Origin of the sequence: Rhizobium sp. Root1212 (genome assembly GCF_001424985.1) — a bacterium.
Classification (GTDB): Bacteria; Pseudomonadota; Alphaproteobacteria; order Rhizobiales; family Rhizobiaceae; genus Pararhizobium.
In genome coordinates this window covers 168,778-392,185 of sequence record NZ_LMDA01000001.1, presented here as the reverse complement: position 1 = coordinate 392,185, position 223,408 = coordinate 168,778, and the positions used below count along the sequence as shown (strand labels likewise).

Annotated in this window: 220 protein-coding genes, 1 tRNA gene and 6 pseudogenes (1 of these 227 cut by a window edge); 135 read left to right on the top strand and 92 right to left on the bottom strand. The window is 62.8% G+C overall.

The genetic code is table 11. From position 1 onward, the window contains the following. Positions 1–47 precede the first annotated feature (47 nt). Positions 48–2,180 carry a calcium-binding protein gene (locus ASC86_RS01905; protein WP_056315306.1) on the top strand — a complete coding sequence of 711 codons (2,133 nt, stop codon included), beginning with the start codon at positions 48–50 and terminating at the stop codon, positions 2,178–2,180. A 193-nt stretch (positions 2,181–2,373) separates the two neighbouring features. Then, entirely contained in the window at positions 2,374–3,108 is a 735-nt protein-coding gene (locus ASC86_RS01900; protein ID WP_056315304.1) for a LuxR family transcriptional regulator, read from the top strand. A gap of 387 nt (positions 3,109–3,495) precedes the next feature. On the opposite strand, the gene ASC86_RS01895 is transcribed toward ASC86_RS01900, so the two are convergent. After that, positions 3,496–5,064, bottom strand: a complete 1,569-nt coding sequence (locus ASC86_RS01895; RefSeq protein ID WP_056315302.1) for a helicase HerA-like C-terminal domain-containing protein — start codon at positions 5,062–5,064, stop codon at positions 3,496–3,498. Between the two features lie 195 nt (positions 5,065–5,259). Between ASC86_RS01895 and ASC86_RS01890 the strand changes: the two genes are divergently transcribed. After that, positions 5,260–5,445: a hypothetical protein gene (locus tag ASC86_RS01890; protein ID WP_200943763.1), complete on the top strand. Its 186-nt coding sequence runs from the start codon at positions 5,260–5,262 to the stop codon at positions 5,443–5,445. A gap of 240 nt (positions 5,446–5,685) precedes the next feature. Continuing rightward, positions 5,686–6,087 (top strand): annotated as a pseudogene (locus ASC86_RS01885) (hypothetical protein); the annotation flags it as partial. Positions 6,088–6,120: 33 nt separating this feature from the next. Here ASC86_RS01885 and ASC86_RS01880 read toward each other — a convergent pair. Together ASC86_RS01880 and ASC86_RS01875 are read right to left on the bottom strand one after the other, a co-directional pair. Further along, complete coding sequence (locus ASC86_RS01880; protein ID WP_056315295.1) at positions 6,121–7,032, bottom strand: LysR substrate-binding domain-containing protein; 912 nt, start codon at positions 7,030–7,032, stop codon at positions 6,121–6,123. Between the two features lie 176 nt (positions 7,033–7,208). After that, positions 7,209–8,366 (bottom strand): MFS transporter, encoded by a 1,158-nt coding sequence (locus ASC86_RS01875; RefSeq protein WP_056315293.1) that lies wholly within the window; start codon positions 8,364–8,366, stop codon positions 7,209–7,211. Between the two features lie 212 nt (positions 8,367–8,578). Here ASC86_RS01875 and ASC86_RS01870 point away from each other — a divergent pair, with 212 nt between their 5' ends. Next, positions 8,579–10,432: an adenylate/guanylate cyclase domain-containing protein gene (locus tag ASC86_RS01870; RefSeq protein WP_056315292.1), complete on the top strand. Its 1,854-nt coding sequence runs from the start codon at positions 8,579–8,581 to the stop codon at positions 10,430–10,432. Between the two features lie 17 nt (positions 10,433–10,449). On the opposite strand, the gene ASC86_RS01865 is transcribed toward ASC86_RS01870, so the two are convergent. The 5 genes from ASC86_RS01865 to ASC86_RS01845 form a co-directional block, all read right to left on the bottom strand. Then, the gene (locus ASC86_RS01865; protein ID WP_056315290.1) at positions 10,450–12,237 is read right to left on the bottom strand and encodes a diguanylate cyclase; all 1,788 of its coding nucleotides are present in this window, start codon (positions 12,235–12,237) and stop codon (positions 10,450–10,452) included. Positions 12,238–12,256: 19 nt separating this feature from the next. Then, positions 12,257–12,856, bottom strand: coding sequence for a DUF922 domain-containing protein (locus ASC86_RS01860; protein WP_056315288.1), 600 nt, complete (start codon positions 12,854–12,856; stop codon positions 12,257–12,259). 99 nt (positions 12,857–12,955) lie between these two features. Continuing rightward, positions 12,956–13,138, bottom strand: coding sequence for a hypothetical protein (locus ASC86_RS01855; RefSeq protein WP_056315286.1), 183 nt, complete (start codon positions 13,136–13,138; stop codon positions 12,956–12,958). A 149-nt stretch (positions 13,139–13,287) separates the two neighbouring features. Continuing rightward, positions 13,288–14,124 carry an aldo/keto reductase gene (locus tag ASC86_RS01850; protein ID WP_056315284.1) on the bottom strand — a complete coding sequence of 279 codons (837 nt, stop codon included), beginning with the start codon at positions 14,122–14,124 and terminating at the stop codon, positions 13,288–13,290. 87 nt (positions 14,125–14,211) lie between these two features. After that, positions 14,212–15,393 carry an MFS transporter gene (locus ASC86_RS01845; RefSeq protein ID WP_056315282.1) on the bottom strand — a complete coding sequence of 394 codons (1,182 nt, stop codon included), beginning with the start codon at positions 15,391–15,393 and terminating at the stop codon, positions 14,212–14,214. 132 nt (positions 15,394–15,525) lie between these two features. Between ASC86_RS01845 and ASC86_RS01840 the strand changes: the two genes are divergently transcribed. Together ASC86_RS01840 and ASC86_RS01835 are read left to right on the top strand one after the other, a co-directional pair. Continuing rightward, positions 15,526–16,440, top strand: coding sequence for a LysR family transcriptional regulator (locus ASC86_RS01840; protein WP_056315281.1), 915 nt, complete (start codon positions 15,526–15,528; stop codon positions 16,438–16,440). A 298-nt stretch (positions 16,441–16,738) separates the two neighbouring features. Then, on the top strand, positions 16,739–17,464 hold the full coding sequence (locus ASC86_RS01835; RefSeq protein ID WP_244477504.1) for a gamma-glutamylcyclotransferase: 726 nt from the start codon (positions 16,739–16,741) through the stop codon (positions 17,462–17,464). Here the strand turns inward: ASC86_RS01835 and tam are convergent. The 5 genes from tam to ASC86_RS01810 all read right to left on the bottom strand — a co-directional run bounded on the left by tam (position 17,442) and on the right by ASC86_RS01810 (position 21,260). Further along, entirely contained in the window at positions 17,442–18,212 is a 771-nt protein-coding gene (gene tam, locus ASC86_RS01830; protein ID WP_056315279.1) for a trans-aconitate 2-methyltransferase, read from the bottom strand. The two genes, ASC86_RS01835 and tam, sit on opposite strands and share 23 nt — an antisense overlap. A 4-nt stretch (positions 18,213–18,216) precedes the next feature. Further along, positions 18,217–18,885 carry a haloacid dehalogenase type II gene (locus ASC86_RS01825; RefSeq protein WP_056315277.1) on the bottom strand — a complete coding sequence of 223 codons (669 nt, stop codon included), beginning with the start codon at positions 18,883–18,885 and terminating at the stop codon, positions 18,217–18,219. A 108-nt stretch (positions 18,886–18,993) separates the two neighbouring features. Continuing rightward, positions 18,994–19,554 (bottom strand): phosphatase, encoded by a 561-nt coding sequence (locus tag ASC86_RS01820; RefSeq protein WP_056315276.1) that lies wholly within the window; start codon positions 19,552–19,554, stop codon positions 18,994–18,996. 120 nt (positions 19,555–19,674) lie between these two features. Beyond that, the gene (locus ASC86_RS01815) at positions 19,675–20,715 is read right to left on the bottom strand and encodes a zinc-dependent alcohol dehydrogenase family protein (RefSeq protein WP_056315273.1); all 1,041 of its coding nucleotides are present in this window, start codon (positions 20,713–20,715) and stop codon (positions 19,675–19,677) included. Next, positions 20,712–21,260: a GNAT family N-acetyltransferase gene (locus ASC86_RS01810; RefSeq protein WP_244477503.1), complete on the bottom strand. Its 549-nt coding sequence runs from the start codon at positions 21,258–21,260 to the stop codon at positions 20,712–20,714. Before ASC86_RS01810 ends, ASC86_RS01815 begins: the two co-directional genes overlap by 4 nt. A 129-nt stretch (positions 21,261–21,389) precedes the next feature. On the opposite strand from ASC86_RS01810, the gene ASC86_RS01805 reads away from it, so the two are divergent. Beyond that, entirely contained in the window at positions 21,390–22,277 is an 888-nt protein-coding gene (locus tag ASC86_RS01805; protein WP_056315271.1) for a branched-chain amino acid aminotransferase, read from the top strand. A 197-nt stretch (positions 22,278–22,474) separates the two neighbouring features. Here the strand turns inward: ASC86_RS01805 and ASC86_RS01800 are convergent, their stop codons facing one another. Beyond that, positions 22,475–22,975, bottom strand: coding sequence for a hypothetical protein (locus tag ASC86_RS01800; protein WP_056315269.1), 501 nt, complete (start codon positions 22,973–22,975; stop codon positions 22,475–22,477). A gap of 225 nt (positions 22,976–23,200) precedes the next feature. Between ASC86_RS01800 and ASC86_RS25510 the strand changes: the two genes are divergently transcribed. Further along, positions 23,201–23,374 carry a hypothetical protein gene (locus ASC86_RS25510; RefSeq protein ID WP_156386866.1) on the top strand — a complete coding sequence of 58 codons (174 nt, stop codon included), beginning with the start codon at positions 23,201–23,203 and terminating at the stop codon, positions 23,372–23,374. A gap of 6 nt (positions 23,375–23,380) precedes the next feature. On the opposite strand, the gene ASC86_RS01795 is transcribed toward ASC86_RS25510, so the two are convergent. Continuing rightward, positions 23,381–23,695, bottom strand: coding sequence for a hypothetical protein (locus ASC86_RS01795; protein ID WP_056315267.1), 315 nt, complete (start codon positions 23,693–23,695; stop codon positions 23,381–23,383). Between the two features lie 209 nt (positions 23,696–23,904). Here ASC86_RS01795 and ASC86_RS01790 point away from each other — a divergent pair, with 209 nt between their 5' ends. Both ASC86_RS01790 and ASC86_RS01785 read left to right on the top strand, forming a co-directional pair. Then, complete coding sequence (locus ASC86_RS01790; protein WP_056315266.1) at positions 23,905–24,507, top strand: superoxide dismutase; 603 nt, start codon at positions 23,905–23,907, stop codon at positions 24,505–24,507. Positions 24,508–24,618: 111 nt separating this feature from the next. Beyond that, complete coding sequence (locus ASC86_RS01785) at positions 24,619–25,494, top strand: metallophosphoesterase (protein WP_056315264.1); 876 nt, start codon at positions 24,619–24,621, stop codon at positions 25,492–25,494. Here ASC86_RS01785 and ASC86_RS01780 read toward each other — a convergent pair. Then, entirely contained in the window at positions 25,457–26,155 is a 699-nt protein-coding gene (locus ASC86_RS01780) for a YafY family protein (protein WP_056315263.1), read from the bottom strand. The genes ASC86_RS01785 and ASC86_RS01780 overlap by 38 nt on opposite strands. A 135-nt stretch (positions 26,156–26,290) precedes the next feature. Between ASC86_RS01780 and ASC86_RS01775 the strand changes: the two genes are divergently transcribed. The 5 genes from ASC86_RS01775 (at position 26,291) to ASC86_RS01755 (ending at position 29,159) form a co-directional block, all read left to right on the top strand. Beyond that, on the top strand, positions 26,291–26,938 hold the full coding sequence (locus ASC86_RS01775) for a LysE family translocator (RefSeq protein ID WP_056315261.1): 648 nt from the start codon (positions 26,291–26,293) through the stop codon (positions 26,936–26,938). A 153-nt stretch (positions 26,939–27,091) separates the two neighbouring features. Beyond that, positions 27,092–27,532, top strand: coding sequence for a cytochrome c (locus ASC86_RS01770; RefSeq protein ID WP_056315258.1), 441 nt, complete (start codon positions 27,092–27,094; stop codon positions 27,530–27,532). 82 nt (positions 27,533–27,614) lie between these two features. Then, positions 27,615–28,532 carry a cytochrome c gene (locus ASC86_RS01765; protein WP_056315256.1) on the top strand — a complete coding sequence of 306 codons (918 nt, stop codon included), beginning with the start codon at positions 27,615–27,617 and terminating at the stop codon, positions 28,530–28,532. A 37-nt stretch (positions 28,533–28,569) separates the two neighbouring features. After that, positions 28,570–28,824: a type II toxin-antitoxin system HicA family toxin gene (locus tag ASC86_RS01760; protein WP_056315254.1), complete on the top strand. Its 255-nt coding sequence runs from the start codon at positions 28,570–28,572 to the stop codon at positions 28,822–28,824. Further along, positions 28,821–29,159, top strand: coding sequence for a type II toxin-antitoxin system HicB family antitoxin (locus ASC86_RS01755; protein WP_056315251.1), 339 nt, complete (start codon positions 28,821–28,823; stop codon positions 29,157–29,159). The genes ASC86_RS01760 and ASC86_RS01755 overlap by 4 nt, the downstream gene beginning before the upstream one ends. A 4-nt stretch (positions 29,160–29,163) precedes the next feature. Here the strand turns inward: ASC86_RS01755 and ASC86_RS01750 are convergent, their stop codons facing one another. The 5 genes from ASC86_RS01750 to ASC86_RS01735 all read right to left on the bottom strand — a co-directional run bounded on the left by ASC86_RS01750 (position 29,164) and on the right by ASC86_RS01735 (position 33,886). Then, complete coding sequence (locus ASC86_RS01750) at positions 29,164–29,736, bottom strand: type 1 glutamine amidotransferase family protein (protein ID WP_056315249.1); 573 nt, start codon at positions 29,734–29,736, stop codon at positions 29,164–29,166. 100 nt (positions 29,737–29,836) lie between these two features. Next, positions 29,837–30,343, bottom strand: a complete 507-nt coding sequence (locus ASC86_RS01745; protein WP_056315247.1) for a GNAT family N-acetyltransferase — start codon at positions 30,341–30,343, stop codon at positions 29,837–29,839. Positions 30,344–30,559: 216 nt separating this feature from the next. Then, complete coding sequence (locus ASC86_RS25505; protein ID WP_156386865.1) at positions 30,560–30,904, bottom strand: hypothetical protein; 345 nt, start codon at positions 30,902–30,904, stop codon at positions 30,560–30,562. A gap of 113 nt (positions 30,905–31,017) precedes the next feature. Further along, positions 31,018–31,431, bottom strand: coding sequence for a helix-turn-helix domain-containing protein (locus ASC86_RS01740; protein WP_056315245.1), 414 nt, complete (start codon positions 31,429–31,431; stop codon positions 31,018–31,020). A gap of 109 nt (positions 31,432–31,540) precedes the next feature. Next, positions 31,541–33,886, bottom strand: a complete 2,346-nt coding sequence (locus ASC86_RS01735) for a glucose/quinate/shikimate family membrane-bound PQQ-dependent dehydrogenase (RefSeq protein WP_056315243.1) — start codon at positions 33,884–33,886, stop codon at positions 31,541–31,543. A gap of 233 nt (positions 33,887–34,119) precedes the next feature. On the opposite strand from ASC86_RS01735, the gene ASC86_RS01730 reads away from it, so the two are divergent. After that, on the top strand, positions 34,120–34,932 hold the full coding sequence (locus tag ASC86_RS01730; RefSeq protein ID WP_056315242.1) for a class I SAM-dependent methyltransferase: 813 nt from the start codon (positions 34,120–34,122) through the stop codon (positions 34,930–34,932). A gap of 15 nt (positions 34,933–34,947) precedes the next feature. Here ASC86_RS01730 and ASC86_RS01725 read toward each other — a convergent pair whose 3' ends face one another. Next, complete coding sequence (locus tag ASC86_RS01725; protein WP_056315240.1) at positions 34,948–36,450, bottom strand: protein adenylyltransferase SelO; 1,503 nt, start codon at positions 36,448–36,450, stop codon at positions 34,948–34,950. A gap of 179 nt (positions 36,451–36,629) precedes the next feature. On the opposite strand from ASC86_RS01725, the gene ASC86_RS01720 reads away from it, so the two are divergent. Then, positions 36,630–37,121: a hypothetical protein gene (locus ASC86_RS01720; RefSeq protein WP_056315238.1), complete on the top strand. Its 492-nt coding sequence runs from the start codon at positions 36,630–36,632 to the stop codon at positions 37,119–37,121. 12 nt (positions 37,122–37,133) lie between these two features. Here ASC86_RS01720 and ASC86_RS01715 read toward each other — a convergent pair whose 3' ends face one another. Both ASC86_RS01715 and ASC86_RS01710 read right to left on the bottom strand, forming a co-directional pair. Further along, complete coding sequence (locus ASC86_RS01715) at positions 37,134–37,655, bottom strand: DUF1697 domain-containing protein (protein WP_056315236.1); 522 nt, start codon at positions 37,653–37,655, stop codon at positions 37,134–37,136. Positions 37,656–37,737: 82 nt separating this feature from the next. Further along, positions 37,738–39,831, bottom strand: coding sequence for a S9 family peptidase (locus tag ASC86_RS01710; RefSeq protein ID WP_056315233.1), 2,094 nt, complete (start codon positions 39,829–39,831; stop codon positions 37,738–37,740). Between the two features lie 177 nt (positions 39,832–40,008). Between ASC86_RS01710 and ASC86_RS01705 the strand changes: the two genes are divergently transcribed. After that, positions 40,009–40,485: a VOC family protein gene (locus tag ASC86_RS01705; RefSeq protein ID WP_056315230.1), complete on the top strand. Its 477-nt coding sequence runs from the start codon at positions 40,009–40,011 to the stop codon at positions 40,483–40,485. Between the two features lie 310 nt (positions 40,486–40,795). Then, positions 40,796–42,712, top strand: coding sequence for a methyl-accepting chemotaxis protein (locus ASC86_RS01700; protein ID WP_056315228.1), 1,917 nt, complete (start codon positions 40,796–40,798; stop codon positions 42,710–42,712). Positions 42,713–42,855: 143 nt separating this feature from the next. Here the strand turns inward: ASC86_RS01700 and ASC86_RS01695 are convergent, their stop codons facing one another. Continuing rightward, positions 42,856–43,809: a VOC family protein gene (locus tag ASC86_RS01695; protein ID WP_082509833.1), complete on the bottom strand. Its 954-nt coding sequence runs from the start codon at positions 43,807–43,809 to the stop codon at positions 42,856–42,858. 257 nt (positions 43,810–44,066) lie between these two features. On the opposite strand from ASC86_RS01695, the gene ASC86_RS01690 reads away from it, so the two are divergent. Continuing rightward, positions 44,067–44,489, top strand: coding sequence for a universal stress protein (locus tag ASC86_RS01690; RefSeq protein WP_056315226.1), 423 nt, complete (start codon positions 44,067–44,069; stop codon positions 44,487–44,489). A gap of 31 nt (positions 44,490–44,520) precedes the next feature. Here ASC86_RS01690 and ASC86_RS01685 read toward each other — a convergent pair whose 3' ends face one another. Next, complete coding sequence (locus tag ASC86_RS01685; RefSeq protein WP_056315224.1) at positions 44,521–45,891, bottom strand: tetratricopeptide repeat protein; 1,371 nt, start codon at positions 45,889–45,891, stop codon at positions 44,521–44,523. A gap of 228 nt (positions 45,892–46,119) precedes the next feature. Between ASC86_RS01685 and ASC86_RS01680 the strand changes: the two genes are divergently transcribed. From ASC86_RS01680 to mnhG, 8 genes are all read left to right on the top strand, one after another. Further along, positions 46,120–46,779 (top strand): hemolysin III family protein, encoded by a 660-nt coding sequence (locus ASC86_RS01680; protein WP_056315222.1) that lies wholly within the window; start codon positions 46,120–46,122, stop codon positions 46,777–46,779. A 106-nt stretch (positions 46,780–46,885) separates the two neighbouring features. Further along, positions 46,886–49,357, top strand: coding sequence for a monovalent cation/H+ antiporter subunit A (locus ASC86_RS01675; protein WP_056315220.1), 2,472 nt, complete (start codon positions 46,886–46,888; stop codon positions 49,355–49,357). Continuing rightward, entirely contained in the window at positions 49,354–49,776 is a 423-nt protein-coding gene (locus tag ASC86_RS01670) for a Na+/H+ antiporter subunit B (RefSeq protein ID WP_056315218.1), read from the top strand. Before ASC86_RS01675 ends, ASC86_RS01670 begins: the two co-directional genes overlap by 4 nt. Next, positions 49,776–50,153, top strand: a complete 378-nt coding sequence (locus tag ASC86_RS01665) for a Na+/H+ antiporter subunit C (RefSeq protein WP_056315216.1) — start codon at positions 49,776–49,778, stop codon at positions 50,151–50,153. The genes ASC86_RS01670 and ASC86_RS01665 overlap by 1 nt, the downstream gene beginning before the upstream one ends. A 6-nt stretch (positions 50,154–50,159) precedes the next feature. Beyond that, positions 50,160–51,797, top strand: coding sequence for a Na+/H+ antiporter subunit D (locus ASC86_RS01660; RefSeq protein WP_056315214.1), 1,638 nt, complete (start codon positions 50,160–50,162; stop codon positions 51,795–51,797). Next, entirely contained in the window at positions 51,794–52,270 is a 477-nt protein-coding gene (locus ASC86_RS01655) for a Na+/H+ antiporter subunit E (RefSeq protein ID WP_056315213.1), read from the top strand. Before ASC86_RS01660 ends, ASC86_RS01655 begins: the two co-directional genes overlap by 4 nt. Beyond that, positions 52,267–52,653, top strand: a complete 387-nt coding sequence (locus ASC86_RS01650) for a cation:proton antiporter (RefSeq protein WP_056315211.1) — start codon at positions 52,267–52,269, stop codon at positions 52,651–52,653. The genes ASC86_RS01655 and ASC86_RS01650 overlap by 4 nt, the downstream gene beginning before the upstream one ends. Beyond that, the gene (mnhG, locus tag ASC86_RS01645; protein ID WP_056315208.1) at positions 52,653–53,015 is read left to right on the top strand and encodes a monovalent cation/H(+) antiporter subunit G; all 363 of its coding nucleotides are present in this window, start codon (positions 52,653–52,655) and stop codon (positions 53,013–53,015) included. Before ASC86_RS01650 ends, mnhG begins: the two co-directional genes overlap by 1 nt. A gap of 161 nt (positions 53,016–53,176) precedes the next feature. On the opposite strand, the gene ASC86_RS25500 is transcribed toward mnhG, so the two are convergent. Further along, entirely contained in the window at positions 53,177–53,464 is a 288-nt protein-coding gene (locus tag ASC86_RS25500; protein WP_156386864.1) for a hypothetical protein, read from the bottom strand. Here ASC86_RS25500 and ASC86_RS01640 point away from each other — a divergent pair. From ASC86_RS01640 to ASC86_RS01630, 3 genes are all read left to right on the top strand, one after another. Next, positions 53,463–53,894, top strand: a complete 432-nt coding sequence (locus ASC86_RS01640) for a MucR family transcriptional regulator (RefSeq protein WP_056315206.1) — start codon at positions 53,463–53,465, stop codon at positions 53,892–53,894. The two genes, ASC86_RS25500 and ASC86_RS01640, sit on opposite strands and share 2 nt — an antisense overlap. Before the next feature lie 618 nt (positions 53,895–54,512). Then, positions 54,513–54,986: a helix-turn-helix domain-containing protein gene (locus ASC86_RS01635; protein ID WP_244477502.1), complete on the top strand. Its 474-nt coding sequence runs from the start codon at positions 54,513–54,515 to the stop codon at positions 54,984–54,986. Positions 54,987–55,071: 85 nt separating this feature from the next. Beyond that, on the top strand, positions 55,072–55,815 hold the full coding sequence (locus tag ASC86_RS01630; protein WP_244477501.1) for a DUF6456 domain-containing protein: 744 nt from the start codon (positions 55,072–55,074) through the stop codon (positions 55,813–55,815). A gap of 164 nt (positions 55,816–55,979) precedes the next feature. On the opposite strand, the gene ASC86_RS01625 is transcribed toward ASC86_RS01630, so the two are convergent. Together ASC86_RS01625 and ASC86_RS01620 are read right to left on the bottom strand one after the other, a co-directional pair. Continuing rightward, on the bottom strand, positions 55,980–56,429 hold the full coding sequence (locus ASC86_RS01625; protein WP_156386863.1) for a SufE family protein: 450 nt from the start codon (positions 56,427–56,429) through the stop codon (positions 55,980–55,982). A gap of 96 nt (positions 56,430–56,525) precedes the next feature. Next, positions 56,526–56,996: a DUF5330 domain-containing protein gene (locus ASC86_RS01620; protein WP_056318101.1), complete on the bottom strand. Its 471-nt coding sequence runs from the start codon at positions 56,994–56,996 to the stop codon at positions 56,526–56,528. Positions 56,997–57,579: 583 nt separating this feature from the next. Here ASC86_RS01620 and ASC86_RS01615 point away from each other — a divergent pair. From ASC86_RS01615 to ASC86_RS01605, 3 genes are read left to right on the top strand one after another with little or no spacing between them, the layout of a single operon-like run. Next, a complete protein-coding gene (locus ASC86_RS01615) occupies positions 57,580–59,124 on the top strand; it encodes a HAMP domain-containing sensor histidine kinase (RefSeq protein ID WP_082509832.1) in 1,545 nt (514 codons plus the stop codon). Continuing rightward, the gene (locus tag ASC86_RS01610) at positions 59,096–60,097 is read left to right on the top strand and encodes a peptidoglycan-binding domain-containing protein (protein ID WP_056315201.1); all 1,002 of its coding nucleotides are present in this window, start codon (positions 59,096–59,098) and stop codon (positions 60,095–60,097) included. Before ASC86_RS01615 ends, ASC86_RS01610 begins: the two co-directional genes overlap by 29 nt. 52 nt (positions 60,098–60,149) lie before the next feature. After that, positions 60,150–60,497 carry a DUF1491 family protein gene (locus ASC86_RS01605; protein ID WP_056315199.1) on the top strand — a complete coding sequence of 116 codons (348 nt, stop codon included), beginning with the start codon at positions 60,150–60,152 and terminating at the stop codon, positions 60,495–60,497. Here ASC86_RS01605 and ASC86_RS01600 read toward each other — a convergent pair. Next, positions 60,494–61,510, bottom strand: a complete 1,017-nt coding sequence (locus ASC86_RS01600) for a DUF2336 domain-containing protein (RefSeq protein WP_244477500.1) — start codon at positions 61,508–61,510, stop codon at positions 60,494–60,496. The two genes, ASC86_RS01605 and ASC86_RS01600, sit on opposite strands and share 4 nt — an antisense overlap. A gap of 304 nt (positions 61,511–61,814) precedes the next feature. Here ASC86_RS01600 and ASC86_RS01595 point away from each other — a divergent pair, with 304 nt between their 5' ends. After that, a complete protein-coding gene (locus ASC86_RS01595) occupies positions 61,815–63,521 on the top strand; it encodes a tetratricopeptide repeat protein (RefSeq protein WP_056315194.1) in 1,707 nt (568 codons plus the stop codon). A gap of 116 nt (positions 63,522–63,637) precedes the next feature. Here ASC86_RS01595 and ASC86_RS01590 read toward each other — a convergent pair whose 3' ends face one another. Then, positions 63,638–64,330 carry an SH3 domain-containing protein gene (locus tag ASC86_RS01590; protein ID WP_244477537.1) on the bottom strand — a complete coding sequence of 231 codons (693 nt, stop codon included), beginning with the start codon at positions 64,328–64,330 and terminating at the stop codon, positions 63,638–63,640. 307 nt (positions 64,331–64,637) lie between these two features. On the opposite strand from ASC86_RS01590, the gene ASC86_RS01585 reads away from it, so the two are divergent. Beyond that, complete coding sequence (locus ASC86_RS01585; RefSeq protein ID WP_056315190.1) at positions 64,638–64,928, top strand: hypothetical protein; 291 nt, start codon at positions 64,638–64,640, stop codon at positions 64,926–64,928. A 5-nt stretch (positions 64,929–64,933) separates the two neighbouring features. Here the strand turns inward: ASC86_RS01585 and ASC86_RS25495 are convergent, their stop codons facing one another. Beyond that, positions 64,934–65,287 (bottom strand): hypothetical protein, encoded by a 354-nt coding sequence (locus ASC86_RS25495; RefSeq protein WP_156386861.1) that lies wholly within the window; start codon positions 65,285–65,287, stop codon positions 64,934–64,936. 27 nt (positions 65,288–65,314) lie between these two features. On the opposite strand from ASC86_RS25495, the gene ASC86_RS26175 reads away from it, so the two are divergent. Then, complete coding sequence (locus ASC86_RS26175) at positions 65,315–65,491, top strand: hypothetical protein (protein ID WP_200943762.1); 177 nt, start codon at positions 65,315–65,317, stop codon at positions 65,489–65,491. Positions 65,492–65,545: 54 nt separating this feature from the next. On the opposite strand, the gene ASC86_RS01575 is transcribed toward ASC86_RS26175, so the two are convergent. The 3 genes from ASC86_RS01575 to ASC86_RS01565 form a co-directional block, all read right to left on the bottom strand. Continuing rightward, positions 65,546–66,091: a hypothetical protein gene (locus ASC86_RS01575; RefSeq protein WP_056315188.1), complete on the bottom strand. Its 546-nt coding sequence runs from the start codon at positions 66,089–66,091 to the stop codon at positions 65,546–65,548. Next, on the bottom strand, positions 66,084–66,671 hold the full coding sequence (locus ASC86_RS01570) for a DUF1214 domain-containing protein (RefSeq protein ID WP_056315186.1): 588 nt from the start codon (positions 66,669–66,671) through the stop codon (positions 66,084–66,086). The genes ASC86_RS01575 and ASC86_RS01570 overlap by 8 nt, the downstream gene beginning before the upstream one ends. 252 nt (positions 66,672–66,923) lie before the next feature. After that, positions 66,924–69,098, bottom strand: coding sequence for a transglycosylase domain-containing protein (locus ASC86_RS01565; protein ID WP_156386860.1), 2,175 nt, complete (start codon positions 69,096–69,098; stop codon positions 66,924–66,926). Between the two features lie 155 nt (positions 69,099–69,253). Between ASC86_RS01565 and ASC86_RS01560 the strand changes: the two genes are divergently transcribed. Next, the gene (locus tag ASC86_RS01560) at positions 69,254–69,745 is read left to right on the top strand and encodes a YcgN family cysteine cluster protein (protein ID WP_056315184.1); all 492 of its coding nucleotides are present in this window, start codon (positions 69,254–69,256) and stop codon (positions 69,743–69,745) included. Positions 69,746–69,758: 13 nt separating this feature from the next. Here the strand turns inward: ASC86_RS01560 and ASC86_RS24905 are convergent. Next, positions 69,759–70,067 (bottom strand): annotated as a pseudogene (locus ASC86_RS24905) (MmcQ/YjbR family DNA-binding protein); the annotation flags it as partial. A gap of 188 nt (positions 70,068–70,255) precedes the next feature. On the opposite strand from ASC86_RS24905, the gene ASC86_RS01555 reads away from it, so the two are divergent. The 3 genes and pseudogenes from ASC86_RS01555 to ASC86_RS01545 all read left to right on the top strand — a co-directional run bounded on the left by ASC86_RS01555 (position 70,256) and on the right by ASC86_RS01545 (position 72,407). Next, on the top strand, positions 70,256–70,576 hold the full coding sequence (locus tag ASC86_RS01555) for a hypothetical protein (RefSeq protein WP_056315182.1): 321 nt from the start codon (positions 70,256–70,258) through the stop codon (positions 70,574–70,576). Beyond that, a complete protein-coding gene (locus tag ASC86_RS01550; protein ID WP_056315180.1) occupies positions 70,567–70,818 on the top strand; it encodes a hypothetical protein in 252 nt (83 codons plus the stop codon). Before ASC86_RS01555 ends, ASC86_RS01550 begins: the two co-directional genes overlap by 10 nt. A 391-nt stretch (positions 70,819–71,209) precedes the next feature. Then, a pseudogene (locus tag ASC86_RS01545) lies at positions 71,210–72,407 on the top strand (terminase family protein). Positions 72,408–72,449: 42 nt separating this feature from the next. Here ASC86_RS01545 and ASC86_RS26835 read toward each other — a convergent pair. Then, positions 72,450–72,572 carry a hypothetical protein gene (locus ASC86_RS26835; RefSeq protein ID WP_280136962.1) on the bottom strand — a complete coding sequence of 41 codons (123 nt, stop codon included), beginning with the start codon at positions 72,570–72,572 and terminating at the stop codon, positions 72,450–72,452. Positions 72,573–72,666: 94 nt separating this feature from the next. After that, positions 72,667–72,807, bottom strand: coding sequence for a hypothetical protein (locus tag ASC86_RS26170; RefSeq protein ID WP_200943761.1), 141 nt, complete (start codon positions 72,805–72,807; stop codon positions 72,667–72,669). Between the two features lie 201 nt (positions 72,808–73,008). Between ASC86_RS26170 and ASC86_RS01540 the strand changes: the two genes are divergently transcribed. The 28 genes and pseudogenes from ASC86_RS01540 (at position 73,009) to ASC86_RS01400 (ending at position 100,820) form a co-directional block, all read left to right on the top strand. Next, the gene (locus ASC86_RS01540) at positions 73,009–74,145 is read left to right on the top strand and encodes a phage portal protein (protein ID WP_056315178.1); all 1,137 of its coding nucleotides are present in this window, start codon (positions 73,009–73,011) and stop codon (positions 74,143–74,145) included. Between the two features lie 436 nt (positions 74,146–74,581). Beyond that, entirely contained in the window at positions 74,582–74,899 is a 318-nt protein-coding gene (locus tag ASC86_RS01530; RefSeq protein WP_056315174.1) for a DUF6107 family protein, read from the top strand. Positions 74,900–74,954: 55 nt separating this feature from the next. Next, on the top strand, positions 74,955–75,527 hold the full coding sequence (locus tag ASC86_RS01525; protein ID WP_056315173.1) for an HK97 family phage prohead protease: 573 nt from the start codon (positions 74,955–74,957) through the stop codon (positions 75,525–75,527). Further along, positions 75,524–76,786 carry a phage major capsid protein gene (locus ASC86_RS01520; RefSeq protein WP_056315171.1) on the top strand — a complete coding sequence of 421 codons (1,263 nt, stop codon included), beginning with the start codon at positions 75,524–75,526 and terminating at the stop codon, positions 76,784–76,786. Before ASC86_RS01525 ends, ASC86_RS01520 begins: the two co-directional genes overlap by 4 nt. Positions 76,787–76,890: 104 nt before the next feature. Next, the gene (locus ASC86_RS01515) at positions 76,891–77,460 is read left to right on the top strand and encodes a head-tail connector protein (protein ID WP_056315169.1); all 570 of its coding nucleotides are present in this window, start codon (positions 76,891–76,893) and stop codon (positions 77,458–77,460) included. 10 nt (positions 77,461–77,470) lie between these two features. Next, complete coding sequence (locus ASC86_RS01510; RefSeq protein WP_056318091.1) at positions 77,471–77,797, top strand: phage head closure protein; 327 nt, start codon at positions 77,471–77,473, stop codon at positions 77,795–77,797. Beyond that, positions 77,794–78,198 carry a DUF3168 domain-containing protein gene (locus ASC86_RS01505; protein ID WP_056315167.1) on the top strand — a complete coding sequence of 135 codons (405 nt, stop codon included), beginning with the start codon at positions 77,794–77,796 and terminating at the stop codon, positions 78,196–78,198. Before ASC86_RS01510 ends, ASC86_RS01505 begins: the two co-directional genes overlap by 4 nt. Before the next feature lie 31 nt (positions 78,199–78,229). Next, positions 78,230–78,637 carry a phage major tail protein, TP901-1 family gene (locus tag ASC86_RS01500; RefSeq protein ID WP_056315166.1) on the top strand — a complete coding sequence of 136 codons (408 nt, stop codon included), beginning with the start codon at positions 78,230–78,232 and terminating at the stop codon, positions 78,635–78,637. A gap of 12 nt (positions 78,638–78,649) precedes the next feature. Then, a complete protein-coding gene (locus ASC86_RS01495; RefSeq protein ID WP_056315164.1) occupies positions 78,650–78,994 on the top strand; it encodes a gene transfer agent family protein in 345 nt (114 codons plus the stop codon). A 17-nt stretch (positions 78,995–79,011) separates the two neighbouring features. Then, on the top strand, positions 79,012–79,230 hold the full coding sequence (locus tag ASC86_RS01490) for a rcc01693 family protein (protein WP_056318088.1): 219 nt from the start codon (positions 79,012–79,014) through the stop codon (positions 79,228–79,230). Beyond that, complete coding sequence (locus ASC86_RS01485; protein WP_056315161.1) at positions 79,220–79,753, top strand: phage tail tape measure protein; 534 nt, start codon at positions 79,220–79,222, stop codon at positions 79,751–79,753. Before ASC86_RS01490 ends, ASC86_RS01485 begins: the two co-directional genes overlap by 11 nt. A 220-nt stretch (positions 79,754–79,973) precedes the next feature. After that, a complete protein-coding gene (locus ASC86_RS01480) occupies positions 79,974–80,615 on the top strand; it encodes a DUF2460 domain-containing protein (protein WP_056315158.1) in 642 nt (213 codons plus the stop codon). After that, positions 80,612–81,505, top strand: a complete 894-nt coding sequence (locus ASC86_RS01475; RefSeq protein WP_056315156.1) for a DUF2163 domain-containing protein — start codon at positions 80,612–80,614, stop codon at positions 81,503–81,505. The genes ASC86_RS01480 and ASC86_RS01475 overlap by 4 nt, the downstream gene beginning before the upstream one ends. 271 nt (positions 81,506–81,776) lie before the next feature. Then, a pseudogene (locus ASC86_RS26450) lies at positions 81,777–82,199 on the top strand (NlpC/P60 family protein); the annotation flags it as partial. Between the two features lie 5 nt (positions 82,200–82,204). Next, on the top strand, positions 82,205–86,017 hold the full coding sequence (locus ASC86_RS01465) for a glycoside hydrolase/phage tail family protein (protein ID WP_056315155.1): 3,813 nt from the start codon (positions 82,205–82,207) through the stop codon (positions 86,015–86,017). A 12-nt stretch (positions 86,018–86,029) separates the two neighbouring features. Beyond that, positions 86,030–86,236, top strand: a complete 207-nt coding sequence (locus ASC86_RS01460) for a hypothetical protein (protein WP_056315153.1) — start codon at positions 86,030–86,032, stop codon at positions 86,234–86,236. A 130-nt stretch (positions 86,237–86,366) separates the two neighbouring features. After that, positions 86,367–86,618: a hypothetical protein gene (locus tag ASC86_RS01455; protein WP_056315151.1), complete on the top strand. Its 252-nt coding sequence runs from the start codon at positions 86,367–86,369 to the stop codon at positions 86,616–86,618. 102 nt (positions 86,619–86,720) lie between these two features. Next, on the top strand, positions 86,721–87,413 hold the full coding sequence (locus ASC86_RS01450) for a response regulator transcription factor (RefSeq protein WP_056315149.1): 693 nt from the start codon (positions 86,721–86,723) through the stop codon (positions 87,411–87,413). A gap of 268 nt (positions 87,414–87,681) precedes the next feature. After that, entirely contained in the window at positions 87,682–89,070 is a 1,389-nt protein-coding gene (locus tag ASC86_RS01445; protein WP_056318084.1) for a HAMP domain-containing sensor histidine kinase, read from the top strand. Between the two features lie 245 nt (positions 89,071–89,315). Then, a complete protein-coding gene (locus ASC86_RS01440) occupies positions 89,316–89,684 on the top strand; it encodes a hypothetical protein (protein ID WP_244477536.1) in 369 nt (122 codons plus the stop codon). Between the two features lie 91 nt (positions 89,685–89,775). Next, positions 89,776–90,912, top strand: a complete 1,137-nt coding sequence (gene ccmI / locus ASC86_RS01435; RefSeq protein WP_056315144.1) for a c-type cytochrome biogenesis protein CcmI — start codon at positions 89,776–89,778, stop codon at positions 90,910–90,912. After that, the gene (gene ccmE / locus ASC86_RS01430; protein WP_056315143.1) at positions 90,909–91,361 is read left to right on the top strand and encodes a cytochrome c maturation protein CcmE; all 453 of its coding nucleotides are present in this window, start codon (positions 90,909–90,911) and stop codon (positions 91,359–91,361) included. The genes ccmI and ccmE overlap by 4 nt, the downstream gene beginning before the upstream one ends. Beyond that, on the top strand, positions 91,358–93,343 hold the full coding sequence (locus tag ASC86_RS01425) for a heme lyase CcmF/NrfE family subunit (protein WP_056315141.1): 1,986 nt from the start codon (positions 91,358–91,360) through the stop codon (positions 93,341–93,343). Before ccmE ends, ASC86_RS01425 begins: the two co-directional genes overlap by 4 nt. Continuing rightward, entirely contained in the window at positions 93,340–93,804 is a 465-nt protein-coding gene (locus tag ASC86_RS01420) for a cytochrome c-type biogenesis protein (RefSeq protein ID WP_056315139.1), read from the top strand. The genes ASC86_RS01425 and ASC86_RS01420 overlap by 4 nt, the downstream gene beginning before the upstream one ends. Before the next feature lie 219 nt (positions 93,805–94,023). Beyond that, positions 94,024–95,583 (top strand): Do family serine endopeptidase, encoded by a 1,560-nt coding sequence (locus ASC86_RS01415; RefSeq protein WP_056315136.1) that lies wholly within the window; start codon positions 94,024–94,026, stop codon positions 95,581–95,583. A 104-nt stretch (positions 95,584–95,687) separates the two neighbouring features. Further along, positions 95,688–96,383: a response regulator transcription factor gene (locus ASC86_RS01410; protein ID WP_056315134.1), complete on the top strand. Its 696-nt coding sequence runs from the start codon at positions 95,688–95,690 to the stop codon at positions 96,381–96,383. A gap of 3 nt (positions 96,384–96,386) precedes the next feature. Further along, positions 96,387–97,793: an ATP-binding protein gene (locus ASC86_RS01405; protein WP_056315132.1), complete on the top strand. Its 1,407-nt coding sequence runs from the start codon at positions 96,387–96,389 to the stop codon at positions 97,791–97,793. Positions 97,794–97,862: 69 nt separating this feature from the next. Beyond that, positions 97,863–100,820 (top strand): bifunctional [glutamine synthetase] adenylyltransferase/[glutamine synthetase]-adenylyl-L-tyrosine phosphorylase, encoded by a 2,958-nt coding sequence (locus ASC86_RS01400; RefSeq protein ID WP_056315130.1) that lies wholly within the window; start codon positions 97,863–97,865, stop codon positions 100,818–100,820. Positions 100,821–100,923: 103 nt separating this feature from the next. On the opposite strand, the gene ASC86_RS01395 is transcribed toward ASC86_RS01400, so the two are convergent. Both ASC86_RS01395 and pepN read right to left on the bottom strand, forming a co-directional pair. Then, the gene (locus ASC86_RS01395) at positions 100,924–103,257 is read right to left on the bottom strand and encodes an ATP-binding protein (protein ID WP_056315127.1); all 2,334 of its coding nucleotides are present in this window, start codon (positions 103,255–103,257) and stop codon (positions 100,924–100,926) included. Between the two features lie 271 nt (positions 103,258–103,528). After that, positions 103,529–106,177: an aminopeptidase N gene (pepN, locus tag ASC86_RS01390; protein ID WP_056315125.1), complete on the bottom strand. Its 2,649-nt coding sequence runs from the start codon at positions 106,175–106,177 to the stop codon at positions 103,529–103,531. 360 nt (positions 106,178–106,537) lie between these two features. On the opposite strand from pepN, the gene ASC86_RS01385 reads away from it, so the two are divergent. Continuing rightward, positions 106,538–107,476, top strand: coding sequence for a DMT family transporter (locus tag ASC86_RS01385; RefSeq protein ID WP_056315124.1), 939 nt, complete (start codon positions 106,538–106,540; stop codon positions 107,474–107,476). Here the strand turns inward: ASC86_RS01385 and ASC86_RS01380 are convergent, their stop codons facing one another. From ASC86_RS01380 to ASC86_RS01370, 5 genes are all read right to left on the bottom strand, one after another. Beyond that, on the bottom strand, positions 107,477–108,730 hold the full coding sequence (locus tag ASC86_RS01380; RefSeq protein WP_056315122.1) for an MFS transporter: 1,254 nt from the start codon (positions 108,728–108,730) through the stop codon (positions 107,477–107,479). Positions 108,731–108,891: 161 nt separating this feature from the next. After that, positions 108,892–109,038: a hypothetical protein gene (locus ASC86_RS26165; protein WP_200943759.1), complete on the bottom strand. Its 147-nt coding sequence runs from the start codon at positions 109,036–109,038 to the stop codon at positions 108,892–108,894. Positions 109,039–109,100: 62 nt separating this feature from the next. Beyond that, positions 109,101–109,277, bottom strand: a complete 177-nt coding sequence (locus ASC86_RS26160; protein WP_156386859.1) for a hypothetical protein — start codon at positions 109,275–109,277, stop codon at positions 109,101–109,103. Positions 109,278–109,428: 151 nt separating this feature from the next. Next, positions 109,429–110,313: a uracil-DNA glycosylase gene (locus ASC86_RS01375; RefSeq protein ID WP_056315120.1), complete on the bottom strand. Its 885-nt coding sequence runs from the start codon at positions 110,311–110,313 to the stop codon at positions 109,429–109,431. Between the two features lie 65 nt (positions 110,314–110,378). After that, on the bottom strand, positions 110,379–111,677 hold the full coding sequence (locus ASC86_RS01370) for an Hsp70 family protein (protein WP_056315117.1): 1,299 nt from the start codon (positions 111,675–111,677) through the stop codon (positions 110,379–110,381). 353 nt (positions 111,678–112,030) lie between these two features. On the opposite strand from ASC86_RS01370, the gene ASC86_RS01365 reads away from it, so the two are divergent. Then, entirely contained in the window at positions 112,031–113,695 is a 1,665-nt protein-coding gene (locus ASC86_RS01365; RefSeq protein ID WP_056315115.1) for an electron transfer flavoprotein-ubiquinone oxidoreductase, read from the top strand. Positions 113,696–113,753: 58 nt separating this feature from the next. Here ASC86_RS01365 and ASC86_RS01360 read toward each other — a convergent pair whose 3' ends face one another. Continuing rightward, the gene (locus ASC86_RS01360) at positions 113,754–114,389 is read right to left on the bottom strand and encodes a dual specificity protein phosphatase family protein (protein ID WP_056315113.1); all 636 of its coding nucleotides are present in this window, start codon (positions 114,387–114,389) and stop codon (positions 113,754–113,756) included. A 455-nt stretch (positions 114,390–114,844) separates the two neighbouring features. Between ASC86_RS01360 and ASC86_RS01355 the strand changes: the two genes are divergently transcribed. Together ASC86_RS01355 and ASC86_RS01350 are read left to right on the top strand one after the other, a co-directional pair. Beyond that, positions 114,845–115,843: an ABC transporter substrate-binding protein gene (locus tag ASC86_RS01355; protein ID WP_056318081.1), complete on the top strand. Its 999-nt coding sequence runs from the start codon at positions 114,845–114,847 to the stop codon at positions 115,841–115,843. A 110-nt stretch (positions 115,844–115,953) separates the two neighbouring features. Further along, positions 115,954–116,841 (top strand): proline/glycine betaine ABC transporter permease, encoded by an 888-nt coding sequence (locus tag ASC86_RS01350; RefSeq protein WP_056315112.1) that lies wholly within the window; start codon positions 115,954–115,956, stop codon positions 116,839–116,841. An 82-nt stretch (positions 116,842–116,923) separates the two neighbouring features. Here ASC86_RS01350 and ASC86_RS01345 read toward each other — a convergent pair whose 3' ends face one another. Further along, positions 116,924–117,364 carry a DoxX family protein gene (locus ASC86_RS01345; RefSeq protein WP_056315110.1) on the bottom strand — a complete coding sequence of 147 codons (441 nt, stop codon included), beginning with the start codon at positions 117,362–117,364 and terminating at the stop codon, positions 116,924–116,926. Positions 117,365–117,551: 187 nt separating this feature from the next. Continuing rightward, on the bottom strand, positions 117,552–118,565 hold the full coding sequence (locus ASC86_RS01340; RefSeq protein WP_056315108.1) for a zinc-binding alcohol dehydrogenase family protein: 1,014 nt from the start codon (positions 118,563–118,565) through the stop codon (positions 117,552–117,554). A gap of 100 nt (positions 118,566–118,665) precedes the next feature. On the opposite strand from ASC86_RS01340, the pseudogene ASC86_RS01335 reads away from it, so the two are divergent. Further along, positions 118,666–119,014, top strand: a pseudogene (locus tag ASC86_RS01335) (helix-turn-helix domain-containing protein). Between the two features lie 72 nt (positions 119,015–119,086). Then, positions 119,087–119,992 (top strand): diacylglycerol kinase family protein, encoded by a 906-nt coding sequence (locus ASC86_RS01330; protein ID WP_056315106.1) that lies wholly within the window; start codon positions 119,087–119,089, stop codon positions 119,990–119,992. Positions 119,993–119,994: 2 nt separating this feature from the next. On the opposite strand, the gene ASC86_RS01325 is transcribed toward ASC86_RS01330, so the two are convergent. Together ASC86_RS01325 and ASC86_RS01320 are read right to left on the bottom strand one after the other, a co-directional pair. Next, positions 119,995–121,512, bottom strand: coding sequence for a glycosyltransferase family 39 protein (locus ASC86_RS01325; protein ID WP_056315104.1), 1,518 nt, complete (start codon positions 121,510–121,512; stop codon positions 119,995–119,997). 51 nt (positions 121,513–121,563) lie between these two features. Then, on the bottom strand, positions 121,564–122,577 hold the full coding sequence (locus tag ASC86_RS01320) for a glycosyltransferase family 2 protein (RefSeq protein WP_056315102.1): 1,014 nt from the start codon (positions 122,575–122,577) through the stop codon (positions 121,564–121,566). A gap of 93 nt (positions 122,578–122,670) precedes the next feature. On the opposite strand from ASC86_RS01320, the gene ASC86_RS01315 reads away from it, so the two are divergent. Next, complete coding sequence (locus tag ASC86_RS01315; protein WP_056315100.1) at positions 122,671–123,639, top strand: lysylphosphatidylglycerol synthase domain-containing protein; 969 nt, start codon at positions 122,671–122,673, stop codon at positions 123,637–123,639. A gap of 8 nt (positions 123,640–123,647) precedes the next feature. On the opposite strand, the gene ASC86_RS01310 is transcribed toward ASC86_RS01315, so the two are convergent. Beyond that, positions 123,648–125,150 (bottom strand): AMP nucleosidase, encoded by a 1,503-nt coding sequence (locus ASC86_RS01310; protein WP_056315099.1) that lies wholly within the window; start codon positions 125,148–125,150, stop codon positions 123,648–123,650. Between the two features lie 653 nt (positions 125,151–125,803). Between ASC86_RS01310 and ASC86_RS01305 the strand changes: the two genes are divergently transcribed. Next, the gene (locus ASC86_RS01305; protein WP_056315096.1) at positions 125,804–126,850 is read left to right on the top strand and encodes a porin; all 1,047 of its coding nucleotides are present in this window, start codon (positions 125,804–125,806) and stop codon (positions 126,848–126,850) included. Between the two features lie 175 nt (positions 126,851–127,025). Here ASC86_RS01305 and ASC86_RS01300 read toward each other — a convergent pair whose 3' ends face one another. Both ASC86_RS01300 and ASC86_RS01295 read right to left on the bottom strand, forming a co-directional pair. After that, positions 127,026–127,862 (bottom strand): alpha/beta hydrolase, encoded by an 837-nt coding sequence (locus tag ASC86_RS01300; protein ID WP_244477535.1) that lies wholly within the window; start codon positions 127,860–127,862, stop codon positions 127,026–127,028. Between the two features lie 211 nt (positions 127,863–128,073). After that, on the bottom strand, positions 128,074–130,149 hold the full coding sequence (locus ASC86_RS01295; protein WP_056315093.1) for a lytic transglycosylase domain-containing protein: 2,076 nt from the start codon (positions 130,147–130,149) through the stop codon (positions 128,074–128,076). Positions 130,150–130,459: 310 nt separating this feature from the next. Between ASC86_RS01295 and dapA the strand changes: the two genes are divergently transcribed. Both dapA and smpB read left to right on the top strand, forming a co-directional pair. After that, on the top strand, positions 130,460–131,344 hold the full coding sequence (gene dapA, locus ASC86_RS01290) for a 4-hydroxy-tetrahydrodipicolinate synthase (protein ID WP_056315091.1): 885 nt from the start codon (positions 130,460–130,462) through the stop codon (positions 131,342–131,344). After that, entirely contained in the window at positions 131,344–131,820 is a 477-nt protein-coding gene (gene smpB / locus ASC86_RS01285; RefSeq protein ID WP_056315089.1) for an SsrA-binding protein SmpB, read from the top strand. Before dapA ends, smpB begins: the two co-directional genes overlap by 1 nt. Positions 131,821–131,968: 148 nt before the next feature. Here the strand turns inward: smpB and ASC86_RS01280 are convergent, their stop codons facing one another. Continuing rightward, positions 131,969–132,550: an NYN domain-containing protein gene (locus ASC86_RS01280; protein ID WP_056315086.1), complete on the bottom strand. Its 582-nt coding sequence runs from the start codon at positions 132,548–132,550 to the stop codon at positions 131,969–131,971. A gap of 623 nt (positions 132,551–133,173) precedes the next feature. On the opposite strand from ASC86_RS01280, the gene rpoZ reads away from it, so the two are divergent. The 14 genes from rpoZ (at position 133,174) to ASC86_RS01215 (ending at position 149,227) form a co-directional block, all read left to right on the top strand. After that, the gene (gene rpoZ, locus ASC86_RS01275) at positions 133,174–133,581 is read left to right on the top strand and encodes a DNA-directed RNA polymerase subunit omega (protein ID WP_056315084.1); all 408 of its coding nucleotides are present in this window, start codon (positions 133,174–133,176) and stop codon (positions 133,579–133,581) included. A 121-nt stretch (positions 133,582–133,702) separates the two neighbouring features. After that, positions 133,703–135,916 carry a bifunctional (p)ppGpp synthetase/guanosine-3',5'-bis(diphosphate) 3'-pyrophosphohydrolase gene (locus ASC86_RS01270; protein WP_056315082.1) on the top strand — a complete coding sequence of 738 codons (2,214 nt, stop codon included), beginning with the start codon at positions 133,703–133,705 and terminating at the stop codon, positions 135,914–135,916. Positions 135,917–136,092: 176 nt separating this feature from the next. After that, a complete protein-coding gene (locus tag ASC86_RS24895; protein ID WP_082509828.1) occupies positions 136,093–136,245 on the top strand; it encodes a DUF3563 family protein in 153 nt (50 codons plus the stop codon). 170 nt (positions 136,246–136,415) lie between these two features. Further along, a complete protein-coding gene (locus ASC86_RS01265; protein ID WP_056318079.1) occupies positions 136,416–136,979 on the top strand; it encodes a DUF2062 domain-containing protein in 564 nt (187 codons plus the stop codon). Continuing rightward, positions 136,976–137,395 (top strand): holo-ACP synthase, encoded by a 420-nt coding sequence (acpS, locus tag ASC86_RS01260; RefSeq protein WP_056315081.1) that lies wholly within the window; start codon positions 136,976–136,978, stop codon positions 137,393–137,395. The genes ASC86_RS01265 and acpS overlap by 4 nt, the downstream gene beginning before the upstream one ends. 167 nt (positions 137,396–137,562) lie before the next feature. Beyond that, positions 137,563–138,306: a signal peptidase I gene (gene lepB, locus ASC86_RS01255; protein WP_056315079.1), complete on the top strand. Its 744-nt coding sequence runs from the start codon at positions 137,563–137,565 to the stop codon at positions 138,304–138,306. After that, positions 138,303–139,016 (top strand): ribonuclease III, encoded by a 714-nt coding sequence (gene rnc, locus ASC86_RS01250; RefSeq protein WP_056315077.1) that lies wholly within the window; start codon positions 138,303–138,305, stop codon positions 139,014–139,016. The genes lepB and rnc overlap by 4 nt, the downstream gene beginning before the upstream one ends. Before the next feature lie 171 nt (positions 139,017–139,187). After that, entirely contained in the window at positions 139,188–140,108 is a 921-nt protein-coding gene (gene era, locus ASC86_RS01245; RefSeq protein WP_056315075.1) for a GTPase Era, read from the top strand. Between the two features lie 127 nt (positions 140,109–140,235). Next, positions 140,236–141,237, top strand: coding sequence for a glutathione S-transferase family protein (locus ASC86_RS01240; RefSeq protein WP_056315073.1), 1,002 nt, complete (start codon positions 140,236–140,238; stop codon positions 141,235–141,237). A gap of 101 nt (positions 141,238–141,338) precedes the next feature. After that, on the top strand, positions 141,339–142,595 hold the full coding sequence (locus ASC86_RS01235) for a cyclopropane-fatty-acyl-phospholipid synthase family protein (RefSeq protein ID WP_056315071.1): 1,257 nt from the start codon (positions 141,339–141,341) through the stop codon (positions 142,593–142,595). 161 nt (positions 142,596–142,756) lie between these two features. Next, positions 142,757–145,093: a Tex family protein gene (locus ASC86_RS01230; RefSeq protein WP_056315069.1), complete on the top strand. Its 2,337-nt coding sequence runs from the start codon at positions 142,757–142,759 to the stop codon at positions 145,091–145,093. A gap of 131 nt (positions 145,094–145,224) precedes the next feature. Further along, positions 145,225–146,847 (top strand): polysaccharide biosynthesis C-terminal domain-containing protein, encoded by a 1,623-nt coding sequence (locus tag ASC86_RS01225; protein ID WP_056315067.1) that lies wholly within the window; start codon positions 145,225–145,227, stop codon positions 146,845–146,847. Continuing rightward, positions 146,844–148,022, top strand: a complete 1,179-nt coding sequence (locus tag ASC86_RS01220; RefSeq protein WP_056315066.1) for a glycosyltransferase family 4 protein — start codon at positions 146,844–146,846, stop codon at positions 148,020–148,022. The genes ASC86_RS01225 and ASC86_RS01220 overlap by 4 nt, the downstream gene beginning before the upstream one ends. Next, positions 148,019–149,227 (top strand): glycosyltransferase, encoded by a 1,209-nt coding sequence (locus tag ASC86_RS01215; RefSeq protein ID WP_162244965.1) that lies wholly within the window; start codon positions 148,019–148,021, stop codon positions 149,225–149,227. Before ASC86_RS01220 ends, ASC86_RS01215 begins: the two co-directional genes overlap by 4 nt. Before the next feature lie 41 nt (positions 149,228–149,268). Here the strand turns inward: ASC86_RS01215 and ASC86_RS01210 are convergent, their stop codons facing one another. Continuing rightward, complete coding sequence (locus ASC86_RS01210; protein WP_056315063.1) at positions 149,269–149,964, bottom strand: hypothetical protein; 696 nt, start codon at positions 149,962–149,964, stop codon at positions 149,269–149,271. 1 nt (position 149,965) lies between these two features. Then, entirely contained in the window at positions 149,966–151,156 is a 1,191-nt protein-coding gene (locus ASC86_RS01205) for an endo-1,4-beta-xylanase (RefSeq protein ID WP_056315061.1), read from the bottom strand. 186 nt (positions 151,157–151,342) lie between these two features. On the opposite strand from ASC86_RS01205, the gene ASC86_RS01200 reads away from it, so the two are divergent. Next, positions 151,343–151,708 (top strand): hypothetical protein, encoded by a 366-nt coding sequence (locus ASC86_RS01200; RefSeq protein WP_056315059.1) that lies wholly within the window; start codon positions 151,343–151,345, stop codon positions 151,706–151,708. Positions 151,709–151,804: 96 nt separating this feature from the next. On the opposite strand, the gene ASC86_RS01195 is transcribed toward ASC86_RS01200, so the two are convergent. From ASC86_RS01195 to ASC86_RS01185, 3 genes are all read right to left on the bottom strand, one after another. Continuing rightward, a complete protein-coding gene (locus ASC86_RS01195; protein ID WP_056315057.1) occupies positions 151,805–152,257 on the bottom strand; it encodes a BA14K family protein in 453 nt (150 codons plus the stop codon). Between the two features lie 54 nt (positions 152,258–152,311). Then, on the bottom strand, positions 152,312–152,530 hold the full coding sequence (locus ASC86_RS25485; RefSeq protein WP_156386858.1) for a hypothetical protein: 219 nt from the start codon (positions 152,528–152,530) through the stop codon (positions 152,312–152,314). 145 nt (positions 152,531–152,675) lie between these two features. Beyond that, the gene (locus ASC86_RS01185) at positions 152,676–153,140 is read right to left on the bottom strand and encodes a MarR family winged helix-turn-helix transcriptional regulator (protein WP_056315054.1); all 465 of its coding nucleotides are present in this window, start codon (positions 153,138–153,140) and stop codon (positions 152,676–152,678) included. Positions 153,141–153,223: 83 nt separating this feature from the next. Here ASC86_RS01185 and ASC86_RS01180 point away from each other — a divergent pair, with 83 nt between their 5' ends. Together ASC86_RS01180 and ASC86_RS01175 are read left to right on the top strand one after the other, a co-directional pair. Continuing rightward, on the top strand, positions 153,224–153,634 hold the full coding sequence (locus tag ASC86_RS01180) for a DoxX family protein (RefSeq protein ID WP_056315052.1): 411 nt from the start codon (positions 153,224–153,226) through the stop codon (positions 153,632–153,634). A 22-nt stretch (positions 153,635–153,656) separates the two neighbouring features. After that, on the top strand, positions 153,657–154,340 hold the full coding sequence (locus tag ASC86_RS01175; RefSeq protein ID WP_056315050.1) for a glutathione S-transferase family protein: 684 nt from the start codon (positions 153,657–153,659) through the stop codon (positions 154,338–154,340). 129 nt (positions 154,341–154,469) lie between these two features. Here the strand turns inward: ASC86_RS01175 and ASC86_RS01170 are convergent. Both ASC86_RS01170 and ASC86_RS01165 read right to left on the bottom strand, forming a co-directional pair. Then, positions 154,470–154,559: transfer RNA gene (locus tag ASC86_RS01170), tRNA-Ser, on the bottom strand. Positions 154,560–154,878: 319 nt separating this feature from the next. Continuing rightward, positions 154,879–157,101: a caspase family protein gene (locus ASC86_RS01165; protein WP_056315048.1), complete on the bottom strand. Its 2,223-nt coding sequence runs from the start codon at positions 157,099–157,101 to the stop codon at positions 154,879–154,881. A gap of 244 nt (positions 157,102–157,345) precedes the next feature. On the opposite strand from ASC86_RS01165, the gene ASC86_RS01160 reads away from it, so the two are divergent. From ASC86_RS01160 to ASC86_RS01150, 3 genes are all read left to right on the top strand, one after another. Further along, positions 157,346–157,702, top strand: coding sequence for a PilZ domain-containing protein (locus ASC86_RS01160; protein ID WP_056315047.1), 357 nt, complete (start codon positions 157,346–157,348; stop codon positions 157,700–157,702). Between the two features lie 176 nt (positions 157,703–157,878). Next, a complete protein-coding gene (locus ASC86_RS01155) occupies positions 157,879–158,250 on the top strand; it encodes a hypothetical protein (protein ID WP_056318076.1) in 372 nt (123 codons plus the stop codon). A gap of 101 nt (positions 158,251–158,351) precedes the next feature. After that, a complete protein-coding gene (locus tag ASC86_RS01150) occupies positions 158,352–159,464 on the top strand; it encodes a pyridoxal phosphate-dependent aminotransferase (RefSeq protein WP_056315046.1) in 1,113 nt (370 codons plus the stop codon). 112 nt (positions 159,465–159,576) lie between these two features. On the opposite strand, the gene ASC86_RS01145 is transcribed toward ASC86_RS01150, so the two are convergent. Further along, a complete protein-coding gene (locus tag ASC86_RS01145) occupies positions 159,577–159,837 on the bottom strand; it encodes a sel1 repeat family protein (protein WP_056315044.1) in 261 nt (86 codons plus the stop codon). Between the two features lie 498 nt (positions 159,838–160,335). Between ASC86_RS01145 and ASC86_RS01140 the strand changes: the two genes are divergently transcribed. The 3 genes from ASC86_RS01140 (at position 160,336) to ASC86_RS26155 (ending at position 161,488) form a co-directional block, all read left to right on the top strand. Further along, the gene (locus ASC86_RS01140; RefSeq protein WP_056315042.1) at positions 160,336–160,677 is read left to right on the top strand and encodes a DUF2147 domain-containing protein; all 342 of its coding nucleotides are present in this window, start codon (positions 160,336–160,338) and stop codon (positions 160,675–160,677) included. Positions 160,678–161,094: 417 nt separating this feature from the next. After that, positions 161,095–161,277: a hypothetical protein gene (locus ASC86_RS01135; RefSeq protein ID WP_056315040.1), complete on the top strand. Its 183-nt coding sequence runs from the start codon at positions 161,095–161,097 to the stop codon at positions 161,275–161,277. A 37-nt stretch (positions 161,278–161,314) separates the two neighbouring features. Then, the gene (locus ASC86_RS26155) at positions 161,315–161,488 is read left to right on the top strand and encodes a hypothetical protein (RefSeq protein ID WP_200943758.1); all 174 of its coding nucleotides are present in this window, start codon (positions 161,315–161,317) and stop codon (positions 161,486–161,488) included. A gap of 43 nt (positions 161,489–161,531) precedes the next feature. On the opposite strand, the gene ASC86_RS01130 is transcribed toward ASC86_RS26155, so the two are convergent. Continuing rightward, the gene (locus tag ASC86_RS01130) at positions 161,532–162,608 is read right to left on the bottom strand and encodes a glycosyltransferase family 4 protein (RefSeq protein ID WP_056315038.1); all 1,077 of its coding nucleotides are present in this window, start codon (positions 162,606–162,608) and stop codon (positions 161,532–161,534) included. Positions 162,609–163,129: 521 nt separating this feature from the next. Then, the gene (locus ASC86_RS26375; RefSeq protein WP_156386857.1) at positions 163,130–163,339 is read right to left on the bottom strand and encodes a hypothetical protein; all 210 of its coding nucleotides are present in this window, start codon (positions 163,337–163,339) and stop codon (positions 163,130–163,132) included. A gap of 204 nt (positions 163,340–163,543) precedes the next feature. Here ASC86_RS26375 and ASC86_RS26445 point away from each other — a divergent pair, with 204 nt between their 5' ends. From ASC86_RS26445 to ASC86_RS01100, 6 genes are all read left to right on the top strand, one after another. Next, positions 163,544–165,016, top strand: a complete 1,473-nt coding sequence (locus ASC86_RS26445) for a VpsF family polysaccharide biosynthesis protein (protein ID WP_244477499.1) — start codon at positions 163,544–163,546, stop codon at positions 165,014–165,016. Next, positions 164,919–165,605, top strand: coding sequence for a DNA repair protein RecO (gene recO / locus ASC86_RS01120; RefSeq protein ID WP_244477534.1), 687 nt, complete (start codon positions 164,919–164,921; stop codon positions 165,603–165,605). The genes ASC86_RS26445 and recO overlap by 98 nt, the downstream gene beginning before the upstream one ends. Positions 165,606–165,627: 22 nt before the next feature. After that, positions 165,628–166,140, top strand: coding sequence for a PaaI family thioesterase (locus ASC86_RS01115; protein WP_056315031.1), 513 nt, complete (start codon positions 165,628–165,630; stop codon positions 166,138–166,140). Positions 166,141–166,208: 68 nt separating this feature from the next. After that, positions 166,209–169,202: a DUF2339 domain-containing protein gene (locus ASC86_RS01110; protein WP_056315029.1), complete on the top strand. Its 2,994-nt coding sequence runs from the start codon at positions 166,209–166,211 to the stop codon at positions 169,200–169,202. After that, positions 169,199–169,846, top strand: a complete 648-nt coding sequence (locus tag ASC86_RS01105; RefSeq protein ID WP_056315028.1) for an HD domain-containing protein — start codon at positions 169,199–169,201, stop codon at positions 169,844–169,846. Before ASC86_RS01110 ends, ASC86_RS01105 begins: the two co-directional genes overlap by 4 nt. A 73-nt stretch (positions 169,847–169,919) precedes the next feature. Next, a complete protein-coding gene (locus tag ASC86_RS01100) occupies positions 169,920–170,765 on the top strand; it encodes an MOSC domain-containing protein (protein WP_056318073.1) in 846 nt (281 codons plus the stop codon). Here the strand turns inward: ASC86_RS01100 and ASC86_RS01095 are convergent. Beyond that, complete coding sequence (locus ASC86_RS01095) at positions 170,762–171,754, bottom strand: magnesium transporter CorA family protein (RefSeq protein WP_056315026.1); 993 nt, start codon at positions 171,752–171,754, stop codon at positions 170,762–170,764. The two genes, ASC86_RS01100 and ASC86_RS01095, sit on opposite strands and share 4 nt — an antisense overlap. A gap of 290 nt (positions 171,755–172,044) precedes the next feature. On the opposite strand from ASC86_RS01095, the gene ASC86_RS01090 reads away from it, so the two are divergent. The 5 genes from ASC86_RS01090 (at position 172,045) to ASC86_RS01070 (ending at position 177,852) form a co-directional block, all read left to right on the top strand. Continuing rightward, complete coding sequence (locus ASC86_RS01090) at positions 172,045–173,280, top strand: MFS transporter (protein ID WP_056315024.1); 1,236 nt, start codon at positions 172,045–172,047, stop codon at positions 173,278–173,280. Positions 173,281–173,441: 161 nt separating this feature from the next. Next, a complete protein-coding gene (nadA, locus tag ASC86_RS01085; protein WP_056315022.1) occupies positions 173,442–174,518 on the top strand; it encodes a quinolinate synthase NadA in 1,077 nt (358 codons plus the stop codon). Positions 174,519–174,732: 214 nt separating this feature from the next. Further along, the gene (locus ASC86_RS01080) at positions 174,733–176,331 is read left to right on the top strand and encodes an L-aspartate oxidase (protein ID WP_056315020.1); all 1,599 of its coding nucleotides are present in this window, start codon (positions 174,733–174,735) and stop codon (positions 176,329–176,331) included. Positions 176,332–176,370: 39 nt separating this feature from the next. Next, complete coding sequence (gene nadC, locus ASC86_RS01075) at positions 176,371–177,279, top strand: carboxylating nicotinate-nucleotide diphosphorylase (protein WP_056315018.1); 909 nt, start codon at positions 176,371–176,373, stop codon at positions 177,277–177,279. 60 nt (positions 177,280–177,339) lie between these two features. After that, a complete protein-coding gene (locus tag ASC86_RS01070) occupies positions 177,340–177,852 on the top strand; it encodes a superoxide dismutase family protein (RefSeq protein WP_056315016.1) in 513 nt (170 codons plus the stop codon). Positions 177,853–177,857: 5 nt separating this feature from the next. On the opposite strand, the gene ASC86_RS01065 is transcribed toward ASC86_RS01070, so the two are convergent. The 8 genes and pseudogenes from ASC86_RS01065 to ASC86_RS01030 all read right to left on the bottom strand — a co-directional run bounded on the left by ASC86_RS01065 (position 177,858) and on the right by ASC86_RS01030 (position 183,063). Next, positions 177,858–178,823 carry a hypothetical protein gene (locus tag ASC86_RS01065; RefSeq protein WP_056315015.1) on the bottom strand — a complete coding sequence of 322 codons (966 nt, stop codon included), beginning with the start codon at positions 178,821–178,823 and terminating at the stop codon, positions 177,858–177,860. Between the two features lie 193 nt (positions 178,824–179,016). Continuing rightward, positions 179,017–179,517 (bottom strand): annotated as a pseudogene (locus ASC86_RS01060) (tyrosine phosphatase family protein); the annotation flags it as partial. A gap of 1 nt (position 179,518) precedes the next feature. Then, the gene (locus tag ASC86_RS01055; RefSeq protein WP_156386856.1) at positions 179,519–180,127 is read right to left on the bottom strand and encodes an HD family hydrolase; all 609 of its coding nucleotides are present in this window, start codon (positions 180,125–180,127) and stop codon (positions 179,519–179,521) included. Next, positions 180,124–180,957, bottom strand: a complete 834-nt coding sequence (locus tag ASC86_RS01050; RefSeq protein ID WP_056315010.1) for a folate-binding protein YgfZ — start codon at positions 180,955–180,957, stop codon at positions 180,124–180,126. Before ASC86_RS01050 ends, ASC86_RS01055 begins: the two co-directional genes overlap by 4 nt. A gap of 62 nt (positions 180,958–181,019) precedes the next feature. Continuing rightward, positions 181,020–181,721 (bottom strand): hypothetical protein, encoded by a 702-nt coding sequence (locus ASC86_RS01045; RefSeq protein WP_162244974.1) that lies wholly within the window; start codon positions 181,719–181,721, stop codon positions 181,020–181,022. Between the two features lie 69 nt (positions 181,722–181,790). Beyond that, positions 181,791–182,060, bottom strand: coding sequence for a hypothetical protein (locus ASC86_RS01040; protein WP_156386917.1), 270 nt, complete (start codon positions 182,058–182,060; stop codon positions 181,791–181,793). A 128-nt stretch (positions 182,061–182,188) separates the two neighbouring features. Next, a complete protein-coding gene (locus ASC86_RS01035; protein ID WP_056315006.1) occupies positions 182,189–182,653 on the bottom strand; it encodes a TIGR02301 family protein in 465 nt (154 codons plus the stop codon). Further along, positions 182,650–183,063 carry an NUDIX hydrolase gene (locus ASC86_RS01030; protein ID WP_056315005.1) on the bottom strand — a complete coding sequence of 138 codons (414 nt, stop codon included), beginning with the start codon at positions 183,061–183,063 and terminating at the stop codon, positions 182,650–182,652. Before ASC86_RS01030 ends, ASC86_RS01035 begins: the two co-directional genes overlap by 4 nt. A gap of 80 nt (positions 183,064–183,143) precedes the next feature. Between ASC86_RS01030 and ASC86_RS01025 the strand changes: the two genes are divergently transcribed. Then, on the top strand, positions 183,144–183,908 hold the full coding sequence (locus ASC86_RS01025; RefSeq protein WP_056315003.1) for an SOS response-associated peptidase: 765 nt from the start codon (positions 183,144–183,146) through the stop codon (positions 183,906–183,908). Here ASC86_RS01025 and ASC86_RS26150 read toward each other — a convergent pair. Beyond that, on the bottom strand, positions 183,905–184,048 hold the full coding sequence (locus ASC86_RS26150) for a hypothetical protein (RefSeq protein ID WP_200943757.1): 144 nt from the start codon (positions 184,046–184,048) through the stop codon (positions 183,905–183,907). The genes ASC86_RS01025 and ASC86_RS26150 overlap by 4 nt on opposite strands. A 417-nt stretch (positions 184,049–184,465) precedes the next feature. Between ASC86_RS26150 and cysS the strand changes: the two genes are divergently transcribed. From cysS to cimA, 6 genes are all read left to right on the top strand, one after another. Next, the gene (gene cysS, locus ASC86_RS01020) at positions 184,466–185,947 is read left to right on the top strand and encodes a cysteine--tRNA ligase (RefSeq protein WP_056315002.1); all 1,482 of its coding nucleotides are present in this window, start codon (positions 184,466–184,468) and stop codon (positions 185,945–185,947) included. Beyond that, entirely contained in the window at positions 185,929–186,426 is a 498-nt protein-coding gene (locus tag ASC86_RS01015; protein WP_056315000.1) for a GFA family protein, read from the top strand. Before cysS ends, ASC86_RS01015 begins: the two co-directional genes overlap by 19 nt. Beyond that, positions 186,423–186,923, top strand: a complete 501-nt coding sequence (locus tag ASC86_RS01010) for a GFA family protein (protein ID WP_056314998.1) — start codon at positions 186,423–186,425, stop codon at positions 186,921–186,923. Before ASC86_RS01015 ends, ASC86_RS01010 begins: the two co-directional genes overlap by 4 nt. Then, positions 186,920–187,396, top strand: coding sequence for a GFA family protein (locus tag ASC86_RS01005; RefSeq protein ID WP_056314996.1), 477 nt, complete (start codon positions 186,920–186,922; stop codon positions 187,394–187,396). Before ASC86_RS01010 ends, ASC86_RS01005 begins: the two co-directional genes overlap by 4 nt. Continuing rightward, entirely contained in the window at positions 187,393–188,343 is a 951-nt protein-coding gene (gene pip, locus ASC86_RS01000; protein WP_056314994.1) for a prolyl aminopeptidase, read from the top strand. Before ASC86_RS01005 ends, pip begins: the two co-directional genes overlap by 4 nt. Before the next feature lie 162 nt (positions 188,344–188,505). Next, positions 188,506–190,128 (top strand): citramalate synthase, encoded by a 1,623-nt coding sequence (cimA, locus tag ASC86_RS00995; RefSeq protein ID WP_056314992.1) that lies wholly within the window; start codon positions 188,506–188,508, stop codon positions 190,126–190,128. 153 nt (positions 190,129–190,281) lie between these two features. Here cimA and ASC86_RS26440 read toward each other — a convergent pair whose 3' ends face one another. From ASC86_RS26440 to ASC86_RS00980, 3 genes are all read right to left on the bottom strand, one after another. Then, positions 190,282–190,455: a type II toxin-antitoxin system RelE/ParE family toxin gene (locus ASC86_RS26440; protein WP_244477498.1), complete on the bottom strand. Its 174-nt coding sequence runs from the start codon at positions 190,453–190,455 to the stop codon at positions 190,282–190,284. Then, positions 190,452–190,724 (bottom strand): ribbon-helix-helix domain-containing protein, encoded by a 273-nt coding sequence (locus ASC86_RS00985; RefSeq protein WP_056314990.1) that lies wholly within the window; start codon positions 190,722–190,724, stop codon positions 190,452–190,454. Before ASC86_RS00985 ends, ASC86_RS26440 begins: the two co-directional genes overlap by 4 nt. Before the next feature lie 74 nt (positions 190,725–190,798). Further along, entirely contained in the window at positions 190,799–192,784 is a 1,986-nt protein-coding gene (locus ASC86_RS00980) for a bifunctional 2',3'-cyclic-nucleotide 2'-phosphodiesterase/3'-nucleotidase (RefSeq protein WP_056314988.1), read from the bottom strand. Between the two features lie 200 nt (positions 192,785–192,984). Here ASC86_RS00980 and rarD point away from each other — a divergent pair, with 200 nt between their 5' ends. Then, complete coding sequence (gene rarD, locus ASC86_RS00975; protein ID WP_056314985.1) at positions 192,985–193,920, top strand: EamA family transporter RarD; 936 nt, start codon at positions 192,985–192,987, stop codon at positions 193,918–193,920. A 140-nt stretch (positions 193,921–194,060) separates the two neighbouring features. On the opposite strand, the gene ASC86_RS00970 is transcribed toward rarD, so the two are convergent. Further along, on the bottom strand, positions 194,061–194,681 hold the full coding sequence (locus ASC86_RS00970) for a TIGR00730 family Rossman fold protein (RefSeq protein WP_056314984.1): 621 nt from the start codon (positions 194,679–194,681) through the stop codon (positions 194,061–194,063). Positions 194,682–194,938: 257 nt separating this feature from the next. Between ASC86_RS00970 and ASC86_RS00965 the strand changes: the two genes are divergently transcribed. The 4 genes from ASC86_RS00965 to pssA all read left to right on the top strand — a co-directional run bounded on the left by ASC86_RS00965 (position 194,939) and on the right by pssA (position 200,603). Next, entirely contained in the window at positions 194,939–196,813 is a 1,875-nt protein-coding gene (locus tag ASC86_RS00965) for a LysM peptidoglycan-binding domain-containing protein (RefSeq protein WP_056318066.1), read from the top strand. Positions 196,814–196,982: 169 nt separating this feature from the next. Next, positions 196,983–198,869 (top strand): ABC transporter ATP-binding protein/permease, encoded by a 1,887-nt coding sequence (locus ASC86_RS00960; protein WP_056318062.1) that lies wholly within the window; start codon positions 196,983–196,985, stop codon positions 198,867–198,869. A gap of 150 nt (positions 198,870–199,019) precedes the next feature. Continuing rightward, positions 199,020–199,718 (top strand): phosphatidylserine decarboxylase, encoded by a 699-nt coding sequence (locus ASC86_RS00955; protein ID WP_056314981.1) that lies wholly within the window; start codon positions 199,020–199,022, stop codon positions 199,716–199,718. A gap of 24 nt (positions 199,719–199,742) precedes the next feature. Next, a complete protein-coding gene (gene pssA, locus ASC86_RS00950) occupies positions 199,743–200,603 on the top strand; it encodes a CDP-diacylglycerol--serine O-phosphatidyltransferase (protein WP_056314979.1) in 861 nt (286 codons plus the stop codon). Between the two features lie 49 nt (positions 200,604–200,652). Here the strand turns inward: pssA and ASC86_RS00945 are convergent, their stop codons facing one another. The 7 genes from ASC86_RS00945 to ASC86_RS00915 form a co-directional block, all read right to left on the bottom strand. Next, positions 200,653–201,393, bottom strand: coding sequence for an SDR family NAD(P)-dependent oxidoreductase (locus ASC86_RS00945; RefSeq protein ID WP_056314977.1), 741 nt, complete (start codon positions 201,391–201,393; stop codon positions 200,653–200,655). A 159-nt stretch (positions 201,394–201,552) separates the two neighbouring features. Further along, positions 201,553–203,037 carry an amidophosphoribosyltransferase gene (gene purF, locus ASC86_RS00940; protein ID WP_056314975.1) on the bottom strand — a complete coding sequence of 495 codons (1,485 nt, stop codon included), beginning with the start codon at positions 203,035–203,037 and terminating at the stop codon, positions 201,553–201,555. 147 nt (positions 203,038–203,184) lie between these two features. Continuing rightward, positions 203,185–203,814, bottom strand: a complete 630-nt coding sequence (locus ASC86_RS00935) for a CvpA family protein (RefSeq protein WP_056314973.1) — start codon at positions 203,812–203,814, stop codon at positions 203,185–203,187. A 146-nt stretch (positions 203,815–203,960) separates the two neighbouring features. Then, positions 203,961–205,364 carry a DNA repair protein RadA gene (gene radA, locus ASC86_RS00930; protein WP_056314971.1) on the bottom strand — a complete coding sequence of 468 codons (1,404 nt, stop codon included), beginning with the start codon at positions 205,362–205,364 and terminating at the stop codon, positions 203,961–203,963. Then, a complete protein-coding gene (locus tag ASC86_RS00925) occupies positions 205,364–205,732 on the bottom strand; it encodes a type II toxin-antitoxin system RelE/ParE family toxin (RefSeq protein ID WP_244477497.1) in 369 nt (122 codons plus the stop codon). Before ASC86_RS00925 ends, radA begins: the two co-directional genes overlap by 1 nt. Then, positions 205,671–205,934, bottom strand: coding sequence for a type II toxin-antitoxin system ParD family antitoxin (locus ASC86_RS00920; RefSeq protein ID WP_056314968.1), 264 nt, complete (start codon positions 205,932–205,934; stop codon positions 205,671–205,673). The genes ASC86_RS00925 and ASC86_RS00920 overlap by 62 nt, the downstream gene beginning before the upstream one ends. A gap of 154 nt (positions 205,935–206,088) precedes the next feature. After that, entirely contained in the window at positions 206,089–207,591 is a 1,503-nt protein-coding gene (locus ASC86_RS00915) for a replicative DNA helicase (protein WP_056314966.1), read from the bottom strand. Between the two features lie 334 nt (positions 207,592–207,925). Here ASC86_RS00915 and ASC86_RS00910 point away from each other — a divergent pair, with 334 nt between their 5' ends. The 3 genes from ASC86_RS00910 to ASC86_RS00900 all read left to right on the top strand — a co-directional run bounded on the left by ASC86_RS00910 (position 207,926) and on the right by ASC86_RS00900 (position 211,161). Beyond that, positions 207,926–208,372, top strand: coding sequence for a MarR family transcriptional regulator (locus ASC86_RS00910; protein ID WP_056314964.1), 447 nt, complete (start codon positions 207,926–207,928; stop codon positions 208,370–208,372). A gap of 151 nt (positions 208,373–208,523) precedes the next feature. Further along, positions 208,524–210,092: an MFS transporter gene (locus ASC86_RS00905; RefSeq protein ID WP_056318059.1), complete on the top strand. Its 1,569-nt coding sequence runs from the start codon at positions 208,524–208,526 to the stop codon at positions 210,090–210,092. 19 nt (positions 210,093–210,111) lie between these two features. Beyond that, on the top strand, positions 210,112–211,161 hold the full coding sequence (locus ASC86_RS00900; RefSeq protein ID WP_056314962.1) for an HlyD family secretion protein: 1,050 nt from the start codon (positions 210,112–210,114) through the stop codon (positions 211,159–211,161). Between the two features lie 63 nt (positions 211,162–211,224). Here the strand turns inward: ASC86_RS00900 and rplI are convergent, their stop codons facing one another. From rplI to ASC86_RS00875, 5 genes are all read right to left on the bottom strand, one after another. Further along, a complete protein-coding gene (rplI, locus tag ASC86_RS00895) occupies positions 211,225–211,800 on the bottom strand; it encodes a 50S ribosomal protein L9 (RefSeq protein WP_056314960.1) in 576 nt (191 codons plus the stop codon). A 19-nt stretch (positions 211,801–211,819) separates the two neighbouring features. Then, on the bottom strand, positions 211,820–212,791 hold the full coding sequence (locus ASC86_RS00890) for a hypothetical protein (RefSeq protein ID WP_056314958.1): 972 nt from the start codon (positions 212,789–212,791) through the stop codon (positions 211,820–211,822). Between the two features lie 192 nt (positions 212,792–212,983). Beyond that, positions 212,984–213,232 (bottom strand): 30S ribosomal protein S18, encoded by a 249-nt coding sequence (gene rpsR / locus ASC86_RS00885; RefSeq protein ID WP_056314955.1) that lies wholly within the window; start codon positions 213,230–213,232, stop codon positions 212,984–212,986. An 18-nt stretch (positions 213,233–213,250) separates the two neighbouring features. After that, the gene (gene rpsF / locus ASC86_RS00880) at positions 213,251–213,697 is read right to left on the bottom strand and encodes a 30S ribosomal protein S6 (protein WP_056314953.1); all 447 of its coding nucleotides are present in this window, start codon (positions 213,695–213,697) and stop codon (positions 213,251–213,253) included. 289 nt (positions 213,698–213,986) lie between these two features. After that, on the bottom strand, positions 213,987–215,987 hold the full coding sequence (locus tag ASC86_RS00875; RefSeq protein WP_056318056.1) for an EAL domain-containing protein: 2,001 nt from the start codon (positions 215,985–215,987) through the stop codon (positions 213,987–213,989). 273 nt (positions 215,988–216,260) lie between these two features. On the opposite strand from ASC86_RS00875, the gene ASC86_RS00870 reads away from it, so the two are divergent. Continuing rightward, positions 216,261–217,304, top strand: coding sequence for a class I SAM-dependent methyltransferase (locus tag ASC86_RS00870; RefSeq protein WP_056314950.1), 1,044 nt, complete (start codon positions 216,261–216,263; stop codon positions 217,302–217,304). A 63-nt stretch (positions 217,305–217,367) separates the two neighbouring features. Here ASC86_RS00870 and ASC86_RS00865 read toward each other — a convergent pair whose 3' ends face one another. Further along, positions 217,368–218,342, bottom strand: coding sequence for a nucleoside recognition domain-containing protein (locus tag ASC86_RS00865; protein WP_056314948.1), 975 nt, complete (start codon positions 218,340–218,342; stop codon positions 217,368–217,370). 119 nt (positions 218,343–218,461) lie between these two features. Between ASC86_RS00865 and ASC86_RS00860 the strand changes: the two genes are divergently transcribed. Then, complete coding sequence (locus ASC86_RS00860) at positions 218,462–218,914, top strand: Lrp/AsnC family transcriptional regulator (protein WP_056314946.1); 453 nt, start codon at positions 218,462–218,464, stop codon at positions 218,912–218,914. A gap of 39 nt (positions 218,915–218,953) precedes the next feature. Here ASC86_RS00860 and ASC86_RS00855 read toward each other — a convergent pair whose 3' ends face one another. Then, complete coding sequence (locus ASC86_RS00855) at positions 218,954–219,997, bottom strand: aldo/keto reductase (protein ID WP_056314944.1); 1,044 nt, start codon at positions 219,995–219,997, stop codon at positions 218,954–218,956. Between the two features lie 253 nt (positions 219,998–220,250). On the opposite strand from ASC86_RS00855, the gene fabD reads away from it, so the two are divergent. From fabD to fabF, 4 genes are all read left to right on the top strand, one after another. Then, positions 220,251–221,195: an ACP S-malonyltransferase gene (gene fabD / locus ASC86_RS00850; protein ID WP_056314942.1), complete on the top strand. Its 945-nt coding sequence runs from the start codon at positions 220,251–220,253 to the stop codon at positions 221,193–221,195. Between the two features lie 30 nt (positions 221,196–221,225). Continuing rightward, the gene (gene fabG, locus ASC86_RS00845) at positions 221,226–221,963 is read left to right on the top strand and encodes a 3-oxoacyl-[acyl-carrier-protein] reductase (RefSeq protein WP_056314940.1); all 738 of its coding nucleotides are present in this window, start codon (positions 221,226–221,228) and stop codon (positions 221,961–221,963) included. Positions 221,964–222,280: 317 nt separating this feature from the next. Then, complete coding sequence (locus ASC86_RS00840; protein WP_056314938.1) at positions 222,281–222,517, top strand: acyl carrier protein; 237 nt, start codon at positions 222,281–222,283, stop codon at positions 222,515–222,517. A gap of 221 nt (positions 222,518–222,738) precedes the next feature. Next, positions 222,739–223,408 carry the 5' portion of a beta-ketoacyl-ACP synthase II gene (fabF, locus tag ASC86_RS00835; RefSeq protein ID WP_056314935.1) on the top strand. The gene runs 593 nt beyond the window's last position, so the window shows 670 of its 1,263 coding nt (coding positions 1–670); its start codon is at positions 222,739–222,741; its stop codon lies beyond the right edge, outside the window.

The following is a 223,408-nucleotide window of genomic DNA, read 5'->3' as shown; positions in this document are numbered from 1 at the left end:
TAACCCGCCGGACAGGGACCGACGACGCTGGGCTATTGGGGGATAACATGGCTCTTACTCCGCAGAGTGTCAGCTTTACGCTGAATGGCACCACGCCGTTCACGATCAATGGCAACAGTTACACTTGGGATGAGAAATGGATTGGATATCTGTCCCAAGGGTTTAACGATACGACGAAGTCCTACACCGTTACCGCAACGCTTGCGTCGTCGGGTTGGCAGATCGCAACGGTGCGCTTGGGGGGCGATGCCACGACCAAGATCGTGATCAACGATACCACCACGGGCGATGGCGCTTACATCAACTACATGCAGCTTAAGGCAAGCGCGGGCAGCACAGTCACCCTGACGAACAGCAAGGTTTCGCACCTGATCGGTAGCGACTTTGTGGAAACGATTACTCTCGGCAACAAGGGTGCGGAGTCGCTCGATCTCGGCGGCGGCAACGATGTCGTCAAAATCGGTAGTGGCTGGGTCGGTTCGATCATGACAGGCAACGGCAACGACACCGTCAAGGGTGGTGATGGTGATGTCAGTATCATTGGAACCGGCGATGGCAACGACACCGTCAAGGGTGGTGATGGTGATGTCAGTATCATTGGAACCGGCGATGGCAACGACACGATTACGCTCGGGAAAGGCGGTGTAGACGCCATCGCCACAGGCGGAGGAAACGATACCATAAACGGTGGAACCGGTTGGGTGAATGCCATCGACACCCAGGAAGGCGATGACATCGTCAATATCGGCAACGCCGAGTTCAGCGTTGTCCGGGTCAGCAGCGGCAAAAACACTGTCAGTCTCGCCAACGGCGGTGCCAACTCCGTAATCGCCTATGACGGCGACGATACGTTGAAGATCACGGGGACCGGTCATGTCGATACCGCGTCCCTGGGCAGCGGCAAGAATACCATTGATGTCGGCAAGGGCCGCATCGGCTCTCTTGAGGCCTACCAAGGCAATGACACCGTCACGATCGGCGATGGTAGCGTCGATATGCTGCGTCTGAGCGACGGCAACAACAATCTTACGCTGACGGGGAAGGGCTATGTCGATGCGATGGTTACCTATGAGGGCAGCGATACTGTCAAAGTCACCGGCACAGGCCGTCTTGGTGTCTTGAATTTGGGATCGGGGGTCAACACGGTCGCCGTTGGCAATGGCCAGATGGAGTCGCTGACGACCTATGAAGGCAATGATACAGTCACGGTCGGCAACGGCGGCGTCGGCATCGCGCGCCTTGGCGGCGGTATCAATACCTATACCCAAAAGGACGGCTGGCTGGATTCCTACATCGGCCAGGGCGAAAAGGATACCGTAACGATTACCGGCGGGGCGACAGCGGGCAGCATCAATGTCGGGGGCGGAAGCAATATCGTAAAAACGGGTTCCGGCTTCGTCGATACGCTTGTCGCTTATGGCGGCAACGACACCTTTACCATCGGCTCGGGCGGTGCAAGCTCGGTTGTCGCCGGAAGCGGCGTCAATACCATAACCGCGACCGGCTGGGTCGGCGCGATCGTTGCCTTTGATGGCGTCGATACGGTGAAGCTCGGCGCGAAAGGCGCCGGTTCGGTCATCCTCTACGGCGGTAACGACACAGTGTCGGTGAGCATGCTCACCGACACGACGCAGACTGTTCTTATCGATGGCGGCACGGGGACGGATACGATCAGTTTTGCCGCTTTCAACAAGGCCGTGACGCTGTCGCTCGCCTCGACCGCCGCAACCGTGACGAGCGCCGGCAAGTTCATCTTGTCCGGCTTCGAAAACCTCATCGGCGGCTCCGCGGGCGACGCGCTGAACGGCAACAGCGGCGCCAATGCCATCACCGGGCTCGGCGGCGGCGACAAGCTGACGGGCGGCGGCGGCAACGATACCTTCGTCTACAAGGCGGCCTCGGACAGCACCGTCGCAGTCGGAGGCCGCGACACGATCTTCGACTTCACCACCGGCGACAAGATCAACCTTTCCGCCATTGATGCCAGCAGCAAGGTGACGGGAAACCAGGCGTTCACGTTCATCACCACGGGCTTTACCGGCGCCGGCGGTGAACTGCGCGTCGACAAACAGGCCTCCGACACTTTCATCTATGGCGATATCAATGGCGACAAGCTGGCTGATTTCGCCATCCAGCTGGATGACGCCGTCACCCTCAATGCCAGCTTCTTTGTGCTGTAGCCGAACCGGCAACCCGGATCTTTCAAAAAACCCGGCGCTGGTTGCCGGGTTTTCTCTTTTCCCGGATATCTCTTTTGCACGAAGTCCCAATATTTTTGACGGCCACGCGAAAAAAAGCGACACTCGCGACGTTAAAGGGACAGCCTCGATCGCGCGGCCATAGCCGGCCTTTGCATCGGGAGAGGGGAAAGCCATGCCGGAGGCGGAAATCGGGCCGCTGGATATCGTCACCGCGATCGGCGCCATTCTTGCCGCGTCGGTGCCGAAGGAGTGCGTGGCGATCTTCCGCGACATGCTCGACCGCTGCGGCATCGATACCTTTGCTGCCGGAGAGATCGACCTGCGCCACCGCGCCCGCTCCGTCTTCCATGTTCTCGACTGGCCGGAGGACTGGCGCCGGTATTATTTCGGTTCCGGTCTCGTCAATCGCGATCCGCTCCTGAGCGCGCTGGAAAAGCGCACGGGGCCGTTTACCTGGTCCGAGCTTCGCGCCGACCGCACCTTGCCGCGGCTCGGCACCGAGGCGCTGGAGCGGGCTGCGGAGGCCGGCTGGACCGATGGTCTCGTCGTGCCGATCCCGCGCGGCGGCCAGCGGGTCGGCATCGTCAGCATCGTTGCCCGCCGGGGGATGATCAGCCAGATGCAGAAGCTGCTTTTGCCGCCGCTTTGCATCTGCTTTCACGTGCGGCTCAGCGGCATGGTCGCCGGCCACGATCTGCCGGTGCCGCCGGCGGGGCTGACCGGCCGGGAGCTGGATTGCCTGCCGCTCGTCTCCAAGGGATATTCCGATCGCGAGATCGCAGCCGCGCTCAATATCTCCGTCTCGACGGCCCACGAACATGTTGAAAATGCGCGCAAACGCTTCGAGGCCGCCAATCGGGCCGAACTGGTCGCCGCCGCCGTCTCGCTCGGCGTCATCCACTTCTGATCACGGAAAGAAAATGTATGTGTGCAAACGTGTTTGCGCGATTTTGCGGGGACGTGTTCGGCGAAGCCGGGAGTAAAACGTGTTAGCCGGATGCAGAGAATTTGCGGGCTCGTTTCTTTCCGAAAACATACAGAATTTTAGGGGTAACCCCTAAAATAGAGGGTATTTCTCATATCGTCTGGTGTTAACATTCAGTCGGGGTTCGGAGGATGTCGATCTAGCGAAAACAAAAACGCGATCCTCCTCATTTTAAAAGTCTTTTTTAACACCATGAACTATTGCTCCGGACCTCGGTGCTCTTGGGATCGGTATTTCTGTCGGTAACTGACCCGAGGTCCTTCGCTCGCGAACCGGCGCAAGGTTATTGCGCCGGGATACGCGATCTTCCTACCGCTTCAAGCTCCCCAAAATACCGCGCACCAGCGCGCGGCCGAGCGAGTTCGCCATGCTGCGGGCGGCGGATTTCATTGCGGCTTCCACCACCGTTTCGCGTTGCCGGCCGCCGGTGCTCGCCGAGCGGGGGCGGGCGCTGCCGCTTGAGGAGGAGCTGTCGGTGCCGAAGCCGGGCAGGGTCCAGATGCTGCCGCCACCGGAAGAGGATTGATCATCTGCCTCCTCGGCCTTTTTGGCGTCGTTGGTCTGCTGGGTCGCCTGGGCGGCGCGTTTTGCCAGGATTTCATAGGCGGATTCGCGGTCGAAATCCTCGTCATAGAGGCCGGCGACCGGGCTGATCTGCATCACATGGGCGCGTTCGGCTTCCGTCAGCGGGCCGACGCGGCTGGCCGGCGGGCGGATCAGCGTGCGCTCGACCATCGAGGGCGCGCCCTTGCCTTCGAGCGTCGAGACCAGCGCCTCGCCGGTGCCGAGATTGGTGATGACGGTGGCGCAATCGAACTCCGGGTTGGGACGGAAGGTATCGGCCGCCGTCTTCACGGCCTTCTGCTCGCGCGGCGTATAGGCGCGCAGCGCGTGCTGCACGCGGTTGCCGAGCTGGGCGAGCACCGTTTCCGGCACGTCGAGCGGGTTCTGCGTCACGAAATAGACGCCGACCCCCTTGGAGCGGATCAGCCGCACCACCTGCTCGACCCGCTCGATCAGCACTTTGGGTGCATCGTTGAACAGCAGGTGGGCCTCGTCGAAGAAGAAGACCAGCTTCGGCTTGTCGGGATCGCCGACTTCCGGCAGTTCCTCGAACAGTTCCGACAGCAGCCACAAGAGGAAGGTGCCGTAAAGCCGCGGGTTCATCATCAGCTTGTCGGCGGCCAGCACCGAGATCGCGCCGCGGCCGTCATTGGTGGTGCGCATGATGTCGGAGATCTTCAGCGCCGGCTCGCCAAAGAAATTCTCCGCGCCCTGCTGCTCGAGAATGAGCAGCTCGCGCTGGATCGAGCCGACCGAGGCCTTGGAGATGAAGCCGTACTTGTTGGAAAGCTCCGAGGCGTTTTCGCCCATATAGTTCAAAAGCGCCTGCAGGTCCTTCATGTCGAGCAGCGGCAGCCCGCCCTGATCGGCGATCTTGAAGGCGATGTTCAAGACGCCTTCCTGCGCATCGGTGGCATTCATCAGCCGCGAGAGCAGGAGGGGGCCCATTTCCGACATGGTGGTGCGGACACGGTGGCCCTTTTCGCCGTAGATATCCCAGAAGATCACCGGGAATTCCTGGAAGTCATAGGGTTCGAGGCCGATCTGCTGGGCGCGCTTGACGAGGAAATCCTTGGCCTCGCCCATGGCGCCGATGCCGGAAAGATCGCCTTTCACGTCGGCGCAGAACACCGGCACGCCGGCATTGGAAAAACCTTCCGCGAGAATCTGCAGCGTGATGGTCTTGCCGGTGCCGGTGGCACCTGTGACGAGACCGTGGCGATTGCCGAATTTCAGGTCCAGATATTCGGGCTTGTTGTTGGTATCGTCCGGCTTGCGGCTGGTGCCGATATAGAGTTTCCCGTCCTCGAGCATCGCGGCCTGTCTCCATGTTCCGGCGGCTGGCCTGGCTTTGAGGCGCTGCCGCAATCCGTTGTTGCCGTCTAGTTATAGGAGCGCAGCGGGCAGGCGGCAACAGGCGGAATAATCTTGGAAAACTGTCGATAGCCTGTCATCGTGACTTCGAAATCAAACGGGCGAAATAACGCCTCTACGCATATGGAGCTGCCCGTGAACGCGGAAGATAAGCGCGCCAGAAAATCGCTGGATATCCAGCTTTTCGCGAAGCAGATAGGCAGAAAGGCCCACGCCGGCCACGACCCGAACGACCGCCAATATGATCGCGGTATCGCCCAGAAACTGAGACGAATGTCTCCTGAGGAAATCGATTCTCTTCTTCGCGGAGAGGACGAATAGACTTGGTTTTGGTGCTAAAATTCGCTCCGGAGGTCAGAGCCTTGCGATACAAGGCAGGTCAAGGCTGCCGTTAGGCTTGGCATGGCTGTCACATTGTATTTCTTGTCGCATTGTAACTATCAAGCAGCCATGAAACGATGCTGGAAAAGGCTCTGGATGAAGCCCGCAAAGCCGCCGTCCACCGCTTGAGTTTCCCTATCGAATAATTTACGTTAACGTCCACGTCAAAATAACGAGGAGACTTCCATGAACGAACTGATCCAGCGCGTGGCCGACAATGTCGGCATCGATCCGGCAACCGCCGAAAAGGCGATCGGCATGATGCTCGGTTTCCTGCAGCGCGAAGCGGCCGATGGCCCGGTTGCCCGCATGATCGAGGCGATCCCCGGCGCAAGCGAGCTGGTCGCACAGTATAACGGCGAAGGCACGGGCGGCGGTGGCCTGCTCGGCGGCCTGCTGAGCGCGGTCGGTGCCGGCGGCGGCGTCATGGCGCTCGGCCAGCAGTTGATGAGCCAGGGCCTCGGCATGGGCGAAATCACCTCTCTCGCCAGGGAAACCATCGGCTATGCCAAGGAGCATGCCGGCGAGGAAGTCGTCGACGAGGTCGTCAACTCGGTTCCCGGCCTCAGCCAGTTCGTCTGATAAGGCAAAGTCTTGTGGAATGCGCGGCGGCCCTCAGTTCTTAAGGGCCGCCGTTTTTGTTTCTCCGGCGAGCGTATCCGTCAACCAGTCCGCAAAGCGCCGCGCGGCGGGTGAGAGTGCGGAGAAGCTGCGGGCCACCAGCCAATAGCTGCCATAGGGCAGGGTGGTTTCGAAGGGGCGGATCAGCAAGCCGGCGGCGATATCGTCCCTGGCAAACAGCGTATCGACGAGGGCAACGCCCTGGCCCCGCGCCGCCGCCTGCCGCACCAGCCCGCCATCGGCATAGATCAGCCCGCGTTCCGGCCTGAGCGATGCGCCCGCCTTCCGGAACCATTGGTGCCAGAGATCGCGGTTTTCCTCGTGCAGGAAATCATAGGCCATCAGGTCGGCCGGATTTTCGATCGGTTGCCCTGAGGCCAGAAGCGCCGGCGACAGGGCGGGGGTCAGCACCACATCGCAGAGATGCCGGCTTTCCACCCGTGGCCACGATGTGGCGGAGGCGCTGTGGCGAATGGCGAGCGAGGCTTCGTGCCGGCGGAATTCGACAAGGCGGCTGTCGGCATCGATGCTGATGTCGATATCCGGGTTGTCCTTTTGAAAGGCCGGCAGGTTCGGCACCAGCCAGCAGGCGGCAAAGGAGGGTTCGACGCTGATACTCAGCGTCGCCGCCTTCTCCTGATCGCGCAACGCGTCGAGGCGGTCGCCGATCGTATCGAAGGCATCGGTCAGCGCCGAAAGCAACGCCTCGCCGGCCGGCGTCAGCGTCACGCTGCGATGGCCGCGCGTAAAGAGCGGCCGCCCCACCAGCGCTTCCAGTTCGCGCACCTGGCGGCTGACGGCGGCCTGCGAAATGAAAAGTTCGCCTGCCGCCAGCGTGAAACTCTTGACACGGCCGGCGACTTCGAAGGTGCGCAAGGCGGTAAGCGGCAGGCGTCCGCGCTTCATTCCCATAACCTCAAGTCATCTGAAGACGACGATAAGCTCGTTTGAGCCCGGCCGGCAAGCGCATTCTAATGGGCACTTGTTTCATTGGCACGATGAGGTGCAATCATGTGGAAAGAGGTTTTGGAAACGCTTGCCGAAGCCCTCAGGCTTTCGACCTTTCAGCCCGAGACCCGCCCTCAGCCCCGGCGGGAAAAGGCGAAAAGCCCGGTGAAGAGCAAGAGCGCCGCGCCGACGCTGAGCGGCCCCGCCGCCGGCCCGCCGGCGGCCATGATGCTGCCGGTGAGGCCGGAGCCTGCACCGCTCCCGACGGCGTAAGCCAGCGAATAGGCGGCACTTCCCGCCACCAGCATGCCGCCGCGATAGGTCTCGCCGAGCAGCGTGAGCGCGCAGGTATAGAGCGAAAACGCCGCCCCGCCCATCAGGGCATAGTCCATCAGGATCAGCACAGGGTGCTCGATGAAGGGAATGGCGAGGAAGCCGAGGGCGGCGGTGAGCGAGGCGGCGATCGCCACGCCATGGCGCGGCAGCCGGTCGAGTGCAAGCCCGATGAAGGGCTGCGCCAGCGCCGTCGGCAGCGCGAGGACCGTCACGCTCAAGGCGGCGAAGGCCTCGCTATGGCCGGTCTTAACGAAATAGACCGGCATGGCCGAAATCGCAGCGATATCGGCGAAACCGAAGGCGAAGACCATCAGGATGAGCAGCGGCGCCACCTTGAAGAAGCGGAAGAGATCGCGCGTCGAGGACGGCTCCGGCACCGTGCGGGTGGAAAACATCAGCATCGCCGTCGCAAAGGCGACGATCGCCAGATAGATCGCGGTGATGGCGAAACCGAAGCCGCGTTCGCTGCCGAGCAGCGGGATCGCCAGCGGCCCGGCGGCAAAACCGGCGCACATGCCCGCGCCATAAAAGCCGGACACCCGGCCGCGCAGCCTGTCCGGGCAGGCGGCATTCAGCCAGGCTTCGCCGAGCATGAAGATCATGCTGGCGAAATAGCCGAGCAGGAAGCGGGCGATGAACCATGTCGTCAGCGACGAGGTGGCCGCAAAGGTCGCAAGGCAGAGCGAGCAGCCGACAAGGCTTGCGATGATCAGCCGGTTGGCCCGGAACCGGGCCGTCAACGCCCCGAGCGTCAGCGTCGCCGTCCCGAGCCCGATGGCAAAGCCCACGGCATTGAACCCGATCAGCGTCGTGGAAATGCCGCGCGCTTCGAGCGTCAGCGAAATCAGCGGATAGGTGAGCCCCTGCGCGACGGAAAAGGCAGTGACGCCGAGGATGACGGCCGCAATAGCCGACCAGTCCGGCATGGCGATGTCGTGATGGCTTGCAGATTGCATGGGGTTTGTTCTCGCAGAGGTTTGCGTTCTCTTACAGGAGATTTGGCGGGTGCGATATGGAGAGACGGCAAGGATTCTTCGGTGATCGGTCACTCCAGAGGTCCTCTCTCGCTGGACGCAGATCGCAAGCAGTGCTGTGAGGCTTGCGCGTGAAACTCGCGGCAAAATCATGTACTCTGTTTGCTGCGGAATTCATGTTGGGGAGCCGAGACATGGAGCGCAAATTATCTGCAATCCTGGCCGCCGACGTGGTCGGGTACTCAGCGCTCATGGAGAAAGACGAAGCGGGCACCTTTGACCGTCTTCGCGCGCGGCGTACCGAGCTTTTTGAGCCCGAGATCGCCGCTCATCATGGGCGCATCTTCAAACTCATGGGTGACGGCCTTCTCGCGGAATTCGGCAGTGTGGTCGATGCCGTCGAATGTGCCGTCTCCCTCCAGCGTGGAATGGCGGATCGCAATGCTTCCGTTGCCGAGGAAGAAAGGCTCGACGTCCGCATCGGCATCAATCTGGGCGAAGTGATCATCGAGGGTGACGACCGCTATGGCGAGGGCGTGAATATCGCCGCGAGACTGGAGCAACTCGCGCCTCCGGGCGGCATCTGCGTTTCGGGCAAGGTGGCGAAAGAGGTCGACAACAAGCTCGCCTTTGCCTTCGATTCCGCCGGGCGCCAGAAGGTCAAGAATATCGAAGAGCCCATCGATGTTTATCTCGTGCGCATGGATGCCGCACCGCGCCTGAGGCTTTCGCGCAGGCGGGGCCGCAAGTGGTGGGCGATTGGAGCTTCGGCCGCCATCGTCGCCGCAATGGCTGCCGGAATAGCGTTTTACTATCCGCTGAGCGCGACGTCTTCTGCCGTTTCCGGCGCGATGCCCGGTGTCGCCGTGCTTCCGTTCAAGGATCTGAGTGCCGACAAGACCTTGGGATATTTGGGGGAAGGGGTGGCGAACGACGTCATCGCCATCCTCTCGCGTTTTTCCGATATTGCGGTGGTCTCGCGAACATCCTCCTTCGCCTATGGGAACCAGGAAGGCGACGTCCGCCAGATCGGTAAGGAATTGGGTGTCGGCTATGTCGTCGAAGGCAGTGTGCGCAAGGAAGGAGACAAGGTCCGCATCGTTGCGGAACTCATCGATGCCGATACGGGCGACCATGTTTGGGCAGACCGCTTCGACAAGAGCGGGAGCGACCCATGGGCGCTTCAGGACGAACTGACCGGCAAGATTGTCGGCGCGATGACAGGCGAGTGGGGTGCGATACGAAAAGCAGACTATAGCCGGGCGTGGGGACGAGACAGCACCAACCTGGCCGAATATGACTATTATCTGCGCGCCGAAAGCCAACTGAACCTTTTCACGAAAGAAGGTCTCGAGCGTTCGGGGGAAATCTCGCAACAGGGGCTGCAACTGTTTCCCGACTCCCCGCTGTTGACCGTGGAGCTGGGGTGGTCTCATTGGTTGAAGGTCGGCCTGCTTTACAGTTCGGCCCCTGAGACCGATCTTCAGCAAGCCAATCTTCTGGTGGACAAGGTTCTGGCAAACAAGAACCTGAGCCCGCAGGTGGGGCGGTTGGCGCATTGGCTGCGCGCCTGGCTTCTAACGCTTAAGCCGGATCATGACGGCGCCGTTGCGGAAATGAACAAGGCCATCGCGGCGGCACCTTACAATGCCTTCACCCTCACGGATGCCGGAAGTATTTTCCTGCAGGCGGGCCAACCCGAAAAGGCGCTGGAACTGACCGATACGGCAGCCGCCCGCGACCCCGGTCTGGCATGGTTCTTCAACTATGTGAGAGGCTTCATTTTCATCGTGATGGGGCGGAACGAAGACGCCGTGAAGGTGCTGGAGACCACGGAGTTCGCCGACGCGCCATTGCAACTCGCTGTTGCCTATATGCGCCTTGGCCGTGAAGCGGAGGCCAAAGCCGCCGTCGAGAGAATGCTCAAGACCGCGCCGGATGCCACTATTCAATCCTGGCGCCAAGCCTGGCACTTCCGGGACCCCTCCATCCTTGATCAGGCTGCGGCCGATCTTGCGCGTGCCGGCCTTCCGGGCCGTGCGCCATAGCCGAATACAATGATGCTCTAGCCTTCCAGGCGCACCCCCGCGCCAATCCCCGAAGCCGCCACCGTCCTGTTGCGCCCGCCCGCCTTCGCCTCCAGCAAGGCTGCGTCCGCTCGCGTGAGCAGCGTCGGCACCGGCCCGTGCCGCGGGGCTTCCGCGACACCGATCGAGACGCTGACGGTGCCGAGGATGCGGCCGCGGTGGGTGAGGGGGGTGGAGCCGATGCGTTCGCGCAGGCGTTCGGCGAAATCGACCGCGGCCCGCTCGCTGAGGCCGGGAAGAAGCACGGTGAATTCTTCGCCGCCGAAGCGATAGACATTGCCCCGCGTTTCCACCGCATCCACCATGATCTGCGCCACATATTGCATCACGACATCGCCGGCATCGTGGCCGAATTCGTCGTTGAAGCGCTTGAAGTGGTCGATGTCGATCATCAGCAGGCAGAGCGGTTCCCCGCCGGATCGGTTCAGCGCCTCGTCCAGGCTGCGGCGGTTCAGCAGACCGGTCAGCGCGTCGCGCAGCGCAAGGTTTGTCAGACGCTCGCGCAGCTTGAGGTTGGCGAGCGCAAGGCCGATGTTTTCGGCGATCAGTTCCAGATAGAGCCGCGAAGCCTCGATGGCGGGAACATCGCCGGCGCGTTCCTCGAAATAGAGCAGGCCGACGGTATCGCCCTGTGCGGTCAGCGGCACGCAGAGCCCGGTCGCCTCTCCCTCGTCGAGATGCTGGCAGACGACATCGCTCTGGCCGCGATTGCTGACATGCGGCCGGCCGCGGCGTAGCGCCCAGCAGGCGCTCGATTCGAAGGCGGCTGCCGAATGGCGCGGCTCGAGCCAGGTGCCGGCGAGCGACAGCGCCGTGCGGCTGTCGTTGAGCACATAGAGATGGCCGGCGAGATCGGGGAAAATCTGCGGCGCAAAGCGCGAGACGACTTCGGCCAGCTCGGCCTGCGCCTGGCAGGCCTGCAACCGGTGCAGCATCTGCAGGATCAGATCCTTGGTCTGCTGGTCGCGGCGGCGTTCGGCATCCAGCCGGTCGCGCTCCAGCCCATTGTCGCGAAAGATCTGGATCGCCTCGTTCATTTCGCCGATCTCGTCGCGGCGTCTGTCGGTCGGCACTTCCACGGCGTAATCCTGCCGGGCAAGGCGGGTGACGATGCCGGTCATGCGGGTCAGCGGCGTGGCTACACGGCGTTTCAGCACGAAATAGAGCACGCCGAGGAAAAGCGCGGCGGTAAAGCCGAGCATGGTCTTGGCGGCGATGCCGAACCAGTCGCTGCGCGATTTCGCAGCATCGAGCGCCGCGCCGGTGCGGGCCGTCGCCAGCTGGCGAAAGCGGGTCACGGCCTCCAGAAGCGCCGTCTGCTGCCGCTCGTGCGCGGGGCCGAACAGGGTGGATTGCGCGCCCGCCTTGTCGCCGGCCTGATAGGCGGCGACGGCCGGGCTCTCGATCTTGTCGAGCGCCTCGGCATGAGCCTCGATTTCCTCGAGGGCGGCCAGCTCCGCGGGCGAGGCTTCGAGCGCGCGCACGCCGCGGATCGCCGCTTCATGCCGGCGTTCCTCATCCTCGCGGCCGCGAAAAGCGTCCAGATGCCGCTCCTCGCCGCGCATGACGTAAAGCCGCGCCTCGTCCGAGCGCTCCTCGGCGCCAAGCGCCAGTTCCTCGCCAAGATCGTCCAGCGCCAGATGCTCCTCCACGGCGCGGCGTTCCTGCTCTGCGCTGCGGGCGGACAGGATGAAGGCGGTGCCGGACAGAACCGTCAATGCCACGGTGATGCCATAGGCCCAGTTGGTGATCGTGCTGATGCGCATGGTTCGATGCTACCCTGACTTATCGGCCGCCATTGACGAGCGCGAGCACCAACTGGTGAACCGCGCCGCCATCGTTCATTTCCACCCGGTCGAAATCACGGTTTTTCTGTTGCCGCGCATCGGAGATGGGGCCGAGGATTTTCACCATCTGCTCCCGGATCTTGCGGCAGCCGGGATCGTTCTCGACCGTCAGCCCCACCGTCTGCCGCTCGATCTCGTGGACCATGTCGACGATCATCCGGCCATGCACCTTTTCATGGGCGGCGACGCCGTCGGAAAAGCGCTGCCACAGGTTTTTGGTTTCGCCGGTCAGCTTTTGCGAGGGTTTGGGCAGAGCATAGGTGATGATCAGCTTCGGCCGGGCGGAAGCCAGCACGCAGGCCTTGCCGTGCTGCTGGTAGTCGCGCGTCCAGGTCAGCTTGAAATTGGTATAGGCGATGGTGCGCCGGCCTTCGCCGATCTCAGGCCCGCTGGCGCCGATCGAGGCATAAAGCTCCGGCCCCGTCGTGCCGCTGATCGTATAATAGGCTGATTTCTCGACCGGCTGCCAATCGTCGGCAAATGCGGACGTTCCGGCCAGAAGCAGGACAAGAAGGGCCGGCCCGAAGCTTTTCTGCACGCGTTTCCCCGTCGTCGATGGCGATGGGCGGACCCTACTGCATAATGGCCGGCACCGGAATCGGTTTTAGGAGCTTATGCAGCCGTTTTCGCTTGGGGGTCAGTCGTTGGCGAGGGCCGGTGCCTTATCCTTGATGCCGAGGCGCACCTTCTGGCCGGCGGCATAAGAACGCGCGTGTTCTTCGATGCCGAATTCCCGCTCGCCGGCGACCCCGTCGCTCTCGACGACGCGCACCAGCCATTTGCCGTCCGATGCGATGATACTGATGGAATTGGGAGCCATGACTTCCTGCCTGTTATCTTGGGGCGGAAGCTTTTTAAATCTTCACCGACAGTGCCCGTATCAACTCCTGCCGGTGCGGTGATTATACGCCTCTTTGCCCCCCTGTCGATAATCTTTTGTTATGACAGGGGAGCGACAGGCCGTTACGGCTAGGCGGCCTCGTCCCAGACGGGCGCAAGACCTTCCGGATTGACGATGCGGCCATCCGGGCGGGCAAGACCGTGGATCGCCTTCATCTCACCCTCGGCAAGGTTGAAATCGAAGACGTCGAAATTCTCCTGAAGACGGCTCGCCGTCGCGGTTTTGGAGAGCGTCACGACGCCCTGTTGCTGGATCAGCCAGCGCAAAACCACCTGTGCGGCCGTCTTGTTGTGACGGCTGGCGATGTCCTGCAGCAGCGGGTCCTTCGGCACCTTGCCGTTGGCCATTGCATAATAGGCGGTGATCGACATGCCGAGCCGCCGGGCGTCGTCCAGCACCTTCGTCTGGTCGAGATAGGGGTGGTATTCCACCTGGTTGGTGACAAGAGGCGCCTTGGAAAGGCGGGCGGCCTCGTCCATCTGGCGGGTGTTGAAATTGCTGATGCCGATATGGCGCACGAGGCCTGCCTCACGCACGGCGTTCAGCCCTTCCACCTGCTCGGCGAGCGGCACCGGGTTGCCCGGCCAGTGCAGGAGCAGCAGGTCGACGTAATCGGTTTTCAGCTTCTTCAGGCTTTCCTCGACGGAGGCCGCAAAGCTGCCGCGGGCATATTTATCGACCCAGACCTTGGTCGTCAGGAAGATATCGGAACGGGCCACGCCGGATTGCTGAATGGCGGTGCCGACTTCAGCCTCGTTGCCATAGATCTGGGCGGTATCGACATGGCGGAAGCCGAGCCGCAAGGCCTGCGGCACGATGTCGAGCACCTCGTTGCCCGGCATGCGGAAGGTTCCGAAGCCGAGCGCGGGGATATCAGCGCCATTGGCCTTGACGATGGTTTGCATGGGTTTCTCCTTCAAGGGGAGCCCGGCGCGAGGGCCGGGCGGGTTGTCGTCTAAGATGGGGCGAAAGGCTGTCGCGTCAAGCCGGTTTCAGGCCGGCTGGGCAACCGCTTCCGGCTTCCGGTCGAGCGCCTGGCTGATGACGGTCAGCACCAGCGCACCGAGGACAAGCAGGGCGCCGACCCAGGGCGTTGCGGTGAGGCCGAGCGGCGAGGCGACCACCAGGCCGCCGATCCACGCCCCGGCCGCGATGCCGAGGTTGAAGGCGGCGATATTGAGCGCCGAGGCGACATCGACCGCACCGGGGCGATGCTGGCGGGCAAGCTGGACGACATAAAGCTGCAGGCCCGGCACATTGGCGAAGGACAGGAAGCCCAGCGCAGCCAACGTGATCAGCGCCGGAATGGCCGAGATCGCCGTGAACGAGAACAGCACCAGCACGGCGGCCTGCGCGGCAAAGAGCCAGACCAGTGCTTTCACCGGATTGCGGTCGGCAAAGCGTCCGCCGAGAATATTGCCGGCAGCAATCGCCAGCCCATAAAGCACCAGCACGAGGCTGACGGAAGAGGCGGCAAAGCCGGTGACCTCCTGTAGCATCGGCGCAAGGAAGGTAAAGGTGACGAAGGTGCCGCCGTAGCCCAGCGCCGTCATGGCGAAGACGATGAGCAGCCGGCCGCTGCCGAGCACGCGGACCTGATCCATGAGGCTCGCAGGCGCTGCCTTCGACAGCGTCGACGGCAGGAGGGCGGCGATGCCGATGAAGGCGATGGCGCCGAGGCCGGCCACGGCAAAGAAGGTGGCGCGCCAGCCAAAGGTCTGGCCGATGAAGGTGCCGAGCGGAACGCCGGTGACGATGGCGACCGTCAGCCCCATGAACATCATGGCGATGGCCGAGGCACGGCGGTTTTCCGGCACGAGATCGGCCGCGATGGTCGAGCCCACCGAGAAGAACACGCCATGCGCGAAGGCAGACAGCACGCGGGCGACGAGCAGCAGCTCATAGCTCGGAGAAAACGCAGCCATGGTGTTGCCGGCGATGAACAGCGCCATCAGGCCGAGCAGCAGCGGCTTGCGCTCGATCCGGCCGGTCAGCGCCGTCAGGATCGGCGCGCCGAAGGTGACACCGAGCGCATAGATGGAAACGATCAGGCCGGCGACGGGCAGCGTGATCTGGAGATCCTGGGCCACCGTCGGCAACAGCCCGACGATGACGAATTCGGTGGTGCCGATCGCATAGGCCGCGATCGTGAGCGCAAAGAGAGCAAGGGGCATAAAACACCTCTTCGCCCGGTCAAGGCGGGCGGTTCCGGGTTATCGATGCCGGCAATATGGCGAAAGACCACTTGCATGATAATCCGCAGGAATGGATAAATGCCTTTGAATTGAATTCAAAGGATGGGGCCGATGGACAACCGGGCAGGGGAGATGGAAGTGTTCGCCACGGCGGCGGAGCTGCGCAGCTTTTCAGCCGCCGGCCGCAAGCTGAAGCTCTCGCCATCGGCCGTCAGCAAGCTCGTCACCCGCATGGAAGACCGCCTCGGCACCCGGCTTCTGGTGCGCACCACCCGCTCGCTGCAATTGACGCCGGAAGGCGAGATCTATCTGGCGCGGGCACGCCGCATCCTCGCCGATATCGCCGAAACGGAGATCGTGGTCTCCTCCGGCGGGCAGGCGGTGCCGCGCGGTTTGCTGCGCGTCAACGCGCTGGTCGGCTTCGGCGAGCGCTACATCATGCCGCTGATCGGCGATTTCCTGGCGCTCTATCCGCATGTGCAGCTCGACCTGTCGCTAACCGACGGCGTGATCGATCTTGTCGAGGAGCGCACCGATATCGCCATCCGCTCCGGGATTTTGCGCGATTCGAGCCTCAAGGCGCGAAAACTGCTCGAAACCCGCCGCGTGGTGGTGGCCGCGCCGAACTATCTCGCACGGCGCGGCACGCCGCAGACGCCGGATGATCTCGACGCCCACAATTGCCTCGATTTCAACTTCCGCCGCAACCGCGACGGCTGGCCCTTCCTCGATCCCGAGACCGGCCATGTCATGATGCGGCCGATCAGCGGCAAAATGCTGATCAATTCCGGGGTGATGCTGCGCCGGCTCTGTCTGGACGGCATCGGCATCGGCCGCATCGGCTATTTCCATGTCGAACGCGATATCGCCGCGGGCCGGCTGGTGACGTTGCTGGAAGATCACCGTCCGGTGGACGAGGAAGTCATCCACGCAGTCTTCGCCGGCCACGAACACCTCGCCACCCGCATCCGCGCCTTCATCGATTTCCTCGTGGAGCGCATCGGTCGGGGTGTGGAGAAGGAATAGAGAACGAACTGCAGTCTCTCTGTCGTCCCCTCTCCCCGCTTGCGGGGAGAGGGCTAGGGTGAGGGGCGGACTCTCCGTTCCCGATAATGTTGCGCCTTGGCCCCTCATCCGGCCTGCCGGCCACCTTCTCCCCGCTCGCGGGGAGAAGGGATACGCCGCACCTTCCGTCGTTTTTCGTCTCCTGCTGGGGATGGCAGACGAGGTCCGTTACAGCCTTTCGGCTTGACGCCCGCTTTGGCAGCGGCCATCTAAAAGGGGATCGCGGCCTCGCGCCGCAGGAAATGATCCGAGACCTGCCATGCCTGCCAAGCGTATCATGTCACTGACGTCAGAACTCGTGGCCCTCTGCCATCGCGAGGAGCCGGATCGGGGGCTCGACGGCCGTTTCACGCCGCTCACCGACGACGACTACCGCATTCTCGCCGAAAGGCTGGAGGCGGAATCCGACCACGGCCCGCTCTGGGTCTTTGCCTATGGCTCGCTGATCTGGAAGCCGGAATTCGATGCCGTCGAGATGCAGCCCGCGACCGCCTTCGGCTGGCACCGGGCGTTTACGCTGGAGATCAACAGCTGGCGCGGCTCGCGCGAACAGCCGGGCCTGATGATGGCGCTTGCCAAAGGCGGCCGCTGCGACGGCGTCATCTACCGCCTGCCGGACGGCAACCGGCTGGAGCAGATCGAGCGCATGCTGCGCCGCGAGGTGAGCGAAACGGAAGGCGTGCAGGCTGTGCGCTGGCTGCCGGTGCGCACGGCCGAGGGGCCGAAAACGGCGCTCGGCTTCTGGGTCGGCGAAACCGCCCGCAGCATTTCCCATCGCCACCCGCCTTCCGAAGTCGCGCATATCCTGGCGCGCGCCTGTGGCCACATTGGTTCCGGCGCCGAATATCTCTACAACACCGTCTCGCACCTCGAAGAATTCGGCATCCGCGACCGCAACCTATGGCGCCTGCAGGCCCTGGTCGCCGCCGAAATCCGCAAGCTGCACCGGCTGGAGGAGTCTTTCACGACCGCACCGCCACGATAAACAGCCGCGGAAACTTCAGCAGCACTCTCCCATCAGCGAGCGGCGGATAGGCGGTCCTGATGCGCTTCAGGTAGGCCGCCGCATAATCCGCGCGTAACTCGTCCGGCAGCGCATCGAGATAGGGGCGCAGCCCCGTGCCCTTCACCCATTCGACGATCGCCTCGGCATTCGCGAGCCGGTGATAATAGATCGTGTGCCAGACCTCGATTTTAGCGCTCAAGGGCGCAAGCCGGTCGATATAGACGGCCGGAGAGGGCAGGGCGTTCCTGTTACGCGGGTCTTTGGCAAAATGGGCAGCGAAGGACGCCTCTGCTGCAACCTCCCGCATCGCCACATGGCTCGGCTCCATCAGATTGTCCGGCATCTGCACCGCGAGAGCGCCGCCGGAAACCAACCCGCCCATCAGCCGTTCGAGGATATCGAGATGACCGGGCAGCCACTGAAACACGGCATTGGCATAAAACAGCGCCGCCGGCGCCGACGGCTGCCAGTCGGCAAGGTCGCCTTTCTCGAATGTCAGCTGCGGCAGGCGTTTGGCCGCGGCCGCGAGCATGTCGTCGTCGCTGTCGATGCCGACAGGGGCGCGGCTTTCAAAACGCTCGGCGATCAGTTCTGTGGAGTTGCCCGGCCCGCAGCCGAGATCGTAGAGCGCGCCGTCAGGCAGATCCGGCACCTGGGCAAGCAGATCGCGCGCCGGCCGGGTGCGTTCGTCCTCGAATTTCACATATTGCGCCGCCGACCATGCCATCGGTTCAGCCGTCCTGATGCTGTTTCAGGCTTTCGAGCGAGGGCAGGATCACCGCCGGCCCGAAATCCTCGTATTCGTCCGGCATGTCGGCACGGTTGATCCAGACGGTGCGGAAGCCGAATTTCGTCGCCCCCGCGATATCCCAGCGGTTGGAAGACTGGAACGACACGACATGGGGATAGAGCCGGTAGTTGGTGGTGACGATGTCGTAGACGGCGGGCGCGGTCTTGAAGGCGCGCACTTGTTCCACCGAGAAGATATCGTCGATCACCAGATCGAGCCCGGCCTTGGCGACGGCGGATTTCAGCATCGCCTCGGTGCCGTTGGAAAGAATGGCGATGCGCGCGCCATCGGCCTTCAGGCCCTTCAGCACGGAGGGCACTTCCGGGTAGCAATCGAGGTGCCAGTAGGCGTCGAGCAGGGCGGGCTTCAGCGCCGGATCGGCGGAGGGAAAGCGCCGGAAGGCATAATCGAGCGATTGCTTGGTCAGCGTCCAGAAATCGGCATGCGCTCCCATCAGCGTCCTGATCCAGGAATATTCGAGCTGTTTTGCCCGCCACAATTCCGAAAACGCCTGTCCGTCCGGCCCGATCGCCTCGGCATGCCGGCGCACGGCGGCGTGGACGTCGAACAGCGTGCCATAGGCATCGAAGACATAGGCGGCAAACGCCATGGAACCCTCCGGAATGAATGCGGAATCGCGCGATCCGCCAAAGACGTTGGGTCAAGATAGAGCCGCCGACATGGCAAGGCCAGAGGGAAAGGCGGCCGCTGCTAAAACTCAGCCCTTTGCGGGCTTCCACACCTTGGCCGGAAACCGCAAAGCCTGTTTACCAAGCTTGCCCTTCAGCCCGAGCGCGGTATCGCAGAGCCCCACCACATGCCGGTTCGGCTTGGCTTCCGGCCGCAGCGCATGCAGGGCGGCCGCGGCCTCATCCGGCTCCATGTAGCGACCGAGGATGCCAAGCGTCAGGGCCGTCGAGCGGCCGATGCCGCGCAGGCAATGCACAAGCAGATGCGCATCGGCCGGTAGGGTATCGATAAAAGCGAAGGCAGCCTCGATATGGGCAAGTTTCGCGGCATCCGGCTCGTCCGGGTCCATGACGTCGCCGAACTGGAGCTGCAGGTGACGCTCCTCCGGCAGGTCGATCATCGACAGCAGCTTCGTGCCGGTGGCGCGGATCGAGATCAGATGGCTCGGCGCCCAGTCGGCGCGGTTGTGGCGTGCCTCGGTCTGGGAGGCGACGATGATCCTCAGCGGCCAGCCATGCGGATGGGCGGCGTTTGCGGCAAGGACGGGCGCATAGAGCATGTCCGTCTGTTTTTCCGCGGCAAGTGCCATGAGCATTCTCCCTGATTCCTCGCGGCAAATTACCAGCGCCATGCCGGATCGGGGAGGGGGAAAATTGAGGGACGGTGTCGTTGCCTCCCCCTCCTCCCCGTGGGGAGAAGGGGGCCGCCCTCAAAACCGCGTAATCACGCTGATCCCGAGATCGGTCGCCGTATCCATCGTCGTCAGCACAGGGATCGCCTCGTCCAGCGAGACATGCCGGCCGATCAGTTTTTGCGGATTGAGCTTGCCCGATGCGATCATGGCCAGCATCGCTTCGTAGCGCCAGGCCTGCATGCCGTGGCTGCCGTAGATTTCCAGCTCGTGGCCGATCACCTGCGCCATCGGGATCTGCGGCGCGGCATGCTCGCCGAGCATCAGGCCCACCTGCACATGCCGGCCGCGCCGGCGCAGGTTCTTGATCGAGTTGAAGCAGGTGACGGGCGAGCCCAGCGCATCGATCGACACATGGGCGCCGCCACCGGTCAGGTCGCGCACGGCTTCGGCCACATCGCCGGTCGCCGTCGCATCGATGGTCGCGACCGCGCCGATCTCGCGGGCGAAGGAAAGTTTCGTCTCCGAGATATCGACGGCGATCACGTTGGCCCCGAGCGCCGAGGCGATCATGATCGCGGAGAGACCCACCCCGCCGCAGCCATGCACCGCCACCCATTCGCCGCCCTTGACGCGACCCTGGTCGGCAATGGCGCGGAACGAGGTGGCAAACCGGCAGCCAAGGCTCGCGGCCGTGGCGAAATCGATGGTTTCCGGCAGGCTCACGAGGTTCTGATCGGCGTAATCGATCGCCACATATTCGGCAAACGAGCCCCAATGGGTAAAGCCCGGCTGGAATTGGTTGGGGCAGACCTGCGCGTTGCCGGAATGGCACTCGCCGCAGCGGCCGCAGCCGGAAACGAAGGGAACGGTCACCCGGTCGCCGACCTTGTAGCGCATCACGCCCTTGCCGGTGGCGGTGATGATGCCGGCAAGCTCGTGACCGGGCACGTGCGGCAGGTTGATGTCGGGATCATGGCCCATCCAGCCGTGCCAGTCGCTGCGGCAGATACCCGTCGCCTCCACCTTGATGACCACGCCGTCTTCGTTCGGTGTCGGGTCCGGCAGGGTACGGATGTCCGGCGTGCCGCCAAAACTCTCGTAATACATAGCTTTCATCGGTTGGCTCCTGCGTTTGGGTGTTGCCGGCGGGTGCGCCTGGCCATGAGGATTTCGTCGAATTCCTGCCCGTCCTGCAGGAAGCCGCCGGGCACGCGCCCAATCGCGGCAAAGCCGGCCTTTTCATAAAAACCGACGGCGCCGGCATTATCGGCCCGGACGGCAAGCTCCAACTGGCGGATACCGAGGATGGCGGCATGACGGTCCAGCATGTCGAGCAGCGCCTCGGCCAGCCCCGTGCCGCGCCAGATCGCGCGAACATAGACCATGATAACAGTGGCGCGATGGGCCATCTTGCTGGCGCGCTGGCGCATCAGGCCCATGATGGCGACCGGCGTCTCGCCCTCGAAGGCGGCGAAGATGGCGTTGTCGACGAGATGCCGCTGCCAGTCGGCGTCCGAAATCCCCAGCCAGTCCTGCGTGGTGCTGGCAAAAGCGCCGGGGTCGCGCTGCAGCGATTCGAGCCGGATGGCGCGGAAGGCAGGGACATCAGCGGGCGAAAGCATGCGGATGACCGGCATGGTTGGGTGCATATTGTCGTTCATGTGCGCAACCTACCCAAGCCCATCTTGCCGATCCAGATTGGGCGGCATGACTTTTTTTGATAGACCTATTCACCCCAGTTCTCGATTTTCCGGCTATGCCGGGAGAAAGACGAAGCAAAGGAGATCACCATGGCCGTCGATACCAAACCGCGCAGCGCCACCTGGACCTATGTGGACGGAGAGTGGCTTTCCGGCAACCCGCCGCTGATCGGCCCGACCTCGCATGCCATGTGGCTCGGCTCCACCGTGTTCGACGGCGGCCGCTGGTTCGATGGCATCGCGCCCGATCTCGACCTGCACTGCCAGCGCGTCAACCGCTCGGCGCTGGCGCTTGGCCTGAAGCCCACGGTGCCGGCCGAGGATATCGAGGCGCTCGCCTGGGAAGGCGTCAGGAAATTCGACGGCAAGACCGCCATCTACGTCAAGCCGATGTATTGGGGCGAACATGGTTCGCCGGGCAGCGTCGTCACCGTCGATCCCGAATCGACCCGCTTTGCCCTTTGCCTGTTCGAAGCGCCGATGGGCGAGGGGCCGGGCGGCCAGTCGCTGACCATCTCGCCCTTCCGCCGGCCGACGATCGAGTGCATGCCGACGGATGCCAAGGCCGGCTGCCTTTATCCGAACAACGGCCGCATCCTCGCCGAAGCCCGCGCCCGCGGCTTCAGCAACGCGCTGGTGCGCGACATGCTCGGCAACATCGCAGAAACCGGCTCGTCGAATGTCTTCATGGTCAAGGACGGCGTCGTCTTCACGCCGGCGGCAAACCGCACCTTCCTCGCCGGCATCACCCGCTTCCGCGTCATCGGGCTTTTGCGCGAGGCCGGTTTCGAGGTGGTCGAGACGACGTTGACCTCAGCCGATTTCGGGGCCGCCGACGAGATTTTCACCTCGGGTAATTATTCCAAGGTCGTGCCGGTCACGCGCCTCGAAAGCCGCGAACTCCAGCCCGGCCCTGTCGCCGCCAAGGCGCAGGACCTTTATATGGACTGGGCGCATTCGACAGCGTCGGATTTGTAAGGCTGGCGGGGCTGCTTGCGCCCCTTTCGCATATCGCTCCCGAAACGCGCACACTCTCCTTCGTCATCCTCGGCCTCGTGCCGAGGATCTTCCAGCCGCTCTGCATTCGCGGAGGCCTAGCAGATGGTCGGGACAAGCCCGACCATGACGAAGAGCGCGGCGAATTTGGTGCCCCGCATCCATTTTCATCAACGAAATCAGACCGTCGCCCCCGCCGGATGGCGGTGCATCGACCAGGCCTGCCAACAGATGCCGATCAGGAAGACCCCCACCCACAGCGCCGTCGCCGTCTGCACCGGCGGCGAATCCGGCCCGTTGCCGATCGGGCTCGCAGGCGGCAGGCGCGACAGCGTTTCGTTGATCGCCGGCACCATCAGCAGGAAATAAGTGAACGACATCGACAGAACCTGCAGATAGCGGTTCAGCCGCCCGAACCATCCGAGCCTGCCGATGACGAAGGAAAAGGCGATGGCGAGCAGCGTCAGGATGCCGATCGCGTGGCCGGCATTGAAACCGCCGGTGCTCGAAAGCCCGAAGGATGTCACCGCCGACAGGACGATGGTGATGAGATAGATGCGGCCCGCATCGCTCCTCGGCACGATCGCCCCGTATTTCGAAAAACTGTAGATGCCGGCGACCACCGGAATGACGCTGATCGCGGTGTGGATAATGCCGAGCGTCGTCATGGGACTGGCCATGGTCTTTCCCCTCTTGTCACGAACCGGATATCGAGCATGAAACGGCATTTTCGCGCCCGCGTCTTGTACGAAACAGGCAAGAGCAGCGGGGCAGTTCGCACTGGCTTATGAAAATTTTACCTGTTGGGGCAGGGTTCGCAATCGAAATAAAATGCCGTCAGGGCGTAGAAAAACAGGCATCGGACAGGCTGGAGACGGCCGCCGCAAGATAGCTTGGAGTGCCCCATGTCCCACGTTCACAGAGTGCATATCGATGCCCGCACCGGGCGCCCGAAACGGCCGATTACGGCAAGGCCGGTGGAAATCTCCGCGGATGCGGAAATCGCCACCTTTCTCAGGGCTTTCGCCGTTTTCTTCCTGGTGATGGTCGCAGCCATCGCGTTTGCGGTTCTGGGGTGAGTGCGCTCAGTTTTTCAGCATGTCCTCGGTCAGCTCGCTGCCGAGTTCCACGGTCTTGGCCTGCTTGTCGTAGACGCAGATCTGGGTGATCGCTGCCTCCGCACCCTTGGCCTTGCCGCTGACGAGCGCCAGCCCGAAGCGCTCCGAGCCGAAGGGATCGACGACCGCCTTGGCGCTTTCCATCGAAGCGCCCGCAGCCGCAAGGCATTTTTCGCTGACATCCGCCCGCATCGCCTCCCAGGCATCGCCGGAGGATGCCTGCGCAAGACCAGGGGCGAAGGCGAGAGCGGCGAGCAGCAGGCAGCGGGTGCGAACGGTCATGAAAAATCTCCTGGATTGTTTGCCGTGAGCGTGGCGAAAAACGTGGCTATTCTGTGGGATGGCTCGATTTTTGCCGGCAGGGAGAAGAAGTATTTTCCAAAGCTTCCCCGAATTTTGGTGGACGGACAGTTGCCACCTGCGGCACTGGTCCCTATGTTCCCGACGACGGATTTTATTGCGAAATTCCATCGCCAAGAGGAGACACCACCATGGCTTTCGAATTGCCGAACCTTCCCTATGACTACGATGCGCTGGCGCCCTACATGTCGCGCGAAACGCTCGAGTATCACCACGACAAGCACCATCAGGCTTACGTGACCAACGGCAACAAGCTTGCCGAAGAAGCCGGTCTTGCCGACCTGTCGCTAGAGGAAATCGTCAAGAAGTCCTACGGCACCAACCAGCCGCTGTTCAACAATGCCGGCCAGCACTACAACCACATCCACTTCTGGAAGTGGATGAAGAAGGGCGGCGGCGGCACGTCGCTTCCGGGCAAGCTCGATGCGGCCATCAAGTCCGATCTCGGCGGCTACGACAAGTTTCGCGCCGACTTCCTCGCTGCCGGCGCCGGCCAGTTCGGCTCGGGCTGGGCTTGGCTCTCGGTCAAGAACGGCAAGCTCGAAATCTCCAAGACCCCGAACGGCGAAAACCCGCTGGTCCACGGCGCAAGCCCGATCCTCGGCGTCGACGTCTGGGAACACTCCTATTACATCGACTACCGCAACGCCCGTCCGAAGTACCTCGAAGCCTTCGTCGACAGCCTTGTGAACTGGGATTACGTGCTGGAAATGTACGAAGCTGCGACCAAGTAAGGTCAACGCACACGTCTCTGCGAAACCCGGCCGAAAGGCCGGGTTTTTTCATGCCCGCTCAACGGCCGGCGACGTCACGCCCCTGTCATCAAGCCACGCTAACCAGCCATCATGTCCTATCCTGTACCGCTCCTCCGCTTCGGCGTGATCGCCGATCCGCAATATGCCGATCTCGCGCCCGATCCGGCGCTCAACCGGTATTTCCGCGAAAGCCTTGGCCGCCTTGCCGAGGCGATCGAGGTCTTCAACGGCGAGGAACTGGATTTTGTCGTGACGCTCGGCGATATCATCGATCGCGGCTTCGAAAGCTTCGACGATATCCTGCCGCTCTACGAACGCTCGCGCCACCCGGCCTATTTCCTGCTCGGCAACCACGATTTCGCCGTTTCCGCCGGACATCTGCCGGATGTGGCCCGCCGCGTCGGTCTGGAGCGGACTTACTACGATCTGGTCTTCGGCCAGTATCGCCTCGTCTTCCTCGACGGCAGCGATGTCAGCACTTTTTCGGCCCCGCTCGACGATCCGCGCACGGCGCTGGCGAAAGAGCGCCTGTCCGCCCTGAAAGCCGCAGGCGCCGATAACGCCCAGAGCTGGAACGGCTCGCTCGGCGAAGATCAACTTTCATGGCTGACGGCGATCCTGGCGCAAGCCGATGTGAAGGGCGAACAGGTGATCGTCTTCAATCACTACCCCGTCTTCCCGCCGAACCGACATAATATGTGGGACAGCGAGTGTATCCTTGAAGCGCTGTCGACATCCGAAAGCTTTACCGCCTATTTCTGCGGTCACAACCACGATGGCGATTTCGGCCTGTTCCGGGGCCGCCCCTTCATCACCCTCAAGGGCATGGTCGATACGCCCGACGATAACGCCTTCTCGATCGTCTCGATCTTCACCGACCGCATCGAAATCACCGGCTTCGGCCGCGAGGAAAGCCGGGTGATCGCGCTCACTGAAACATTTTCTCCGCTCGTTCCCAGCCGCTGATCCATAGGTCGCGCAGACGGTCGCCTTCTCCGCGAAAATGCTCATTCGAGGGATGGCAGGCCTCCACCCGGTCGGCGCGGAAATTGCGGATCGAGTGGCGCAACTCGCACCAGCCGACGACGACGGCTGCTTCCGAATAATAGATCACCGCCAACGGCAGGATCGTGCGTCTGCTGGGGCGACCTTGGCGGTCGCGGTAGTCTAAGAGCAGCTTGCGCTCGTCACGGATCGCCCGCCGCACCAGTGCGAGATCGAGGCTTTCCGGTGCCGGAGCGACCGTGCCCCAGGCATGCAGCGTGCGGCTGACAAAGGGCGGGCGCAGCGGTGCCGGCACGGCGCCAGCGATCTTGTCGTGGACGCGGATGGCGGCATCGCGAAGCTCCACATCGCCCGAGCGCGCCAGAAGTCCGAGCGCCAGCACGATTGCTTCCGTCTCCTCGATCGTAAACATCAGCGGCGGCAGGTCGAAGCCGGGGCGCAGAATATAGCCGATGCCACGCCCGCCCTCGATCGGCACCCGCATGGCCTGAAGGGCTGCGATATCCCGGTAGATCGAGCGCACCGTCACCTCCAGCCGCTCGGCGATGGTCGCCGCCGTCACCGGTCTTGGCGAAAGCCGCAAAATCTGGATGATCTCGAACAGCCGGGATGCCTTGCGCATGCCGAAAATCTCCTCGTCAGGTAAACCCTCCTGACAGAACCCTGTCAGGAGCCATGTTTTATACCATGCACCCAAGCGGCTGAAAAACAAGGACGAGCGGCCACTCCTTTTAAGTTATGCAAACAGGCTCCTGACATGACATATGCGGAAAATCTCTGGCTGTTCTTCACCCTCCTCTTCGGCATCATCATCGTGCCGGGCATGGACATGGTCTTCGTCATGGCCAATGCGCTGACCGGCGGGCGATCCTCCGGCCTTTCGGCGACGGCGGGCATCATGGCCGGTGGCATTTTCCACACGCTCTATGCCGCGCTCGGGGTAGGGCTGCTGCTGCATCTGGTGCCGGGGCTGTTCAATGGCCTGCTTCTGGCCGGCGCGCTTTACATTGCATGGATCGGCTACACGCTGATGCGCTCCAACATCGCCATCGCCTCGGTCGAGCCGACCGCCCTGACGTCGCGCTGGACGAGCTTTCGCCGCGGCGTGCTGACCAGCGTCATGAACCCGAAAGCCTATCTCTTCATGCTCGCCGTCTATCCGCAATTCCTGAAGCCCGAATTCGGGCCGTTGTTGCCGCAGGTGCTGATCATGGGAGTGATGATCGCGCTGACCCAGCTTGCGGTGTATGGTAGCCTTGCCGTCGCCGCCGGCCGCAGCCGCGACGTCATCACCTCCAGCCCGCGCGCCACCGCCGTCCTCGGCAAGGCCGTGGGCCTTATCCTGATCCTCGTTGCCGGCTGGACGGCCTGGCAGGGGTGGAATACGCCGATCGGGCAGGGATGAAATATGACCGTATTTATAGCCTGACTAAACGCTTCGAAATAAATGGGTTTTCAAAAAAATGTTACTTCCTTCATATCGGTAACATGCAATGATCCGGCCATTCGAAACGCGGCAATGCGTTCCCGCCCTGCCGGTCCAAAAAGGGAGACATGGATGAAGTTGAAAACCATTGCGCTGGCGATCGTCGTCGCGGGGCTGGGGCTGGGGGCGGTAAGCGCCGCGGATAATCCTGCCGGAGCAGCACGCGAAGCGCTGATGAAGAAGATCGGCGGCTCCATGGGCGCGCTCGTCGGCATCGCCAAGGGCGAAAAGCCCTATGACGAGGCCGTGGTGAAGACATCCTTCGCGACGATCAGCGAAAGCATCAAGGCGTTTCCGGACCAGTTCCCGGCGGGTTCCGATGCAGGCACCGAGGCAAGCCCGAAGATTTGGGAAAACATGGACGACTTCAAGGCCAAGGCCGCGAAGCTCGGTGCCGATGCCGATGCGCAGCTTGCGCAGCTGCCGGCCGATCAGGCCGCCGTGGGCGCTGCCGTCGGTATGCTCGGCAAGGATTGCGGCGACTGTCATCAGTCCTATCGCATCAAGAAGTGATACGGTAGCTTTCCTTTGCAGAAGCGCCCGATGCGCCGCCGGTGTATCGGGCGCATCGGCGTGATCGATGGCGAGAGAGCGGATGGCGGCAAGAGCCCGAAAATTCCTGACCAGCGTGGTGCTTCTGGCGGCCGTTGCCGGCACGGCAGGCTGGTTCCTGACACGGCCCGAACCCTGGCCCGCGAGCCACTGGGAAGGTCTGGGCGAACCGGATGTGGCCAATGGCGCGCTGGTGTTTTCCGCCGGCGGCTGCGTCAGCTGTCATGCCAAGCCGGGCGCGGAAGGCGATGCGCAGCTCGTTCTTTCCGGCGGGCTGGCGATCAAGAGCGATTTCGGCACCTTCCATGTCCCGAACATCTCGCCGGACGAGGCTGCCGGTATTGGTAGCTGGTCGCTCGCCGATTTCGGCAATGCCATGACCCGCGGCGTCGGCCCGCACAACGAACATCTCTATCCGTCTTTCCCCTACACATCCTATGCCCGCCTGACGGCAAAGGACGTCAACGACCTTTTCGGCTATCTGAAAACCCTGCCCAAGAGCCCGGACGTCCCCCCCTCGCATGAGCTGCCGTTTCCCTTCAACATGCGCATCGCGCTCGGCGGCTGGAAGCTTCTGTTCTTCACCGCCGCGCCGCGCGTGACGGTCGATACGGCGAACGAAAAGATCGCCCGCGGCCAGTATCTGGTGGAAGGTCCGGGCCATTGCGGCGAATGCCACACGCCGCGCAACGCGCTCGGCGGCTTCGAGCCCGGCCAATGGCTGGCCGGCGCCCCGAACCCGGACGGCGAAGGCCGCATCCCCAACATCACGCCGGGCTCCAAGAACATCGGCAGCTGGAGCGAAGGCGATATCGTCACCTATCTCGAAACCGGCTTCACTCCCGATTTCGATTCGGTCGGCGGCTCGATGGTCGAGGTGCAGAAAAACATGGCCAAGCTCCCCGCCAGCGACCGCGAAGCGATCGCCGCCTATTTGAAGGCGGTGCCGGCTGTACCGTGATGCTTGCAAAAATTGCTAGCATTGGTATCTTCGTGTCATGAACAACAGGCACAGGAAGACTTTGGCCGCCGTCTTCGACGAGCCAGTTTCAGGCACGCTTGCCTGGGCGGATATTGAGAGTCTGCTTGTTGGCGTTGGTTGCGCCATCCTTGAAGGTAATGGGTCGCGGGTACGCTTCGTGTTCGGAACCGAGATCGAGAGCTTCCATCGTCCGCATCCGGCGAAAGAGGCAAAGCGCTATCAGGTGCGGGCGGCACGGGATTTCCTGTTGAGAATTGGGATAAAGCCATGAATGTGATGACCTATAACGGCTATTCCGCCCGGATCGAATATGACGCGGAAGACGAGATTTTCTTCGGTCGTCTGGCCGGCATCAGCGACGGCGTTACCTTCCATGCCGATACGGTCGTCGATCTGAAAAGCGCTTTCCAGGAGGCCGTGGACGACTATATCGAAACCTGCGCCAAACTTGGCAAGGCGCCGCAAAAGCCCTATTCAGGGAAGATGATGTTCCGTGTCGATCCTGAAATCCATGCGCGCGCCGCAAAGGCGGCGGAACTGGCGGGCAAGAGCCTCAACCAGTGGGCGGCGGATGTTCTGGCTGAGGCGAGCGAGAAAGCCGCCTGAGGCGCTATTTCCGCGCCTTATGCTCCGCGCCATAGAGCGCGAGATAGTTAGTGAGGTCTTCCGAGGAAAAGCCGATGGCGCGGTAGATTTCGGCGGTAAAACTCACCGGCGCGGTTTCGGCGGCGGTGATGATGCCCTGGTCGCTGACGGCTTGCGGCTGATCGATATAGAGATCGGAGCCGCGATATTGCGGCACGCGCTCGAGAAGCCCGAGCGAATTGCTGGTATGGGCGACGGTGTCGAGCAGCCCGGCGCGGGCAAAGGCGAGCGTCGCGCCGCAGATCGCCGCGATCGGCCGGCCATGGTCGTTGAAGCGGCGATAGAGGGCGGAAAGATCGGGGGCGGCGTCGGTCTGCCAGATCGTGCCGCCGCTTAGGACCAGTGCATCGAAAGAGGCGGGATCGAGCGTTTCGGCATCCCTGTCGGGGACGACCTTGAGGCCGCCCATCGACATGACGCCGCGTCCGCCCGGCGTTGCGGTTACGACCTCGAAACCGAAATCGCTGCGCGCCGAAGCCATCAGCAGCGCGCACTCCCAATCCGCAAAACCTTCCGTCAGAACGATCGCAAGCTTCATGGCGTCCTCCGTCAGAACAGGACCTTTTCCGAAAATCCGTCCTTTTTCAAGGAGAAAGCGTCAGGCTTGGCGTTCAGCCGAAATGAGCCCTTCCGCCGGCTCACGCCAGCGACAGGAGATAGCGCATTCCGGTTACCGGGCCTGGGGTGAAGTTTTCCGATTCGTAGAAGCGGTGGGCCTGGAAATTGCCGGTCGCTGCGCTGCAGGAGAGGTAGGTGCAGCCGGCGATCCGGGCATGCTCGCGGGCCTTGGCGACGAGGTGGCGGCCGATGCCGGTGCCGCGATGGCCGGGGCGCACGTAAAGCTGGTTCATCTCCATGCCGCGCAGGCCCTGCGGCGCGCGGTAGAGTGGAACGAGAATGACATGGCCGATAAGCTCGCCTTCCGCCTCGGCAACGAGCGCGGTGATCCACGGCATCTTGCCGAACAGGTCACGTTCCAGGTTTTCCGGGGTGATGATGGCGGCATCGCCATGATGGGCGGCAAGTTCGCCGATCATATCGCTGAGGGCCTCGAGATCGCGGGGCTTGGCGGTGCGAATGGTCACGAGCGACGCACGGATCGCAGCCGGCTGCAGCGGTGTCTGTCGATGGGGAAGGTTCAGCATTTCAAGTCTCCTGATGGCTTCTTCCCGCCATCAGGTGCCGTCCAAAACAAAAGCCGCCTGATGGCGGCTTGTTGAACGTGATCAGACAGCCGCACCTATGAGAGCAGCGTAAAATACCAGCGGGCGATGGTTGCGGTCGTGATCATGGCGTGATGGATCGCGCTTTTCCGGGGGAATGTCAACGGGTATTTTTGGAGGGCGCGGTGCATCGCATGATCACGGCTTATCCTTGTCATCATCCCATGGGTGGTAGAACGGCGGCGACTTTTCCGCAGTCGATGCTCCCGGATCAACGTAAAAGGAAGTCTGCCGAATTCTCCCCTTCGACCAGGGAGGGCTGTCGTCTGATGAGACGTCCAGCGTCGGAAAAGCATCGCTGACCCGGTTGATGAGCCATACGAGTCCGGCCGCGCCGGCACCATAAATGGCAAAGGCTCCCCAAATTCCCCAGGCGCCAAAATGGCTTGTAATCCAATCACCCGCGGAAATCACAAGGCCTAACAGGCAGATATATAAAAACAGAACTCCGTAGAGAATTCTTAGAATGATGTGATGGTCCATTCGCTACTACTTGGAAATTTACGTGAAATGATCTCAGCCTATGGAAATGTAGGTGGTGATTTCGCCGGAAGTTTAAAGGTGTAGTTGAGACTTTTCCTTAAAGCCAGCAGCGCTTAATGCTCGCTCTCGCAAAGCCCGTGATCGGCAAGCGCCCGGATCACGTAGCAATCCCCCACCGTATGCTTGCCGTCGCAGGAGACGATGCGCTCCAGTTCTTGCTCCAGTCGCTTCAGTTTGGCGATCTTTTCCTTGACGTCGGCCAGATGCTCGGCGGCGATCCGGTCGGCGTCGCCGCAGGGTTTTTCCGGGTGGCCGCTGAGTTCCAGGAGATCACGGATCGCCTCGATCGACAGGCCGAGATCGCGGCCGTGGCGGATGAAGGCGAGGCGTTCGAGATCACGCCGTTCATAGCGCCGCTGGTTGCCTTCACTGCGCTCGGGCGCGGAAATCAGGCCCATCTGCTCGTAGTAGCGGATGGTCGGAACCTTGACGCCGGTCCTGCGGGAAAGATCGCCGATCGAAAACATGGGGGGTTCTCCAAAAGCTATAGTCTCTGGAGATATAGGTTGCTTCCGTTTTGAAAACCAGTCCCGGACGGAAAAGGCCGGCGCGGACGCCGGCCTCGGTCGCTGGGTTCTACTTTTTCGGCAGCCGATAAGCCATCACATAGTCGCCGGGCTTGGTGCCGACCGAGCCATGGCCGCCGGCGACGATCACCACATACTGGGTGCCGTCTTCGGTGGCGTAGCTCATCGGCGTCGATTGGCCGCCGGCCGGAAGGCGGCCCTTCCAGAGTTCGTGACCGGTCGTCAGGTCGTAGGCGCGGATGTAGTTGTCGACCGCGGCCCCGAGGAAGGCAAGGCCGCCCTTGGTGATCATCGGTCCACCGATGCCGGGTACGCCGACCTTGAAGGGCAAGGGCAGCGGCGTCATGTCGTAGACGGTGCCGTTGCGATGCTTGTAGGCGATCTGCCCGGTCTTCAGGTCGACGCCCGCGACATAGCCCCATGGCGGCGCCTGGCAGGGAATGTTGAGCGGCCCGAGGAAGGGACCCATGTAGACGCCGTAGGGGGCGCCGTCGTTGCGGTTCAGACCCTGCTCCGAACCTTTCTCGTCTTGCCCCTTCGGCGGGATCTGGTCGCGCGGCACCAGTCGCGAGGTGAAGGCGAGGTAGGTCGGCATGCCGAACATCACCTGCCGCTCGGGATCGACGGCGACGGAGCCCCAGTTGAAGACGCCGAAATTGCCGGGATAGATCAGCGAACCCTCAAGCGACGGCGGCGTGTAGCGGCCTTCGTATTTCAGGCTCTTGAACTTGATGCGGCAGGCGAGCTGGTCGAACATCGTCACGCCCCACATATTCTTGTCCGTCAAAGGCGGCGGCGAGAAGGTGAGGTCGGAGATCGGCTGGGTCGGGGAGGAGAAATCCTCCGGGATGGCGCCGGTGGGAGCCGGGATTTCCTTCACAGGAATGATCGGCTCGCCGGTGCGCCGGTCGAGCACGTAGAGATCGCCCTGCTTGGTCGGGCCGACGAGAGCCGGCACCGGCTGGCCGTCCTTGCCGGTGATGTCGAGCAGCACCGGCTGTGCCGGCACGTCCATGTCCCAGAGATCGTGATGCACCGTCTGGCGCACCCAGCGCACCTGGCCGCTCCCGATATCCAGCGCCACGATCGAGGACGAATATTTCTCGACATTTTCGGTGCGGCCCATGCCGAGCTGGTCGGGCACCTGGTTGCCGAGCGGGATGTAGACGAGGTTCAGGCCTTCGTCATAGCTGAAGACCGACCAGCTGTTCGGTGAGTTGGTCGTATAGGTCTGGCCCTCCGGCAGCGGCGTCGTCACGTCGGGATTGCCGCTGTCCCAGTTCCAGACCAGCTGCCCGGTGTTGACGTCGAAGGCGCGGATGACGCCGGATTGTTCCTGCGTCGAATAGTTGTCGTTGACGGCGCCGCCGATGATGATCTTGCCGGCGACGATGACCGGCGGGGAGGTGGAGTAATAATAGCCGGCCGGCTTGTACTTCATGCCGGTTTCCAGATGCAGCGTGCCCTTGTCGGCAAAGCTCTCGCAAACCTGACCGTTTGAGGCATCAAGCGCGATAAGACGCGCATCGGAGGTCGGCAGGTAGACGCGCTCGGCGCAGGCGCTGCCTGCCGTTGCGGTTGCATCTGCATAATAGCTGACGCCGCGGCAGGTCTGGTGCTGACGATCCGGGTTCATGCCGGAATTGGCATCGTATTTCCACTTTTCCTTGCCGGTCGCCGCATCGATGGCGATCGCCCAGTTGTGCGGGGTGCAGACATAAAGCGTGTCGCGGATTTTGAGCGGCGTCACCTGATAGGTGGTCTCGCCGACGTCCTCCGGCTGCTTCACGTCGCCGGTCTGGTATTGCCAGGCGACTTCGAGCGACGACACGTTGTCGGTGTTGATCTGGGCGAGCGGCGAATAGCGCTGGCCATAGGGCGTGCGGCCATATTGGTGCCATTCGTTGTCCGGCACGTTGCCGCCGTAGGTCGGCGTGGCGGCCGCCGTGCCGGTCGGCAGTTCGCCGCCAAGATCGAGCGGGTCCACGGTCATCGAATAGGCGGCGACGCCGATGGACACCACGACGGCGGCGACGAGCGGCAGGGCGCCCGCCTTGTAGATCTCGCCTGTCGGGCTGATGAAGCCGAGCCCGCTGCGGATCGAGGGCAGGAGCAGCCAGAGACCGAGAAGGATGATGATGCCGCCGCGCGGTCCAAGTTGCCACCAGTCGAAGCCGACCTCCCAGACCGCCCAGGCCAGCGTTCCGATGATGACGATGGCATAGACGCCAAGCGCCGCGGCGCTACGCTTGAAAAGCAGAAAGGCCGTCAGCAGGAAGCCGAGGCCGGCGATGAGATAATACCAGCTGCCGCCGAGCACGACGAGCCAGAGCCCACCGGCCCCGATCGCCAGGCCGATAAGGGTGAAGATGAAAGCGGTAACGCCAATGATCATGAAAATCTCCTGCCGCATCTTGGGAGCATGCGCTTGAGGGATGCCGAGGCGACGACGGTGCCCACCATCTGCCTCTGTGGCGAAACTAGGGCGGTATTCCCGATTTTCAACCATGCGAAGAGGGTGCAACACGATTTGCACGGGAGCAAACGAGTGGGCGGCCGTTAAACCGCGCGGGACACGGCATTTCATGCTAAGCTTGCCAGCCATCGCAACAGATGGAGGGTACGGCGATGTTGGAAACGGACAAGGCGTTTTCCGGCTCGATCCCGGAAAAATACGATCGCCACATGGTGCCGATGATTTTCGAACCTTATGCCGCTGATCTTGTACGACGGGTCATGCAGTTTTCGCCCCGCGCCGTCCTGGAAATCGCCGCGGGTACCGGGGTCGTCACCCGCATGCTGGCGCCGAAGCTGCCGCCCGATGCCACCTATTTCGTCACCGATCTCAACCCGGCCATGCTCGACTACGCCCGCGCGCGGCAGCCGGCGGATAGTCGTCTGCGCTGGCAGCAGGCCGATGCCATGACGCTGCCGTTCGAAGATGCGGCCTTCGATGTCGTTTGCTGTCAGTTCGGGGCGATGTTCTTTCCCGACCGCCCGGCCGCCTATCGCGAGACGCGGCGGGTGCTGAAGCCCGGAGGGCATTTTCTCTTCAACGTCTGGGATAGTCTTGAGGAAAATATCTTTGCAGGCGAGGTGACGAAGGCGCTTGCCGGCCTGTTCCCGGACGATCCGCCGCGCTTCATGGCGCGCACGCCGCATGGCTATTCCGACACGAACCTGATCCGCAACGATCTGGAGCGCGCCGGTTTTTCCCGCGTGGAAATCGAGACGAAAGCCGAACAAAGCCGCGCGCCTTCGGCACGGCACGCGGCGATCGCCTATTGCCAGGGCACGCCACTGCGCGGGGAAATCGAAGCGAGAGCCCCGCAGGGGCTGGATACCACGACGGATGTTATCGAAGCGGCGCTGAAGGAAAGCCATGGCGACGGCGAAATCGCTGCGAAAATCCAGGCGCACGTCGTCGTCGCAGTGGCGTGAGAGGAAGCTTCCCTTTTACGTCCCGCAGAAGGTTCGCAGCACCTCTTCACCCGGCTTCGGCGGTTCGGCATAGGGTGCGAACCGCGGCTGATCCTCATAGGGGCGCGAGGTCACCTCGAGCAGCGCCTCGAACAGCGAGAAATCGCCATCCTCGGTGGCCGCCCGGATCGCCGCTTCGATGCGATGGTTGCGCGGGATGAAGGCCGGATTGACCGCGCGCATGGCGTGGGCGCGTTCATCCCGCGAGATGCTCTCGCGGGAAAGCCGGTCGCGCCACTCGCCGAGCCAGGGGAGAATGGCGGCCGGATCGCGGAAGGTGGCGGTGAAATCCGCCTCGGCGGCATCCTCTTCCGCCACCGCCGAAAGCCGGCGGAAGGTGAGGGTGAAATCGGCGTCACCGGCATTCATGCGGGCAAGCAGGTCCTGTACCAGCGTCAGGTCGCCGTCCTCCGCCGTCGAAAGGCCGATCTTCTTGCGCATGCCGTTCAGCCAATGCGCCTGGAAGGTGCGACCGTAATCGGCGAGGATATCGTTTGCCGCTTCGACCGCCTGTTCCGTATCCTCATTCAGGATCGGCAGCATGGCTTCGAAAAGCCGGGCGAGGTTCCATTGGCCGATACCCGGCTGGTTGGAATAGCCGTAACGCCCGCCCTGATCGATCGACGAAAAGACCTTGGCCGGATCGAAAGCATCCATGAAGGCGCAGGGGCCGAAATCGATCGTTTCGCCCGAGATCGTCATGTTGTCCGTGTTCATCACGCCGTGGATGAAACCGACGCCGAGCCAGCGGGCGATCAGCGACGCCTGCCGTTCGCTGACAGCCTTCAACAGCGCCACATAAGGGCGCTCTTCGGCCTTCAGTTCGGGATAGTGCCGGTCGATGACATAGTCGGCCAGCACCCGGAGATTGGCGTGATCGCCACGGGCGGCGAAGAACTGGAACGTGCCGACGCGCACATGGCTTGCGGCAACGCGGGTGAAGACGGCGCCCGGCAGGATATGCTCGCGGTAGACGGGATCGCCGCTCACGATGGCGGCGAGAGCCCGCGTCGCGGGGATGCCGAGCGCGTGCATGGCTTCACTGACGATATACTCGCGCAGCACCGGCCCGAGGGCTGCCCGCCCGTCGCCGCGACGGGAATAGGGGGTCGGGCCTGCGCCCTTCAACTGGATATCGCGACGCGTGCCCTCGCGGTCGATGACTTCGCCGATCAGGATCGCCCGGCCATCGCCGAGCAGCGGCACGAACTGGCCGAACTGATGGCCGGCGTAGGCCATTGCCACAGGTTCGGCACCTTCGGGAATGCTGTTGCCGGAAAAGACCGCGGCGGCATCCCTAAGGACCGCTGCTGTATCGAGCCCGAGGTCGTCGGAAAGTTTGGTGTTGAACTTGATCAGCCAGGGTTCGGAAACCGGTGTCGGATCGACCTTCGAGAAGAACGGATCTGGCAGGCGCGCATAGCTGTTGTCGAATCGGAAAGGCGCCGGTCCCGCCGTGCGTTGCGCTGTTTCGGTCATGACTGCGCCTCCGTGGCCGCTTCTGGCGAAATACTCTCTGCCTTAGATAGGGTTCTTTGCCGGAAGGTGAAAGGTCGCTGGCGAGGATAGCCATTTTTGGGCGAGCCGGCGCGGGGGCTCGCAAGTTGCGGCCTCACGCGATAGCTTCACGCGCATTCCGTTCCAGACCGGGTAAAACCATGATCGCCAAGATACTGTCCTGCACCGCCGCCTTTTGCACGGTCCTGCTGACGTCGAGCCTGCCGTCGCGTGCGGAAACACCGGTGGCGTTCGATTTCAACATCACGCTGTCGCCGAAAGCGGCCAAGGCGCTTGCCGCGACGAAAGAGGGCATCACCTTTTCGGCGTCCTACTACGGCGACCCCAAAAAGGGAGCGGAAAAGCACGCCAACGAGGTCGGCCAGATCGATCTTGGCCAGGAAAGAACCGACCTGCCGGGCAAACCGGGCAAGGTGCATGTCAGCGGTGGCGACTTCGATGCCAAGCGGCTGAAATGGATCGACGGGCCGCTTTATGTGAACGTGAACGTGTTTTCCTCGCGCAAAAGCGGCCCGGACAATATACTGAGCTGCGATTTCATCGATACGGACGTCAAGAATGTCACCGGCCAGCCGACGACGCTCCATTGCTCGCTGATCGAGGAGAATGTCCAGACCGAGGTCAAGCCTTAGGCGTCCGGGCGTTCAGTGCCGTTCCAGCGAAGCGGCGATCTCTGCGAGCTTGGTCACGGTCGTCAGGTTGCGCGATGTCGCATGGCGAATGCAGCGCAGGCTGAGCCGCGAGCGGCCGGAGCCCTTGGGATAGTGGATATAGACCTCGCGGCCCTCGATTTTCGCCTGCTCTCCATCCGGCGCGACGAGGCTGGCGAGCGCATTCTGCGGCGGCTCCTCGGGCAGGAAATTGACCATCAGATAGCTGGGCTTGGCATCCGGGAAGGGATTGTGCGCGACGATCTCTTCAAGCTCGTGGCGATTGCGCACCATGACGCCGGGCGCTTTTCCGAGGATGTGGCCGAGCGCGTCGTTCAGTTCCCGCCCGGCTTCCTCTTCGGAGAGGTCGCTGCGGAAGACGACATTGCCGGTCTGGATATAGGTTCGGACATCTTCGAAGCCGATGTTCTCGCAGAGCGATTTCAGCTCGCTCATCAGGAGCCTGCCCGTGCCGCCGACATTGACGGCACGAAGGAGTGCGATGTGGACACCCATGATCGACCTCGATCCGATATATTCGAATCACTGTGTTATAGGGCGCTTCGCCGTTTCCGCAAAGATGGCCTGTTGCTGGTCCTTACATCTTCCCAGCGACCTTGATGGCGAAGGCGTATTCGAAGGCGATCTCCTCCAGCCGCTGGAAGCGGCCTGAAGCGCCGCCATGGCCGGCATCCATGTTGGTCTTCATCAGGATCGGCTCGGAGCCGGTGGTTTTTTCCCGGACCCGTGCGACCCATTTGGCCGGTTCCCAATAGGTAACGCGCGGATCGGTGAGGCCGCCGAGCGCCAGGATGGCGGGGTAGGGCTTTGCCCCGACATTGTCGTAGGGGCTGTAGGCCGCCATGCGCTCGTAGGCCGATTTGTCCTCGATCGGATTGCCCCATTCCGGCCATTCCGGCGGGGTGAGCGGCAGAGTGTCGTCGAGCATGGTGTTCAGCACGTCGACAAAGGGAACGGCGGCGATGATGCCCTTGAATTTCTCCGGCGCCATGTTGGCGACGGCACCCATCAGCATGCCGCCGGCCGAGCCGCCTTCGGCGACGATGTTTGCGTAAGACGTGAACTTCTGTTGATTCAGATAGTCGGCCGCGGCGATGAAGTCCTTGAAGGTATTGGTCTTCTTCTCCATCTTGCCGTCCTCGTACCACTGGAAGCCCTTGTCCTTGCCCCCACGGATATGGGCGATGGCATAGACGAAGCCGCGGTCGGCGAGCGACAGGCAGTTGGTATTGAAGGAAGCCGGGATCGAGATGCCATAGGCGCCGTAGCCATAGAGCAGGCAAGGCGCCGAACCGTCGAGGGGTGTATCTTTCCGGTAAAGCAGGGTGACCGGAACCTCGGCGCCGTCCCAGGAAGGGGCCATGACGCGGCGGGTGACGTAGTCGTCCGGATTGTGGCCGGAGGGCACGTCCTGCGTCTTCAGAAGCGTGCGCTCGCGGCTCGCCATGTTGTAGTCGAAGAGCTGCGAAGGCGTCGTCATCGAGGAATAGGAGAAGCGGATGACGTCGGTGTCATATTCGGCAGCCCCCGAAAGGCCGAGCGAATAGGCTTCTTCGGCAAAGGCGATGGCGTGCTCCTCACCGGTGGCGCGGTCGCGGATCTTGATCTGCGGCAGGCCGTTTTCGCGCTCCAGCCAGACGAGATGGCGGGCGAAGGCCATGTGGCTGATGATCAGCCGGCCTGGCGTATGCGGCACCACATCCTTCCAGTTATGGCGGTCCGGCGCGTGAACCGGCGCTTCCATGATCTTGAAATCCTTGGCGCCATCGGCATTGGTCAGGATGTAGAAGACATCGCCGCCCTCGGTCATCGAATATTCGAGCCCGGTCTCGCGCGGCGCGACGATCTGCGGCTTGGCCGTCAGGTCCGAGGTCGGGATGAGACGGTATTCGCTGGTCTCGTGGTCGTGGATGTCGATGTAGATGAAATCGTCGAGCATCGAGCCGCCGACGCCCATGAAGAAGCCGGGGTCCACTTCCTCATAGACCAGCCGGTCGGAGGATTGCGGCGTGCCGATGATGTGGTGGAAGATTTTCGACGGGCGGTGGTTGTCGTCGAGCACGGTGTAGAAGAAGCTCTTGCCGTCCGGCGCCCAGGCGCCGCCGCCGCCGGTGTTTTCGATGATGTCGGAGAGGTCTTCGCCGGTCGCGAGATCGCGCACCCGCAGCGTGTAGTATTCCGAGCCCTTGTCGTCATAGCCCCAGATGCCGCGGCTGTGATCTGTCGAATGATCGAGCCCGGCGAGGCGGAAATAGGCCTTGCCTTCCGCTTGCCTGTCGCCGTCGAGCAGCACAGAGCGTTCGCCGCCGTTGCGGGGCTCGCGGAAATAGCGCGGCTGCTCGCCGCCGGTGACGTAGGAGGTGCCGTAGGCGAAGGGTCCGTCCTTCATCGGAACGGAGCTGTCGTCCTCCTTGATGCGGCCCTTCATCTCGGCAAACAGCGTCTTCTGCAGTGCCTCGGTGTCGGCCATGGCCGCCTTCATATAGGCGTTCTCGGCTTCGAGATGGGTGCGGATATCGGGGTTGAGGATCGACGGGTCCTTGAACATCGCCTGCCAGTTGTCGTCGCGCAGCCAGGCGTAATCGTCGGTGCGGGTAATGCCGTGGCGGGTATCGGTGACCGGTTTTTTCGGAGCGACGGGAGCGGCGGGAAGGTTCTTGAAGATGGACAAGCAATGTCTCCGGCGATGCGAGAAGTGTGGCTTTCGAGATAGAGGCGGGGCAGGGCGGGTTCAAGGAAAAAGAGGAGGCAAGACGACGAGGGTGAGAAAGAAGCTCTTCGCCCGCCCCCCTTTCCACCTCGCCGGCAAGCCCTACATTGTCCGCGAGGACAAACGGAGGAGATCACGATGAACGTTTCAACCTGCCTGTGGTATGTCGACGATGCCGAGGAGGCCGCGAATTTTTATGTGTCGCTGATCCCCAATTCGAAGATGGGCCGCATCACGCGCTATCCGAGCGACGGCGGCGCGGCGAGGGCCGGGGGCGTGGCGACGGTGGAATTCGAACTCGACGGCCAGGCCTATTTCGGGCTGAACGGCGGTGAGCCGGCGCCATACAGCCATGCCATGTCCATCTCGGTGGTCTGCGATACGCAGGCCGAGGTCGACCGCATCTGGGATGCGCTGCGTGATAACGGCGGGCAGGAGGTGCAGTGCGGCTGGATCACGGATCGCTGGGGCGTCCGCTGGCAGATCGTTCCGAAGGTGATGTACGAGGTGCTTGGCAGCAGCGATCGTGCCGCAGCAGGGCGCGCCTTCCAGGCCATGCTGAAAATGGTCAAGCTCGACGGCGACGTCATCGCAAAGGCCATTAGCGGCGAGTGAGGGCGAGGACACGCCCTTCCGCCGGCCGCAATGGTCGATACAGGCTTCGGAAGCACGAGGAGTCATCGGCGCCGTCGCGCGTTTGCGCGCGATCGGCGACGGCTCCCGCGGTCTGCGCCGGAGGGGTTTTGCCTGCGCCTCGGGTTTTGCACATGCAGCATGCAGCCTCTCGAACTTAACGTAAATTTAGGGCGCTTGGGCGAGTCTACCGGCCATCGGGCGCAATGCAGCGCTTTTGCGGGCATCATGCCCTTTTCCCTTTATCTTCGTTCAGCATGCGGGGGCCTGCGGCCCGCGCCGGAGTTCGTCCATGACGTTTCGCAATCTTTCCATTCTCCAGAAGATCGGCCTTGTCGTCTTCGTGATGGGCCTGTCCTCGCTGGTCATCGGCCTTGTCGGCGCCCGCGGTATTTCGGCCCTTGAGGCGGCGATGGTTTCCGTCGGCGCCAAGGAGGAGGTCGCCCGCGAGGCGATGGACCTGCGCGTCGATATCATCGCCATCAGCCGCATGACCTACCAGCTCGCTGCCGCGCCCGAAAAGGCCGCCGATTTCCGCGCCGAGGCCGAAAAGCGCTCCGGTGAAATGCTGGCCCGCCTGCCGAAGATCGAGTCAACTGCAGACGAGACCGAGCGCCGGCAGCTCGCCAAGATCCGCGAGACGCTCGACAGCTATTTCGCCAATATCCGTGCGATGGTCGATGTCGCCGCCGCCAATCCGGCCGATGGCGCGGCTATCAAGGCTGCACTCGGCGTCGCACTTGACGGCCAGAAGGTCGTGACCGCAGCCGTCAAGGAATACAGCACTTATTCCGGCGAGGCACTGGCCGGCGCCCGCAGCGCCGCCCTTGCCGAATCCACCACGGCGATGATGATCGATGCGGCTGCCGTCGTTGCCTGCATCGTCTTCGGCGCCGCCGTCAGCCTGCTCGTCGCCCGCCGCGGCATCGCGGCACCGGTGCGCGGCCTGACCGCCGCCATGAGCCGTCTGGCCGAGGGCAATCTCGGCGAGACCGGCGCGGATGCCACCCGCAAGGACGAGATCGGCGAGATGGCCCGCGCCGTCGAGGTGTTCCGCACCAATGCGCTCGCCATGCGCGACATGAAGGCCCAGGAAGAGGCGCTGCACGCCCGCAGCAGCGACCTGCAATCGAGCATCAGCACGGTGGTCGCTTCCGCCGTTGCCGGCGATTTCACCGGCCGCATCCGCAAGGATTACGGCAATGCCGACCTCAACCGCTTTGCCGGCAGCGTCAACGAGCTGGTCGGCAGTATCGACAGCGCCGTTTCGGAAGTGCGCCGTGTCATCGCCGCCCTTGCCGATGCCGATCTGTCGCAGAGCATGGACGGCAACTATCAGGGCGCTTTCGCCGAGCTGCAGAACAACGTCAACACGACGATGGTGACGCTGCGCTCGACCATGAGCAACGTGCGCGGCTCCGCCGGTACGATCAAGGACAGCTCGGCCGAGCTGTCGTCCGCTGCCAACGATCTTTCCAAGCGCACCGAGCAGCAGGCTGCGGCGCTTGAGGAAACGGCAGCGGCTCTCGACGAGATCACAGCGACGGTGCGCACCTCTTCCACCCGCGCCAACGAAGCCCGCGACATGGTGCGCGAGACCAAGGACAGCGCCGGCAAATCGGGCGAGATCGTCCGCAGCGCCGTCAGCGCCATGGGCCGCATCGAGGATTCTTCCAGCCGCATCGGCCAGATCATCGGCGTCATCGACGAGATCGCCTTCCAGACCAACCTGCTTGCCTTGAACGCGGGCGTGGAAGCCGCACGTGCCGGTGAGGCCGGCCGTGGTTTTGCGGTCGTGGCGCAGGAGGTGCGGGAGCTTGCCCAGCGCTCCGCCAATGCGGCGAAGGAGATCAAGACGCTGATCAGCGCTTCGGCGAGCGAAGTCGAGACTGGTGTTTCGCTGGTCAAGGCGACCGGCGATGCGCTGGTGGAGATCGAGCGGCTGGTGCTCAGGGTCAACGATCACGTCGAATCGATCGCGACGGCGGCGCGCGAGCAGTCGACGGCGCTGGCCGAGATCAACACCTCGGTCAACCATATGGACCAGATGACCCAGAAGAACGCCGCCATGGTCGAGGAAACCACGGCCGCCAGCGAAACGCTGGCAGAAGAAAGCCGCCAGTTGCAGAGCTTGCTAGCACGGTTCAAGCTGGAAGGCGGCGGCAACGCGCTTTCGGCGATGGCGCATCGGATGCGCAACGCGGCGTAATACCGGTTGGTTTTGAAGATGGTGTTCGGCCCTGCCTTGCGGTGGGGCCGAATGCGTTTTGGGGGGAGAGTTTTTGCGATCAGCTACGGAGGTAGATCCACGGCCACGGCTCGAGGCTGAGGATGACCATCCATCAGCCTCTCCTATGCCTCCAGCTTCAACCCGATCCCCCACGGGTCCACCAGCGAATACCTGTCGCCAGAACGCGTCACCGGAATTTCCAGCTTCTCCAGCGCGGCCAATGCGGATTGCAGCTTCACCGGGTCATTGAACCGGATCGTGTAGTCCGACAATCCCGTCATATTCTCCGCACGCTTCGGCGCACCACGCGAATTCCAGATATTGGCGCCGATATGGTGGTGATACCGGCCCGATGCGAAGAAGCTGGCGCCCGGATAGGTCGCCATCAGGTCCAGCCCGAGCACATCGCGGAAGAACGTGTTGGCTTCCGGGATATTCGACACCTGCAGGTGGATGTGGCCGATGGCGGTGCCGTCCGGCATGCCGTCCCATTTGTCCTTCGGCGCGGCGTCGTAGATCGCCTGCAGATCGAGCGGCAGCGTCGCCATCTTCACCATGCCGTCCGGCTGGTAATCCCATTCCTCCCGCGGGCGGTCGCGATAGACCTCGATGCCGTTGCCTTCGGGGTCGCCGAGATAGATCGCCTCGCTCACCAGATGGTCGGAGGCGCCCTGCAAGGGCACGTTGTTGTGGGCGATATGGGCGAGCCAGCGGCCAAGCTCGAGCCTGTCCGGCATCAGGAAGGCGGTGTGGAACAAGCCCGGCGCGTTGCGCGGCGCAAAGGCGGCGTTGCCTTCGGTGGTCAGCGTCAGGAGCGGATGGCCGCCAACGCCGAGCACTTCGCCGGATGCCGTCTTTTCGATCGGCTTCAGCCCCATGATCTGCTGATACCAGGCGGAAATCATCGGCAGGTCGCGCACGACAAGGTGCGAATGATCGATATAGGCGGGCATGTCGATCGCGTGGGTCGGGTCGGTCATCGGGGTGCTTTCTGCGCTTGCGGTCTTCGGGACGCCGGTCGCGGCAAGGGCGGCGGCCGAGGCCTTGAGGAAATCGCGTCTGTCGAGGTCTGTCATCGGCTTGTCCTTTTATCGAGCCGAATATGGCCTTTCGGCCAAGCCGGCGAAAGAGCCGGGATTGGAGATGGATCGTTCTCTGTTTGAAGACGATCGTTCACGATCATAACCGCTTGTTCCAGTTGCAAATCCGGCCTTATACTCGGCTTGACCTGCATCAACACGGGCAGGCGGATTCTCTTGGTAGAAGAGAAGGAGCGGACAACGTGTGTTCCGCTGTCAGGCCGCATCCGTCGCGGCAAGCAAAGGAGAATGTGATGTATTCCAAGATCGTCGTGCCGATTGCCATGGATCAGCTGGAGCACGGGGAAGCCGTCCTCGAACGGGCAAAATCGCTGCTCGATACCGGCGGCGAGATCATTCTCCTCAATGTCGTCGAGGACCTGAATGCCTATGCCCAGGGCTACATGATCGTCGATTTCCCGCTCGAAGTGATCGACGCCTCGCGCGACCACGCCGAAAAGACGTTGAAGGAGCTGAAGGCCAAGCACAATGTACCGGGCCGCGTCGAAATCCGCATCGGCGGTGCTGCCGGCGTGATCAACACCTTCGCCGAGGATGAAAATGCCGATCTGGTGATCATCGCCTCGCATCGTCCGGGCATGATCGATTATTTCATCGGCTCCACCGCCAGCCGCGTGGCCAGCCATTGCAAATGTGCGGTGCTAATCGACCGGTGAATGGATGGTGCGGCAAACGCCGTCGCCGCCCTCAATCCACCCGCACCCCGTAGATCTTGTCGATCGCTTCCTGCGTGCGCGGCCCGAAGCCGCCGTCGATGGGGCCGGTGTAGATGAGCTGATCGCGCAGCCGCCGTTGCAGCGCCTTGCGGAAGCCCGACGACCAGTTGCCGCTGTTGTCGCGCATCTGGTCGCGGCTGAAACCGGCGCCGTGGCGCAGCGCCTTTTCCATCCATTCGGCCGCTTGCGCCGCATCGGCATCGATGCCGAGACCCTTATCGTAGAAATTGGCGATGTTGTTGAAGGCGATGGCATCGCCGCCGTCGGCCGCTCGGCGGTAATAGTCGAGCGCCTGGCTGTAGTCCTGCACTTCGCCTTCGCCGGTCTCGTAGGCAAAGCCGATATTGGTAAGCGCCGTGGCGTTCCCCGCGTCGGCGGCGCGGCGGTAAAGCTCCATGCCCTTTGCCACGTCCTTTTCGACGCCGAGGCCGGAATAATACATATAGCCGAGACCGTTGATGGCATCGGCGTTGCCGTATTTTTCGGCCGTTTCGTACCATGTGAGCGCGCCGGGCAGATCGGCCGGGCCGCCGATGCCGTTCAGCATGAAATTGGCGATGTTGGCCATGCCGACCACATTGCCGGCTTCGGCGGCGCGCAGATACCAGCCGCGGGCCGCCGCTATGTCGCGCGGCACGGTGTTGCTGGTTTCGAGCAGGAAGCCGGCATCGTTCATGGCGCGGGTGTTGCCGCCATCGGCCGAGCGGCGATACCATTCGAGGGCGGCTGCATCGTCCTCCGGCACGCCGCGGCCGGAATCGTAGAAATAGGCGACGTTGAACATCGCCCAGGCATTGTTGCGGCCGGCCGCCTCGCGGTACCAGCGCAACGCTTCCGTCGCATCCTGCGCGATGCCCTCGCCATTGTCGTAGGCATAGGCGACGGCGGCATAGGCGGCGGGGTAGCCGCGATCGGCAGCGCGGCGATAGAGCGCCAGCGCCCCGACATAATCCTGCATCTTCTCCTTGGCGCGGCCGTATTGATAGATGAAGCGCAGGGTGTTGGGTTTCGTGCGGTTCGCGGCCTCGCAGGCTGCAAGCGCCTTTGCCCCGTCGAGGCTTGAGAATTCGACCGCCGGGATCGCCGTGACCCGGTCATGATCGAGCGGATCGGCCGCCAGTGTATCGCAGGGATCGGCTCCGACGCGCACCACATGCGGCGTCAGCGGCTTGACGGTGTCGGCGGAACTGGCATCGCGCTTGTTGGCGGCCGGCGGGGCGGAGGCGGCGGGGGCGGGATAGGCGCCCGGCTGGCTCTGCGCCGCGGCGACATCGAGCCCCATCTGCGCCGCAAGCCCGGCAAGCGCCAGTGCCGTTGCAAACCGTTTGGCGTTTCTGACCATGATATTTCCCCACGTTCTGACGGTATTGTGGTGAAAACCGCAGGCCGTGCAAGTCACCGGGGAAACAGCGGGGTCTTCGCTTCGCCGCGAAAAACAGGCGCATACGGTTTCGCCTTGTTTCAATTCTTGATGCTGTCATCGCCGGTTGATGTTGTTTCGGTAACTTCGCCTGTGGCAGATTAGGCATGATTGCAGGCCCGGTCTCCGGGAGAAAAGAGAAGGAACCCGATGCAGATACCCGGCGTGAAGTGGAACTATGACAGGTCGGAGCTGATTGCCGACGGCGTCGTCCACGGCATCGGGCTGGTCTTTGCGCTGGTCGGCGTCACTGCGCTGATCTTCTACGCCACCGTCTGGGCCTCCGCCGGCCAGCTGGCTGCCGCCTGCATCTATGGCGCGGGACTGGTGACGACGCTGTCGGTCTCTCTTATGTACAATCTCTGGCCGGTTTCTAAAACCAAGGGCTGGCTGCGGCGCTTCGATCATTCCTCGATCTTCATCCTGATCGCGGCGACCTACACTCCCTTCCTGCAGCGCGGCTGGACCGATCCCTTCCTATTCGGCATGCTGATCTTCATCTGGGCGATCGCGCTTTTCGGGGTTTTCATCAAATGCGTCTTTCCCGGCCGCTTCGACAGGCTGGCGATTGCGCTTTACCTCGCCATGGGCTGGAGCGGCGTGTTTGCGGCCGAACCGCTGCTGGCGAAGCTCAGCCCTCTCACGCTGGCGCTGATCGTCATCGGCGGCGTCATCTATTCGCTGGGCGTGATCTTCCATGTCTGGGAAAAGCTGCGCTTCCAGAATGCGATCTGGCACGGCTTCGTCGTCGCCGCCGCTGCGGTCCATTACGGCGCGGTGGTGACCTGCATCAGCGGCGGTGTGATCTGATCCGGTGGAAAGCCGCCGGTTTTCCTTGAACTCGGCGTCCCCCTATCCTATCCCTTGAGGGCCGGCGGTATTGGCCGTCGAGGCATAGAGGGGACATTTCAGATAGATGCCGGCCACGAGCCTGACCTTTTTTGTCCTGTTGTCGCCCTTTATTGCCGCGGCGCTCGCGCCGTTGGCGACGCGGCTTCTGGGGCATCGGGCGGCCTGGCTGCTGGCGCTTGTGCCGGCCGGAATCTTTCTGCATTTCACCCGATTTTCCGCTGATGTCGCGGGTGGCGGAACTACCGCCGAGGGCTATGACTGGATACCCTCTCTCGGGCTTCGCTTCTCCTGGCTGATCGACGGGCTGTCGCTGACTTTCGCCCTCATGATCTCCGGCATCGGCACGCTGATCGTGCTTTATGCAGGCGGCTATCTGAAGGGGCATGCGCAGCAGGGGCGGTTCTTCGCCTATATCCTGCTGTTCATGGGCTCGATGCTCGGCGTCGTCGTGTCCGACAGCCTGTTTTCGCTCTTCGTCTACTGGGAGCTGACCTCGATCACCTCCTTCCTGCTGATCGGCTTCGAGCATGAACGCACGGCCGCGCGCCGGGCCGCGTTTCAGGCGCTGGTGGTCACCGGCGGCGGGGGCTTGAGCCTGCTCGCCGGGCTGCTGATGATCTGGAATATCACCGGCATCGCCGATCTCTCGGGGCTTCTGGCGTCGGGCGAAACGCTCCGCTCCGCGCCGCTCTATCCGGTTATCCTCGTGCTGATCCTCGGCGGCGCCTTTACCAAGTCGGCACAGTTTCCCTTCCATTTCTGGCTGCCCAACGCCATGGAAGCACCGACGCCGGTGTCCGCCTACCTGCACTCGGCGACCATGGTGAAGGCCGGCGTCTATCTCGTGATGCGGCTGTTTCCGGTCATGGGCGGCACCGTTCTGTGGGAGACGATCCTGCCGCTCTTCGGCGGGGTGACGCTGGTTTTTGGGGCGGTTCTTGCCGTCCGCCACGTCGATCTGAAGATGATGCTCGCCTATACGACCATGGCCTCGCTCGGTCTGCTGGTGATGCTGACGGGGCTCGGCAGCGAACGGGCCATCGATGCGGCTGTGCTCTATCTGGTGGCGCATGCGCTGTTCAAGGGGGCGCTGTTCATGGTGGCCGGCATCATCGACCACGAGACCGGCACGCGCAACCTGACCAAGCTCGCCGGCCTCGCCCGCGCCATGCCGCTGACCTTCGCCATCGCCATGGTGGCGGCACTTTCCATGGGCGGCCTGCCGCCTTTCCTCGGCTTTGTCGCCAAGGAGGAGATTTATGCCGCGCTGACGGCGGGTGATTCAGCGCTGATGCTTGCCTGCGCGGCGGCGGTGCTCGGCAACGCGCTGATGTTTGCCGTTGCTTTCGCGGTCGCGTTGAAGCCGTTTGTCGGGCCGGTTCTCCCTTCTCCCCAACGGGGAGAAGGTGGCTCGAAGAGCCGGATGAGGGGGACGGCTGGCTCGGAGCAAGTGGCAACACCCCCTCATCCGCCCTCCGGGCACCTTCTCCCCGTTGGGGAGAAGGGAGAACCGCATGACCCGCCGGTGCTGCTGTGGCTCGGGCCGGCTCTCATGGCGCTGGGCGGGCTGCTGACGGCATTGTTTGCCCCTGCCTTCCACGCCGCCATTTCCTCGCCGATGGCATCGGCGGTGGCCGGTGAGACGCATGTGATCGATCTGCTGCCCGTGCCGCACTGGAGCCTGCCGCTGGCCCTGTCGCTGGTGACCATCGCCATCGGCGTCGGCTTTTATCTTGTGCTCGCCCGTATCAGGGCCGGCGTGGCGAAGGGGCTCGATATCCTCGGCTGGGGGCCGGATCGGGGGTTCGATCAGGCGATTGCCGGGCTTGTTCGGTTTTCCGTCGGCGTCACCAGACGTCTGCAGCCGGGCCGGCTCGACAGCTATATGACGGTGACCTTCGTGCTTCTGGCGCTGGTGCTGCTGGTGCCGCCGGCCGTCTATGGCGAGTTCGCCCGCGCGCCGCTGTTTCCGGCCCATATTCCCTGGCATGAGCTTGCCATCATCCTGCTTGCGGTCATCGGCCTGCCGGCGGTGGTACTGGCCAAAAACCGGCTGACGGCGATCGTATCCCTGGGCATCCAGGGCTTTGCCGTGGCGATGATCTTCCTGCTTTACGGCGCGCCCGATCTCGCCTTCACCCAGTTTATGGTCGAGACGCTCTCGGTCGTCATCCTGACGCTGGTGATGACGCGGCTGCGGTTGTCCCCCTCCGACAGGCGACCGCTTTCGCAGGTGCTGCCGGATGCGGCGATCGCCATCGCCTGCGGCCTCGGCATGATGTTGTTCCTGATGAAGGTCACGGAGGCGCCGTTCGATTCGTCGCTGTCGGATTTCTTCGAGCGCTTCTCCAAGCCGCTCGCCCATGGCGGCAATATCGTCAACGTCATCATCGTCGATTTTCGCGGCACCGATACGCTCGGCGAAATCGCCGTGGTGATGGTGGCGGCGCTGTCGATCCTGTCGCTGATCCGTGTGCGGGCAGGGGCCTTGCGGCGGCCGGATGATCCGGCCGAAACCGATGGAGGGCGCCGATGAACTCTCTCATCCTGCGGACCATTGCGCCGGTGCTGGTGAGCCTGATGGTGCTGTTTTCCATCTTCGTGCTGCTGCGTGGCCACAATGAGCCCGGCGGCGGTTTTATCGGCGGGCTGATCGCCGTTGCCGCGCTTTCGATCTACGGCATCGCCTTCGGGGTCGGGGCGGTGCGCCGGGCGCTTCGCTTTCATCCGGCGACCATTGCCGGCGCGGGCCTGATGCTTGCGACGCTTTCGGGGCTGGTCTCGGCTTTGTTCGGTGCACCCTTCATGACCGGCCTTTGGGTGACGCCGGTCATCTTCGGTACGGAAATTCCGCTGGCGACGGTGATGAGCTTCGATATCGGCGTCTATCTCGTGGTCGTCGGCGCCATCGGCGCGGTGGCGCTGTCGCTCGAGGAAGAGGAGGACGACGCGTGATGGAGCCCGTATTTGCCGTCCTGACCGGCCTGTTCTTTGCCTTTGCTGTCTATCTGATGCTGTCGAAGTTCATCATACGCGTGCTGCTCGGCGTCGCGATCCTTGGCAATGCCGTCAACCTGCTGATCTTCATCAACGGCCGGCTGCTGCGCGAGGTGCCGCCGGTGTTGGCGGCGGGACTGGACGTGCCGGCCGGGCCGGTCGCCAATCCGCTGCCGCAGGCGCTGATCCTGACGGCGATCGTCATTTCCTTCTCGTTCTTCGCCTTCCTGCTGGTCCTGTCCTGGCGCGCCTATGAGGCGCTCGGCACCGACAACACCGACCGCATGCGTCTGGCCGAACCGGAGACATCCCCCTTGCCGCCGGAAGGATATTGAGACGGCATGGCCTCTTCCCCCATCGATCTCTCCCTTGCCCTCGTGACCGCCGCGCCGGATGCCGCCGACTGGCTGGTCGTGCTGCCGGTGGCGCTTTGCATCGCGACAGGCGCACTGCTGACCATGTTACGCGGCCGGCCGGCCTTGCAGGGCGGGCTGGCGGTGTTTTCGCTTGCCGTCCTCGTGCTTCTGAATATTGGGCTCGTCTCCCATATTTCGGCGTCGGGGCCGGTGACGATGATGATGGGACGCTGGCTGCCGCCCTTCGGCATCGCCTTTACCGCCGATATGGCGGGCGCGCTGTTTTCGCTGAGCGGCTCCGTCGTGGCGCTGGCCGCGGGCGTTTATTCACTCGGCGATATCAACGAGAAGGGGCGGCGGCACGGCTTCTATCCCTTCCTGATGCTGCTGATGGCCGGCGTTTCCGGCGCGTTCCTGACAGGCGATATCTTCAACCTCTATGTCTGGTTCGAGGTTCTGCTGATCTCCTCCTTCGGCCTCATGGTCATCGGCTCGGAGGATCGCCAGATCGACGGCGCGGTGAAATACGGCTTCCTCAACCTCGTCGCCACGACACTGTTCCTGATCGCCACCGGCTTCCTCTACGGCATCTTCGGCACCCTCAACATGGCTGACATCGCCCGCAAGGCAGCAGGCTTTTCCGGCACCGCGCCGCTGATGACGCTTGCCACGCTCTACGTCTTCGCCTTCGGCATGAAGGCGGCGGCGTTTCCGGTGAATTTCTGGTTGCCGGCCTCCTACCACACGCCGCGCATCGTGGTGTCGGCGCTGTTTGCCGGTCTGCTGACCAAGGTCGGCATCTATGCGCTGCTGCGCACCGGCATCATGCTGTTTCCCGCCGAACGGGCCGGCCTATCCGGCGTGATCGCCACTGTGGCGGTGCTGACGATCATCAGCGGCGCGCTGGGGGCCCTGGCGCAATCGGATATGCGGCGGCTGCTCGGCTATCTCGTCGTTTCCGGCATCGGCGCGATGCTGGCGGGCCTGAGCCTCGGCACTGTCGAGGCGGTGGCCGGCACGATCGTCTATGGCGTGCATTCGATGCTGGTCATGGGCGCGCTCTATCTTGCCATCGGCCTTGCCGGACGCGCTGCGGGCACTTTCGAGATCGGTGGGGCAGGTGGGCTCTGGCAGCGGCAACTGCCGCTTTCGGCGCTGACGCTGGTGCTGTTCTTCGCCGTCTCCGGCCTGCCGCCGTTTTCCGGCTTCTGGCCGAAGCTGATGCTGGTGAAAGCGGCGCTGGCGGATGGCGCGGGCTGGCTTGCGGCCGCGCTGCTGATCGGCGGGTTCCTGACCACCATCGCCACCGGCCGGTTCTTCCTCATCGCCTATTGGCGGCCTTCCTCTTCTCCCCAGCGGGGAGAAGGTGGCCCGAAGGGTCGGATGAGGGGGAATACTGGCTCTGAACTCGCGGAAATACCCCCTTATCCGCCCTTCGGGCACCTTCTCCCCGCTGGGGAGAAGGGACAAGCGGCGGCTCTTCTGCCCGTTGCCTTGCTCACGCTCGCCAGCATCCTGATCGGTCTCTATCCCGAGCCGCTGATTGCGGCGGCAAAGACGGCGGCTGAGGGGTTGGTGACGCCATCCGCCTATATCGGCTCGGTCTTTGGAGGGGAGCCATGAGGCGCGCCGGCATCGTTCTTTTCCTGACCATCGTCTGGCTTGCCGTCACCGGCAGCCTGACGGTTGCCAACCTCTTGCTCGGCCTTGTCGTGGCACTGCTCTCGCTCGGCATCACCCGCGCCCATGTCTCGGAAACGTCGCTGAAGGTGCGCCCCATCGCGGCCCTGCGGCTGACACTGCTGTTCCTCAAGGAACTGGCGCTGTCGGCCTACCGCGTCGCGCTGCAGGTGGTGACGCCGCGGCTGGCGCTGAAGCCCGGCATCTTCGCCTTTCCGCTGACGGTGAAGCGGGATTTCGAAATCACGCTTCTTGCCAACCTCATCACCCTGACGCCGGGCACGCTCTCCGTCGATGTCTCCGAGGATCGCAAGACGCTCTATGTCCACGCGCTCGATTGCGCCGATCCGGCAGCGCTCCGGCGCGATATCGCCGACGGTTTCGAGCGCCGTATCCGGGAGGCCTTTCCGTCATGACGCCGGATGCGATCCTTCAAGCCGCAACCTCGCTTGCGCTTCTGCTGCTCTCCGCCGGCCTGGTGGTGACGGTGATCCGCATCATCCGCGGCCCGACGCTGCCGGACCGCATCGTCGGCCTCGACATGCTGGTCGCCATCGCCATCGGCCTGATCGCGGCGGTGGCGATCCGCACCGGGGTCGATCTCTATGTCGATATCGCCATCGCGCTCGGCCTCGTCGGTTTCCTCGCGACCGTCGCCTTTGCGCGGTTCGTGCTTGCCAGGGGGCTGTCGCCGGAAGACGAGGCGATCAAGCCGCACGCGAGCGCCAAGAGCCTTTCGGCGTCGCGCAAGGGCGCGGGCCATCGCGAGCGGCCCGCACGCCGCAAGGGGAGACGCTGATGCCGGGCGGTTTCGAAATGGTGGGGGCTCTTGTCCTGTCGGTCGTCGTCGTCCTCGGCGGCATCTTCGCCTTTCTGGCGGCGCTCGGCGTGCTGCGGTTTCCTGATCTCTACACCCGCATGCATGCGGCCTCGAAGGCAGGCACGGTGGGCTCGAGCCTGCTCCTGATCGCCGCCGGCCTGCATGCCGGCGATCTCGCCATTCTGTTCCGCTCGCTCGCAGGCGTTGTATTCTTACTGATGACGGCGCCGGTTGCGGCGCATCTGCTCGCCAAGGCGGCGCACCGGGCCGGCCACAGGCTCGATCGCACGTCGGTCATGGATGCACTTTCGCGCGATGCGGGAAAACCGCATCGCGACTGAGGTGCGTTTTACTCTGGGAAACGCTGTCGGCGGCCGGTCATGTTGAGAAACAATTAACCGTTTTTTCGCCGAAATAACGGCTACGCCTTGGATGGGTCACAATTCAAGATGAAGAGCGAAACGGGCGGACAAAATATTATTGGACTTTTACTGGATCAATGTTAATCGAGTAATGGCAAAGTGTCCTTGGTCATATTACTTGAAACTGAAATTCCATTAAGGGTTGAATTGCCGTATTTGCTTTGAGATGCCGTTGTGGCCGGCATCTTGGCGGGATGCGGCACTCGCCGGAATGATGTTCCTGTGCTGCCGGTGCGGCGTGCGATCGCGCGTTTTCGCCTGGGCGGCATGGCGGTTTGCCGACCGATGGCGCTTTCGAACAAGAAAAAGTTGCAGCCGCGTCCCAAGCTTCGCGGCCGGCATTGATTCCGATAGGAGAAGAAAAACATGACGGATATCCAGGCTGGCATTACGCACGACCTGCTGGTCGAACTCACGGCAGAAATCGTTGCGGCCTATGTCAGCAATCACGTCGTTCCCGTGGCCGAACTGTCGACGCTGATCGGCGACGTTCACGCCGCGCTCAACAATACCGGCACGCCGGCCCCGGTGGCCGTTGCCGTCGAAAAGCCGAAGCCGGCCGTGTCCGTCCGCAAGTCGGTCCAGGACGACCAGATCACGTGTCTCGAATGCGGCGGCAATTTCAAGTCGCTGAAGCGTCACCTGATGACCCATCACAGCCTGTCGCCGGAAGAATACCGCGAAAAGTGGGAACTGCCGGTCGATTACCCGATGGTTGCTCCGGCCTATGCCGAGGCGCGTTCGCGCCTTGCCAAGGAAATGGGCCTCGGCCAGCGCCGCAAGCGCGGCGCCAAGTAAGGCATAGACCCGCGTATTGCGGATGCAAGAATGAGGGCGGCGAACTCGGCGTTTCGCCGCTTTTACCCCCTCTGTCAGCGATGCTGACATCTCCCCCCTTGAGGGTAGGGCTATCGCATATGGTTTGACGGCTGCGGCGGCTCCCCTTCTCCCCCGCGGGGAGAAGGTGCCCGAAGGGCGGATGAGGGGGTATCTCCGCAAACTCAGAGCCAGCGGCCCCCTCATCCGGCCCTTCAGGCCACCTTCTCCCCGCGGGGGAGAAGGGAAAACCCAGTCGCTCTTCCGTATGGGATAGCCCTGCCCTCAAAGGGGGCGATCGGGAACGAGAGGCTGACCCCAGCCAATCTCCCGCTTGAGGGGGAGATGCCCGACAGGGCATAAGGCCCCGCAAACGCCGAATTTCCCCTTTCATTCCCGTGCCTCACCGAACACACGGCTGCCCGCTGCCGGCAGCGCGTCTCTATTCTTCAGGGGTGAGGAAAAAATACCTATTTTGATTCAATCTCTAAGGTGAAAATTCAACGAAAACAAAAGATGATTGCAGCTTTCCCGCTTCTCTCATCCCCGTTTCCGCCCTAAGGTGTATGAAATAATTCCTATGTTAAGAGGAGTTCTGTCATGCGCCTTATCTCTCCGGAATCCCCCCATCCCCCGGCCGACGGTCGATCGCCGCTGTTTTCACCGTCGCCGCTCGAGACCAAATCGTTGTCGCCGCTTGCGGAAGTTGAGCCGGTGACGGCGGCCCAGGCGGTCGCGGGTGTGCCGGTCTCGGTGCAGATGCGCTGCCGGATCGTGCGGCAGCTGACGGCGGAGATGCTGGCGCTGGTTTCCGAGCGGGTGCCGCAGCGCCGCGACCGCCGCCGTGCCGCCTGCCATGTCCGCCAGATCGCCATGTATATCTGCCATGTGGTGCTGCAGCTGTCGCTGACCGACATCGGCACCGCCTTCGGACGTGATCGCACCACGGTCGGCCATGCCTGCAACGTCGTCGAGGACCGGCGCGACGACAAGGCCTATGACGAGTTCGTCGCCGCCATCGAGCGGGTGGTGACTTCCGTCTTCGGCGCGGCGGGGGGCGGCGAGCATGCATGATCCGGCGGCCGATCGGGCCAGGGAACAGACAGGCGAAGTTTTGCGGCTGGTTCGTTTTGTCGCCGGCCAGGGAAGGGCTGCATCCGTGGCCGTCGTTTTCGATGGGGATATGGTGCGGCTTGGCGCGGGAAAGGTGAGCGGGCAGCGGTTTTCACGGGCGGCCTTCGCCGTTGCGCTGGCCGATGGTTTGCTGGCGGAAAAGGGCGGGGCGGTTTTTGCCAGTCCGCAGGCGCCGGCCTTTCTGCGCCGGGCGCTGCTGTCGCGCGAGACCGGGTTTCAGGACCAGCATCGCGACATTGCCGAGACGGCCGATGCGGCGACGGGGATACGCTACCGCGTCAACCGCACGGAATCGCCGCTCGGGGCCATGGCGCGGCTGAAGGAGAAATCCGGTTCCGCCTTCCTGCCGCCGGAGGCGCTTGCGGCCGGCGAGCGGCTGCATGCGGATTTCACCCGCGCCGGGCTGCAGCCGAAGCTGACCATGGTTTATGAACCCCGGCTTTCGGCCACTCCAAAGGGGGCCGCGCGCAATGCCGCGGCTGATCTTTCCGATACGGCCCTTGCCGCGCGTGAGCGGGTGGCGCGGGCGATGGAGGCGATCGGGCCGGAGCTTTGCGGCGTGGCGCTCGATGTCTGCTGCTTCGAAAAAGGACTGGAGACGGTGGAGCGCGAGCGGCAATGGCCGGTGCGGTCTGCCAAGCTGATGCTCAGGGCAGCGCTGATGGCGCTTTCCCGGCACTACCAGCCGCCGGCAAGGGGCAGGCCGGCGCATCGCTGGGGGGCGGAAGGGTTTCGGCCGGAACTGCGCGATGCGGCGGTGACGCGGTAGGGGCCGTGTAGGTTGGATGGTGCGGCATATCCCTTCTCCCCGCTTGCGGGGAGAAGGTGGCCGACAGGCCGGATGAGGGGCAAAAGTCGCGGCATCCCCAGGGATGTAAATGTGCCCCTCACCCTAACCCTCTCCCCGCAAGCGGGGCGAGGGGACGACTGAGGTCACCCCAGCTTCCGCGCCGCCTCGTCCTTGATGCGCTTGACCATGGAGCGCAGGCCGTTGGCGCGCTGGGCCGTGAGATATTCGATCAGTCCCATCTGGTCGAAAAGATCGAGCGCATCGATGCCGGCGATCTCGGAAGCACGTTTGCCGGAGAAGATCGAGAGCACGATGGCGACGAGGCCGCGGACGATATGGGCGTCCGATTCGCCGTCAAAGGTCATCACCGGATCGGCGCCGCCATCCGTGTGGGTCACGAGCCAGACTTGACTGGCGCAGCCCTGCACCTTGTTGTCGGGGGTGCGGTCGGCCTCGGGCATGACCGGCAGCTTGCGGCCAAGCTCGATGACATAGCTCATCCGGTCCTGCCAGTCGTCGAGGAACGCGCAGTTGTCGATGATTTCGGAAAGCGGCGTAAGCGCGGTGGTGTTCATCTGATCCATGTCGCTCATATAGGCGATCGGACCTCGGAAGAAAAGAAAAAGCCGTGAGGGATGGGCGTTCCTCACGGCGGCCGAAGAGCGGCAGTTCAGGCAGTCTAAAAAGGGTTAGCCCTTGGGGGCGATGCGCTTTTCCGGGACGGGGATGCGCTTGACGGGCAGCGCGTCGGCTTCCGGGTCGATGGTGACGTATTGGGCCGGCGTGGCTTCAGCCGCCTGTTCGACAGCGGCGGGCTGCAAGGCAGCGGCCGGTGCGGTGGCCGGGTCTGTGATCGTGCCGGTCATGACGGCATCGCCCGGCTCGGCAAACTGGGTATCGAGGAACTGGTAGGCGATGCGGGCGCCTTCACGGGCTCGGTGGCCGAGTGCCACGAAGGTTTCGGTGCCTTTTTCGCAGACATCCGGCTTCTGCACGCAGATGGCGGATATATAGCTGAACGCCTCGGTCGCGGCCGAAACCGTATCGCCGACATCGACCTTGGGGCCGTTTTCCAGCGTCTTCGAGCCCGTGGGATCGAGAAACGGCAGAAGCACCAGCACCAGCGAGAACCAGAACGCTCCCTTGATCAGAAACCACATCGTCTTGCCCATCCTCTGTGAGTGGCAACGGGCGGTGTCCGGTCTTTGCCGGGCTTGTCGGTCCGCTTGCCTCGTGATCTCACATTACGGTGCGGTTCGAAACGCGGCTTTGCGAAAACCGGTCGCATTTGCACCGTCTTTTCTTAAAATTCGAAAGATCGGCATTTGAACGGCATTTTCATCGCATTTTATGGAACGGCGTTAAGCATCGTGGCGGGGCGGCGGGCGCAAGTGCCGATGGGGCCGGGATTTTCCCCTCCAGCGGGCTGCCGCAAGTGTTAACGTTCGAAAGAAAGACAACTAAAATCCGATGCTTACGCCCCATTAACCACAAAAGACGAAGCCCTCCGGTTTTGTTCCGGAATGGCACTTTCGCGCCGTTTGGGCGGCTTTGGTGGGCTTGGATTTATTCTTTCATTAAGCCGCCGATGCGACATTCGGAGGGTCGGCGGCGGTGTCCTGACGGCCTTTCCCAAGAGGCCCGCACACGTCCCGATCACAGTCATAATGGCGCCCATGACGGGTTCTGAAGAAAACGAATACAGGGTCGAAAGTGAGCGTATTGCGTAACATTGCCGGCAGGATGGCGTCCCGCGTGGACGACGCCGCGTGCCTCTGGCTATCGCCGCGGGCCGGCGAAACGGCCGGGCAGCGGGAGATTGCCGTCATCCGCACCATCGCCGCCATGACCCTCGTTGCCTTTCCCGCCGTTCCGCTCGCCCTTTCGGCCGTGCTGCCGGTTTCGCTGGCGCTGCCGGTCGGCGCCGGGCTCGTTGCTTCCGCAGCGCTGCTGAGTGGCGTTGGTGCGGTCGGCTATCTCCGCAGCAAGCTCTCGGGGCGCGAGGACGTCGAGACCTTTTCCGTCGCTGCCGATCCCTTCGAGCATTACAATTGCTTTGCCGGCCTGGTGACCGTGCATGACCAGCGCGGCACGGTGACCGCCGTCTGTGGCCGCGATGCGGCCGCCTATCTCGCCTGGATGCGCGATCCGTGCGGGCGGGGCTTTCTCGACCAGATCCATGTGTCGGACCGCATCCTGTTTTTGAGCGCCATCGACGGCCTGCGCCAGGGCGAGCGGCAGGCGACGGTGGAAATCCGCTTCGAACGGCCGAGCCTTTCGGTCGAGGGCGACCAGTTCGTGCATATGCGCTGCGAGATGACGGCGATCGAGGGTGCGGACCGCGCGCTTTTGTCGATCCTCGTGCAGTCCTTCGATATCTCGGCCGAAGCGCGGCTGCGGGAAGAGGCGGCGCACAAGGCGTCCGAGGCTGTCTCGGCCAATGATGCGAAATCGCGTTTCCTCGCGGCCGTCAGCCACGAGCTGCGCACGCCGCTCAATGCCATCCTCGGTTTTTCCGATATCCTGTCCGGCGAATATTTCGGCAAGCTCGAAAACGATCGCCAGCGGGAATATGTGAAGCTGATCAACCAGTCCGGCGCGCATCTGCTGTCTGTCGTCAATACCATGCTCGACATGAGCAAAATCGAGGCCGGGCGCTACGAACTGATGCCGGAACCGTTCATGGTCGCCGATGCGGTCCGGACCTGCGAGAACATGCTGGCGCTGCAGGCGCGCGAAAAGGGCGTGCAGCTGACGAGCCGCATCGTTGCCGGCGTCGGCGAGGTCAATGCCGACGAGAGGGCGATCCACCAGATCCTGATCAACCTCGTCGGCAACGGCATCAAGTTCACCGATGCCGGCGGCCTCGTGACCATCGATGCCGAAACGGCCGGCGGCATGCTGAAGCTGACCGTCAGCGATACCGGCATCGGCATTGCCGAGAACAAGCTTGCCTCCATCGGCCAGCCTTTCGTGCAGGTGCAGAACGACTATACCCGCAAATACGAGGGCACCGGCCTCGGCCTGTCGCTGGTCAAGGGCCTCGTGGCGCTGCATGGCGGTCGCTTCGAGATCGCCAGCCGTCCGGGCGAGGGGACCGCGATCAGCGTCAGCATCCCGCTCGACGGCTCCGGCATCGTCACCGGCGATCCGACCATGACGCGGGCACCGTCGACCATGGTGGAATTCCCGCCGCGGCTGAAGGAACGCACCGAATCTGACACCGCGCTTGCGCCAAGAAAAAGCGAGGGTCCGCAGCATGGCGCCGCGCAAGCGAAAACAGCCTGAGAAAAAGCGGAAGGCCGCGCCGCCTTCTATACCGATGCGTGGGCTCGGCCTTGCCGGCCGCGGCCTGGCGGCGGCGGGGCGGGCGGCGGCGCGCAATCCCGGCATCGTCGGCGGTTCCGCGTCCTTCATCGTGGTGTTCTCGTTCGTCGCGGCCAATGCGCTGTGGTATCAGCCGGGGGCGCATCCGTCGCCGTTCCTGCGCACGCGCGTCCCCTATAGCTTCCCGAACCCGGCCAGTGTCGGCGGCAATGCCACGACGCTCGATCCGAAGACGGTGACGACCTTCGTGATCAAGCGCGAGGGTGAGGTGGAGGAGCCGAGCCCGGAGAAGACCGCAACGACGGAACAGCCGGTGGAGACAGCATCCGTGCAGCCGGCACACAAGGAGCAGGCGGTTGCGCCGCAGCCGGCCGGTGACGACGTCGCCGACCTTATCGCAAGCACCGCTGCCGACGACACGGACCCGGCACTTGTCGCTGATGTCCAGAAGGAATTGATCGGCCGCGGCCTCTATACGGGTGCGGCCGACGGCAAGATGGGGCCGATGACCGAGGCGGCTATCGCCGCTTTCGAACGCAAGGCCGGGCAGCCGGTGACGGGACAGCCGACGGAAAAGCTGCTGTCGAAACTGCGCGCCGCGCGGAAGACGGCGGCGGCGAAGCCGGCCGTGCGCCCCTACGAAAAGGTGGCGGCCGGCAAGGGTGAGCTTGATCCGGTTGCCGCGGCGATCCGCCAGGCGTCCGTCGATCCGCAATATATTCCGAAGGCGGATATTCCCGCTGCCAGCGAGCTGGTGATGAATATCCAGCGCGGGCTCGTCAATCTCGCCTATGCCGAGGTGACGGTGGACGGCGTGGCGGGCGATCAGACGCGTGAGGCGATCCGCCACTTCGAGAAACACTACCGCCTGCCGCCGACCGGCGAGCCGAGCGAAACCGTGCTGCGCAAGATGAAGGATATCGGCGCGCTTTAGGCGTGGCCGATTTCCGTTTTGCACCCGCCCACGCTTGCGTGTATCAGCGGGGATGCGTCTCAAATCCGATATGGTCGTTTCCGCCCTCGTTCGCCGTGTCTTCAATGCCGGCGACTATGCCGCCGTGCTGCGCAAGGGGGCGGCGGATGCGGGCGCGATCTTCATTCGCCAGCGCAGCCGGCTGGGCGTCGAAACGCTCTATGCGCCGGCGCCGCAAAGCTTTTTCGATGAGGGAGAGACGGCCGGGCGGTTGTTCGAGCGGCGGCTGACAAGCGACGGGCCGGAGGAGATCGATGCGCTGATCGCGCGCGAGGTGCGGTTCGATCCCGACTGTTGGGTGGTGGAAATCGAGGTGGAGGAGATCGGCGATCTCTTCGACATCGCACCGTTACAGGGTTAGCGCCGCAGGGTCTTTCTATCCGTGGAGACACTGCGCGCGGCGACCTTGACCGGGTGTGTGGAGCGGGGATCGGCGGCGCGGTCGGCGGCGAGATAGGGCTGGTGCTGGTGAAAGTCCTCGCGGTCGGCTTCCAGCCAGCCGAGCAGGCGCTCGCGGGCGAGTTCCGGCGTCAGCGCCGAGATCAACGCGTCGCCGCGGGTCTTGCCGCCGAGGCGTTCGCCAAGATCGGGATAGAAGGTGCCGAGCACGAAACGCAGGTCATCCTGCGGCATGGCGAGCGCGACGAGGGTCGTGGCGAGCTGCTGGCCCGAGACGTCGAGCACCATGCGCTCGGCAAGTTCCGGCCGGCAGGAGAGGGCATCGGCCAGCGCACCCGTGAAAAGATTGATCTCGCCGAGGCGGGCAAAGCGGCAAAGCAGCGTTTCGTGAAGGCTGTCGAGCGGCGGGATGGCGAGCGGCTGCTCGGCACGATGCGGCTGCTGGCGGGCGAGCGTCTTCAGTTCGTCGCGCAGCTTTTCCTCGCGGGCGAGCCTCGTTTCATCGGTGGGCGCGGAGAGGGCGGCCTTGACCGAGGCGACGGACGGCAGGACAGGCGAGGCGGCGGTCTGGCGGCGGTCGACCAGCGCATCAACCAGCCGCACCGAGAGGTTTTCACGGCGCGCAATGGCGGTGGCGTGGGCGGGGCTGCCGGTCTTGATGATCTCGAGCAGGGTGGCGTCGTCGATTGCAGGGGCGCGGGTGAGGAAGATCGCGGCGATGGCGATCGGGGCGCTGCCGATCTGCAGGGCGACGGAGGCGGGCACATGCGGCGAGCGGGAGAGGACGGCGGCCGCCTGGCGGCGGGCCTCGTCGCTGGAGGTTTCGAACAGCGGATGGAAGAGTTCCGCGAACTGGTGGAGATCGGATTTGCGGGGGTGGCGCAGGCTGTCGAAGCTGGTGACGGTGGCAAGCAGGACGACGTCCTTGCGCCGGCTGGCCCCCAGGCTTTCCAACTCGCGAAAACGCTCCGACACGAATGCACCTACTCTTACGCAACGCCACAAGGCCGGCCGGGAAGCCGGGTGCGAGAACCCAGGGAGATCATCGGCACGGAGGGTGCCGTACCCGCGACCGCAGGATCGATGTCCGAGGAGTTGCCGCAGGAGGGAAGACTACGGGGTCATGGTTAACATCCGGTTTACCGTTGCGGCGGATGTGCCGGGGCGGGACGGCGGGAAATGCTGCAGCCTCCATCGGTGGTAGCCACCGAACGGCGTAATTCCGGCCTTCGGGCTGCGGTGATATCGTACCGGGATTTCGACTTGCGGGGACGAGAGGATGCAAGCGAGGATCGGTGGGCTGCTGGCCCTGGGGCTTCTTCTGCTGTCGGGATGCGCCGTTTCCGAGGCACCCCTGCTTCAGGATGCGGAGACCGTCGCGCCGTACCCGCTGCAATACGACTTCGTGACGCTTGACGAAAACGGCCTCGTCAAGTTCAGGGACGATGGAAAGATGGACGAGGCCATCTTCCTGCGGGATGGCAAATTCTATCGCGACCCCGGTCGCGCCGAGAGGACGGCGACGCTTTTCCCGCTGAAGGATCATCCCGAATTCGACATTCTTCGCCTTTCGGAGCCGTCCAACAACGTCTACGCGCTGGTGCAGCGCAGCGGGAACCGGATCGAGATCAGAACCGCGGACGACGGGGCTTTCCTGCCGCTTCTGCCGGCCGGGACGCCGCGGAATGCGTTCGGTGGAAACAACCTTCTGAAGGTCGCCGACGAGGCTCACCTTATGGCGGCGATGAATATCGTGGCTGCCGCGCCGAGGAAGGTGCTCTACGGCCTGCTCGCGGTTCCCTACAATGCCATTCCGGCGGAAAAGGGAGGGCTGCCCGAATCCCACAAGGCCGAGGACCCCAACGATGCGCAGCACCGCAGCCCCTTCGACATTTACATGCAGGGGCTGACGGCCGAATACGGGACCGGCGGCGCGCCGGTAAACCCGGCCTTGGCGGTTGAGGACTACCGGAAGGCGGCCGAGGCGGGGATTGCCGGCGCCATGATCGGTCTCGCGCGGCTTCTCGACGATGGCCGGGGTGTTGCGAGCGATCAGGCAGCCGCGAAGGACTGGTATCTGAAGGCTGTAAACCTGGGCGACAACAGCGCGATGCTCGCGCTTGGAAAGAAATTCCTGTCCGGAAGCGGCGTGGAGCAGGATGCCGGGCGGGCTGGCTTCTTCCTGCGGGCTTCGGCTGCGTCAGGCAATATCGAGGCCATGAACCTGCTTGCAGATCTGTTTGCGAAGGGCGACGTTTTCGGTGCGGACCGGCAGGAGCGGCTTTTCTGGCTGGTGAAGGCGGCCGAGGCCGGAAACAGGGAGGCAGCGGGCCAGCTTGCCGCTGCAATCCGGGCCGGCGATGGAACGCCACCCAATCCGACGCTTGCGGCCAAGTGGGAGAAGATCGCCAAGCCGCCGTTTCACGATGCGTATAGCGGCATGCCGGGTGCGATGTTCGCCGGATTCGGACCGCATGAACGCCAGATCTTCATGACCGGCTTTCTGGATATGCTCTGGACCTTGAACGATCGCCTCAAGGCGCAGGGGCTGGATGGCAACTGCGCCGAGGGCTATGCGATGGACAATGCGGCGGGCACGCGGGACGCCCTGTCGGACGAAATGGATGCATTTGCCAAGCAATATCCCGGTAGCAATCTCAGCGCGGCGGCAGCGGCTTTCGTGTATGAACACTGCGATGCGAGGCGCAACCTGCTTCTTCTGGATTTCTACATGCTGACATTCGGCACGATGAAAGCGCGTTATCCGCGCGATAGCGACGATACCGACATCTTTTTATGGGGAGCGCTGTCTGCGGCCGTCGAAGCGCATATCAAGGCCGAGAAATACGATACGGCCAAGTGCATCGATCACTATTTCGAGGATGATGCTGCCGACGACGAACTGAGGGACAGGGCAAAGGGTTACGACGAGGATATCGTGACCAATGTGGTGATGCGGGAACTCGACAGGTTTTGCCCGCCGTAGGTCGTTGGTGACGAGTCGCAGATCGGATGAAGCAGGGAATGAAAGCTTGGAGCCCATTCGGTCCAGTTGAACCGGATGGGCTCCAAATGATTTTCTATGACAACTCTGCGAGGCGCTTATGGGCAATTCTCGACGCCGGGAGTGCAACGCCGACGACGGTCATTGGTCTCGCCATCACGAAACTGTTCGAGAAAACGCCGCCGTTCGGCCTCTTGATCCCGATTGCGCGTCTGGTCGCGATCCCTGTTACGATCCCGATCAACATTGTCTCTGTCGCGATTGCGGTCACGGTCGACCCGGTCGTTGTTCCGGTCGCGATTGTTGTCGCGGTTCCAGTCGGGTTGGTCGCGATCACGATTACGGTCGCGGTTCCAATCCGGCTGGTTGCGATCGCGGTCGCGGCTCCAGGTTGGGCGGTTACGGTCGTATTGGCTGGGGCCGCGGTCCCAGCGGTCGCGCTCGCGGTAGAAATCGCGGTTACGGTAGTAGCGGTCCCAGTAATTGCCGACCGAGAAGGTCACGGTCGGGATGCCGAGCGGACGGTAGTAGCGCGGTTCGAGATAGACGCGGTTCTGGCGGTACTCGGTCTGTACGTAACGGGCGGCAACCCAGCCGCGGCCGTTGTAGAACGACACGTCGCACCATGGAACATCGGCAAGGCAGCCGTGGATTTCGACGGGCGCACCATAGGGGATGACGGTTACGGCGGGATAGGCGGTGCTTGGGCCTGAACGCATATTGACGTTGGCCGTGGCATAGCCTTCGGCGGCTTCGGCCAATGCGGGGCTCAGGACCGTCACCAGGGCCATGGCTCCAAAGAGGATTTTCTTCACGTGATGTCTCCGGGTCTCTTCATGCAAGGGGTGGTTCCAGTCATCCCTCATCGGCTTCCGTTTCCTTTCACCGACACGTTGTTACGAAGTTCTTGTTTTTGTGTTTTTTTTGAGATCGGCCCAAAGAATGGAAGGCTTTGCGCGCGATCGATGCTTTGATAACGTCGTTGCGGGTGCTTCGTTCCGAAGACGGAGCGGTCGAGGGAACCAATGACCCGTTCGTTCGTTCCTGTCGCTGAGTAGCGGCTTTGGAGCCGGCGCATTAAAACGAGGAGCTTTCATCATGGTCGAAGAGAAATTCGCAGCCGTTTCGGACGAAGCAAAAATCGAGGCGGATGTCGAAGCGACGGCGGCGCGCACCGAACTCGACGGCCAGATCGCCGAGTTGCGGGCGGAAATCGCCCGGCTGACCGAATCGATGTCTGCCATAGGCAGCAGCGCCAAGGCAGTCGCACGTTCGGAGCTGGACGTGATGGTGGAGAGCGCCCGCGCGCGCGTGCGGGAAGAGCCGGTGACGACGCTTCTGGCTGTTGCCGGATTTTCGTTTGTGCTCGGGCTTCTGGCGCGGCGCTGACGATTTTACGCCCTGTTTCGTTCGGAACCGCGGTTGCTGGTGAAATAGGGCATGGTGGTGTCAGTCGGAACGCCATCAGACAAATCAGGAATCGAGCCAAGACCGGAAAAGCGCCGGTCGGCTATCGCCAATCCTGGGGTTGTGGCCGTTAAAGTGCTGTTAACTATCGTATGTCTCAATCGTGGTGAGGCTTGAAACAGCATTTTAATATGTTCGCGTAAGGCTTCGGCCTTGAGAACAGGAACCGATCCGGAATGGTCCGGGAAAAGGAGCGCATCGAGAAAGGCGCAGATGACCCCGTAAAGGGATCGTGCGCCGGCCCGTGGAACGGGCAGGGTGAAATTTGTACGGTAGTTCATCCGTCTCAATTCCCTATGGAGATGAGAATGGCAGACATCATCCGCATCGAAGAGCGCGTGTCGCGCCCGGATCGCAAGATGGCTATGGATGCAACGGCCGGCCACGAGGCCGTGATCCTGCTCTTTACCGGCATCCGCTACGAGCGGCTGGACAAGGGCGACTCTATTGCGCCCGCTCCCGTCAAATCCGGCAAGAAGCACTGACACTTCAAATGGCTCGAACGCTGCCTGCCACTGGGCAGCGCCGGCACGCTGTTTTCAACGCGACAGGGGCTCGCAGCTCGATTCGCTCAGGAAATTGCGGGCGATTTCCTCATAGCTCGTCGTCGGCGCCAGTGCGCGCAAGACGGCATAGCCGTCTTCTCCCGACATCTCTACCATGATCGATTGGGCCAGCGCCTCGGATGGCGTCTTACGCAGTTCCACCAGCTGGATCGGCGTTGCCATGATGAGATCGAGATTGCCGTTGACGGCGGTCTGGTCGTTCATCGAGAACACCTCGTTGGAATTCTCGTCGTAGACGACGAGCGACCAGAAGGGCACGCGGCCGCGGGCGACGAAGCGCGCCGGGCCGTTGTTGACCGAGAAGGCGCAGACGGCGACGCGCAGGAACGGGTCTTCGTTGGAAAGGCCGGTCTGGCCGGGCTCGTTGGTCAGCGCATAGAAACTGTCCATCTCGAACAGGCCGAGTACGCGGCTATAGGCATCCTTGCCGGTGAATTGCGGCAGGGCGAGGATGATGACGATGTGCAGCAGGGCGGCGCCGACGAGGCCGGCGACGACGGAAAACAGCACCTTAACCATTGCCGCACTCCGTCTTGACGATTTTCGGCATGGCGAGATCGATGACGCCGGAGGAGCCGGCGGCCGGCGTGTCGAGCAGCGTCAGCACCAGCTTGAAGGCGCCGGCGCGGGGGACGGCGAGCCAGTTGTCCGGGCGAGCGCTGGGCGATACGTGGATGACGAAGGAGGTGTCGGGTTTGCGCAGCACCGTCCAGGCGTTGAGCGCGCCCGGCAGATCGCTGGTGGCGCGCAGCGGCACATCGCCGGTGTTGGCCGAATAGAGCGTCCAGAAACGGGCAGGCGGGGTCGTGCCGGATATATCGTAGGAGCAGGCGGTGGTCAGGGTTGCCCCGCTATCGTCCTTTGCTGCGGTGAATTGCAGGCCTTCGGCGCCGCCATAGAGCAGCTTGCCGGTGCGGGCGCGGTGGGCCTTGGCGTAGGGGTCGGTATCGGCGGTCTGGGCGTTCGGGAAGGCGACCCAGGGGCCGAGCGAAATCGAGCCGAAGCCGACGGTCGCCTTCAGCGCCGACACGGCCGACAGGATGCCGACGCCGAAAGTGATCGATAGCGCGAGAGCGACGAGAAGGGGGACGCGGAACAAGGGCTTTACCGGGGATAGATGACGAGGCCCGCGGGGGCGGGAGACGGGATGGAAACGGGGGGCTTCGGGGACCGGGAGGTTGCGGAGAGGCTGTACCCCCCTTTGTCCCTTCGGGACCTCTCCTCCTCAAGGGGGGAGAAGGGTCGGGAGTGTGCTGCTTGCTCTCCCTTCTCCCCGAGGGGAGAAGCGGGAACCTGCGGGGATTGCCTTTGCTCCGTGCTCCAAAGGAACTGTTGTGGTGTCGCCATCAAATCAATTCGCCGCATTATTCGCCTCCGTGGCGGCGTCGGCGACCTTGCCGCCCGGTGCGGGCAGTTTCAGCGGCGGGGCCTTGTCAAATTTTTCGCCGAGCGATTTCAGGAGGCGTGTCACCTCGGCCGAGAGCGAACGGGGACGGATCAGCGGGGGAAGGGCGTTGTCGTCGGGCTTGGCGGTTTCCGCCGACGGCTTGGCCTTCTGGCCGAGCAGGGGATTTTCGATGCCGGGAATGGCGCGGTGTTCGATGCCCTGCTCGGCGTAGTCCATCAGGCGCTTGAAGGTCATGGCGGGCAGGGAGCCGCCGGTCATGTTGTTGGTCGAGGTGTAGTCGTCGTTGCCGAACCAGACGGCGGTCGTGTAATCGCCGGTGAAGCCGACGAACCAGGCATCGCGGTAGGCTTGCGTCGTGCCGGTCTTGCCGCCGACGACGATGCCGTTATCGAGCGCGGCCTTGCGGGCGGTGCCGATGATCGGGATCTGGGTCAGCATGTAGTTCATCGAGGCGTTGGCCTGCTCGGTGAGCACGCGCTTGGCCGGTGGGGCGTCGCGGCCGAAATCGTAGAGGATATCGCCGTCGTAGTTCAGGATCTGGCTGATGCCGTGGCGGCGCGACTGCATGCCACCGGCGGGGAAGACGGCGTAGGCCGTCGCCTGATCGAGAACCGTGACTTCGGATGTGCCGAGCGGCATGGTCTTGTCGGTGCGGATGGGGGTTTCGACGCCCATCTTCTTCGCGGTCGCGGCGATGATCTCGGTGCCGAGTTCATCCTTGGCGAGGCGGACCGGAACGGTGTTGATCGACTTGGCGATTGCGGTCAGCAGGGTGACGCGGCCGGAATAGCTGCGGCCGTAGTTTTGCGGCGACCAGCCGCGCCAGGTGATCGGGGCGTCGCTGATGACGGAATCCGGCTTGAAGCCTTTTTCCATCGCCGCCGAATAGGTGTAGACCTTGAAGGACGAGCCCGGCTGGCGCAGCGCCTTTGTGGCGCGGTTGAACTGGCTTTCGCCGTAATCCCGGCCGCCGACCATGGCACGCACGGCGCCGCCGTTTTCGATCATGACGATCGCGCCCTGCTTGACCTTATAGCTTTCGCCATATTGCCGAAGGCTCGATTCCACCGATTCTTCCGCCGCCTGCTGCAGGCCCATGTCGATGGTGGTGCGCACGATCAGCGAATGCTGGGCGAAGGGGGCGGCGATGCGCTGGACCTCGTCGAAGGCCCAGTCGAGGAAGAAATCCGGCGCGCGGACCTGAGCGCGGTCGACGACCGAGGCGGGATTGAGCCGGGCGGCGATGACCTGGCCCTCAGTCATCAGGCCGCCCTGGACGAGATTGGTCAGGACTTCGTTGGCGCGGGCGCGGGCGGCGGGCAGGTTTACGTGCGGGGCATAGCGGGCCGGCGCCTTGAACAGGCCGGCGAGCATGGCGCTTTCGGCAAGGTTGATATCGGTGATATTCTTGCCGAAATAGAATTGCGACGCCGCCGCCGCGCCAAACGTGCCGCCGCCCATATAGGCGCGGTCGAGATAGAGGCGCAGGATTTCCTTTTTCGACAGGTTGCATTCCAGCCACACCGCGAGGAAGGCTTCCTTGATCTTGCGCTCGATGGTGCGCTCGTTCGACAGAAACAGGTTCTTGGCGAGCTGCTGGGTGAGCGTCGAGCCGCCCTGCACGACGCCGCCGGCCTGGGCGTTGATGGTCATGGCGCGGGCGAGGCCGAGAAAATCGATGCCGTAATGATCGAAGAAGCGGCGGTCTTCGGTGGCAAGCACGGCCTTGATCAGCGTATCCGGCAGTTCGTCGATGGGGACGGAATCTTCGTGGATGATGCCGCGGTGGCCGATCTCGTTGCCGTAGCGATCGAGGAAGGTGACGGCAAAATCGCTTTGCGCCCGCCAGTTGCCCTTGGTGTCTTCAAAGGCGGGGAGGGCAAGGGCGAGCATGAGGACGGAGCCGACGGTGCCCCAGGTCATGCACTCCCCCAGGACTTCGAACACGGCCTTCTTCCAGCCGCGCACACGAAAACGGCGGAAGAAGATGGTGATGTCTTCCCACCAGACGGCAAGCCGGAAGCCGGCATTCCACACCGTCGAATCGATCCAGGAATCGATGCGCAGCAGGAGATGGCGTTTTTTGCGAGGGGTTTCCTGCGGGGTTTCTTCCTGCACGGTCCTGAACGTCCTGATCGCTTGCGGGCATCCACGCCCTGATATTTGCACGGCGCGGGTTTCCAATCTACGCCGGTATCGGTAAACAGCCTTAAAAAACCGGCAATCTTTTGTAGACTGCTGAGGAAAATCCAAAAAAGAGAAGATGACCCATCATGGGGGCAGAGCCCTTCTGGAAAACGAAATCGCTTGCCGAGATGACGGCCGTGGAGTGGGAAAGCCTCTGCGACGGCTGCGGGCTGTGCTGCCTCAACAAGCTGGAAGACTGGGATACCGGCGAAATCGCCTGGACCAATATCGGCTGCACGCTGCTCGACGGCGAGAGCTGTCGGTGTCGCGACTATCCCAACCGGCAGGCGACGGTACCGGACTGTCTGCAACTGACGCCGGAGATGGTCGCTGAGCTTGCCTGGCTGCCGCCGGCCTGCGGCTATCGGCTCGTGCGCGACGGGCACGATCTTTACTGGTGGCATCCGCTGGTTTCCGGCGATGCGGAGACGGTGCATCTTGCGGGAATTTCGGCGCGGGGACGGACCGTCAGCGAGGATAATGTCGAGCTGGACGATTACGAGGATTATCTGGTGGAATGGCCGCTGACGGTGGGCGAGGAGAGCCGGGCGAAGGAGCCGCCGGGAAAGGCTTCCTAGGCGTTCGGCCGCAGGCTGCGGGGGCGACGTTGCGCCAGGCGGTTTCCATGATGCTGTCGATGATGGTTTCGTCGGCTTCGGTGAAATAAAGCGAGGTCCAGCCCTTGGCGCCCCAGCCGCCGGGGACGGCGCTGCAGAGGCCGGGTTCGGTTTCGAGCAGGAAGCGCTGCTGGTCCGGTGTGAACTTGAAGACGGCCCGGCCGGGCTCCGGCAGGCTCATGAAGATGCGCTTGCCGACGCGAAAATCGCGTTTTCCGAAATGGGCGCTTTCTATCGCGCCGGGCAGGCTCAAGGCCCGCTTTTCCAGGTCCTCGGTTCTCATTGCGCAAGGGTAGCATGGATAGGCGATCCTGCAAAATGAAGAAAATTTCCCTAAAATAGGAAAATAGTCCTTGACGCCGTCACGGTGCTTTGATAGGGTTATGGCATAGTCGGAAAACTGCGGATGAGGCCGGAGCGTCGGAAGATGCGACGGCCTTTGTTGTTTCTGCGATTTCAAGGACATCGGTGATGGAAGCGGATTTCGATCCGGACGTGTTTGGCCTCTGGCCGAAGGCGCCGGTCTATGACGGCCTGTGCGGGGATCGCTGGGAGCGGCTGGCGGATGTGGCCGGACAGGTGGTGCTCGATACCAAGGCGCAAGGCGCGGGCTCGGCGCTCGATGAGCTGCAGGACATGCTGAACGTCATGACCAAGGAGCTGAAGCAGCAGCTGCAGCAGTTTCAGGTGCTGCGACGGGCCGCGGAAGCGACGCTCTCGAGGAGGTCGGCGAGATCGACCGCAAGACAGTTCAGGCGGACGCGAAGGCGAGCCTGGAGGCGATGTCGCTGATCATCCGCACGCTCGAAAAGATCGACAGCCTGCAGAGGACCATCGCCCATGACCGACGCGCCGAGGCCGACGCCGTTGATGAAAACCTCGAAGCGCTCGTTGCTGAGTTCGACGCAAGGGTCGAACGGCGGGCCGAGGAGCTTGCCCGGTTGCGATGTATCGGGGGAAAGCCGCCGGATGGCGCGGAAGGCGGAGGCGGCGGTGCTGAAGGCCGGGAAGGTGATGGCGCAACATCGGGATAAGATGGAGGCGCTGCGCGGGGTGGTCGAGGGTGCCAAGGGGGCGGGGCGGGAGGTGACGGAGCGGTTAGGTGCGACTTCGATGCCGGGTTCGTTGGCGTCGAGTTTGCCGCATTACCCCCCTCTGTCAGCTTCGCTGACATCTACCCCTCAAGGGGGGCGATCGGGAGCAAGAGGCACCCCCCAGCTGATCTCTCCCCTTGAAGGGGAGATGCCCGACAGGGCAGAGGGGGGTGGGGCGGCTGGCGCTGAATATGTTGAGAAAACCCCCTCAGCCGGCCCTTCGGGCCACCTTCTCCCCGCTGGGGAGAAGGGAGGACCGGCGGATGAGGAGGAGCTGGGGAGGAGCCGGCTTTATCGGCGTGTTCTTTCCGACTGGCGGGTAAGCGGGCGGCTGGAGCAGAAGGCGCCCGAGGGCGACTGGCGGGTCTGGCTGCTGATGGGCGGGCGCGGATCGGGAAAGACGCGGGGCCGGGGCCGAATGGGTTCATGGGCTGGCGACGATGGCGGGCGCGCGGCCGGGATTGCGGATCGCGCTGGTGGCGGAAACGCTGGGCGATGCGCGCGAGGTGATGATCGATGGCATCTCCGGCATCTGCCGGATCGCGCAGCGCAACCGGCCGGATTTCGAGACTTCGCGCCGCAGGCTCGTCTGGCCGAACGGGACCGTGGCGCAGATCTTTTCCTCCGAGGACCCGGAAAGTTTGCGCGGGCCGCAATTCGATTATGCCTGGGCGGATGAAGTCGGGAAATGGCGGCATGCGGAGGAGACCTTCGACATGCTGCAATTCGGGCTGCGGCTGGGGAGCGATCCGCGGCTGATGATCACCACCACGCCGCGGCCTTTGCCGCTTTTGAAGAAATTGATGGCCGAGCCGACGACGGTGATGCGACGCATCCGCACGCTCGACAATGCCGGCAATCTGGCGCCGGGGTTTCTGGACGCGATGGCGGGGCGCTATGGCGGCACGCGGCTGGGGCGGCAGGAACTGGATGGCGAGATGATCGCCGACCGGGAGGACGGGCTTTGGTCGCGGGCGGCGATCGAGGCGCTGACCTTGCGGGCTGGGCTTGGCGAGAGCGGACCGTTGCAGCGGATCGTCGTGGCGGTCGATCCGCCGGCGGGGACGGGGCCGGCCTCGTGCTGCGGGATCGTGGTTGCGGGGCTGGATCGGGCCGGGCGCGGCGTGGTGCTGGCGGATTGCTCCGTGGAAGGGGCGAGCCCGGCGGGCTGGGGGGCGGCGGTGGTGCGGGCCTTCCGGCGGTTCGATGCGGACCGGGTCGTGGCTGAGGTGAACCAGGGGGGCGAGATGGTATCTGCCGTGCTGCGCGGGATCGATGCCGGGCTACCGGTGGCGGCGGTGCGGGCGACGCGGGGAAAATGGCTGCGGGCGGAGCCGGTGGCCGCACTCTATGAGCAGGGGCGGGTGGTGCATGCCGGCGCGTTTTCCGCGTTGACCGACCAGATGTGTGATTTCGGGCCGGACGGGCTTTCGAGCGGACGTTCGCCGGACAGGCTCGATGCGCTGGTCTGGGCGCTGACGGCGCTGATGCTGGAAGGAAACGGCGAGCCGCGGGTGCGGCGGGTATAAGCCGGAGAGGCAGAATTGCCTCTCCGGGGAAGGGCGATGCGCCTATTCGGCGGGGTCCTTGCGGGCCGGCTTTTCTTCGGATGCGGTTTCGCGCACCCGGCGCCACTCGTTTTCGAAACGATCGAAGAGCTCCTGGGACATGGCCGAGGATACGGATCTGGTCATCACGATACTCCCTGTTGCGGATGTGGCCACAAATAGACCGGGGCTGAAACACCGCAGTTTGGAAATGGTTCCAGACGGCTGCGGCGATTTCAGATCAGCGCTTGTCGGTGGCGGCCTTCGGCGTTTCGGCGGCGCTGGCGCGCATCTGGCGCCATTCGTTTTCGAAGCGGTCGACGAGGTACTGGGGCATGGTGGGGGCGGCGGTTTCGGCCGGGGTCTTGCCGGTATTCTGCATGCAGCATCTCCTCCGAGAGAAACAATATCATATTGCTGTCGTCGTCCTGTCACATCTCAAAGCCGAAGTAAATCAGGGTATTAAACAGTTTAAACGATTGAAATTCATTAAATCGATTAGAAATTCCGGCGTGGTTAAAGTTGAAACGAAGGTTTCCACAGGCTGCGATGCTTGTTGCTGTTTTGAGGGGAAGGATGGGCGATGAAAAATCCGTTGCGGGGGATGTTCCGGCGGCCGGTGCGCGAGACGAAGGCGGCTTCGGGGGTCGTGGCGGTCGCGCATGAGGCGGCGGCCCATTGGACGGGGCGGTCGTATCGGGCACTGGCCGAGCAGGGGTATCAGCGCAATCCGGTGGCTTACCGCGCGGTACGGATGGTGTCGGAGGCCTCGGCGGCTGTGCCGTTGCTGCTGTATGACGGGGATGACGAGATTGGCCAGCACGCGGCGCTGTCGCTGTTGGCGCGGCCGAACGGGCAGATGGCAGGGGCGGATTTTCTCGAGGCGCTGTATGGGCACCTGATGCTGTCCGGCAATGCCTATGTCGAGGCGGTCCGGATCGGGGCCGAGCCGCGGGAGCTGCATCTTTTGCGGCCGGATCGGGTGCGGGTGCTGGAGGATCGCGACGGGTGGCCGGAGGGCTATGAATACCGGATCGGCGGGCGGGTTCGGCGTTATCCGGCCGGGCCGGGCGGGATTTTGCACCTGAAGCTGTTTCATCCGCTGGATGATCATCTCGGCTTTCCGCCGCTGGCGGCGGCGCAGATGGCGCTCGATCTCTCCAATGCGGCGGCGACCTGGAACAAGGCGCTGCTCGACAATTCGGCGCGGCCTTCCGGCGCGCTGGTCTATCAGCCGAAGGAGGGCGGCAATCTTTCCGCCGACCAATATGACCGGCTGAAGAGCGAGCTGGAGGAGGGCTATTCCGGCGCGACGCGGGCGGGGCGGCCGTTGCTGCTCGAAGGTGGGCTCGACTGGAAGGCGATGGGGCTTTCGCCGAAGGATATGGATTTCGTCGAGGCGAAGAACGGCGCGGCGCGGGATATCGCTTTGGCGTTTGGAGTGCCGCCGATGCTGGTCGGGATTCCCGGCGACAATACCTACGCCAACTATCAGGAGGCGAACCGGGCGTTTTATCGGCTGACGGTGTTGCCGCTGGTGCTGAGGACAGCGGCGGCGCTTTCGGGGTGGCTGTCGGACCTCTATGGCGAGGGGCTGGCGTTGCGGCCGGATCTGGATCAGGTGGCGGGGTTGACGGGCGAGCGCAACGAGGTCTGGGCGCGGCTGAAGGATGCGGACTTTTTGAGTGACGAGGAGAAGCGGCGGGCTGTGGGGTATTGAGGGGCTACCCCTCATCCGGTTTGTTGGCTGCCTTCATTCCGTGGGTGGGGAGCGGCTTGCTCTCTTTCCCTTCTCCCCTTGGGGAGAAGGTGGCCCGAAGGGTCGGATGAGGGGGGCGGCTGGCTCGGAGTTTGTGGAGAAAACACCCTCATCTGCCTTCGGGCATCTTCTCCCCGAGGGGAGAAGGGGGGAGGTTGCGGCGGCTTTCTGTCCCATGAAATCAGGATGTTGTGGGCGTCGCGGGATTCACGGTGCGACGAAGCGGAATCGGTTTGTGAGGGGCTTGAATCAGGCTCTCAGCCGATCTCGGCAAGGGATTCCAAAGATTCGGGAAATCGGCGCTTATGCTGGGCATGACCTCGTGAAGGAGGCTGCGCGCGGGTGTCCGGCGTTGTGGGCCGGGCAGGATTTCATTTTAGACGAGGAGGCTTAACAAATGGCTGACATCGGTAACGATCCTGGCTTGTGGGCTGCCAATGCGCTGGGGGCGGTGGCGGGGGCGGCAGTGTCGCTCGTCTATATGCTGCCGCGCAGCCGGCAGGAGGCGGCATCGCGGTTTCTGACGGGGACGGCTTGCGGACTGATCTTCGGGGCGCCGACCGGGGTTTGGCTTGTCGGATGGCTGGGGATTGCGGGCGAGATTTCCGGCAGCGAGATGCTGCTGACCGGATCTGCGGCGGCAAGCCTTTGCGCCTGGTGGGTGCTCGGGGCGGCGGCGCGGATTGCGGCGCGGTTCGGTCGGCCCGGCGGCTGACGGCAGAGTTTTCAAGGGGCGTCCGGCAGGGCGCATTCCAGACATGGAGAAATCAATGACAACCGATGGCCTTCCGGTCTGGCGGACGAAGAAGTTTGCCAATTTGAGCCTTGCCGGGGTGACCGGCGAGGGGCGGTTTTCCGGCTATGCCAGCGTCTTCGGCGAGATCGATCTCGGCAAGGATGCAATCGAGCCGGGGGCTTTTGCGCACTCGCTGGCACGGCGCGGGGCAGGCGGGGTGCGGATGCTGTTTCAGCACGATCCGGCCGAGCCGCTCGGCACCTGGAAGACGATCCGCGAGGATGGGCGCGGGCTTTATGTCGAGGGCGTGTTGACGCCGGGCGTCGAGCGGGCGCGCGAGGTGCACCAGTTGATGAAGAACGGGGCGCTCGATGGACTTTCCATTGGCTTCCAGACGGTGAAGGCGAAGACGGACAAGGGCGGGGTGAGACGAATTCTGGAGGCGGATCTCTGGGAGATCTCGATCGTGACCTTTCCGATGCTGCCCTCGGCCCGCGTCTCCAACGTGAAGAATGCGCGGTGGTTCCGCGACACGGAAACGGAACTCGTGCGCAGCATGCGCCGGGCGGCCCGGATGATGAAAACCCAAGGAAGGATGTGCCGATGACTGAGACTGCGACGAACATCCCGGCGATGGCGCCGGAAATCAAGCATGTGCCGGAAACGATGACGGCGGCTTTCGAGGACTTCATGGGAGCCTTCGAGAGCTTCAAGGAGACCAATGATCGCAGGCTCGCCGAACTTGAGGGCAAGCTGACCGCCGATGTCGTGACCCGCGAGAAGATGGACCGCATTTCGCGCGCCATGGACGAGCAGAAGCGCGCCATGGACCAGATGGTGCTGAAAAAGGCGCGGCCGGTGCTCGGCCGTGACGATGCGCTTTCGCCGGAGGCGGAGGAGCATAAGGCGGCGTTTGAAAGCTATGTTCGCCGCGGCGACGAGCAGGCGCTGAGGGCGCTGGAAGCGAAGGCGTTTTCGATCGGCTCGGCCAGCGACGGCGGTTATCTGGTGCCGAACGAGACCGACAGCGAGATCGGCCGCAGGCTTTCGGTGCTGTCGCCGATCCGCTCGATGGCGACGGTGCGGCAGGTTTCGGGCGCCGTGCTGAAGAAGCCTTTTGCGCTTTCCGGCATGGCGACCGGCTGGGTGTCGGAGACGGCGGCAAGGCCGCAGACGACCACGCCGCAGCTGGCCGAACTGTCCTTCCCGACCATGGAGCTTTATGCCATGCCGGCGGCGACGGCGGCCTTGCTCGACGATGGGGCTGTCGATATCGAGAGCTGGATCGCTTCCGAAGTCGATATCGCTTTCGGCGAGCAGGAGGGCACGGCTTTCGTTTCCGGCGACGGGACCAACAAGCCGAAGGGCTTTCTCTCCTATACCAATGTCGCGGAAAGCAGCTGGAGCTGGGGCAATATCGGCTATGTCGCGACCGGGGCGGCGGGCGCCTTCAAGCCGAGCGGGCCTTCCGACACGCTGGTCGATACCATCTATGCGCTGAAGGCGGGGCATCGGCAGAATGCGGCCTTCGTGATGAACCGCAAGACGCAGGCGGAAATCCGCAAGTTCAAGGATGCCGACGGCAACTATCTGTGGCGGCCGCCGGCAACGGCGGGGCAGCAGGCTTCGCTGATGGGCTTTTCGATCGCGGAAGCGGAGGACATGCCGGATATCGCGGCCAACAGCTTCTCGATTGCGTTCGGCAATTTCGCGGCGGGCTATCTTGTCGTCGATCGCACCGGGGTTCGGGTGTTGCGCGATCCCTATTCGGCCAAGCCGTATGTGCTGTTTTATACGACCAAGCGTGTCGGCGGCGGCGTGCAGAATTTCGAGGCGATCAAGCTCGTGAAATTCGCGGCATCCTGATGTTGCATCGCTCGGCCCCGGTTTGACGGGGGGCCGTGTGTGGGCGGACGCGGCTTTCCTCCCGCTGCGTCCGCCCTTCCTTCTCTATCGCGCGGAGATTTTTCATGACCATTGCCGAACTGACGCCGCCCGCCGGCGAGCCGCTGACGCTTGCCGAGGTGAAGGCGCATCTGCGCCTGGATGGCAGCACCGAGGATGGCTTGCTTTCCGGCCTGATCACCGCTGCCCGCACGCATCTGGAGCGGGAGACGGGGCTGGTGCTGATGACGGGCAGCTTTCGCCTCTATCTCGATGACTGGCCGGACGGACCGGTGATTCAGATTGCGAGATGCCCGGTGCAGACCATTGATGCCGTTACGCTTTATGACGAGGCGGGCGATCCTTTCGAGGCGGATACGGCCGGCATGGTGCTGGATGGACGGGCGCAGCCGGCCCGGCTGATCCTGCCGCGGCGGGTGCGGCCGGGACAGGCGCTGAACGGGATCGAGATCGATTTTACCGCCGGTTTCGGGGCGAGCGGGACGGATGTGCCGGACACGCTGAAGCGGGCGATGCTGCTGCATATCGCCGTTCTCTACGAATATCGCGGGGTGGTGGCGCCGGAAAACCAGCCGGCGGGGGTGCCGGCCGGTTACGAGCGGCTGATTGCGCCGTTTCGGCGGCGGGGGCTCTGAGATGGGGCAGATGGTGTTCGATCCGGGGGAGCTGCGGGTGCGGCTTGAGCTGGAGCGGCCGGTTTCGGTGGCGGATGGGCAGGGGGGTGAGGTGGTGAGCTTCGTTTCCCTCGGCGGGCTCTGGGGGCGGATCGAGCCGGTGGCGGCGGTGTCAGTGGAGACCGGCGGGCTGCGGCAGTCGACGGTGACGCATGAGATTGTCGTGCGGCAACGGAGCGATCTGGTTTCGGGCATGCGGTTTGTGAAGGAGGGGCGGCGGTTCCTGGTCCGGGCGGTGCATGATCCCGATGAGGGCGGGCGCTATCTCGTCTGCCGGTGCCTGGAGGAGGGACGATGAGCGCGAGTGCGGCTTTGCAGAAGGCGATCTATGGGCGGCTGCAGGGGGATGCCGAGCTGATTGCGCTCGTGGGGGCGGATGGAGTGCGGGATCATGTCGTTGCCGGTGATCGGCGGCCGTATGTCGGGATCGCGTCCATCGAAAGCCGGGATTTTTCCACTGCAAGCGAAACGGGGGAAGAGCATCTGGTGACGCTGGAGGTGCGCAGCGGCGAGGGCGGTCATCGCGCGGTGCAGGAGATTGCGGCTCGGGTGCGGGCTTTGCTCGACGATGCGGCATTGATTGTGGACGGGTTTGCGCTGGTGGGGATCTTGCATCGACGCACGCGCGTCGGGCGAGATGCGAAGGCGCGGGGGCATCTGGCTGACATGGTGTTTCGGGCGGTGACGGAGCCGCTCTAGAGGCGCGGCTGTTTCAGGAAAGGACAGGCGGATGGTGGCTCAGAAGGGCAAGGATCTTCTGTTGAAGATCGATAATGGCGGGACCTATGCGACCGTGGCGGGGCTGCGGTCGAAGCGGCTCGCCTTCAATGCCGAGACGGTCGATGGCACGGATTCGGAATCGGCCGGGCGATGGCGGGAATTGCTGGGGGGCACAGGCATTCAGCGGGCTTCGGTTTCGGGGGCGGGGATTTTCAAGGATCAGGCGTCCGATGCCTTGGTGCGGAGTGCGTTCTTTGCGGCTTCGGTGCTGAACTGGCAGGTCGTCATTCCCGATTTCGGGGTGGTGACGGGGGCGTTTCAGGTGACGGCGCTGGAATATTCCGGGCAGTACAATGGCGAGGTGCTGTTCGAAATCGCGCTGGAATCGGCGGGTGCGTTGAGCTTTGCGGCTGTGTGATGGGGGTTGCGGATGGGCACTGTGGGGCGGGCGAACCGGCGGCGCGGGGAGATCGAGGCTGTCATCAATGGGGAGCGTCGGATTTTGTGCCTGACGCTCGGCGGGCTGGCGGAACTGGAGACGGCGTTTGCGGCGGATAATCTGCTCGATCTCGCCGGGCGGTTTGGCGAGGGGCGGCTGAAGGCGGCCGACATGATCCGCATTCTCGGGGCAGGGCTGCGGGGTGGCGGCAATCTGATGGATGACGAGGATGTGGCCGGCATGAGCATTGACGGTGGGCTCGCCGCCATGGCGGCGCTGACGGGGGCGCTGCTTTCGGCGACGTTTGCCGGGGAGGATGTTTCCGCAAACCCTTGAGGGCCGCAGGTAACGATATGACTACATCCGTGCCGGTGTTTCCCTGGGAGGCGGTGATGGAGGTGGGGTTCCGTTATCTGCGGCTTTCTTCCGATGATTTTTGGCGGATGACGCCGCGCGAACTTGTGGCGGCGCTGGGTGGAGCGCGGCGCGGAGCGGGGATCGATCGCGGGGCGTTCGAGGCTTTGCAACGGATGTTTCCGGATGGGGAAAAGGAGTTGAGCGATGGCGGATGAGGGGATCGATTTTGCCGGGACGCGGGAGGAGGCGGATGCGCTTTCGCAGGTGCTGGCGGATCTGGAAGACCGGTCGCGCTCCTTTGGGTCGGCGCTGACGGGGGCGCTGACCTCGGCGGTCAGGGGCGGCAAGGGGCTGGAGGATGTTTTGCGCAGCGCCGGGCTGCGGCTGACGGAGATTGCGCTTTCGGCGGGGTTGAAACCGCTGGAAGGGATGATCGGGAGTTTGATGTCCGGGGTTTCGGGTGGGGTGAAGGCGTTTGCCGATGGCGGAGTGGTGTCGGCGCCGACCTACTTTCCGATGGCTGGCGGGACCGGGTTGATGGGCGAGGCGGGGTCGGAGGCGATCCTGCCCTTGCGGCGCGGGGCGGATGGGGCGCTTGGCGTGGCGGCTGCAGGCGGCGGGGGGATGAATGTCGTCTTCAATGTCACGGCTTCCGATGTCGAAAGCTTTCGGCGGTCGGAAGGGCAGATCGCTGCGATGCTGACGAGAACCGTGCGGCGGGGGCAGCGCGGGTTGTGAGGTTTCGCGGCTAGGGGATTCTGGGGATTCGGGTTTTGCTGGTGGCTTGATCTTTTGGGTGAAGCTGGTGGGGGCTGGTTTTCTCTCTGCTGCAGTGGGGGATGGGGCGCTTTTTGAGCCTGTGGGTAGCCCCCTTCATCCGGCCCTTTGGGCCACCTTCTCCCCGAGGGCAGAAGGTAAGCACGTGCATCGACAATCTTGAAATGGTGGGGAGCTGCGGATGGCCATGGGGTTTCATGAGGTGGCATTTCCGTTGCGGCTGGCGCTTGGGACAAGCGGCGGGCCGGTGCGGCGGACCGATATCGTCAGCCTTTCCAACGGGCGGGAAAATCGCAACAGCCGGTGGCGGGATGCCAGGCGGCACTACGATGCCGGGTCGGGGGTGAAATCGGTGGCCGATCTTTATCGGGTGCTCGAATTCTTCGAGGCGCGGGCGGGGCAGTTGAATGGGTTCCGGTTTCGCGATCCGGTCGATTTTCAGTCCTGTGGGCCGCTGGGGACGGTGGCGGCTTCCGATCAGGGGATCGGGGTCGGGGATGGGGTGACGGCGGTGTTTCAGCTGTCCAAGACCTATGCCGATGCCGGGGGCGAGATGATCAGGGTGATCGAGAAGCCCGTCGCTGGGAGTGTGGTGCTTTCGGTGGCGGGGGCGGCGGTACCGGGGGCGGATTTTGGGCTCGATGCGGCGACGGGCAAGGTGACGTTCGTGCCGGGGAAGATACCGGCTGTCGGTGCCGAGGTGCGGGCGGGATTTCGGTTCGATGTGCCGGTGCGGTTCGATACCGACCGGATCGATATCGATCTGGCGCAGTTTCAGGCGGGGCGCATTCCGTCGATTCCATTGGTGGAGATCAAGCCATGAGGACGCTCCCGGCTGATTTGGCAGCGCATCTTCAGGGCGATGCGACGACGGTTTGCCATTGCTGGCGGGTGACGCGGCGCGATGGCGTCGTTGTCGGGTTTACCGAGCATGATCGGGATCTTGTCGTTTCCGGTACGGTTTTTCTGGCGGCGAGCGGGTTTGCGGCGAGCGACAGCGAGATGGCGAACGGGCTTTCCGTCGATGCCGGCGAGGTGACGGGCGGGTTTTCGGCGGATGCGATTGCCGAAGCCGATGTGCTGGCGGGGCGCTTCGATGGGGCGAAGGTCGAGACTTTTCTCGTCAACTGGCAGGCGCCGGAGGAGCATATCCTGTTGCGGGTCGAGGAGATCGGCGAGGTCGTGCGGGCGGGCGGAGCGTTTCGGGCCGAGCTTCGGCGCATGACGCATCGGCTGGGGCAGGCGCAGGGGCGGGTTTATAGCCGGCGGTGCGATGCGAGCTTTGGGGATGCTCGGTGCGGTGTGGATGTGTCCGGGGCGGCGTATCGGGCGGAGGGGGCTGTCGTTGCCGTTCTGGGGGAGACGCGGCTTGTCGTTTCGGGGCTTGACGGGTTTTCGGCGGGGGCTTTCCGGCAGGGGACGCTGGTGTTTTCGAGCGGGGGGAATGCCGGGGGTGCCGTCGATATCGAGGAGCATCGGCGGGAGGGGGCTCAGACGATGATTTCGTTGTGGTTGCCGTTGCCGCTCCCGGTGACTGTCGGGGATGCATTTGTGGCGACGGTGGGGTGCGACAAGAGCTTTGGCATGTGCCGGTCGCGGTTTGGCAATGGGGTGAATTTTCGTGGGTTTCCGCACATGCCGGGGAGCGACTTTGCCTTTGGCTATGCCGATGGCGATACGGTGCATGATGGGCGGGCGCTTTATGAGGGATGATGGGCAGGGTTTGAATGGGCCGGTAGACCCGGCGAACTCTGTCGTCCCCTCTCCCCGCTTGCGGGGAGAGGGCCAGGGTGAGGGGCGAAGCTTTCCTCCCCGAAAATATCGAAAGGGAGCCCCTCATCCGCCCTTCGGGCACCTTCTCCCCGCAGGCGGGGAGAAGGAAGGAGCAAGCGGCACCTTCGTATGCGATAACCCTCCTCTAGACCCCCTCGTCCGGCCCTTTGGGCCACCTTCTCCCCGTGGGGAAGAAGGGGAAACGCGTGGCGAAACAGTTGTCGAGGCGGCGCGGCAGTGGATCGGGACGCCGTATCGGCATCAGGGAAGCTTGAAGGGGATCGGGTGCGATTGTCTTGGGCTGGTGCGTGGGGTTTGGCGCGATCTTTATGGCGAGGAGCCGGAGGCGCCGGGAGCTTATCAGCCGGACTGGGCGGAGCGGGGTGGCGAGGAGCGGCTGATGGAGGCTGCGCTTCGGCATTTTGGGGCCAGCGTGCCGGCGGCGGAGATGCGGGCGGGGGATGTGCTGCTGTTTCGTTGGCGGGCGGAAATGCCGGCGAAGCATGCGGGGATTTTCTGCGGGGGTGGGCGGTTCATCCATGCCTATGAGCAGGCGGCGGTGGTGGAATCCGCTCTGGTGCCGTCGTGGCGGCGGCGGATTGCGGCGGTGCATCCGTTTCCGGGGAAGGGATAGATTTTATGGCGACGATCCTTTTGCAGGCGGCGGGTGCGGCTCTTGGCAGCGTGTTTGGGCCGGTTGGTGCGATCCTTGGGCGGGCGGCGGGGGCTTTGGCGGGCTCGGTGGTCGACCGGGCGTTGATCGGTGGTCGGGCGATTTCGGGGGCGCGGCTTGGGGATGCGCGGATTCCGGGGGCGGACGAGGGGAGCGCGATCACGCGGGCCTATGGCACCGTGCGGATCGGGGGGACGCTGATCTGGGCAACGCGGTTTGAGGAAGAGGTTCGCAGCGAACGGCAGGGCGGAAAGGCGAGCGGGCCGCGGGTGGAGACGTTTCGCTATTTCGCCAATTTCGCGCTGGGGATTTGCGAGGGGGAGATTGCGGGTGTCCGGCGGGTCTGGGCGGATGGGCGGGAGCTTGATCTCACCACCATCGAGATGCGGGTTTATCGCGGGACGGAGGAGCAGGCCGTCGATCCGTTGATCGAGGCGAAGCAGGGTGAGGCGCCGGCGTTTCGCGGGGTGGCCTATGCGGTGTTCGAGCGCTTGCCGCTTGATGGGTTCGGCAATCGTTTGCCGGTGATCCAGTTCGAGGTTTTGCGGCCGGTCGGGCAGCTGGAGAAAGATATCAAGGCCGTCACGATCATTCCGGGGGCGAGCGAGCATGGTTATGACCCTCGCGTCGTGACCGAGAAGACCGGGGCGGGGAAGAGCCGGCGGATCAATCGCAACGTCTTTCATGCGGGGAGCGACTGGGAGGCTTCGATCGATGAGCTGCAGGCGCTGTGTCCGGGGCTGGAGCGGGTGGCGCTGGTCGTGTCGTGGTTCGGGACCGATCTGCGGGCCGGAGAATGCCGGATCGTGCCGGGGGTCGAGACGGCGGTGCGGCAGGGGGAGAGCCGGGTCTGGTCGGTGAACGGGATCGGGCGCGGTGATGCGCGGGTTGTGAGCCAGAATGGCGGCGGGCCGGCTTATGGGGGCACGCCAAGCGATGCCAGTGTGGTGGCGGCGATTGGCGATCTCAAGGCACGGGGGCTGAAGGTTTATCTCTATCCGTTTGTGATGATGGATATCGCAGACGGCAATGCGTTGCCGAATCCCTATTGCGGGGTTGGGCAGGCAGCCTATCCGTGGCGGGGGCGGATTACCTGTCATCCCGGGCCGGGCGAGGCGGGGACCGTCGATCGGACGGCTGCGGCGCGTAGCCAGGTCGCGGATTTCTGTGGGGCGGCGGAGGCGGAGGATTTTTCGGTTTCGGGGACGTCGGTGACCGGGGGCGGTGATGATGAGGGGTATCGCCGGCTGGTGCTGCATTATGCGTTGCTGGCGGATGCGGCTGGTGGGGTCGATGGGTTTATCATCGGGTCCGAATTTCGCGGGCTGACGCAGCTTCGCGATGAGGCAGGGCAGTTTCCGTTTGTCGATGAACTCGTTGCACTGGCTGGGGATGTCAGGGCGGTTCTCGGGGTGGGGACGAAGCTGACCTATGCGGCCGACTGGAGCGAGTATTTCGGCTATCAGCCGGCGGATGGGTCGGTGTTTTACAATCTCGATCCGCTCTGGGCCTCTCCTGATATCGATGCTGTCGGGATCGATAACTACATGCCGCTGTCCGATTGGCGCGATGGCGATCTCTGGGAGGGGAACCCGGATGGGTTTTCGCATTCCGCAGATGCCGGCGCGATGGGGGCGATGGTGGCCGGGGGCGAGGGGTTCGACTGGTATTATCAGGACGAGGGCGATCGCCGGGCTCGGGTGCGGACGCCGATCAGCGATGGGCTGGCGGGTAAGCACTGGGTTTATCGCTACAAGGATTTGCTGGGGTGGTGGGGGAATTTCCACCATGACCGGGTTGGCGGGGTGGAGCGGGTCGCGGCCAGCGACTGGGTGCCGGGGTCGAAACCGATCTGGTTTACGGAACTGGGGTGTCCGGCGATCGACAAGGGGGCGAACCAGCCGAATGTGTTCGTCGATCCGAAATCATCAGAAAATGCCGTGCCGTATTTTTCGGGCGGCGGGCGGTGCGATCTGGTGCAGCGGCGGTTTCTGGAGGCGCATTTCGGGCATTGGGAAGCCGGTGGGGCGGTCGATCCTGACCATCTCTTTCTCTGGACCTGGGATGCGCGGCCGGTGCCGGCTTTTCCCGAAAATACCGATCTTTGGGCCGATGGCGGCAACTGGCAGACCGGTCACTGGCTGAACGGGCGGCTGGGAGCGGCGACGGCGGGCGATGTGATCCGGGCGGTGCTGGCGGATCATGGGTTTCTGGATGTGGACGTTTCGGATGTGACGGGGGATGTCACGGGGTATGTGCAGGCCGAGCAGGGGTCGGCGCGGGAGGTGCTTGAGCCTTTGATGCAGGCGCTTTCGATCGATGCCGTCGAGGATGGGGGCGTGTTGCGGTTTCGCTCGCGGCTGAAGCGGGCGGCCAATGTGACCCAAATCGATGTGCTGGCGGATGATGGGGATGCGGCGGCCTATGAGGAGACGCGCGGGCATGGGAGTGATTTTGCCGCGGAAGCCATGATCGAGTTTTTCGATGCGACGGCCGATTACGGCCGGACGACAGCGCGGTCCCGGCGGGCGGGGGTGGTGAGCGAGCGGGTGCTGCGGTTTTCGCCGCCGGCCGTGCTGCATGAGGGCATGGCGGCGGGGGCGGTCGAGGATGTGCTGAAGGACCATCAGGCCGGGCGGCGGCAGGTGCGGTTCAGTCTTTCGCCGGCGGAACTGGCGCTGGAACCGGGAGATCTCGTTTCCTTCGAGCAGGGGCCGGTGGGGCTCTTCATCATAGAGAGGATCGAAGATGGAAAGATGCGGCGGGTGGAGGCTAGGGCGTTTCAGCCTTCCGGCAATGGCGGTGGCAGTGTCGCCGAGAGCGGATTGCGGCCTTCTCGATCGGCGTCTGATGCTTTTTCGCCTTTGATGATGCTGATGGACCTTGCGCAATACGAGGATGGCAGTGCCGCCAGCTTTGCGCGGGGGGCGGTGTTTGCACGGCCCTGGCGGCAGGTTGTTTTGTCGTCCTCAGTCACGGTGGAGGGGTATCGGGTGCGGCAGCGGTTCGAGCGGCCGGCGAAGACGGGGGTTTTGACGGCAGCTTTGGGGGCGGGTGTGGCCGGGCGGTTTGATTTTTCGCAGGCGTTGACGATGCGAATGGACTTCGGTGGGTTGTCTTCGGGGTCGCGGATCGCGGTTTTGAACGGGCAGAACCGGGTGGCCGTGCAGGCGGCGAACGGGGTCTGGGAGATCATCGGGTTTCTCGTCGCCGAGGAGATCGCGGCGGGGGAATGGCGGCTGACCGGGCTGTTGCGCGGGCTGCATGGGACCGGGGATGCCATGGCGGCCGGGAGTGGGGTCGGGGCGGCGGCTGTCGTTCTCGATGGGGCGGTGAAGGCGATCGGGCTTGCGGCGGACGAGGCGGGGCGGCCGTTGAATTTCATCGCGGAGGCTGCGGGGGAGGCGGCGGTGGGGCCGATCGTCTTTGCCGGCGGGGTCAGGGCCGAGACGCCGGTGGCGCCGGTGCATTTGCGGGCCGAGCGGGTTTCTGGCGGGGATATCCGGTTGAGCTGGGTGCGGTGTGCGCGGCGCGATGCGGACCATTGGCTGGATGGGGATATCGCGCTCGACGAGGCGCAGGAGCGGTATCGCATCGACATTCTCGATGGCGATAGCGTCAAGCGGTGGGGGGAGAGTTCGGGGCCAGCCTTTGTTTATTCCGCGGCGAACGAGGTTGCGGATTTCGGGGGCGTGCAGGCGGCGATTTCGTTTCGGGTGCGGCAGGTCGGGGCCAAGGTGGCGCTCGGGGTGGCGGCGCGGGCGACGGTCAATCTGTAACAGGAGGCGGGCATGATGGATTTGAAGGACTGGTATCGGTCGAAAACCGTTTGGGGTGCCCTTGTGGCGGTGATTGCGTCCTGCGCGCGGCTCGCCGGGCTGGAGATCGGGACGGAGGATCAGCAACTGGCGATCGATGCCCTGACGACGATCGCCGCGGCGGCGGGTGGGCTGATTGCAATCTATGGGCGGGTTTCCGCTCACAAACGACTGCGGTGATCTGTCGGGCGGATGCCCTTGCGAATGTCGGGGAAATCAGATGAAGTCTCCGTGAGCCGACATTCATTTGCCATTCAGGCAGCATGGTTTATTAAAATCGCAAGAAACGTCAGTCGTTGAAAGTGCGTTCATGTCCTCACCGTTGATCATAGCAACGCTTGCCGCGGGTCTTTCCGGGCTGGCGCCGCATGCCATCGATCTGCCATCGAAGGTTGTTACCGTCGATGGCGATTGCAGCGCGGCTGCCGCACAGGTCGTTGCCGAGACGGGTGGCGAACTCTTGTCGGCCCAGCCGACCTCGGATGGCAAATGCGTCGTCACGGTGCTCATTCCCGGCAATGGCGGCCGTCCGAAGAAGGTGACGGTGCGGGTGCCCATGTGATGGACGCCGTCTGCGCGGGGCTTGCATAATCCCCGGTAGGCGGTCGAATAGCGGCATCGCTGATTCTGCTGTCGCACGCGGCGGGCAAGAGGAAAGTCATTCATGCGCATTCTCGTGGTCGAAGACGACGTCAATCTCAATCGCCAACTCGCCGAGGCGCTGAAGGAAGCCGGCTATGTCGTCGATCAGGCGTTCGACGGCGAGGAAGGGCATTATCTCGGCGACGGCGAACCCTATGACGCCGTGATCCTCGATATCGGCCTGCCGGAAATGGACGGCATCACCGTGCTGGAGAAATGGCGCGGAGCGGGCAAGGCCATGCCGGTGCTGATCCTGACGGCGCGCGACCGCTGGAGCGACAAGGTCGCCGGGATCGATGCAGGCGCCGACGACTATGTGGCGAAGCCTTTCCATGTCGAGGAAGTGCTGGCGAGGATCAGGGCGCTGATCCGCCGGGCGGCGGGGCATGCCAGCTCCGAGATCGTCTGCGGGCCGGTGCGGCTGGATACCAAGGCGTCCAAGGCGACGGTGGATGGGGTGCAGCTGAAGCTGACCTCGCATGAGTTTCGGCTGTTGTCTTATTTGATGCATCATATGGGGCAGGCGGTGTCGCGCACCGAGTTGGTCGAGCATATGTACGATCAGGATTTCGATAGGGATTCCAATACGATCGAGGTGTTTGTCGGGCGGCTTCGCAAGAAGATCGGCAATGATCTGATCGAGACCGTGCGCGGGCTCGGCTATCGCATGCAGCCGCCGGGCGCCGCTCCCGCGGACAAGAGTGGCAAATCCTGATCGGGGCCGGGATGCGGGGTCTTGGGATAGTGTCTTCGAGTGGCTTTACCCCCCTCTGTCACTTCGTGACATCTCCCCCTCAAGGGGGGAGATCGGGAGCGAGAGGCAACCTTCAGCCAATCTCCCCCCTTGAGGGGGAGATGCCCGACAGGGCAGAGGGGGGTGGTCTGCTGCATATTGCGAACTGGCCATCCTCCTCATCCGGCGCTACGCGCCACCTTCTCCCCGTCGGGGAGAAGGGAGAGCAACCAAGGCGTGACCGGAGATGCTGAAACCGCAATCGCTGACAGCGCGCGTGCTTCTCGTTTCGACCATCTGGGCCGTGGCGGCGCTGGTGGTGATTGGGGTGGTGATCTCGACGCTTTATCGGCAGGGGTCCGAGCGCGGGTTTCAGGATTTGCTGCGGGCGCAGCTCTATAACGTCATCAATTCTATCGTCGTCAATGACAAGTCGGTGCTGGCGGGTAGTCCGCAGCTCGGCGATCTCCGGTTTTCGCAGCCGCAGACGGGATGGTACTGGATCGTCGAGCCGATTGGCGAGTTCAATACGCCGCCCTTGATGTCGACCTCGCTCGGCAATGGTAAGCTGCCGATTCCGAGCGTCGACGACGTGCCGTTCGATATCCGCTATGAGCGGTTTTATACGACGACCGATTCCTTTGGGAATTCGGTGGAAGTGGCGGAAACTGAAGTCGTGCTCGATATCCAAGGGCATACGGCGCGTTTTCGTGTCGCGGGCAATCGCGATGTGCTGGAAAGCGATATCAACGACTTCAACCGCAATCTTTATCTGGCGCTTTCGATTTTCGGCTTTGGCGGGCTGGGGATGAATGCGCTGGCCATTCTCTTCGGGCTTCGGCCGCTCGATCAGGCGCGGCGGTCGCTGGAGAAGATCCGGGCGGGCGAAAGCGAAAGGCTGGATGGGGATTTCCCGCGCGAAATCCAGCCGCTTGCGAGCGAGGTCAATGCGCTGATCGACAGCAACAGGCGCATCATCGAGCGGGCGCGCATGCAGGTTGGAAATCTCGCCCACTCGCTGAAGACCCCGATTGCCGTCTTGATCAACGAGGCGCGGGTGCTGGAGGCGCCGCATGGCGATCTCGTGAAGACGCAGGCCGATGCCATGCAGATGCAGGTTCAATCCTATCTCAACCGGGCGCGTATCGCCGCCCAGCGCGAGAGCATTTTGGCGCGCACGGATGTCGAGCCGGCGCTGGAGCGGCTGGTACGGGTGATGCGGCGGCTGCACCCGGAAAAGACATTCGAACTCTCGGTCTCGCCGCCGGGATTGATGCTGGCGATGGAGCAGCAGGACGTGGAAGAGACGATCGGCAACCTGCTCGACAATGCAGCGCGCTATGCCGAGACACAGGTGCGGATCGTTGCGCACCCTGCGCCTGAGAATGTGCAGGGGGGCGATCCTGGACGGCGCAACTGGATTATCGTCGATGTCGAGGATGACGGGCCGGGGCTGGAGCCGGACGAGATCGCGGTCGCGATCAAGCGCGGCAAGCGGCTGGATGAAAGCAAGCCGGGAACAGGACTTGGGCTTTCGATCGTCAGCGAGATCGCCGGGGAATATCACGGCAAGCTCGGGCTTTCACGCGCAGGCATCGGTGGACTGAAGGCGGAACTGGTTTTGCCGGGCCTGAACTGAGGTTTGCTCCGATGCGCAAGCGTGACTTTTTTGACAGACCTGCCGGCAAAAACGGCAAAATGGGTTGGGAATGGCGAACCCCCATGGATCAAAGGTTGCCTGCCTGCTGAGCACATGCAAAAAGATTGGTGTCGCGGGGTTGCACCGCGATGGCAAACGCGAGAGCTGGATAGTCCCGCATCATGAACCGGAACGCCTGTTTGACGAACTCCACCAAGGCCGGCCTTGTGCTGATCGGCTGCGCGCTGCTGCTTGGCGGCTGCGCGACGACCGGGAAAACCGGCACGGCGCAGGCGGCGACGGGCTCGGCCTCCTATATCGCGGCGCTGGGTGGCGGCATTGTCGGCAAGGAAGCAGGGCTGACGATCAGCAAGGCGGATCGGCAGCGGGCGCTGGAAGCCGAATATCGCGCGCTGGAAGCCGCACCCGGCGGGCAGCCGGTGACATGGCAGGGCGCCGGCATCAGCGGCTCGGTTGTGGCCACGGCGCCCTATCAGGTCGGATCGCAGAATTGCCGGCAGTATAGCCATACCATCACGGCCAAGGGGCAGGACAATGTGGCGCGTGGCGTCGCGTGCCGCAATGCCGACGGAACCTGGACGCCGCTTACCTGATTTTTGCCACCTTGCGGCGAAACGCCTCAAGTTTTCGTCAGCAGGGGTTTTCCTGTTGGAATGGCCGGGTGCGCGGTGTATTTGAGCCCTCATGCTGTTCTGGGTTCTCGTTTCCGTTTTGACGGCGGCCGTTGCCGTTGCCCTGCTTCTGCCGCTGATGCGGGCCGAGGTGCGCACCGATATTCCCCAATCGCACGATGTCGAGGTCTACCGCGACCAACTGGCCGAATTGCAGCGGGATACGGCGAGCGGGCTGATCTCCGGCGATGAGGCGGAGTTTGCGCGGGCCGAGGTGGCGCGGCGTTTGCTGGCGGCAAACGAGGCAGTGAAGGCGGCAGCGCCGGTTTCCGCGCGGCGCGCCAACCGTATCGCGCAGATGGCGGTGATCGTTTTCCTGCCGCTGGCGGGGCTCTGTCTTTATCTGGCGACGGGGCGTCCGGACCTGCCCGATGCGCCGCTCGCCATGCGGCTTGCCAATCCTGGCGAAGACATCAACATTCTCGTTGCAAAGGCTGAGCAGCATCTGGTGCAGAACCCGGAAGATGGGGCGGGCTGGGATATTCTGGCGCCGATCTATTATCGCGAAGGGCGAATGGAAGATGCGGGGGTAGCCTATCAGAATGCGATCCGCATACTGGGGCCGACGCCGGCGCGGCTTGGCGGCTATGCCGAGAGCCTGATTGCGCTTTCGGGCGGGCTGGTGACGACCGAGGCGCAGGATGCGCTGCAGCAATCGCTGGCGCTGGAGCCGAGTGATCCGCGCTCCGAATATTATCTGGCTTTGGCGCTGAAGCAGCAGGGCAAGACCGAGGAGGCGCGCAGTGCCTTCGAGGCGCTGGTGCGGGCTTCGCCGAAGGATGCGCCATGGCTGCCGCTGGTCAACACCCATCTGGCGGAGCTGAAGGGTGGTGCTGTGCCGGGTGGCAAGGCGCCGGGCAATCCGACCGAGGCGGATGTGGCGGCGGCGCAGACCATGGATAGCGGCGATCGCACCGCGATGATCGAGGGCATGGTGGCGAGCCTTGCCGAGAAACTGAAGCAGGACCCGAAGAATTTCGAAGGCTGGATGCGGATCGTCCGCTCCTACGCCGTTCTCGACCGCAAGGCCGAGGCGGGCGAGGCGTTGCGGCAGGGGCTGCAGGCTTTTCCGGCCGAGACCGAGCAAGGGCGCGGCCTGCTGGCGCTTGCAAGTGAACTGGGCATCAATGCCGGCAAGGATGTGAAATGACGCGCAAGCAGAAGAGACTGGCTGTTATCGGGGGCGGTGTCGGGTTTTTGCTGGCGGCGGTGTTGCTGGTCATGTTCGCCTTCAGCCAGTCGGTTGCCTATTTTTATGTGCCGGGCGACCTCCAGAAGACGGCGGTTGCTCCGGGGACGCGTATTCGGCTTGGAGGCTTGGTCGAGAATGGCTCGGTAAAGCGGGGTGAAGGGACGACGGTGAGCTTCGTCGTGACCGATACGATCGGCACGGTGCCGGTGAGCTATACCGGCATTCTACCTGACCTTTTTCGCGAGGGGCAGGGTGTCGTGGCCGAGGGGGCTTTCGATCCGGGCGGCAAGCTCTTCGTTGCCGATACCGTGCTTGCCAAGCATGATGAGACCTACATGCCGAAGGACGTGGCCGACCGGCTGAAGGCGCAGGGCGTTTCGCTCGGCGGCAAGGAGACGATCCGATGATCATCGAGTTCGGCCATTACGCGCTGGTGCTCGCGCTTGCCACTTCGATCCTGCAGGCGCTGCTGCCGGTGATCGGCGCCTGGCGCGGCGAGCGGGCGCTGATGCAGGCGGGCACGACGGCGGCAATAGCGAGCTTCTGTCTTGTGGCGCTGTCGTTCGGCGCCCTGACCTATGCCCATGTGACATCGGATTTTTCGGTCGCCAATGTGTGGGAGAATTCCCACTCGATGATCCCGCTGCTGTATAAATTTTCGGGCGTTTGGGGCAATCATGAAGGGTCGATGCTGCTCTGGCTGCTGATCCTCGTTTTCTTTTCGGCGCTGGTGGCCGTCTTTGGGCGGAATCTGCCGGATACGCTTCGGGCCAATGTACTGGGCGTGCAGGCCTGGGTGGCTTCCGCGTTTGCGCTGTTCATTCTGCTCACGTCCAATCCGTTCATCCGGCTGGTACCGGCGCCGGGCGAGGGCAAGGACCTCAATCCGGTGCTGCAGGATGTGGGGCTCGCGATCCATCCGCCACTGCTTTATCTCGGTTATGTCGGTTTTTCCGTCTGTTTCTCCTTCGCTGTGGCGGCGCTGATCGATGGTCGTATCGACGCAGCCTGGGCGAGATGGGTGCGGCCTTGGACGTTGGCGGCCTGGACGTTCCTGACCGCCGGTATCGCCATGGGTTCTTACTGGGCTTACTACGAGCTTGGCTGGGGTGGCTGGTGGTTCTGGGACCCGGTGGAAAATGCCTCCTTCATGCCGTGGCTTGCCGGGACGGCGCTCTTGCATTCGGCGCTGGTGATGGAAAAGCGCGAGGCGCTGAAGATTTGGACGGTGTTGCTGGCGATATTGACGTTTTCGCTGTCGCTGCTCGGGACCTTCCTTGTGCGCTCCGGGGTGCTGACCTCGGTGCATGCTTTCGCGACCGATCCGCGGCGCGGCATCTTTATCCTGATGATCCTTGTGCTGTTCATCGGCGGGGCCTTGTCGCTCTTTGCCGTGAGGGCAGTGCGATTGAAGGCGGGCGGACTGTTTGCGCCGATCTCGCGTGAGGGCGCGCTGGTTTACAACAACCTCATCCTGACGACGGCGGCGGCGACGGTCTTGACCGGCACGCTCTATCCGCTGGCGCTGGAGGCGCTGACGGGGTCGAAGATTTCGGTCGGACCGCCGTTTTTCAACATCACCTTCGGGCTGCTGATGCTGCCTTTGCTGGTGGCCGTGCCGTTCGGGCCGCTGCTGGCCTGGAAGCGGGGCGATCTGCTGGGCGCGGGGCAGCGGCTGTTTGCGGCGATCGGGCTCGGGCTCGTTGTGGCGCTCGGCGTGTTTTATGCGCGTTATGGCGGGCCGGTGATGGCGGCGGCGGGGATCGGGCTCGGCATCTATATGATTGCCGGGGCCTTGACGGATCTGGTGCTACGGTCGGGGCTTGGAAAATTGCCGCTGGCGACGGCCTGGGCGCGGCTGAAAGGCTTGCCGCGCTCCTCGTTCGGGACGACGCTTGCCCATGCGGGCCTCGGGGTGACGCTGATCGGTATTGTCACGGTCACCGCCTATGCGACGGAGACGATTGTCGAAATGAAGCCGGGCATGACGGCGGAGGCCGGTGGATTTACACTGCGCTTCGACGGCATGCGCGGGGGGCAGGGGCCGAACTATACCGAAGAGGCAGCGCATTTCGATATTTTGCGTAGCGGTGTCGTCGTCAGTGATTTCTGGTCGTCCAAGCGCATCTATACGGCGCGGCGCATGCCCACGACGGAAGCGGGTATCCGCACCTTCGGGTTTAGCCAGCTTTATGTTTCGCTGGGTGATCCGGCGCCGGATGGGGCGATGGTGATCCGCATCTGGTGGAAACCGTTCATTCTCTGCATCTGGGGCGGGGCAGTGCTGATGATGATCGGCGGGGCGGTGTCGCTGAGTGATCGGCGGCTGCGTGTCGGCGTGCCGAAGCGGGCCAAGGCGCCGAAACTCGCATTGGGGCCGGCGGAATGATGCGGAGGCTGGCCCTTGTCTTGTTTCTTGTTTTCTCGGCAGTGCCGGCTTTTGCCGTCAATCCCGATGAGGTGATGAAGGACCCGGCGCTGGAAGCACGGGCGCGGGCGCTTTCGGCGCAACTGCGCTGCATGGTTTGCCAGAACCAATCGATCGACGATTCCAATGCCGAGCTTGCCAAGGATTTGCGCGTGCTGGTGCGCGAGCGCATTGCCGGGGGCGACAGTGATGAACAGGTGATCGCCTATGTCGTGTCGCGGTATGGCGAGTTCGTGCTTCTGAAGCCACGCTTCGAAACTAAGACCCTGCTGCTTTGGGGGACGCCCGTGGTGCTGCTCGTGGTCGGTGCTATCGCGATGGCCTTTGCGGCACGGCGGCGGAGCGGAAAGGTGACGGGCACGTCGCTGACGGCGGATGAAAAGGCTCGGCTTGAGGCCTTGCTGAAAAACGACGCACCCTGACAGCAGTTTTATTTCCGGATAATTTCCTGGAATATCAGCGGGTTAATTTTGTTTTCCATATCGGCGTCGAATGTGCTTCCGGGGCTTTGCCCGCCATCATCAGCTACATTACCAAAAATTCATGTCGCGGTCATTCATCGGTAAGGTCGCAAGCCCTATCTCTCATCTCAACGATCGCTTCCCCTCGCGATCCGATCCTGAAGAGAAAAGGCACAATCGATGTTCAAACCCTCGCGTCCCTCCCTGAAAACCGTGCTGCAGACATCCACCGTTGCCGGTCTTGCTGCGGTCATGCTGTCGACGGGTATTCCCGCTGCCGTCAACTATTCCTTTGCGGCTCCCGTGAAGGTCGAAGCTCCGCAGGTTCCGAGCTTTGCCGATGTCGTCGATGCCGTTTCGCCGGCCGTCGTTTCAGTTCGCGTGCAGTCGCGCGCCAATCCGGTTTCCGATGATGCCTCCGATGGCTTCAGCTTCGATTTCGGCGGTCCCGGCTTCGATCAGCTTCCCGACGATCATCCGCTGAAGCGTTTCTTCCGTGAATTCGGCGGTCAGAATGGTGGCGAACGCCGCGCCGACCGCGACCGTCCGCATATGGGCAAGCCCGGCCCCGGCCGCCTGCGTCCGACCGCGCAGGGCTCCGGCTTCTTCATCACGGAAGATGGCTATCTCGTCACCAACAACCACGTCGTTTCCGATGGTTCCGCCTTTACGGTTGTCATGAACGATGGCACCGAGCTTGATGCCAAGCTGATCGGTAAAGACAGCCGTACCGACCTTGCGGTGCTGAAGGTCGATGACAAGCGCAAGTTCACCTATGTCAACTGGGCCGACGATAGCAAGGTTCGCGTCGGCGACTGGGTCGTTGCCGTCGGTAACCCCTTCGGCCTTGGCGGCACGGTAACATCCGGCATCGTTTCGGCTCGTGGCCGTGATATCGGCTCCGGCCCCTATGACGACTACCTGCAGGTTGATGCGGCCGTGAACCGCGGCAACTCGGGTGGTCCGACCTTCAACCTCTCCGGTGAAGTCGTCGGCATCAACACCGCGATCTTCTCGCCCTCGGGCGGCAACGTCGGCATCGCCTTCGCCATCCCGGCGTCCGTTGCCAAGGACGTGGTTGCCGACCTGATGAAGGACGGCGCGGTTTCCCGCGGCTGGCTCGGCGTGCAGATCCAGCCGGTGACCAAGGATATCGCCGACTCGCTCGGCCTTGCCGAGGCAAGCGGCGCGCTCGTCGTCGAGCCGCAGGCCGGTTCGCCCGGTGAAAAGGCCGGCATCAAGAAGGGCGACGTCGTCGCCGCCGTCAACGGCGAAACGATCAAGGGGCCGCGTGAACTGGCCCGCAAGATCGGCGCGATGCGTCCGGGCACGAATGTCGATGTTTCGCTGTGGCGTGACGGCAAGGCGACAAGCGTCAAGCTCGAAGTCGGCACCCTGCCGGCTGACGACCAGCAGGCTGCTGCCGAGCCGGATCAGGGTCAGGAAGAGACCGCACCCGCCTCTGAAAAGGCGCTTGCCGATCTCGGCGTCACCGTTTCTCCGTCGGATGATGGCAATGGCGTGACGATCTCGTCCGTCGATCCGGACTCCGACGCCAGCGATCGCGGCCTGAAGGAAGGCGAAAAGATAGTCTCGGTGAACAACCAGGAGGTCAAGTCGGCCGACGACATCCTCAAGGTGATCAGCGCCGCCAAGAAGGATGGCCGCAGCAAGGCCCTGTTCCAGATCCAGGCCGAAAACGGCAGCCGCTTCGTGGCGCTTCCGATCGACAAGGGCTAAGGCGCCCGATCTCCCGCTTTCAGGGCGCCGCGGACCACACGGTTCCGCGGCGTCTGCCTTTCAAGATGGTACAGGCTGGTTGTGGAAGGTGAGGGTCCGGGACTATGGTCACCCGTATGAAGATTCTGATTATCGAAGACGATCTTGAAGCCGCCGCCTACCTTGCCAAGGCCTTTCGCGAGGCGGGCATCGTGTCCGACCATGCCAGCGATGGCGAAAGCGGCCTGTTCATGGCCAGCGAGAATTCCTACGACGTGCTGGTCATCGACCGCATGCTGCCGCGGCGCGACGGGCTTTCGGTGATCTCCGAGCTTCGCCGCAAGGGTATCCATACGCCGGTGCTGATCCTTTCGGCGCTGGGGCAGGTGGATGACCGCGTGACGGGCCTGCGCGCCGGTGGCGACGACTATCTGCCGAAACCCTATTCCTTCAGCGAACTGCTTGCCCGCATCGAAGTGCTCGGCCGCCGCAAGGGCGCGCCGGAGCAGGATATGGTCTACCGGGTCGGCGACTTGGAGCTTGACCGGCTTTCCCACACGGTGCGCCGGCAGGGCAAGGAGATCGTTCTCCAACCCCGTGAATTCCGTCTGCTCGAATATCTGATGAAGAATTCGGGCCAGGTGGTGACCCGTACTATGCTGCTTGAAAACGTCTGGGATTATCACTTCGATCCGCAGACCAATGTCATCGACGTGCATGTGTCGCGGCTGCGTTCGAAGATCGAGAAGGATTTCGACGGGCCACTGCTGCGCACAGTGCGCGGCGCCGGCTACATGATCAAGGAAGAGGGAGCGCATTGACGGATGAACCGGCTGCGCGTTCTCTTCCGCTCGACGGCCGTTCGGCTTTCGGCGGTCTATCTCCTGCTCTTTTCGCTCTGCGCCGCGTTTCTCGTGTTTTACGTCACGGCGATGTCGCAGCGCCTGCTGGAGGAGCAGACCCGCGACGCCGTCAGCGCCGAAGTGGCGCAGATCGGCGCCATCTATGATCGCGCCGGCGTCAACGGACTGCTCAAAACGCTGGAGCGGCGGGCGCGCCAGCCGGGCGCCAATCTCTATGTGATCGCCGGACCGACCGGCGAAATCCTCGCCGGCAATGTCGCGTCTCTGGAGCCCGGCCTTCTCGACAAGGAAGGCTGGACGGATCAGGCCTTCCGCTATCAGCGCTATACCGATGAAAGCCGCAAGGACAGCCATGTGGCGCTGGCCCATGTGCTGGTATTGTCGAACGGCCTGCGTGTGCTTGTCGGGCGGGACTTGCAGGAACCCGAAAAGTTTCGTGTGCTCGTTCGTCAGGCGCTGATGGTGGCGCTTGGGATCATGGGGCTTGGGGCGCTCGTCATCTGGTTTGCGATCGGGCGCAATGCGCTGAAGCGCATCGACCGCATGTCGGATGCCAGCACCCGCATCATGGCGGGCGATCTTTCGCAGCGGCTGCCGATGAGCGGATCGGGCGACGAGTTCGACCGCCTGTCGGAATCGCTGAATGCCATGCTGGGGCGTATCGAAAAGCTCAATGAAGGCCTGCGGCAAGTCTCCGACAACATCGCCCACGACCTGAAGACGCCGTTGACGCGCCTGCGCAACAAGGCGGAAGCTGCCCTTGCTCACAAGACGACGACCTCGGGCTACCGCGCCTCGCTGGAAGAGATCATCGGCGAATCCGACCAGTTGATCCGCACCTTCAATGCACTGCTGATGATCTCGCGGGTGGAGGCCGGCGGGGCGGCGGCGGAGATGAGCGATGTTGATCTCTCGATGATCGTTGCCGACTGCGTCGAGCTTTACGAGCCGGTGGCCGAGGAGCAAGCGTCGCAACTGACGGCTGATATAGGCAATGCGCTGCATATCAGCGGCAATCGCGAGCTGATCAGCCAGGCGCTCGGCAATCTCATCGACAATGCGATCAAATATGCCGAGGGCGCTCCTAATCGCGATATCCGGGTATCGCTGTCCCGTCGCGGCGAGGCGGTAGTGATTGCGGTTGCCGACCGCGGACCGGGCGTGCCGGCCGACAAGCGCGACGATGTCGTCACCCGTTTCGTGCGGCTGGATGAAAGCCGATCCAAACCGGGAACCGGCCTTGGTCTCTCGTTGGTCGAGGCCGTCATGGAAATGCACCATGGCGCGCTGGAACTCAGCGACACGGCAGAGGGTGAGGACAATCCCGGCCTGACGGTTTCGATGGTGTTTCCGGTCCGCGCGGCGTGACGGAACCGCTTCTGTTTTTCCCTTGAGCACGTTAGCGTGCTGCCTGCCGGAATCAGGCGGGAGGAAAGCATGATCGAGACTGTTGCGCGGCGTTTGACGGATATGACCGTATCGCCCATCCGGCCGATGAGCCAGTCCGACGCGAAATCGGTGCTTTCCGATCTCAAGGACATGGGCAAGCAGGAGCCGGCGATTGCAGCACTTCTTTCCTCCGAAACGCCGCTTCGCGATTTTCTGATCGCGGCTTTTTCGCTGTCTCCCTATCTGCGTGAGGCAGCCGTCGCGCGGCCGTCGCTGCTTGCGGAAATCCTGGCGGTGCCGCTGGATGGCCATTTGCAGCAATGCGTCGATGAGGCGCGCAGTGCGTGGCGCAGCGGCGAGCCGGGCAGGGCGCTTTCCGATGCGGAGATCATGACGCGGCTTCGGGTCGCCAAGCGCAAGATGGCCTTTTGCCTGGCGCTCTCCGATCTGGCGAAACTGATCGACGGACGGGAAACCACCCGTTGGCTGAGCGATTTTGCCGGTGCCTCCGTTTCCGCCACCATCGACCATCTTCTCCTGAGCGCGGCGGAGGCCGGAAAGTTTCATGTCCCCGATAGCGACCGGCCGAGCGAAAATTCGGGTGTCGTCGTGCTCGGCATGGGAAAACTCGGAGCTTTCGAACTCAACTATTCCTCCGATATCGACATTGTCGTCTTCTTCGAACCCGATGCGCCGTTGATAACAGATGTTTCAGAGGCACCGGAAACCTTTGCCCGGCTGCTGCGCCGCCTCATCCGCATCCTGCAGGAGCGCAGCGGCGATGGTTACGTGTTCCGCACCGATCTCAGGCTTCGGCCCGATCCGGGTGCAACGCCGCTTGCCATCCCCGTTGAAGCCGCGATGCTCTATTACGAAAGCCGCGGGCAGAACTGGGAGCGGGCCGCCTTCATCAAGGCGCGGCCGGTGGCGGGCGACCTGAAGGCGGGCGAGAATTTCCTGCGCGAGCTGACGCCCTTCGTTTTCCGAAAATATCTCGATTATGCCGCGATCGCTGACATTCATTCGATCAAGCGGCAGATCCATGCCCATAAGGGCCATGGCGAAATCGCCGTCAAAGGGCACAATATCAAGCTCGGTCGGGGTGGCATCCGCGAGATCGAATTCTTCGTCCAGACCCAGCAGTTGATCGCCGGCGGCCGTATGACGGACCTGCGCGGACGCGCCACCGAGCCGATGCTGCATGCGCTCGCCAAGGCGAACTGGATCGATCCCAAGACGGCGTCGGAACTGACAGAGGCCTACTGGTTCCTGCGCGATGTCGAGCACCGCATCCAGATGGTGCGCGACGAGCAGACCCACGTGCTGCCGACGGCCGAAGCAGAACTGAAGCGAATCGCCTATATGATGGGCTTCGCCGACACGGCCGAATTCTCAGCAGCGCTATCGGCTGTCCTCAGAAAGGTCGAGCGCCGCTACGCCCAGCTTTTCGAGCAGGAGGCGCGGCTTTCCGGCGATACAGGCAATCTCGTCTTCACCGGCCAGAAGGACGATCCCGACACGCTGGAGACGCTGAAGGCGCTCGGTTTCGAGCGGCCGCAGGATATTTCCCGCACGATCCGCACCTGGCACTACGGCCGGTACCGCGCTACGCAATCCGTCGAGGCGCGCGAGCGGCTGACTGAACTGACGCCGGAGCTTCTGCGCGTCTTCGGACAGAACAAGCGGGCGGACGAGGCGCTGTTGCGCTTCGATCAGTTCATCTCCGGCCTGCCCGCGGGCATCCAGCTGTTTTCGCTGCTCGGCAACAATCCGGGGCTGCTCTCCCTCATCGTCAACATCATGTCGACGGCGCCGCGGCTGGCCGGCATTATCGCGGGGCGGCCGCATGTGTTCGACGGCCTGCTCGACCGGCGATTGCTGGTGGAACTGCCGACCCGGCAATATCTGGCCGAGCGCATTCAAGGCTTCGTCTCCGGTGCCCGCCATTATGAGGAAATCCTCGACCGTCTGCGGATCATCGCTGCCGAACAGCGGTTCCTGATCGGCATTCGCCTGCTGACCGGAGCGATTTCCGGTGCGCAGGCCGGCCACGCCTTCACTGATCTCGCCGACCTGATTCTCGCCGCGAGCCTCGATGCGGTGCTGGACGAGGTCCGCTCCGTGCACGGCGATTATCGCGGCGGGCGTGTGGCGCTGGTCGGCATGGGCAAGCTCGGCAGCCGCGAATTGACCGCCGGCTCCGATGTCGATCTCATCCTGCTCTATGACTATGATTCCGAAGCGCCGGAATCGGATGGCGCAAAGCCGCTCGATGCGATGCGCTATTTCACCCGTATCACCCAGCGCCTGATCGCCGCCCTTTCGGCCCCCACCGCGGAAGGCGTACTCTACGAAGTCGACATGCGGCTCCGTCCCTCCGGCAATAAAGGGCCGGTCGCCACCCGCATCAATGCCTTCGAAAAATACCAGCGCAGCGAGGCCTGGACCTGGGAGCATATGGCGCTGACCCGCGCCCGGCCGCTCTGCGGCGAGGCAAGCCTGATGGCCGAGGCCGAACAGATTTTCCGTGATGTTCTCGGCCAGAAACGCGATATCGCCAAGGTGACATCAGATGTCTCCGAGATGCGCAATCTGATCGACAAGGAAAAACCGCCGAGTGACCTCTGGGATTTCAAGCTCATTCCCGGCGGCCTCGTCGATATCGAGTTCATCGCCCAATACCTGGCGCTGATCGCCCCGGCCCGCGATGTCGCACCGCTACGGGCGGGAACGCCGACGATCGATGCCCTGAAAACGCTTGGCCCCCCGCTGATGGAGCCGGCGGCGCTCGATACGGTACTGGAAGCACTCAATCTCTTCACCGAGCTTTCCCAGATGGTGCGGCTCTGCATCGAAGGGGATTTCGAGTTGAAGGATGCACCCTCCGGTCTGATGGACCTTCTCTGCCGGGCGGCCGATGCACCCGACGTCAAGGTGCTGGAGGCCGATATCCGCCGGCTGTCGAAGGCGGTGCGGCGGATATTCCAGACGATGGTGAAGAATTGAGAGTCTGTCAGGTTCATTCTGAACCTGACAGACTCTCAATTCTTTTGTTGCCGTTTGTCTTTTCGGGAAAACCGGTTCCCACTTTTCCCTGACAAACTCTAAATCAAGCGTCGCCGCAATTCGGTATCCGCACGCAGATGATGGTGCCGACCTTCTCCTGCGAGTGGATTTTCATCGCGCCGCCATGCAGCAGTGTCAGTGAGCGGGAGATGGCAAGGCCAAGGCCAGAACCGCCCTTGCTCTTGGCATATTGGCTCTGCACCTGCTCGAAGGGCTGGCCGATCTTCTGCAATGCCGCCTTCGGAATTCCGATGCCGGTATCGGCGATCGTCAGCGTCACGGCGCCGCCGACCTTGCGGGCCCGAAGCGAAATCTTGCCGCCCTCATTGGTGAACTTCACCGCGTTGGACAAGAGGTTCAAGAGCACCTGCTTCATCGCCCGCCGGTCGGCGACCATGGTCAGGCCAGAGGAGATCTGCTGATCGACGCAGATGTTCTTCTGTTCGGCCGGAATGGTGGTGAGACGCAGCGTTTCCTCGATCAGCGGCGCGAGATCGATCGTTTCGCGATCGATTTGCATATGGCCCGCCTCGATCTTAGACATATCGAGGATGTCGTTGATGACGTTCAGCAGGTGCTTGCCGCTGTCGTGGATGTCGCGGGAATATTCGTCGTATTTCTCCGAGCCGAGTGGCCCGAACATCTGGTTCTGCAGGATTTCCGAAAAGCCGAGAATGGCGTTGAGCGGCGTGCGCAACTCGTGCGACATGTTGGCGAGGAATTCGGACTTGGCCCGGTTCGCACCTTCGGCGCGCTCCTTCTCGGCCAGATAATTGGCATTGGCGACGGAAAGCTCGGACTTCTGCCGCTCCAGCGTGATGCGCGAGGCAGAGAGATCGCCGATCGTCGCCATCAGCCGGCGCTCGGATTCGCGCAACCGCACCTGATGGCGCTTCAGAAGCGTGATGTCGGTGCCGACCGAAACGAGGCCGCCGTCGCGGGTGCGCCGTTCGTTGATCTGCAGCCAGCGCTGGTCGGCAAGCTGCACCTCGAAGGTCTGCGAATGATTTGAATGATCCGGGTCGGCGATGCGCCGCTCGATGATCGGCCGCGCCGAGGCGTTCATCACGGTGTTGCGGTCGGTGCCGGGAACGAGCACTTCGTCGGGCAGGGCATAGGCTTGCTGATAGTGGGTGTTGCACATCACGAGACGCTCGTGCTTGTCCCAAAGCACGAAGGCCTCCGAGGTGCATTCGATCGCGACGGCAAGCCGCTGGTCGGCCTCGGCATAGCGCTGGGCAAGCCGATGCTGTTCGGTCACGTCCATGGCGATGCCGATCAGGTGAATGCGACCGGACGTCGTGCGAATGACCTGGGCGCGGGCGCGCAGCCAGACATAATGGCCGGCGGCGTGGCGCATGCGGAAGACATGGTCGATCTGCGGCGTATCGCCCTTGGCGATGGCGCGGGCGACCTTGTAGATACCGTTATCGTCAGGATGCATCAGCCGCGCGGCATCGCCGAAGGAGAGCACGCTGGTATTCGGCGCCATGCCGAGCATTTCATACATCGAGCGCGACCAGAACAGCCGACGGTTCGGCAGGTCGAAATCCCAGAGGCCGCAGCGGCCGCGCGACAGCGCGGTTTCGACCCGCAGATTGGATTCGGCAAAGATCTGGTCGGCGTCGCGAGCACGTTTGGCCTGAATGTAATAGGCGTAAAGCACCACCAGCAGGATCGCCGAGATGCCGGCAAACAGCGTGACGTTCAGCGAGACCTCGTCGCGCCAGAGCTTTTCGATCGTCGCCATCGGCGTCGCGACGAGCAGCGTGCCCTTGGTGCCGGGGACCTGCACCATGGCGACCACGTGGGCGACCCCGCCGATAAAGGTCTTCACCACCATCGAGCGTTCGCCGAAATACTGGAAGGCCGCCACTTCGGGCGCGATGGCCGAGAGGGCGCGGCCGGTATAAAGCGCGCCCGCCGGTGAACTGGCGAAGATGCGGCCGTCGGGCCGCACCGTCAGGATGAAGGCTTCGTTGGCGAGCATGTCCGGCGAGATACGCTCGGCGAGCCGTTGTTCCACCTCGATCTTCTTTGCTTCCTCGAACAAGGCTTCCGCGCCGTCCTCAAGGCTGGCGCTGGCGGCGACGGCGGCAAGCAGGGTGCTGTGACGGATGCTGTCTTCCATGCGGCCATATTCGACCATGATACCGTTCGCCCGCGACATGGCGACGACCAGGAGAAAGGCGATGATCAGGATCGGGATGGAGCGCTTGAGCAGCGGCTCGGCACGGGAAAGGCGCAGAGCGGCCGGCTCCGTGAAAATCCGGGCATGCTGGATGATCTCCTTTTCAAGAGCCAGAAATCCCGGAAATCTGGGTCGCAGCCGCCCATCGGCCGCGCGTCCGTGCTGCGCTTCCGCCATCTTCGTCAAGTTTTTAAACCCTCGTTTGATTCGCTGCGCCGCTCGCCCGAATCTGACTCAATGAATCAATTGTGATTCGCCTTGTCCAGCGGAAATCGTAAAACTTTATTAACCATTTATAATCATTGGAAAATGGTAGGCGGTGTCTTTCGGGTGCGCCGTGCGGATAAAAATTTCATTTTAAAAACAGATGGTTGAAAAGAAAACGGCCGAGCCTTCCGTCAGGAAGGTCCGGCCGTTTCGTCTGTTTCGACTCGGCTTGGTTGAGGCGGCTTGGCCGTCACCCTTTCAGCATGCGTTCTACGATATCGCTGACATCAGGAGAGAGTTTCGAAGCGGCTGCGATCTCGCGCAGCGCGTTGCGCGCATGGTCGGCGCGTTGGGATTCGAGCGACCGCCAGGAGCGCATCGAGGTGAGGATGCGGGCGGCCAACTGCGGGTTCTTCGGATCGATCGCGAGAATGTTCTGGGCGAGGAACCGGTAACCCTCGCCGTCGAGCCGGTTGAAGCCGGTCGGGTTGGCAAAAGCGAAGGTGCCGAGCAGGGAACGGACGCGGTTCGGATTGGAGGCGTTGAACAGCGGATCGTCCATCAGCGCCCTGACACGTTTCAGCGCACCCTCGCCGGGAATCGTTGCCTGGATCGAGAACCACTTGTCGATGACGAGAGCATTGTCCTCGAAGCGCGTCTTGAACTCGGAAAGCGCCTCGGCGGTACCGGGATGATGCGGGAAGCGGTGGGCGAGGATGGTCAGCGCCTGGCTGAGATCCGTCATGTTGTTGGCATCTTGGAATGCCTTCAGCGCCCGGTCCGGTTCGTTCTCGGCATAAACGAGGTAGGAGAGGGCGGTGTTGCGCAGGGCGCGGCGGCCGGCGCTGTCGGCATCCGGCGTGAACGGGCCGGCGACGGTCATCTCGTCGGCGAGCCGGGCAAACACCTCCCGACCGGCCTTGGCGATGGCCGTCATGACCTGCTGGCGGCCGGCATGGATAGCATCGGGATCGTTGTTGCCGCCGATCTCGCGGGCGATGTCGGCTTCGCTCGGCAGCGCCAGCACCTGGGCGCGGAAGGCCGGCTCCAGCGTTTCATCGGCCGCGGCAGCCAATAGCGCTTCCACCAGCGCCGGATCGCATTCGGCCGGCACGCCGTTGCGAGCGCTTTCGGCGGCAGCGACGAGGTTCGGGGTGGCAAGGTCGTTCAACGCCTGCCAGCGGGCGAAGAGATCGCTTTCATGGCGGGCGATATGAGCGCGGTCGGCGACGGACTGCTCGAAATGCAGGTTGATCGGCGTGGAGAAACCGCGATTGAGCGACACCACTGGACGGGCGGAAATGCCTTCGAAAACAACCGTCTGGCTGCGTTCGGTCAGATGCAGCACATCGCCGGTCACCTCGCCGCCGGAAACGGCGCTTGCGGCGGCTTCGCTGCCATTGGGCAGGATCAGGCCGAAGCGCAGCGGAATGTGCATCGGCTCCTTGTTCGGCTGGCCCGGTGTTGCCGGTATCATCTGTTCGAGCGACAGCGCCAGCGTCTGCTTCGCTGCGTCGTAGTCCGCCGAGACGGTGACCAGCGGCGTTCCGGCCTGATGATACCAGAGCGCGAACTGGGTGAGATCGCGGCCGCTGGCATCCTCGAAGCAGCGCACGAAATCCTCGATGGTGACAGCCTGGCCGTCATGGCGCTCGAAATAGAGATCCATGCCCTTCTTGAACAACTCGCCGCCGAGCAGTGTCGCGATCATGCGCGTGACTTCGCTGCCCTTCTCATAGACGGTCGTCGTGTAGAAGTTGTTGATTTCGCGATATTTCGTCGGGCGCACCGGATGCGCCAGCGGACCGGCATCCTCCGGAAACTGCTCCGATTTCAGATGCCGCACTTCGGCGATGCGCTTGACGGTGCGCGAGCGCATGTCCGCGGAAAATTCGTGGTCGCGATAGACCGTCAGGCCTTCCTTGAGGCAGAGCTGGAACCAGTCGCGGCAGGTGATGCGGTTACCGGTCCAGTTGTGGAAATATTCGTGCGCGATGATCGCCTCGATATTGGCATAGTCGGCATCGGTCGCGGTTTCCGGGTCGGCCAGCACGTACTTGTCGTTGAAGACGTTAAGCCCCTTGTTCTCCATGGCGCCCATGTTGAAGTCGGAGACGGCGACGATCATGAAGATATCGAGATCGTATTCGCGGCCGAAGACGTCCTCGTCCCATTTCATCGAACGCTTCAGTGCATCCATGGCATAGGCCGCACGCGGCTCCTTGGCATGCTCGACATAGATTTTCAGTGCGACCTCGCGGCCGGACATGGTCGTGAAGGTGTCTTCGACAACGCCGAGATCGCCGGCCACCAGTGCAAAGAGATAGCTCGGCTTCGGATGCGGATCGAACCATGCGGCGAAGTGACGGCCATCGCCCATGCCGGCGCCGCCGAGATAGTTGCCGTTGGACAGCAGCAGCGGCGCGGTCGCCTTGTCGGCGATGATGTTGACCGTATAGACCGACAGCACATCCGGGCGATCCGGGAAATAGGTGATGCGCCGAAAACCTTCCGCTTCGCACTGGGTGCAGTAGATGTTCTTCGTGCGGTAAAGCCCCATCAGCGTCGTGTTTGCTTCCGGGTTGATCTCGGTGGTGATGGTGATCTCGAAGGGCACGTCCGCCGGCAGGTTGCGGATCGTCAGGCTCTCGTCGGTCGCGTCGTAATGCGCGGGGTCGATGGTTTCCTGGTCGAGAAGCAGGCCGGTCATCTTCAGCTCGTCGCCGTCCAGCACCAGCGGCGCATCGGTCGCCACGCCTTCGCGGCGATGGAAGATCAGCCGGGCTTCGACCTTGGTTTCCGTCGGGTCGAGTTCGAAGGTGAGGTCCACGCGCTCCAGGACGAAATCGGTCGGCTTGTAGTCTTCAAGAAGGATGATTTCGCCGGTATCTGTGCGCATCGTATGTCCCGTTTCGGTCCGCCGCGTGAGCCGCGGCGACGCTTTGATCTGTGTCTGGTCCGCATGGCCCGAGCAATTCTTGCCAGCAGTTTGTGAGAGACTTACGAAATTCGCCCTAACAATACTTAAACCCGTGGATCATTTTGAGACGCATACGGGAAATTTACCGCTGGATCATCCTAAAGGTAAGGCAGGCCTGCCGGGGCATCAAATATTTCCAGCAGACATCACGAGAATTGATCAGTTTTTCGTAGTAAGCGGGATAGGATCGCCCTGCACCGGCGGATTCGTTCGCCAAGCATCCCTTTCGTTGCGGAGTTCACCCTCCGCGTTCCGCATTGCAAGTCCGAGCCGGTCTCCATGGATGGCGAATATCCTCATCCCCTGAAGGGAATTTCCCTCAAGGTCTTTTCCGTTGTGGTCTTCGTCGCCATGTCGACCCTGATCAAGTCCGCAGGGGAAGGGATCGCCACCGGCCAGATCACCTTCTACCGCTCGGCCTTCGCCATGGTGCCGATCCTCGTTTATCTCGCCTGCACCGGCTATCTGCGCACCGCTTTCAAGACCGACAATATCCTCGGCCATCTGGCGCGCGGCTTTGTCGGTATCGTCTCCATGAGCTTCGGCTTTTACGGCCTCGTGCACCTGCCGCTGCCGGAGGCGATTGCCATCGGCTATGCCATGCCGCTGCTCGGCGTGGTCTTCGCCGCGATCTTCCTCAAGGAAACGGTGCGCCTCTATCGCTGGACGGCCGTCTTCATCGGCCTTGTCGGGGTGATGATCATCACCTGGCCGCGCCTGACGCTGCTCGATCAGGGTGGCCTCGGCCAGGAAGAGGCGCTGGGCGCGCTTGCCGTGCTGATCTCGGCGGCGCTCGGCGCCACCGCCATGGTGCTGGTGCGCAAGCTGGTGGTCCGGGAAAAGACCCACACCATCGTCCTGTATTTCTCGCTCTCGGCGGCCTGCTTTTCGCTCCTGACGCTGCCCTTCGGCTGGGAGCCGCTGCCATGGAGTTCCTTCCTGCTGCTGATGGCCGGCGGCTTTTGCGGCGGCATCGCCCAGTTGTTGCTCACCCAGAGCTACCGCTACGCCGACATGTCGACCATCGCGCCCTTCGAATATACCTCGATCCTGCTCGGCATCATCATCGGCTATACGCTGTTCGACGATATCCCGACCAGGACCATGCTGATCGGAACGGTGATCGTCATCAGCGCCGGCATTTTCATCATCTGGCGCGAGCATCAACTCGGCTTGGAACGGCGCCGCGCCCGAAAGCACATGACGCCGCTGGGCTGATCAGCGGCTGCCGGAATCGGCGTTGATCGCCTGGTTCATCGCATTGACGGCTTCGGTGCCCGGCGTCGGGACCGTGTTGGCCAGAAAGTCCGTCTTGCCGACGAGGCCATCGGCGGCATTGCGCTGGGCGATGCGCCAGCAGGCATAGGCGCCATAGGCCGCGAAATAGATCGCCAGCACGAAAAACAGCGAAGCCGGGCCGAACCGGTCCATCACCGGGCCGACCATCAGCGGTCCCGAAATCGTGCCGATGCCGTAGGTGATCATCATGCCCGAGGACACCTCGACATATTCGTCGGAGCGGGCAAGGTCGTTCGCATGGGCGACGTTGAGAGCATAGATCGGAAACAGCATCGAGCCGACGAACCCGGCGATGACATAGAGCACAATCGGCGGAGCACCGACCGAAAACGCCATCGCAAGGCAGGCCACGACGCCAATCACGCCGCAGCCGACCATGACGATGCGCCGGTCCATACGGTCGGACGCGCGACCGATCGGGATCTGGGAAATGGCGCTGCCGGTCAGGACGGCGGCCAGCAGGGTCGCACCTTCGGCCGTCGAAAGCCCGATCTTCTGGGTGAAGACGCCGCCGAGATTGAGCCATGCGCCCGCCATGGCCCCCGCCAGAAACGCCCCGACGACAGCCACCGGCGAGCGCCGGAAAAGCCCTGCCAGATTGAACCTTGCCTGCGCCGGCGGTGCCGGCGTCGATTGCGACGAGAGCGTCGTCGGCAACAGTGAAAACGACAAGAGCACGCTGCACAGCATGAACAGCGAGGTATTGGTGGGGTCGCCAAGCGGCACGAGATATTGCCCGCCGATCGTGCCGATCATCGTGGTGATCAGATAGACGGAAAACAGCATGCCGCGGTTCTCATTGGTCACACGCTCGTTCAGCCAGCTTTCGATGACGAGGTAGCTGCCGGCCATGGCAAAGCCGTACATGCCGCGAAAGACGATCCAGGCCCGCCAGTCGACGACGAGGCCGCAGAGCAGGATCGCGACGCTGAGCAGCGTGACCAGCGCCGCAAACACCCGCACATGCCCGACCTTCAGCACGAATTTCGGCGTGACGATGCAGGAGAGCGTGAAACCGATCGTATAGCCCGTCGCGATGATCGAGATGATCATCGTAGACCATCCTTCGGCAACGGAACGGACCGGCAGCACATAGCTCGCAAGCCCGAAGCCGATCATCATCAGCAGTGTCGACAGCATCAGGCTCGAAACGGAGAAAAGGCTGCCCAGCATGGCGGCTCCAAAGCGAAAAGCCCGGCGAAGAGCCTGCCGGGCGGGACGAGTGTCGCTCTAATCATTTTCGCGGACGCTGTCGATTGCGACAGACGCTGGCGCAAAGCTTGTAAACAGGGAAGGGTGGGCGATGGAGCGCCCGGCATCAACTCAGCCGGAAATCAGCGCGGCAGCAGCGCGCTCTGGGAAAGCCGGTTCGATGCCTTGCGGCCGGCTTCGGTGCTGAGACGGCTATATTCGCGCGAGGCGCGGACGGCGGTCGCGATGTCATGGACGCCGCAGATAAGGGCACGGATCGAGTTCGACATGACAGGACCTTTCACATTTCGGGCATGATCCGCCGCCTGGGAACAGCGGCAGGCGAGGGCAATCAGCGCTGGATGAAGTCTGCGTAGAGATCGGCAGGGCGCGTGCTGCGGGCGTAACCCGAGGCGGTCATCTGCTCATTGGCTGCAGAGCTGAAGCTGTTGAAGGGGGTGCGAAGCGCCGAGCCGGCGTGGCGGAGCGTCTCAAAGCTGCTGTGCAGCGGGCGGTAACGGGCGGTCATCAGTCAATTCCTTTTCCTGTTCCTCCCGTTGCTTCATATTGCACTGCAGCATGAAATTTACAAGAAGGCCGCGTGCGATGCTGCTATGCACAATCCGCATGGCTTTCTTCATTCTTTGTTCATAAATTGAGCAGGCGGCGGAAACCGGGCGTTAACCACGCAGGCCGGATTTGAACGCCAGCAGGTCCTGCCAGGCCAGCCGCTTGCTGGCGGGGGCGGTGATCAGGTCCTGCGGATGCAGGGTGGCGACAGCCGAGCAGGTCACCCCGGCGATCTTCAATTCGCGCCGTTCGCCGCGCATGTGATGGATCGTATCGGTTCCGCCGAAAATAAAACGAGCGGCGAAATTACCGAGAATCAGCAGATGCTTCGGCTCGGCCAATGCGATCTGCCGCTCAATGAAGGGTCGGCAGATCTCGCCCTCCCGCGCCGAAGGCACGCGATTGCCCGGCGGACGCCAGGCAATAACGTTGGTGAGCAGGGCCGTCTCCCGGCTGAGCCCGATGGCGGAAAGCATGCGCTCCAGCATCTGCCCCTGCTTGCCGGAAAAGGGCAGGCCATCGCGATCGTCGTCGGCATTCGGCATCGGGCCGATCACCATCACGCCCGAGGCCGGATTTCCATCGGCAAACACGGTGTTCTTGGCGCTGTTGCGCAGGCTGCAGCCGGAAAAGGCCTCCATCGCCGTCTTCAGTTCCGCCAGCGAACGGGCGCTTTCGGCGGCAAAGCGCGCTTCTGAGACGGCCTGCTCATGGGGAATGGCGACCGCGGCATTGACGGCAACGGGGGCAGGGCGCTCCTGACCACGGGCGGCCGGCTGCGCGGTGTCCCTTGCAGCACGCGGCTGCGCATCCACCCGGCTTTCCTTGAGCGCCGGCGCCTGCTCGCGGGGGGCGGAACGCGCCGCCCGTGAGGCGGCAAATTCCGCGAAGCGATCGACCGGATCGTCTTCCAGCAGCCACTCGACCCCGGCATCCGCATGGAAATGCAGAAGGGCGGCAAGTTCGGCCGGATTCATCTGGTCGATGGAGATCATGGGGAAAACCTTACAGAAGCCTTCCCCAGCGGGGAAGAGGCCTCCGGGTCAAAGCTGTGCAGGGATCAGGCCGCCATCGCCGTCCAGCGATCAATATCGCCGCGTTCGCCGATCAGCGCCAGCCCATGGGCGATCGACAGCAGTTCGCCGCCGCTCTCGATGTCGCCCTTGTCGAAGCGGCTTTCGAACAGGCGACGCACGGCCGGGACGAAGGATGTGCCGCCGGTCAAAAACACCTTGTCGATATCGCCCGGCTTCGTGCCGGTGGTCTCGAAGACCTCGTCCAGCGCGCCTTCGATGCGCTCGATATCCGGCGCGATCCAGCTTTCGAAATCGGTGCGGCGGATGGTGCGGCGGCTTTCCTCGCCGAGCGGAGCGAAATGAAACTCCGTTTCCTCTTCGCTCGACAGCCGCATCTTGGCGGCCGAGATCGCCTGATAGAGCGGATAGCCCTCGTCATGGTCGACGAGATCGACGAAGCGCTCAAGCTTTTCCGGCTCGACGGCGGAGCGAACCAGTTGCTTCAAATCGCTGAAATCCTTCAGCGTCTTGAAGATCGACAGCTGGTTCCAGCGGCCGAAATTGGCGTAGTAGCTGGTCGGAACGTCGAGCAGTTTGTCGAAGCTGCGAAACTGCGTGCCCTTGCCGATCAGCGGCGAGACAACGTTGTCGATAATGCGGAAGTCGAAATGATCGCCGGCGACGCCGACGCCGGAATGGCCGATCGGCACGGCGGTCAGCTGGCCCGCATGGCTTTCGAAACGGATGATCGAATAGTCGGTCGTGCCGCCGCCGAAGTCGGCGACCAGTACCGTCGCATCCCGCTTCAGGCTCTGGGCGAAATAGAAGGCGGCCGCGACCGGCTCGTAAACGAAGTGGATTTCCGGAAAATCGAAGGCGGCGAGCGCCTTGTTATAGCGCTCCAGCGCCAGCGCTTCATCCGGCGTCGAGCCGGCAAAACGCACGGGACGGCCGACGACGAGGCGCTTGTAATCGCCCTGCCAGCCATGGCCGGCATAGTCGGCGATGCGGTTGACGAAAGCGCGCATCAGGTCTTCGAAATTCTGGCGCTTGGCGAAGATCAGCGTGCCCTGGAAAAGGCTGCTGGCGGCAAAGGTCTTGATCGACTGCAGGAAGCGCACGTCGCCGGGATTGTCGATGAATTCGCGGATCGCCGCATGGCCGGCCTCGACCTTCACCGCGGTCGCTCCAAGCTGCGGATGCTTCATGAACGACAGCGCTGTACGCATCGTATCGCTGGTGCCGGCGGAGCTGGTGAAGGAGAGCGACTGCGTCGTCTCGCCCTGCGAGGCCGCCAGCACGGAATTGGTCGTCCCGAAATCGAAGCCGAGTGCCTTGGTCATGTCGTATCTCCTGGACGGCGTTGCCCGGCGCGCGGTCGCACCGCGAAACGCGATGGTCTTGCTGCCCTGGCAATGAGAAATGTTTGGGAACTCGCGGGCGAGCCGCGATGCGCTTGCGCGCGAATGAGGTGGGCTCGTCGCACAGGGTTGCGCCAAAAGCAAGGCAAAGTCGGTCTGTAATTTTTGACGTTTACGTGAAAGTTATATACGACTGGCCTGAACTGCATGATGTCATGCGCAAATGCTGGTGGTGCAGGTCGCATCCCGGCTCGACAAGCCGAAATCTATTTGCCATGACGGGTGGAATGGGAACAGACCGGCCAAGTCCGGCGATACCGACTGGAGACGACGATATGACCGAGGCGCTTGAGCTTCCCGAACGCGAAAGCATGGAATTCGACGTCGTGATCGTCGGCGCCGGGCCTGCGGGGTTGTCTGCCGCGATCCGGCTGAAGCAGGTCAATCCGGAGCTTTCCGTCGTCGTGCTCGAAAAGGGGGCCGAAGTCGGCGCCCATATCCTCTCCGGCGCCGTCGTCGATCCGATCGGAATCGACCGCCTGCTGCCCGACTGGCGCGAAGACGCCGACCATCCGTTCAAGACCGAGGTGAAGGACGACCAGTTCCTGCTGCTCGGCCCTGCCGGCTCGATCCGCCTGCCGAATTTCGCCATGCCGCCGCTGATGAACAACCACGGCAACTACATCGTCTCGCTCGGCAATGTCTGTCGCTGGCTCGCCACCAAGGCGGAAGAGCTGGGTGTCGAGATCTATCCCGGCTTTGCCGCAGCCGAAGTGCTGTATAATGACCAAGGCGCCGTCATCGGCGTCGCCACCGGCGACATGGGCATCGAGAAGAACGGCGAGCCCGGCCCGAACTATGCCCGCGGCATGGCGCTGCTCGGCAAGTACACCCTGATCGGCGAAGGCGTGCGCGGCTCGATCGCCAAGCAGCTGATCGCCAGATACGAGCTTTCCAAGGATCGCGAGCCCCAGAAATTCGGTATCGGCATCAAGGAACTCTGGCAGGTGAAGCCTGAGAACCACAAACAGGGTCTCGTGCAGCATTCCTTCGGCTGGCCGCTCGGCATGAAGACCGGCGGCGGTTCGTTCCTCTATCATCTGGAAGACAACCTCGTCGCCGTCGGCTTCGTCGTCCACCTCAACTACAAGAACCCCTATCTCTACCCGTTCGAAGAGTTCCAGCGCTTCAAGACGCATCCTGCCATTCGCGGTACCTTCGAAGGCGGCAAGCGCATCTCCTACGGCGCCCGCGCCATCACCGAGGGCGGCTACCAGTCGGTGCCGAAACTATCGTTCCCCGGCGGCGCGCTGATTGGCTGCTCCGCAGGCTTCGTCAACGTGCCGCGCATCAAGGGCAGCCACAATGCCGTGCTATCGGGCATGCTGGCGGCCGATCGCATCGCCGTCGCCATCGAAGCCGGCCGCGCCAATGACGAAGTGATCGAGATCGAAAACGACTGGCGCAGCAGCGATATCGGCAAGGACCTGAAGCGGGTCCGCAACGTCAAGCCGCTGTGGTCGAAGTTCGGCACGGCCATCGGCGTCGGCCTCGGCGGTCTCGATATGTGGACCAACCAGCTCTTCGGCTTCTCCTTCTTCGGAACGCTGAAGCACGGAAAGACCGACGCCGCCTCGCTGGAACCGGCCTCGCAGCACAAGAAGATCGACTATCCGAAGCCGGATGGCGTGCTCACCTTCGACCGCCTGTCGTCCGTCTTCCTGTCGAACACCAACCATGAGGAAGACCAGCCGGTCCACCTCAAGGTCAAGGACATGGACCTGCAGAAGCGCTCCGAGCACGACGTCTTCGCCGGTCCCTCGACGCGCTACTGTCCGGCCGGCGTCTACGAATGGGTGGAGAAGGACGGCAAGGACGTTTTCGTCATCAACGCCCAGAACTGCGTCCACTGCAAGACCTGCGACATCAAGGACCCGAACCAGAACATCAACTGGGTGCCGCCACAAGGGGGCGAAGGGCCGGTCTATCCGAACATGTAAAGTTCGGGGAGGCTGGACCGCGCGGACTCCCGCAGGAAGAGCGTGGCGAAGGACCGGTCTATCCGAAGATGTAATCGCGATCAGGCTTGGCGAAAGGCCCGGCCTCTTCCAGGGTTGCAGCCGAAAGGCCGCTGCCGGTGATGCTCGGCTCGTCTTCGATCCGCTCCCATGTCTCGTCCATCGCATAGGTGGGCGAGAAGAACGGCACGCCGAAATGGCCGAAGCGGATGGAGAGCTGCCGCTCCGCCGTGGCTTCATCGACATGGGCGATGCGGTTGAGATAGATGACCGAGGCGAGGCCGGTACGATCGGCGCCGGAGCGGCAGTGAATAAGCACGGGTTTCGGCACGTCGCGGAGAATGGCGGTGAGTTGCTGTGCCTCCTCAAGCGTCAGTTCCCGGCTGGCGGACATCCCGAAATCGATATGGGTGAGGCCGAGCGTCTTCGCCTCGGTGATCTCCTGCTTGTACCAGTGCGCTTTTTCCTCCTTGCCCCGCAGATTGATGATCGACTTGATCCCGTACCGCGCCGTGTAGTCGGCAATCTCGGTGGCGTTGGGCTGGTTGGAACGGTAGACCTCGCCTGGCACGACGGCGGCGAAATTGCCGGTCATCTGGATCGCAACGAGATAGACACCGAGTGCGATGCCCGAAAGAACGGCGGAACCGCCGAGGCATTGAAGGAGCTTGCGCATCACATGGGTTCCTGTTTGCACCGTAAGAGCTTTCGCGCCTGCGCCTGACAGGAAACTGAACGTCTCCCCCCCAATAGCCCGGAAAATGACGTGCAACGGCCGGTTTAACCAGGCTTTAACCATGATTTCCGTCATTTTCGCATCGTAATCGATCGTCAGGAACCGTTTCGGGCCTGCTGGGGGCGGCCGGGTCGTCGTCATGCAGGCCGGACCCTCTCCCTGCGTTCGAATATGGGCGTCCTCTGAAGGGCACCGCGCAGGCGGCATTTTTGTCATTTTCCGCCCTTCATGGCGCAAGTGAGGAGGTTGCAGGCGCAAATCGAGCGCCATACGATGCCATAGGTGCAAAATTCTAGAAGACGGAGACAGGTGGAGGGAAACTGCCTGCCCGGAGGGGCCGCATGCGCCACTACACGGCGGTCCCGGAGCATCAGCCTGCAGAAAAGGGAACTGACATGAAACATCTCCTTGCGACCACCAGTCTCGCCCTCGGCCTCATGGCATTTGCCGGTGCCGCTTCCGCCGATTGCGGCGAGGTCACCATTGCCAGCATGAACTGGCAGAGCGCCGAGGTTCTGGCGAGCCTCGACAAGTTCATTCTCACCGAAGGTTATGGCTGCAACGCCGATATCATCGTCGGCGATACCGTGCCGACCATCACCTCGATGATCGAGAAGGGCGAGCCGGATGTCGCGCCGGAAGGTTGGGTCGATCTGCTGCCGGACGTCGTCAACCGCGGCATCACCGAAGGCAAGCTCATCGGTGCGGCCGTCGCGCTTTCCGATGGTGCCGTCCAGGGCTGGTGGATTCCGAAATACGTCGCCGACGCCCATCCGGACATCAAGACGATCGACGACGCCCTGAAGCACCCGGAACTCTTCCCGGACCCGGAAGACAAGAGCAAGGGCGCGGTCTTCAACGGCCCGCAGGGCTGGGGCGGCACGGTCGTCACCTCGCAGCTTTACAAGGCCTATGGTGGTGAAGCCGCCGGCTTCAACCTGATCGACACCGGCTCGGCCGCCGGCCTCGACGGCTCGATCGCCAAGGCCTATGAGCGCAAGGAAGGCTGGGTCGGCTACTATTGGGCGCCGACCGCACTGCTCGGCAAATATGCCATGGTGAAGCTCGAACACGGCGTTCCGGCCGATGCCGCCGAATGGAAGCGCTGCAACACCGTTGCCGAATGCCCCGACCCCAAGAAGAACGACTGGCCGAAAGACAAGGTCCAGACGCTCGTCACCAAGGGCTTTGCCGACCGTGCCGGCGCCGATGTCATGGGCTATCTCAACAAGCGCGCCTGGACCAACGACACGGTCAACGGCCTGATGGCCTGGATGACCGACAACCAGGCGAGCGGCGACGATGGCGCCAAGCACTTCCTGAAGGAAAACGAAACCCTCTGGACCCCCTGGGTTTCGCCGGAAGCTGCCGAAAAGATCAAGGCTGCTCTCTGATCGACTGGACAGGAACGGGACGGCGCGCCGAAAAGGCGCGCCGGCCTTTCTACGGCAGTCGCCCCCAGGAAAGGGCGGATGCCACCGCATAAGACGAAAAGGGGACCGGCATGGATTGGCTCACCAAATTTCCGCATATGAACGACGATTCGCTACGCAACCTGAAAAAGGTGATCGACGAGGGTTTCCGGGCTTTTACCCGCGCCTATGGCGACGCCATCGAAAGTCTTTTCGAGCCGCTGCAGTTCTTCCTCATCCAGTCCGAGCGCTTCATGACGCGCACGCCCTGGCCGATCATCCTTGTGCTGATCGCCACGGTCGCCTGGTTTGCCACCCGCAACTGGAAGATCGTCGCCGGCTGCATCGTGACACTGCTCGCCATCGGCTATTTCGATATGTGGGACGACACGATGAAGACCGTGTCGATGATCTTCGTCTGTACGGTGCTGTCGATCGCGATCGGCATTCCGATCGGCATCTTCATGTCCCGCTCCGACCGGTTGCAGAATGCGATCAATCCGGTCCTCGACGTCATGCAGACGATGCCGAGCTTCGTCTATCTCATCCCGGTGGTCATGCTGCTCGGTATCGGCAAGGTGCCGGGGCTGATCGCCGTCGTCATCTACGCTATTCCGCCGATGATCCGCCTGACCAATCTCGGTATCCGCCTCGTCGACAAGGATGTGCTGGAAGCCGCCGACGCCTTCGGCTCCTCGAGCTGGCAGAAGCTGAAGAACGTGCAGATGCCGCTTGCGCTGCCCACGATCATGGCCGGTATCAACCAGACGATCATGATGGCGCTCGCCATGGTGGTCATCGCCTCGATGATCGGCGTTCAGGGCCTTGGCCAGCCGGTGCTGAAGGCGATCGCCAACCAGTATTTCACCCTCGGCATCTTCAACGGCCTCGCCATCGTCGGCATCGCCATCATCTTCGACCGGGTCAGCCAGGCCTATGGCAAGCGGTTGCAGCGCCACCGCGAGATCATCCACGGTTAAGCAAAAAAAGACGCCTCAGCTCCCGCTCCGTCATGCTCGGGACAAGGCCGAGGATGACGAAGGAGTGTGAGGCGGATTCTTATCAGGAGCGGGCGAGGGCGGGCGCAGTCTTCGCTGTCGCCTTGGGCTCGGTCGCGGATTTCCACGTCACGACCATCAGGGCGCCGATGACCGTGATGTGCTCCATCACGAAATAGAATTCCAGCGTCTTGATCGGCTCGTCCATTAGCCAGAATGTATGGGCGATCGGGATCGTCAGCGCGGTGAAGACGGCAAGCGCGCCGGCGCCGAGCCAGGTCCAGCGATTGGCGATGACCAGCGCCGAGCCGCCAAGCTGGGTGACGATGACGGCGATGTTGAAGAGCGGCGCCGGCTCCAGCCCGAAATGCGCCATCTCGGCGACCCCGGCATTGAAATCGATGAGCTTGGCAAGGCCGCTGGCCCAGAAGATGTAGGTGAGCAGGGCGCGTGCGAAATAGCCGAAGGCGCTGCTGCCGGTAAAGGATTGAAGGAAAGAGGGCATGTCGTTTCTCCGCTGATGGGGGCCGCCCCGCAACCGGACCGGCGAGGAGAAAGCCGGGTCCGGTTACCGGGGCAACGCGGCCTCACCGTCCTGGGAGGATGGCGTTTCGGTGCGCCGCGTCGAAGCCATGTTTAGCGGGCGGAGGACGCCGTCCGAGTTCCCGCGGGAACATCGGCCTACGGCGGTCTCAGAAGCCCGCCAGCACCAGTTTGCCCTTGGTCTTGCCGGTTTCGATCAGCGCATGGGCCTTCTTCAGCGTCGTGGCGTTGATCGGGCCGAGCACGTCCGTCAGTGTCGATTTGATCTTGCCGGCATCGACGAGCCGGGAAACCTCGCTCAGGATGCGGTGCTGCTCTTCCATGTCGTCGGTCTTGAACAGGGAACGGGTGAACATCAACTCCCAGTGGGTCGAAACCGCCTTGCGCTTGAACGGCACGACATCCAGCGTTTTCGGATCGTCGATCAGCGCAAACCGCCCCTGCGGCGCGATCAGCTTGATGATGTCTTCCAGATGCCGCTCCGTGTTGGTGGTGGAAAACACGAATGCCGGAGCGCCGAGCGCCAACGCATCGATCTCCTGCGACAACGGCTTGGAATGATCGATGACATGATGGGCGCCGAGCTTGAAGGCCCAGTCGCGGGTTTCGGGGCGAGAGGCTGTGGCGATCACCGTCAGGTTCGTCAGCGCGCGGGCGAGCTGGATGGCGATGGAACCGACGCCGCCCGCACCGCCGATGATCAGGAGTGAGGCAGCCTTGCCGCGTGCCGGGTCCTCGACCTTCAACCGGTCGAACAAGGTTTCCCAAGCCGTCAGCGCCGTGAGCGGCAAGGCGGCAGCGGCGGCAAAATCCAGGCTCTCCGGCTTCGGCCCGACGATTCGCTCGTCAACCAGCTGGAATTCGGCATTCGAGCCGGGCCGGTCGATCGCGCCGGCATAGAAGACGGCATCGCCGGGCTTGAACAGTTTCACCTTCGGTCCCACGGCCTTGACGATGCCGGCGGCATCCCAGCCGAGCACCTTCAACTGGTCTGCTTCCGGCTTGGCGCTGGCGCGCACCTTGACGTCGACGGGATTGACCGAAACAGCCTTGATCTCGACGAGCAGGTCACGGCCCTCGGCAACGGGCTCGGGCAGTTCGACATCGAGAAGCGAGGTTTCGGCGGAAATGGGTTGCGGGTTCTTGTAGGCGACGGCACGCATCGGCGGCTCCTTTCGAATTGAACGGAGACTACATGCGGATTATGTATCTCAAGTGCAAGAATGCACATAAACTGTACGTAGTACACAAAAGGATACTGTAATGCCCCGCACCCGCCACGAAAATCTGGATTGTTCGCCGGGCTGTCCGGTGGAAGGCGTGCTGAGCCTGATCGACGGAAAGTGGAAGGGCGTGATCCTCTATCACCTGCTCGACGGCACCATGCGCTTCAACGAACTGCGCCGCCGCCTGCAGAATGTCACCCAGCGCATGCTCACCAAGCAGTTGCGCGAACTCGAAAGCGATGGCGCTCGTCGAGCGCACGGTCTTTGCCGTGGTGCCGCCGCGGGTGGATTACTGCCTGACGGCGCGCGGACGCAGCCTCGAACCGGTGATCATGGCGATGAAACGCTGGGGTGACGAAAACATCCCGATGAAGACTGCTGCCTGATATTTTTCGCTGGCCGCTGAAATCCGAAGTCGAGACCCCATATCCCGTGTTGCAGCAACGAGGGCATGCGACATGAAGATAAAGGCGGTTTTCAACCGCGACGGCGGCACCTTCCGGACGACCGACATGGATGCCTATGGCGCGAAGGTCGAAGAGGTCTTTCACGCCGCCGGCCATGAGATTGAAATCGCTGCCGTTTCCGGTGGCGAGATGAACGATGTCCTCGAGAAGGCCGCACGCCGCGACGACCTCGACGCGATCATCGCCGGCGGTGGGGACGGCACGATTTCGGCGGCCGCCGCCGTCGCTTGGAAAAACGGCATGCCGCTCGGCATCGTGCCAGCCGGCACGATGAACCTCTTTGCCCGCAGCCTGAAGCTGCCGCTCGACATCTGGAAGGTGCTCGACGTGCTGGCGAACGGGCGTATCATCGAAGCCGATATCGGCAGTGCCGATGGCCACGCCTTCGTCCATCAGTTTTCAACCGGACTTCATGCCCGTATGGTCCGCTTGCGCGATAGCTACAGCTTTGGCTCCCGCACTGGAAAGATCATGGCCAGCACCCGTGCCGCCCTCGGCGTTATCCTCAATCCGCCGGAATTCGAAGTGGAGATCCACATCGACGGCAAGGAGGAGCGGCGGCGAATTTCCGCCATTTCCGTCTCCAACAATCATTTCGGGCGCGATACGCTGATGTATGCCGACAGCGTCACCGGCGGCCATCTCGGCTTCTACACGGCGCCGCCGCTGAAGCCGGCGGGCGTCGCAAAGCTCGCCGTGGACATCCTGCGCGGCAAATTCCGCGACAGCGCCATCATCACCGAAACCAGCGGTCAGGCCGTCGATCTCCATTTTCCGAAATCGCAAGGCCGCAGCAACTGCGTCATCGACGGCGAGCTGAAGCCGCTCGGCCGCGATGTCGCCCTGCGCATTCATCCCGGTGAACTCAAGCTTCTGGTCGGGGCCGACGCCGCCTGACCTCAGCCGCTTGCCTTCGGATAAATCCAAGCGTAGCCGAATCGGTACTGATCGCTGCTGGAGCCGGGCACGATGGCGACGGTCGCATAGGGAATCGTGATCGTCTTCGCCTCGATCTCCTGCAGAAGAATGCCGAATCGCCTCTGCGCAGCAGCGGCGAGGTCTGCCGGCACCTGTGCATCCTCCTCCTCAAGCACCCGCCAGATCAGCAGGCCCGGCCGGCCGGTCGTCCAGCTGATTTCAGGCGTAAAACCGGAATGGGTGGCCGACTGAACGGGAACGGATTGCTGCTGGAAGCGCAGATTGCCGGCCAGATGATCGTCTTCGGCAATGATCAGCGAAGGCAGGGCCTGTGCAGTCAGCGTCGTCATCAACGCCGAAAAGGGCACGTTCAGCTTCTTGTAGACGCCGGTCAGCGGCGCCAACGCCACGCGCCCGTAAAGCGCGGCGGGAATGGCGATCATCACCACGAGCGCAATGGTGACCATGCCGCGAAAGGCGCGGTTCGCCTGCAGCCCGCCGGCTTCCGCCTTGAGGCAGAGATAGAGCGGCAGCGGCAGCAGGATCGGCGTCAGCCACCGGTCCTTGATATGCTCGGCTCCCCCGAACACGATCATCAGCACGATAGCCGCTAGACAAAAAAGCACGGTACGCTCGATCAGCCGCGTCCAGACGGTGCCGGCCTTCAGCGCCGCCGTCATGCGCTTACCGAACAAAGCAAGGAAGATCGCCGTCGTGACCGCCGAAAATCCGAGCACCGCGAGAATGAGCGAGGCCCCGCCATCGGCAATCTGCGCAAAGCCGCTGCCGATCTCGTCTTCCCCCAGCTTGTCGAGCGTGCTCTCGGTCGCGCTTTCCAGATGGTCGAGAACCCAGAGCGCATGCGGCAGGATTACCACTGCCGCAACAACGATCGTCAGCACGAGTCGCCGGTCGAAGACATGGCGGCGAAGCGCGGGATCGCTGACCATCGCCACGAGCGCGCCGACCGGCACCAGCACGAAATTATATTTGCTGATCACGCCAAGCCCGATCGCAAGCCCCGTCAGTGCATAGCGAATCGCTGTCGGACGCTGGATGGTGCAGACCAGCGCATAGAAAAAAAGGCTCGTCGAGAAAATGACGGCGACCGTATGGGCAAGATCGCGCTGCGCCTCGAACGATATCTGCGGAATGGTGATCAGCCCGAGCACGGCGACGACGGCAAGCCGCTTGTCGGAAAGCAGCCGGAAGGCCGTCAGCCCATAAAACAGGTAGCTGAGAAACAGCATCAGGTTTTTGGCGATGCTCAAGGTCACGACCGAAGTGCCGAACAGCGCGAAGAAAACCTGCTGGAACCAGTTGTAGAACGGCGGCTGCGGCCCATAGCCGAATGCCAGCCATTGCGACAGAAAAACCTGCTCGGCTTCATCGAGTTCAAGCGAATGCGGCAGAAGCAGCCGCACGATCACATTCAGCAGAAAATAGCCGCCGATCAGCAGAAACACCGCCATCGGCCGCCGCGCAAGCTGCGTCATCATCGTTCATATCCCCCGCGAATCCGCCGCCCCGTGATGCCGTCCGCGCTGAAACTAGGCATCCGTGCTGCGCTCGAAGGTCTTGCGGATGATGTAGGGCGGGGTGTCGTTCTCACCGGAATAGAGGCGCGCCATCATTTCCGCGAGAATGCCGGTGGTGATCAGTTGCACGGACGACAGGAACATCATGACCCCGACGATCAGCATCGGTCTTCCCCCGATGTCGTTGCCGAAAAGGAACTTGCTGACGGCGAGATAGAACAGGATCAACACGCTGATCGCCCCGGCCGCGAGGCCCATGGAGCCGAAGAAATGCCCCGGCCGCGCCTTGTAGCGCATGAAAAACAGCACCGACAGCAGATCGAGAATCACCCGGAAGGTGCGCGAGATGCCATATTTCGAGGTACCGTGCTGGCGGGCATGGTGGGTGACCGGCATTTCGCCGATGCGGCTGCTTGGCACGACGCCCGCCACCCAGGCGGGGATGAACCGGTGCATTTCGCCCATCAGCTTGACCTGCTTGATGATCGAGGCCTGATAGACCTTCAGGCTGCAGCCGTAATCGTGCAGCTTGACGCTGGTGATCTTGCCGATCAGGTAATTGGCGCACCAGGAGGGAATTTTTCGCAGCAGCAGCCCGTCCTGCCGGTTCTTGCGCCAGCCGACCAGCAGGTCGAGTTCGCGCTCCTCGATGGCCTTGACCATCGCGGGGATGTCCTTGGGATCGTTCTGCAAGTCGCCGTCCAGCGTCGCGATCAGTCGCCCGACGGCGGTGTCGATACCGGCCTGCATGGCGGCCGTCTGGCCGAAATTGCGCTGCAGTTCGACGATTTTCAGGCGAAGGGCAGGATCACCGAGCGCCTTGCGGGCATTGAGAAGCGTCGCATCGGTGCTGCCGTCATCGATGAGGATCAGCTCCCAGCTCTTGTCGAAATGTTCGAGCGCTTCGCGGATGCGCGTAATCAGCGGACCGACGCTTTCTTCCTCGTTATAGATCGGCACGACCACGGAAAGCTCGACGCTTTCGGTCTCGATGGCCGGTGTATCGTTCTGCAGCAGGTGATCCAAACTTCCAAACCTCCGTGAGGGCGACGGTTCTCCGACCCGCATTCTCATGATAACAGGCGTACCCGTAACATCCGGTGGGGATATCGCAATTATATGAATGCAGAGACGGACATCAACGGCGGCGGCTGGTTCGTTCGACACCGGATGACAATCATTTCGCTTGCGGCTGTATTCGCTTATGCCGTTTTCGTCGAGTGGATATGGGGCTGGCCGGCACTTTTCCGCCAGTGGGCGGCTATCGGCGCCGCGCCCGTGGTCTCGGCGCTCGCGCTGCTGGTCGCGACGTATTTCATCCGCTGCTACCGGATATACGATTATTTTCCCGGTGAAACGCACGGCCATTTCCTGCGCCTCTTGCGGGTGACGCAGGTTCACAACCTTCTGAACATCATGCTTCCTTTCCGGGCGGGCGAGACCAGCTTTCCGATCCTGATGCGCTCAGAATTCGCGGTCCCCTTGACGCGCAGCGCCTCGGCGCTGCTTCTGATGCGGTTGCTTGATCTGCATGCTCTGTTCGCTGCAGCCGGCGTCGGGATCGTCATCGAACGGGCGAACCATCCGGTCGATTGGCTGCTGTGGGCGGCGTTCCTCGCGTCCCCGCTGCTGCTGTTCCTTCTGAAAGGCCACTTTCTGGCGATGATCGGGAAGCGGCTGCCCACCCGCCTTGAGGGACTTCTGCACGAGATCGAATCGGGCCTGCCGGCAAGTGCCATCGCCTTTATTCGGGCTTGGCTGATGACCGTGCTCAACTGGTCGACAAAGGTCGCCGTGCTCGCCTGGGTCCTGTTCGCGATTGGCGTAACACCGCTCGGCGCCTGTTTCGGCGGTGCGTTGGGCGGAGAACTCTCTTCCGTCCTGCCAGTCCACGCACCAGGCGGCGTCGGCACATATCCGGCGGGGATCACTGCCGGTGCCATCTCCTTCGGAGCCGCAACAGACAAAAGCGCACTGGAGCTGCTCGGCAGCGCCAGCGTCAATGCGCATCTGATGATCATCGTCTCGGCGGTGGCCGGCACGCTCCTGTCGCTCGTGCTTTCTCCTCGGCGACGCCCTTCGACGTGAGAGCGGCCTTACTGGAAGGCCGTCTCGAAAAAGCTGCGCAGCTTGCGCGAATGCAGCGTCTCGACCGGCATCGCGGCCAGCTTCTGCAGGGCGAGAATGCCGATCTGCAAATGCTGGCTGACTTGCGTCTTGTAAAACGCCGTCGCCATGCCCGGCAGCTTCAGTTCGCCGTGGAGCGGCTTGTCGGAAACACAGAGCAAGGTTCCATAGGGTACGCGGAAGCGGAACCCGTTCGCGGCGATCGTCGCTGATTCCATGTCGAGTGCGATGGCGCGCGATTGCGACAAACGCTTCACCGGCCCGCGCTGATCACGCAGTTCCCAGTTTCGGTTGTCGATGGTCGCGACGGTGCCGGTGCGCATGATTCGCTTGAGATCGTAGCCCTCGTAGCCCGTGACCTCGGCAACTGCATCCTGCAGCGCCACCTGAACTTCCGCGAGCGCGGGAATCGGCACCCAGACGGGCAGATCGTCATCGAGAACGTGATCTTCCCGCACATAGGCGTGGGCCAATACATAGTCACCAAGCATCTGGCTGTTGCGCAGGCCGGCGCAGTGGCCGAGCATCAGCCAGGCATGCGGGCGCAAAACCGCGACATGATCGGTGATCGTCTTGGCATTCGAGGGGCCGACGCCGATATTGATCACGGTGATGCCGCCGTGCCCCTTCTTTTTCAGGTGATAGGCCGGCATCTGCGGCAGGCGGGCGAGCGCCAGATCCTGCTCCGGCTTGTCCGAACCGGCATGGGTAATGATATTGCCCGGCTCGACGAAGGCCGTATAGCCGTTGCCACCCTCCGCCATCAGCTTGCGGGCCCAGCCGCAGAACTCGTCGATATAGAATTGGTAGTTCGTGAACAGCACGAAGTTCTGGAAATGCGTGGCGCTAGTTGCGGTATAGTGGCTGAGACGGGCAAGCGAATAATCGATGCGCTGCGCCGTGAAAGGTCCAAGCGGCGAGGGCTCGCCGGGGCCAGGCTCATACGAACCATTGGCGATCTCGTCATCCGTCGTCGTCAGATCCGGTGCATCGAACAGGTCGCGCAACGGAATATCGATGTTTTCCGCCAGCGAAGCCTCGACATAGGCGCCTTCCCCGAAAGCAAAGTGCAGCGGGATCGGTGTAGATGATTCTGAAATCGTCACGCCGATTCCATGGTTGCGGATCAGGAGCCCGAGCTGCTCCTTGAGATAATGCCGGAAAAGCTTCGGCCGCGTGACCGTCGTCGTATAGACCCCCGGTGCACTGACATAGCCATAGGAAAGCCGCGAATCGACCCGGCTGAAGCTGCTGGTCTCGATGCTGACCTGCGGATAGCAGGCCCGGTAGCGCGCCGTGGCCCGGCCGGTTCGGCCAAGTTCGGTGAAGGCATCGACCAGAAAGGCGGTGTTGCGGTCGTAAAGCGCCGTCAGCGCATCGACCGCGGCGGCGGCATCGTCGAAGGTTTGCGGCTCGAAGGCGTCAGGCGTTGCGAGGGGGAGGGCGGACGGAGAATGGATTCGCGTGTTCATGCGCCATTATAGAGCGGGCTTCCTGACAAGCAAACGACAAGATAGTGCGCCGCGTGGTGTCGCATCGCGTCACCGCGGGAAGGCACGGCGTATCGCCGGTTCGCATCGACTTTTACAGGACGCGTGAACGGCGGCCATACGGTGCCATATATATAAGGTGGTCGCCGCGCCGACCGCACCTCGTCAGTTCGAACTGTGATTCCCGCGAATCTCCCCCGCGTTCCAACGGGCGATTCTGCGATTCCCGGTCGCCGGGCATGCTGTCCCATCGTTCAAGGATGTGATTGGCGAGGTCGGGAATCGCCTTGGAGGACCTGCTTTTGCCGTGTTTCTGCCTCGTTCCGGGACGGAAAATGATCTCCGAGCTATCGCTAACCCCTAGTGGATAAAGGATTTTCTTAATACCTTGTTAAGAACTTGCCCTGGCATGAGGCGATTTTGTGTCGTTTCAGCAACAGGCCCATGGGAAGGGGGGGGTAAACGGGGTGAACAGGCAAGATGGTGATTGCACCAGCGGCGCGGTCTTGTATTTTCAACTTCGGAAGCGAGGGCGGTTGATCGTCCGACTTTCTGAATGTTGGGGATGGGGCAGGGAACGCTGTCCTTCAGCAAAATACCCAGACCCGTTTGAAACTTTTGACTGGAGGTCAGAAATGAACATCAAGAGCCTTCTTCTCGGCTCCGCTGCGGCTCTCGCAGCAGTATCCGGCGCACACGCTGCAGACGCTATCGTCGCTGCCGAGCCGGAGCCCATGGAATACGTTCGCGTTTGCGACGCTTTCGGCACCGGCTACTTCTACATCCCGGGCACCGAAACCTGCCTGAGCATCAGCGGTTACGTTCGTACCCAGATCGAGTACAACGACTCGCGTGCAGATGACGACGATTGGGGTACCTACACCCGCGCATACCTGACGTTTGCTGCCAAGAACGACACCGAGTTCGGCACCCTCTCCAGCTACATCAACCTTCAGGCTGACAGCGGTCACACCTGGGATGTTGGTAGCGGTGGCGACGTAATCCTCGACGGCGCTTGGATCGAAATCGCTGGCTTCAAGATCGGTTACTTCTACAACTGGTGGGACGACTTCGGTCTCGCAGGCGAAACCGACGAAACCGGTGGCAACCTCTTCAACTCCATCCAGTACACCTATGACGCTGGTTCGTTCCAGGTTGGTGCTTCGGTTGAAGATCTCGATGCAGACGTTGGTTCGGTTTACTCGGCAGATCAGGGCTTCGGTCACAACGATGACGTTGGTATCTCGGGCCTCGTCCGTGGCACCTTCGGTGGCGTTGACGCTCTCTTGATCGCTTCCTACGACTTCGACGTTGAAGAAGCTGCTTTCAAGGCTCGTCTGACGGCTGCAGTTGGCCCGGGCACCTTCGGCATCGCTGGCATTTACGCCACGGACCCGAACGCTTACTGGTCTGACTCTGAGTGGTCGGTCGTTGCTTCGTATGAACTCAAGGCAACCGACAAGTTCACCATCACCCCGGCTGCTCAGTACTTCGGTAGCCTCCGTGACGGCACGAACGGCTTCGGCGATGACGATGCTTGGAAGGTTGGTCTGACGGCTGGTTACCAGATCACCGACGGTCTGCGTACCCTCGCTACGATCAACTACAAGAAGATCGACACCGACGCTGACATCGACGACGACTCCATCTCTGGTTTCGTCCGCCTGCAGCGCGACTTCTAATCTGACCTGACATTCGTCAGTGAAGGGAAAACCCGGCCGAAAGGCCGGGTTTTTTGCATTTGAAGGCAGAGTACGTGAGGTGCGGTTCGATTCGATTCGCGCATGACAATGGGCTCGATGGTTCAGCACCGTTCGTAGGTCACGCATATATCGTGCTTTGAATGTTGCGCCGCTTTCAGCCGCGCATTTCCAGAAAACCTTCGATCGCTTCTCGCGCCCCCTCCACATGGAGAATGGGAGCGTGACCTTGGCCGGTCACCGAAAACAGCGCGGCATTCGGATGACGGTTTATCATCTCTTGTGCGGTCTCACTGGAGAGGATTGTCGAGTTTTTTCCACGGATGACCAGCAGCGGAAACGGTTTCAATCCTTCGAAAAGCGGCCAGATATCCGCCACAGGCGTATCCATTGTCAGCGCTTTCAACGGATCTACAAGAGCCGGATCGTAATCCGCAACGATATGATCGCCGTGCTGGCGATAGAGCGCGTGCGCCATCTCGTCCCAATCTTCCTGCGTGAGGGCGGGAAATGCAGGGCCATGCACCGCCTTCAGGGAAGATGAGACGTCGCCCCATGTGGAAAACTGCTTGGGATTTGCGAGATAGTCGCGGATATGAAGCAGCCCGGCAAGCTCGATGACGGGGCCGATGTCGTTGAGGACGACGCGGTTTAGAAGCGTCGGATGGCTTGCCGCCAGCAAATGCAGGACAAGTCCGCCGCGGGAGGTGCCGATGAAATCGGCCTTGCCGATCGCGAGCTTGGCGCAGAGATGTACGAGATCGGCTGCTTCGACGGCGAGTTGGTAACGGCTGCTGTCGGGATCGCGCTCCGAGAGGCCGCGGCCGCGGTAATCGACTGCTATCACTCGGCGAGGGACAGGGGTGGATGATGATAGGTGAACCGCAAGCGGATGAAAATCGCGACTGTTGCGGCTGAGCCCCGCGAGGCAGACGACCGGCGGTGCGTTCGCGGTGGCCGGATTGTCGCTGCCATAGTCCCGTGCATAAAGCATCAATCCGTCATTCGCTGGAATGAAATGCTCAATGAAGGTGGGGTTCAAGCTGCTGCTCCGCGTCGATAGAGAGATTGGTCTGTACATCCGAAATTGCGACAAGCGGGCAAGTTGCGGAGAAACCGGCTCATGAAGCAGAAGAGGATATGGTTTAGCGGGCGAGGTCAAGCCGTTGGCGAAGCGCAGCCCGGAAAGCGGGGCAATCCACCCCTCAGCCGTTCCGCCCCATTCTCAAATCGTTGACGATATCGGCCTTCTGCCCCAGGCGGGTTTTGTAAACTTGGTAATTTTCCATGACGCGCTGGACGTATCCCCTTGTTTCGGCAAAAGGAATGCGCTCGATCCAGTCGACCACTTCATCGATAGGCTTGCCGCGCGGGTCGCCATAGCGGTTCAGCCATTCGGGAATGCGCCGAGGTCCGGCATTGTAGGCGATGAAGGTGAGGATATAGGAGCCGCCGAAACTGTCGATCTGCTCGCCGAGATAGTGGGCGCCGAGCGTCGCATTGTAGCCCGCATCGGTGGTCAGGCGATCCTTCGAATAAGCAAGGCCATGACGGCCGGCAACGCCCTTTGCCGTACCGGGCAGGATTTGCAGCAGGCCGCGCGCATTCGCGGGCGAGATGGCCGCGGGGTTGAAGGCGCTTTCCTGCCGGGCGATGGCGTAGGCCAGCGCCTTGCCGGAACCGGCAATATTGGCGCCCACCGGAATGACGCCGAGCGGAAAGGCAAGTGCTGCCACATCCATGCCCCGGCCAAACGCCAGTTTGCCGATCTGCAGGGAAAGCTGGTGCCCACGGGTCTTTTCGGCTTGGGTAGCAAGGATCGCCAGTTCGCCAGGGCTGGTGAGGTCTTCGGCAAGCGCGCGATAAAGCTTGTCGGCACGCCAGCCATGGCCTGCGGCTTCCAGCCGCGCAATGGCCTGCACCGCCTCGCGATTTTCAAACGTCGCGCGATCCGCTGCGGTGGGAGAGGGATAGGTGACGTTCAGCGAGGTCCCGCCTAGGCGCGCGGCGGCGAGCTGCCCGTAGAAAGTACCGGAGAATTTGGCGGCCTTGGTAAAATACTCGGTCGCCGATCCCGCAGCGCCCGCTTCGGCGGCCCGGCCCAGCCAGTAGTTGGCGCGCGAAACCGAGATCGGTCGGTTTGAAGCGGCGAGAATCTTGCGGAAATGGCTCGCCGCCGTCTCGGCGTCGTTCAGGCCGCGCAGCGCATACCAGCCGGCGTGAAATTCAGCATCGACGATATCGCTGGCATCGCGCGCCGAATGATTTGCCGCTACGCGGTAGGCGCCCTTGAAATCGCCCTTGTCGAGCAGCCCCCGGCTGACGATCCGTTCCTCGATCCACCATTCGCTGGGATTGACGAGTGCTGCCGCTTCATTCGGCGCACTCAACAGCAATTGCGCGGCCTCTTCATATTTCTCCTGTTTGCGCAGCAGTTCGACACGGATGAAGAGATAGGCCGGGCTCTTCGCCCAGGACGAATCGACCGCGGCGACCAGCGCCGGGGCATTGGCGGCATTGCGGGCAACGGCAATCCACGCACGATAAAGCGATTGCGCCTTGCCGAGATCGCTAAAGCGCGCGGCTTGATCCAGCTTTCCGCGATAGAGCAGCATTTCCATGCGCTGGCGATGATCCGCTGTCGTCAGCAGGGTCGGAAATTCCGCAAGAATCTTGTCTTCAATGTCCTTGTCCAGCCGCTCCGCGCTCCAGAGCCCACGCAATAACGTGGCCGCCGCCGCCGTGTTGCCGCTCTCAATGTCGGCGCGTGCCAAGGCCACGGTGCCTTCGGGCGTTTCCGGCTGGCTACTGCCAAAAGCGACCAGCACATCGGCGGCCGGCGGATTTTCGCGCGCCAGCGCCCGCTCGGAATTGGCGCGCAGCGCCCCGAGCCCCGGCCAGCCCTTCAGTTCCTGCTGGGCCTGCGCAATCTCATAGGACGGCACGCCCTTCTGGTTGGAGAGCGCGATCGCCCAGGTGAGAATATGACGGTCGAGGGAGCCCTTCGCCATGCCGTCGCGAATAGCAATCGCATCGGCAGCCTTTTTGTTTGAAAGCGCATCGAGCCCATCCTTCAGCGGCGAACTGACGGGGATATTGGCCGTTGCGGCCGCAATCGAGCTGGTAATGTCGGTGCGGGCGGGTGCGAAATCTGTTTTGGTGGAGGTATCCGGGCGCGCCTTCGGCAACGGCGGGTTGCCGTCGAAGGCGGACGCGGAACCCGTGAAAAGTATGAGCGAAGTGCAAAGCAAAGAAACCGTCAGCCGGTTATAAGCGCGCATGAAGAGCCCCGTGATGCCCCGCGATCTATTCTCATTTGGCGACCCAATTCTTAATGAAAGGTTACCCATAAACCTCCAATTCGACAAATATCCCCGGATTTGACTGTCAGGCCTGCAGAGGAGGGCGCTCGTCCTGCGTGCCAGCCACCGGTCGTCATCCACTTAAAATGATCCAAACGTGCCTGCGACACCGGAATGCCGCATAGATGCTTGCCGCAGCCATCTCACATGATTATGGTGCGCCAGTTTTCTAACCATGAAATACGGCCAAAGCGTGGGTTGGCAGCCTGGGCGCCGTCAGGAGTCGTTGATGTTCAAGGGGTCCATACCCGCTCTCGTTACCCCGTTTACGGCCGCTGGCGCCGTCGACGAGGAAAGCTTCGTTGCCCATGTGGAATGGCAGATCGCAGAAGGCAGCCACGGCCTCGTGCCGGTCGGCACCACCGGTGAATCGCCGACACTCTCCCATGCCGAGCACAAACGGGTGGTGGAGCTCTGCATCAAGACGGCCGCCGGCCGCGTGCCGGTTATTGCCGGCGCGGGTTCGAACAACACGACCGAAGCGATCGAGCTGGCGCAGCATGCCGAAAAGGCCGGCGCCGATGCTATCCTCGTCGTCACGCCCTATTACAACAAGCCGACGCAGAAAGGCCTTTTCGCCCACTATGCGGCAATCGCCGAAAGCGTGAAGCTGCCCATCGTCGTCTACAATATTCCCGGCCGCTCGGTCGTCGATATGAGCGTGGAAACGATGGCGGCGCTGCACAAGGCCTATCCGTCGATCATGGGCGTCAAGGATGCGACCGGCAAGATCGAGCGCGTCTCCGAGCAGCGCATGGCCTGTGGCCCTGAGTTCAACCAGCTCTCCGGCGAAGATGCGACCGCGCTTGGCTTCAACGCCCATGGCGGCGTCGGCTGCATCTCTGTGACGGCAAACGTCGCACCGCGTCTCTGCGCCGAATTCCAGGCGGCGACCCTCGCCGGTGATTATGGCAAGGCACTCGCCTATCAGGACAAGCTGATGCCGCTACACAAGGCGATCTTCATGGAGCCCGGCGTGTGCGGCACGAAATATGCGCTGAACAAGTTGCGCGGCATGGGCCGTACCGTGCGCTCGCCACTGGTCTCGACACTTGAGCCGGCGACGGAAGCAGCACTCGACGCAGCGCTTCTTCATGCGGGATTGACGGGCTGATGGCACCCAAAGGCAGCCAGCGCGTGGTCAACAAGGTTGTGGCGGAAAACCGCAAGGCCCGCTTCAACTACGAGATCGTCGATACCTACGAGGCCGGTCTGGTGCTGACCGGCACGGAGGTCAAGTCGTTGCGCGAAGGCAAGGCCAATATCGCCGAATCCTATGCTTCGGACGAGGGCGGGGAGATGTGGCTGATCAACGCCTATCTTCCCGAATACCTGCAGGCCAACCGCTTCAACCACGAGCCTCGCCGGCGGCGCAAGCTGCTGCTCTCGAAGCGTGAGATCAACCGACTGCGCGGCGCCATCAATCGCGATGGCATGACGCTCGTTCCCTTGAAGATCTACTTCAACGATCGCGGCCGCGCAAAGATGGAGCTGGCGCTCGGCAAGGGCAAGAAACTGCACGATAAGCGCGAGAGTGAAAAAGAGCGCGATTGGAACCGGCAGCGAAGCCGGCTGCTCAAGGAGCACTGATCGCCGGCCGTTTCCGCCTTCGCCCCAGCGGGAGGAAAATTCCTGAAGGACGGATAGGGGGCGGCAAATTGCGAGGTCGTGGATAGACCACCTCGACGACGCTACGCGCTGCCTTCTCCCCGCTGGGGAGAAGGGGAGGAGCGGCGGATTATTCCCCGTCGCTAGCCGGAGTAACCGGATCGGTCTGGCGTGCAGGGCGGTCGGCGGGATCGCGGCCGATTTCGGCTTTCAGGCTCATCAATTCCATGAAGTGGTCGGCCTGGCGGCGCAGGTCGTCGGCGATCATGGGCGGCTGGGTCGACATGGTCGAGACAACCGATACCTTGCGGCCCTTGCGCTGCAGCGCCTCGACGAGGGTCGTGAAGTCGCCGTCGCCGGAGAAGATCACCAGATGATCGACTGTCTCGGCCTGCTCCATCGCGTCGATGGCAAGCTCGATGTCCATGTTTCCCTTGATCTTGCGGCGGCCGAGAGAGTCGGTAAATTCCTTGGCCGGCTTCGTCACCACCTTGTAGCCGTTATAGTCCAGCCAGTCGATCAGCGGGCGGATGGACGAATATTCCTGGTCTTCGATCAACGCGGTGTAGTAATAAGCGCGCAGCAGATATCCACGTTTTTGAAAGGCCTTGAGCAGTTTGCGGTAGTCAATGTCGAAACCCAGGCTTTTCGATGCAGCGTATAAATTTGCTCCATCGATAAAAAGCGCGATTTTCTCGCGTGGATCGAACATTCAAATATTCCTTTTGTTGTCTCAATGTCCTTAACTCAATCTGATCGTGCATGAAAATGACGGCCGAGGCAGAGAACGTCTCAACATCAAGATATTTTTTGGGTCCATAAACCGGGTTCGAGTGCTCGACTTAGACCAACGAGGTGAATGGCGAAAGTGCGAGTTTTCGCAGGATTTTCTCAATATGGCGACTAATGAGGCAATTTTTAGTAAGTTTTCCCCCGCAGCCACTCCCTGGAAGCATAAAACACAATGCCTCCAGCTGGGCCTCGAAATCCGGCTGTTCTCCTCCAAGGATATTCAATCATCATTCTCGTAGAAGTCAAAGGATATCAGCGGCTTCTCTCCAGGCGGGCGTGCCGGGAAATCTAGATTTAGCCGTCCTCTTTCGATATCTTCCGGCCGTGTGCGGTGTGCGGGCCGAGCGTAACGACGGATATCTCCGGCAGTTGCGCAGGAAAAACTTGAATTTGCCGGCTTTTGATTGTATCGGGCAAGCGACTTCCGAAAATTGGAGCTTTGCGTACCGTCCGCCGACGGCGGGCTCCAATGTTGCCAATCGGTGCGGCAGGCAGTTCCCTTCGGGCGAACGCAGCCGCGCTCTCAAGATTAAAGGACAGGCAATGGCCCGCGTTACCGTTGAAGATTGCATCGACAAAGTTGATAACCGTTTCGAGCTCGTGCTCCTGGCTAGCCATCGCGCCCGCCTGATCTCGCAGGGCGCCGCCATCACCATCGACCGCGACAACGACAAGAACCCGGTCGTGGCCCTTCGCGAAATCGCCGACGAGACCCTGTCGCCGGGCGACCTCAAGGAAGACCTGATCCACTCGCTGCAGAAGCATGTCGAAGTCGACGAGCCCGAGCCCGATCCGGCCTCGCTCATCGCCAACGAAGCTGCCGCCGTCTTTGCCGAGCAGGCCGATGACGAAGACCAGCCGGAAGTCGTCACCTTCGACCGCATGTCGGAAGAAGAACTGCTGGCCGGCATCGAAGGCCTCGTCCCGCCGGAAAAGAGCGACGATTACTAAGCTTGACTGGCACGCGCGATTTCTCGCGTTTTCAAGCAGTTGACCTTGCAAAGCGGTGCGCCACTCCTATGATTGGCGCACCGTTTGTTTTTCATCGTCCTCCCCAGGAGCCCTTCAGGAAATGATGCGCCAATACGAGCTCGTTGAGCGCGTGCAGAAATACAAGCCCGATGTCAACGAGGCCCTTCTGAACAAGGCCTACGTCTACGCCATGCAGAAACATGGCCAGCAGAAGCGGGCAAGCGGCGATCCCTATATTTCCCATCCGCTCGAAGTGGCGGCGATCCTGACGGAAATGCATCTCGACGAGTCGACCATCGCGGTCGCCCTTCTCCACGATACCATCGAGGATACGACGGCGACCCGCGCCGAAATCGACGAGCTTTTCGGCGAGGATATCGGCGCCCTCGTCGAGGGGCTGACCAAGATCAAGAAGCTCGACCTCGTCACCAAGAAGGCCAAGCAGGCGGAAAACCTGCGCAAGCTGCTGCTTGCCATTTCCGACGATGTGCGCGTGCTGCTCGTCAAGCTCGCCGACCGCCTCCACAACATGCGCACTCTCGACCATATGTCGGCGGAAAAGCGGGCGCGCATTTCCGAAGAGACGATGGAAATCTATGCGCCGCTCGCCGGCCGCATGGGCATGCAGGACATGCGCGAGGAGCTGGAAAACCTCTCCTTCCGCCACATCAATCCCGAAGCCTTCGAGACGGTCACCAAGCGGCTGGAGGAACTTTCCACCCGCAACGAAGGCCTGATCAAGAAGATCGAGGACGAGCTTCGCGAACTGCTCGACGCCAAGGGTCTTTCGGGAACGACCGTCAAGGGCCGGCAGAAGAAGCCCTATTCGGTCTTCAAGAAGATGCAGTCGAAGTCGCTATCGTTCGAGCAGCTCTCGGACGTCTGGGGCTTCCGCATCATCGTCGACGATATTCCGGCCTGTTATCGGGCGCTCGGCATCGTGCACACCCGCTGGCGCGTCGTTCCGGGCCGCTTCAAGGATTACATCTCGACGCCGAAGCAGAACGACTACCAGTCGATCCACACCACCATCGTTGGCCCCTCTCGCCAGCGCATCGAGCTGCAGATCCGCACCCGGCGCATGCACGAGATCGCCGAATACGGTATCGCTGCCCACACGCTTTACAAGGACGGCGCGGAGGCGAATGGCGACGTCAAGCTGTCGCCCGGCTCGAACGCCTATTCCTGGCTTCGCCGCACGATCGAATCGCTGGCGGAAGGCGACAACCCGGAAGAATTCCTCGAGCACACCAAGCTCGAACTGTTCCAGGATCAGGTCTTCTGTTTCACCCCGAAAGGCCAGCTGATCGCGCTGCCGCGCGGCGCAACCCCCATCGATTTCGCCTACGCCGTTCACACCAATATCGGCGATACCTGCGTCGGCGCCAAGATCAACGGCCGCATCATGCCGCTGGTCACCCGGCTTTCGAATGGCGACGAGGTGGAGATCGTCCGCTCCGGCATCCAGGTGCCGCCGGCCGCCTGGGAAGAGATCGTCGTCACCGGCAAGGCGCGTGCCGCTATCCGCCGCGCGACCCGCGCCGCGATCCGCAAGCAATATTCCGGCCTCGGCTACCGCATTCTGGAGCGCACCTTCGAGCGCGCCGGCAAGACGTTTTCGCGTGACGCCCTGAAGCCTGCGCTTCATCGTCTCGGCCAGAAGGAAGTCGAAGACGCGATTGCCGCCGTCGGCCGTGGCGAGCTGTCGTCGCTCGATGTCCTGCGCGCGGTTTATCCCGACCATCAGGACGAGCGCGTCACGGTCAAACCGAACACGGACGAGGGCTGGTTCAATATGCGCAGCGCCGCCGGCATGGTCTTCAAGCTGCCGGAGCGGCCGAAGGATATGTTCGAATCCGGGCCGGAAGCTTTGCCGATCCGCGGCCTTTCCGGCGATGCCGAGGTGCATTTCAGCGCTTCCGGCGCCGTGCCCGGCGACCGTATCGTCGGCATCATGGACCGGGACAAGGGCATCACCATCTATCCGATCCAGTCGCCGAGCCTGCAGAAGTTCGATGAGGAATCGGAGCGCTGGATCGATGTGCGCTGGGACCTCGACGAGGCCAACAACACCCGCTTCATGGCCCGCATCCAGATCAATGCGCTGAACGAGCCAGGCACGCTTGCCGAAATCGCCCAGGCGATCGCCACCAGCGATATCAACATCCGTGGCCTGACCATGGGTCGGGTTGCAGCCGACTTCAGCGAATTCCAGATCGATGTCGAGGTCTGGGACCTGCGCCAGCTCAACCATCTGCTGAGCCAGCTGCGCGATTTACCGAGCGTTTCCACCGTCAAGCGTCTTTTCGAGTGAGGGCCGGCGGGTTTCCGCCCGCCTGCCCGGCATCTGCTTCATAAATAGGCATCGGGTGCCACCGATATGAGCTTGCCATGCGCTTTGCGCATGGCTGCCGGCAGTAACCGGCTCTGGTGAAGGCGGGCTTCCTCGCCTATCTTCATGCTCGGGAGGTAAACAGAAAGAGGTTTACCATGTTTAAGCAACTGAAGAAGATCACCAGCGCCCTGCGCGCTCCCACTATCGCCGAGCGCGAACAGAGCTACCTGAACGGCTCGATGGATCGTATCGATCTCGAATATCGTCAGCGCCAGATCGATCGCGGCCTTTTCCGTCACGGCTACTGATAGCATCCCTGGCCGCCCATCGGGCGGCCATGAGCTATGCAGGCAGCGAATGGCTGCTGCGCGAAAGCGGCGTCAGGGCTGGCCGGACGAAAACAGATCGCGCGGATTTGACCGCTATCGGTTGCGTTCGGCACTGTCTCTCGCCGCAATCTTCGTTTATCAAGCGTCTCATGTTGTTCCGTCGCAGAAAGCCGGCAGGCCTTGCCGGCAAGATCCGTGCTTTCCTCTGGCCGCGAAAAGGTTTTTCGCGAGGCGTGCGCTATATGGTGCTGCGGGTGCTGCGGCTGTCCTCGACGCCGCATAGCATTGCCGTGGGCGTCGCAGCGGGGGCCGCCTCGTCGGCTACGCCGTTTGTCGGGGTTCATATCCTTCTCGCGGTGGCGCTCGCCTATCTGCTGTCGGGCAATCTCATCGCCGCGGCTCTGGCGACCGCGCTTGCCAATCCGATCACCATTCCTTTCATCCTTGCTGCGACCTATGAGGTGGGCGTGGTGGTGCTCGGCATCTCAAGCCACCAGACGCTGTCCGGCCACGAAATCCTCGACATGCTCGGCCATCTGAAGCTCTCGGAACTCTGGACACCCGTCCTGAAGCCGATGATCGTCGGCGCATTGCCGCTGGCGCTCGCTAATGCCGTGCTGTTCTATGCGCTCGCCTATATCGCCGCGCGCCTCTTCCAGGAGCGGCGGCAGGCGCGGCGTGCGCTGCGCGTGCCATCGGGCGAACCTCTATGATCATCGGCATCGGCAGCGACCTGATCGATATCCGCCGCATCGCCGGCTCCATCGAACGCTTTGGCGAGCGCTTCACCCAGCGCTGTTTTACCGAAATCGAGATCCGCAAATCCGAGGGCCGCAAGAACCGGGCGGAATCCTACGCCAAGCGCTTCGCGGCCAAGGAAGCCTGTTCGAAAGCGCTCGGCACCGGCCTTGCAAACGGCGTCTTCTGGAAGGACATGGGCGTCGTGAACCTGCCTGGCGGCAAGCCGACGATGGCGCTGACCGGAGGTGCCGCCGAACGGCTGCAGGCGATGACGCCGGAGGGGCATCGCGCGGTGATCCACCTGACGATCACCGATGATTTTCCGTTGGCTCAAGCCTTCGTGATAATCGAGGCGCTGCCCGTTGCTCCGGCATCAGGAAACGTTTAGAGCATGTCTCAAACAACGCTCCCTTCGGGGGCGTGTATTATTTCGAAAATTCCGCAGGAACCGAACGGATTTCTGGCGGATTTGAAGTGAAAAACACTGGCTGGATTTCGCGAGGCCGATCCTACCCAAGAGGACGGCGCGAAAGCGGCACACAAGGAAAGAACGGCGTGGCAGAGAAGATTGAGAAAAATCAGGGTGGCCTCTGGGAAAACGTCAAGGTCATCATCCAGGCGCTTCTGCTTGCCGTGGTGATCCGCACTGTCTTCTTCCAGCCCTTCACCATTCCCTCGGGCTCGATGATGCCGACGCTCTTGGTCGGCGACTATATCTTCGTCAACAAGTTCGCCTACGGCTATTCGAAATACTCGCTGCCTTTCTCGCCGGACCTTTTTGAGGGCCGCATTTTCGCCAGCGAACCGAAGCGCGGCGACGTCGTCGTCTTCCGCTTTCCGCCGAACCCGGACATCGACTACATCAAGCGCCTGATCGGCCTGCCGGGCGACCGCGTCCAGGTGCGCGACAGCATCCTCTACGTCAACGACAAGGCCGTCGAGCGCGTGCCGGACGGCGCCTTCCGCGCCGACGACCAGTATGACACCGGCGCCGATGTCCCGGTCTTCCGCGAAACCCTCGATAACGGCGTCAACTTCGACACGCTCGACCAGTTCCCCGATAGCCGCGGCGACAACACCCGCGAATTCATCGTGCCGGCAGGCCATTATTTCATGATGGGCGACAACCGCGACAACTCCGCCGACAGCCGCTTCGATGTCGGCTTCGTGCCGGCGGAAAATCTCGTCGGCCGCGCCAGCATGATCTTCTTCTCGCTCGGCAACGACACCTCCTTCCGCGAAGTGTGGAAGTGGCCGACCAACCTGCGTTACGACCGCCTGTTCAAGAGCGTGCAATGATCCGGAAACCACTGAACGCGGAAAACCGGCATACGCTTGAAACCGCGATCGGTTATCACTTCACGCAGCAGGAGCGGCTGGACCGGGCGCTGACCCATGCCAGCGCCCGCAATGCCAAGGGCTCGAATTACGAGCGCCTGGAATTTCTGGGCGACCGGGTGCTGGGCCTGTGCATTGCCGAACTGCTGTTCCAGACATTCCGCGATGCGACCGAGGGCGAGCTTTCGGTGCGGCTGAACCAGCTCGTCAGCGCCGAAAGCTGCGCCGTCGTCGCCGATGCGCTGGAGCTTCACCTCTATATCCGCACCGGCGCCGACGTGAAGCGCGTGACGGGAAAACACATGCTCAACATCCGCGCCGATGTGGTAGAGTCGCTCATCGCTGCGATCTATCTCGACGGCGGGCTGGAGGCGGCACGCGGTTTCGTGATGCGCCATTGGGGAACGCGGGCCGTTCGCGCCGATGGCGCCCGCCGCGATGCCAAGACGGAACTGCAGGAATGGGCGCATGCCAAATTCGGCATCGCCCCGAACTACCGGGTCGACGATCGTTCCGGGCCGGATCACGATCCGCGCTTTACGGTGACGGTCGAGATCAAGGGTGTTGCGCCCGAAACCGGAACCGACCGCTCCAAGCGCGCCGCCGAGCAGGTGGCCGCGACGAAGATTTTGGAGAGGGAAGGGGTCTGGAAGGCCTCGGACCTCGCCTAGAGTTTGTCAGGGAAAAGTGGGAACCGGTTTTCCCGAAAAGACAAACGAAAACAAAAGAATCTGGAGTCTGTCTGGTTCAACCTGAACCAGACAGACTCCAGCGCCGAACCATTGAAGATCCGGGGACAAGACCCCGCAATCGCAACGATTGAACTGCCCCTGGGATACGCCATGACCGAAGAGATCAACGAGACTGCCGCTGCCACGCATTCGGGCTTCGTCGCCCTGATCGGCGCGACCAACGCCGGCAAGTCGACGCTGGTCAATCGCCTTGTCGGCGCCAAGGTGTCGATCGTCAGCCACAAGGTGCAGACGACCCGTGCCATCGTGCGCGGCATCGCCATCCACAACAACGCCCAGATCGTCTTCATGGATACGCCCGGCATCTTCAAGCCGCGGCGCCGGCTCGACCGCGCCATGGTCACGACCGCCTGGGGCGGCGCCAAGGATGCCGATGTCATCATGATGCTGATCGACAGCGAGCGCGGCCTGAAGGGCGATGCCGAAACCATTCTCGAAGGGCTGAAGGATGTGCACCAGCGCAAGATTCTCGTGCTCAACAAGATCGATCAGGTTTCGCGCGAAGACCTGCTGAAGCTCGCCGCCGCAGCCAACGAAATGGTCTCCTTCGACCGCACCTTCATGATCTCGGCGCTTAACGGCTCTGGCTGTGAGGACGTTATGGATTATCTGGCGGCTGAACTGCCGGAAGGTCCGTGGTACTATCCCGAAGACCAGATTTCCGACCTGCCGATGCGCCAGCTCGCTGCCGAAATCACCCGCGAAAAGCTCTTCCTGCGCCTGCATCAGGAGCTTCCCTATTCCTCTCACGTCGAGACGGAAAAGTGGGAGGAGCGCAAGGACGGCTCCGTTCGCATCGAGCAGGTGATCTATGTCGAGCGCGACAGCCAGAAGAAGATCGCGCTCGGCCGCAACGGCGAGGCGATCAAGTCGATCTCGATGGCTTCCCGCAAGGAATTGTCGGAAATCCTCGAACAGCCGGTGCATCTCTTCCTGTTCGTGAAGGTGCGCGAAAACTGGGGTGACGACCCCGAGCGCTTCCGCGAGATGGGGCTGGAATTCCCGCGCTGAGGCGCGGACCTCCTCCAATCATCGAACAGTCTGTCTCAAACCTGCCGTCTTGCGGCACCTGTCCCGCCGTGAGAGGTCATGACCCTGCGGCGCGGCGGCGCCGCGTCCTGATGTGAGGGAGTGACGGATGCCGCAACTGGTCGATGGAAAATGGGAAAAAGGCGATGTCGCCGCAAGCGAGATGAAGGGCGGCGCCTTTCATCGCGAGCCGACGAGTTTCCGCAGCTGGATCACGCCCGATGGCGCGGCCGGGCCGGATGGCCAGCCGGGTCTGCCGGCTGAAGCGGGACGCTACAAGCTGTTCGTCTCCTATCTCTGTCCCTGGGCCTCGCGCACACTGATGATGCGCAAGCTGAAGGGCTTGGAAGGGATCATCGGCCTTTCCGTCTCCGAACCCGAGCTTGGCGAAAACGGCTGGACCTATACGGAGCCGCAGGATGCCGGCCCTCGCGTCGGCAAGATCCGCTACCAGTACGAACTCTACGCCGCCTCCGACCCGCACTACACCGGCAAGGTTTCCGTGCCCGTGCTCTGGGACCTGAAGGAAGGCCGGATCGTCAACAACGAATCCGCCGATATCCTGCGTATCCTCAACACCGCCTTCGACCATCTGACCGGCAACAATCTCGATTTCTACCCCGAGCCGCTGCGTGCCAAAATCGACCGCTGGAACGCACCGATCTACGACAAGGTCAACAACGGCGTTTACCGCGCCGGCTTTGCCAAGACGCAGCAAGCCTATGAGGCTGCGGTCACCGATGTCTTCGCCATGCTCGATACGCTCGAAGTCCATCTGGGCGAGAACCGCTACATCGCGGGTACGCACCTCACCGAGGCCGACATCCGCCTGTTCGTGACCCTGATCCGTTTCGATGCCGCCTATAACGGCGTGTTCAAATGCAATGTCCGCCGGCTGGAGGATTATCCGCATCTCTCGGCCTATCTCAGGGAAATCTACCAATGGCCCGGAATTGCCGAGACGGTGAAGATCGACGAGATCAAGCGCGGCTACTATTCGATTGCCCATATCAACCCGACACGGATCGTACCGGCCGGCCCGCTCCTCGATTTCACCCGCCCGCATGACCGGGCGCGGCTGGAAGGGCAGGGCGTCATGCGCAAGGCCTGATATACTAAGAAAGTAGGGTATTGAGGGATACGCTGTACCTGTTGCCAACAGCCGCTGGACGCCCTATCTCTTGAGGGCTGTTCGACGGATCGAGGTGCGTCATGAGCCATACATTTCTCGATATTCTGCGTCGTCTGGTAAAGACGGGTAACCTGAAGGCCATTCTCGCCTCCGGGCGGGAGGTTGAGCTTGGCGACGGCACCGGCGTCCGCATCGTCATGCGCACCATCGACGAGGAGGCGGAAAAGGCGATCCTCTTCGATCCCGCGCTCAAATTCGGTGAGATGTATATGGATGGCCGCCTCGTGGTCGAGGAAGGCGACATCTTCGACGTCATCGACATGATGAAGCGCAACGGTCTGGAAAATGCCGCAACCGTCCGCAACACGGTGACGACCCTGCTGCATCTCGCCGATCAGCAATTGCGCAGCCACCTGCCGATAAACCGCAACCGCCAGAATGTCGCCCATCATTACGATCTCGATGCGCGGCTTTTCGATCTCTTCCTCGATCAGGACTGGCAATATTCCTGCGGCTATTTCGACCCGCCGGGCATAAGCCTCGACGAGGCGCAGCTTGCCAAGAAGCGTCACATCGCTGCCAAGCTGCTGCTGGAGCCGGGGCAGCGCGTGCTGGAGGTGGGCTCCGGCTGGGGCGGCATGGCGATGTATCTGGCCGAATCCTCCGGCGTCGATGTCACCGGCATCACGCTCAGCGAGGAACAGCTGAAGATTTCGCGGGAACGGGCCGGCAAGCGCGATCTTGAGGACAAGGTGCGCTTCCTGATGCAGGACTACCGCACCATGCGAGCAGAGCCTTTCGATCGCATCGTCTCGGTCGGCATGTTCGAGCATGTCGGCATGGCCAATTACGACAATTTCTTCCGCAAGATGGCCGAGCTGATGGCGCCGCAGGGCGTCATGGTGTTGCATGCGATCGGCCAGGCGGAAAAACCCTGGGCCACCAATCCCTGGATCGAGAAATATATCTTTCCGGGCGGCTACATGCCGTCGCTGGCCGAGGTGTTGCCTGCCATCCAGAAGGCGCACCTGATGGTCAAGGACATCGAAATCCTGCCCATGCACTATGCTCATACGCTGCGGGCCTGGCGCGAACGCTTCACGGCCCGCAAGGAAGAAGCCATCCGCCTCTATGACGAACGCTTCTTCCGCATGTGGGAATTCTATCTCGCAGCCTCCGAGACTGCCTTCCTGCACGACAAGCTGATGATCTTCCAGATTCAGCTCTCGAGGGAGCAGGACGCCGTGCCCTATACCCGCAACTACATCCCCGAGCGGGAGGCGGCTTTGCGTGCTTTCGAGGCGAGCCGTAAACCGCTGGAGCCGGTGAGTATATAGCTCTCTCCGTCGTTCCCTCTCCCCGCATGCGGGGAGAAGGGATATGCCGCACCATCCCGTATCCATCTGTGGACGTAACCGCCCGGCATTCGCGCCCTCACTTGGCCTTCATGCTCTGCGCATCTATGGTTCGCCGCACGCTCTCCACCTGATGGGATATCATGACCAGCTCTGCCAAAACCGCTTCCGCAATGCCGATTGCCGTTCTCATCGCGCGTGAGGTCAACGCCGCGCCGGCCCAGGTGATCGCCGCCGTCGAGCTTCTGGACGAGGGCGCGACCGTGCCCTTCATCGCCCGTTATCGCAAGGAAGTGACCGGCGGCCTCGACGACACGCAGCTGCGCACCCTGTCAGAACGGCTGGTCTATCTGCGCGAACTGGAAGCCCGCCGTGCCGCGATCCTTGATTCGATCCGCAGCCAGGACAAGCTGACCGACGAGCTTTCCGCCAAGATCGCCGCCGTCACCACCAAGGCCGAGCTTGAGGACATCTATCTGCCCTACAAGCCCAAGCGCCGCACCAAGGCCGAAATCGCCCGCGAGCGCGGCCTTGCTCCGCTCGCCGAAGCCATCCTCCTCGACCGCCGTATCGCCCCCGCCGAGCGTGCCAAAGCTTTCCTGACGGCCGATGTCACGGATATCAAGATGGCGCTGGAAGGCGCACGCGATATCATTGCTGAGGGCATCACCGAAAATGCAGATTTGCTCGGCCGCCTGCGCACCCATATGCGCGGCGTAGCGCAACTGCGCGCCCGCGTCGTGGAGGGCAAGCAGGAGGCCGGCGCCAAGTTCGCGGATTATTTCGATCATACCGAACGCTGGGCGACGGCGCCGGGCCATCGGGCGCTTGCCATGCTGCGCGGCTGGAACGAAGAGGTGCTGTCCGTCGATATCGTCGTCGATCAGGACGATACCTCGCCGGTGAAGCCCGTCGAGCGCACCATCGCCGCCGCCTATACGGTCGGCGCGACGCTGCCGGGCGACCAGTGGCTGATGGAGGTCATCGGCTGGACCTGGCGCGTAAAGCTCTCCATGTCGCTGTCGCTCGACCTGATGCGCGAGCTGCGCGAGCGGGCGGAAGAAGAGGCGATCCACGTCTTCGCCCGCAATCTCAAGGATTTGCTGCTGGCCGCACCCGCCGGTTCGCGCGCCACCATGGGCCTCGACCCCGGCATCCGCACCGGCGTCAAGGTCGCGATCGTCGATGGCACCGGCAAGCTGCTTGAAACCACCACGGTCTATCCCTTCCCGCCGAAGAACGATATCCGCGGCACCCAGGCCGAACTCGCCAGCCTCGTGCGCAAGCACAAGATCGAGCTGATCGCCATCGGCAACGGTACCGGCAGCCGCGAGACCGAACGTCTCGTCGCCGACATGCTGGCGCAACTGCCGGCCCCGAAGCCGACCAAGGTCATCGTCTCGGAAGCCGGTGCATCCGTCTATTCCGCCTCGCAGGCGGCGGCCGATGAATTCCCCGGCCTCGACGTGTCGCTGCGCGGCGCCGTCTCGATTGCCCGCCGCCTGCAGGACCCGCTCGCCGAACTCGTCAAGATCGATCCGAAATCGATCGGCGTCGGCCAGTATCAGCACGATGTCGATCAGGGCCGCCTCAGCCGCTCGCTCGATGCCGTCGTCGAAGATGCGGTGAATGCGGTCGGCGTCGATCTCAACACGGCGTCCGCTCCGCTTCTCGCCCGCGTCTCCGGTCTCGGCAAGTCTTCCGCCGAAGCCATCGTCGCGCATCGCGATGCCAACGGCCCGTTCGATAGCCGCAAGGAACTGATGAAGGTTCCGCGTCTCGGCGCCCGCACCTTCGAACAATGCGCCGGCTTCCTGCGCATCCCCAGCGGCAAGGAGCCGCTCGACGCCTCCGCCGTGCACCCGGAAGCCTACGGCGTCGCCAAGAAGATCATCGCCGCCTGCGGCCGCGATCTGCGCGCCATCATGGGCGACAGCGCCGCGTTGAAGGCGCTCGACCCGCGCGTCTTCGTCGATGAGCGATTCGGCCTGCCGACGGTGAAGGACATTCTGTCGGAACTGGAAAAACCCGGCCGCGATCCGCGCCCGAGCTTCAAGACCGCGACCTTTGCCGATGGCATCGACGACATCAAGGACCTGAAGCCGGGCATGCTCTTGGAAGGCACGGTGACCAACGTCGCGGCCTTCGGCGCCTTCGTCGATATCGGCGTACATCAGGATGGTCTCGTGCACGTCTCCCAGCTTGCCGATCGCTTCGTCAAGGACCCCCATGAGGTGGTCAAGGCCGGCGATGTCGTGCAGGTCCGGGTGACGGAAGTGGATGTGCCCCGCAAGCGCATCGGCCTCACCATGCGTAAGGACGGTGGCGCTGAGTCAAGCCGCGAGGCGAGGAGCGATGCCCGCAACGCCAAGCCGCAGAACGGCCGCCCGCAGATGTCGAAACCTGTCGCCCAAAAGCCGCAGGCCCCGAGCCAGGGCGCGTTCGGTGCAGCCTTGGCCGAAGCGCTGAAGCGGAAATAACAGCCGCACAAAAGCGTCGGGCGGCGATATCAACCGCCCGGTTTCCACAGTGCCAAAACAAGACAAGACAAATGCTTCCGGTTGTGCTTCGTTGTCGGTGATCCTGCAACCCTCGACTGAAGCGGTTCTTCATGCTCCTGAGGCAGACACGGCTTTACCTGCCGGCGCAGATCGGGGCGCCGCTCGTGCAGCTGGCCTCCGTTCTGATCTGGGCACATCTGCTGCCGGGCGAGGAGCTTGGCAAGCTGGCGCTTGTCGTTGCCTTCCAGGATATTGTCTTTGCGCTCTGCTTCGTCTGGTGGTCGCATTTCGTCCTGCGCTTCCTGCCGCGCTTTTCAGGCGCGGAAAGGGGACGGTTTCAGGCGATCGAAACTGCCGTCCTGACGCCGTCGTCGCTCCTGCAAATCGTCATCGTGCTCGGTTTCTGCCGCGTCTGGTTCCCTGATGAGGCGGGTTTCTTCCTGATAACAGCAGCGGCTTTCATCGCCGCTCGGACGCTGGCCACCTATGGCAGCGAACGGGCGCGCGCCGAGGAGAAGATTTTTCTCTACACGATGCTGCAGACGATGCTTCCGGCAGCCGGGCTGTTGCTTTCGGTGCTGGCGATCGCAAAATTCGGTGCCCGCGCGGAAATCGCGCTTCTCGGCGCAGCGCTTCCCTTGATCGCGGCGCTTCCGTTCATTCCCAAGGTTGTCGCGGCGACTTCCCCCTTCTCACCAGTGGGGAGAAGTTCCGAGCACATGCGAGGCGATGAGGGGGCTCTCTCCGCGATTTCGCAGCCAGGCGCCCCCCTCATCCGGCCCTCCGGGCCACCTTCTCCCCGCTGGGGAGAAGGGAAAACAAGGCGCGCTTCGCTAGGCTATAGCCTTGCCTTCGCTCCTCGTTCCCGGTTGGGGTTCGATCACGATATCCTGAAACAGGCGTTCTCTTTCGGGCTGCCGGCCATGGCCGCAGCACTTCTGGCGGCGCTGGCGCTCAACCTGCCGCGCTTCGTGGTCGATTTTTCGCTCGGCCACGCTGCTGCCGGCGTCTTTGCGGTCATTTACGGCCTTGGCCTGCGCGCCTCCACCTTCGCCGTCATGCTGGTCACGGCCGGCGCCTATCCGCTCGCAGTCCGCAGGATGGAGGAAGAAGGCGAGGGGGCGGGCTTCCGGCAAGTCTCGGCGAACATGGTGCTGGTTTATCTCGTCACCGTTCCGATTGCGCTGGGCCTTGCCGCTATGGCCGGTACGGTTTCGGTTCTTGCTTTGCCGGAGGAGATGCATTCTGCGGGAAGTACACTGCTGCCGCTTGTGGCGCTTGCCGGCCTGTTCCGCTACCTGCGCGCGCACACCACCGATCAGGTCTTCCTGCTGCTCGCAAAGCCGCGGGCCATCGCGATTTTCGCGGCGACCGAGCTGTTGCTCACGGCTACTCTGACCGTCGCCGCAACGATGCTCTACGGTCTCACCGGTGCCGCGCTCGGCCCGCTTTGTGCCGCGGCCGTCAGCGCTGCGTTGAGCGCCCAACGCGCCAGCCATTCCGGTTTCCGGCTGCCTCTTTCCGCCCTCGGACGCGTGGTTCTTGCGGCTATATTGATGGCCTGCCTCGTCTTTCTGATGGGAGATGCCGCCTCTCTTTCCGGGCTTGCCCTGCGTGTCGCCACAGGCGGCTTGATTTATGGCCTACTGCTGGCCGCTTTTTTCCCACGCGAAGCGAGAACACTGATGCAAAGAAGCCTTATGCCCCCAAAAGACGCAAAGGGGATTCCATGAAAATCCTCATTCTTTCCAGCGAGTTCCATCCCTTTCGCGGCGGCATCGCCACCTATGCGATGGAAATGGCAAAGGCTGCGAGCGAAGCCGGCCACAGGGTCACGGTCGTTGCCGCGGATTATGGCTCAGCAACGCAGGAGACCTTTCCCTTCCGCATCATCCGCTATCGGGGCGGCCAGCACAGCGCCCGCGACCTGCCGCGAAAAATCGCGCTCGTGCGCCGGCTGATGTGGGAAGAGCCTGATTTCGATATCGTCCACGCGGTCGATTGGCCGTTCCACATCCCGCTCGCGCTCTCGCATTACCGGGGCAGCACCCGTTGCATCGTCTCCTTCCACGGCACGGAAGCCTCGTTCATGCAGCACCCGAAACGGGCGCTGCCGCTCAAGCTCCTGCGCTTCTGGAGCGGCTGGGCCGAATATGTCGCCAACAGCGCGGATACCGCCACGCGCCTGCGGGATGCCTTCCGCCTTGCGCCGGATGCCGTGCGCGTGACGCGCCTCGGGGTCGGCCGCGAATGGCTCTTCGCCGGCATTCCCAAGGATGAGGCAAGGCGGTCGCTCGCCATCCCGGAAGATCGCTTCGTCATCGCCTCGCTCGGCCGCGTCGTGCCGCGCAAGGGCTATGACCTGCTATGCGAGGCGCTGTCGGCATTGCCGGACGAGATCGCATCGCGCATCGAATGGCAGATCGTCGGCCCCTTGCTCGATGCCGATTATGCCGCCCGTCTGCGCGATCTTTCCGCGCGGACATCGGCGATCATCAGCTTCACCGATAGCCTGCCGCAGCGGCAGGTGGCGCAGCGCCTGTCGGCTGCCGATCTCTTCTGCCTTCCCGCCCGCCGCGTGCCCGGCGGCGGCATCGAAGGTTTCGGTCTCGCCTATCTGGAGGCCGGCGCGCTCGGCCTGCCGTCGCTCGCCACCGCCATCGGCGGTATTCCCGATGCGGTCGACCACGGGGAAAGCGGCCTGCTGGTTCCCGAAAACGATCACAATGCGCTCGCCGCGGCGCTCCTACGCCTCCACCGTGATCCACAGGAGCGGGCACGCCTCGCTGCCGGCGCCCGTCGCCGGGCGCAGGCATCCTCCTGGCACAAAACCATGTCGGAAACCTACGGCGCGGAGGAGGGGCTGCCCACGCTCCGGCCGACGAAAATGCATGAGCTATGGCCATGACATCGCCTCGCGCAAAGCCGGTCGCGGTGTTCCTCATCAACTCGCTGACCGGCGGCGGGGCCGAGCGCGTCATGTCCACGCTGCTGTACGGCTCCCAGCCGTGGAGCGAACGCTATGACCTTCATCTCATCCTGCTCGACCGCGAGCCGGGTGCCTATCCGCTGCCCGGCTGGCTGACGGTGCATCGGCTCGACAGCCGCTTTTCCCTGTTGCGGTCGCTGCGCTTGGCGCTGCCGCTGCTGCGGCGGCTGAAACCCGTCGCCTGCATCAGTTTCCTGTCGCGTTCCAATCTCGTGGCAATCGCCGCCGCACGCCTCTTCGGCTTCAAGGCCATCATCAGCGAGCGCGTCAGCCCTTCGAGCCATCATCGTCACACGCTTGGCGGCCGCGTCGCAAGGCTGGCCACCCGGCTTGCCTATCCGCGGGCCGACAGGATCGTCTGTCCCTCCGCCGGTGTCGCCCACGATCTGGAGCGGAATTTCGCGGCGCAGAAAATGACGGTCATCGCCAATCCTCTCGATGCCGCGATGCTCGCCGAACGCGCCGCCCGACCCGCTGACGCGACGCCGGACAAACCTTTCATCGCCGCCATGGGCCGCCTTGTGGAAAACAAGAATGTCTCGCTGCTGCTTGCCGCTCTCGCGGCGGCGCGCTGCGATCATCATCTCGTCCTTCTCGGCGATGGTCCGTTGCGACAGCAGCTTGAAGCACAGGCCGCCCAACTCGGCCTTGCGGACCGGGTGCATTTTCTCGGTTTTGTCGAAAATCCGTTTCCGCTCATTGCAACCGCCCGGTTCTTCGTTTCCTCCTCCAATGCCGAAGGTTTTCCGAATGCGCTGGTTGAGGCCATGGCGCTCGGCGTGCCGGTCATCGCCACCAATTGCCGCTCCGGTCCCTCGGAAATCCTCGACGAGGATGAGACGCTGGAAATCGATGCGCTGCATCATGGGCGATACGGCCTGCTCGTTCCGCCGGGAGATGCCGCCGCCCTTGCCATGGCAATCGAGACGATGGCGGGCGATGCGGCGCAGATACACTATCGGAAAGCCGCGCTGCAGGGTGTCCAACGCTTCGACAGAGCATCGTTTCTACAGCGCTTCTGGCAGGTGGTGGAATCGGAAATCCACATTTCCACTGCGCCGGTCGGAAACGGTCCCGCCCCGCTCGTTTCAGGCACGTCCGCCAACCTCCCGAATATTCCATAGGCCGATACGGCGCCCGGCCGAAGCCGGACGCCGTGCCGCCCTTAGCTTCGCCGCAGCATCAGCACCGGCCCGTCCGAGCCGGTGGACGGCACCATGGCCGGGGCGTTGGCCGGCAGGCTGCCATAGGTCTGCGCGGCTTCGAGATAGCGCCAGGCATTGGCCCCGGCGATATCGTTGCCGAGCACATGGCCTAGCACCGCGCCGCCGGCGCGGCGCACGGTGGGCAGGGTGCCCGACGCCTTGTTCAGCGCCGCCAGCCAGTATTGCCCCGGAACCAGCGACCACGACACCGTGATCGTCTTCAGGCTGGCGCTACCCGAAAGATCGACCGTGCCCGCCTCGGCAAACAGCGTGCCCGGCGCTTCGGTGAAGGCATCGGTGCGATAAAGGCCAAGCCGCATTTCCCCGCCTGCCTGACCCGTCACCAGCCAGAGCGCGATGCGGTCGATCGTCACGCGGCGATGGATGAGAAGCGGCGTCAGCGTCAGTTTGTTGGCCGCCACCTGGCCGTCATTGACGGCATAGATATGGTTCGGCGGGCGATAGGTTCCGGGCGGCCAGGCCGGGCCGGGCGCAAGCCGCATCCATTGCGCGGCCCCGGAAGCGACGCTGATCGCCTTCCACATCTGCCCGGTCTGGGTGTTGTACCATTCCGAGCCGATGCCGTATCCCTCGGTGAGATCGTTGGCGGCGGCAGGATCGGTCGTGGCGGCGATGTTGTCCTTGATGCTGGTCATGTCACAGGTCCTCGAAGGCGGCGCGAATGGCGCGGTAAAGGGGTTTGGGCTGAAGCGTGCTGTTGAAGGGATGCGGCCGTTCGCCGGCTTCGGCATCGGGCGGTACCCAGGGCGAGATCCGGTCCGAAAGCCCCCAGCACAGCACAGGCTGATCGCTGACGAAGGGCAGGGCGATATCGAGATAGCGCTTGACGATATCGGCAGCGCGGCGATCGTAAGTGTCGATGGCATAGGCCGACGGCGGCGGTGTATCTTCCTGCACACCCGCCTTGTAGCCGGTGCGGATATCGAGTTCGCCGATCATGATCTTCAGCCCGAGCGAAGCGACGCCGGACAGAAAATTGCGCAGCTTCACCGGGTCGAAGCCGAGGCGGATCGTCAGATGCGCCTGGGTGTTCAGCCCGTCGATCGGCGCCCCGGCGATTAGCTGGTTTTCCAGCAGTGCGAGAATGTTGGCCGTATGGGTCTCGTGATAGCCGTCGGTGACCTGCTCGGTGTGATCGTGGCAGACGAACAGCGGCGTATGCGGCCAGAGCGCCCGTGCCTTCTGGAAGGCATAGGTAATATAGTCGGGGCCGCCGGCCGCCTGATACCAGGTGTTGGGCCGGTATCCGCCGGTCGCTGTCGCGGCCGCATCCATCACCTCGTTCACCACGTCGATATTGACGGCAAGCTGCGACCACCAGCGGCTGGCCATGGCTTCGAAATGGGCATCGATCTTCGAGCGCCAGTTGCCGGAATGAACCGTGGTGGCATTGACCCAGGCCATGTCGCGCACGGCGTAGAGCAACTGGTGGATGCGAAACCGCTTGCCATCCGCAACGGCGCGCGCGGCAAAACCATCCGCGGCCGCAAAGGTGAAGACCCCCTCGACATTCTGGACGCGCGACGGCTGCATGTCGGTATCGGCGACATAGAGGGAGGCTTCGCGAAGCAGAAGCGCCGCATAGTCGGGATTGGCGGCGAGTGTCGCGGCCGGCGGCAGCGCCGCCCCGAAAGCGATGCCCCTGGCGGCAGCCACGCTGCGAACTGTCGCACCGGCGGAAAAGCCTGTCCCGCCCTGCGTTCGACGCGCCAGACCCGAGGCATTGACACGCCCGTCGCCTCCCGCTGTTACGCGCGAAAAATTTTTCGAGGCCGCGGCCTGCGGTGCGCCGCGCCCGATCCCCAGTTCCAATCCTGCAGCCGTCATCCGCAAATCCTTTCTCCCGTCCTGCCTCGCCGGAGGCCTTGGGGAGGAAGCATGCGATGCCCGGCCGGGGCGGGAGAAAACGGGGACGATCACCCCATTTTTGGCGCGGCGAACACGGCCGGAACGGATATCGCTTCACGCGCGGAACTGGTAGAAACGTGCGCTGTTCATTGGGGGAAACGATTCATGAAAAAATATCTGGCCTATGCTGCTCTCGCGGCGCTCGCCTTTGCCGCGCCTGCTCAGGCGCAAACCGTCAGCGCCGGCACCTACACGGTGGAAGGCACCAATCTCGACGGCTCGGCCTATAGCGGCACCGCGACCATCACGCTGACCAGCGAGACGACCTGCGTCATCGAATGGAAGACCGGCGATACCACGTCCGAAGGCATCTGCATGCTGCATGAAGACGCTTTCGCCGCCGGCTATGTGCTCGACGATGCCGTGGGCCTCATCGTCTACAAGGTCAAGGATGGCGGAGTGCTGGAAGGCAGCTGGACGATCACCGGCAAGGACGGCGCCGGCATGGAAAAGCTGACGTTGCAGCAGTAAGTTCGCTCGCGCGAGGGAAGAAGCGCTGCCGGCGACGGCGGCGCTTTTTTGCTTTGTGAGGCAAAGGAGACCTTTACCTCCCGGTGCCCGCGCTCCTCAATAATAGGGCGAATAGCACTGCGCCCGCACGCCGGCGCGCGGGATATAGGTATTGTCATAGGGCCGATAGGTGCGATAGCGGTTCAGGCACCATTCCACATGCCGCGGATTGATGCCGCCGTCGACGACGACCGGTGGCTGGCTTGCGATGGCTCCGCCAATGACGACGCCGGCGCCGAAGGCCGCCATCGGATACCACCAGCCATCGTTATGCCGGTAATAGCCATCCCGATAATAGCGGGAGCCATTGTAACCGTTGTAATAGCCGCGGCGGTTATAACTCCGGCGATAATCTCCCCGATCGTAATACTGGTTCCGGTATCCGCCCCGATAATCCACGGCCTGCACATTGCTCACATCGACCGATGGATTATCCACTGGAAACGCCGCCGCCGGCGAGGCGGCGGAAAGGGCAATCGCGGACGACAGAAAAAACGCACTCAGCTTCATAATGGCCCATCTCCCCCAAAAAGAGTTGCACTCTCGAGGATAGTGGGAAGCGCCCTAAAGACAATCACAATTTGAACCGGAATGCGCAAAGCCTGCACCGATATAGATGTCGGCCAGCGCCAATTGTTCACGCAACTGCTTACGCTCATGGAGGAGCGCCCGGATCGTCGCGCGAACATCCCCGCAATGGCGGCTGATGGCCAGCGCGACTTCATCGACCGCTCCACTATAGATGACGTCATGGGTGATCGCTTCCATCCTGCGGATAGACATAGCGTCATGCTCCTGATTTTGCGCTGTGGAACGGTGTGGATGGCGTTTGGTCAATGAATGTTCTTATTGTGTTCCAATCTTCCGGAGAGTCAAGAGTAGTGCCGATTGGGAACGGAATTCCACGTTCCCGATTTCGGGGTAAAACTCAGGCGCTCCGCGATAACGCGGTCAATAGCTCGGCCAGTTGATCGGCCTGGGCGTCGTTCAGCTTGTCGCCCAGATGGCGCTGCAATGCCCCGGCATAAACGCGCCACATGCGCGCCTGCATGGACCGGCCGGCCTCGGTGATGATGACCCAGCGCCCGCGGCCGTCTTCGGCATAGACCTCGCGCTGGACAAGTCCGGCCTTGTCCATCCGATCGAGAAGCCGGGAAAGATTGTGCTGCGCCAGCAGCGTGCGCTCCTCGATCTCATAGGGCCGCAAACGGCCGTCCGTGGCCCGCGACAGTTCCAGCAGCACGTCATACCAGCCAAGCGGCGGCAGATCGGCCGTTTTCAAATCCTGCTCGATCGCGCCAAGCACGCGTTGCTGGGCGCGCATGAGATGCACCCAGGCGCGGGTGATGAACGGGGAGGGCTGCGGGTGGGCGGTTTCTGGGTCATCGGACATATATGCATTTACATCTATATTGACGGTGAAGGCAAGTGCGCATATATATGCAATTGCATCTATATCAAATGGAGACCTTTCGTATGACCCAGGAGCAACTGACGGCCTACGGGGCAACACTGCTGCGTATCAGCCTCGGCGTGATGTATCTCGCCCATTCCATCGTGCTCAAACTGTTCACTTTCGGCCTTGCCGGAACAGCCGGTTATTTCGTGTCCATAGGCCTGCCCGGATGGCTGGCCTACGTCACCTTCGCGGCGGAAGCCGTAGGCGGCCTGATGCTGGTTCTCGGCATCTATGCCCGCTGGGTGGCCGTGGCGCTGATCCCGGCGCTTCTCGGGGCGATCATCTGGGCGCATGGCGGCAATGGGTGGGTGTTCACCGCAGCGGGTGGGGGCTGGGAATATCCGCTCTACCTCATCGTCCTGTCCGTCGCCCAGTTCCTGTTTGGCGACGGCCGCTATGCGCTTCGTTCCTCCGCCGCCTTTCACTGATCCGTATCCAGGAGATTTCATCATGTCCGATGCCAAGCTGACCCTCATCAGCCATCATCTTTGCCCCTACGTCCAGCGGGCCGCCATCGCTCTGGCCGAGAAGGGCGTGCCGTTCGAACGCCGCTATGTCGACCTGGCCGCAAAGCCGGATTGGTTCCTTGCCATCTCCCCGCTCGGCAAGGTGCCGCTCTTGATCGTCAGCCAGGACGATGGCACGCAAGCCGTATTGTTCGAGAGCGCCGTCATCTGCGAATATCTCGAGGAAACGCAGCCCGGCACGGCCCTGCATCCCGCCGACCCGCTGGCGCGGGCGCGGCATCGCGGCTGGATCGAATTCGGCTCCTCTATCCTCTCCGACCTGTGGGGTTTCGAAACGGCCAAGGATGTGGAAACCTACAATGCCAAGCGTAAAGCGTTGATCGAAAAGTTCGGCCGAGTCGAGACCGAACTGGGGGAGGGGCCATTCTTCGCCGGCGGTGCGTTAAGCCTGGTCGATGCGGTTTTCGCGCCGGTCTTCCGCTATTTCGACGTGTTCGACACCATCGCACCAACTGGCGTGTTCGACGGATACCCCCGCGTGACCGCATGGCGAAACGCGCTTGCAAAGCGCCAGAGCGTGCGCGAAGCCGTCACCGACGATTATCCGGAACGTCTCAAGGTCTTTCTCAAGAACCATGAGGCATGGCTCCTGAAAGCCGCCGCCTGACGGATTCGCAATTGGATTTTGCGGCGAGAAGAACCGAAGCGAACGTGGACCGCCTTTGTGCCCAGGCGGCAGTCTGCACACCCTTGAAACTCGGCAAGTTCGGAATTTCCAGCATGTCCAAGGGGAAAATGGCGGAGAAGATGGGATTCGAACCCACGATACCCTTCCGGGTATACTCCCTTAGCAGGGGAGCGCCTTCGACCACTCGGCCACCTCTCCGTTGACGCCTGACTAAGGTTAGATGCCCTTCAATGCAAGGGCTTTTTGATGGCTTCGCTCACAAATCCGAAATTTTAATCTCCTGCTTGTGACGGGAAGAGACGCGAGCTTGCGTGCCGGTTCTAAAGGTGCGGCTTTGGCAGCCCGCATCGGCTGGAGTACGAACCCCATCCGCCGCATTTCGCACCCGCAGCCGATAAAAAGCCCCCGCTTGCGCAGGGGCTTGAAGTTTCAATCCATCGGGGATGAGGAAACCTAGCCCGTTTTGGCAAAGCCCGCATCCGTTGAATTCTACGGGAATTGCCGTTTTCCCGCCGGCTCAGCTGTGTTGCGCCAGCCGGTCGATGGCGGCCTGGGTCGAGGCGCCGAAATCGCCGTCGATCGGGCCGCTGTAGAAGCCGCGCTCCTTCAGGAGAGCCTGGAATTCCCGGCGGAAATCGGCCGTGAAGTTGTCCGGCTTGGTTCTGACCTCGTCGAGCTTGCCCTGATCCCCTCCCTCGATGCTGGCGGCTGCCCATCGCACGGCTTCCTTCGGGTCCGGCTTGGTGCCGAGGCCGAAGTCGTAGAGGCGGCTCAGGCCGCCCATGGCATAGGCGCTGCCGGCATTGGCCGCCATCTCATACCAGTTGCGGGCCTGCTCGTAGTCCTGCGGCACGCCGTTGCCGACATCGTAGAACCAGCCGAGCAGGGCCATCGAATAGGCATCGCCGACATTGGCGGCCTTTTCATACCACTTCTTGGCCTCGGCATAATCCTGCGCCGTACCGAGCCCGTTCTGATAGGCCCAGCCGAGCGAGGACATGGCGTTGGCATCGCCGCCGTCCGCGGCCTTGATGTACCACTTGAGCGATTCCGCATAATCCTGCGGCACGCCCTTGCCTTCGCGGTAGAACCAGCCGAGCGTCGCCATGGCGTTGGCGTAGCCCTGGCTCGCGGATGCCTCGTAGAGCCGTTTCGATTCGGCGAAATCCTGCGGCACGCCGCCATAGCCTTCGCGGTAGAGCCAGCCGAGCGAGGCCTGGGCATAGGGGTTGCCGGCAGCGGCGGCCTTCTCGAACATGCGCTTGCCGGCCTCGATATCGACCGGTCCGTCGGTTCCGTAGATCGAGAACCAGGCGAGGTTGGTCAGCCCGTACATATTGCCGCCGTCGGCGGCCTTCTGGTAGGTGCTGCGCGCCTCGGGATAGTTGCGGCCGGCGTCATAGGCGCGGCCCAGCAGGTTGACGAGCATCATGTCGTCTGGGTTTTCGTTGACTGCCTGGGCGCAGGCCGTCAATGCCCGCTCCGAATCGATCTTCAGGAAATTGACACCGAGGAAGCCGGGCATGGATTGCGGCTCGCCGGCCAGCAGATAGCAGTCACGCGAGGCCTGCGTGTCCTTGCCGGTCTGGGAGATATTGAGACCCTTCTTCGGCTCTAGCGCCGCGATCTGCTGCTCGGCTTCGGCCTTGTGGGTGCTGTCGGGATAGCGCTCGATGAAGCGGGTCAGCGCCGCCGCATCGGTCGATTGCTTCAACGCTTCCCAGGCGATCTCGTCCGGGCTGGTGGTCGAGGTTTGTTCGGCCTCGTTCAAAAGCTTGAGCTTCTTTTCCGCCAGCATCTTGTAGACGGGATCGCCGCCGTGCTTCTGCAGGAAGACCTCGATCAGCTCCTTGTCGGCGAGATCGCGGATATTCTGCCAGTCGGCAGCGGCGGCGGATTGGCCGTTCGGCGAAACCTGCTGCTCGCCGGATGTCGTGACGTTGATGTTGATTTCCTTGATGTTCAGGAAAATTTGCGCGCCGCCGAGCGAGCCATAGACGAAGGGCTCCTGCTCGCGGTTGGTGGCGGTCACCACCTCGTCGCGCACCTTGCCGAGCGCGATGCGCACATCGACGCCGGGCTCGGTCAGGTATTTCGCAAGCGCTGTCGCAAAGGGGCTGTTCTTGCCTTCGCCGTCCATCGCCACGGTGCCGGCCTTCGAGGCGAAGGCGACCAGCAGATCGGCCGATTCCGGCTCGACGCGGGCTAGGCCGCGGCTGACAGCGCGGGTGGAAATCGAGCGGGTCATGGATTGCTCGAAGGGATTGTTGCGGCAGGCATCGAGAATCACCAGCTTCAGCCGCTTGGCGCCCTCCAGCGAGCGCTGCACGCGGTCGAGCGGCACGGCCTCGTCTTCCACGTCCTTGTCGCTCTTCAGCGTTACATCGACCGGCAGCAGGTAGTTTTCGCCGTTCATCTCCATGCCGTGGCCGGAATAGTAGATGATCGCGACATCCGCGCCCGTCGCCATATCCTCGAAATCGCGCAGCGCCCGCACCATGGCGCCGCGGGTCAGGTCATGAACGGTGGTGACGCTGTCGAAACCGGCTTCTTCCAAGGCCGTCTTCATCAGCTCGACGTCATTGGCGGGGTTGTTGAGCTGCGATGTCGCCTCGTATTTTTCGTTACCGATGAGCAGCGCGACACGGGCAGCGGCCTCCGCCACACCATATTGGCAAACCAGAACCGAAAGGCATAACACGACGGTCCGCAGGCTGCGCGGCGCAAGCGATTTCAACATGGCTCTCCCTCCGCCATCGCCGCCATGCCGAACGGGCAGGCTGCGCGGCTATCCCCGACACGAGCGGCCCTGCCGCCCGTGCCTTTTCGGAAGTATTACGTATGGGAAGGGCGGTTTCAATGTGGGGTTCGGCGGATTTTTCGATGCCTTGACATCGGGCGCGTCCGGCGGACAAGCTTAGGGCAAGCAAGCCTGAGGAAACTTGCGCAAAAATTGAAGCCTGGAGCCTTGGAGGCTGTTTCAGATGTCGCTGCGGATGCATGTCGCCGAGCCCCGGCCGGGCGAGCTGACGACCACCTACAAGCATTTTTATATTGAGCGGCCGTGCCGCATCCTGATCATCGGCGAGCACCTGAAGGCGAAGACAAAATACAGCTGCCTGCTGCGCCACATCTCCATCGGCGGCGCTATGCTCGATTTCAATCCGAACATTCCGCTGCCGAAGAATTTCTTCCTGCAGATCGATGGCTTCAAGGAAGAGATCGGCTGCACCCAGGTCCACCGGCTTGGCGCTGAGCTTGGCGTGCGCTTCAATATGGTGCTGTCGCAGGATTTCCTCCGCCAGCTGATCCGCAGCGCCTTCCAGAGCAATGGCATTTAGAGCATTGCCAGCAAAAGTGCGAAGCGCTCCAAGTCCTTTTTTGCTCTTTAAAACGATCCCTAAAATACAAACAAATCCTTTCAGCCGATGGCAATATCCGTCGCCGATGCTTCATGAACGGCGCTTTGGTGCAGATGATCCATCCGCTTGTGGCGGATGACGATCAAGGAGGAAGCATGCAACAGCAATCGACGATGTATGCCGTGGTGCGCTCCAAGCTCTATGAGGAGCGGTTCGAGCGGTTTCGGGTGGGGCAGGCCGGCACGCTGATGTCGGTGCGGCCGGGGCTTGCCGGCGTTTCGACGCGGGTCTGCCGGATGCTGGAAATCTCGCGCGGCGGCGCCTGTTTTTCGGTCAACACCACCATCGGCCTGCCGCTTCACTATTATCTCGCGATCGTCGGCATCAAGAAGCGCATCGGCTGTGCCGAGCTGTTCCGCAAGGAAAATCGGGTCGAGGTGCATTTCATCAAGCCGATCGATGAGCAGTTGCTGCACGAGATCGTCCGCCACGAATTCTTCACCGGCGAAGCCGTGAAGAAGCATTGAGGCGACAGACGGCCGGCCCCGGAATTCTCACAACGCCGATTTCGGTTCGGTTATTTATGCGATAGGCTCAGCGCATTCTTCCTTCGGAATCGTTGAGCCTGATGTCTGCTTTTTCCCGTTTCACGCCGCTTGCGGCCTCCCTTCCATCCACCGTTCCCTTTGTCGGCCCCGAGGCCATCGAGCGCCAGCGCGGCCGCCCGGTGCTGGCGCGCATCGGCGCCAATGAAAACGGTTTTGGCCCCGCGCCCTCGGTGCTGGCGGCGATGGCCGAGGCTGCTACCGGTATCTGGAAATACAATGATCCCGAAAACTTCGAGCTGAAACAGGCTCTTGCCGCAAAACTCGGCATCTCCGCCGCCAATCTGGCGATCGGGGAGGGTATCGATAGCCTGCTCGGCCAGATCGTGCGTCTGGTGGTCGATCCCGGAACGCCGGTCGTCACCTCGCTCGGCGCTTACCCCACCTTCAATTTCCACGTCGCCGGCCATGGCGGCCGGCTTGTCACCGTGCCCTATGCCGGTGACCGCGAAGATCTCGACGGCCTGCTTGAAGCGGTACGGCGCGAAAATGCGCCGCTCGTCTACTTCGCCAACCCGGACAATCCGATGGGCAGCTGGTGGGATGCCGAAAGCGTCATCGCCTTTGCCCGCGCCCTGCCGGAAAACTGCCTGCTGGTGCTGGACGAAGCCTATGGCGAAACCGCGCCCGCCGGCTCCGTCCCATCGATCGACGCCTTCCTCGACCGGCCGAACATTGTTCGCACGCGTACCTTCTCCAAGGCCTACGGCCTTGCCGGCGCCCGCGTCGGCTACGCGATCTCCACGCCCGGCACGGCGCAGGCCTTCGACAAGATCCGCAATCACTTCGGCATGAACCGCATGGCGACGGCCGGCGCCATCGCCGCCTTGCAGGATCAGGATTATCTCGAAAAGGTGCTGGCCGAGATCGCCGCCTCGCGCGCGCGGATTTCCGGCATCGCCACCCGAAACGGTCTCACGCCGCTGCCGTCGGCCACCAATTTCGTGGCGATCGATTGCGGCCGCGATGCCGTTTATGCCCGCGCCATCGTCGATGGTTTGATGGCCGATCACGGCATCTTCATCCGCATGCCGGGCGTCGCCCCGCTCAACCGCTGCATCCGCATCAGCACCGGCCCGGAAGCGGACATGGCGCTTCTGGACGCAGCGCTTCCGGCGGTCCTGAAGACACTCTGAAAACACCGCAAAACCGAAAGCCCTTGCAGCCGGGAGGGAAACCCGTGATGGCAAGGGCTTGCGGGCATGAGCGCCTTCTGGAGGCAGGCGCATCGGTATTTCAGGAGAATGATTAGTGGAGCGTCATCCACTCTCGGGCGGCGCGCAGCGCCGTTGCGAGATCGGTCTTGCTCATCGCCGCCGCGAGATCGGCGCGCAGGGCGGCAGCCCGGTCCGAGCCCTTGATCGCGGCGATGTTGAGCCACTTGTGGGCGGCAATCAGATCGACGGCGCAGCCGCGGCCGGTTGCATACATCAAGCCCATTTCGCAAAAGATGTCCGCGCGGTTTTCGCTACCGGCATCCGAAGCATTCTGAATGTCAAAGCGTGCCATTTTTTTCGTGTCCCTGTTTGCCTGGTTGGTACCGTTGCAGTCCCTGTTTTGCGAGCCTTGAGGGCCGTGCCGTCTTCGCAGCTTTCGGTCCCTCAAGGTTGTGTCGGCGGGGTGTGTTTCCCTGCTCGTCTTGTGATTTCGAGTATGCCCGCGCTCCTTCAATGGCCGCTTAAAATCCATGATTAATGTGACGCAAATAAAGTTCAAATGATTGGTAAAATTGGATTTTCGTTAAACATGGAAGTCGTTTGAAAACGGGGCTTTCGCTTCAATTTTTACGAAAACTTCAAGTCCCGATTTCAACGGACTGCTAACCACGAAAAACACTCGCGCTTCCGCGATGCGTTTTTCCTCGCCCGCAAAGGCGACATTTTCCGGCGAAAAACGCGGATCGAACTGTTTACCTTTACGTTCGCGTAAATTACTGTCGCCGTCAGGACGGAGAGGAGCCGTCGATCGCGCCCGTCTGATGCGCGATCAGGGATCGAAGGAGGAAACATGATCCGTAAGATGACATTCGCAGTCGCAATGATGCTCGCCACCGCTTCGGGCGCCCTCGGCGCCGAACCCATCGTCGGCAACTGGAAGACGGCCAGCGGCGAAACCGCCGCCATCTCCCCATGCGGCGGCAGCTATTGCATCACGCTGAAGACCGGCAAGCACGCCGGCAAGAAGATCGGCAACATGGCCGGCGCCGGCGACAGCTATTCCGGCGAGATCACCGATCCGGCCAACGACAAGACCTATAGCGGCTCGGCCGCCATCAGCGGCGCATCGCTCAAGCTGCAGGGATGCGTGCTCAAGGTACTCTGCAAGTCGCAGACCTGGACGAAGATGTAAGCCAGCGGGGCAAAGACCGCGCGGGAAAAGGGGAAGGGCGCCTGGCGGTGACGCGGGCGCCTTTTTCCGTTCATTGGTCCCGGCCGTTGCGGCAAACTTTCTGAACGATTTCGTTCATCCGATGGCGGGCAAGTTTTCCAGCCTTGTGACCGGTGGGTGAGCGCGCTTTTCCGAAAACGACGGTCCGGGGGAAGGGGTGGCCATCCATCTTACTGTTTTTAAATCGATTTTATAAATCCTGACCGCGCTCTGAAAATAGCTGCTGCCCCCCGCCGATTTCGCCGCGCGGCCTCAACCTGAACGGCAAGGCTGCGAAGATGAACGGGAGATGAACCGCGATCTCAGAAACAGTTCAGTTTGCCTATGCGAAAAGGGTCTCATCGAAGTGAACCCAACGCCCACCGAACGGACAAGACCATGGATATCCTCGCTCGCCGCCTCACCATCATCAGCATGCTCATGGTTGTCTTTGCCCTCATGCTGGCTGCTGCCGTCAGCGCCGATACCGAACGCCGCCGCAACTATGCCGGCTCGATCGCCGACTGCACCGCCCACACCGCCCAGTTCTGCCAGACCAAGCTCGCCAACGCGAAGCTCTAACCTCTTCCTCCCATCTCCTCTCCTCCGTGAGGCTCCCATGTCCAGCTTGCTTGCTCCTGCGACGATAGCACTGCGCATGTTCCTCCTGGCGGCCATGTTGATGGCTCCGGTCGCAGCGATGGCCTACAGCAAGGCAGCGGGCCTCGGCATCGGCAAGCAGGGGGCGGGTCTTGTCCTCTTCGTCACCCTGCAGCGCCAGTCCATGACGTGACCAAGCGCCGGCACGTGCCGGCGCGGTTAACGGAGATGTGGCGTCAGGCCGGCCGCTTCCGGCGCTTCCCGCGCACCATCGACGGGATGCGAATGTAGCCGGTGGCGCGTACGGTCCGAGTCTCGGCCTCTCCGATCCGGGCATCGAGATCGTGAAAAACCTCCAGAACCTGTCGCGCGATGCGTGGCCATCGGTAGACCGAAAGCTTCACGCTCCAGTCACGCCGCCGGCCGGGCAGCGCGGCCCGCCGGCTGGCGAACCTCAGGTCGTCGCATAGCTGTTCGATATCGCCGAGCGCGTGATAAGCGGTGGCCGGAAGTTTGAGCGCCCGGTGTGCTTCGATATCGCTGATCAGCACATCGCAGCCGTGCGCCATGGCCTCCAGCAGCGCGATCGGCAATCCCTCATGGCTGGAGGGCAGGGCGAAAACCGCGGCCTGGGCATAGAGCGCTTCGAGATCCGCCCCCTCACGAAAACCGGCCATGATCACATCCGGGGTCATGGCCGCGGCCTTCGCGACATCCGCCGCATATCGCGATCCGTTCTCGCCGAGGCCGACGATCACCAGCTTCATGCCGGGCATGCGCGCCGCCGCAAAAGCCGCCATCAGGTCGAAATGCCGCTTTTCCGGCACGATGCGCCCGACGGTCAGGATATAGCGATGTGGTTTCAGGTCGAGCGTGTCGAGGATCGCGGTCGGTAAAGCCGCCCCGCTCGCCGCGACGCCGTTGGGAATATAGATATAGTCCCGCCGATAGCGCCGCTTCAGCCGCTCCGTCAGCGGCTGCGATACGCACAGGATACGGTTGGCGAAGCCCGCCTGCATGATCTCTCCGCCGCGCAGTAGAAAGCGCGCCGCCCACCCCCATTTTTCGCGCCGATAATCCTCCCCGTGATGGGTCGCCACCACCCGCAGGCCGAAAAGCCGCGCAAGCGGCACGACGAGGCTCGGGCCGACGGCATGCACATGCACGATCCGCGGCCGGACCACTGCGGCATAGAGCACGCAGAGAAAGCTGTGAACGATCGCATCGAAAGCGGCAATCGGCGGCGACCAGATCGAAACAAGCCGTATTGTCGCCGAAGGCCGTCGCGCATCGCCGCAGCCGGTATCGCTCACGTTGCGTCCGCCCACCGGCCGGTCCGGGGTGCAAGACGCTACAAGCGGGTATTCTCCACAAACCCGATACCAACTGCATCTTTCATCCGGCACGCCGGGCCGTTTCGTTTCTGTGGGGGAGAGAAGGTCGCGAGCTGCTGTCGCAACAATCCGGACCATCCGGGAGAGACGGCCATTGTTATTGGCCGCACGAGAGCATTCCAATCGAGCTGCATCCGCATCCACCGACACGGGCGAACTGGCGCGGGATTGCGGCCGCACGGCAACTGCAACCCTGACGCCGAGGCGATCAAGTTCTTCCGCCAGGTGGCGCACATGGGTCTCAATCCCGCCCTGGGTCGCGTGGATATGGCGAAGCCCGATCATCAAGACGTCTATCGTCATTCTTCCTCCAGGCTGGAAATCGCGGCGAGGCACGACAAACAGAACAACCATTCGGGGAAATGGCTATTTCGTCAGGCATAGACGGGGCGGACGAAACAACGCTGTCCCGCCAGCAAACCCGCATCGCTGATCGCTCATCAAGGCGCTTTCAGGCACACGACCTTTCCGCGCATCGCCACTAAGGCAGTGCGATCGCATGAGGCCGAACAGTTGCGTGAAAATCCCGAATTGGTTGAATGAGGGATGCTGGAAAAACCGGATGATCTCGGCCTCTCATCATCGATTTCGGATAAATAAATAATATTTTTCAGTCCCGGCGCAAACAGATGCGCCAGTTCAGGTTCCATCACCTTTCTGTGTAAATCGTGCCACCGACAGGGAAATACTCGTATAGGTGTCATCGAATTGCAAGCGTTTTTGATTCGAATTTTCTCTGAAGGGTTGCGAAATGAAATTGCAATCGGAAAATCGATCGCGTCATTGTTCGAGCTTTACGGTCGCTTTAGCTTGTGCTGGAATACGCAGCTTTCGGTAGTGTCGGGTTATCTTCCATGCTTCAGCTGTCCTTGTGGCTTCTTGCCGTCTCACTCTTCATGTTGCCGAACAATCTGCTGTTTTGCGCCGGAATTCGTTATATGAGCGGCGCCGGCAGCCTTCTGGAAAAGCTGCATCCCTCCTTCTATCTGCTGTGCCTCGTCTGCGTGATGACGGCGATGCTCCGGCCGGGCTCCCGGCGCGCGATCCCTGCGTGGCTGCGGCGCGGCTGGTTTTTTCCATGCCTTGCCGCCTTGTTTTCGCTTTCGGTCGTGGCGCTCACGGCCCGTAGCGGCGGCGGCGATCTCTCCTCCCTCGTGATCACCTTCCTCGCACCGGCGATACTGGCCTATGTCCTGCAATTCGCCGGGGGCAGGGCGACCTCGGTGACGGCGGCTTTTCTGGCGCTGTTCTTCCTCGCCAATTCCACCGTCGGGCTTTTTGAATTCCACTCCGGCTGGCGGCTCCTGCCGTTCTATGCCGCCGATCAGCTGATCACCTTCGACAACCGCCCCACGGCGCTGCTCGGCCATCCCCTCGTCAATGCGCTGCTGACGGGTGCGGTGCTGCTGGTCTCGCTGTCGCGGCTGGTTTCGTTCGGACTTGCACCGGGCCTGCTTCTTTCCGCGGCGTCTCATCTTTGCGGCCTGCTCGTTTTCGGCGGCCGGGCCGCACTCGTGCTCTGCCTCGGGTTCGCGGCTGTTCTGCTGCTGCGGCATTTCGGGGTTCTGTCACGGGTCCGGCTTGCCTTCAGCCGCCGGGCCATGACGCTGTGTGCGCTGGGCGCGCTTACCCTCGTTGCACTTCTGGCATCCGGCATCGCCGATCCATTGCTGGAGCGCTTTGCCGCCTCTGCAAAAAGCGACCAGTCGCGCCTTGCGGCGATGACTGTCCTGTCGCAGCTGACGCCCGGCGAATGGAGCATGGGCGTCGAGCCGGAGATGCGCCGCGTCTATCATGCCCTGCTGAACACGCCCTTCGGCTTCGAAAGCGCCCCCGTCGCGATGACGGCGGCCTATGGTCTGCCGCTCACCCTGCTCCTGCTGTTTTCCGTCTGGCGTCTGCTGTCGGGTTTCGCCGACGGCGGTTTTATCGGGGCGCGCAGCGTCGTCATCTATTTCATGCTGACGTCTGCGACATCGCTGTCGATTGGCTCGAAGTCGCTGCTGGTGTCGCAGATGCTGCTCATCCTCTTCTGCGCCCGCGCGCCAAAAACCCTGCCGGCGACGAAAGCGGCAAAAATCCCCTCTGCCTTCCGCCGTTTCGCCTTCCGTCCGCGGGGCGTCCCGGCCGCGCTTGTGGCGGGCGAGGGAAGCGCTATATGTTCGCCCCATGCAGTGGAGCGATCAGGCCATCATTCTCGGCGTCAGGCGTCATGGCGAAACCTCGGTCATCGCCGAAGTGATGACCCGCTCCCATGGGCGGCATATGGGTATGGTGCGTTCGGGACGCTCGCGGACGATGCAGCCGGTGCTCCAGCCGGGCAATGATGTCGAGGTGACCTGGCGCGCGCGGCTGGAAGAGCATATGGGCGAGTTCCGTATCGAGCCCGTGCGTCTCAGGGCCGCGCAGCTCATGGAAAGCGCCACCGCCGTCCATGGCGTGCAGGCCATGGCCGCCCTGCTGCGGCTTTTGCCCGAGCGCGACCCGCACCCCTATCTGCACGAGGCGCTGTCGGTCATCCTCGATCATCTCGACAATCCCACGGACGCCGGCGAACTTTTCGTGCGTTTCGAAATCGCCGTGCTCAACGATCTCGGCTTCGGCCTCGATCTCAAGGAGTGCGCGGCGACAGGCGCGAGCACCGATCTCATCTATGTCTCGCCGAAATCCGGTCGCGCCGTCAGCCGCGAGGCGGGTGCGCCCTATGCCGACCGCATGCTGGCGCTCCCTGCCTTCCTGTCTGACAGGACGCAGGCGGCCGACTACGAAAGCCTTGCCGCCGCCTTCCGTATGACCGCTTTTTTCCTCAACCGCCATGTCTACGAGCCGCGCGGCATTCCGCTGCCCGCCGTCCGCGACGGTTTCATCCAATCCGCCCTGAAGGCGCTACGGCAGGCGACGCCGCCAGCGCATTGAACCCTTTCCGCATGAGGTCTCCATGACAGTCGAAATCTATCCCGGCGTAACGGTCCCCGGTATCGGCGCTTTGCCTCTTGCCGACGTGGCGCGCGATGGCGGGCTGAAGGCGATGCAGGATCTGCTGGCCGGCCGCTATCCCGCGCCGTCGATGGCCGCGACCTTGAAATTCACCCTCGATGCGGTGGAGGAGGGAAGGGTTGTTTTTCGCGGCCTGCCGACCGACGAGCATCTCAATCCGCTCGGCACCGTGCATGGCGGCTGGAGCGCCACCATCATGGATTCCGCCCTCGGCTGCGCGGTCTTCACGACGCTGAAGCCGGGTGAAGGCTATACGACCGTGGAGTTCAAGGTGAACCTCGTGCGGCCGCTGCTACCGGGCATGGGCGAGGTCTTCTGCGAAGGCAGGATCGTCCATCGCGGCCGCACCATCGCCACCTCGGAATGCTGGCTTCGGGACAAGAACGGCAAGCTGCTTGCCCACGGCACGGAAACCTGCGCGATCTTTCCGATGGAAAATATGATGCGCGGCTGAATGAACGGGCCTGGCCACGCGTCAAGAAGAATGAAGAGCGCCACCGACCGGCGCGATGAGGGGAAAGCATGTTCGAGATCGTTACGCTAATCGGTTTCGTTCTGGCCATCACGGCGCATATGAGCAGCCGCCGCACGGCCGAGCGACTGGAAACGGAACTCGCCGCGATCAAGGCCGAACTCGCCCGGCTGCAGGAAAGCGGCATTCCGCCCGTGATCCCGGCGGGGGAAACGGGCGCAGAAACGTCCGCAGCCGAGCTGCCCATCGCGGCACTTGTCGCGGAAACCGCCGAACCGGAAAATCCCGCTCTTGAGGAGGCCGCCAGTGCCGGACCTTGGGACAAGACGACGGAGCCGGCCGCCGTGGACGCCGCCATCCCGCAGCCGAAGGAGAGCCTGGAAAGCCGCCTCGGTGCCCGCTGGGCCGTCTGGGTCGGCGGCGTCGCGCTGGCGCTGGGCGGCGTCTTCATGGTGCGCTATTCGATCGAAGCGGGCTTGCTCAGCCCCGGCGTGCGGCTGGTTCTGGCCGCCATTTTCGGCCTGCTGCTGGCCGCTGCCGGCGAAATCATCCGCCGCCGCGCCTTGTCGCCGGATCGCGCCAAAACCGGCCAGTTCGACAATGCGATGATCCCCGGCATCCTCACGGCGGCCGGTGCCGTGACTTTGTTCGGCGCGGTCTATGCCGCCCATGGCATATACGGGTTCATCGGCGCCGGCCCGGCTTTCCTGCTGCTCGGGCTCGTTTCGTTGGCAACGGTGGCGCTGTCGCTGTTGCATGGCCAGGCGCTGGCCGGCCTCGGCCTGCTTGCCTCGATGCTGACGCCGGCGCTGGTCTCGTCGGAAAGCCCCAAGCCCTGGGTGCTGTTCGCCTATCTTGCCGTCGCCTGGCTGGCGACACTGTTTGCCGCACGGCTGCGCCGCTGGTCCATCGTGCCGGCCATCGGCAATATCGGTCTTTGCCTGTGGTCGCTGGTCTACATTGCCGCCTCGAACCCGTTCGATGTCGGGCCGATTGTCTTCGCCATGCTGGTGATGACTGCCGGCGTCGGCCTCGTCTGGCCTGCGGCTGAGCCTTTGCGGGAGGTTGCCCTCCCTTCTCCCCTGCGGGGAGCAGGTGCCCGAAGGGCGGATGAGGGGGTATTGCCACTTGCTCCGAGCCAGTCCGCCCCCTCATCCGGCCCTGAGGGCCACCTTCTCCCCGCAGGGGAGAAGGGAGATCCCGTGGCGACGCCCCCCGATTCGTCTCCGCTGCTGCATGACGCGGAGCCCGCATTGGCTGCTACTGATCAGTCGCAAGGCCAGCCGGATGCCATTGCGGAAGAGACTCCACTCGCCACCCCGCCTTCCGATACGCTCGGCTGGCGCAGCGCGCTACAGCCGCCTTTCGCCGCTATCACCGTCACCGCCGCGCTCTCGGCGATGCTGACCGTGATCGCCATGATCGGCCCGCTCTTCACTTCGTCGGGCCACACCGTCGCCGGCTTCATCGCCATCGTCGCAGCCCTTGCCGCCCTCGGCGCCGTCAGGGAAAACGCCGTCTATGCCGCCTTCGGGGCGGCGCTCGCCGCCGTTCTCGGCTTCGCCAGCATCACCTCGCTCGACGATCTCGCCATGATGGCCTATCCCGACCTCGGCCTTTCCGTCGTTTCGGAAAGCGCCGTGCTGGCCCAGCCGGCCGCCTTCCTGCTTTCGGCCTGCTTCGTCATCCTCACCGCCGTCGCCCTGTTCCTGCGAGCCGGTAGCCGGCCGGTGCTGGCAATCCTCTGGTCGGCCATCGGCGCTTCTGTGCCGGCAATCCTGATCGCCACTTCGCTGATCATGACCGGCAATCTCTTCTTTGATGCCCGCCACGGCATCGCGGCCTTGCTGTTCGGCGTCGCCTTCCTCGGTCTTGCCGAGGGTTTTTCCCGCAGGAATGTCGAGCAACGATGCCTTGTCTGGTCCCATGCCTTCCTGCTGGCCGGTTCGCTCGCCCAGTTCGTGATCGCGCTGCATGCCCTGACGGACGGGCTTGCGACGACAGTCGGCGTCGCGGTTCTCGGCGCGCTCTATGTCGCCGCCCTGCGTGTCCGCGCCTGGCGGGCCTTGCCCTGGATGATGGTGGGGGCGGCCCTCGTCGTACTCGCCCGCATCGCCTGGGACCCGACCATCGTCGGTGCCGCGCAGCTCGGCCGTACCCCGGTCTTCAACGCCCTGCTGCCGGGTTATGGCATTCCCGCGTTGCTGCTTGTCGGTTGCGCCTATGCCCTGCGCAACGCGTCGGATTTCCGGGTTCGCAACTTGCTGCAAGCGCTCGCAAGCCTCTTCGTGCTGCTAACGGCCGCCATCCTCGTCCGCCACGCCATGAACAATGGCGTGCTCGACAGCGCCGTGCCGACGCTTGCCGAACAATCGATCTACACGCTGCTGGCGATCGGCGCGTCGGGCATCTTCATGTCGCTCGACCTGCGCTCCCCGAGCCCGATCTTCCGTTACGGCGGCATGGCCGTCGGTGTCTGGTCGATGATCTCGGTGCTCTCGGCCCATCTTTTCGCCCTCAACCCCTATTTCACTGGAGAACGCCTCGGCCGTTTCCCGGTCGTCGATCTGCTGTTGATCGGCTATTTGCTGCCGGGCATCGGCTATGCAGCGCTCGCCCGCTATGCCCGTCACCGCCGGCCCATGCCCTATGTCATGGCCTTGGCAATCTCCGGCGTCGTGCTGATCTTCGCCTGGGCGACGCTCTCGGTGCGCCGCTTCTGGCAGGGCGAGACCATCGCCAACTGGAATGGCTTCCTGCAAGGGGAGACCTACACCTATTCCGTCGTCTGGCTGCTGCTCGGCGTCATCCTGCTGGCGGTCGGCTCGCGTTATTATGCGAAAAGCATCCGCATCACCTCGGCCGTCCTCGTCTTCCTCGCCGTGCTGAAAGTGTTCCTGATCGACATGGCCAATCTCGAAGGCTTCCTGCGTGCTCTGTCCTTCATCGGTCTCGGCGCGGTGTTGATCGGCATCGGCCTGTTCTACCAGCGCATCCTCTCGGGAAAAGCGGCAACGACCACCCCAGCCGAAAGCTCTCCATGATTTCCTACGCCACCGCCTTCGCGCCCCATGACGCGCTCGCCACCGCGCTTCTGCCGCATGCCTTCGATGCCAGCGACGGCTCGCACGATGCCGCTCACCTGATGCGCGTCTGGAAGAATGCCGCTGCGATCCAGGCGGAGGAGGGCGGCGATGCCCGTATCCTTGCCGCCGCCGTGCTGCTGCATGATTGCGTCGCCGTGGAGAAGAACTCGCCCAACCGCAGCGCCGCCTCCCGCCTTGCCGCCGAAAAGGCCAGCGCTCTCCTCGCGGAGGCCGGATGGCCGGAAGCCGATATCACGGCCGTCGCCCACGCGATCCACGCCCATAGTTTTTCCGCCGCCATCCCGCCCGAAACGCTGGAAGCAAAAATCCTGCAGGATGCCGACCGGCTGGATGCGATCGGCATGGTCGGCGCGGCGCGCTGCTTCTATATCGCCGGCCGCATGGGAAGCGCGCTTTACGACCCGCTCGATCCGCTGGCGCAAAACCGGCCGCTCGACGACAAGGCCTTTGCCATCGATCATTTCGAGACCAAGCTGTTCCGCCTGACCGATGGCTTCCAGACCGGGACAGGGCGCCGCATGGCGGAGAACCGGCAGGCGAAGCTTGCGCAAGTGCTTGCCATGTTTCTGGAAGAAATATAGCCAATACAATATATTGCGCCCGCCGGCGGAATCGTCCCGGCAGGTCGTTGAATCAAAATCGCAAGAGGGCATCATGAAGGTCATCGGATTGAACATTCATCCGCTGAAGAGCGGCCGGGCCATCCCCCGCGAGATCGTCGACATCGACCGCGACGGCCTGCGTGGCGACCGCCGCTTCATGCTGGTCGATCCCGATGGCCAGTTCATCACCCAGCGCGAATTGCAAAGCCTCGCCCAGGTCGAGGCGACGCATGTGCCGGACGGCGTGTCGCTTGTCATGGGCGGCCGCAAGCTCACCGTCACCTTCGATCCGGCAAGCCGCATGGATGTCCGCGTCTGGTCGAGCGACGTCAACGCCACTGTTGCCGCCGATGCCGTCAACACCACGCTCTCCGGCTGGTTCGGCCGCCCGGTCAAGCTCGTGCACATGGATGATCGCGCCAGCCGCAAGGTGGGCGAGGAATGGGCGGGCGAAGCGGCGCCAGTCGGTTTTGCCGATGGTTTCCCCGTTCTCATCACCAATATGGCTTCGCTCGCCGATCTCAACGTCTCGCTGATTTCGAAAGGTCAGGAGCCGGTCGGCATGGACCGCTTCCGCACCAATATCCTCGTCGACAACGACGAGCCGTGGGAAGAGGATTTGTGGGAAAGCGTCGAGATCGGCGGCATCGTCTTCGATCTGGTCAAGCCCTGCGCCCGCTGCATCATGACGACGCAGGACCAGATCACCGGCGAACGCATCGGCGGCAATCCGATCCAGGGGCTGGCCGAAAAGCGCATGTCGGCAGACCGCCGCGTGCCCGGCGTGCTCTTCGGCTGGAATGCCGTGCCCCGCAGCGAAGGCCCCGTCCGCCTCGGCGACGAGATGCGCATTCTGAAAACGCGCACCGAACGCTGGCCGATGAAGATCAGGGCCTAAACCCAGCCGCGCCGCCGGAAATACAGAAACGGCATCAGCGCGGAAAAGATCATCAGCCCGATCGCCCAGGGATAGCCGAGGTGCCATTGCAGCTCCGGCATCAGCTCGAAGTTCATGCCGTACATCGAGGCGACCAGTGTCGGCGGCAGGAACACCACCGAGGCGACGGTGAAGATCTTGATGATCTGGTTCTGCTCCAGATTGATCAGCCCCAACGTCGCATCGAGCAGGAAGTTGATCTTGCCGGAGAGAAAGGCGGCATGGTCGCCGAGCGAGGAGGCATCCCGCTGCACCAGCTTCATCAGCTGCCGGGCTTCCTTGGAAGGCTTGCGTAGCGGGTTTTCCACCGCCGCATGATAGGCGACGAGGCGCGAGATGCTGACGAGGCTTTCGCGCACCCCGCTCAGGAAATCGCCCTTGCGGCCCAGATGTTCGATCAGCGCTTCGAGGTCGCGCGTCTTCTTGTCCGATCGGCCCGACTTGCCTCGGAACACCTCGCGCGAAATCTTGTCGATCTCGTTGCCGAGCCGTTCGAGCACATCCGCCATGCGGTCGATCATCGCTTCGATGACGCCGAGCATCACATCCTCACCGGTCTCGTAGCTCGCACCGTTGCCGCGCAGGGCCCGGTTGCAGAAGGCGGTGAAGGGCTTTGCATCGGCATAGCGTACCGTCACGAGCGTCGGGCCGCGCAGGATGAAGGTGACGGGCATCTTCGTCGGCTCGTCACTGTCGAGATTGGTCAGCGCCGTCATGGTCATGAAACCGGCGCCGCCCTCCTGATAGAGGCGGGCGGAAAGCTCGATATCCTCCATCTCCTCGCGCGTCGGCATGGAAATGTGAAGCGCTGCCTCGACTTCGGCGACTTCCTGCGGCGTCGGGTCGAGCAGATCGTACCACAGGGCAGGGGAAATCGCCTGCTCGATGGCGGCGTTGGAAACGGGGCGCAGGCAAAAGCGCTCGGCCTTGCGGGCATAAACTTGCAGCATCGTTCACTCCTTGGGCCGTCTCCCGACCGGAGTGAAGCATGCGGGCTTCCTACCGGAGAGGTCGTACCATTGCGGTCGATAATCGACTGTCGGTGTCCATTGGTTTCGTCCGGTTGAAAATGGCGCCGGGCGGCGCTCGCCATGGAGATGGTACAAAAAGTCCGGGCCGTCAATACCACGTGAGAGAGTGGACTTCCCATCAGGCCTGTTGATCGACCGGTCAAATTAATTCGCTTTTGCTGATCGATGTCCGGACGTAATTTATGCCTCCAGATATCCGGAGATTCCCAATGTCGGCCCTATCGCCATCCACCACCCAGAGCAGCGTCGATCGCATGCCATGGCTGATTATCATCGCCGGCTCCCTCGTCGCGATGCTCACCTTCGGCCCGCGCTCGGCGATGGGCTTCTTCCAACTGCCGATGCTCGCCGATACCGGCTGGGACCGTACCACCTTCGGCCTCGCCATGGCGCTGCAGAACCTCTGCTGGGGCCTCGGCCAGCCGTTCTTCGGGGCCATCGCCGACAAGTTCGGCACCTGGCGGGTGCTCTGCATGTCCGGCATCCTCTATGCCTGCGGCCTGGTCATGATGGCCTTTGCCAGCGCGCCGATCTGGCTGCATATCGGCGGCGGCGTGCTCGTCGGTCTCGCGGTCGGTTCAGGTTCCTTCGGCATCGTGCTCTCGGCCTTTGCCCGGAATGTCACGCCGCAGCAGCGCTCCATGGCCTTCGGTATCGGCACGGCGGCGGGCTCGGCCGGCATGTTCCTGTTTGCGCCGCTGAGCCAGGCCCTGATCTCGGCCTACGGCTGGCAGGATAGCCTCGTCTATCTCGGCGTGCTGATGCTGCTGGTGCCGCTCGTCGCCATCCCGCTGCGCGGCAATGCCTCGTCGGGTTCGCAGAAGGAGGCGCAGTACAAGCAGTCGATCGGCGAGGCGCTGAAGGAGGCGCTGGGCCACAAGAGCTACCTGCTGCTCGTGTCCGGCTTCTTCGTCTGCGGCTATCAGGTGGCTTTCATCACCGCCCATTTCCCGGCCTATATCGGCGATATCGGCATCGATGCCCGTTATGCGGTGATCGCGCTGGCGCTGATCGGCTTCTTCAACATCATCGGCTCGCTCTGCTCCGGCATGATCTCGCAGCGCTATTCGAAGCCTTATTTCCTGGCGCTGATCTATCTCGCGCGTTCGGTTGCGGTCTCGGCCTTCCTGCTCCTGCCGCAATCGCCGCTATCGGTCATCATCTTCGCCATCGTCATGGGCCTGCTGTGGCTGTCGACCGTGCCGCCGACCAATGCGCTGGTCGCCATCATGTTCGGCACCCGCCATCTCGGCCTGCTCGGTGGCATCGTATTCCTGTCGCACCAGATCGGCTCCTTCCTCGGTGTGTGGATGGGCGGCTATCTCTACGACCATTTCGGTTCCTACGATCCGGTCTGGTGGTTCGGCGTGGCGCTCGGCATCTTCGCCGCCATCGTCCATTGGCCGATCCAGGAAAAGGCCGCGCCGCGCCCGTCGATGGCCTGAAAAAACCGCGGCCTTCCGACGAAAAATCGGGAGGCCGCTTGAAAAGCGTCACAAAACTTTCTAAATCGATAGCACCGGCAGCGCCGGTTTTCTTTTGATCCTGTTATGCTCAAATTGAGCAAAACAGATTTCCGCCGGAGGGGCGGAAGAAGGTGGGAGCGATGAGCGTCGTCGAAAACATCAGCGGCACCAATGGAGCAGGCCCGCTCAGCGCGGCCGAGCGTTTCGGCATCATCGAGCGGCCGGACCTGACCTTCACGCCGGCCATTGCCGCTGAGACGGAACATCTTTACCAGCGCGTCAAGGACTTCATCCCCGCCTTCGAATGGCCGGTCTATGCGCCCTATGTCGCCGCCATCAACCGGCTGAAGAAGGAGCGCAACGCCGTCATCCTCGCGCATAACTACCAGACGCCGGATATCTTCCACTGCGTCGCCGATATCGTCGGTGACTCGCTGCAGCTGGCGCGCGATGCCACCAAGGTCGATGCCGAGATCATCGTGCAGTGCGGCGTGCATTTCATGGCCGAGACCTCGAAGCTCTTGAACCCGGAAAAAACCATCCTCATCCCGGATGCGAAGGCCGGATGCTCGCTGTCGGAATCGATCACCGGCGCGGATGTGCGTCTGCTGAAACAGCGCTACCCCGGCGTCCCGGTCGTCACCTATGTCAACACGTCCGCCGACGTGAAGGCGGAAACCGATATCTGCTGCACCTCGTCCAACGTGCTGTCGGTCATCGAAAGTCTGGAGAGCGACACGGTTCTCTGCATCCCCGACGAATATCTGGCGATGAACGTCGCCAAGCAGACCAACAAGAAAATCCTGACGTGGAAGGGCCACTGCGAAGTGCACGAGCGCTTCACGGCCGCCGAACTCCTCGCCTACAAGGACGCCAATCCCGGCATCGAGATCATCGGCCACCCGGAATGCCACCCGGATGTGATCGCGGTCTGCGATTTTGCCGGCTCCACCGCCGGCATGATAAACTACGTCAAGGACAAGCGTCCGCCGCGCGTGCTGCTCGTCACCGAATGCTCGATGGCATCGAACATCCAGGCGGAAGTCGAAGGCGTCGATTTCGTCAAGCCGTGCAACCTCTGTCCGCACATGAAGCGCATCACGCTGCCGAAGATCCTCGACAGCCTGCTGTTCATGACGGAGGAGGTGCTTGTCGATCCGGCCATCGCCGACCGCGCCCGCCTCGCTGTCGAGCGGATGGTGAACTTGAAGCAGTAGCGCCTTTGCTGGCGGCGGGAGGAGCAATGACACATGCAGGATATAGCGCGTTGAGCGTGCCACTTGCGATCTCCCCCCTTGAGGGGGAGATGTCCGACAGGGCAGAGGGGGGTATTCTTGCCGCCCGAGCCTGTGGAAATACCCCCCTCTGTCACTTCGTGACATCTCCCCCTCAAGAGGAGAGATCAGTCCGAGACCGCCGGAGCTTCCAGCCATGCTGACCGACCATTTCCGCCCTCAATCCTTCAACGGCGTCGATGACATCATCATTGTCGGCGGTGGCCTCGCGGGCCTGTTCTGCGCGCTGAAGCTGGCGCCGCGTCCCGTCACCATTCTCGCCGCCGCCCCCATCGGCCACGGCGCATCGTCTGCCTGGGCACAGGGCGGCATCGCGGCAGCTATGAGCCCCGGCGATACGGTCGACAAGCACGTCGCCGATACACTGGTCGCCGGTGCCGGCATCGTCGATGAGAAGATGACCCGCATGATGGTCGCCGAAGGCCCGGCCCGCATCCACGACCTGCTCGAATACGGCGTACCCTTCGACCGCGATCTCGAAGGCAAGCTGGTGCTGTCGCGCGAGGCCGCCCATTCGGAGCGCCGCATCGTGCGCGTGCGCGGCGACATGGCCGGCAAGGCGATCATGGAAGCCCTGATCGCTGCCGTGCGCAAGACGCCCTCCATCCGCGTTCTTGAGGGTTATGTCGTCGAGGATCTGGTGCGCGAAGGCCGCTTCATCGCCGGCGTCATTGCCCGCCCGGATGCCGGCCAGTCGAAGAAGCGCGTTTCCTTCGCCGCACGTGCCGTCGTGCTCTGCTCCGGCGGCGTCGGCCATCTCTTCTCGGTCACGACGAACCCGACGGAAGCCTGCGGACAGGGCGTCGGCATGGCGGCCCGCGCCGGTGCGATCATTGCCGATCCCGAATTCGTCCAGTTCCACCCGACCGCGATCAATATCGGCCGCGATCCGGCGCCGCTTGCCACCGAAGCCCTGCGCGGCGATGGCGCGCAGCTCATCAACAGCGCCGGCCGCCGCTTCATGCTCGATATCCATCCGGATGCCGAGCTTGCCCCGCGCGACATCGTCTCGCGTGGCGTCTTCGCCGAAGTCCAAGCCGGCCGCGGCGCCTTCCTCGATTGCACCAAGGCCGTCGGCAAGCATTTCCCCGACATGTTCCCGACCGTCTACGCCTCCTGCATGGCCGCCGGGATCGATCCCGTCACCCAGCCGATCCCCGTCGTGCCGGCCGTGCATTACCACATGGGCGGCGTGCTGACGGATGCAGCCGGCCGCACCTCCATCGATGGCCTCTGGGCGGCGGGTGAGGTGACTTCAACCGGCGTACACGGCGCCAACCGTCTGGCTTCCAATTCGCTGCTCGAAGCCGTCGTCTTCGCCGCCCGCATCGCCGAAAATATCAAGGGCATGCTGCCGGAACCGACGATTGCCGACTGGGGCCGCAATGCCGGCGAAAACGACGATCCCGTCACCCTCGAAGACAGCCCGGCACTGACGCGCTTGCGGCAGGTGATGAGCGAGAATGTCGGCGTCATCCGCAGCCGTGAAAGCCTCATCCGCGCTGTCAGAGAGATCGCAGCACTTGAGCGCGAAAACAGCCGCCTGCGCTTCACCAACATCCTCACCACGGCAAAGCTGATGACCACGGCCGCCCTCAAGCGCACCGAAAGCCGCGGCGGCCATTACCGCTCCGACTGGCCGGAGCAGCGCGCCGAGTGGAAACACCGCACCTTCCTCACCCTTGAGGATGCCGAACGCGTCATCGCCGAGGTGACGGAACTGGAACCGGTATAACCCGCCCCGACGTTTCCCCAATCATTCAAGGCCGTTTTCATGACCGTCACCCCACTTCGCCCCGAACTGCCGGCCCTCATGGTGGAGGATCGGGTGCGCCAGGCGCTTCTCGAAGATCTCGGCCGCGCCGGCGATATCACGACATATGCGACCATTGCCCCGAACAAGACTGCGACCGCCGAGATGGCCTCGCGGGAGGAGGGGGTGATCGCCGGGCTGGAACTGGCCCGAACCGCTTTCCGTCTCGTCGACCCCACGATCCGTTTCGAAGCGCTGGTTACCGATGGCGACCGGGTTTCGCCGGGAACGGCGATTGCCCGCGTCAGCGGCCCCGCCCGTGGCCTGCTTTCGGCCGAACGCGTCGGCCTGAATTTCCTGATGCACCTCAGCGGCGTCGCCAGCTACACGGCCACTTTCGCGGCCGAAATCGCCCACACCCGCGCCCGCGTCTGCTGCACCCGCAAAACCATTCCCGGCCTGCGCGGGCTTGAAAAATATGCCGTCCGCCTCGGCGGCGGCTCCAACCACCGCTACGGCCTCGATGATGCGGTGCTGATCAAGGACAACCACATCGCTGTTGCCGGCGGCGTCGCAAGTGCGGTGGAGGCGGCGCGCGCCTACTGCGGCCATCTCGTCAAGATCGAGATCGAGGTCGACGGCCTCGGCCAGATGCGCGAGGCGCTGACCGCAAGCCCCGACGTGATCTTGCTCGACAATATGGGACCGGAACTGCTGCGCGAGGCGGTGGCGATCAATGCCGCCCATTGGTCGCTCGACGAAAACGCCTATGCCGCGGACCCGCGTCGAACGCAGCTCGAAGCCTCCGGCAATGTGAACATCAAGACCATCCGCGCCATCGCCGAGGCCGGCGTCGATTATATCTCGACCTCGAAGATCACCATGGCCGCCCCGACGCTCGATATCGGCCTCGATATCGTCATCGGCTGAACGGGAACAGGCTTCTCCTCCACGCGTTGGGTCCTATACACCCTATCAGGAGGAGAACCCATGACACGCGCTTTCGTAATCGCCGCCCTTGCGGCCACGCTCGCTGAACCGGCCTTCGCCCAGCAATCATCCCAGACGGCCACCGCCGATTTCATCGGCAAGGACGGCAAGGAAACCGGCCGCGCGGCCCTGACCGCCGGCAAGGAAGGCGTGCTGATCGAAGCCGAGGTCACTGGCTTGCCGCCCGGCACCTGGGTCGCCTTCCACGTGCATGAAACCGGCAAATGCGATGCTGCCCACGGCCATGAATCGGCCGGCGGCCATTTCAATCCGGGCAAGACCGAGCACGGCTTCCTTGCCGCCAACGGCCCGCATGCCGGTGATATGCCCAACCAATACGCGGGTCGGGATGGCGTGATGCGGGCGCAGGTCTTCAACAGCTTCGTGCGTCTTGATGACGAAAAGCTTGGCATCCGCGGCCGCGCTTTGATGATCCACGCCAAATCCGACGACAACCGCAGCCAGCCCTCCGGCGATGCCGGTGAACGTCTGGCCTGCGCGCCGATCAAGTAGAGAGATTACCGCCCGCCGAGCTTCAGGCCCGGTGCCGGCCGCTCGCTCAGAATCTGCCGGCGGAAGCGGAAGAGCGCGGCGGGCCGGCCGCCGGTCGCGGCCGACATCATACCGGTCGGCTCGACCAGCTCCGCGCCTTCGACGAGGCGGCGGAAATTCTGCTTGTGCAGATGCCGGCCGGAGATCGCCTCCACTGTCGCCTGCAGGTCGGTGAGGGTGAATTCCGGCGGCATCAACTCAAAGATCACCGGCCGGTATTTGATCTTTCCGCGCAGTCGCGCGATCGCGGTGGCAACGATGCGGCGGTGATCATGGCGCATGGCCCGTCCGACCGCCGGCAGCTTGCGGTCATCGCAATGCCCGTCGGCCACCGCCTCCGCCACCAGCCCCGCCTCATACAGCAACTCGTAGCGCTCCAGCACCCGCTCCTCATCCCAGGGAAAATCACCGACCCCGAAAGCGAGACGAATGCGCGTGCGCCGCTGCGGCAGGCCCAGCCGCTCATCGGCGCTGCCGCCGGCTTCCCATTCGGAAAGCGCGGGCAAAATGGTGCGGTCGAGAACGTCGGGGCGTCCCTGCCGCCAGTCCTCCCAGGGCAGGTAGCCATACCAGTCGCGCCACTGCGCGCCGGCGGCGGCGAGGCGCGCATTGTTTTCCGCATCCGTGCGGGTCAGTGCCAGATAGCCCACGGAAACCATATGCTTGCTGTCCTCGCCTGGAAGCCTGTGCCGCCCGCGGTCGCCGAAAGTATAGAGCTGCTCGATATAACCGAGATCGAGCGCGGTCTGCTGCTCGACGCGGGCGCGAAGGCTGGTTTCGAAGGTTCGGTGCAGGGCGGGATCGAAGGGGCCGAAGGGCAGGGCATCGCGCTCGCCCTCGCTGACGGCAAGGATCAGCGGCGACCGGTGGTTGACTGCAACGATCGCCGCATTGAGGCCGATCTCGACGGTGCCCGGATGGGTCTCAGCCATCCTGCGGCCTCTCCGGATCGGTTTCGATTTCCCCCTTCTCCCCGGCGGGGAGAAGATGCCCGAAGGGCACATGAGGGGGTGTTTCCACCTGCTCCGAGCCAGCCGTCCCCCTCATCCGGCCCTGCGGGCCACCTTCTCCCCTGATGGGAGAAGGGAAACCCGGCTGCGCTTCTGCATCCGGCACAGCGGAAAAAACAAACGGCACATTGCCATCCGTATCCTTGCCGCGGCCGATGGCCTTGACGGCCGCCACAAGCCGTCCCTGCCGCGACAACAGCCGGTCGCCGATCTCAACGATGCGGGCATTCGGTGTCGCATAGGGCGAGGCGGAGCGCAGGCGCCGGACCAGCTCCGCATCGTCCTGATCGGGCGCAACAGCCAGCGCCGCCACCAGCGCCGCAGCCGGCGAGCGGGAAACCCCCATCCAGCAATGAACGAGCAGCGGCGCACTCTGGTCCCAGCTGCGGGCAAAGGCGATGATCTCGGTCACATGCTCGTCGGCTGGCGCCACCAGCCCGCCGGTGCCGGCAAAGGCGATATCGTTCATCGACAGCAACAGGTGCCGGCTCGCATCGATCACACCGGGGCGATGAAAGGCCTGTTCCTTCGCCATGAGGCTCAGCATCTCGCGGCATTTGTGCCGCACGGCCATTTCGGCGATCCTGCCCAGGGGTGAAACGACGATCTCGGCCATATCAGGACATCGCGCCGACAGTTGACCGCGCAGCCTCGATTTCGGCGAAGCGCTCGGCAAAGCGCCGTTGCGCCTCCATCGCCGGCATCGGCTCCATCGGGATCATCTCGCGGGTAATGCCGCGCGGCTGCCCGAAGAATTTTTTCGCCTCGGCAAGGGAGAAGCCGGCAAGCAAGGTTGCTTCAAAGAACGCAGCCACTTGATCGGCCTTTTTGATTCGATCTTTCAGCTCCGGCGGCGTCATCGCCGGCAGGCCGAAGCGCAGATGAATGGCGCTCTCAAGCCGCGCCTCCACCGTCTTGTAGCCGCCCCCGACCACGGCCTTGAAGGGCGAAATCATATCGCCGATCACATATTCGGCCGCGTCATGCAGCAGGGCCATCTGGCATTCTTCGGCGCTACAGCGGTTCTGCCGGCGAAAGATTTCCTCGACGACGAGGCTGTGCTGCGCGACGGAAAAGGCATGCTCGCCCTCCGTCTGGCCGTTCCAGCGTGCAACGCGGGCAAGCCCGTGGGCGATGTCACCAAGCTCGACATCGAGCGGCGAGGGATCAAGCAGATCGAGCCGCCGCCCCGAAAGCATGCGCTGCCAGGCACGCGCAGACATCAGGCGCTCGCCTCGTCGGCGGTGCTGGGGAAGGAAAGGCCGCTCCAGCCCGGCAGCGTCAGCGTAACGGCGGTGCCGCCGCAGAGGATCGGCTTGCCGTCCGCGATGGCTTCGCCGGCCTTATCGATACGCACGATGGCAAGGCCGTTTCTCCCCGAAACACTGCCGAGCGTGCCGATAGGCCGATCGTTGACGGTGATCGGCGTGCCGCTTTCCGGCAACGCCTCGTCGCCCGCTACGAGCACCACACGTCGCCGCGCCGTTCCGCGGTGCTGCATGCGCGACACCACTTCCTGCCCGACATAGCAGCCCTTCTTGAAGGAAAGCCCGCCATTGAGATCGAGCAGCACGTCATGCGGAAACGCGTCCTGAAGCGGATAATCGGCCCCGGCAACAGCGATGCCGGAAGCGATTCGCAAATCTTCATAGCCAGTTGCTTCGCCGGCTCCGGCCGGCGCTACGTCATAGTGCCGATGGAGCGGGGCACCGGCCTTCTCGAAGCGGGTGTCGCGATAACCGCCTTCATCGGAAATCCAAACGCTCGCTGGCGATTGCAGCGAAAGCGCCACATCGGCGCGCAGCTTGTACATGGTCAGCCGCTTCAACAGCGCTTCTGCCTGCTCCGTGCCGGTTTCCAGCCGCAGGCCATCGCCATCGCGGCTGACCACGAAATCGAACAGGATTTTGCCCTGCGGCGTCAGAAGCGCGCCGGGGCGGGCTTCGCCGGCCTGCAACTGGTCGAGATCGGTGGTGATCAGGTTTTGCAGCAGCGCCTCGGCATCCTTGCCCGAAATGGAGATGAGGGCGCGGTCGGGAAGGGCGATGGGCTGCATGGTTCTCTATCCTTTTGACGGGAAGAAACAGGTAGGATGCCGCGCGCTGATCGGCAAGCCTCTCAATCGCCGCCGATGAAGAACTTCCACTGGCCATCCGGCGTGATGCCGATGCGGTAGAAGTTGTAGCTGCCGAATTCCTCCATGCCGGCATAGTCGCCGGCCGTCACGAGGCGCAGCAGATCGACCTTCTCCGGCGGCGTCAGCGACGAAAGCGGCTTTTCGGCGAAATAGGGCCAGACGTAAAGTTCGTCCGGCGTGCCCTTGTCGACATCGACGAAGCCGGTCGACAGCACGTCGAGCATGATGGCGAGGATTTCCATGCCTGCGCCATCGCCGGAAAGCGATTTCAGCGTCTCGATCGGATCGTCGCCGTTGTCGCCGACCTGAGTCTGCGTCGGTCCCTTGCCGAGCAGCGGCCGCAGCCGCTCGATATCGCCGGAGGCAGCGGCCTCGACGATCAGCTCGCGCATGCGCGCCACGGGGGCGGGGATTTTCGAGACGTCGGACAGGACCTCGACCGGAGCGGCCGGTTCCTCGTCCTCGACAGAATCGTCCTTTGTCGCGGTAGTGGATTTCTGCACGAGCGGGTCCGGCATCGGAATCCGCATCTGCGTCGGTTCTTCCGTCTCTTCGGGTGCTTCGTCGGGGGTGTCGTTGGGCGGCTGCTGTTCAGCCGGCGGGCTGCCGGGAACGCGCTTCAACTCGCTCAGCGCATAGGCCGGGCGGTCGTCGATGAAGGGGGGAAGAAAAACCGTCGCCATCAAAAGGGCGTAGAGACCCGCCGCGAAAGGCCGGTTTGCCGGTGGCTGCCCTGTCATGTCTGCCTCGCCCTATTGCAGGGTCCGTTCGGGAGAGAATTCGCCGGCCAGCATGCGCTCGCGCAGCGAGGTCAGCATGGCTTCCGCGCCGTCTTCGCCATGCAGGCGGATAGTTTCGCGCATGGCGAGCGCAATCGCCGCGTCCGCTATGATTTCCGGCTCGATACCGTCAGCCATGCCGTCGGCCCATGCTTCGTTCTGATGCTCGAGTGCTGCCTGCATCTTTTCGTGAACGATCATGTCGTCGATGTCATTGAGACTTGGTTCCATCATTCGTTCCATGCGGGTCATTTACACTCGTATACCTGTTCCGGAGTCATCCCGGAACCACTTCTTACCACTCTCTTAACGACCTTAGCAGCCTTTTCCCAAAACGACACGGGGTCATGAAGAAAGAGGTTAATTAATCGTTAATTTCCAAACCGGGCGACTATTTCTGACGCAAGTGTTGCACCTTCGGCACGGTAGCGCTGGTCTGCCGCCACGGCCGCCGGCGTGCAGGCGGTGTAAACCGATGCAAAGGTCCTGTAGCCGCGATTAAAGGCGGCGGTAAGGCGCGCCTGCCGGGCCGTTTCCCCGCGCGCTTCCTTATCCAGCAGCTCCTGCATCGCCTGCCGCCAGTCGTCCGGGTCGCTCGCCTTGCAGAGCACCCGCAGGTAATGCACGGACCCCAGGATTTCCGAAAGCCGCAAAAGCCGCTGGTCGTAGGGCGCGGGTTTTTCCACGGGTTGCGCGGGCGTTGTGGCAGGAGCCGGCTCCTGCGCGATTGCGGGAAGGGGGAGTGCCGTCACGGCAAGAAGGAGGCCGATTGCCGAAAGCCGCCCGGCCCCAAATGCCGAATCAGTTGCATCCCTTCGACGGGTGAAACGCTTCATCGGCCGCTTTCCTGTTCAAGCCGGGCGATACACTCGCGCACGCTGTCCGGCGCAGGCAGGTCGGCGATCTCGTCGGCCGTGAACCAGCCCAGCGACAGCGCGTCGTCCGCGGCGACAGCAATCGCCTCTTCGTCCGCATCGACCTTGAACACCGACAGGAAAAAATGCCGCGGCTTCGGCCCGTCCGAGGCGAGCGGCGGCAGATCGTAAGTGGCAAAGAGCCGGGCGTTGCGGGCTGTAATCCCGGTTTCCTCCTCGAATTCCCGAAGCGCCGTTTCGTCCGGGGTTTCGCCGGGCTCGGCCCGGCCACCCGGAAAGGCATACATATCCGCCGATGGCGGATTGGCGCGGCGAACGAGCAGATAACGCCCGTCCCGTTGAAGGATGGCAGAGGAGGCAAGCTGGGGCATCGGTAAACTCAAGACACGTCCGGGAATCGCAGGAAGGCGAAAAGATTGACCGAGCATAGGGGAAGTGCCATCTGAAAGCCATGTGTGGACGATTTGCGCTGACAGCGACGGCAACCGATATCTCGGAAATCTTCTCGGTCATCGGGACGGAGGATTTTCCGGCGCGCTACAATATCGCGCCGACGCAGCCGATCCTCGTCGTCATGACCGGCGACCGGCAGGTGGCCGGCAGCAACCTGCCGGACCGCAAGGCGATCCTGGTGCGCTGGGGGCTCACCCCCTCATGGGTCAAGGATCCGCGCGATTTTCCCTTGCTGATCAATGCCCGCTCTGAGACGGCAGCGGAAAAGGCCTCGTTCAAGACGGCCATGCGCCACCGCCGGGTGCTGATCCCGGCTTCCGGCTTCTACGAATGGCATCGCCCGCCGAAGGAAAGCGGCGAGCCGTCGCAGGCCTACTGGATCAGGCCGAAGAACGGCGGCATCGTCGCCTTTGCCGGGCTGATGGAGACGTGGTCGTCGGCGGATGGTTCGGAGGTGGATACCGGCGCGATCCTCACTGTTGCGGCCAATCCGGCGATTGCGCCGATCCATGACCGCATGCCGGTCGTCATCCGGCCGGAGGATTTTTCGCGCTGGCTCGATTGCAAGACGCAGGAACCGCGCCACGTGGCCGATCTCCTAACGCCGATCGAGGACGGTTATTTCGAAGCGATCGCCGTTTCCGACAAGGTCAACAAGGTCGCCAACATGGGACCGGACCTGCAGCTTCCGGTGGAGCCCAAGCAAAGGCTCCAGCCCGTCAAAAATCCATCGAAAAGCAGCGATCAGCTGTCGCTGTTTTAAGCCGTCTGGGGCTTCTTCTTGGGCTTCGGCTTCAGCTGCAGGGCGGCAGCCAGAACGGCCTTGAGGCCGAGAGGGCGGTATTGTTCGACAAGATTGGCGGTCGGGCGTTTTTCCGCCTTGTCGCTCTTCTTCGCGGTCATTTCAAACTCTCCTTGGATCATGTCCCTAGTCTTGGACGCTCCGTTGTTGCCACGGATGCGCCTTTCTCATTGTCACTGAGGAAACAGGCGATTGTGTGCGTGTCCCCGCATGCCTGATTCCTCGGTGGTTGCGGCGTCCTCTGACCGTCCAATCATGACAAAACAATGACGGATTGAAAGCGAATTCAACATATCTCATATGAAGAAACCTGACCTCTTGACCGAAGGCCCGTCAGGCGCGATAAAGCTGCCCATGAAAACGGTTATCTGCATTACCTGCGGGATTATTATTCGCTAGCGCAAACGCTGGCCCGTCCGTTTTCGTCTCCTGAAAGTCAAGATGACAACGCGAAGGTCCAGTGTGGACTTCGGGTCCGGTATGGACTCGGCCGTAGCATGCACATGGGAGACATTTGAATGGCCGCCACCCTGAAACTGTACAATACGCTCACGCGCGAAAAGGCGGATTTTTCGCCGATCGATGCGACCAATGTGCGTATGTATGTCTGCGGTCCGACCGTTTATGACTTCGCCCATATCGGCAATGCCCGCCCGGTCATCGTCTTCGATGTGCTGAACCGGCTGCTGCGCCATGTCTATGGCGCCGAAAACGTCACCTATGTCCGCAACATCACCGACGTCGATGACAAGATCAACGCTAGGGCGCTGCGCGACTATCCGGGCCTTCCGTTGAATGACGCCATCCGCCGCGTGACGGAAAAGACCGAAACCCAGTTCATCGAGGATGCCAAGGCGCTCGGCTGCCTCGACCCGGATGTCCAGCCGCGCGCCACCGAAAACATCGTCCAGATGGTCGAGATCATCCAGAAACTGATCGACAAGGGTCACGCCTATGTCGCGACGGGTTCGGAAGGCAAGGAAGTGCTGTTTTCGACCGGTTCGATGGCCGATTACGGCGCGCTTTCCAAGCGCAAGCTGGAAGAGCAGCAGGCCGGCGCCCGCATCGCCGTCGAGGCCCACAAGCGAAATCCGGCGGATTTCGTGCTGTGGAAGGAATCGGCGGCCAACGAGCCGGGCTGGGATGCGGCCTTCACCGTCGATGGCGTCCATCAGCCGATCTTCGGCCGTCCGGGCTGGCATATCGAATGCTCGGCCATGAGCGGGCGCTATCTCGGCGATGTCTTCGATATCCACGGCGGCGGGCTGGACCTGATCTTCCCGCACCATGAGAACGAGATTGCCCAGTCGCGTTGCGCCCACGGCACGGCTGTCATGGCCAATGTCTGGATGCACAACGGCTTCCTGCAAGTCGAGGGCCGCAAGATGTCGAAGTCGGAAGGTAACTTCGTCACCATCGCAGACTTGCTTCACAGCGACGTCTTCGGCGGCCGCAAATGGCCGGGCGACGTGCTGCGCCTTGCGATGCTGATGACGCATTATCGCCAGCCGATCGATTTCAGCGTCAAGCGGCTGGAAGAGGCGCAGGGCATGCTGAACCGCTGGGCCGATGCCAAGAACCGCATCGTCGAAGCCTTCCCCGGCCTCGACGCCGGCGGAGCACTGCCGGAAGACAGCCCACTGTTCGACGACCTCAACACCTATCCCGTCATCACCGGCATCAGCCAACTGGCGGCGGAGGCCCTGCGTGGCGACGAGGCTGCGGCGAAGACCTTCCTCGCGACGCTGGATATCCTCGGTTTCGAGCGGGTGCAACTCAACAGCCAGGCCGCCGCCGATCTCGACGTCGCCATGGCCGATGAGGGCAAGTGGGCGGAACTCGCCGCCCGCATCGAGGAGCGCCGCCAGCTGCTGATCGCCCGCAACTTCGCGGAAGCCGACCGCATCCGCGACGAACTGCTGGCCGAGGGCATCCAGCTCAAGGACGGCAAGGACCCGGCGACCGGCGAGCGCATCACCACATGGGAGGTCAAGCGGTGAGCGAAGCCGTCTACACCGGTGGCTGCCAGTGCGGCGCGGTGCGTTTTCGCATCACCGGCGCGCTGACGGATTCCTCCATCTGCCACTGCCGCATGTGCCAGAAGGCTTTCGGCGCCTACTATGCGCCGCTCGTTTCGACGCGCGGCGCAGACCTTGTGTGGACGCGGGGCGAGCCGAAACGGTTCCGTTCGTCCAATGTCGTGCTGCGCGGCTTCTGCGCCGAGTGCGGCACGCCGCTGAGCTTCGAGGCGCCGGATGGCATCGCCATCGCTTCCGGCGCCTTCGACGATCCTTCGGCCGTGCCGCCGACCGTTCAGTTCGGCACCGAAGCGAAGCTCGGTTTCGTCGACCGGCTGCATCTGCTGCCCGGCGAACAAACGGAGGATGACCTGCAGAACGCGCCCTATCTCGCCGAGCTGGTCTCCTTCCAGCACCCGGACCACGACACGACCGAATGGCCGCCGGAGAAGCAGGGATGAGTATTTCGCGGATCTATACGGGTGGATGCCAGTGCGGCGCGGTCCGCTACCGCGCCGAAGGCACGCTCGCCGATCCGCATCTGTGTCATTGCCGCATGTGCCAGAAGGCTGCCGGCAACTATTTCATGCCGCTCGCCAATGCCGCCCGCGTTGGCTTTTCGCTGACACGCGGCAAGCCCTCGTGGTTCCAGTCGTCCCATCTGGTGCGCCGCGGCTTCTGCGAGAAATGCGGCACGCCGCTGTTTTACGATATGCCGGGTGAGGACTTCATCAACATCGTGCTCGGCTCGCTCGACGATCCAGACGACGTGCGCCCCATGGGGCAATCCGGCATCGAATCGCGCGTGCCGTGGTTTTCGCAGCTGCCGCGCCTGCCGGAGCGCGAAACGGATACGGAAGGCGAGGGCGCTACGGAGCGCCACATCGCCATCCTCGAATCCAACAACCAGCATCCCGATTACGACACCGTTCACTGGCCTTTGGAGGATGATCGATGACTGACACCGAACGCACCGGAGGCTGCCAGTGCGGCGCCGTCCGTTTCCGCATCAAGGGCCAGCTCGGCCGCCCCTCGATCTGCCATTGCCGCATGTGCCAGAAGGCCTTCGGCGGCTTCTTCGGCCCGCTGGTGACAGCGCCGGAGGGCGGCGTGGAGTGGACGCGCAACGAGCCGAACTACTTCCAGTCCTCGATCAATATTTCCCGCGGCTTCTGCTCCGCCTGCGGTACGCCGCTCACCTATCGCCATCCCGGCGGGCTGGAAATAGCCATCGGCGCCTTCGACGACCGTTCCGATCTCGCGCCGCAGATTCAGGTCAATTACGCCGCGCGGCTTCCGTGGGTGGAGACGATCTTCGACCAGCCGGTTCATGAGGACCCGGATTACTACTCCCGCCAGGAAGCGATCATCTCCTTCCAGCACCCCGATCACGATACGGCCGACTGGCCGCAACATGGCATGAACCTATGACCCTGCGCACGCTCTACCCCGAAATCGAACCCTACGCCTCCGGCCATCTCGATGTCGGCGACGGCCACACCGTCTATTGGGAAAAGGTCGGCACCCCCGGCGCCAAGCCGGCCGTGTTCCTGCATGGCGGCCCCGGCGGCACGATCTCGGAAAGCCACCGCCGCCTGTTCGATCCCAAGCTCTACGATGTCACCCTGTTCGACCAGCGCGGCTGCGGAAAATCGACGCCGCACGGCGAACTCGAAGCCAATACCACTTGGCATCTGGTGGCCGATATCGAGCGCCTGCGCGAGATGGCCGGTGCGGAAAAATGGCTGGTCTTCGGCGGTTCCTGGGGCTCGACCCTGGCGCTCGCCTATGCCGAAACGCATCCAGAGCGCGTTTCGGAACTCGTTGTGCGCGGCATCTACATGCTGACGAAAGCGGAACTCGACTGGTACTACCAGTTCGGCGTCTCCGAAATGTTCCCCGACAAATGGGAACGCTTCATCGCTCCGATCCCGCCCGAGGAACGCCACGAGATGATGCGCGCCTATCACCGCCGCCTGACGAGCGACGACAAGGCCACCCGTCTTACTGCTGCAAAGACCTGGAGCATCTGGGAAGGCGAGACCATCACCCTGCTGCCGGAGCCGTCCACCAGCGACAAGTTCGAGGAAGACGAATTCGCCTACGCCTTCGCCCGCATCGAAAATCATTTCTTCGTCAATGCCGGCTGGATGGATGAAGGCCAACTGCTGCGCGATGCCCACAAGCTCCACGGCATCCCCGGCGTCATCGTCCACGGCCGCTACGACATGCCATGCCCGGCAAAATATGCCTGGGCTTTGCACAAGGCTTGGCCGGAGGCGGAATTCCACCTGATCGAGGGGGCAGGGCATGCCTTTTCCGAACCCGGCATCCTCGACCAGTTGATCCGTGCGACCGACAGGTTTGCGGGGAAGTAAAGTCAGAAAGAGGCCCCTCATCCGGCCTGTCGGCCACCTTCTCCCCGTGAACGGGGAGAAGGGACAAGCGGCAAACTCCGTCGTTCCCTCTCCCCGCAGGCGGGGAGAGGGCTAGGGTGAGGGGCAAGTTTTGAAGCACAAGGTTCCTTGGAGGGAACGACGATGAAAACCGCGCGCGAACGCATCTACCTCTTCGACACTACCCTTCGTGACGGGCAGCAGACGCCCGGCATCGATTTTTCCGTCGAGGACAAGATGGCGATTGCCGCCCTTCTGGATGATTTCGGTGTCGATTATGTCGAGGGCGGCTATCCCGGCGCCAATCCGACCGACACGGAATTCTTCAAGAAGCGTCGCACGAACCGCGCCCAGTTCGTTGCCTTCGGCATGACCAAGCGCGCCGGCGTCTCCGCCTCCAACGACCCCGGCCTCAACGCGCTGCTGCAAGCCAACAGCGATGCCATCTGTCTCGTCGCCAAGAGCTGGGACTACCACGTGAAAGTCGCGCTCGGCTGTTCCAACGAGGAAAATCTGGAATCGATCCGGGAATCGGTTCAGGCCGTGGTCAAAAGCGGCCGCGAGGCGATGATCGATTGCGAGCATTTCTTCGACGGCTACAAGGCGAATCCGGCCTACGCACTTGCCTGCGCCAAAACGGCCTATGAGGCCGGCGCCCGCTGGATCGTGCTCTGCGACACCAATGGCGGCACCCAGCCGCCGGAAATCCGCGAGATCGTCACCGCCGTCATCGCGGCCGGCGTGCCAGGCAGCCATCTCGGCATCCACGCCCATAACGACACCGGCCAGGCCGTCGCCAATTCGCTCGCCGCCGTCGAGGCCGGCGTGCGCCAGATCCAGGGTACGCTGAACGGCATCGGCGAACGCTGCGGCAACGCCAACCTGATCACGCTCATCCCGACGCTGGCGTTGAAGGAAACCTACGCCACCCGTTTTGAAACCGGCATCGATGCGGAAAAGCTGCAGGAGCTGACGCGGCTTTCCCACGCCTTCGACGAACTGCTCAACCGCTCGCCCGACCACCAGATGCCCTATGTCGGCGCGTCCGCTTTTGCGACCAAGGCTGGCATCCACGCCTCGGCGCTGCTGAAAGACCCGCGCACCTACGAGCATGTGACCCCGGAAAGCGTCGGCAATCTGCGCAAGGTCATGGTTTCGGACCAGGGTGGCAAGGCCAATTTCATCAATGCCCTGAAGCGGCGGGGCATCGCCGTCTCCAAGGATGACCCGAAGCTCGACAAGCTGATCGCCATCGTCAAGGAGCGCGAGGCGACCGGCTATGCCTATGAGGGCGCCGACGCGAGCTTCGCCATCCTCGCCCAGCGAACCTTGAGTTCCGTGCCGGATTTCTTCCACGTGGATAGTTTCCGCGTGATGGTCGAGCGGCGCTACGACGCCAACGGCCACCTGAAGACCGTTTCGGAAGCGGTGGTGCGGGTGTCGATCGATGGCGAAACGATGCTGTCGGTGGCCGAGGGCCACGGCCCGGTCAACGCGCTCGACCTCGCTTTGCGCAAGGACCTCGGCAAATACCAGTCAGAAATCGCCGATCTGGAACTTGCGGACTACAAGGTCCGTATCCTCAACGGCGGCACGGAAGCCATCACCCGCGTCTTGATCGAATCCCTCGACAGCACCGGCCAGCGCTGGTGGACGGTCGGCGTCTCAGACAACATCATCGACGCCTCCTTCCAGGCCCTGATGGATTCGATCGTCTACAAGCTGCTGAAGAACCGAAATCATCAGGGATTGGCGGCGGCGGAGTAGGGGGCGGCGGTGCTTTCGTTCACGAAGGTCAACTGCCGGTAAAATCGATCTCGCGTCCCTTATGAAAGATCCGGATAATCGTGACTTCGGATTGCCGCACGAGAAACGCAACCGTTGCGCGGCGACGAAACCCGACGATTCGCAATCCGGGCATCAAATCCTCGCGAGAACTGCCGCGGTGAGGAAATGTTTCGAACCCAGGCAGTAACGATAGATGCGGGTGACGTAGCCACGTGCGATTTCTTCGCCGGCCTTCTCGGCAATATAGTCGAAGATGTTCTCAAGATCGGCGGTCGCGGCCGGCGTAAAGCTGACCGTATACGTCACTTCGCCCCCGTCACCCGGCGATCCATGTGAACCCGGAGCCTTTTCCAGGTTTCTTCCGCAGTCATCGTTTCGGCGCTGCCATCCTCCACCTTTCGGGCCAGCGGCAAGACGTCTTCACGCAGCCAGGTGTCCAACTCTGCGTCTCGCTCGATAAGCGTGCGCAAACCGTCGGTAATGAGTTCGCTTTCCGTGGCGTATTCGCCGGCCGCCACCTTCTGCTCGACGAGATCGGATGGCAGGCTGATGTTGAATGAGCGGCGCGTGGACATGATGGCTTTCCCGTTTGCTTCAGTTTACCACGGCGCGCGGTATTGTCCTATCCGCGCGCCGTGCCATTCTTTCGCTACAACACCAGCCGGAACTTCGCGAACCCGTCCGCCCCGTCACCTGCATCTTCGATCTTGACACTCTTGACCGCGCCGATCAGTCCGCGTGCCTTCGGCCCGGTTTCGAACACCGCCGTCGAGCCAGGCTGGGCCTTGAAGGTCCAGTTGCCATCGGCGGACGGGTTGATGGTGCCCTGTTCGTGGATGTAGCGCACGATCACGTCGCGGTTGGTGTCGGGGGCTGCGAACACCACCTTGTCGGCTGCGATCTCCGGGAACTTGCCGCCGCCGCCGGCGCGGTAATTGTTGGTGGCGACCACGAATTTCTGCTCGGGATCGATCGGCTTTCCCTGAAACATCAGGTTCTGGATGCGGTTCGAGTCGGCGTTCACCGCATTGCCCTCGTTGTCGTACTTCGCCGGCTGCGACAGGTCGATCTCGTAGGTCACGCCGTCGATGACGTCGAAATTATAGGAGGGGAAGCTAGTGTTGAGCAGTGGTGCATCTTTGGCGCCGGCCTCGACGGTGTTGAACATGCCGGCCGACATTTCCAGCCAGTTCTTCACCTGAGCGCCGGTCACGACCACGGCCTGCACCGTGTTGGGGTAGAGGTAGAGGTCGGCGACATTCTTGATGGCGATGTCGCCGGCGGGAACGTCGGTATAATAATCCGCCCCGCCACGACCGCCGGCCTTAAAGGGCGCGGCCGCCGAAAGAACGGCCAAGTCCTTGTGCTCGGTGTCCTTCAGCATCTCCTTGATGTACCAGGTCTGCGCCTGGGAGACGATCTGCACGGAAGGATCGTCGGCCACGAGGGCGAAATAGGAATAGAGCGGCGCCGAGGTCTTGCCGACCGGCGTGCGCACATAGGCGAGCGTCGCTTCATGCTCGGGCTCCGCCGCCGCCAGAACATCCGCCCGGTCGGCGACATCGGCCACCACCTTCTTGTCTTCGCGGTGATAGATCGGCCGCGCTTCCGTCGTGAAATCGACGATTTTCCAGTCGTTGCCGTCCTTTTCCAACAGAAGGTCGATCAAGCCGAGATGCGAACCCCAGAAGCCGCCCATCACGGCCGGCTTGCCGAGCAGCGTACCCTTCACCGGATCGACGCCCTTGATCCCGTCAAAACTTTTCGGGCCGGGGAAGACGAGATGCTGGTGGCCGGTAAACACCGCATCGATGCCCTCGACGCCGGCGAGATAGAGCGAGGCATTTTCCATACGCTCCGTCTGGCCCGAGCCGTCGATGCCGGAATGGGAGAGTGCGATAACGATATCGGCCCCTTCCTCCTTCATCACGGGCACCCAGGCCTTGGCTGCCTCGACGATATCGCGGGTCTGCGCCTTGCCCTCGAGGTTTTTCACGTCCCAGAGCATGATCTGCGGCGGCACGAAGCCGATGATACCGATCTTCAGCGGACTGGCGGCACCTGAGCCATCGGTGATCACTTTCTCGATGATCGTATAGGGCTTGAAGAACAGTTCGTCCTGCTTCGGATCGGAAGCGAGTTGGCCCTTGGTGAGATTGGCGCAGACATAAGGATAGTTGGCACCGGAAAGCACCTTGTTCATGTAATCGAGGCCGTAGTTGAACTCGTGGTTCCCGAGCGTGCCCGCTTCGTAGCCCAGAACGTTCATCGCCTTGATAATCGGGTGGACGTCGCCTTCCTTCATGCCGTGCTGATAGGCCATGAAGTCGCCCATCGGATTGCCCTGCAGGAAATCGCCATTATCGACCAGCAGCGAGTTGGTCGCTTCGGCGCGGATCGTGTCGATGATCGAGGCTGTGCGGGCAAGGCCCATCGTGTCGTTCGGCTTGTCGGCATAGTAGTCGTAGGGAAAGACATGGACATGGATGTCAGTGGTTTCCATGATCCTGAGATGCGCCTGATTGCCGGCAGCGCGCGCCGCGAAGGGATGCAGCAGGACAAGGCCGGAGGTGGCGGCGAGACCGCCAAGCAGGGAACGGCGGGTGATCGGGTGAAGTCCGGGATTGGCTGACATCAGATATGCCCCTTGTTTTCTCATTGGCCGAACGGAAGGTAACGCCGGTTTATCTGGAAAACATCCCCGGAAATATGACGGTTTTTCGCCGAAACCAGCCAGTTCAAACTTATTGCATCACCCTTCACCGAAATGAATTGGCGGCTTTCGGTGCTTTGGAGTAGGACGGCGCGATGGAAAAATGTTCGGGATGATGTGCCATGACTGACGCCAAAGAAAATCCGGCTCCGGTCGATGGTGATTCGCCACGCGGCTTCGTTTTTGCCCTGGTGGCCTATGGGCTCTGGGGCTTCCTGCCGTTCTTCATGAAGGCGGTCGGCCATATTCCCTCGTCCGAAGTCGTCGCCCACCGCATCATCTGGTCGGTGCCGCTCGCCGGTCTCGTCCTTGTCTGGCTCGGGCGCACCAACGAGGTGAAAGTGGCGCTGCGCTCGCCGCGCATGCTGAAGATGGCGACCCTGACGGCCGTGCTCATCACCATCAACTGGGGCATCTATGTCTGGGCGATCGGTGCGGGCAGGGCACTGGAAACGGCGCTCGGCTATTATATCAATCCGCTGTTTTCCATCTTCCTCGGCGCGGTGCTCCTGAAAGAAAAGCTGAATCGCGCACAGATCGCCGCTATTGGGCTGGCGGCGGTGGCGGTCGCGGTGCTCGCCGTCGATGCCGGCGGCCTACCATGGGTTTCCATCGGTCTCGCGTTGAGCTGGGGGCTTTACGCCTTCTTCCGCAAGACCCTGCCGATCGGCCCGAACCAGGGCTTCTTTCTCGAAGTGCTGCTGCTCAGCGTTCCGGCACTTGGCTATATCCTCTATCGCGAAGCGACGGGGCAGGGGCATTTCTTCGATACCGGCATGACCGATGGCCTGCTGCTGCTCGCCTGCGGCGTCGTCACCGCAATTCCGCTGATGATCTATGCCAACGGCGCCAAGCTGCTGCGGCTGTCAACCATCGGCATCATGCAATACATTGCCCCGACAATGATCTTCCTGATTGCGATCTTCGTCTTCCACGAGCCGTTCAACACGGTGAAGCTGGTCGCGTTCATCCTCATCTGGGCAGCGCTTGCAGTCTATTCCGGCTCGATGTTCCTCGGAAGCCGCGCCGCAAAGCGGGCTCCGCACCCTGCGGAATAAGTTTACGCGACGGAATTCTCCGCTTGTCCCTTCTCCCCGTACGCGGGGAGAAGGGACAAGCGGGCAAGTCGGGATCAAAACGAAAACGCCGCGCTTCCTTCGAAGACGCGGCGTTTTTCTTTTTGAGGATGAAGCGAGGCTCAAAGCTTCGCGATGATCTCTTCTTCGCCATCGCGGTCGATCTTGCCGGCCCAATGGGCCAGAAGCGCCGGCACGATCTCCTCGATGCTGTCGATGACCAGCGGCTGCAAAAGATGGGCCGAATGCACGAAGCCGGCATCGGCCATGTGGCGGATCAGCTCCATCAACGGGTCCCAGAAGCCACCGATATTGGCCAGCACGATCGGCTTGCGGTGACGGCCGAGCTGCGCCCAGGTCATGATCTCGACGATTTCTTCCAGCGTACCGATGCCGCCGGGCAAGGTGACGAACGCATCGGCGCGTTCGAACATCTTGTGTTTGCGCACGTGCATGTCGGGGGTGACGATCAGTTCGGAAAGCTGGCCGAGCGAATGCCGGGTCGCTTCCATATCGACGAGGAATTCGGGGATGATACCGGTCACGCGGCCGCCATGGGAAAGCACGCCGCTTGCGACCGCGCCCATCACGCCCTTGGTGCCGCCGCCATAGACGAGATGGAGGTGGTTTTCCGCCATCGCCTGGCCGAGCTTGCGGCCGGCCTCGACATAGGCCTGGCTTCTGCCGGGCTGCGAGCCGCAATACACGCAAACGGATCGAATCGGAGTATTCTGTTCACTCATACGGGCAAAGAGACATTGCCGTTCCTTCCGCGTCAAGAAAAATGAAGGGAAACCGCGGGTCTCCGGGCGTTCCCGTATGCCGGATGCTTGTGAAGGACAGCGGAAATCGTTAGCAATTCCGGGATTAAATAAAGTGCCGCGCGGGCTGGCCTCTCTCGGGGGCGGGATCAGGGCCATGACCTGCGCATTTGGGGTTCGAGCCGGATGGCAAGATGCGAAGCGCATCGCCGCTCACGGCTTTCTTGGAGATGCCGAAAATGAAGAACAAGGCCGGTTTGGTGGCCCTTATCGTACTCGCGGCTGCAACGGCTCTGATGGTTTTCTTCGTCCTGCCGAATATCGGCAGCAAGACGGAAAATCCGCCTGCTGAAAGCAAGACCGAACCCGCAACCACGGCGCCTGCCGCGGATGCCAAGGGCAACCGCCCCGCAGCCGAAGGCCAGGCCGCAACCCCGGAAGCCCAGCCGCAAGCCGCGACCGGCGAAAACAAGCCGGCGGAGCAGGCCGCAACGCCTGAAGCCCAGAAGCCGGCGGCCGATCCGACCGCCGCCTGGACGGTTCCGAGCTTCGATATCCTGCGCGTCGAGCCGGATGGCTCTACGGTCATCGCCGGCCGTGCCCAGCCGGGTACGAAGCTGGAGATCGTCAGTGGCGACAAGGTCGTTGCGACAGCCGATGTCAGCGCCGCCGGCGATTTCGCCGCCGTCTTCGACCAGCCGCTCAATCCGGGCGACTATCAGCTGACGCTGCGTAGTCTCGAAGGCAATCTCGCGAAGTCTTCGGAAGAGGTCGCGACCGTCTCCATTCCCACGGACAAGAGCGGCGAACTGCTCGCCATGGTGTCGAAGCCCGGCGTTGCCAGCCGCATCCTTACCGCGCCGAAGGAAGCTGTCGCGTCGCAGCCGACGCCAGCCGAATCCGCAGCCGGAAAGCCGGCCTTGGCTGCCTCCTCGGAAACCGCCGCGACGACAACGGAAGAACCGGCCGCCAAGCCCGCAGCCGGGACAGGCGCGGCCGTTGCAACCCCGCCGCCGGCCGGCACGGGGGCGATCGCCGTTTCGGCCGTCGAACTCGAAGGCACCAAGATCTTCGTTGCCGGCACGGCCAATCCGGGCGCCCTGGTGCGCGTCTATGCCGATGATCGTCTGGTCGGCGAAACCAAAACCGACGACCAGGGCCGCTTCGTCGTCGATGGCGCACTGGAGCTTTCGGTCGGCCAGCACACGATCCGCGCCGATATGATGGCCGAAGACAAGACGACGGTCACTGTCCGCGTCGCCGTGCCGTTCGATCGCCCGGAAGGCGATCAGGTCGCAGCCGTCGCCCAGCCTTCTGCCAATGGCGCTATCGTGCCGTTCGACGGCGGCGCCTTCGACGGCCTTCGTCTGGAAGCCGGCAAGGCGCTGAACCTGCTGAAGGGCCTGTTCGCCAACGGCAAGGTGCCGAGCGGCGAAGAGCTGGCCGCGGCCCGCTCCGCAACCGAGATCGCACTCGGTTCGCTCGCCGATTTCAAGGCGCCTGATGGCCTCGATGCCGGCGTGAAGGATATGGTTGCCAAAACCTCCAAGGCCGCCGCCGATGCGCTGGCCCTGCTGAAGGGCCTGCCGAAGGACCCGCAGAGCGTTTCCACAGCCCTCGGCTCGATCGAGACTGCGGTCGGTTCCGCCCTGATGCCGCGCACCGACGGAGCAGGCGGCGTGGTCGCACACGACGCGAAGCCGGCCGAACAGACACCCGCACCGGAAACGGCAGCGGGCACCACGGCGCAAGCACCAGCCAGCGAAACGCCGGTCGCCAGCGGCACCGCGACCGATCAGGCCGCTACGCCCCCGGCTGCCGCTCAGACAACCGGCCAGCCCGCAAGCCAGGCCACCCCGGAAACGGTGCAGCAGGCTCCGCTGACGGAAAGCAAGACCTCGGTCATCATCCGCCGCGGCGATACGCTGTGGCAGATTTCGCGACGGGTCTATGGTGCCGGTGTCCGTTACACCACGATCTACATGGCCAACGAAGACCAGATCACCGATCCCGACCGGATCAGGCCGGGCCAGATCTTCGGCGTGCCGGACAAGGCGATGCCGGATGCAGAATCGGAAGAAATCCACCGCAAGCACATGAAGCATCTTCCTTGAGTTTTTCCGTGTCTGTCGCATTGCGACGGGTGGCTGAAAGACCTATCTGAAACAGCAAGCGGCGCCGACGAGGCGCCGCTTTCGATTGGAAAACGCGCGGGGCTGCCTCGAAAAGACCGGTTCCCGCATTTGCCATGGCGTCGCCGTGGCTGACGGCAAAGCAGAATCCATGGCTCCCCAGAAGAAAACCGTATCGGCAGACGCCGGCAATCCGATGCAGACCATCGTCAATCTCTGGCCCTATATGTGGCCGAGCGACCGTGCCGACCTGAAGATGCGGGTGGTCTGGGCAACGGTGATCCTGCTCGTCGCCAAGATCGTGCTGCTGCTCGTTCCCTATTTCTTCAAGTGGTCGACCGACGCCCTGAACGGCAAGGCGGATGTCGTCGGCATCCTGCCGGCCTTCCTCACCGGCGCCGTCATGCTGGTGCTCGCCTATAACGTCGCGCGCCTGCTGCAGGCCGGCCTCAACCAGCTGCGCGATGCGCTCTTCGCCAGCGTCGGCCAGCATGCGGTGCGCCAGCTCGCCTATCGCACCTTCGTTCATATGCATCAGCTGTCGCTGCGTTTCCATCTGGAGCGCCGCACCGGCGGCCTGTCGCGCATCATCGAGCGCGGCACGAAGGGCATCGAAACCATCGTCCGCTTCACCATCCTCAACACGGTGCCGACGCTGATCGAGTTCCTGCTGACGGCGGTCATCTTCTGGTGGGGCTATGGTTTCAGCTACCTGCTCGTCACCGCCGTCACGGTCTGTCTCTACATCTGGTTCACGGTGAAGGCGAGCGACTGGCGCATCGCCATCCGCCGCTCGATGAACGAGAGCGATACCGACGCCAACACCAAGGCGATCGACTCGCTCCTCAATTTCGAGACGGTCAAATATTTCGGCAACGAGGAGATGGAAGCCAAGCGCTTCGACCAGTCGATGGCGCGCTACGAGAAGTCCGCGACCCAGGTCTGGACCTCGCTCGGCTGGCTGAACTTTGGCCAGGCGCTGATTTTTGGCGCGGGTACGGCGATCATGATGGTCATGTCTGCGCTCGCCGTGCAGCGCGGCGAACAGTCGCTGGGCGATTTCGTCTTTATCAATGCCATGCTGATGCAGCTATCGATCCCGCTCAATTTCATCGGCTTCGTCTACCGCGAAATCCGCCAGGGCCTGACCGATATCGAGCAGATGTTCGATCTTCTGGAGGTCGAGGCCGAGGTCTTGGACAAGCCGGAGGCCCGCGAACTCGCCATCGACAAGGGCGCCATCGCCTTCAAAGATGTCTATTTCTCCTATGACCCGGCCCGCCCGATCCTCAAGGGCATCACCTTCGACGTGCCGGCCGGCAAGACGGTGGCCGTCGTCGGCCCCTCGGGTGCCGGCAAGTCGACGCTGTCGCGGCTGCTTTACCGCTTCTACGACGTGCAGGAAGGCTCGATCACCATCGATGGTCAGGACGTGCGCGAACTGACCCAGAAGAGCCTGCGAAAGGCGATCGGCATGGTGCCGCAGGATACCGTGCTGTTCAACGATACGCTGGCCTACAACATCCGCTACGGCCGCCCCTCGGCGAACGATGCGGACGTGCAGGCCGCCGCCGAGATCGCCCAGATCGGCGATTTCATCAAGCACCTGCCGGAAGGCTACAATGCCATGGTCGGCGAGCGGGGCCTAAAACTCTCCGGCGGCGAAAAGCAGCGTGTGGCGATTGCCCGCACCATACTGAAGAGCCCGCCGATCCTGATCCTCGACGAGGCGACCTCGGCGCTCGATACCCGCACCGAGCAGGAAATCCAGGCGGCTCTCGATGTCGTCTCGCAGAACCGCACGACGCTGGTCATCGCCCACCGCCTGTCGACGGTCATTCATGCCGATGAGATCATCGTCTTGAAGGATGGCGTCATCGCCGAGCGCGGCACCCATGGGGAACTTATCGATCGCGACGGCCTTTACGCCTCCATGTGGAGCCGCCAGCGCGAAGCGACGCAGGCCGAGGAACGGCTGAAGCAGGTTCGGGAAGAAGACGATCTGGGCGTGGTGATGCGCGGTCCGGCGGCGGTGTAATTGGTGAGGCAGTAGCTAATAGGCGTTAGGCGGTAGAAGCGCGGACGTGCGACACACGCGAACCCCTCTATTGCCTAACGCCTACTGCCTTCCATTGCTCCGCATTTCCCTGTACTCCGTGGCACCAAGAAAATCTGGAGACGAGAATTTATGAGCCTCATCAATACAGTCCGTAACACGCTGGTTCCGGTGCATAAGGCGGGTTATCCGTTCATTGCCGGCTTCTTCGTCGTTTCGCTTCTTCTGGGGCTTCTCTGGGAACCGCTGATGTGGCTAGGCTTCATCCTCACAGCCTGGTGCGCCTATTTCTTCCGCGATCCCGTGCGCATGACACCGCTGGACGACGATCTCGTCATCAGCCCCGCCGATGGCCGCGTCTCCTCCATCGCCATGGTCACGCCGCCGGATGAACTCGGCATCGGCAACGAACCGATGCTGCGCATCACCGTGTTCATGAACGTCTTCAATTGCCATGTGAACCGCGCGCCGATGCGTGGCACCATCCGCCGCATCGCTTACCGCGCAGGCAAGTTCGTCAATGCCGAACTCGACAAGGCCAGCCACGAAAACGAGCGTAACGGGCTTGCCATCGAAACCGCCCACGGCACCATCGGCGTCATCCAGATTGCCGGCCTCGTCGCCCGCCGCATCATCTGCTGGTCGAACGAGGGCGACACGTTGCAGCCGGGCGAACGCTTCGGCCTCATCCGCTTCGGCTCGCGCCTCGATGTCTTCCTGCCCGCCGGCGCTCAGGCGCGCGTCACACTCGGCCAGACGGCGATTGCCGGCGAGACGGTGATCGCCGAATTCGGCTCCGCCAAGGGGCCGGTCATCAGCCGCCGCGACTAAGCCGAGAATCAACAGGAGCGACCCATGGAAACGCCCTTTCCGTCCTTCGAACCCAACGGCCCCAATCAGGAGGCGCGAGGCCCGCGCCTGCGCGAAATCCCGCTCCGGCTGATCGTCCCGAACGTCGTTACAGTGCTGGCCATCTGCGCCGGCCTCTCCGGTGTGCGCATGGCGTTCGAAGGCCGCTTTGAACTCGCCGTGGCCATGGTGCTGCTCGCCGCCTTCCTCGATGGCATCGACGGACGTCTTGCTCGCATGATGAAGGCGACGTCGAAATTCGGCGCGCAGATGGATTCGCTTGCCGATATCGTCAACTTCGGTGTGGCGCCGGCGCTGGTGCTCTATGCCTTCGTGCTCGATCAGGCACGTTCGCTGGGCTGGATTGCCGCCCTGATCTACGTGATTGCCGCGGGCCTGCGCCTTGCGCGCTTCAACGTCATGGCCGAGCGCGAGATCAAGGCGGACTGGCAGTCGGAATACTTCGTCGGTGTGCCGGCGCCTGCTGGCGCCATGCTGGTGCTGTTGCCGATGTATCTCGGCCTTCTCGGCGTCGTGCCGGACAGGACCGTCGCTTTGATCAGCGCCGCCTATACCGTGCTGATCGGCTTCCTGCTGGTCTGCCGTCTGCCCGTCTGGTCGGGCAAGTCGAGCAACCACATCCGCCGCGATCTGGTGCTGCCGATCATCCTGGTCGTGGTGCTCTATGTCGCGACCCTGATGACCTATACCTGGGAAACCATGGTCGTCACCGCCATCGGCTATCTCGCCACGCTGCCCTTCGGTGCTCGCAAATGGCAGAAGAAATACGGCACCACCTGGCCCGACCACCCGGATCATCCGGCTGTTGGTGAGCCGGGGTTGCCCGGCGACCGCGACGGACACTGAAACAAAGAAAAAGCCGCCCTTTCGAGGCGGCTTTTTTGTCGGGAGAGGATTACTCCGGCATCCGGTAATCGACGATCCGGTTTTCCCTGACAATAAACAGCTTGCCGGTCTCCGTCTGATCAGGCCCGACCAGCGGCAGCAGCTTCGCAGCCACTTCCGAAGGATGCGGCACGGTCGATGGGTCTTCGCCCGGCATGGCCTGCGCGCGCATCGCGGTGCGGGTCGCACCCGGATCGACGCTGAGGATGCGCAGCGGCAGGCGCTGGGTTTCGCCGGCCCAGGTGCGTGCGAGGGCTTCGACAGCCGCCTTGGAGGCAGAGTAGGGGCCCCAGAACGGCCGGCACTTGTGCGCGGCAGCCGAAGACAGGATCAGAGCCCGGCCGGCATCAGACTGCTGCAGCAGCGGGTCGACCGAGCGGATCAGCCGCCACGTGGCGTTGACGTTGATGTTCATCACCTTCTCGAACACCTTGGCCTCGACATGGCCGATGGGCGAGATGACGCCGAGCATGCCGGCGTTGGCGACGAGGATATCGAGCTTGCCCCAGCGCTCATGGATCGCGCCGCCGAGCTTGTCGATGGCCGCCATATCGGCGAGATCGAAGGGCACCAGCGTGGCCGGCAGGCCGCCGGCGGCCTTGATGGCGTCGTCAAGCTCCTCCAGACCGCCGATGGTGCGGGCACAGGCGATGACCTGCGCGCCGGCCTTGGCCAGCTCAAGCGCGGTGAAATAGCCGATGCCGCGGGAAGCGCCGGTGACCAGCGCGAGGCGGCCCTTGAGATCGATCATGTCTGGATGGCTCCGGTTTCAGGAATGCGAGGCCTGCTCTGCCACAGCACCCGCCCCGGATGCAAGATGGCCGGCGAATGCCATCCCGGCGAAATGCCGCAGGTCAAGAAAAAGCGCCCCGGTTCGGCCGGGGCGCTTTGGAAAGGCGGTCAGGCGCTATCAGCCGTTGCTGGCCATCATCGAAAGCTTCAGGCCGGTCGTCTCGCCGTTCTTGTCGAGAAGCCGGGTCGGATAGTCGCCGGTGAAATAGTGATCGGTGAACTGTGGCCGGGCATTGTTGCGCTCCTCGCCGCCGACGGCGCGGTAGAGGCCGTCGATGGTCAGGAACTCCAGCGAGTCGGCACCGATGAACTTCGCCATGGCCTTCACGTCGGCATACTGGTTGGCCAGCAGCTTGTCGGCATTCGGCGTGTCGATGCCGTAGAAATCGGGATAGAAGATCATCGGGCTGGCGACGCGGATATGCACCTCGCGGGCGCCGGCATCGCGGATCATCTGCACGATTTTCACCGATGTCGTGCCACGCACGATCGAATCGTCGACGAGCACGACGCGCTTGCCCTCGATCATCGCCCGGTTGGCCGAATGCTTCAGCTTCACGCCAAAGGCGCGGATCTGCTGCGTCGGCTCGATGAAGGTGCGGCCGACATAGTGGTTGCGGATGATGCCGTATTCGAACGGAATGCCGCTTGCCTGCGCAAAGCCGAGTGCCGCCGGCGTGCCGCCATCCGGCACCGGAACGACGACATCGGCCTCGACCGGCGATTCCTTGGCGAGGTTCATGCCCATGTTCTTGCGCGCCACATAGACGCTGCGGCCGCCGACGACCGAGTCGGGACGGGCGAAATAGACATATTCGAACAGGCAGAGCCGTTCCGGCTGCGGATTGGCGGGCTTGCGGGCATCGATCTGGATCGAACCATCGGGCTGGATTTCGCAAACGATGACCTCGCCGTTTTCGACATCGCGGATGTACTTGGCGCCGATGATATCGAGCGCACAGGTTTCCGAGCAGAAGATCGGCTTGCCGTCGAGTTCGCCCATCACCAGCGGGCGGATGCCGACCGGATCGCGCGCGGCGATCAGCTTGGTGCGGGTGACGGCTACCATGGCATAGCCGCCTTCCATCTGGCGGATTGCATCGATGAAGCGATCGACCGTCGAGGAATGGCGCGAGCGGGCGATGAGGTGGAGGACAACTTCGGTATCGGAGGTCGACTGACAGATGGCGCCGGTGGCGATGATCTGGCGGCGCAGGGTCATGCCGTTGGTGAAGTTGCCGTTGTGGGCAATGGCGATGCCGCCGACTTCAAGCTCGGCAAACAGCGGCTGCACGTTGCGCAGCGCCACTTCGCCGGTTGTCGAATAGCGCGTGTGGCCGATCGAGATCGAGCCGGGCAGCTTCGCCAGAACGGCGGGATTGGTATAGTGATCGCCGACGAGGCCCATATGCTTTTCGGTATGGAACTGCTTGCCGTCGAAGGTGACGATACCGGCTGCCTCCTGGCCGCGATGCTGCAGCGCATGCAGGCCGAGCGCCGTCAGCGTTGCCGCATCGGGATGGCCCAGAATGCCGAACACGCCGCATTCCTCATGCAGGGTGTCGCCATCGAGTACATTGTCAATCTCTGCGGAATGGATCATCGCTTTGGCCTTTTGTCAGCACGGACGCGGAGCGCATATCGTATCGGATCGCCGGCCCGTCAAGTCGCGAGGGTTGAAGGGACGGCATGGCATCATTGCAAAACGGACGAGGCCCGCCGGAGCGGGCCTTCATTCTATCATCGGAGTTCAGCCGTTGGTAGCGGGGGCGTCATCCGCGGGCGCCTGGTCGGCCGGGGCCTGATCGGCAGGCGCCTGGTCGGCCGGAGCGGCCGGCGTGTCGTTGTCGTCCTGAGCTGCCGGGTTCTTGCCGCGCAGGCGGTCGAGGATCGTCGCATCGGCATTTTCCGGCAGGAGCGCGATCAGCTTGCCGCCGAGATTGTCGAGCAGCGGCTTGGATTTCGCCTGGGTCACCCACACCGGCTGCTGCTGCGGTGCGACCAGCCAGTTGAAGAACAGCATGGCGACGACGACGAGCAACACGCCGCGGGCAGCCCCGAACAGGAAGCCTAGTGTGCGATCAAGCGCGCCGATGCGGCTGTCGATGATGAAATCGGCGATCCGCATGGTGATGAACGAGATGACGATCAGCGCCACCAGGAAGATGACGCCGGCGGAGCCCGCCATCGCGACCGGATCGCTGGTCGTGTACTGCTTCGCATAGGGCACGAGATAGGGATAGAGGAAATAGGCGGCAGCGGCAGCGCCCACCCAGCTTGCGACCGACAGGACTTCTCGGGAGAAACCGCGGACCATTGCCAGAATGGCGGAAAACAGCGCGACGCCGAGAACGATGCCGTCGAGAATTGTAATGGGCATGTTGACCTACTCCGAACCCGCTTGACGGCGGCCTCATTGCGATATGTGCGAACCCTATACAGCATCCCGCGTCGGACGTCGCGGCAGCGATAGGGTGTGAACACTGTTTTCACCGGATTTTCATGGGGTTTGCCCGTAAAATCCCGTCAGTATTCGTCATCCGCCTGCTTCAGCGCGCCCTTCGACCCGGCAATGCGCGCCACCAGATCCGGAAGAGCCTCCATCTCGCTCCAGCGCAGGCCCGTTCCCTTGGGAAGGTCCGGCGAAGCCGATGGCAGGACCGCCTGTGAAAAGCCGAGCTTTTCGGCTTCTTTAAGGCGTTGGGCGGTGTGCGCAACCGGCCGGATGGCCCCCGACAGGCTGACTTCGCCGAAATAGACGCAATCCGGCGGAAGGGCAAGGCCGGCAAGCGATGAAACGAGTGCCGAGGCGACGGCCAGATCCGCCGCCGGCTCGGTGATCCGATAGCCGCCCGCGACATTGAGATAGACATCGTGCTGCCCGAGCCGCACACCGCAATGGGCCTCGAGCACCGCAAGGATCATCGATAGCCGCGCCGAATCCCAGCCGACGACGGCGCGTCGGGCCGTGCCGAGCGAGGTCGGCGCGACCAGCGCCTGCACCTCGACCAGCACCGGCCGCGTGCCCTCCATGCCGGCAAAGACCGCAGCGCCCGGTGCCTTGGCATTGCGCTCGCCGAGGAAAAGCTCGGAGGGATTGGTGACTTCGCGCAAACCCTTGTCCGACATTTCGAAGACGCCGATCTCGTCGGTCGGCCCGAAACGGTTCTTGACGGTGCGCAGGATGCGGTAGTGGTGGCCGCGGTCGCCCTCGAAATAAAGCACTGCGTCGACCATATGCTCGACGACGCGCGGCCCGGCGATCTGGCCTTCCTTGGTGACGTGACCCACGAGCACGACAGTCGCCCCGGTCTGCTTGGCAAAGCGGATCATCGCCTGCACGCCGGTTCTCACCTGCGTCACCGTGCCGGGGGCGGAATCGACGATGTCGCTCCACAGCGTCTGGATCGAATCGATGATCACCAGATCCGGCCGCTTGCCTTCGCCGAGCGTGGCAAGAATGTCCTCGACATTGGTTTCCGCCGCGAGCAGCACGTCGGTCTCGGCAGCACCCAGTCGTTGAGCCCGCAGACGAACCTGTGCCACGGCCTCTTCGCCCGAGACATAGATGACCCGGTGTTTCAGGCGGGCCAACGCGGCCGCGGCCTGCATCAGCACGGTCGATTTGCCAATGCCGGGATCGCCGCCGATCAGCACCGCCGAGCCACGCACGAAGCCGCCGCCGGTTGCCCGGTCAAGCTCGGAAATGCCGGTCGCGATGCGTGGCGCTTCCTCGATCTCGCCGGAAAGGGTGGTGAGCGCCACCGGGCGGCCTTTCTTCGGCGTCTTGCCTGGCCCGCCGCCGATGCCGCCCATCGGGTCTTCCTCGACGATGGTATTCCACTGGCCGCAGCCTTCGCATTTGCCGACCCAGCGCGGATGCACCGTGCCGCAGTTCTGGCAGATGAATTGAGTACGGGCTTTCGCCATCAGGTCTCGCTTTCGGGGAAGTCTTGGGAAGAAATGTCCTGGCGTCCGTGCAGGATGCGGACGACGTAGATATGGGATTTCTCGACCCGGAAATAAATACAACGGTCGCGATAAGGTATGGAGCGTAAATTTGGCCGAAGCGCGTGTCGCGCAATACCGGTCAAACCGGTTTCGGCAATCTTTTCGATTTTCAGGTTGATATCGAGAATGAAGCGGGCCGCGGCGTTTGGATTGGTCTCTGCGATGTATCTGTAGATGGAGCGGAGGTCTGCTCGTGCTGCCCGTGAGAAGATCGGCTTGCGGCTCTTAATCGTCATGCTTGCCGTTGATGATATCGTCGAGCAGTGCTTCACTGCTTTCGTATTCATAGACCCGTCCGGCAGCGATGTCGTCGAGGCCTTCATCGATCAGCCGCTTCAACTCGGCCAATTTCACCTCATCCCGTTCGAGAAGCCGCAGTCCCGCCCGGACGACTTCACTGGCATTGTTGAAGCGGCCGGTCTCGACCTGACGGGTGATGAAGGCGTCGAAATGATCGCCGATGACGTAGGATTTCTTGGTGTTGGACATGAAAGACACTCCCTGTCGTGGCGTCGATCTTCATTGCAGGTCGTCCGCAAGGCAGCAGTCTAACACGAAGTAGGAACAGTTCCTACTCTACAGCGCCCCCCGAGGATGCCGCCCGAGGCCGGTCAGCATCCCATAGCCTATCGTGCCGATTGCTTCAGTGTTCCTCGTATTGCGAGAACGACGGGTCCGCCAGATCGGTAAACCGGGTGAATTCCGACTGGAAGGCGAGCTTCACCGTGCCGGTCGGTCCGTGACGCTGCTTGGCGATGATCACGTCGGCCGTGCCCTTCACCTTTTCGAACTGCATCTTCCATTCTTCGTATTTCGGGTCGAACTCGTCGCGCGGCTCGAGGTTCTTGACGTAGTATTCCTCGCGGAACACGAAGAGCACCACGTCGGCGTCCTGCTCGATCGAGCCGGATTCACGCAGGTCGGAAAGTTGCGGCCGCTTGTCTTCGCGGCTTTCCACCTGACGCGAGAGCTGCGAGAGCGCGATGATTGGCACGTTCAGCTCCTTGCCGAGCGCCTTGAGACCGGTGGTGATCTGGGTGATTTCCTGCACGCGGTTTTCGTTGGATTTGCCCGAGCCGGTCATCAGCTGGATATAGTCCACCACGAGGCAATCGAGGCCGCGCTGACGCTTGAGACGGCGGGCGCGGGCCGAAAGCTGGGCGATCGAGATACCACCGGTCTGGTCGATATAGAGCGGCACCTTCTGCATCATCTGGCTGCAGGCGACGAGCTTTTCAAAATCCGCCTCGGAAATGTCACCGCGGCGGATTTTCGAGGAGGAGACTTCCGTCTGCTCGGAGATGATACGCGTCGCCAGCTGTTCCGACGACATTTCGAGCGAGTAGAAACCGACGACGCCACCGTTCTTGGCCTTGAACGATCCGTCAGCCTGCACCTCAGGCTCGTAAGCCGCGGCGATGTTGTAGGCGATGTTGGTGGCAAGCGAGGTCTTGCCCATGCCGGGGCGTCCGGCGAGCACGATCAAGTCGGAGCGCTGCAGGCCGCCCATGCGGGCGTCGAGCGAGTGGATGCCGGTGGAGATGCCCGACAGCGAGCCGTCGCGCTCGAAGGCCTGTCCGGCCATGTCGATCGCCAATGCAACTGCGTCGTTGAACGACTGGAAGCCGCCGTCGTAGCGTCCGGTTTCGGCGAGTTCGAACAGGCGGCGTTCGGCGTCTTCGATCTGGCCCTGCGGCGGCATGTCGAGCGGCGCGTCATAGGCGATGTTGACCATGTCCTCGCCAATGGTGATCAACGAGCGGCGCAATGCCAGATCGTAGATGGCCCGGCCATAGTCCTCGGCGTTGATGATCGTCACGGCATTGGCGGCAAGCTGCGCCAGATATTGCGAGATCGTCATCTCGCCGACCTTCTGGTCGCCCGGCAGGAAGGTCTTCACCGTCACCGGATGGGCGGTCTTGCCCATGCGGATGATGTCGCCGGCCACCTCGTAAATCTTGCGGTGCAGCGGCTCGTGCAGATGCACTGGCTTCAGGAAGTCCGAAACACGGTAGAAGGCGTCGTTGTTGACGAGGATAGCGCCGAGCAGCGCCTGTTCGGCCTCCAGGTTGTTGGGGGCTTCGCGATACTGCGGTTCAGACTGGTCCTTGGCCGCCGGGGCCAGTTTTCGCGCGATCTCGTTCATGGGCTGTCGTCTCTCCGTTCACCGCATCGGTTTAGGCTTCGCGCGCGCCGGGTCAAGGGGCTTCATGGCCCGTGGCCATCCGGGAGGCCCGTACTGCTGCCGTGTGCCCGATGTCCACAGGCTGCCCGTGACAAACGCCAAAAGCGCATTTTTCCGTTGACCGTGGCGCGCATGCCGAATCTCGGCACAGCATGCGCAAATCTACCACGCCTGGAGCCGAGACAGGAAGATTCGTCATGGCTGCCGCGCATCTTTGCCGGGTTGAAAACATCGGCGGCTTCGACTAGATAGGGATAAAATAATTAGCAAGCTAGTAATATGTAAAAGGTATAAAATGTCCGAACCCATCACCGACCGCGAACTCTTCGACGCCCTTGCGAATGTCAATCGCAAGCTGCGCGTGCTGTTCGATGCACGGGTGAAGGAAACGGGCCTTACCTTGTCGCGTGCCCGCGTGCTGTTCACGCTGCTGCGCCGGAATGGCCTCAACCAGCGGGAGCTGGCCGAGGAACTGGGCATCGAGACGCCGACCATCGTCCGCCTGCTGGACGGCATGGAGAAACAGGATTTCGTCGAGCGGCGGCTGGAGGCGAGCGACCGCCGCACCAAGCGCATTCACCTCACGGCCCACGGCCGCCAAAGCGCGGAGGAAATCGAGGAAGTCGCCCGCAAGATCCGGGTCGAGGTGCTGGAAGGTATTGATCCCGAGGAAAAAAGAGTGACGCTGAAGGTGGTCAACACCGTCATCGACAACATCCTCCAGCGGATCGGCAAGGAGTAGGGCAGTGAGCGTCATGCCACGTCAGGTCGGGGAAGAAGAGCGGATCGCCTTTGAAGCCGCAGGCGCCGTGCCGGAAGACACGCCCGTCGTGCCGGGTGCGCCGGTGCAGGAAGAAAATCCCGCGCCGGCCGCTCCGGTCGCGCCGCCGCGGATGAAGCCGCAGAAGGCAACCCTCTATATCTTCACATCCATTCTCGCCGCCCTGACGCAAGGGCTCGGCATGAACCTCATGTCCGCCAATATCTACCAGCTGCAAGGATCGCTCTCGGCGACGGTCAACGAGCTCGCCTGGCTATCAGCCGTCTATCTCGCGCCCTATGCCAGCATGTCGCTGGCGCTGTTCAAGATCCGCACGCAATACGGCCTGCGCCCCTTCGCCGAGCTTGGCATCGTCTGTTTCGTGCTGGCGACGATCGCCAACCTGTTCGTGTCGGATTTTCACTCGGCCCTTGTCGTGCGCTTCATCAGCGGCATGGCGGCTGCGCCGCTCTCGACTATCGGCTTCCTCTACATGCTCGAAGCCTTCCCGCCGGAAAAGAAGCTGACGCTCGGCCTCAGCCTGTCGCTCACCAATACGCTGCTCGCCGCCCCGCTCGCCCGCATCATCTCGCCGAGCCTTCTGTCTTTCGGCGGTTATCATGCGCTCTATACCTTCGAGATGGCGCTGGCGTTGATTCTCCTGCCGTTCATCTATCTGCTGCCGATCACCGCACCGCCGCGCATAAAGGTGATCCAGAAGATGGATATCTTCAGCTACCTGATCCTCGCCTGCGGTTTCGGGTGTCTCGCGGTGTTCCTGACGCTTGGCCGCCTTTACTGGTGGTTCGAAGCGTGGTGGCTCGGCGCGCTGCTGGCGGCGGCGATCGGCCTGCTCACCGTCTTCGCCGTCATCGAGCTGAACCGGCAATCGCCGCTGATAGATCTGCGCTGGGTGTTCAGCTGGCCGAACCTGCACATGGCGGCGGTGCTCATCGTTTTCCGCACGGTCGCTTCCGAGCAATCGACGACGGCTGCCAATTTCTTCCAGCAGATCGGCCTCACCAACGACCAGACGGTGATGCTCTATACGGTCATTCTCTGCGCCTCGATTACCGGCGGTCTCGTCTGTGCCTTCCTGATGACCACCCGCCACGTCGATCTCGCCCACGTGCTTGCGCTGATCCTGATCGGCACCGGCGCCTATCTGGACAGCAATTCCACGGCGCTGACCCGGCCGGAACAGATGTATCTGAGCCAGGCCATGGTCGCCGCCGGTGCCGCCATGTTCCTGCCGCCGGCCATGGCTGCGGGGCTGAAGACGGTGTTTGCCAAGGGCATCCCCTATATCGTCAATTTCCTCGTGATCTTCCTGTTCACCCAGAGCATCGGCGGCTCGATGGCCTCGGCAGCACTCGGCACCTTCGTCACGCTGCGCGAAAAATTCCATTCGAGCGTGCTGGTGGAAAAGATCGTGTTGAGTGATCCGCTCGTCGCCCAGCGCGTCTCCCAGCTCGCCGGCGCCTATGGCAAGGTCATCACCGACAAGACGCTGCTGAATGCCGAAGGTCTGACACTGCTCGGCCAGCAGGTCAGCCGCGAGGCCTATATCATGGCCTATAACGATACCTTCCTGACGATCGCCGCCGTCTCGGCCATCTCGCTCTTCTTCCTCCTGATGCACCTTGGCTGGCGTTTTCTCGCCCGTCGCTTCACGGCTCCCGCTGCTGCCATACCCGCCTGATCAAACCCTGGACCTGACAATGCTGAAAGCCCTTCGTTCTTCGTCGACCATCATCACGTTGCTTGCCGGCATCGCCGGCGTGCTGCTGGCGCTCTATGCCTGGCGCCTGCCGCCGTTCGCGACATCCGTCGAAACCACCGACAATGCCTATGTCCGCGGCATGGTCACGCTGATGAGCCCGCAGGTCAGCGGTTATGTGGTGGAGGTCCCGGTCAAGGATTATCAGGCGGTGAAGCAGGGCGACCTGCTGGTGCGCATCGACGACCGGACCTATGTGCAGAAGCTCGCCCAGGCCGAGGCCTCGCTCGCCGCCCAGAAGGCGACGCTTGCCAATTCCCACCAGTCGGAGCTTTCCGCCAAGGCCAACATCACAGCAGCCGAAGCCCAGCTTGCAGGCAGCAGGGCCGCAGAAAAACGCGCCGAACTCGCCTGGAACCGCGTGCAAGGCCTGAACGAACGCAACATCGCCCCGACCAGCGATGTCGAGCAAGCCCGCGCCACCCTCGATCAGGCGAAGGCCACCGTCGCCCAGCACGAAGCCGCCCTCGACGTCGCGCGTCAAAACCTGCAGACGATTATCGTCAATCGCGCATCGCTGGAGGCTGCGGTCTCCGGTGCCGAGGCGACGGTCGAGCTTGCAAGGATCGATCTCGGCAACACCCGCATCGTCGCCCCGCGCGACGGCCATGTCGGCGAAGTCGGTGCCCGCGTCGGCCAGTACGTGACCGCCGGCACCCAGCTTCTCGCCGTCGTGCCGGAGGATCTGTGGATCGTCGCCAACTTCAAGGAAACCCAGCTTGACGGCATGCAGGTCGGCCAGCCCGTCACATTCACCGTCGATGCCTTCAAGGGCAGCGCGCTGAAGGGCCATATCGAGCGCTTCTCGCCGGCCGCCGGCTCCGAATTCGCTGTCATCAAGGCCGACAATGCCACCGGCAATTTCACCAAGATCGCCCAGCGCGTCGGCGTGCGCGTTTCCATCGATCCCGGACAGGCGCTTGCCGACCGGCTGTCACCCGGCCTTTCGGTCATCGTCCGCATCGACAAGGCGGCAGAACCTTCATCCTGAACGAAAAAAGCCCGGATCGGCGAACCGATCCGGGCTTTTCTTTAAGCTCTTTCGAGCCGACGATTATTCTTCGTCAGCGTCGTATTCAGCTTCCGGGTTGAAGAAGTCTTCCGGCTTCAGGGCATCTTCGTCAACGCCGTAGATAGCTTCGACGGAGGTCAGGTCTTCACCCTTGGCCTGACGCTCGGCTTCGTCGGTCGAGCGGGCAACGTTGATGTTGACGGAGATTTCGACTTCCGAATGCAGGTGCAGGGTTACGGCGTGCAGGCCGATCGACTTGATCGGGTGGTTCAGGTCGACCTGGTTGCGGCCGATGTTGAAGCCTTCGGCAGCCAGCGTCTCGACGACGTCGCGAGCAGCAACCGAACCGTAGAGCTGGCCGGTTTCGCCAGCGGAGCGAACGACGATGAAGGACTTGCCGTCGAGCTTTTCAGCAACGGCCTGGGCTTCGGACTTGCGCTCGAGGTTACGGGCTTCGAGGGTCGCGCGCTCGGCGTCGAAACGCTTGCGGTTGGCTTCGTTGGCGCGCAGGGCCTTGCCGAGCGGCAGCAGGTAGTTGCGTGCAAAGCCGTCGCGAACCTTTACGGTTTCGCCCATCTGGCCGAGCTTGGCAACGCGTTCAAGGAGAATAACGTCCATGAGAGTGTCCTTTCGAGTTTCAGTTGTCTTTGGTTTCAGTTGTTTTCCCGGTCGGTGACAGGGCGATGGCTCGCCGCGTATCCATCAGGCCCGACAGGAGAAAGAAGAATGCCGGTATCGTGAACAGCGCCACCGACAGGTATCCGATCCACAGCACGGGCAGCCGCCAGGACTTGCCGCGCGTGCGGAAATGAAAGACGGCAAAGCCGGAAAGCAGAAAACCCGCGCCGAACGTGCCGCAGATCAGCGCGCCGAGCGCCCCGAGGGTGCCGCCGGCAAAGCAGAGCAGCAGGCCGCCCAGAAAGGCGAAGATCGCATAACGGTGCATGCGCAGTGTCGAGGGCATGTCCTCGCGCGGGCGCAGATTGTTGCCGGCGATCTGGGTGATGCGGGTGGCGATGTAATAGATCGCAAACAGCATCAGCACCCACATCGCACCCTGCACCATCGGCAGGGCGATGGAGAACACGGCCTTGAACTGGGCGAGCGTGTCGGCATCCGGGTTGTAGAGCGGCTCCTGCGCCTTCAGCGCTTCCAGCACAAGCTCCACCATGCGGTCGGACATCGACTTGTCGTAGCCGACGACGAGGCCGACAATGATCATGCCGACGGTCACGAGACCCGCAAGCTGCGTCAGGATATCGGACAGCGGATACCAGGCCATCGCATCGTCCGGGCCGCCGAGTTCGGAAGCGGGCCGTGCGAGATTGGCGAGATGGCTGAGCCAGGCTGCCGGAACGAGCGTGATGACGAGAAAGAGGAGCGAGAAATAGGGCGAGACCATCACCGAGCCGATGAGCCCGGCAACGACGACGGCGAGGATGGCCGCGACATTGCCCCAGCCGAGACCGGCAATCAGGATCGGCAGCGCGGACCCTGCGTAAAGCGCGATCGCAAGCGACGACTGCGTGTTCGCGCCAAGCGAAAGCAAGGCGGCGGTCACACCGGCAAGGGCGCCGATCAGCAGCGATGTCGAGTTTACGGTCTTCACGTTCGCTGTCCTGCTATCAAGCAGTTAGAGGCTTTTCTTGAGAAAGAGCCCCAACATGGGTTTGAGCGCCAGAGCGCCGGTTTGCCGATCCGCGCCCAACGCGGAAGGGAAAAGGTGAGGCGATGCCGACAGGCCTTCGCCTCACCTTAAGTCAGTTACCGCGGAGTCAGGAGACTCACGCAGAGTCGAGCCTTAGGCTACGACGTAGGGCAGCAGGCCGAGGAAACGGGCGCGCTTGATCGCCTGGGCGAGTTCGCGCTGCTTCTTCTGGGAAACGGCCGTGATGCGGGACGGAACGATCTTGCCGCGCTCGGAAATGTAGCGCTGCAGGAGACGGATGTCCTTGTAGTCGATCCGCGGAGCGTTTGCGCCCGAGAAGGGGCAGGTCTTGCGGCGACGGTGGAACGGGCGGCGTGCCGGAGCGGAAGAAATATCAGCCATTGTCTTTTCTCCTAAACCTTATGCACGGTCTTCGCGCGGACGGCGCGGACGGTCTTCGCGGTCACCACGGTCCGGACGCGGACCACGGTCGCCGAAGCTGCGCTCCGGACGGTCGCCGTCACGGCGCGGACGGTCGTCACGGTCGCGCTTCTGCATCATGGCAGACGCGCCTTCTTCGTGCTTCTCGACAGCGATGGTCATGTAGCGAAGAACGTCTTCGTTGATGCGCATCTGGCGCTCGACTTCATGAACGGCCGGTGCCGGAGCATCGATGTCCATGAGAACGTAGTGAGCCTTGCGGTTCTTCTTGATGCGGTAGGTGAGGGACTTGAGGCCCCAGTTCTCGACGCGACCGACCTTACCGCCGTTCGCTTCGATGACGCCCTTGTACTGTTCGACGAGGGCATCGACCTGCTGGGCGGAAATATCCTGCCGAGCGAGGAATACGTGTTCATAAAGAGCCATTGTGGCTACCTTTCTTGCGTTAAACATCACCCGGAAATCGGCGGCTAAGCCTCAACGACTGTTCTTATTGGCTTTGAAAAGCCGGCAAGAAAGTGTTGTTTCGAGACGGTCGAGAGCGGAGACACGGGAGGCTGGACCCCTTTGGTCCGGACAGGTTTCTTAATTGGAAAACCGGCCCTCCGTTCAGCCACCAGCCAGAAGACCGGGTGTTTCGAACAGGGCGGCTTATACGGATTTCTGCCGAAATGGCAAGGGCCGGTCCCAAGAAAAACCGGCAGGGAAGGGCGTTCTAGCGCCGCAGCGGCGTCAGTGCGCGCACATTGACCGGCGTCTTGTCGGCGGGGCTGGCGCGAAACCGCTCTGAGGGCTCCGGCCGTCCGACATAGTAGCCCTGCACCTGGTCGATGCGGAATTTGTGCATGAGGGCGAGCTGCGCCTCTGTCTCCACGCCTTCCACCAGGATCTTGTGGCCGCGATTGCGGATAAGGCCGATGATATCCTGCAGCATCGCCTTGCCGCGCTCCTCGCCGCAATCGTGCAGGAAGGAGCGGTCGATCTTGACGGTATCGAAATCGATGAGCCGCAGCCAGGAGAGGCCGGCAAAGCCCGTGCCGAAATCGTCGAGCCAGATGCGGATACCGAGCATCTTCAGGTCGCTGATGCAGCGCAGGATGTCCGAATCCATCTCCATTTCGAGACCTTCGGTGATCTCGAAGGCAAGCCGCCCCCCGGCAACGCCGGTCTCGCCGAGAATGGCGGCGACCGAGGCGGAAAAGCCGGGAGCCTTCAGCTGGATCGGCGAGACGTTGACGCTGGCGACCGGGACGAGATTGCTCGCCAGCATGTCGCGGCAGACGGTGCGGACCGCCCAGCGGCCGAGTTCGAGAATCGCACCAGTGCGCTCGGCGACGGGAATGAACAGGCTCGGCGGAACCGGCGTGCCGTCGAGCATCTTCAGTCGCATTAGTGCTTCGGCCGCATCGAGCCTGCCGGAGACGACATTGCGGATCGGCTGGTAGACCATCGAGACGAGATCCTGCTCGATGGCGATCTTCAGGATCGCGGCGATGTTCTCGCTGTCGTCGCTGCTGTGCGGATCGTTCGGATCGAAGAGCTTGATGCCGTTGCGGCCGCTGGCCTTGGCGGCATAGAGCGCCCGGTCGGCCTCGTGGATGATCTTTTCGAGCTTCGAGCCGGCATTGCGGGTGAACGACGCGCCGATGCTGACGGTGACGACCGAGGTGCCGTCGCGCCGCTGGCCGTGGGGAAGGTCCATGGCGCGCACGGTGCGGCAGATGATCTCGGCAAGCTTGCCCGCCTCTTCGCGGGTTTCGAGCCGGGCCAGCACGATGAATTCCTCGCCGCCGTAGCGGCCGATGGTGGCGTTGTAGGGCTCGATCGCGTCGCTCAGGGCATTGGCGACGAGGATCAGGCAGCGGTCACCTTCCTGATGACCGTAGAAATCGTTGTAATGTTTGAAGAAATCGACGTCGATCAACAGGACGGCGAAGTTGCGGCCGTATTTCTGCCAGCCTTCCCAGCAGGCGCGCAGCCGCTGATCGACGCAGCGCCGGTTCTCAAGCCCGGTCAGCGGATCGGTGTTGGAAAGACGAAGCAGCGCCTTGCCGCGCTCGGTCGCTTCCTTCTGCTGGAAGCGGGCTTCCAGCGCATTGAGGAAGACCTTGTAGCGCTCCTTGTTGAGCTTGAAGTTCACATAGGAGGTGAAGACGAAGCAGGAGACGCAGAAGGCGCCGAGCGTCAGCTTCTGCAGGTCGGCCATCGCCGGAAAGGCATAGAGCGAACTGAGGAAGATCAGCATGATCGTCACGGAGGCGACGAGCGCCAGCCGGAACTGGAAGCTGAAGAACAGGTTGACGCTCATCATGAAGATGGCGCCGAACACCATGTAATAGGAGATCGCCTGCGAATGCGCCGTCATCTGGGCGGTGTAGAGCCAGCCCGCATAGGCGAAAACCACGGCGGTCGCCGACCATGCGTCGATGGCATCGGCACTGGCCTTGGTGCGTATCTGGGTTTCGAGGGTGGTCAGCGCGAGAATGCCGACCACGAAGCGCGCGGCGATGGTGTAGACCGCGACATCCGGCACGACGAGCATATCGGTCAGCGAATAGAGCAGATAGGCCGCGACCGCGATCCACAGGCCCTGCCGCGTCGCGCGCTTGCGGGGCGCTTCGCTTTCCTCGCGATAGAGCGTGCGCAGTTCCGCACTCGCCGGTCTCGGCGGCTCGTGCTGCAGCTCAATCTCAACGTCGGCCAGTGTGTGCCTCATGCACCATCCATTGCGTTGCGGCTTGGTTTCCGGCGCGAGGTTCATTCCTGCAACCGGCAATCAGTCCCGTGCATTCTTCATCGCCGGCAACCGCACGGCGAGCCATGGCACGGTGCGGGAACCGTAGCCGATCGGCATTAAGTTTGTCTAAACTCGCCAAAACACAGGGTTTTTATGAATAGTTAACCATATCTATCGAAAACTTGATCCATTGCTGGAACTCCGCGCAATCTTACGCATAATGTTAACATCCTGGTAACCAAAGAGGTTCGTGTGTCTCAGCTTCAGATTGCCCTCGACGGCCAAAGTCTCATCACTCCCCAAGCCATCACCACCGAACTGTCCTCTTCCAAGACACATCTCCACGACGAGCAACTGCCTGTTGCCAAGGGCGAACTTGCCATCGTGATGCGAATTGCGACGCAACGTATCGAAGAGGGGGGGAATCCGGCCGAAGCCGTGAAGTGGCTGATCGGCGCGCTGCACGATCTCCGCCGCAAATTCGAGCCCAGCATCTGGCAGGAACTGATCCCGATCGTGCAGGCGCATTCGTCGGCGAAGGTGTTCCAGCAATGCCCGTTCACCCGCTGGTCTTTCGAAAAGCCGCGCGGTTATTCCGGCGATGCCAGCCTCATCGATTTCATCTACGGCCACCCGGCCGTCGATCACGAGGTGGCGAAGTGCACGCAGCTCGGGCTCGATATCTATGAATATACCCGCAATGCTCCAGGCCCTGTCGCCGTGCGTGAACGCCGCGATATCCTGACGCGCTATGTCGATGAGCTTGCCGCGGAAAAGGGCGAGGATTTCGAAATCCTGACGGTCGCCGCGGGTCATTTGCGCGAGGCCGACACGTCGGTCGCACTCAAGGAAGGCCGCATCAAGCGCTGGGTCGCGCTCGATCAGGACCCGATCAGCATCGGCTCGATCACCCGCGATTTTCAGGGCACGGTGGTCGAGGCCATCGACGGCTCGGTGCGCGGGCTCTTGAGTAAGAAGCACAAGCTCGGCACCTTCGATTTCATCTATGCGGCCGGTCTTTACGACTATCTGAACGACAAGGTGGCGATCAAGCTCACGCAGACCTGCATGAACATGCTGAAGCCCGGCGGCGTCTTCCTCTTCGCCAACTTCGCCGAAGGCATGGCCGATGACGGCTACATGGAATCCTACATGAACTGGGTGCTGTTGCAGCGCTCGGAAGCCGACATGTGGAACGTCATCAATTCCAGCGTCGAGCGCAACGGCGTCGATGCCGAGGTCTGGTTCGGCGAAAACCGCAACATCGTCTACGGCACGATCCGCAAGCACGGCTGATAGTCACCTGCCGGACATTCATGAGGCATCCCGCGGCGCACCCGCCGCGGGATGCCTTTTTCGTCAGGCTTCCGCTTTTCTGCCTTGCAGCCGAAACATCCGCGCAAAGAACGTCTCGTCCGACAGGCGGTGAAGCACGGCGGCAATAATAGCGGTCGCTGCCATCGCAAAGACGAGTCGCCCGACAAGCACGCCGTAAACATCGGCGCCGAGCGAGATCACGATCAGCGTGTCCTCGATCACGCTGTGGGCAAAGCCCATGAACACGCAGGACAGAAAAATCTGCCGCGGCGAGACCGAGCCCGACCGCGCCTCGCGGATCAGCAGGCCGGCCCCATAGGAAATCCCGAGGAACAGGCCGACGGCCGTCAGATGCCCCGCTTCCCCGCGAATGCCGGCAATCCGCAAAACCGGGGCGAGCGCCGTCATCATCAAGTCCAGCAATCCCGTTACTTTCAGGATTTCAAGCGCCCAGGAGAGGGTGAGCAGGATGACGAACATCCAGACCATCGTCTCGCCGAGACCGAGAAAATAGGTGGCCCAATCGGGCGTGGCGCCCATCGGAATCCAGGCCGGAGCGACCGGAGCCGACAGCCAGCCCGTCGCCGTGAGGACGCGGTGCAGCAGAAACGCATAGAGCAAGCCGCCGCCAAGGCGCAGCACCGTCGTCGCGATCATGCCCGGCCCGGCCTTCTGGATGATCTTCTGCTCGATTGGCAGGCCGTGGGCGAACAGGATCAGCGCCGAAAACACGGTGACGTCGGCCACGCTCAGCGAAGAGGCCGGAACGAGCGTGAAGATCAACGGGACGGCACCCCAGATGCCGACCAGCACCGCCGTCAGCCAGGCGAGGCCCAACTCCGGCGGCAAGCCGACCAGGTTCATGACGGGCTTGAAAGCAGGGGCGATCGCCTCGATCGCGCCCATTCGCGACAACAACTCCGTCAGGATCGCGACAGGGATCGTGATCTTGACGAGCACCCAGTAGATATCAAGTGTCTCCTGCGTCTTCTGCAGGACGGGTTTCAAAAACGGCATCGGAAAGCCTCCATCGGATGTCTCCCCTTGCTAACCCAGGCCGCTTCGCATTTTTGGTCAAAGATTGCACCTTCTTGCAATTTTATTGCAAATGCGGAGGCTGCAACTATGCTGTCGGAATGGACCGTATCGACCGCAAGCTTCTGAATCTCCTGCAGCGCGACGCCTCGCGCACCAATGTCGAAATGGCCGACGAGGTGGGCCTTTCGCCCTCCAGCTGCCTGCGCCGCGTGCAGCGGCTGCACAAATCGGGCGTGATCGAGCGCATCGTCGCGATCCTCAATCCCGCGAGAGCCGGGCGGGTGATCAAGGCCTTGGTGACGGTCGAGCTGAAGCTGCATGGCGAGCAGCATATGCGGCGCTTTCTCGACATGGCGATTGCCGAAGAGGCGGTCTCGCAAGCCTATGCCGTCACCGGCGCCTCGGATGTCATCCTGATGCTGCGCCTACGTGATATGGAAGAGTTCCACGCCCTCTGCGACCGGCTGTTTCAGGACGAAACCAATGTCGCCCGCTATGTCACGATGATCGTAATCCGCACGGCGAAGGAGGAGACGGCCATCCGTCTCTGATGGCGTGCCCGACCTTCGCCGGGCACGCGTTATTCTTCCTCAGATCGCCATCGGATAGATGCGGTAGATATCCGCAATGCCCTTCATCACGGCATCCGAAAGCTTCAGGTCTGCCGCCGCGATATCGTTCTTCAGCTGCGCCATCGAGGTCGCGCCGATGATGGCGGAGGCCATGAAGGGGCGGGTCAGGCAGAAGGCGATCGCCAGTTGCGCCGGGTCGATGCCATGGGCGCGCGCCAGTTCCGCATAGGCGGAAACGGCCGGCTCCTGATGCGGCGTGTAGCGCCCGCCGAGATCGCCGTTGATGGCAAGCCGCGAGCCCGCCGGCTTTTCGCCGCCGAGATACTTGCCGGTCAAAAGCCCGGCCGCCAGCGGCGAATAGGCGAGCAGGCCGATATTCTCGTGGTGCGAAACCTCGGCCAGATCGAGATCGTAGGCGCGGTAGAGCAGATTGTATTCGTTCTGGATCGAGGCGACGCGCGGCAGGCCGTGCTTTTCGGCGAGATGCAGCAGGTGCTGCGCACCCCAGGCCGTGTCGTTGGAAAGGCCGATGGCGCGGATCTTGCCGGCGCGCACCTGTTTGCCGAGCGCTTCGAGAATGGCGAGCAGGTCGGCGGCGACCTTTTCCCGGTCCTGCTTCGACGGATTATAGGTCCAGGCGTTGCGGAAATGGTAATGGCCGCGATTCGGCCAGTGCAACTGGTAGAGATCGACATAATCGGTCTTCAGTCGCTTGAGACTGGCATCGAGCGCCGGACCGATGGCGTCTGCCGTGATCGGGCCGCCATCGCGGATATAAGGACGACCCGGTCCGGCGATCTTGGTGGCCAGCACCACGTCGTCGCGGCGGCCGCGCTTTTCGAGCCAGTTGCCGATGATCCGCTCGGTATTGCCGTAGGTCTCGGCCGAAAGCGGCGTGGTCGGATAGAGTTCGGCGGTGTCGATGAAGTTGACGCCGTTTGCGAAGGCATAGTCGAGCTGTTCGTGTGCCTCGGCCTCGCTGTTCTGGGAGCCCCAGGTCATGGTGCCCAGGCAGATTTCAGAGACCTGGATGTCGGACGAGCCGAGCGATCGATAGCGCATAAGGGTGAACCTCGATTTGAAAAGCGGCGCCTGCGCGAACGGAAGGGGCGGCGGCAGCCGTTGCGAATGAAGATGGAAGCCGGCCGGAGGTTCCCATGTGGGAAGGAGCGGCAGAACTGTGTGCGGCGCAAACTTAAGACGCCTGCCGCCAGTTTCAAGCTGAAATTGTCGGTCTCCGCCATTTCCTGCCCGGAGCCAAACCTTGACTCGCGGCAAAGGAATGTGAATGGAGAAGAAAAGGAAAGGGTGACCCATGAGCGTTGCATTTACATTTCCCGGCCAGGGCAGTCAGGCTGTCGGCATGGGCAAGGAACTTGCCGAAGCCTTCCCGCAGGCCGCCGCCGTCTTCGCCGAAGTCGATGACGCCCTCGGCCAGAAGCTCTCCGACATCATGTGGAACGGGCCGGAAGAAACGCTGACGCTGACGGCAAACGCCCAGCCGGCCCTGATGGCCGTCTCTATCGCCGCGCTGCGTGTCCTCGAAGCGGGCGGTCTGGATCTGAAGTCCAAGGTCGCTTATGTCGCCGGCCATTCGCTCGGCGAATATTCGGCGCTCTGTGCCGCCGGCACCTTCTCGCTCGCCGATACCGCCCGCCTCCTGCGCATCCGCGGCAACGCCATGCAGGCGGCCGTTCCCGTCGGCAAGGGCGCGATGGCCGCGATCATCGGCCTCGAGCATGGCGATGTCGAAGCCGTCTGCACGGAAGCGTCCGCCCTCGGCGCCTGCCAGATCGCCAACGACAACGGCGGCGGCCAGCTCGTCATTTCGGGCGAGAAGGAAGCGGTCGAAAAGGCTGCAGCCCTTGCGACCGAAAAGGGCGCCAAGCGCGCCATCCTGCTTCCCGTGTCCGCGCCCTTCCATTCGAGCCTGATGGCGCCCGCCGCCGACGCCATGCGCGCGGCCCTCGCAGAGGTGAAGGCGTCGAACCCGATCGTGCCGCTGATCGCCAATGTGCGCGCCGCCCCGGTCACCGATGCCGCCACCATCACCGGCCTGCTGGTCGAGCAGGTCACCGGTCAGGTCCGTTGGCGCGAAACCGTGGAATGGTTCGGCAAGAACGGCGTCACCACTCTTTATGAGGTCGGCTCCGGCAAGGTGCTGACCGGTCTTGCCCGCCGCATCGATAAGTCGGTGACCGGCGTCGCTGTCAATACGCCCGCCGATATCGAAGCGGCTCTCAAGACACTTCTCGCTTAAAAGCGCGAACAAGAAACAAGGACGAAACCCATGTTCGATCTTTCCGGCCGCAAGGCCCTCGTCACCGGCGCATCCGGCGGCATCGGCGAAGAAATCGCCCGCATCCTCCATGCCCAGGGCGCCATCGTCGGCCTGCACGGCACCCGCGTCGAAAAGCTGGAAGAGCTTGCTAATTCGCTCGGTGAGCGCGTCCACCTGTTCCCGGCAAACCTCGCCGACCGCGCCGCCGTCAAGGCGCTCGGCGAAAAGGCTGAAGCCGATCTCGGCGGCGTCGATATCCTCGTCAACAATGCCGGCATCACCAAGGACGGCTTGTTCGTGCGCATGAGCGACGAGGACTGGGATGCGGTCATCGAGGTCAACCTCACCTCCGTCTTCCGCCTGACGCGCGAGCTGACCCACCCGATGATGCGCCGCCGCCATGGCCGCATCATCAACATCACCTCGGTCGTCGGCGTTACCGGCAATCCGGGCCAGGCCAACTACTGCGCCTCCAAGGCCGGCATGATCGGCTTTTCCAAGTCGCTCGCCCAGGAAATCGCCACCCGCAACGTCACCGTCAACTGCGTCGCCCCCGGCTTCATCGAGAGCGCCATGACCGGCAAGCTCAACGACAAGCAGAAGGATGCGATTATGGGCGCGATCCCCATGCGGCGCATGGGAACATCGGCGGAAGTGGCCTCCGCCGTCGCCTATCTCGCCTCCAACGAGGCCGGTTACGTCACCGGACAGACGATCCACGTCAACGGCGGCATGGCGATGATCTGATGCTGCTTTCGACCGCCGTTCGCGGCATGTTCGCGAGTGGCGGAAAAGAGCAGGGAAAAAGCCGGAAATTGCATGTTGACCAAGCCGTTGTCGGCGATTTTCAGGCTTTGCGCAGAAGTTAAACCGTGTTAATCGGGCCATGACTGTGCGCAGTCGGCGGAAGATGTGAAAGGCTTGAGGGCAGGCTTGTGGCAGCCCGCAGCCGCTCTTCCGATTGGCAAGGATTGCCGGGTGGACCGTCTTGGTCTATCAGGCATTATGGAGATACCGGCGTTAGAACGACGCCGGAGAAGAAAACAAAGGTCGAGGAATCCGACATGAGCGACACCGCAGAACGCGTGAAGAAAATTGTTATCGATCATCTTGGCGTTGACGCCGAGAAGGTTACCGAAGGCGCAAGCTTCATCGACGACCTCGGCGCTGACTCGCTCGACACCGTCGAACTGGTCATGGCTTTCGAAGAAGAATTCGGCGTCGAAATTCCGGACGATGCTGCCGATTCGATCCTGACGGTCGGCGACGCCGTCAAGTTCATCGAGAAGGCCCAGGCCTGATCTCGGCATAAGGCGGGGCGCGCCGCGGCCCGCCGCAAGCCCTTTCCTGGAGGGGAAGGGCGTGCGTTCCTCCGTGGAATGCAAAAGGGGCGGTTCAGGAAAGCCTCTCGGCTTCCGTACCTGGCCGCTTTATCGGCATTTTCAGGCATGGATGCACGGGTCCGTCAACACGCACGAGGTCCGCTCCGGCTCTGAAACAACAGGCAGGATGGATCACGGGCATGAGACGTGTCGTTATCACCGGTACCGGCATGGTATCTCCCTTGGGATGTGGTACCGAGGTGAGCTGGTCGCGGTTGCTGGCAGGCGAAAACGCCGCCCGCAAGGTGACTGAATTCGAGGTCGAGGACCTCCCGGCCAAGATCGCCTGCCGCATTCCCTTCGGCGACGGTACCAACGGCACCTACAATGCCGACGACTGGATGGAGCCGAAAGAGCAGCGCAAGGTCGATGCGTTCATCGTTTACGCAATGGCCGCTGCCAGCATGGCGCTCGACGATGCCGGCTGGCATCCCGAAAGCGACGACGACCAGATCGCCACGGGCGTTCTCATCGGCTCCGGCATCGGCGGCCTCGAAGGCATTGTCGAGGGTGGCTACACCCTGCGCGACAAAGGCCCGCGCCGCGTTTCGCCCTTCTTCATTCCCGGCCGCCTGATCAACCTTGCCTCCGGCCAGGTCTCGATCCGCCACAAGCTGCGCGGCCCGAACCATTCTGTCGTCACCGCCTGTTCCACCGGCGCGCACGCCATCGGCGACGCGGCCCGCCTGATCATGCTCGGCGATGCCGATGTGATGGTGGCCGGCGGCACCGAGTCTCCAATTTCGCGCATCGCGCTTGCCGGCTTCGCCGCCTGCAAGGCGCTTTCCACCCAGCACAATGACGAGCCGA

Excerpts from the sequence above, each read along its gene's own strand:
- ASC86_RS01730 (WP_056315242.1), top strand. The coding sequence starts at position 34,120 with ATGTTGGAAACGGACAAGGCGTTTTCCGGCTCGATCCCGGAAAAATAC.
- ASC86_RS01345 (WP_056315110.1), bottom strand. The coding sequence starts at position 117,364 with ATGCCCTCTTTCCTTCAATCCTTTACCGGCAGCAGCGCCTTCGGCTAT.
- cimA (WP_056314992.1), top strand. The coding sequence starts at position 188,506 with ATGAAAACCGCGCGCGAACGCATCTACCTCTTCGACACTACCCTTCGT.
- ASC86_RS01640 (WP_056315206.1), top strand. The coding sequence starts at position 53,463 with ATGACGGATATCCAGGCTGGCATTACGCACGACCTGCTGGTCGAACTC.
- ASC86_RS01095 (WP_056315026.1), bottom strand. The coding sequence starts at position 171,754 with ATGCTGCAAGTTTATGCCCGCAAGGCCGAGCGCTTTTGCCTGCGCCCC.
- ASC86_RS01450 (WP_056315149.1), top strand. The coding sequence starts at position 86,721 with ATGCGCATTCTCGTGGTCGAAGACGACGTCAATCTCAATCGCCAACTC.
- ASC86_RS01205 (WP_056315061.1), bottom strand. The coding sequence starts at position 151,156 with ATGACGGCTGCAGGATTGGAACTGGGGATCGGGCGCGGCGCACCGCAG.
- ASC86_RS24895 (WP_082509828.1), top strand. The coding sequence starts at position 136,093 with ATGTTTAAGCAACTGAAGAAGATCACCAGCGCCCTGCGCGCTCCCACT.
- pssA (WP_056314979.1), top strand. The coding sequence starts at position 199,743 with ATGGAAACGCCCTTTCCGTCCTTCGAACCCAACGGCCCCAATCAGGAG.
- ASC86_RS00970 (WP_056314984.1), bottom strand. The coding sequence starts at position 194,681 with ATGAGTGAACAGAATACTCCGATTCGATCCGTTTGCGTGTATTGCGGC.
- ASC86_RS01370 (WP_056315117.1), bottom strand. The coding sequence starts at position 111,677 with ATGACCAAGGCACTCGGCTTCGATTTCGGGACGACCAATTCCGTGCTG.
- ASC86_RS01780 (WP_056315263.1), bottom strand. The coding sequence starts at position 26,155 with ATGCGCAAGGCATCCCGGCTGTTCGAGATCATCCAGATTTTGCGGCTT.
- ASC86_RS01140 (WP_056315042.1), top strand. The coding sequence starts at position 160,336 with ATGATCCGTAAGATGACATTCGCAGTCGCAATGATGCTCGCCACCGCT.
- ASC86_RS01765 (WP_056315256.1), top strand. The coding sequence starts at position 27,615 with ATGGCGGCAAGAGCCCGAAAATTCCTGACCAGCGTGGTGCTTCTGGCG.
- rplI (WP_056314960.1), bottom strand. The coding sequence starts at position 211,800 with ATGGACGTTATTCTCCTTGAACGCGTTGCCAAGCTCGGCCAGATGGGC.
- ASC86_RS01490 (WP_056318088.1), top strand. The coding sequence starts at position 79,012 with ATGACTACATCCGTGCCGGTGTTTCCCTGGGAGGCGGTGATGGAGGTG.
- ASC86_RS01735 (WP_056315243.1), bottom strand. The coding sequence starts at position 33,886 with ATGATCATTGGCGTTACCGCTTTCATCTTCACCCTTATCGGCCTGGCG.
- ccmI (WP_056315144.1), top strand. The coding sequence starts at position 89,776 with ATGCTGTTCTGGGTTCTCGTTTCCGTTTTGACGGCGGCCGTTGCCGTT.
- ASC86_RS01280 (WP_056315086.1), bottom strand. The coding sequence starts at position 132,550 with ATGTTCGATCCACGCGAGAAAATCGCGCTTTTTATCGATGGAGCAAAT.
- ASC86_RS01750 (WP_056315249.1), bottom strand. The coding sequence starts at position 29,736 with ATGAAGCTTGCGATCGTTCTGACGGAAGGTTTTGCGGATTGGGAGTGC.
- smpB (WP_056315089.1), top strand. The coding sequence starts at position 131,344 with ATGGCACCCAAAGGCAGCCAGCGCGTGGTCAACAAGGTTGTGGCGGAA.
- pip (WP_056314994.1), top strand. The coding sequence starts at position 187,393 with ATGACCCTGCGCACGCTCTACCCCGAAATCGAACCCTACGCCTCCGGC.
- ASC86_RS01520 (WP_056315171.1), top strand. The coding sequence starts at position 75,524 with ATGACTGAGACTGCGACGAACATCCCGGCGATGGCGCCGGAAATCAAG.
- ASC86_RS01505 (WP_056315167.1), top strand. The coding sequence starts at position 77,794 with ATGAGCGCGAGTGCGGCTTTGCAGAAGGCGATCTATGGGCGGCTGCAG.
- ASC86_RS01310 (WP_056315099.1), bottom strand. The coding sequence starts at position 125,150 with ATGAACACGCGAATCCATTCTCCGTCCGCCCTCCCCCTCGCAACGCCT.
- ASC86_RS01805 (WP_056315271.1), top strand. The coding sequence starts at position 21,390 with ATGGCCGTCGATACCAAACCGCGCAGCGCCACCTGGACCTATGTGGAC.
- ASC86_RS01485 (WP_056315161.1), top strand. The coding sequence starts at position 79,220 with ATGGCGGATGAGGGGATCGATTTTGCCGGGACGCGGGAGGAGGCGGAT.
- purF (WP_056314975.1), bottom strand. The coding sequence starts at position 203,037 with ATGATCCATTCCGCAGAGATTGACAATGTACTCGATGGCGACACCCTG.
- ASC86_RS00985 (WP_056314990.1), bottom strand. The coding sequence starts at position 190,724 with ATGTCCACGCGCCGCTCATTCAACATCAGCCTGCCATCCGATCTCGTC.
- ASC86_RS26375 (WP_156386857.1), bottom strand. The coding sequence starts at position 163,339 with ATGGAACCTGAACTGGCGCATCTGTTTGCGCCGGGACTGAAAAATATT.
- ASC86_RS01420 (WP_056315139.1), top strand. The coding sequence starts at position 93,340 with ATGATGCGGAGGCTGGCCCTTGTCTTGTTTCTTGTTTTCTCGGCAGTG.
- ASC86_RS01500 (WP_056315166.1), top strand. The coding sequence starts at position 78,230 with ATGGTGGCTCAGAAGGGCAAGGATCTTCTGTTGAAGATCGATAATGGC.
- ASC86_RS01070 (WP_056315016.1), top strand. The coding sequence starts at position 177,340 with ATGACACGCGCTTTCGTAATCGCCGCCCTTGCGGCCACGCTCGCTGAA.
- ASC86_RS01040 (WP_156386917.1), bottom strand. The coding sequence starts at position 182,060 with ATGGAACGAATGATGGAACCAAGTCTCAATGACATCGACGACATGATC.
- tam (WP_056315279.1), bottom strand. The coding sequence starts at position 18,212 with ATGGCATGGTCGGCGGCGCAATATGTGAAATTCGAGGACGAACGCACC.
- ASC86_RS01460 (WP_056315153.1), top strand. The coding sequence starts at position 86,030 with ATGATGGATTTGAAGGACTGGTATCGGTCGAAAACCGTTTGGGGTGCC.
- rarD (WP_056314985.1), top strand. The coding sequence starts at position 192,985 with ATGACTGACGCCAAAGAAAATCCGGCTCCGGTCGATGGTGATTCGCCA.
- ASC86_RS01110 (WP_056315029.1), top strand. The coding sequence starts at position 166,209 with ATGTTCGAGATCGTTACGCTAATCGGTTTCGTTCTGGCCATCACGGCG.
- ASC86_RS01175 (WP_056315050.1), top strand. The coding sequence starts at position 153,657 with ATGTCCGATGCCAAGCTGACCCTCATCAGCCATCATCTTTGCCCCTAC.
- ASC86_RS00900 (WP_056314962.1), top strand. The coding sequence starts at position 210,112 with ATGCTGAAAGCCCTTCGTTCTTCGTCGACCATCATCACGTTGCTTGCC.
- ASC86_RS00865 (WP_056314948.1), bottom strand. The coding sequence starts at position 218,342 with ATGCCGTTTTTGAAACCCGTCCTGCAGAAGACGCAGGAGACACTTGAT.
- ASC86_RS01210 (WP_056315063.1), bottom strand. The coding sequence starts at position 149,964 with ATGACCAGCATCAAGGACAACATCGCCGCCACGACCGATCCTGCCGCC.
- ASC86_RS01790 (WP_056315266.1), top strand. The coding sequence starts at position 23,905 with ATGGCTTTCGAATTGCCGAACCTTCCCTATGACTACGATGCGCTGGCG.
- ASC86_RS01300 (WP_244477535.1), bottom strand. The coding sequence starts at position 127,862 with ATGCTTTATGCACGGGACTATGGCAGCGACAATCCGGCCACCGCGAAC.
- ASC86_RS00925 (WP_244477497.1), bottom strand. The coding sequence starts at position 205,732 with ATGAATACGAAAGCAGTGAAGCACTGCTCGACGATATCATCAACGGCA.
- ASC86_RS00875 (WP_056318056.1), bottom strand. The coding sequence starts at position 215,987 with ATGAGGCACACACTGGCCGACGTTGAGATTGAGCTGCAGCACGAGCCG.
- ASC86_RS01465 (WP_056315155.1), top strand. The coding sequence starts at position 82,205 with ATGGCGACGATCCTTTTGCAGGCGGCGGGTGCGGCTCTTGGCAGCGTG.
- ASC86_RS01605 (WP_056315199.1), top strand. The coding sequence starts at position 60,150 with ATGCGTCTCAAATCCGATATGGTCGTTTCCGCCCTCGTTCGCCGTGTC.
- ASC86_RS01100 (WP_056318073.1), top strand. The coding sequence starts at position 169,920 with ATGAAGGTCATCGGATTGAACATTCATCCGCTGAAGAGCGGCCGGGCC.
- ASC86_RS00915 (WP_056314966.1), bottom strand. The coding sequence starts at position 207,591 with ATGAACGAGATCGCGCGAAAACTGGCCCCGGCGGCCAAGGACCAGTCT.
- ASC86_RS01115 (WP_056315031.1), top strand. The coding sequence starts at position 165,628 with ATGACAGTCGAAATCTATCCCGGCGTAACGGTCCCCGGTATCGGCGCT.
- ASC86_RS01240 (WP_056315073.1), top strand. The coding sequence starts at position 140,236 with ATGCCGCAACTGGTCGATGGAAAATGGGAAAAAGGCGATGTCGCCGCA.
- ASC86_RS01525 (WP_056315173.1), top strand. The coding sequence starts at position 74,955 with ATGACAACCGATGGCCTTCCGGTCTGGCGGACGAAGAAGTTTGCCAAT.
- ASC86_RS01355 (WP_056318081.1), top strand. The coding sequence starts at position 114,845 with ATGAAACATCTCCTTGCGACCACCAGTCTCGCCCTCGGCCTCATGGCA.
- ASC86_RS01015 (WP_056315000.1), top strand. The coding sequence starts at position 185,929 with ATGGGAGGTCAAGCGGTGAGCGAAGCCGTCTACACCGGTGGCTGCCAG.
- ASC86_RS01405 (WP_056315132.1), top strand. The coding sequence starts at position 96,387 with ATGAACCGGCTGCGCGTTCTCTTCCGCTCGACGGCCGTTCGGCTTTCG.
- ASC86_RS01895 (WP_056315302.1), bottom strand. The coding sequence starts at position 5,064 with ATGCTCGAGGACGGGAAACTCTATATCGGCACCAGCCGCAAGCCGGAC.
- ASC86_RS01195 (WP_056315057.1), bottom strand. The coding sequence starts at position 152,257 with ATGAAGCTGAGTGCGTTTTTTCTGTCGTCCGCGATTGCCCTTTCCGCC.
- ASC86_RS01825 (WP_056315277.1), bottom strand. The coding sequence starts at position 18,885 with ATGGCGTTTGCCGCCTATGTCTTCGATGCCTATGGCACGCTGTTCGAC.
- ASC86_RS01105 (WP_056315028.1), top strand. The coding sequence starts at position 169,199 with ATGATTTCCTACGCCACCGCCTTCGCGCCCCATGACGCGCTCGCCACC.
- ASC86_RS01815 (WP_056315273.1), bottom strand. The coding sequence starts at position 20,715 with ATGAAAGCTATGTATTACGAGAGTTTTGGCGGCACGCCGGACATCCGT.
- ASC86_RS01835 (WP_244477504.1), top strand. The coding sequence starts at position 16,739 with ATGCCTGCCAAGCGTATCATGTCACTGACGTCAGAACTCGTGGCCCTC.
- ASC86_RS01515 (WP_056315169.1), top strand. The coding sequence starts at position 76,891 with ATGACCATTGCCGAACTGACGCCGCCCGCCGGCGAGCCGCTGACGCTT.
- ASC86_RS00920 (WP_056314968.1), bottom strand. The coding sequence starts at position 205,934 with ATGTCCAACACCAAGAAATCCTACGTCATCGGCGATCATTTCGACGCC.
- ASC86_RS00840 (WP_056314938.1), top strand. The coding sequence starts at position 222,281 with ATGAGCGACACCGCAGAACGCGTGAAGAAAATTGTTATCGATCATCTT.
- ASC86_RS01770 (WP_056315258.1), top strand. The coding sequence starts at position 27,092 with ATGAAGTTGAAAACCATTGCGCTGGCGATCGTCGTCGCGGGGCTGGGG.
- radA (WP_056314971.1), bottom strand. The coding sequence starts at position 205,364 with ATGGCGAAAGCCCGTACTCAATTCATCTGCCAGAACTGCGGCACGGTG.
- ASC86_RS00935 (WP_056314973.1), bottom strand. The coding sequence starts at position 203,814 with ATGCCCATTACAATTCTCGACGGCATCGTTCTCGGCGTCGCGCTGTTT.
- cysS (WP_056315002.1), top strand. The coding sequence starts at position 184,466 with ATGGCCGCCACCCTGAAACTGTACAATACGCTCACGCGCGAAAAGGCG.
- ASC86_RS01005 (WP_056314996.1), top strand. The coding sequence starts at position 186,920 with ATGACTGACACCGAACGCACCGGAGGCTGCCAGTGCGGCGCCGTCCGT.
- ASC86_RS01385 (WP_056315124.1), top strand. The coding sequence starts at position 106,538 with ATGGATGGCGAATATCCTCATCCCCTGAAGGGAATTTCCCTCAAGGTC.
- ASC86_RS00905 (WP_056318059.1), top strand. The coding sequence starts at position 208,524 with ATGAAGCCGCAGAAGGCAACCCTCTATATCTTCACATCCATTCTCGCC.
- ASC86_RS01150 (WP_056315046.1), top strand. The coding sequence starts at position 158,352 with ATGTCTGCTTTTTCCCGTTTCACGCCGCTTGCGGCCTCCCTTCCATCC.
- ASC86_RS01410 (WP_056315134.1), top strand. The coding sequence starts at position 95,688 with ATGGTCACCCGTATGAAGATTCTGATTATCGAAGACGATCTTGAAGCC.
- ASC86_RS01595 (WP_056315194.1), top strand. The coding sequence starts at position 61,815 with ATGCAAGCGAGGATCGGTGGGCTGCTGGCCCTGGGGCTTCTTCTGCTG.
- ASC86_RS01550 (WP_056315180.1), top strand. The coding sequence starts at position 70,567 with ATGTCGCTGATCATCCGCACGCTCGAAAAGATCGACAGCCTGCAGAGG.
- ASC86_RS01855 (WP_056315286.1), bottom strand. The coding sequence starts at position 13,138 with ATGGCTCCCAATTCCATCAGTATCATCGCATCGGACGGCAAATGGCTG.
- nadA (WP_056315022.1), top strand. The coding sequence starts at position 173,442 with ATGAGCGTCGTCGAAAACATCAGCGGCACCAATGGAGCAGGCCCGCTC.
- ASC86_RS00855 (WP_056314944.1), bottom strand. The coding sequence starts at position 219,997 with ATGCGCTATCGATCGCTCGGCTCGTCCGACATCCAGGTCTCTGAAATC.
- ASC86_RS01160 (WP_056315047.1), top strand. The coding sequence starts at position 157,346 with ATGTCGCTGCGGATGCATGTCGCCGAGCCCCGGCCGGGCGAGCTGACG.
- ASC86_RS01610 (WP_056315201.1), top strand. The coding sequence starts at position 59,096 with ATGGCGCCGCGCAAGCGAAAACAGCCTGAGAAAAAGCGGAAGGCCGCG.
- ASC86_RS01270 (WP_056315082.1), top strand. The coding sequence starts at position 133,703 with ATGATGCGCCAATACGAGCTCGTTGAGCGCGTGCAGAAATACAAGCCC.
- ASC86_RS01875 (WP_056315293.1), bottom strand. The coding sequence starts at position 8,366 with ATGCAATCTGCAAGCCATCACGACATCGCCATGCCGGACTGGTCGGCT.
- dapA (WP_056315091.1), top strand. The coding sequence starts at position 130,460 with ATGTTCAAGGGGTCCATACCCGCTCTCGTTACCCCGTTTACGGCCGCT.
- ASC86_RS01880 (WP_056315295.1), bottom strand. The coding sequence starts at position 7,032 with ATGAAGCGCGGACGCCTGCCGCTTACCGCCTTGCGCACCTTCGAAGTC.
- ASC86_RS25510 (WP_156386866.1), top strand. The coding sequence starts at position 23,201 with ATGTCCCACGTTCACAGAGTGCATATCGATGCCCGCACCGGGCGCCCG.
- ASC86_RS01850 (WP_056315284.1), bottom strand. The coding sequence starts at position 14,124 with ATGCAAACCATCGTCAAGGCCAATGGCGCTGATATCCCCGCGCTCGGC.
- ASC86_RS01745 (WP_056315247.1), bottom strand. The coding sequence starts at position 30,343 with ATGCTGAACCTTCCCCATCGACAGACACCGCTGCAGCCGGCTGCGATC.
- ASC86_RS01740 (WP_056315245.1), bottom strand. The coding sequence starts at position 31,431 with ATGTTTTCGATCGGCGATCTTTCCCGCAGGACCGGCGTCAAGGTTCCG.
- ASC86_RS00955 (WP_056314981.1), top strand. The coding sequence starts at position 199,020 with ATGAGCCTCATCAATACAGTCCGTAACACGCTGGTTCCGGTGCATAAG.
- ASC86_RS01755 (WP_056315251.1), top strand. The coding sequence starts at position 28,821 with ATGAATGTGATGACCTATAACGGCTATTCCGCCCGGATCGAATATGAC.
- ASC86_RS00945 (WP_056314977.1), bottom strand. The coding sequence starts at position 201,393 with ATGATCGATCTCAAGGGCCGCCTCGCGCTGGTCACCGGCGCTTCCCGC.
- ASC86_RS01900 (WP_056315304.1), top strand. The coding sequence starts at position 2,374 with ATGCCGGAGGCGGAAATCGGGCCGCTGGATATCGTCACCGCGATCGGC.
- ASC86_RS01135 (WP_056315040.1), top strand. The coding sequence starts at position 161,095 with ATGGATATCCTCGCTCGCCGCCTCACCATCATCAGCATGCTCATGGTT.
- ASC86_RS26170 (WP_200943761.1), bottom strand. The coding sequence starts at position 72,807 with ATGCAGAATACCGGCAAGACCCCGGCCGAAACCGCCGCCCCCACCATG.
- ASC86_RS01215 (WP_162244965.1), top strand. The coding sequence starts at position 148,019 with ATGACATCGCCTCGCGCAAAGCCGGTCGCGGTGTTCCTCATCAACTCG.
- ASC86_RS01155 (WP_056318076.1), top strand. The coding sequence starts at position 157,879 with ATGCAACAGCAATCGACGATGTATGCCGTGGTGCGCTCCAAGCTCTAT.
- ASC86_RS01635 (WP_244477502.1), top strand. The coding sequence starts at position 54,513 with ATGCGCCTTATCTCTCCGGAATCCCCCCATCCCCCGGCCGACGGTCGA.
- ASC86_RS01495 (WP_056315164.1), top strand. The coding sequence starts at position 78,650 with ATGGGCACTGTGGGGCGGGCGAACCGGCGGCGCGGGGAGATCGAGGCT.
- ASC86_RS01845 (WP_056315282.1), bottom strand. The coding sequence starts at position 15,393 with ATGCCCCTTGCTCTCTTTGCGCTCACGATCGCGGCCTATGCGATCGGC.
- ASC86_RS01180 (WP_056315052.1), top strand. The coding sequence starts at position 153,224 with ATGACCCAGGAGCAACTGACGGCCTACGGGGCAACACTGCTGCGTATC.
- acpS (WP_056315081.1), top strand. The coding sequence starts at position 136,976 with ATGATCATCGGCATCGGCAGCGACCTGATCGATATCCGCCGCATCGCC.
- ASC86_RS01425 (WP_056315141.1), top strand. The coding sequence starts at position 91,358 with ATGATCATCGAGTTCGGCCATTACGCGCTGGTGCTCGCGCTTGCCACT.
- ASC86_RS01585 (WP_056315190.1), top strand. The coding sequence starts at position 64,638 with ATGGTCGAAGAGAAATTCGCAGCCGTTTCGGACGAAGCAAAAATCGAG.
- ccmE (WP_056315143.1), top strand. The coding sequence starts at position 90,909 with ATGACGCGCAAGCAGAAGAGACTGGCTGTTATCGGGGGCGGTGTCGGG.
- ASC86_RS01620 (WP_056318101.1), bottom strand. The coding sequence starts at position 56,996 with ATGTGGTTTCTGATCAAGGGAGCGTTCTGGTTCTCGCTGGTGCTGGTG.
- ASC86_RS01555 (WP_056315182.1), top strand. The coding sequence starts at position 70,256 with ATGGAAGCGGATTTCGATCCGGACGTGTTTGGCCTCTGGCCGAAGGCG.
- ASC86_RS01700 (WP_056315228.1), top strand. The coding sequence starts at position 40,796 with ATGACGTTTCGCAATCTTTCCATTCTCCAGAAGATCGGCCTTGTCGTC.
- ASC86_RS01785 (WP_056315264.1), top strand. The coding sequence starts at position 24,619 with ATGTCCTATCCTGTACCGCTCCTCCGCTTCGGCGTGATCGCCGATCCG.
- ASC86_RS01360 (WP_056315113.1), bottom strand. The coding sequence starts at position 114,389 with ATGCGCAAGCTCCTTCAATGCCTCGGCGGTTCCGCCGTTCTTTCGGGC.
- ASC86_RS01800 (WP_056315269.1), bottom strand. The coding sequence starts at position 22,975 with ATGGCCAGTCCCATGACGACGCTCGGCATTATCCACACCGCGATCAGC.
- ASC86_RS01820 (WP_056315276.1), bottom strand. The coding sequence starts at position 19,554 with ATGGCACTTGCCGCGGAAAAACAGACGGACATGCTCTATGCGCCCGTC.
- ASC86_RS00960 (WP_056318062.1), top strand. The coding sequence starts at position 196,983 with ATGGCTCCCCAGAAGAAAACCGTATCGGCAGACGCCGGCAATCCGATG.
- ASC86_RS01690 (WP_056315226.1), top strand. The coding sequence starts at position 44,067 with ATGTATTCCAAGATCGTCGTGCCGATTGCCATGGATCAGCTGGAGCAC.
- ASC86_RS00910 (WP_056314964.1), top strand. The coding sequence starts at position 207,926 with ATGTCCGAACCCATCACCGACCGCGAACTCTTCGACGCCCTTGCGAAT.
- ASC86_RS01810 (WP_244477503.1), bottom strand. The coding sequence starts at position 21,260 with ATGAACGACAATATGCACCCAACCATGCCGGTCATCCGCATGCTTTCG.
- ASC86_RS01025 (WP_056315003.1), top strand. The coding sequence starts at position 183,144 with ATGTGTGGACGATTTGCGCTGACAGCGACGGCAACCGATATCTCGGAA.
- ASC86_RS01225 (WP_056315067.1), top strand. The coding sequence starts at position 145,225 with ATGCTCCTGAGGCAGACACGGCTTTACCTGCCGGCGCAGATCGGGGCG.
- rpsF (WP_056314953.1), bottom strand. The coding sequence starts at position 213,697 with ATGGCTCTTTATGAACACGTATTCCTCGCTCGGCAGGATATTTCCGCC.
- ASC86_RS01720 (WP_056315238.1), top strand. The coding sequence starts at position 36,630 with ATGATCGCCAAGATACTGTCCTGCACCGCCGCCTTTTGCACGGTCCTG.
- ASC86_RS01365 (WP_056315115.1), top strand. The coding sequence starts at position 112,031 with ATGACCGAGGCGCTTGAGCTTCCCGAACGCGAAAGCATGGAATTCGAC.
- ASC86_RS01660 (WP_056315214.1), top strand. The coding sequence starts at position 50,160 with ATGGCCTCTTCCCCCATCGATCTCTCCCTTGCCCTCGTGACCGCCGCG.
- ASC86_RS01080 (WP_056315020.1), top strand. The coding sequence starts at position 174,733 with ATGCTGACCGACCATTTCCGCCCTCAATCCTTCAACGGCGTCGATGAC.
- ASC86_RS01795 (WP_056315267.1), bottom strand. The coding sequence starts at position 23,695 with ATGACCGTTCGCACCCGCTGCCTGCTGCTCGCCGCTCTCGCCTTCGCC.
- ASC86_RS01840 (WP_056315281.1), top strand. The coding sequence starts at position 15,526 with ATGGACAACCGGGCAGGGGAGATGGAAGTGTTCGCCACGGCGGCGGAG.
- rnc (WP_056315077.1), top strand. The coding sequence starts at position 138,303 with ATGATCCGGAAACCACTGAACGCGGAAAACCGGCATACGCTTGAAACC.
- ASC86_RS01145 (WP_056315044.1), bottom strand. The coding sequence starts at position 159,837 with ATGGCACGCTTTGACATTCAGAATGCTTCGGATGCCGGTAGCGAAAAC.
- rpsR (WP_056314955.1), bottom strand. The coding sequence starts at position 213,232 with ATGGCTGATATTTCTTCCGCTCCGGCACGCCGCCCGTTCCACCGTCGC.
- fabG (WP_056314940.1), top strand. The coding sequence starts at position 221,226 with ATGTTCGATCTTTCCGGCCGCAAGGCCCTCGTCACCGGCGCATCCGGC.
- ASC86_RS25495 (WP_156386861.1), bottom strand. The coding sequence starts at position 65,287 with ATGAACTACCGTACAAATTTCACCCTGCCCGTTCCACGGGCCGGCGCA.
- fabD (WP_056314942.1), top strand. The coding sequence starts at position 220,251 with ATGAGCGTTGCATTTACATTTCCCGGCCAGGGCAGTCAGGCTGTCGGC.
- ASC86_RS01030 (WP_056315005.1), bottom strand. The coding sequence starts at position 183,063 with ATGCCCCAGCTTGCCTCCTCTGCCATCCTTCAACGGGACGGGCGTTAT.
- ASC86_RS01615 (WP_082509832.1), top strand. The coding sequence starts at position 57,580 with ATGGCGTCCCGCGTGGACGACGCCGCGTGCCTCTGGCTATCGCCGCGG.
- ASC86_RS01870 (WP_056315292.1), top strand. The coding sequence starts at position 8,579 with ATGGAGCGCAAATTATCTGCAATCCTGGCCGCCGACGTGGTCGGGTAC.
- pepN (WP_056315125.1), bottom strand. The coding sequence starts at position 106,177 with ATGCGCACAGATACCGGCGAAATCATCCTTCTTGAAGACTACAAGCCG.
- ASC86_RS01330 (WP_056315106.1), top strand. The coding sequence starts at position 119,087 with ATGAAGATAAAGGCGGTTTTCAACCGCGACGGCGGCACCTTCCGGACG.
- ASC86_RS00860 (WP_056314946.1), top strand. The coding sequence starts at position 218,462 with ATGGACCGTATCGACCGCAAGCTTCTGAATCTCCTGCAGCGCGACGCC.
- ASC86_RS01165 (WP_056315048.1), bottom strand. The coding sequence starts at position 157,101 with ATGTTGAAATCGCTTGCGCCGCGCAGCCTGCGGACCGTCGTGTTATGC.
- ASC86_RS01010 (WP_056314998.1), top strand. The coding sequence starts at position 186,423 with ATGAGTATTTCGCGGATCTATACGGGTGGATGCCAGTGCGGCGCGGTC.
- ASC86_RS01315 (WP_056315100.1), top strand. The coding sequence starts at position 122,671 with ATGAATGCAGAGACGGACATCAACGGCGGCGGCTGGTTCGTTCGACAC.
- ASC86_RS01415 (WP_056315136.1), top strand. The coding sequence starts at position 94,024 with ATGTTCAAACCCTCGCGTCCCTCCCTGAAAACCGTGCTGCAGACATCC.
- ASC86_RS26165 (WP_200943759.1), bottom strand. The coding sequence starts at position 109,038 with ATGTCGAACTCGATCCGTGCCCTTATCTGCGGCGTCCATGACATCGCG.
- ASC86_RS01655 (WP_056315213.1), top strand. The coding sequence starts at position 51,794 with ATGAGGCGCGCCGGCATCGTTCTTTTCCTGACCATCGTCTGGCTTGCC.
- ASC86_RS25500 (WP_156386864.1), bottom strand. The coding sequence starts at position 53,464 with ATGTTTTTCTTCTCCTATCGGAATCAATGCCGGCCGCGAAGCTTGGGA.
- ASC86_RS26150 (WP_200943757.1), bottom strand. The coding sequence starts at position 184,048 with ATGACCGCGAAGAAGAGCGACAAGGCGGAAAAACGCCCGACCGCCAAT.
- ASC86_RS25485 (WP_156386858.1), bottom strand. The coding sequence starts at position 152,530 with ATGTCTATCCGCAGGATGGAAGCGATCACCCATGACGTCATCTATAGT.
- ASC86_RS01540 (WP_056315178.1), top strand. The coding sequence starts at position 73,009 with ATGAAAAATCCGTTGCGGGGGATGTTCCGGCGGCCGGTGCGCGAGACG.
- ASC86_RS01675 (WP_056315220.1), top strand. The coding sequence starts at position 46,886 with ATGCCGGCCACGAGCCTGACCTTTTTTGTCCTGTTGTCGCCCTTTATT.
- ASC86_RS26835 (WP_280136962.1), bottom strand. The coding sequence starts at position 72,572 with ATGACCAGATCCGTATCCTCGGCCATGTCCCAGGAGCTCTTCGATCGT.
- ASC86_RS01760 (WP_056315254.1), top strand. The coding sequence starts at position 28,570 with ATGAACAACAGGCACAGGAAGACTTTGGCCGCCGTCTTCGACGAGCCA.
- ASC86_RS26155 (WP_200943758.1), top strand. The coding sequence starts at position 161,315 with ATGTCCAGCTTGCTTGCTCCTGCGACGATAGCACTGCGCATGTTCCTC.
- ASC86_RS01230 (WP_056315069.1), top strand. The coding sequence starts at position 142,757 with ATGACCAGCTCTGCCAAAACCGCTTCCGCAATGCCGATTGCCGTTCTC.
- ASC86_RS01705 (WP_056315230.1), top strand. The coding sequence starts at position 40,009 with ATGAACGTTTCAACCTGCCTGTGGTATGTCGACGATGCCGAGGAGGCC.
- ASC86_RS01510 (WP_056318091.1), top strand. The coding sequence starts at position 77,471 with ATGGTGTTCGATCCGGGGGAGCTGCGGGTGCGGCTTGAGCTGGAGCGG.
- rpoZ (WP_056315084.1), top strand. The coding sequence starts at position 133,174 with ATGGCCCGCGTTACCGTTGAAGATTGCATCGACAAAGTTGATAACCGT.
- ASC86_RS01375 (WP_056315120.1), bottom strand. The coding sequence starts at position 110,313 with ATGATCTCCATCGACCAGATGAATCCGGCCGAACTTGCCGCCCTTCTG.
- ASC86_RS01200 (WP_056315059.1), top strand. The coding sequence starts at position 151,343 with ATGAAAAAATATCTGGCCTATGCTGCTCTCGCGGCGCTCGCCTTTGCC.
- ASC86_RS01625 (WP_156386863.1), bottom strand. The coding sequence starts at position 56,429 with ATGAGCGACATGGATCAGATGAACACCACCGCGCTTACGCCGCTTTCC.
- ASC86_RS01455 (WP_056315151.1), top strand. The coding sequence starts at position 86,367 with ATGTCCTCACCGTTGATCATAGCAACGCTTGCCGCGGGTCTTTCCGGG.
- ASC86_RS01865 (WP_056315290.1), bottom strand. The coding sequence starts at position 12,237 with ATGCGCATCAGCACGATCACCAACTGGGCCTATGGCATCACCGTGGCA.
- nadC (WP_056315018.1), top strand. The coding sequence starts at position 176,371 with ATGACCGTCACCCCACTTCGCCCCGAACTGCCGGCCCTCATGGTGGAG.
- ASC86_RS01905 (WP_056315306.1), top strand. The coding sequence starts at position 48 with ATGGCTCTTACTCCGCAGAGTGTCAGCTTTACGCTGAATGGCACCACG.
- ASC86_RS01715 (WP_056315236.1), bottom strand. The coding sequence starts at position 37,655 with ATGGGTGTCCACATCGCACTCCTTCGTGCCGTCAATGTCGGCGGCACG.
- ASC86_RS01685 (WP_056315224.1), bottom strand. The coding sequence starts at position 45,891 with ATGGTCAGAAACGCCAAACGGTTTGCAACGGCACTGGCGCTTGCCGGG.
- ASC86_RS01305 (WP_056315096.1), top strand. The coding sequence starts at position 125,804 with ATGAACATCAAGAGCCTTCTTCTCGGCTCCGCTGCGGCTCTCGCAGCA.
- ASC86_RS26445 (WP_244477499.1), top strand. The coding sequence starts at position 163,544 with ATGCTTCAGCTGTCCTTGTGGCTTCTTGCCGTCTCACTCTTCATGTTG.
- ASC86_RS01235 (WP_056315071.1), top strand. The coding sequence starts at position 141,339 with ATGAGCCATACATTTCTCGATATTCTGCGTCGTCTGGTAAAGACGGGT.
- ASC86_RS26160 (WP_156386859.1), bottom strand. The coding sequence starts at position 109,277 with ATGACCGCCCGTTACCGCCCGCTGCACAGCAGCTTTGAGACGCTCCGC.
- ASC86_RS01065 (WP_056315015.1), bottom strand. The coding sequence starts at position 178,823 with ATGGCTGAGACCCATCCGGGCACCGTCGAGATCGGCCTCAATGCGGCG.
- ASC86_RS01775 (WP_056315261.1), top strand. The coding sequence starts at position 26,291 with ATGACATATGCGGAAAATCTCTGGCTGTTCTTCACCCTCCTCTTCGGC.
- ASC86_RS01220 (WP_056315066.1), top strand. The coding sequence starts at position 146,844 with ATGAAAATCCTCATTCTTTCCAGCGAGTTCCATCCCTTTCGCGGCGGC.
- era (WP_056315075.1), top strand. The coding sequence starts at position 139,188 with ATGACCGAAGAGATCAACGAGACTGCCGCTGCCACGCATTCGGGCTTC.
- ASC86_RS01090 (WP_056315024.1), top strand. The coding sequence starts at position 172,045 with ATGTCGGCCCTATCGCCATCCACCACCCAGAGCAGCGTCGATCGCATG.
- ASC86_RS01050 (WP_056315010.1), bottom strand. The coding sequence starts at position 180,957 with ATGCAGCCCATCGCCCTTCCCGACCGCGCCCTCATCTCCATTTCGGGC.
- ASC86_RS00965 (WP_056318066.1), top strand. The coding sequence starts at position 194,939 with ATGAAGAACAAGGCCGGTTTGGTGGCCCTTATCGTACTCGCGGCTGCA.
- ASC86_RS01725 (WP_056315240.1), bottom strand. The coding sequence starts at position 36,450 with ATGACCGAAACAGCGCAACGCACGGCGGGACCGGCGCCTTTCCGATTC.
- ASC86_RS01680 (WP_056315222.1), top strand. The coding sequence starts at position 46,120 with ATGCAGATACCCGGCGTGAAGTGGAACTATGACAGGTCGGAGCTGATT.
- ASC86_RS01665 (WP_056315216.1), top strand. The coding sequence starts at position 49,776 with ATGGAGCCCGTATTTGCCGTCCTGACCGGCCTGTTCTTTGCCTTTGCT.
- ASC86_RS01650 (WP_056315211.1), top strand. The coding sequence starts at position 52,267 with ATGACGCCGGATGCGATCCTTCAAGCCGCAACCTCGCTTGCGCTTCTG.
- ASC86_RS01575 (WP_056315188.1), bottom strand. The coding sequence starts at position 66,091 with ATGGTTAAGGTGCTGTTTTCCGTCGTCGCCGGCCTCGTCGGCGCCGCC.
- ASC86_RS01530 (WP_056315174.1), top strand. The coding sequence starts at position 74,582 with ATGGCTGACATCGGTAACGATCCTGGCTTGTGGGCTGCCAATGCGCTG.
- ASC86_RS01590 (WP_244477537.1), bottom strand. The coding sequence starts at position 64,330 with ATGGCCCTGGTGACGGTCCTGAGCCCCGCATTGGCCGAAGCCGCCGAA.
- ASC86_RS01185 (WP_056315054.1), bottom strand. The coding sequence starts at position 153,140 with ATGTCCGATGACCCAGAAACCGCCCACCCGCAGCCCTCCCCGTTCATC.
- ASC86_RS01350 (WP_056315112.1), top strand. The coding sequence starts at position 115,954 with ATGGATTGGCTCACCAAATTTCCGCATATGAACGACGATTCGCTACGC.
- ASC86_RS01475 (WP_056315156.1), top strand. The coding sequence starts at position 80,612 with ATGAGGACGCTCCCGGCTGATTTGGCAGCGCATCTTCAGGGCGATGCG.
- ASC86_RS26175 (WP_200943762.1), top strand. The coding sequence starts at position 65,315 with ATGGCAGACATCATCCGCATCGAAGAGCGCGTGTCGCGCCCGGATCGC.
- ASC86_RS01265 (WP_056318079.1), top strand. The coding sequence starts at position 136,416 with ATGTTGTTCCGTCGCAGAAAGCCGGCAGGCCTTGCCGGCAAGATCCGT.
- ASC86_RS01670 (WP_056315218.1), top strand. The coding sequence starts at position 49,354 with ATGAACTCTCTCATCCTGCGGACCATTGCGCCGGTGCTGGTGAGCCTG.
- ASC86_RS01340 (WP_056315108.1), bottom strand. The coding sequence starts at position 118,565 with ATGCGTGCCGTCGCCTACAAGAACCCGCAACCCATTTCCGCCGAAACC.
- ASC86_RS01045 (WP_162244974.1), bottom strand. The coding sequence starts at position 181,721 with ATGGCGACGGTTTTTCTTCCCCCCTTCATCGACGACCGCCCGGCCTAT.
- ASC86_RS01695 (WP_082509833.1), bottom strand. The coding sequence starts at position 43,809 with ATGACAGACCTCGACAGACGCGATTTCCTCAAGGCCTCGGCCGCCGCC.
- ASC86_RS01035 (WP_056315006.1), bottom strand. The coding sequence starts at position 182,653 with ATGAAGCGTTTCACCCGTCGAAGGGATGCAACTGATTCGGCATTTGGG.
- ASC86_RS01560 (WP_056315184.1), top strand. The coding sequence starts at position 69,254 with ATGGGGGCAGAGCCCTTCTGGAAAACGAAATCGCTTGCCGAGATGACG.
- ASC86_RS25505 (WP_156386865.1), bottom strand. The coding sequence starts at position 30,904 with ATGGACCATCACATCATTCTAAGAATTCTCTACGGAGTTCTGTTTTTA.
- ASC86_RS01325 (WP_056315104.1), bottom strand. The coding sequence starts at position 121,512 with ATGATGACGCAGCTTGCGCGGCGGCCGATGGCGGTGTTTCTGCTGATC.
- ASC86_RS01380 (WP_056315122.1), bottom strand. The coding sequence starts at position 108,730 with ATGCTGGGCAGCCTTTTCTCCGTTTCGAGCCTGATGCTGTCGACACTG.
- ASC86_RS00980 (WP_056314988.1), bottom strand. The coding sequence starts at position 192,784 with ATGTCAGCCAATCCCGGACTTCACCCGATCACCCGCCGTTCCCTGCTT.
- mnhG (WP_056315208.1), top strand. The coding sequence starts at position 52,653 with ATGCCGGGCGGTTTCGAAATGGTGGGGGCTCTTGTCCTGTCGGTCGTC.
- ASC86_RS01295 (WP_056315093.1), bottom strand. The coding sequence starts at position 130,149 with ATGCGCGCTTATAACCGGCTGACGGTTTCTTTGCTTTGCACTTCGCTC.
- ASC86_RS01400 (WP_056315130.1), top strand. The coding sequence starts at position 97,863 with ATGATCGAGACTGTTGCGCGGCGTTTGACGGATATGACCGTATCGCCC.
- ASC86_RS01480 (WP_056315158.1), top strand. The coding sequence starts at position 79,974 with ATGGCCATGGGGTTTCATGAGGTGGCATTTCCGTTGCGGCTGGCGCTT.